The 199,856-nt window shown below is 60.2% G+C and carries 173 protein-coding genes and 5 pseudogenes (1 of these 178 only partly in view); 125 read left to right on the forward strand and 53 right to left on the reverse strand.

The features are described 5' to 3' along the window. The 3 genes and pseudogenes from IV109_RS12295 to IV109_RS12305 form a co-directional block, all read left to right on the forward strand. Positions 1–755, forward strand: partial view of an ATP-binding cassette domain-containing protein gene (locus tag IV109_RS12295; protein ID WP_296696805.1) — the 3' portion only. 76 nt of this gene lie to the left of the window's left edge; 755 of the gene's 831 nt are visible here — the last part of the coding sequence; the start codon falls outside the window, past its left edge; its stop codon occupies positions 753–755. 45 nt (positions 756–800) lie between these two features. Beyond that, entirely contained in the window at positions 801–1,016 is a 216-nt protein-coding gene (locus IV109_RS12300) for a TOBE domain-containing protein (protein ID WP_296696807.1), read from the forward strand. Then, positions 1,007–1,210, forward strand: a pseudogene (locus IV109_RS12305) (hypothetical protein); the annotation flags it as partial. The gene IV109_RS12300 and the pseudogene IV109_RS12305, both read left to right, overlap by 10 nt. 39 nt (positions 1,211–1,249) lie before the next feature. Here IV109_RS12305 and IV109_RS12310 read toward each other — a convergent pair. After that, positions 1,250–2,785, reverse strand: a complete 1,536-nt coding sequence (locus IV109_RS12310) for a GMC family oxidoreductase N-terminal domain-containing protein (RefSeq protein WP_296696809.1) — start codon at positions 2,783–2,785, stop codon at positions 1,250–1,252. A gap of 190 nt (positions 2,786–2,975) precedes the next feature. Further along, positions 2,976–3,191: pseudogene (locus IV109_RS12315) on the reverse strand (VOC family protein); the annotation flags it as partial. Positions 3,192–3,334: 143 nt separating this feature from the next. Here IV109_RS12315 and IV109_RS12320 point away from each other — a divergent pair. From IV109_RS12320 to IV109_RS12355, 8 genes and pseudogenes are all read left to right on the forward strand, one after another. Continuing rightward, positions 3,335–4,630, forward strand: a complete 1,296-nt coding sequence (locus IV109_RS12320) for an aminotransferase class I/II-fold pyridoxal phosphate-dependent enzyme (RefSeq protein WP_296696811.1) — start codon at positions 3,335–3,337, stop codon at positions 4,628–4,630. 217 nt (positions 4,631–4,847) lie between these two features. After that, complete coding sequence (locus IV109_RS12325; RefSeq protein WP_296696813.1) at positions 4,848–5,435, forward strand: alpha/beta hydrolase; 588 nt, start codon at positions 4,848–4,850, stop codon at positions 5,433–5,435. Then, positions 5,432–6,433, forward strand: coding sequence for a sulfate ABC transporter substrate-binding protein (locus tag IV109_RS12330; RefSeq protein WP_296696815.1), 1,002 nt, complete (start codon positions 5,432–5,434; stop codon positions 6,431–6,433). The genes IV109_RS12325 and IV109_RS12330 overlap by 4 nt, the downstream gene beginning before the upstream one ends. Continuing rightward, a complete protein-coding gene (gene cysT / locus IV109_RS12335) occupies positions 6,434–7,318 on the forward strand; it encodes a sulfate ABC transporter permease subunit CysT (RefSeq protein ID WP_296696817.1) in 885 nt (294 codons plus the stop codon). It begins immediately after the preceding gene. Continuing rightward, positions 7,315–8,223 carry a sulfate ABC transporter permease subunit CysW gene (gene cysW, locus IV109_RS12340; RefSeq protein WP_296696819.1) on the forward strand — a complete coding sequence of 303 codons (909 nt, stop codon included), beginning with the start codon at positions 7,315–7,317 and terminating at the stop codon, positions 8,221–8,223. Before cysT ends, cysW begins: the two co-directional genes overlap by 4 nt. Positions 8,224–8,251: 28 nt before the next feature. Further along, complete coding sequence (locus IV109_RS12345) at positions 8,252–9,361, forward strand: sulfate ABC transporter ATP-binding protein (RefSeq protein ID WP_296696821.1); 1,110 nt, start codon at positions 8,252–8,254, stop codon at positions 9,359–9,361. Between the two features lie 37 nt (positions 9,362–9,398). Further along, complete coding sequence (locus tag IV109_RS12350; protein ID WP_296696823.1) at positions 9,399–9,926, forward strand: hemerythrin domain-containing protein; 528 nt, start codon at positions 9,399–9,401, stop codon at positions 9,924–9,926. 64 nt (positions 9,927–9,990) lie between these two features. Further along, positions 9,991–10,065, forward strand: a pseudogene (locus tag IV109_RS12355) (CDP-diacylglycerol--serine O-phosphatidyltransferase); the annotation flags it as partial. Positions 10,066–10,085: 20 nt separating this feature from the next. Here IV109_RS12355 and IV109_RS12360 read toward each other — a convergent pair. Continuing rightward, positions 10,086–12,152 (reverse strand): acetoacetate--CoA ligase, encoded by a 2,067-nt coding sequence (locus tag IV109_RS12360; RefSeq protein WP_296696825.1) that lies wholly within the window; start codon positions 12,150–12,152, stop codon positions 10,086–10,088. Positions 12,153–12,260: 108 nt separating this feature from the next. Here IV109_RS12360 and IV109_RS12365 point away from each other — a divergent pair, with 108 nt between their 5' ends. Then, entirely contained in the window at positions 12,261–12,683 is a 423-nt protein-coding gene (locus tag IV109_RS12365; protein ID WP_296696827.1) for a hotdog fold thioesterase, read from the forward strand. 18 nt (positions 12,684–12,701) lie between these two features. Here the strand turns inward: IV109_RS12365 and IV109_RS12370 are convergent, their stop codons facing one another. Both IV109_RS12370 and IV109_RS12375 read right to left on the reverse strand, forming a co-directional pair. Beyond that, positions 12,702–13,280 (reverse strand): cob(I)yrinic acid a,c-diamide adenosyltransferase, encoded by a 579-nt coding sequence (locus IV109_RS12370; protein ID WP_296696828.1) that lies wholly within the window; start codon positions 13,278–13,280, stop codon positions 12,702–12,704. A 61-nt stretch (positions 13,281–13,341) separates the two neighbouring features. Continuing rightward, positions 13,342–14,022 carry a hypothetical protein gene (locus IV109_RS12375; protein WP_296696830.1) on the reverse strand — a complete coding sequence of 227 codons (681 nt, stop codon included), beginning with the start codon at positions 14,020–14,022 and terminating at the stop codon, positions 13,342–13,344. A gap of 282 nt (positions 14,023–14,304) precedes the next feature. Here IV109_RS12375 and IV109_RS12380 point away from each other — a divergent pair, with 282 nt between their 5' ends. The 10 genes from IV109_RS12380 to IV109_RS12425 all read left to right on the forward strand — a co-directional run bounded on the left by IV109_RS12380 (position 14,305) and on the right by IV109_RS12425 (position 24,743). Next, positions 14,305–15,105, forward strand: a complete 801-nt coding sequence (locus IV109_RS12380) for a LytTR family DNA-binding domain-containing protein (protein ID WP_296696833.1) — start codon at positions 14,305–14,307, stop codon at positions 15,103–15,105. A 175-nt stretch (positions 15,106–15,280) separates the two neighbouring features. After that, the gene (locus IV109_RS12385; protein WP_296696834.1) at positions 15,281–16,144 is read left to right on the forward strand and encodes a xanthine dehydrogenase family protein subunit M; all 864 of its coding nucleotides are present in this window, start codon (positions 15,281–15,283) and stop codon (positions 16,142–16,144) included. 30 nt (positions 16,145–16,174) lie between these two features. After that, a complete protein-coding gene (locus IV109_RS12390; RefSeq protein WP_296696836.1) occupies positions 16,175–16,675 on the forward strand; it encodes a (2Fe-2S)-binding protein in 501 nt (166 codons plus the stop codon). 25 nt (positions 16,676–16,700) lie between these two features. Further along, positions 16,701–19,103 carry an aerobic carbon-monoxide dehydrogenase large subunit gene (locus tag IV109_RS12395; RefSeq protein ID WP_296696839.1) on the forward strand — a complete coding sequence of 801 codons (2,403 nt, stop codon included), beginning with the start codon at positions 16,701–16,703 and terminating at the stop codon, positions 19,101–19,103. A 20-nt stretch (positions 19,104–19,123) separates the two neighbouring features. Then, positions 19,124–19,723: an SRPBCC family protein gene (locus IV109_RS12400; RefSeq protein ID WP_296696841.1), complete on the forward strand. Its 600-nt coding sequence runs from the start codon at positions 19,124–19,126 to the stop codon at positions 19,721–19,723. A 12-nt stretch (positions 19,724–19,735) separates the two neighbouring features. Continuing rightward, positions 19,736–20,668 carry a MoxR family ATPase gene (locus tag IV109_RS12405; RefSeq protein WP_296696843.1) on the forward strand — a complete coding sequence of 311 codons (933 nt, stop codon included), beginning with the start codon at positions 19,736–19,738 and terminating at the stop codon, positions 20,666–20,668. Between the two features lie 10 nt (positions 20,669–20,678). Further along, positions 20,679–21,851 (forward strand): VWA domain-containing protein, encoded by a 1,173-nt coding sequence (locus IV109_RS12410; protein WP_296696845.1) that lies wholly within the window; start codon positions 20,679–20,681, stop codon positions 21,849–21,851. Between the two features lie 40 nt (positions 21,852–21,891). Continuing rightward, positions 21,892–22,566, forward strand: a complete 675-nt coding sequence (locus tag IV109_RS12415; RefSeq protein ID WP_296696847.1) for a nucleotidyltransferase family protein — start codon at positions 21,892–21,894, stop codon at positions 22,564–22,566. Beyond that, positions 22,563–23,261, forward strand: coding sequence for a TIGR02466 family protein (locus IV109_RS12420; protein WP_296696849.1), 699 nt, complete (start codon positions 22,563–22,565; stop codon positions 23,259–23,261). The genes IV109_RS12415 and IV109_RS12420 overlap by 4 nt, the downstream gene beginning before the upstream one ends. Positions 23,262–23,318: 57 nt before the next feature. Beyond that, entirely contained in the window at positions 23,319–24,743 is a 1,425-nt protein-coding gene (locus tag IV109_RS12425; RefSeq protein WP_296696851.1) for an FAD-linked oxidase C-terminal domain-containing protein, read from the forward strand. A 4-nt stretch (positions 24,744–24,747) separates the two neighbouring features. Here the strand turns inward: IV109_RS12425 and IV109_RS12430 are convergent, their stop codons facing one another. After that, entirely contained in the window at positions 24,748–25,623 is an 876-nt protein-coding gene (locus IV109_RS12430) for a crotonase/enoyl-CoA hydratase family protein (RefSeq protein WP_296696853.1), read from the reverse strand. 22 nt (positions 25,624–25,645) lie between these two features. Further along, positions 25,646–26,464, reverse strand: a complete 819-nt coding sequence (locus tag IV109_RS12435; protein WP_296696855.1) for an enoyl-CoA hydratase-related protein — start codon at positions 26,462–26,464, stop codon at positions 25,646–25,648. A gap of 80 nt (positions 26,465–26,544) precedes the next feature. On the opposite strand from IV109_RS12435, the gene IV109_RS12440 reads away from it, so the two are divergent. Both IV109_RS12440 and IV109_RS12445 read left to right on the forward strand, forming a co-directional pair. After that, positions 26,545–27,324, forward strand: coding sequence for a VOC family protein (locus tag IV109_RS12440; protein ID WP_296696857.1), 780 nt, complete (start codon positions 26,545–26,547; stop codon positions 27,322–27,324). 72 nt (positions 27,325–27,396) lie between these two features. Then, positions 27,397–28,332, forward strand: a complete 936-nt coding sequence (locus IV109_RS12445) for a nitronate monooxygenase family protein (RefSeq protein ID WP_296696859.1) — start codon at positions 27,397–27,399, stop codon at positions 28,330–28,332. Here IV109_RS12445 and IV109_RS12450 read toward each other — a convergent pair. The 9 genes from IV109_RS12450 to mnmG form a co-directional block, all read right to left on the reverse strand. Next, a complete protein-coding gene (locus IV109_RS12450; RefSeq protein ID WP_366834239.1) occupies positions 28,321–29,088 on the reverse strand; it encodes an HD domain-containing phosphohydrolase in 768 nt (255 codons plus the stop codon). The two genes, IV109_RS12445 and IV109_RS12450, sit on opposite strands and share 12 nt — an antisense overlap. Before the next feature lie 84 nt (positions 29,089–29,172). Next, a complete protein-coding gene (locus IV109_RS12455) occupies positions 29,173–29,922 on the reverse strand; it encodes a class I SAM-dependent methyltransferase (RefSeq protein ID WP_296696861.1) in 750 nt (249 codons plus the stop codon). A 21-nt stretch (positions 29,923–29,943) separates the two neighbouring features. After that, positions 29,944–30,882, reverse strand: a complete 939-nt coding sequence (locus tag IV109_RS12460) for a ParB/RepB/Spo0J family partition protein (protein ID WP_296696863.1) — start codon at positions 30,880–30,882, stop codon at positions 29,944–29,946. A 36-nt stretch (positions 30,883–30,918) separates the two neighbouring features. Next, the gene (locus tag IV109_RS12465) at positions 30,919–32,124 is read right to left on the reverse strand and encodes a serine hydrolase (protein WP_296696864.1); all 1,206 of its coding nucleotides are present in this window, start codon (positions 32,122–32,124) and stop codon (positions 30,919–30,921) included. A gap of 80 nt (positions 32,125–32,204) precedes the next feature. Next, positions 32,205–32,795 (reverse strand): alpha/beta hydrolase, encoded by a 591-nt coding sequence (locus IV109_RS12470; RefSeq protein ID WP_296696867.1) that lies wholly within the window; start codon positions 32,793–32,795, stop codon positions 32,205–32,207. 3 nt (positions 32,796–32,798) lie between these two features. Next, positions 32,799–33,584, reverse strand: a complete 786-nt coding sequence (locus IV109_RS12475; protein WP_296696869.1) for a ParA family protein — start codon at positions 33,582–33,584, stop codon at positions 32,799–32,801. 41 nt (positions 33,585–33,625) lie between these two features. After that, positions 33,626–34,240 (reverse strand): LysE family transporter, encoded by a 615-nt coding sequence (locus tag IV109_RS12480; RefSeq protein ID WP_296696871.1) that lies wholly within the window; start codon positions 34,238–34,240, stop codon positions 33,626–33,628. Between the two features lie 78 nt (positions 34,241–34,318). Beyond that, the gene (rsmG, locus tag IV109_RS12485) at positions 34,319–35,011 is read right to left on the reverse strand and encodes a 16S rRNA (guanine(527)-N(7))-methyltransferase RsmG (RefSeq protein WP_296696873.1); all 693 of its coding nucleotides are present in this window, start codon (positions 35,009–35,011) and stop codon (positions 34,319–34,321) included. After that, positions 35,011–37,044 carry a tRNA uridine-5-carboxymethylaminomethyl(34) synthesis enzyme MnmG gene (gene mnmG / locus IV109_RS12490; protein WP_296696876.1) on the reverse strand — a complete coding sequence of 678 codons (2,034 nt, stop codon included), beginning with the start codon at positions 37,042–37,044 and terminating at the stop codon, positions 35,011–35,013. The genes rsmG and mnmG overlap by 1 nt, the downstream gene beginning before the upstream one ends. Positions 37,045–37,165: 121 nt before the next feature. On the opposite strand from mnmG, the gene IV109_RS12495 reads away from it, so the two are divergent. Both IV109_RS12495 and IV109_RS12500 read left to right on the forward strand, forming a co-directional pair. After that, complete coding sequence (locus tag IV109_RS12495) at positions 37,166–37,756, forward strand: NAD(P)H-dependent oxidoreductase (protein ID WP_296696879.1); 591 nt, start codon at positions 37,166–37,168, stop codon at positions 37,754–37,756. Between the two features lie 54 nt (positions 37,757–37,810). After that, the gene (locus IV109_RS12500; protein ID WP_296696881.1) at positions 37,811–38,068 is read left to right on the forward strand and encodes a YkgJ family cysteine cluster protein; all 258 of its coding nucleotides are present in this window, start codon (positions 37,811–37,813) and stop codon (positions 38,066–38,068) included. Here IV109_RS12500 and IV109_RS12505 read toward each other — a convergent pair. Next, positions 38,065–38,754 carry a Crp/Fnr family transcriptional regulator gene (locus tag IV109_RS12505; protein WP_296696885.1) on the reverse strand — a complete coding sequence of 230 codons (690 nt, stop codon included), beginning with the start codon at positions 38,752–38,754 and terminating at the stop codon, positions 38,065–38,067. The two genes, IV109_RS12500 and IV109_RS12505, sit on opposite strands and share 4 nt — an antisense overlap. A gap of 130 nt (positions 38,755–38,884) precedes the next feature. Here IV109_RS12505 and IV109_RS12510 point away from each other — a divergent pair, with 130 nt between their 5' ends. The 3 genes from IV109_RS12510 to IV109_RS12520 all read left to right on the forward strand — a co-directional run bounded on the left by IV109_RS12510 (position 38,885) and on the right by IV109_RS12520 (position 41,125). After that, a complete protein-coding gene (locus IV109_RS12510; RefSeq protein ID WP_296696888.1) occupies positions 38,885–39,484 on the forward strand; it encodes a phosphohydrolase in 600 nt (199 codons plus the stop codon). A 49-nt stretch (positions 39,485–39,533) separates the two neighbouring features. Continuing rightward, positions 39,534–40,289: a class II aldolase/adducin family protein gene (locus tag IV109_RS12515; RefSeq protein ID WP_296696890.1), complete on the forward strand. Its 756-nt coding sequence runs from the start codon at positions 39,534–39,536 to the stop codon at positions 40,287–40,289. A 119-nt stretch (positions 40,290–40,408) separates the two neighbouring features. Next, positions 40,409–41,125: a nitroreductase gene (locus IV109_RS12520; RefSeq protein ID WP_296696893.1), complete on the forward strand. Its 717-nt coding sequence runs from the start codon at positions 40,409–40,411 to the stop codon at positions 41,123–41,125. Between the two features lie 28 nt (positions 41,126–41,153). On the opposite strand, the gene IV109_RS12525 is transcribed toward IV109_RS12520, so the two are convergent. Further along, the gene (locus IV109_RS12525; protein WP_296696895.1) at positions 41,154–42,428 is read right to left on the reverse strand and encodes an AsmA family protein; all 1,275 of its coding nucleotides are present in this window, start codon (positions 42,426–42,428) and stop codon (positions 41,154–41,156) included. A 152-nt stretch (positions 42,429–42,580) separates the two neighbouring features. Here IV109_RS12525 and gstA point away from each other — a divergent pair, with 152 nt between their 5' ends. Further along, a complete protein-coding gene (gstA, locus tag IV109_RS12530; protein WP_296696897.1) occupies positions 42,581–43,189 on the forward strand; it encodes a glutathione transferase GstA in 609 nt (202 codons plus the stop codon). Positions 43,190–43,197: 8 nt separating this feature from the next. On the opposite strand, the gene IV109_RS12535 is transcribed toward gstA, so the two are convergent. After that, a complete protein-coding gene (locus tag IV109_RS12535) occupies positions 43,198–44,412 on the reverse strand; it encodes a YbfB/YjiJ family MFS transporter (protein WP_296696900.1) in 1,215 nt (404 codons plus the stop codon). Positions 44,413–44,501: 89 nt separating this feature from the next. Here IV109_RS12535 and IV109_RS12540 point away from each other — a divergent pair, with 89 nt between their 5' ends. Further along, positions 44,502–45,620: an alkene reductase gene (locus tag IV109_RS12540; RefSeq protein ID WP_296696901.1), complete on the forward strand. Its 1,119-nt coding sequence runs from the start codon at positions 44,502–44,504 to the stop codon at positions 45,618–45,620. A gap of 23 nt (positions 45,621–45,643) precedes the next feature. Here IV109_RS12540 and IV109_RS12545 read toward each other — a convergent pair whose 3' ends face one another. Next, the gene (locus tag IV109_RS12545) at positions 45,644–46,228 is read right to left on the reverse strand and encodes a hemerythrin domain-containing protein (protein WP_296696904.1); all 585 of its coding nucleotides are present in this window, start codon (positions 46,226–46,228) and stop codon (positions 45,644–45,646) included. Between the two features lie 498 nt (positions 46,229–46,726). On the opposite strand from IV109_RS12545, the gene minC reads away from it, so the two are divergent. From minC to minE, 3 genes are all read left to right on the forward strand, one after another. Beyond that, positions 46,727–47,503, forward strand: a complete 777-nt coding sequence (gene minC, locus IV109_RS12550; RefSeq protein WP_296696906.1) for a septum site-determining protein MinC — start codon at positions 46,727–46,729, stop codon at positions 47,501–47,503. A gap of 76 nt (positions 47,504–47,579) precedes the next feature. After that, positions 47,580–48,395 (forward strand): septum site-determining protein MinD, encoded by an 816-nt coding sequence (minD, locus tag IV109_RS12555; RefSeq protein WP_296696907.1) that lies wholly within the window; start codon positions 47,580–47,582, stop codon positions 48,393–48,395. Between the two features lie 4 nt (positions 48,396–48,399). Beyond that, entirely contained in the window at positions 48,400–48,660 is a 261-nt protein-coding gene (gene minE, locus IV109_RS12560; protein ID WP_296696909.1) for a cell division topological specificity factor MinE, read from the forward strand. A gap of 24 nt (positions 48,661–48,684) precedes the next feature. On the opposite strand, the gene IV109_RS12565 is transcribed toward minE, so the two are convergent. Further along, positions 48,685–49,449, reverse strand: coding sequence for a DeoR/GlpR family DNA-binding transcription regulator (locus IV109_RS12565; RefSeq protein ID WP_296696911.1), 765 nt, complete (start codon positions 49,447–49,449; stop codon positions 48,685–48,687). Positions 49,450–49,680: 231 nt separating this feature from the next. Here IV109_RS12565 and IV109_RS12570 point away from each other — a divergent pair, with 231 nt between their 5' ends. Then, a complete protein-coding gene (locus IV109_RS12570) occupies positions 49,681–54,897 on the forward strand; it encodes an AAA family ATPase (protein ID WP_296696913.1) in 5,217 nt (1,738 codons plus the stop codon). A gap of 31 nt (positions 54,898–54,928) precedes the next feature. On the opposite strand, the gene IV109_RS12575 is transcribed toward IV109_RS12570, so the two are convergent. Then, the gene (locus IV109_RS12575) at positions 54,929–57,169 is read right to left on the reverse strand and encodes a heavy metal translocating P-type ATPase (RefSeq protein WP_296696920.1); all 2,241 of its coding nucleotides are present in this window, start codon (positions 57,167–57,169) and stop codon (positions 54,929–54,931) included. A 91-nt stretch (positions 57,170–57,260) separates the two neighbouring features. Between IV109_RS12575 and IV109_RS12580 the strand changes: the two genes are divergently transcribed. The 5 genes and pseudogenes from IV109_RS12580 (at position 57,261) to IV109_RS12600 (ending at position 59,965) form a co-directional block, all read left to right on the forward strand. Next, positions 57,261–57,458, forward strand: a complete 198-nt coding sequence (locus IV109_RS12580; RefSeq protein WP_296696923.1) for a heavy-metal-associated domain-containing protein — start codon at positions 57,261–57,263, stop codon at positions 57,456–57,458. 59 nt (positions 57,459–57,517) lie between these two features. After that, the gene (locus IV109_RS12585; protein ID WP_296696925.1) at positions 57,518–58,195 is read left to right on the forward strand and encodes a Crp/Fnr family transcriptional regulator; all 678 of its coding nucleotides are present in this window, start codon (positions 57,518–57,520) and stop codon (positions 58,193–58,195) included. A 56-nt stretch (positions 58,196–58,251) separates the two neighbouring features. Continuing rightward, a pseudogene (locus IV109_RS12590) lies at positions 58,252–58,329 on the forward strand (ParA family protein); the annotation flags it as partial. A 20-nt stretch (positions 58,330–58,349) separates the two neighbouring features. Continuing rightward, a complete protein-coding gene (gene pip / locus IV109_RS12595; protein WP_296696927.1) occupies positions 58,350–59,357 on the forward strand; it encodes a prolyl aminopeptidase in 1,008 nt (335 codons plus the stop codon). Continuing rightward, positions 59,354–59,965, forward strand: coding sequence for a glutathione S-transferase (locus tag IV109_RS12600; RefSeq protein ID WP_296696929.1), 612 nt, complete (start codon positions 59,354–59,356; stop codon positions 59,963–59,965). The genes pip and IV109_RS12600 overlap by 4 nt, the downstream gene beginning before the upstream one ends. Positions 59,966–59,970: 5 nt before the next feature. Here the strand turns inward: IV109_RS12600 and IV109_RS12605 are convergent, their stop codons facing one another. The 4 genes from IV109_RS12605 to thpR form a co-directional block, all read right to left on the reverse strand. Continuing rightward, complete coding sequence (locus IV109_RS12605; protein ID WP_296696931.1) at positions 59,971–60,453, reverse strand: 2,4'-dihydroxyacetophenone dioxygenase family protein; 483 nt, start codon at positions 60,451–60,453, stop codon at positions 59,971–59,973. 85 nt (positions 60,454–60,538) lie between these two features. Next, positions 60,539–61,354: a LuxR family transcriptional regulator gene (locus IV109_RS12610; protein WP_296696933.1), complete on the reverse strand. Its 816-nt coding sequence runs from the start codon at positions 61,352–61,354 to the stop codon at positions 60,539–60,541. 70 nt (positions 61,355–61,424) lie between these two features. Further along, on the reverse strand, positions 61,425–61,601 hold the full coding sequence (locus tag IV109_RS12615) for a hypothetical protein (protein WP_296696936.1): 177 nt from the start codon (positions 61,599–61,601) through the stop codon (positions 61,425–61,427). Positions 61,602–61,635: 34 nt separating this feature from the next. Beyond that, entirely contained in the window at positions 61,636–62,166 is a 531-nt protein-coding gene (thpR, locus tag IV109_RS12620; RefSeq protein ID WP_296696938.1) for an RNA 2',3'-cyclic phosphodiesterase, read from the reverse strand. A 61-nt stretch (positions 62,167–62,227) separates the two neighbouring features. On the opposite strand from thpR, the gene IV109_RS12625 reads away from it, so the two are divergent. Continuing rightward, positions 62,228–63,406: a serine hydrolase domain-containing protein gene (locus tag IV109_RS12625; RefSeq protein WP_296696940.1), complete on the forward strand. Its 1,179-nt coding sequence runs from the start codon at positions 62,228–62,230 to the stop codon at positions 63,404–63,406. Here IV109_RS12625 and IV109_RS12630 read toward each other — a convergent pair. Next, positions 63,372–63,713 carry a hypothetical protein gene (locus tag IV109_RS12630; RefSeq protein WP_296696944.1) on the reverse strand — a complete coding sequence of 114 codons (342 nt, stop codon included), beginning with the start codon at positions 63,711–63,713 and terminating at the stop codon, positions 63,372–63,374. The two genes, IV109_RS12625 and IV109_RS12630, sit on opposite strands and share 35 nt — an antisense overlap. A 171-nt stretch (positions 63,714–63,884) precedes the next feature. On the opposite strand from IV109_RS12630, the gene IV109_RS12635 reads away from it, so the two are divergent. Further along, positions 63,885–64,736: a PA4780 family RIO1-like protein kinase gene (locus IV109_RS12635; RefSeq protein WP_296696946.1), complete on the forward strand. Its 852-nt coding sequence runs from the start codon at positions 63,885–63,887 to the stop codon at positions 64,734–64,736. Between the two features lie 31 nt (positions 64,737–64,767). On the opposite strand, the gene IV109_RS12640 is transcribed toward IV109_RS12635, so the two are convergent. The 3 genes from IV109_RS12640 to speD are packed head-to-tail and all read right to left on the reverse strand — an operon-like array spanning position 64,768 to position 67,324. Continuing rightward, positions 64,768–66,165, reverse strand: a complete 1,398-nt coding sequence (locus tag IV109_RS12640; protein WP_296696948.1) for an aminopeptidase P N-terminal domain-containing protein — start codon at positions 66,163–66,165, stop codon at positions 64,768–64,770. Then, a complete protein-coding gene (locus IV109_RS12645) occupies positions 66,162–66,929 on the reverse strand; it encodes a nucleotidyltransferase family protein (RefSeq protein ID WP_296697153.1) in 768 nt (255 codons plus the stop codon). Before IV109_RS12645 ends, IV109_RS12640 begins: the two co-directional genes overlap by 4 nt. Positions 66,930–66,943: 14 nt before the next feature. Then, positions 66,944–67,324, reverse strand: a complete 381-nt coding sequence (gene speD, locus IV109_RS12650; RefSeq protein ID WP_296696950.1) for an adenosylmethionine decarboxylase — start codon at positions 67,322–67,324, stop codon at positions 66,944–66,946. Between the two features lie 124 nt (positions 67,325–67,448). Here speD and tkt point away from each other — a divergent pair, with 124 nt between their 5' ends. The 5 genes from tkt to IV109_RS12675 all read left to right on the forward strand — a co-directional run bounded on the left by tkt (position 67,449) and on the right by IV109_RS12675 (position 72,864). Continuing rightward, the gene (tkt, locus tag IV109_RS12655) at positions 67,449–69,488 is read left to right on the forward strand and encodes a transketolase (RefSeq protein WP_296696953.1); all 2,040 of its coding nucleotides are present in this window, start codon (positions 67,449–67,451) and stop codon (positions 69,486–69,488) included. 57 nt (positions 69,489–69,545) lie between these two features. Then, positions 69,546–70,544 (forward strand): type I glyceraldehyde-3-phosphate dehydrogenase, encoded by a 999-nt coding sequence (gene gap / locus IV109_RS12660; RefSeq protein WP_296696956.1) that lies wholly within the window; start codon positions 69,546–69,548, stop codon positions 70,542–70,544. 345 nt (positions 70,545–70,889) lie between these two features. Further along, positions 70,890–71,474 (forward strand): 2-hydroxychromene-2-carboxylate isomerase, encoded by a 585-nt coding sequence (locus IV109_RS12665; RefSeq protein ID WP_296696958.1) that lies wholly within the window; start codon positions 70,890–70,892, stop codon positions 71,472–71,474. Next, positions 71,471–72,169, forward strand: coding sequence for an SDR family NAD(P)-dependent oxidoreductase (locus IV109_RS12670; RefSeq protein WP_296696960.1), 699 nt, complete (start codon positions 71,471–71,473; stop codon positions 72,167–72,169). Before IV109_RS12665 ends, IV109_RS12670 begins: the two co-directional genes overlap by 4 nt. A 122-nt stretch (positions 72,170–72,291) precedes the next feature. Further along, a complete protein-coding gene (locus tag IV109_RS12675) occupies positions 72,292–72,864 on the forward strand; it encodes a TetR/AcrR family transcriptional regulator (protein WP_296696961.1) in 573 nt (190 codons plus the stop codon). Here IV109_RS12675 and IV109_RS12680 read toward each other — a convergent pair. Next, a complete protein-coding gene (locus IV109_RS12680; RefSeq protein ID WP_296696964.1) occupies positions 72,861–73,709 on the reverse strand; it encodes an IclR family transcriptional regulator in 849 nt (282 codons plus the stop codon). The genes IV109_RS12675 and IV109_RS12680 overlap by 4 nt on opposite strands. A gap of 162 nt (positions 73,710–73,871) precedes the next feature. Here IV109_RS12680 and IV109_RS12685 point away from each other — a divergent pair, with 162 nt between their 5' ends. The 5 genes from IV109_RS12685 (at position 73,872) to IV109_RS12705 (ending at position 78,629) form a co-directional block, all read left to right on the forward strand. Then, on the forward strand, positions 73,872–75,452 hold the full coding sequence (locus IV109_RS12685; RefSeq protein WP_296696966.1) for an AMP-binding protein: 1,581 nt from the start codon (positions 73,872–73,874) through the stop codon (positions 75,450–75,452). Positions 75,453–75,454: 2 nt separating this feature from the next. Beyond that, on the forward strand, positions 75,455–76,183 hold the full coding sequence (locus tag IV109_RS12690) for an SDR family oxidoreductase (protein ID WP_296696968.1): 729 nt from the start codon (positions 75,455–75,457) through the stop codon (positions 76,181–76,183). A 51-nt stretch (positions 76,184–76,234) separates the two neighbouring features. Further along, positions 76,235–76,852 (forward strand): 2-hydroxychromene-2-carboxylate isomerase, encoded by a 618-nt coding sequence (locus tag IV109_RS12695; protein ID WP_296696970.1) that lies wholly within the window; start codon positions 76,235–76,237, stop codon positions 76,850–76,852. Further along, entirely contained in the window at positions 76,846–77,820 is a 975-nt protein-coding gene (locus IV109_RS12700) for a tripartite tricarboxylate transporter substrate binding protein (RefSeq protein ID WP_296696972.1), read from the forward strand. Before IV109_RS12695 ends, IV109_RS12700 begins: the two co-directional genes overlap by 7 nt. Positions 77,821–77,894: 74 nt before the next feature. Next, positions 77,895–78,629, forward strand: coding sequence for an SDR family NAD(P)-dependent oxidoreductase (locus tag IV109_RS12705; protein ID WP_296696975.1), 735 nt, complete (start codon positions 77,895–77,897; stop codon positions 78,627–78,629). A gap of 113 nt (positions 78,630–78,742) precedes the next feature. Here IV109_RS12705 and IV109_RS12710 read toward each other — a convergent pair whose 3' ends face one another. Continuing rightward, the gene (locus IV109_RS12710; RefSeq protein WP_296696976.1) at positions 78,743–79,351 is read right to left on the reverse strand and encodes a TetR/AcrR family transcriptional regulator; all 609 of its coding nucleotides are present in this window, start codon (positions 79,349–79,351) and stop codon (positions 78,743–78,745) included. 62 nt (positions 79,352–79,413) lie between these two features. On the opposite strand from IV109_RS12710, the gene IV109_RS12715 reads away from it, so the two are divergent. The 6 genes from IV109_RS12715 (at position 79,414) to IV109_RS12740 (ending at position 85,263) form a co-directional block, all read left to right on the forward strand. Continuing rightward, on the forward strand, positions 79,414–81,735 hold the full coding sequence (locus IV109_RS12715; protein WP_296696978.1) for a molybdopterin-dependent oxidoreductase: 2,322 nt from the start codon (positions 79,414–79,416) through the stop codon (positions 81,733–81,735). A gap of 89 nt (positions 81,736–81,824) precedes the next feature. Continuing rightward, on the forward strand, positions 81,825–82,613 hold the full coding sequence (locus IV109_RS12720) for a ferredoxin--NADP reductase (protein WP_296696981.1): 789 nt from the start codon (positions 81,825–81,827) through the stop codon (positions 82,611–82,613). A 19-nt stretch (positions 82,614–82,632) separates the two neighbouring features. After that, positions 82,633–82,971 carry a ferredoxin FdxA gene (gene fdxA, locus IV109_RS12725; RefSeq protein ID WP_296696982.1) on the forward strand — a complete coding sequence of 113 codons (339 nt, stop codon included), beginning with the start codon at positions 82,633–82,635 and terminating at the stop codon, positions 82,969–82,971. A gap of 22 nt (positions 82,972–82,993) precedes the next feature. Further along, positions 82,994–83,563, forward strand: a complete 570-nt coding sequence (locus IV109_RS12730; protein ID WP_296696984.1) for a nitroreductase family protein — start codon at positions 82,994–82,996, stop codon at positions 83,561–83,563. Positions 83,564–83,624: 61 nt separating this feature from the next. Beyond that, entirely contained in the window at positions 83,625–84,044 is a 420-nt protein-coding gene (locus IV109_RS12735; RefSeq protein ID WP_296697155.1) for a YchJ family protein, read from the forward strand. Positions 84,045–84,132: 88 nt separating this feature from the next. Beyond that, positions 84,133–85,263: an ABC transporter substrate-binding protein gene (locus IV109_RS12740; protein ID WP_296696986.1), complete on the forward strand. Its 1,131-nt coding sequence runs from the start codon at positions 84,133–84,135 to the stop codon at positions 85,261–85,263. Between the two features lie 55 nt (positions 85,264–85,318). On the opposite strand, the gene IV109_RS12745 is transcribed toward IV109_RS12740, so the two are convergent. Continuing rightward, entirely contained in the window at positions 85,319–88,222 is a 2,904-nt protein-coding gene (locus tag IV109_RS12745) for a DNA topoisomerase III (protein ID WP_296696989.1), read from the reverse strand. Between the two features lie 113 nt (positions 88,223–88,335). Here IV109_RS12745 and IV109_RS12750 point away from each other — a divergent pair, with 113 nt between their 5' ends. From IV109_RS12750 to IV109_RS12760, 3 genes are read left to right on the forward strand one after another with little or no spacing between them, the layout of a single operon-like run. Beyond that, complete coding sequence (locus tag IV109_RS12750) at positions 88,336–88,815, forward strand: SET domain-containing protein-lysine N-methyltransferase (RefSeq protein ID WP_296696991.1); 480 nt, start codon at positions 88,336–88,338, stop codon at positions 88,813–88,815. Positions 88,816–88,825: 10 nt separating this feature from the next. After that, entirely contained in the window at positions 88,826–89,710 is an 885-nt protein-coding gene (locus IV109_RS12755; RefSeq protein ID WP_296696993.1) for a biotin--[acetyl-CoA-carboxylase] ligase, read from the forward strand. 19 nt (positions 89,711–89,729) lie between these two features. Further along, complete coding sequence (locus IV109_RS12760; protein WP_296696994.1) at positions 89,730–90,389, forward strand: SPOR domain-containing protein; 660 nt, start codon at positions 89,730–89,732, stop codon at positions 90,387–90,389. Between the two features lie 3 nt (positions 90,390–90,392). On the opposite strand, the gene IV109_RS12765 is transcribed toward IV109_RS12760, so the two are convergent. The 3 genes from IV109_RS12765 to IV109_RS12775 form a co-directional block, all read right to left on the reverse strand. Continuing rightward, a complete protein-coding gene (locus IV109_RS12765) occupies positions 90,393–91,856 on the reverse strand; it encodes a sensor histidine kinase (RefSeq protein ID WP_296696997.1) in 1,464 nt (487 codons plus the stop codon). After that, positions 91,853–92,527, reverse strand: coding sequence for a response regulator transcription factor (locus IV109_RS12770; protein WP_296697000.1), 675 nt, complete (start codon positions 92,525–92,527; stop codon positions 91,853–91,855). The genes IV109_RS12765 and IV109_RS12770 overlap by 4 nt, the downstream gene beginning before the upstream one ends. A 108-nt stretch (positions 92,528–92,635) precedes the next feature. Further along, a complete protein-coding gene (locus tag IV109_RS12775) occupies positions 92,636–93,118 on the reverse strand; it encodes a MarR family transcriptional regulator (RefSeq protein WP_296697002.1) in 483 nt (160 codons plus the stop codon). Between the two features lie 154 nt (positions 93,119–93,272). Here IV109_RS12775 and recA point away from each other — a divergent pair, with 154 nt between their 5' ends. Beyond that, positions 93,273–94,364 carry a recombinase RecA gene (recA, locus tag IV109_RS12780; RefSeq protein WP_296697004.1) on the forward strand — a complete coding sequence of 364 codons (1,092 nt, stop codon included), beginning with the start codon at positions 93,273–93,275 and terminating at the stop codon, positions 94,362–94,364. 82 nt (positions 94,365–94,446) lie between these two features. Further along, the gene (gene recX, locus IV109_RS12785; protein ID WP_296697006.1) at positions 94,447–94,896 is read left to right on the forward strand and encodes a recombination regulator RecX; all 450 of its coding nucleotides are present in this window, start codon (positions 94,447–94,449) and stop codon (positions 94,894–94,896) included. 5 nt (positions 94,897–94,901) lie between these two features. Here the strand turns inward: recX and argC are convergent, their stop codons facing one another. Next, positions 94,902–95,837: an N-acetyl-gamma-glutamyl-phosphate reductase gene (gene argC / locus IV109_RS12790; RefSeq protein WP_296697008.1), complete on the reverse strand. Its 936-nt coding sequence runs from the start codon at positions 95,835–95,837 to the stop codon at positions 94,902–94,904. 158 nt (positions 95,838–95,995) lie between these two features. On the opposite strand from argC, the gene sucC reads away from it, so the two are divergent. From sucC to IV109_RS12850, 12 genes are all read left to right on the forward strand, one after another. Then, positions 95,996–97,165 (forward strand): ADP-forming succinate--CoA ligase subunit beta, encoded by a 1,170-nt coding sequence (gene sucC / locus IV109_RS12795; protein WP_296697010.1) that lies wholly within the window; start codon positions 95,996–95,998, stop codon positions 97,163–97,165. Between the two features lie 9 nt (positions 97,166–97,174). Then, positions 97,175–98,068, forward strand: coding sequence for a succinate--CoA ligase subunit alpha (gene sucD / locus IV109_RS12800; RefSeq protein ID WP_296697012.1), 894 nt, complete (start codon positions 97,175–97,177; stop codon positions 98,066–98,068). Between the two features lie 123 nt (positions 98,069–98,191). Next, positions 98,192–98,899, forward strand: coding sequence for a TerC family protein (locus IV109_RS12805; RefSeq protein ID WP_296697014.1), 708 nt, complete (start codon positions 98,192–98,194; stop codon positions 98,897–98,899). Between the two features lie 170 nt (positions 98,900–99,069). Then, entirely contained in the window at positions 99,070–101,769 is a 2,700-nt protein-coding gene (locus tag IV109_RS12810) for a serine/threonine-protein kinase (RefSeq protein ID WP_296697017.1), read from the forward strand. A 9-nt stretch (positions 101,770–101,778) separates the two neighbouring features. After that, positions 101,779–102,564, forward strand: a complete 786-nt coding sequence (locus IV109_RS12815) for a Stp1/IreP family PP2C-type Ser/Thr phosphatase (RefSeq protein WP_296697019.1) — start codon at positions 101,779–101,781, stop codon at positions 102,562–102,564. Positions 102,565–102,612: 48 nt separating this feature from the next. Beyond that, positions 102,613–103,287, forward strand: coding sequence for an FHA domain-containing protein (locus tag IV109_RS12820; RefSeq protein WP_296697021.1), 675 nt, complete (start codon positions 102,613–102,615; stop codon positions 103,285–103,287). Positions 103,288–103,356: 69 nt separating this feature from the next. Beyond that, the gene (locus IV109_RS12825) at positions 103,357–105,606 is read left to right on the forward strand and encodes an adenylate/guanylate cyclase domain-containing protein (RefSeq protein ID WP_296697023.1); all 2,250 of its coding nucleotides are present in this window, start codon (positions 103,357–103,359) and stop codon (positions 105,604–105,606) included. Positions 105,607–105,615: 9 nt separating this feature from the next. Continuing rightward, positions 105,616–106,407, forward strand: coding sequence for a 3',5'-cyclic-nucleotide phosphodiesterase (locus IV109_RS12830; protein ID WP_296697024.1), 792 nt, complete (start codon positions 105,616–105,618; stop codon positions 106,405–106,407). Continuing rightward, on the forward strand, positions 106,404–108,824 hold the full coding sequence (locus IV109_RS12835; RefSeq protein WP_296697025.1) for a GspE/PulE family protein: 2,421 nt from the start codon (positions 106,404–106,406) through the stop codon (positions 108,822–108,824). Before IV109_RS12830 ends, IV109_RS12835 begins: the two co-directional genes overlap by 4 nt. Positions 108,825–109,009: 185 nt before the next feature. Then, positions 109,010–109,537 carry a pilin gene (locus IV109_RS12840; RefSeq protein WP_296697027.1) on the forward strand — a complete coding sequence of 176 codons (528 nt, stop codon included), beginning with the start codon at positions 109,010–109,012 and terminating at the stop codon, positions 109,535–109,537. Between the two features lie 85 nt (positions 109,538–109,622). Beyond that, a complete protein-coding gene (locus IV109_RS12845; protein ID WP_296697028.1) occupies positions 109,623–111,260 on the forward strand; it encodes an O-antigen ligase family protein in 1,638 nt (545 codons plus the stop codon). 236 nt (positions 111,261–111,496) lie between these two features. After that, a complete protein-coding gene (locus IV109_RS12850; RefSeq protein WP_296697029.1) occupies positions 111,497–112,879 on the forward strand; it encodes a Wzy polymerase domain-containing protein in 1,383 nt (460 codons plus the stop codon). Between the two features lie 5 nt (positions 112,880–112,884). Here IV109_RS12850 and moaC read toward each other — a convergent pair whose 3' ends face one another. After that, positions 112,885–113,376, reverse strand: coding sequence for a cyclic pyranopterin monophosphate synthase MoaC (gene moaC, locus IV109_RS12855; RefSeq protein ID WP_296697030.1), 492 nt, complete (start codon positions 113,374–113,376; stop codon positions 112,885–112,887). An 80-nt stretch (positions 113,377–113,456) separates the two neighbouring features. Here moaC and tfpZ point away from each other — a divergent pair, with 80 nt between their 5' ends. Then, positions 113,457–114,230 (forward strand): TfpX/TfpZ family type IV pilin accessory protein, encoded by a 774-nt coding sequence (gene tfpZ, locus IV109_RS12860; RefSeq protein ID WP_296697031.1) that lies wholly within the window; start codon positions 113,457–113,459, stop codon positions 114,228–114,230. A gap of 98 nt (positions 114,231–114,328) precedes the next feature. Then, positions 114,329–115,852: a M48 family metalloprotease gene (locus IV109_RS12865; protein WP_296697157.1), complete on the forward strand. Its 1,524-nt coding sequence runs from the start codon at positions 114,329–114,331 to the stop codon at positions 115,850–115,852. Here IV109_RS12865 and IV109_RS12870 read toward each other — a convergent pair. Next, a complete protein-coding gene (locus IV109_RS12870; protein WP_296697033.1) occupies positions 115,820–116,173 on the reverse strand; it encodes a phage holin family protein in 354 nt (117 codons plus the stop codon). The two genes, IV109_RS12865 and IV109_RS12870, sit on opposite strands and share 33 nt — an antisense overlap. A gap of 72 nt (positions 116,174–116,245) precedes the next feature. Continuing rightward, positions 116,246–116,968, reverse strand: coding sequence for a TerC family protein (locus tag IV109_RS12875; RefSeq protein ID WP_296697036.1), 723 nt, complete (start codon positions 116,966–116,968; stop codon positions 116,246–116,248). Positions 116,969–117,257: 289 nt separating this feature from the next. Between IV109_RS12875 and IV109_RS12880 the strand changes: the two genes are divergently transcribed. Beyond that, positions 117,258–117,674, forward strand: a complete 417-nt coding sequence (locus tag IV109_RS12880) for a DUF3717 domain-containing protein (RefSeq protein ID WP_296697038.1) — start codon at positions 117,258–117,260, stop codon at positions 117,672–117,674. On the opposite strand, the gene IV109_RS12885 is transcribed toward IV109_RS12880, so the two are convergent. Both IV109_RS12885 and purB read right to left on the reverse strand, forming a co-directional pair. After that, positions 117,675–118,235, reverse strand: coding sequence for a YaeQ family protein (locus IV109_RS12885; protein WP_296697040.1), 561 nt, complete (start codon positions 118,233–118,235; stop codon positions 117,675–117,677). It lies immediately after the preceding gene. Positions 118,236–118,247: 12 nt separating this feature from the next. Then, entirely contained in the window at positions 118,248–119,627 is a 1,380-nt protein-coding gene (purB, locus tag IV109_RS12890) for an adenylosuccinate lyase (protein ID WP_296697041.1), read from the reverse strand. Between the two features lie 96 nt (positions 119,628–119,723). On the opposite strand from purB, the gene IV109_RS12895 reads away from it, so the two are divergent. Then, on the forward strand, positions 119,724–120,338 hold the full coding sequence (locus IV109_RS12895; protein WP_296697043.1) for a glutathione S-transferase C-terminal domain-containing protein: 615 nt from the start codon (positions 119,724–119,726) through the stop codon (positions 120,336–120,338). 21 nt (positions 120,339–120,359) lie between these two features. Here IV109_RS12895 and IV109_RS12900 read toward each other — a convergent pair whose 3' ends face one another. Further along, positions 120,360–121,595 (reverse strand): HD domain-containing phosphohydrolase, encoded by a 1,236-nt coding sequence (locus IV109_RS12900; protein ID WP_296697044.1) that lies wholly within the window; start codon positions 121,593–121,595, stop codon positions 120,360–120,362. An 83-nt stretch (positions 121,596–121,678) separates the two neighbouring features. Between IV109_RS12900 and rfaE2 the strand changes: the two genes are divergently transcribed. Beyond that, positions 121,679–122,173, forward strand: a complete 495-nt coding sequence (gene rfaE2 / locus IV109_RS12905; RefSeq protein ID WP_296697046.1) for a D-glycero-beta-D-manno-heptose 1-phosphate adenylyltransferase — start codon at positions 121,679–121,681, stop codon at positions 122,171–122,173. Between the two features lie 14 nt (positions 122,174–122,187). Here the strand turns inward: rfaE2 and IV109_RS12910 are convergent, their stop codons facing one another. Together IV109_RS12910 and glnE are read right to left on the reverse strand one after the other, a co-directional pair. Next, positions 122,188–123,867 (reverse strand): AMP-binding protein, encoded by a 1,680-nt coding sequence (locus IV109_RS12910; RefSeq protein ID WP_296697048.1) that lies wholly within the window; start codon positions 123,865–123,867, stop codon positions 122,188–122,190. A 67-nt stretch (positions 123,868–123,934) separates the two neighbouring features. Beyond that, on the reverse strand, positions 123,935–126,658 hold the full coding sequence (gene glnE / locus IV109_RS12915; RefSeq protein ID WP_296697050.1) for a bifunctional [glutamate--ammonia ligase]-adenylyl-L-tyrosine phosphorylase/[glutamate--ammonia-ligase] adenylyltransferase: 2,724 nt from the start codon (positions 126,656–126,658) through the stop codon (positions 123,935–123,937). 45 nt (positions 126,659–126,703) lie between these two features. On the opposite strand from glnE, the gene IV109_RS12920 reads away from it, so the two are divergent. From IV109_RS12920 to IV109_RS12935, 4 genes are read left to right on the forward strand one after another with little or no spacing between them, the layout of a single operon-like run. Then, positions 126,704–130,822 carry a YhdP family protein gene (locus tag IV109_RS12920; RefSeq protein ID WP_296697051.1) on the forward strand — a complete coding sequence of 1,373 codons (4,119 nt, stop codon included), beginning with the start codon at positions 126,704–126,706 and terminating at the stop codon, positions 130,820–130,822. Next, positions 130,819–131,658 carry a carbon-nitrogen hydrolase family protein gene (locus IV109_RS12925; RefSeq protein ID WP_296697053.1) on the forward strand — a complete coding sequence of 280 codons (840 nt, stop codon included), beginning with the start codon at positions 130,819–130,821 and terminating at the stop codon, positions 131,656–131,658. Before IV109_RS12920 ends, IV109_RS12925 begins: the two co-directional genes overlap by 4 nt. Continuing rightward, positions 131,655–133,685, forward strand: a complete 2,031-nt coding sequence (locus tag IV109_RS12930; protein WP_296697055.1) for an ATP-binding protein — start codon at positions 131,655–131,657, stop codon at positions 133,683–133,685. The genes IV109_RS12925 and IV109_RS12930 overlap by 4 nt, the downstream gene beginning before the upstream one ends. 9 nt (positions 133,686–133,694) lie before the next feature. Continuing rightward, positions 133,695–134,327: a response regulator gene (locus tag IV109_RS12935; RefSeq protein WP_296697057.1), complete on the forward strand. Its 633-nt coding sequence runs from the start codon at positions 133,695–133,697 to the stop codon at positions 134,325–134,327. 10 nt (positions 134,328–134,337) lie between these two features. On the opposite strand, the gene IV109_RS12940 is transcribed toward IV109_RS12935, so the two are convergent. Further along, complete coding sequence (locus IV109_RS12940; protein ID WP_296697059.1) at positions 134,338–134,502, reverse strand: hypothetical protein; 165 nt, start codon at positions 134,500–134,502, stop codon at positions 134,338–134,340. Here IV109_RS12940 and IV109_RS12945 point away from each other — a divergent pair. Together IV109_RS12945 and IV109_RS12950 are read left to right on the forward strand one after the other, a co-directional pair. Next, the gene (locus IV109_RS12945; RefSeq protein ID WP_296697060.1) at positions 134,435–135,652 is read left to right on the forward strand and encodes an MltA domain-containing protein; all 1,218 of its coding nucleotides are present in this window, start codon (positions 134,435–134,437) and stop codon (positions 135,650–135,652) included. The two genes, IV109_RS12940 and IV109_RS12945, sit on opposite strands and share 68 nt — an antisense overlap. 57 nt (positions 135,653–135,709) lie before the next feature. Then, a complete protein-coding gene (locus tag IV109_RS12950) occupies positions 135,710–136,663 on the forward strand; it encodes a chemotaxis protein (protein WP_296697061.1) in 954 nt (317 codons plus the stop codon). 7 nt (positions 136,664–136,670) lie between these two features. Here the strand turns inward: IV109_RS12950 and IV109_RS12955 are convergent, their stop codons facing one another. Next, complete coding sequence (locus tag IV109_RS12955) at positions 136,671–137,210, reverse strand: Lrp/AsnC family transcriptional regulator (protein WP_296697062.1); 540 nt, start codon at positions 137,208–137,210, stop codon at positions 136,671–136,673. Positions 137,211–137,393: 183 nt separating this feature from the next. Here IV109_RS12955 and IV109_RS12960 point away from each other — a divergent pair, with 183 nt between their 5' ends. From IV109_RS12960 to IV109_RS12985, 6 genes are all read left to right on the forward strand, one after another. After that, a complete protein-coding gene (locus IV109_RS12960; RefSeq protein ID WP_296697160.1) occupies positions 137,394–139,586 on the forward strand; it encodes a PhoX family phosphatase in 2,193 nt (730 codons plus the stop codon). A 238-nt stretch (positions 139,587–139,824) separates the two neighbouring features. Further along, a complete protein-coding gene (locus IV109_RS12965; RefSeq protein ID WP_296697063.1) occupies positions 139,825–143,427 on the forward strand; it encodes an indolepyruvate ferredoxin oxidoreductase family protein in 3,603 nt (1,200 codons plus the stop codon). Positions 143,428–143,559: 132 nt separating this feature from the next. Further along, positions 143,560–143,892, forward strand: coding sequence for a preprotein translocase subunit YajC (gene yajC, locus IV109_RS12970; protein ID WP_296697064.1), 333 nt, complete (start codon positions 143,560–143,562; stop codon positions 143,890–143,892). 30 nt (positions 143,893–143,922) lie between these two features. Continuing rightward, positions 143,923–145,803, forward strand: a complete 1,881-nt coding sequence (secD, locus tag IV109_RS12975) for a protein translocase subunit SecD (RefSeq protein WP_296697066.1) — start codon at positions 143,923–143,925, stop codon at positions 145,801–145,803. A 12-nt stretch (positions 145,804–145,815) separates the two neighbouring features. Then, entirely contained in the window at positions 145,816–146,832 is a 1,017-nt protein-coding gene (gene secF / locus IV109_RS12980; RefSeq protein WP_296697068.1) for a protein translocase subunit SecF, read from the forward strand. 14 nt (positions 146,833–146,846) lie between these two features. Further along, the gene (locus tag IV109_RS12985) at positions 146,847–149,339 is read left to right on the forward strand and encodes a DUF1631 family protein (RefSeq protein WP_296697070.1); all 2,493 of its coding nucleotides are present in this window, start codon (positions 146,847–146,849) and stop codon (positions 149,337–149,339) included. Between the two features lie 10 nt (positions 149,340–149,349). Here IV109_RS12985 and IV109_RS12990 read toward each other — a convergent pair whose 3' ends face one another. From IV109_RS12990 to IV109_RS13000, 3 genes are all read right to left on the reverse strand, one after another. After that, positions 149,350–149,859, reverse strand: a complete 510-nt coding sequence (locus IV109_RS12990; protein WP_296697072.1) for a DUF494 family protein — start codon at positions 149,857–149,859, stop codon at positions 149,350–149,352. Positions 149,860–149,927: 68 nt separating this feature from the next. Beyond that, a complete protein-coding gene (gene dprA / locus IV109_RS12995; RefSeq protein WP_296697073.1) occupies positions 149,928–151,145 on the reverse strand; it encodes a DNA-processing protein DprA in 1,218 nt (405 codons plus the stop codon). Between the two features lie 9 nt (positions 151,146–151,154). Next, positions 151,155–152,375 carry a LysM peptidoglycan-binding domain-containing protein gene (locus IV109_RS13000; RefSeq protein ID WP_296697074.1) on the reverse strand — a complete coding sequence of 407 codons (1,221 nt, stop codon included), beginning with the start codon at positions 152,373–152,375 and terminating at the stop codon, positions 151,155–151,157. Positions 152,376–152,534: 159 nt separating this feature from the next. On the opposite strand from IV109_RS13000, the gene def reads away from it, so the two are divergent. From def to IV109_RS13170, 33 genes are all read left to right on the forward strand, one after another. Further along, the gene (gene def / locus IV109_RS13005) at positions 152,535–153,044 is read left to right on the forward strand and encodes a peptide deformylase (RefSeq protein WP_296697076.1); all 510 of its coding nucleotides are present in this window, start codon (positions 152,535–152,537) and stop codon (positions 153,042–153,044) included. Continuing rightward, positions 153,041–154,012, forward strand: coding sequence for a methionyl-tRNA formyltransferase (gene fmt, locus IV109_RS13010; protein WP_296697078.1), 972 nt, complete (start codon positions 153,041–153,043; stop codon positions 154,010–154,012). Before def ends, fmt begins: the two co-directional genes overlap by 4 nt. A gap of 62 nt (positions 154,013–154,074) precedes the next feature. Then, positions 154,075–154,743, forward strand: coding sequence for an AzlC family ABC transporter permease (locus IV109_RS13015; RefSeq protein WP_296697163.1), 669 nt, complete (start codon positions 154,075–154,077; stop codon positions 154,741–154,743). Beyond that, on the forward strand, positions 154,740–155,090 hold the full coding sequence (locus IV109_RS13020) for an AzlD domain-containing protein (RefSeq protein WP_296697080.1): 351 nt from the start codon (positions 154,740–154,742) through the stop codon (positions 155,088–155,090). Before IV109_RS13015 ends, IV109_RS13020 begins: the two co-directional genes overlap by 4 nt. 61 nt (positions 155,091–155,151) lie before the next feature. Next, a complete protein-coding gene (locus IV109_RS13025) occupies positions 155,152–156,345 on the forward strand; it encodes a phosphoglycerate kinase (protein WP_296697084.1) in 1,194 nt (397 codons plus the stop codon). A 102-nt stretch (positions 156,346–156,447) separates the two neighbouring features. Then, positions 156,448–156,819, forward strand: coding sequence for a hypothetical protein (locus tag IV109_RS13030; protein ID WP_296697086.1), 372 nt, complete (start codon positions 156,448–156,450; stop codon positions 156,817–156,819). Between the two features lie 69 nt (positions 156,820–156,888). Beyond that, positions 156,889–157,275, forward strand: a complete 387-nt coding sequence (locus IV109_RS13035; RefSeq protein ID WP_296697088.1) for a response regulator — start codon at positions 156,889–156,891, stop codon at positions 157,273–157,275. Between the two features lie 175 nt (positions 157,276–157,450). After that, complete coding sequence (locus IV109_RS13040) at positions 157,451–158,911, forward strand: methyl-accepting chemotaxis protein (RefSeq protein ID WP_296697089.1); 1,461 nt, start codon at positions 157,451–157,453, stop codon at positions 158,909–158,911. Between the two features lie 201 nt (positions 158,912–159,112). Further along, positions 159,113–159,772 carry a hypothetical protein gene (locus IV109_RS13045; RefSeq protein ID WP_296697091.1) on the forward strand — a complete coding sequence of 220 codons (660 nt, stop codon included), beginning with the start codon at positions 159,113–159,115 and terminating at the stop codon, positions 159,770–159,772. Between the two features lie 11 nt (positions 159,773–159,783). Continuing rightward, on the forward strand, positions 159,784–160,152 hold the full coding sequence (locus tag IV109_RS13050) for a response regulator (RefSeq protein WP_296697093.1): 369 nt from the start codon (positions 159,784–159,786) through the stop codon (positions 160,150–160,152). 24 nt (positions 160,153–160,176) lie between these two features. Then, entirely contained in the window at positions 160,177–160,485 is a 309-nt protein-coding gene (locus tag IV109_RS13055) for an STAS domain-containing protein (protein WP_296697095.1), read from the forward strand. Then, positions 160,482–162,701 (forward strand): chemotaxis protein CheA, encoded by a 2,220-nt coding sequence (locus IV109_RS13060; protein WP_296697097.1) that lies wholly within the window; start codon positions 160,482–160,484, stop codon positions 162,699–162,701. Before IV109_RS13055 ends, IV109_RS13060 begins: the two co-directional genes overlap by 4 nt. Before the next feature lie 92 nt (positions 162,702–162,793). Further along, on the forward strand, positions 162,794–165,460 hold the full coding sequence (locus IV109_RS19105; RefSeq protein ID WP_366834240.1) for a methyl-accepting chemotaxis protein: 2,667 nt from the start codon (positions 162,794–162,796) through the stop codon (positions 165,458–165,460). A gap of 12 nt (positions 165,461–165,472) precedes the next feature. After that, a complete protein-coding gene (locus IV109_RS13075) occupies positions 165,473–165,994 on the forward strand; it encodes a chemotaxis protein CheW (RefSeq protein WP_296697099.1) in 522 nt (173 codons plus the stop codon). A gap of 68 nt (positions 165,995–166,062) precedes the next feature. After that, on the forward strand, positions 166,063–168,144 hold the full coding sequence (locus IV109_RS13080) for a methyl-accepting chemotaxis protein (RefSeq protein WP_296697100.1): 2,082 nt from the start codon (positions 166,063–166,065) through the stop codon (positions 168,142–168,144). 55 nt (positions 168,145–168,199) lie between these two features. Continuing rightward, the gene (locus tag IV109_RS13085; protein WP_296697102.1) at positions 168,200–168,718 is read left to right on the forward strand and encodes a PAS domain-containing protein; all 519 of its coding nucleotides are present in this window, start codon (positions 168,200–168,202) and stop codon (positions 168,716–168,718) included. Beyond that, positions 168,693–170,651, forward strand: coding sequence for a methyl-accepting chemotaxis protein (locus IV109_RS13090; RefSeq protein ID WP_296697106.1), 1,959 nt, complete (start codon positions 168,693–168,695; stop codon positions 170,649–170,651). Before IV109_RS13085 ends, IV109_RS13090 begins: the two co-directional genes overlap by 26 nt. After that, positions 170,648–171,607, forward strand: coding sequence for a chemotaxis protein (locus tag IV109_RS13095; protein WP_296697108.1), 960 nt, complete (start codon positions 170,648–170,650; stop codon positions 171,605–171,607). The genes IV109_RS13090 and IV109_RS13095 overlap by 4 nt, the downstream gene beginning before the upstream one ends. A 2-nt stretch (positions 171,608–171,609) precedes the next feature. After that, on the forward strand, positions 171,610–172,428 hold the full coding sequence (locus IV109_RS13100; RefSeq protein WP_296697110.1) for a CheR family methyltransferase: 819 nt from the start codon (positions 171,610–171,612) through the stop codon (positions 172,426–172,428). Between the two features lie 34 nt (positions 172,429–172,462). Further along, positions 172,463–173,524 (forward strand): chemotaxis response regulator protein-glutamate methylesterase, encoded by a 1,062-nt coding sequence (locus tag IV109_RS13105; protein ID WP_296697113.1) that lies wholly within the window; start codon positions 172,463–172,465, stop codon positions 173,522–173,524. A gap of 146 nt (positions 173,525–173,670) precedes the next feature. Further along, entirely contained in the window at positions 173,671–174,753 is a 1,083-nt protein-coding gene (locus IV109_RS13110; RefSeq protein ID WP_296697114.1) for a response regulator, read from the forward strand. Further along, positions 174,750–175,403, forward strand: a complete 654-nt coding sequence (locus IV109_RS13115) for a response regulator transcription factor (protein ID WP_296697116.1) — start codon at positions 174,750–174,752, stop codon at positions 175,401–175,403. The genes IV109_RS13110 and IV109_RS13115 overlap by 4 nt, the downstream gene beginning before the upstream one ends. Before the next feature lie 80 nt (positions 175,404–175,483). Next, a complete protein-coding gene (locus IV109_RS13120; RefSeq protein ID WP_296697118.1) occupies positions 175,484–175,894 on the forward strand; it encodes a response regulator transcription factor in 411 nt (136 codons plus the stop codon). 172 nt (positions 175,895–176,066) lie between these two features. Next, positions 176,067–179,147 carry a chemotaxis protein CheB gene (locus tag IV109_RS13125; RefSeq protein ID WP_296697119.1) on the forward strand — a complete coding sequence of 1,027 codons (3,081 nt, stop codon included), beginning with the start codon at positions 176,067–176,069 and terminating at the stop codon, positions 179,145–179,147. Next, positions 179,144–181,162: a PAS domain S-box protein gene (locus IV109_RS13130; RefSeq protein ID WP_296697121.1), complete on the forward strand. Its 2,019-nt coding sequence runs from the start codon at positions 179,144–179,146 to the stop codon at positions 181,160–181,162. The genes IV109_RS13125 and IV109_RS13130 overlap by 4 nt, the downstream gene beginning before the upstream one ends. Before the next feature lie 38 nt (positions 181,163–181,200). Further along, positions 181,201–183,327 carry a GGDEF domain-containing response regulator gene (locus IV109_RS13135; RefSeq protein WP_296697123.1) on the forward strand — a complete coding sequence of 709 codons (2,127 nt, stop codon included), beginning with the start codon at positions 181,201–181,203 and terminating at the stop codon, positions 183,325–183,327. A 47-nt stretch (positions 183,328–183,374) separates the two neighbouring features. Further along, positions 183,375–185,903, forward strand: a complete 2,529-nt coding sequence (locus IV109_RS13140; RefSeq protein ID WP_296697125.1) for a PAS domain S-box protein — start codon at positions 183,375–183,377, stop codon at positions 185,901–185,903. Between the two features lie 4 nt (positions 185,904–185,907). Continuing rightward, positions 185,908–188,556, forward strand: coding sequence for an MASE3 domain-containing protein (locus IV109_RS13145; protein WP_296697126.1), 2,649 nt, complete (start codon positions 185,908–185,910; stop codon positions 188,554–188,556). A 39-nt stretch (positions 188,557–188,595) separates the two neighbouring features. Further along, positions 188,596–191,424 carry a PAS domain S-box protein gene (locus IV109_RS13150; RefSeq protein ID WP_296697128.1) on the forward strand — a complete coding sequence of 943 codons (2,829 nt, stop codon included), beginning with the start codon at positions 188,596–188,598 and terminating at the stop codon, positions 191,422–191,424. A 28-nt stretch (positions 191,425–191,452) separates the two neighbouring features. Continuing rightward, positions 191,453–193,468 carry a PAS domain S-box protein gene (locus IV109_RS13155; protein WP_296697130.1) on the forward strand — a complete coding sequence of 672 codons (2,016 nt, stop codon included), beginning with the start codon at positions 191,453–191,455 and terminating at the stop codon, positions 193,466–193,468. A gap of 27 nt (positions 193,469–193,495) precedes the next feature. Continuing rightward, positions 193,496–195,874 (forward strand): response regulator, encoded by a 2,379-nt coding sequence (locus IV109_RS13160; RefSeq protein WP_296697131.1) that lies wholly within the window; start codon positions 193,496–193,498, stop codon positions 195,872–195,874. A 116-nt stretch (positions 195,875–195,990) separates the two neighbouring features. Continuing rightward, positions 195,991–197,124: a methyl-accepting chemotaxis protein gene (locus IV109_RS13165; RefSeq protein ID WP_296697132.1), complete on the forward strand. Its 1,134-nt coding sequence runs from the start codon at positions 195,991–195,993 to the stop codon at positions 197,122–197,124. A 20-nt stretch (positions 197,125–197,144) separates the two neighbouring features. After that, complete coding sequence (locus IV109_RS13170) at positions 197,145–197,579, forward strand: response regulator (protein WP_296697134.1); 435 nt, start codon at positions 197,145–197,147, stop codon at positions 197,577–197,579. A gap of 25 nt (positions 197,580–197,604) precedes the next feature. On the opposite strand, the gene IV109_RS13175 is transcribed toward IV109_RS13170, so the two are convergent. From IV109_RS13175 to IV109_RS13185, 3 genes and pseudogenes are all read right to left on the reverse strand, one after another. After that, positions 197,605–197,955 (reverse strand): Hpt domain-containing protein, encoded by a 351-nt coding sequence (locus IV109_RS13175; RefSeq protein ID WP_296697165.1) that lies wholly within the window; start codon positions 197,953–197,955, stop codon positions 197,605–197,607. A 9-nt stretch (positions 197,956–197,964) separates the two neighbouring features. After that, a pseudogene (gene serB, locus IV109_RS13180) lies at positions 197,965–198,672 on the reverse strand (phosphoserine phosphatase SerB); the annotation flags it as partial. A 123-nt stretch (positions 198,673–198,795) separates the two neighbouring features. Then, positions 198,796–199,752, reverse strand: a complete 957-nt coding sequence (locus tag IV109_RS13185; protein WP_296697136.1) for a diguanylate cyclase — start codon at positions 199,750–199,752, stop codon at positions 198,796–198,798. Positions 199,753–199,856: the final 104 nt, after the last annotated feature.

The raw sequence follows: 199,856 nt of genomic DNA on the forward strand, positions 1-199,856 counted from the left end.
CGCGCGCGGTGCTGCGCCAAGCCGAGCTGAACATCGCGCCGGGTCAGTTTGTCGCCATCGTGGGGCGCAGTGGCTGCGGCAAAAGTACGCTGTTGCGTCTGGTGGCCGGGCTGGAGAATGCGTCGGGCGGCAGCATCCAGGTGGACAACACCGCCCTGGGCGGCTTGTCCGGCGACACCCGGATCATGTTTCAGGACGCGCGCCTGCTGCCCTGGAAACGCGTCATCGATAACGTGGCATTGGGTTTGCCCAAGGACCAGCGCGGCGCGGCGCTGGACGTGCTGGCACAGGTGGGCCTGGCGGACCGCGCCAACGACTGGCCGGCACGCCTGTCAGGCGGCCAGCGCCAGCGCGTCTCGCTCGCCCGTGCCCTGGTGCACAACCCGCGCCTGCTGTTGCTGGACGAACCTCTGGGCGCGCTGGATGCACTGACCCGCATCGAGATGCACCGGCTGATCGAGGGCCTGTGGCGCAAAAGCGGCTTCACCGCCCTGCTGGTGACGCATGACGTGCAGGAAGCCGTGGCGCTGGCGGACCGCGTGATCCTGATCGAGGACGGGCGCATTGCGCTGGACGAGACGATTGCCCTGGCACGACCCCGTTCGCATGGGGATGCGGGATTTGCTGCCGTGGAAAAACGCATTCTCGATCGCGTGCTGCAAAAGCCGGCCCCTGAAGCCCACGCGCCTGCATCCGATGCGCCAGATCGCCCATGGCCGGGCCTGCCGGTGCAGGGTCTGCGCTGGGCGATCTAGTGACTTCAATCATCTTTTTTTCAACGGACTTTCAAGGAGAAATTCATGTCCATTCAAGCCATCAACGTACGCAACCAGTTCCGCGGCAAAGTGCGCGAAATCATCCGCGGCGATGTCGTGTCCGAGGTCGATGTCGAGACCCCATGGGGCATCGTGACCTCCGTCATCACCACCCGCTCGGTGGACCAGCTGGAACTGGTGGTGGGTTCCGAGGTCGTGGCACTGGTCAAATCGACCGAAGTGTCGATCGCCAAACTCTAGGCCAACTCGAAGACCTGAAGGAAGGCGCCAGGTTCGGCATCCCCAACGACCCGACCAATGGCGGGCGCGTGCTGCTGGTGCTGCAGGACAAGGACAAGCTCTGGGTCGCCAAGCTGGTCAAGGTCTACCAGTCCGATGCGGTCCGCCAGTTTGTGCAGGCCGAGTTCAAGAGCGCGGTGGTGCCCGGCTTCTGACGCGGCTGGCTCGCACGGACGCTTCGCTGGCGCGCACCGTCATCGAACGGCGGACCGGCCCAAAAGCAGGTCGGCGGCTTTCTCGGCCACCATGATGGTGGGTACGTTGGTGTTCGCTGAAGTAATCTGTGGCATCACCGAAGCGTCCACTACACGCAAGTTGCGCAGGCCGTGGACCCTGAGTGCGGAGTCGACAACTGCATCGGTGCCAGAACCCATCCGGCAGGTTCCCACAGGATGCCACACGCAGCCACTGGTCGCCCGAACGGCGGCAACCAGGGCAGCATCGGATGTTGCATGAAGTCCCGGGGAGAGCTCCGCGTGTAGCAAGGCTGCCAAAGGCTCGGCAGCTGCGATCTGTCGGGCCATGCGAATGCCTTCGATCTGCAGCGCGACATCATCCGGATGGGTCAGGTATCCGGGATCGATAACCGGCATGTCCAAAGGATCGGCCGATCGCAGCCGGACCTGCCCTCGGCTACGCGGGCGGCATGCCTGGGCACAGATGGCCATCGCCGGCGCGTTACCACGAGCCGCCACCGTGAGCGGCAGTTGCGGGAATGTGAAAAACTGCAAGTCTGCACCGAAGTTGTTGACGGCATCCGTCCGTTTCATGAACAGACCTGCCTCCGCCAGGATGCTGGTCGGCGCTGCGGCCATCGGCTGCTTGAGGGCGAACAAGGTGGGTGTTTGGGTGTGGTCGCACAAGTTCATGCCTACCGCCGGCAGGTCATGCCGAACCGCGATACCGTGGGACTGCAACGCCGCCGGGTCACCGACGCCAGACAGCATGAGCAACTTGGGTGTGTCGATCGCTCCGGCGCTCAAGACAACTTCCTGGTTCGCATGGATACGCCGTAGCTGGGAGCCGTCCCAGATGTCGACGGCTGCAGCTCGGTCCCCTTCGAAATGGATCCGCAAAGCCCTTGCTCGCTGAATGACGCGCAAGTTAGAACGTTGCATGGCCGGCCGAAGGTAGGCCACCGCCGTGCTGCAACGCTCGCCATTTCGGATGGAGACATGGTAAAGACCCACACCCTCCATGTGATCGCCGTTGAAGTCATTGTTGGGGCGGTGCCCCGTGGCCAAGGCTGCTTGAATAAACGCTTGAGAAATGGGGCTGGGCGAAGACTGCGCAGACACCGTCAATGGTCCGTCTACGCCATGCAAGGCCGAGGCGCCCAGAAAATGGTCCTCCAAACGCATGAAATAAGGCAACACGTCCGACCATCCCCAGCCAGGGTTGCCCAGGTCTCGCCAGTGGTCGAAGTCCTGGGGGTCGCCACGCATGACGATCATTGCGTTGATGGCGCTGGTGCCGCCTAGAGTCTTACCCCGGGGATAGGGAATGCTGCGCAGACCCAGGCCCGCCTGCAGCGTGGTGGCGTAACCCCAGTTCTCAGCATCATCCCAGAGCAAGGGCCATTGGTTAGGCTGGCGCACACGTATCGACGGCGCTTCAACACCGGCTTCGATGAGCACGACCTGTCGGCTCGGGTCTTCAGACAGGCGCGCGGCCAACACGCAACCCGCTGACCCGGCTCCTACGACAACGATGTCTGCTTCTTCATGCATGACGGCCCCTTCTGTCAAGGTGGTTAAGCTGATTTCCTGCCCGCTCAAGGCGAAAGCCCTTGCCTTTGGAAATGGTTACGGTCTTCACACCATCGACACCAGGGCATCAGTGAATGTCATATTGCAAAGTCATTCAAAAGGCGCGGGAGCTTGAAACTAACACAGTCCATCAGCCACGTCGAGCCGCTTCGATTGCAGCCGTCAGGGCGCGTGGCGTGATCTGCCACGACAGTCCCCATTGGTCCTTGCACCAGCCACAGGCGCTTTCCTGTCCGCCGTTGCCAACAATCGCACTCCACAACCGGTCTGTTTCAGCCTGGTCGTCGGTCGCTATCTGGAACGAGAAGGCCTCGTTGTGCTTGAATACCGGCCCCCCGTTCAGGCCGAGGCAAGGGATGCCCATCAGCATGAACGCAGCCGCCGGCTACATCGGGTTGTTTATATGTCTTGGTAATTAGAAGCCTACAAAACAGTAGTTCCGGTTTTGACGTCGCACTTCCAGAATTGTGTTCATCGCACTTTCGCGTTGCCTTCATTCTGGAGTTGCCCATGTCCACCACCTGGAAATTTGAAACCCTGTCCGTCCACGCCGGCTACTCGCCCGACCCCACCACCAAGGCGGTGGCGGTGCCGATCTACCAGACCGCTGCCTACGCCTTTGACAGCGCCCAGCACGGCGCCGACCTGTTCGACCTGAAGGTGCCGGGCAACATCTACACCCGCATCATGAACCCCACGCAAGACGTGCTCGAGCAGCGCGTGGCGGCGCTGGAAGGCGGCCTTGCCGCGCTGGCGCTGGCCTCCGGCCAGGCGGCGGTGACCTATGCCATCCAGACCATTGCCGAGGCCGGTGACAACATCATCGCCAGCACCGCGCTGTACGGCGGCACCTACAACCTGTTTGCCCACACGCTGCCGCAGTTCGGCATCACCACGCGCTTTGCCGACGCCCGCAATCTGGCGAGTTTTGAGGGCCTGTTTGACGATAGAACGAAGGCGGTGTTCATCGAGTCGCTGAGCAACCCGCAGGGCGCGGTGGCTGACATCGCGGCGATTGCGGCAATAGCCCACCGCCACGGCGTGCCATTGATCGTCGACAACACGGTGGCCACGCCCTACCTGTTGCGCCCGTTCGAACACGGGGCCGACATCGTGGTGCATTCACTCACCAAATACCTCGGCGGTCACGGCACCAGCATTGGCGGCGCGATTGTCGACAGCGGCAAGTTCCCGTGGGCCGAACACAAGGCCAAGTTCAAGCGTCTGAACGAGCCCGACCCCAGCTACCACGGTGTGATCTACACCGAAGCCTTAGGGCCAGCCGCCTACATTGGCCGCGCGCGCGTGGTGCCACTGCGCAATACCGGTGCTGCCATTTCCCCGTTCAATGCGTTTTTGATTTTGCAGGGCATTGAAACCCTGGCGCTGCGCGTGGAGCGCATCAACGACAACACGCTCAAGGTCGCGCAGTTTCTGCAACAGCACGACAAGGTGGCGTGGGTGAACTACGCGGCCCTGCCCAGCCACCCGGACCACGCGCTTGCTAAAAAGTACTTAGGCGGCAAGGCCTCGGGCCTGTTGACCTTTGGCGTGAAGGCGGCAAAGGGTGAGGGCCTGGCAGCAGGCGCGCGCTTCCTGGATGCGCTGAACCTGTTTACCCGGCTGGTCAACATTGGCGATGCCAAATCCCTGGCCACGCATCCGGCCTCCACCACGCACCGCCAGTTGGCCCCCGACGAACTGGCCAAAGCCGGTGTGAGCGAAGACGCCGTGCGACTGTCGGTGGGCATTGAGCACATTGACGACCTGCTGGCGGACCTGACGCAGGCACTGGCCGCCGTCTGAACTTTTTTCAAGAAATCTGCAATGAAACCAAACTTTCAATCGGCGCTGCTCGGGCTGGCAGCCCTGGCCGCAACGAGTATGCCGGCTCAGGCGCAGGTTTCTATATTGCAGATACTAAAGATCAAATTACATATATGCAAATCAATAATAAGTAGTTTGAGATCTAAGCAATGCCGCCCAGAATCCGCTCAAACACCAACCTGGAAAACACATCATCATGGCCCGCATCATCATCGTTCCTGGCTGGCGGGACTCCGGTCCCGGCCACTGGCAAAGCTTGTGGGCCGACCAGCTGCCGGGCACGCTGCGGGTGCAACAAGACGACTGGATCACACCCTCGCGCAGCGCCTGGCTGGCGTCCGTCACCCGGACCATCCTGGCGCAGCCGGGTCCGGTGGTCATGGTCGCCCACAGCCTGGGCTGCATCGCCGTCACGCATTTGGAGGCTGAAGCGACGCAGCGCATCCAGGGCGCGCTGCTGGTAGCCCCGGCTGACCCCGAACGCCGCGCCGTACTGGCCGACTTTGCCCCGGCACCCTACCAGGCACTGCCCTACCGCAGCATCATCGTGGCCAGCAGCAACGACCCCTACTGCCCGGTGCGCACCGCAGGCGCCTACGCACGCGCCTGGGGGTCCGAGTTTGTGCGGCTGCAAAAAGCCGGGCACATCAATGTCGAGGCCGGCTTCGGCCCCTGGCCACTGGGCCTGGCATTGCTGCAGTCCCTGACAGGCGAAAGCTACACACCGATCATCCCCGCCCCTTCCATCTCCTCCCCTTCCAACGATTTACTGGAATCCGCATGAAATTCAAGCAAATAGCAACCCTTGCCCTGGTCGGCATTGCACTGGCTGCTCCTAATTTTGTAGCAGCTCAAACTACCCTGCTGAATGCCTCCTACGACGTCGCGCGTGAGTTCTACAAGGACTACAACCTCGCCTTCGTGGCGCACTATAAAAAAGCCACCGGCAAGGACGTCAAGATCGACCAGGCCCATGGCGGCTCCAGCGCACAGGCGCGTGCGGTGAACGATGGTCTGGACGCCGACGTGGTCACCATGAACACCACCACCGACATCGAGTTTCTGGCCAGCAGCGGCATCGTTGCCAAAGACTGGGCCAAGCGCTTCCCCGGCAATGCATCGCCCACCACCTCCACCATGCTGTTCCTCACGCGCAATGGCAACCCGAAGAACATCAAGGACTGGGATGATCTGGTCAAACCCGGCGTGCAGGTGATTGTGGTCAACCCCAAGACGGGCGGCAACGGGCGCATGGCCTACCTGGCCGCCTGGGGTTCGGTGCGCAAAAAGGGGGGCACTGACGCGCAGGCGGCTGAGTTCGTGGGAAAGCTCTACAAAAATGTGCCGGTGCTGGCCAAGGGCGGGCGCGATGCCACCACCATCTTCCTGCAACGCAACATTGGTGATGTTCTGATCACCTTCGAGTCGGAAGTCGTATCGGTGGATCGCGAGTTTGGTGCCGGCAAGGTCGATGCGGTGCACCCTTCCAGCAGCATCGTGGCCGAGAACCCGGTGGCCGTGGTGGAGCGAACCGTGGCGAAAAAAGGGACGGGCGAGTTGGCCAAGGCCTACCTCGACTACCTGTACTCGGATGAAGCGCAGGAGATTGCCGCCAAACATGCCCTGCGCCCGCGCTCGGCCAGCATTCTGAAAAAACATGCAGCCACCTTCAAACCCATTCAGCTGTTCACCGTGAATGAATACTTTGGCTCGCTCGCCGAAGCGCAGAAAGCTCACTTCAATGACGGCGGTCAGTTCGACAAGCTCTACACGGTCAAGTAAATGACAGCCTCCCTTGTTTCAACGCCGCAGCTGGCGGCAGGCGCCTCTGTGCGCAAACGACCCACGCGCCGCGTGCTGCCCGGCTTCAATCTGACACTGGGCTACACGATGCTGTACCTGAGCCTGATTGTGTTGATCCCGCTCTCGGCACTGGTGTTCAAGACCTTCACCCTGACCTGGGAGCAATTCTGGGCGGCGGTGGCCAGTCCGCGCGTCGTGGCCTCCTACCAGCTGACCTTTGGCGCCTCGCTGATCGCCGCTTTGGTCAACGTGGTGTTTGGCCTGCTGGTGGCCTGGGTGCTGGTGCGCTACACCTTTCCCGGCAAGAAAATCATCGATGCACTGGTGGACCTGCCCTTTGCGCTGCCCACGGCGGTGGCAGGCATTGCACTTACCGCCCTGCTGGCCGACAACGGCTGGGTGGGCCAGGTGCTCGCACCGTATGGCATCCAGCTCGCGTTCAACCGCAATGGCGTGGTGATTGCCCTGATTTTCATTGGCCTGCCTTTTGTGGTGCGCACCGTGCAGCCGGTGCTCGAAGACACCGAGAAAGAACTCGAAGAAGCCGCGACCTGCCTGGGTGCCACACGCTGGCAGACCTTTCGCTTCGTGATTTTCCCCGCCATTGCGCCAGCGTTGCTAACCGGCTTTGCCATGGCCTTTGCACGCGCCATCGGTGAATATGGCTCGGTGATCTTCATCGCAGGCAACATGCCCATGGTGTCGGAGATCACGCCATTGATCATCATTGGCAAGCTGGAGCAGTACGACTATGCCGGGGCCACGGCCGTCGCCGTGGTGATGCTGGGCTTCTCTTTCGTTCTTTTGCTGATCATCAACGCGTTGCAGGCCTGGCAGCGCCGCCGCTCGGGAGCCGCGACATGAGTACCCCCCAGAACCCGGTGAAGCCGGTTCCACGGCGTTCCGTGCGAAACAACACGACAGGCGAGCCGGCCTGGGTGAAGTGGACACTGATCACGATCGCGCTGGGCTTTATCTTCCTGTTTCTGCTGCTGCCGCTGGCCGCCGTCTTCACCGAGGCCTTGCGCAAAGGCGCAGGCGCCTACCTGGAGGCGCTGAAAGAACCCGATGCCTGGAGCGCCATTCGCCTCACACTCATCACGGCCGCCATTGCCGTGCCGCTGAACCTGGTGTTTGGTGTCGCGGCCGCCTGGGCCATCGCCAAGTACGAGTTCCGCGGCAAGGCTTTCCTGACCACGCTGGTGGACTTGCCGTTCTCGGTGTCACCGGTGGTGGCGGGCCTGATCTATGTGCTGCTGTTTGGCGCCCACGGCTGGTTTGGCCCGTGGCTGCAGGCGCACGACATCAAGATCATCTTTGCCGTGCCAGGCATCGTGCTGGCCACCATCTTCGTGACCTTTCCGTTTATTGCGCGTGAACTGATCCCGCTGATGCAGGCCCAAGGCACCGAAGAAGAACAAGCCGCGATGGTGCTGGGTGCCACGGGCTGGCAAACCTTCTGGCATGTGACGCTGCCCAACATCAAATGGGGCCTGGTCTATGGCGTGATTCTCTGCAATGCGCGCGCCATGGGCGAGTTTGGCGCGGTCTCGGTGGTGTCGGGCCACATCCGGGGCCAGACCAACACCATGCCCTTGCATGTGGAGATTTTGTACAACGAATACCAGTCCGTGGCAGCCTTTGCCGTGGCCTCGCTGCTGGCACTGCTGGCAGTGGTGACGCTGCTGATCAAGTCGGTCGTCGAATGGCAGTTCGAGCGCGAGCAAAAAGCCGCTGCCCAGTTGCCACCCGAGCGCCCCCTGGCCTGAAGAAAACCCCGCGAACCGAAGAAATACCATGAGCATAGAAATCCGCAATGTCAGCAAAGACTTTGGCACCTTCCACGCGCTGCGTGACGTGTCACTGGACATCAACTCCGGCGAGCTGGTGGCGCTGCTGGGGCCCTCGGGCTGTGGCAAGACCACGCTGCTGCGCATCATCGCGGGGCTGGAAACCGCCGATCAAGGCAGCATCCTTTTCAGCGGCGAGGACACCACCGAGGTGCATGTGCGCGAACGCAACGTGGGTTTTGTATTCCAGCACTACGCACTGTTTCGCCACATGAGCGTGTTCGACAACGTGGCTTTCGGCCTGCGCATGAAACCGCGCACATCCCGGCCCTCCGAGTCCGTCATCAAGCAAAAAGTGCACGAACTGCTGGGCCTGGTGCAGCTGGACTGGCTGGCCGATCGTTACCCGGCACAGCTCTCGGGCGGCCAGCGCCAGCGCATTGCCCTGGCGCGCGCACTGGCGGTGGAGCCCAAGGTGCTGCTGCTGGACGAGCCCTTTGGCGCGCTCGATGCCAAGGTGCGCAAGGAGCTGCGCCGCTGGTTGCGCCGCCTGCATGACGATCTGCATGTCACCAGCATCTTTGTGACGCACGACCAGGAAGAAGCGCTGGAAGTGGCCGACCGCGTGGTGTTGATGAACGCCGGTCAGGTGGAGCAGATTGGCTCGCCGCAAGAGGTGTGGGACCACCCGGCAAGCCCCTTCGTGTACGGCTTTCTGGGCGATGTGAACCTGTTCCATGGCCGGGCCCACGAAGGCGAAATGCTGATCGGCCACGACCAGAACACCCTGCGCCTGGTTACACCCGAGCACCAAGATGCGCAAGATGCCAAAGCCTTTGCCTATGTACGCCCGCACGACCTGGAGGTGCAGCGCTACACCCCCGGCGCCAGCGCGCCCGGAGCCGAAAGACCCCGGGGCATTGTTGCCAGACTGGTACGCGCCATTGTGGTGGGGCCGATTGCGCGACTGGAATTGCTGCCCGTTGACGTTCTGGCACCCGGCGACCAGGACATCATCGAGGCGCACATTCCGGCGCAGCAGTTCCATGCACTGGGCTTGCGCCCTGAAGAAGTCGTTATATTGACGCCGGTCAAAGCGCGCGTGTTTGTGGCGTAGCACACTGGACTGACCGCACCACTCAGCAGGAGGCCTCATGGGTACGACAAGCGACGCGCCAATCACCAACTTCTCCCAATGCCATGTTGGCATCCTGTCGCATCTGAAAGCCTTTGGCGGCCTGCCGGCCTTGCTGGCGCCCGCCGAGCAGGCGCGTCAGGTGGCCCAGGAGACGCTGAAGTTCTTCCGCGATGCGGTCTATGAGCATCACGCGGAAGAAGAACGCGAGCTGTTTCCGGCCGTGCTGGCCAGTGCGACCGAAGGGATCGAAATGGACCAAGTCAAGTTCATGGTGGAACGTCTGACCCGCGAACACCGGCAGGTGGAGGCCACCTGGACCCGGCTGGAGCCGCATCTGAAAAAAATCGCCAAAGGGCAGTCTGCCGATCTGGATACTGCTGCCGTGGCATCACTTGTGCGCGATTACAGCGCACACGCCGCCTTTGAAGAGGCCGAGTTCCTGCCGCTGTGCCAGACCATTCTCAGCCGCAACAGCAACCACATGGCCGCGCTGGGCCTGTCGCTTCACATGCGCCACGTGCCGCCGGTGGTCGCGCACATCTGAGGCAGCGGGCACCATGCCAAAGCCCTTCTCGATGATTCGGGAGTTCCACCTGGCCGGCTTGGTGTTGCATCCACAGGTCTTGCTGTTTGCCCTGTCTGGCTCGTTGATGGTGAGCCGCATCCGCTTTCCCAAACTCTGAACCGATTCACTAGCAGTCGTTCAGTGCACAAGGCGCGCCTTGGCCAGCGCCACATACCAGTCCAGACAGTCTGGATTGGCCATCGCCTCGCGGTTGACCACTTTCTCTATCGGCTGACCCAGCAGGAGCTTCTTGATCGGGAGTTCCTGCTTTTTGCCCGACAAGGTACGCGGGATCTCGGCCACCTGAAAAATCTCATTCGGAACAAAGCGCGGCGACAGTGCCGTCCTGATGGCGTCCACCAGCTTGGCGCGCATGGCATCGTCCAGCGTCACGCCTTCGCGCAGCACCACGAACAAGGGCATGTAGCTTTCGCGCCCCAGGTATTCAAGGTCGACCACCATCGAGTCCAGCACCTCGGGCAGGGCCTCGACCGCGCTGTACAACTCGCTGGTGCCCATGCGCAGGCCATGGCGGTTGATGGTGGCATCGCTGCGCCCGTAGATGATGCAGCCACCATGCTGCCCCACCTTGAGCCAGTCGCCGTGACGCCAGACATTGGGGTAGGTATCGAAGTAGCTCGACAAATAGCGCTTGTTGCCCTCGTCACCCCAAAAATACAGGGGCATGCTGGGAATGGGCTGACTGCAGACCAACTCGCCCACTTCGTCCACCACCGGCTGGCCCTGCTCGTTCCAGGCTTCCACCGCGCAGCCCATCAAACGGCACTGCATTTCGCCAGCCACCTGGGGCAGTTCGCGATGACCGCCGATGAAGGCTCCAGCGAAATCAGTGCCGCCGGAAATATTGCACCACCAGATATCCCGCTGCGCCTCAGAGCCCGCCAGGCGCGCGAACTGCTGCGTACCCCAGGCCTGCGCCTCGGCACTCAAGGGTGAGCCCGTGGTGCCCAGCGCCCGTACGCTGGACAAATCGCCACAGGTGCGCAAATCAACATTGGCCTTCAGGCAGTTGGCAAAGAAGGCCGCGCCTGCGCCAAAGAATGTGACGCCCATATCGGCCGCAAAGCGCCACAGCGTGGTCCAGTCAGGGGCCACCTTGTTGCCGGCGGCATCCACCGTGCTGCCGCCCGGGTTACCGTCAAAAATGCAGCAGGTGGTGCCGCTGAGCAGGCCGCTGATCTGCGCGTTCCACATCACCCAGCCGGTAGAGCTGTACCAGTGGTAGCGCTCGCCGAACGAGTTGGGGTCGTAGCTGCAGCCGATGTCGTTGTGCAGTCCCTTGAGCGCCAGTGCCACGATGACGGTGCCGCCATGGCCATGCACGATGGGCTTGGGCAGACCGGTGGTGCCACTCGAATAGACAATCCACAAAGGGTGATCAAACGGCAGCCAGAGCGGCTCAAACGCTGCTGTTTCGGCATCATTTCGGGCTGTAGCCTTCGTATAATCCGCACAGTTAGCTATTTTTTGTATAGCACTTGTATCCAGGCCCAAATTGCTTTGCACAATCACGTGTCGCACCGAAGGCAAGGCCGCGCACAACTCGGCCACCACCGCAACGCGATCAAAATCGCGCCCGCCGTAGGTCACGCCATCGCAGGCAATCAGTACCTTGGGCTCGATTTGCCGGAAGCGGTCCAGCACGGAATTGGTACCCATGTCAGGCGCGCAGATGCTCCAGACACCGCCGATGCTGACCGTCGCCAGAAACGCCACTGCCGCCTCGGGAATATTGGGCAGGTAAGCGGCCACCCGGTCGCCGGGCTGCACGCCCTGGGCCTTGAGGTGCAGGGCCAGCGAGGCCACCTGGCGCCGCAGTTCAGGCCATGTCAGTTCACGGTGCGTACCACCGGCCAGGCTCTTTTCGTTGTGGCTGAGAATGGCGGAAAACCCTGCGCCATGGGCCGCATCGACATGCCGCAGCACCTGTTGCGCATAGTTGACCTGCGCGCCGGCAAACCAGTTGGCGCCAGGCATCTTGCGGGCGTCCAGCACCGCCGTGTGCGGGGTGGGCGACTGCAATTCAAAGTAATCCCAGATGCTTTGCCAAAAATCCTCCAGCTCGGTCACCGACCACCGCCACATGGCGTCATAGGACTCAAAGGTCAGACCACGTTGTGTTTGCAACCAGTTTTGATAGAGACGAATCTGCGGGACGTAGGGGGGCGTTTGTGGTTTGGTCATGCGCCAAGGGTAGCGCGGATTAACCCGGTTTATCAATCGCCTGTGTGTCAGGGTTTGCACTGATACCTGTTTATAGTCGTGGCAACTTATCAACCCGAGGCCCCTGCAATGCGTATCTGGCAAAAACCCATCTCCCTGGACATCCTGACAGCCGGGCAACTTGACACAGCCGTGACCCAACTGGGCATCGAGTTTCTGGAGGTAGGCGACGACTTTCTGCGCGCCCGCGTGCCGGTGGACAAGCGCACCATCCAGCCCTATGGCCTGCTGCATGGCGGGGTGAGCGTGGTGCTGGCAGAAACCCTGGGCTCCTGCGGTGCCGCCTTTTCCTGCCCCGAGGGCTACCGGGCCGTGGGGCTGGATATCAATGCCAACCACCTCAAGGGGACGACCAGCGGTTGGGTCACGGGCATCACCCGTCCGATCCACAGGGGCCGCACCACGCACGTCTGGCAGATCGACCTGCAAAACGATGCCGGTGAACTGACCTGCGTGTCGCGCATCACGATGGCGATACTGGCCCCGCGCTGAGACCGCTCTCTTCCCTTTTTATTCTGTAGCGGCCTGGGCCAGTCGCTCACTTTTCCAGTAAACGTCGTCGCCCGCTGTGCCATCGGTGCGGTGGCGATTGAGTACGCGGGCCAGCACGAACATCAGATCACTCAGGCGGTTCAGGTACTGGCGCGGCGTATCCTTCAGGGCCTCCTGGCCTTCCAGTGCCACCACCGCGCGCTCGGCGCGGCGCGCCACGGTGCGACACACATGGGCCAGCGAAGCGGCACGGGTGCCGGCTGGCAGGATGAATTCCTGCAACCGTGGCAAGTGTTCATTGTGCTGCGCCAGCGCGGCGTCCAGCGCCAGCACCGCTTCGGGTTTGAGCAGCTCAAAGCCCGGTATGGACAACTCACCGCCCAGGTTGAAAAGCTGGTGCTGGATTTCCACCAGCAACTGGCGCACACCCTGCGGCATGTCTTCGCACAGCAGCACGCCAATGTTCGAATTCAGCTCGTCCACATCGCCCATGGCGTGCACGCGCAAGCTGTTTTTGGAGACACGGGTGTTGTCCCCCAAGCCGGTGGTGCCGTTGTCGCCCGTGCGGGTGGCGATTTGTGTCAAACGTTGTCCCATGAAGAAGCTCCTTTGTCGCAACTATTGTCACGCCATTCAGGAACGCCGCGTCGGATACTTTTTAAATGTGCTTGCCATTGCGCAGGGCAAAGAAGCCCCGGTACAGGGCCACGCTCACGACCATGCCCCAGGTCATGCCGGCAAACATGCCGCCCAGCATGCCCGGCAAGGTACTGATGCCTGCGCCAACCTGCCAGCGCGACAGCCACAAGGCACCGGCCGTCATGCCGACCAGCATCCAGCTGGAGCACATCAGGTTCTGCGCGAAGAGCGAGCACAGGTAGCGCCCGCAATGGGGCCGCAGCAGCCGCAGGCTGGGTATGGCCAGCAGCCCGCCTGCCAGCATGCCTGCATGCATGCCGGGTAAAAAATCGAGATGAAGTTGCAGGCTGTCCATGAAACTCAGCGCCGCAGACTGCGCACACAGGCTGTCCAGCCGGGCGGGGCCTGCGTCATGGAGGTCGTACAACAAACCCAGCAGCATGCCGCCGAACCCCAGCGACAGCATGACATGCGGCGGCGACAGGCCAGCGCGCTGGGGGCGTACCCAAGCCAGGGCAGCACAGCCGGCAGCCACCGCAGTCAGTGTCAAAAAGATCACGGCCATGGGGTGACCCCGGGCGCCAACCCCTCCCGATGGCCCAACCGCCCACAGCGTCAAGCCCACCAGGAGCACCAGCACCGCAGGCACCAGGGCGGCTGAACCGATGCCGCGGGCCAGCCAGCGAGGAGGGGTATTCATGGAAATCGTTCTGTTCACAATATTCAAATGAAAAGCTGATCCGTTAGGGCAAACCCCATGTTCACCTGGACCTTGCGCCCGCAAAATTCGGCGGCCCATGCACAAAAGCCAGGTGGCTTGCTTTTTCTCATGAACCAAGCGGTTCAGGCATGCGACTCTAGCGGCGGGTTCTTCGGGTGGTGCGACGCATGAACGAAGCGCGCCTGCAATGCATGAGCGTCCGTTTGCCGGCACGAAGTCGACGACAAACCTGTGGCACTCAACCTCACGAGTATTTTTTTGATGAAAACTTGTCCTGTCAGTTCCCCGTCCGCCCCGCCTTCAAGTTCATGGCTTTATTTGCTGGAGCGATTTGATGTCGGCGTCGTTCATCTGGACATGGAACTGCGGGTGATGGGGATGAACGACTATGCGCGGCGCAGCCTGCCGCTGCAGGACAAGATGCCCTTTGGCAAGATCGTGACCTCGTTCCATCCGGAAGCGGCACAGACCAAAGTCAAGTTCCTGCTGGGACAGGCCGAGTGCCCGGTGAACAACGCACCACCCATGGCCATGATGATCAATATTCCGGATCGGATGTTGTTGATCAAAGTCTCGAAAATCGGCGATGCGCAGGGCGCAACCACCGGGTATACCCTCGTTTTTTATGACATCACCGAGGTGGTGAGCCATGAGGCGGAAGGTGGCACGACGGCGCGTGGCGCACGCGAGGGCGGCGACAAACGGCAACTGCGCAAGATCCCCACCATCAAGCAAAACCGGGTGCTGCTGGTGGATGTGCCCAGTGTCTCCTTCATCCGCTCGGAGGGGCATTACACCTGGGTTCATACCGGACAGGGCAGCCAGTTCTGCAACCTCAATATTGGGGACCTGGAGAGCCGGCTCGATCCGCAGCTGTTCCTGCGGGTGCACCGCAGCTACATCGTCAACCTGTCCCATGTCGATGAGATCGTGCGCAACGACGGCCGCATGACGCTGCGCATGATGGGATCGGCGCCGGTGGAGATTCCGGTGTCACGCGCCAGCGCTCCCGTCTTGATGGAACAACTCGGGCTGGGCGACAGCGCTTCGGTCAAATCCTGAGCCTCTTTCGCGGCGGGTCTGACGCTTATGAATGCGCTGCCCGCGCTGATCGTTCGTGCAATGCTATTGCCATTCGTGCAACGTGAACGACCGTTGATTGCTTAGCTTCCCCCGCCGGATTGGCTGACGTTAGAGTCGCGCTCCTAAAGGTCAATAAGGCCGTACAGGAGACAAAGTGATTCCACCCTCATTTGCGTACCATGCGCCCCGCTCCATTGGCGAGGCTCTTACATTGCTGACCGAGCTGGGCGACGACGCCAAGTTGCTGGCTGGCGGCCACAGCCTGCTGCCCATGATGAAGCTGCGCTTTGCACAGCCGGGCGCGTTGATCGACATCAACCGCATTCCCGAACTGCACGGCATCCGAGAGGAAGGCGGCCTGATCCGCATCGGCGCCATGACCAGCGAAAACGATTTGATCAAATCCAGCCTTTTGCAGACAAGCCTGCCTTTGCTGCCGCAAGCCGCCCTGCTCATCGCCGATCCACAGGTGCGCAACCGCGGCACCATCGGCGGTGACATTGCCCACGGCGATCCCGGCAACGACCATCCAGCCATCGCCATGGCGCTGGACGCCACTTTTGTGCTGCAGGGCCCCAGCGGGGAACGCAAGGTCAAGGCTGTAGATTTCTTCCACGGCACCTACATGACCGCGCTGGCCGAGAACGAGATCCTCACCGCCATTCTGGTGGCGCCCTTCCAGGCCGGAACCGGTTATGCCTACCAGAAGCTCAAGCGCAAAACCGGCGACTGGGCGACCGCCGGCGCCGCCGTGGTGCTGCGCATGGCCGGTGGCTCGGTAACGCAGGTCAGCATCGGACTGACCAATGTGGCCTCGACCGCACTGCGCGCCAGCGCGGCAGAGGCGGCACTGCTGGGCAAGCCCTTGAACGACACCACGCTGGAGGCAGCGGCGCAGGCGGTGCGTGCGGTGTGCGAACCCGCGGAAGACCTGCGTGGCGACATTGAATACAAGACCGCCATGGCCGGCGAGATGGTCAAGCGGGCGATTCGTGCCGCGGCCGCCCTTTGCCACTGAAACCAGACAAGAACGACAAGGAGACTTTCGATGAGCAAGACATTAGTTTCAATGACCCTGAACGGCCGCAAGGTGGAAGAGGCGGTCGAGCCGCGCACGCTGCTGGTGCACTTTCTGCGCGAAAAAATGAGCCTGACCGGTGCCCACATCGGCTGTGAGACCAGCCACTGCGGCGCCTGTACCGTGGACATCGACGGCCAGTCCGTGAAGTCCTGCACCCACCTGGCCGTGCAGTGCGAGGGCAGCGACGTCAAGACCGTCGAAGGCCTGGCGTCCTTGTCAGGTCAGGCCGGCGTGCTGCATGCGGTGCAGGAGGGTTTTTACAAGGAGCACGGCCTGCAGTGCGGCTTCTGCACGCCCGGCATGCTGATGCGCGCCTACCGCTTCCTGCAGGACAACCCGACGCCCACGGAAGAGGAAGTGCGGGTTGGCATGGCGGGCAACCTGTGCCGCTGCACCGGCTACCAGAACATCGTCAAGGCCGTGCTGCATGCAGCACGCACATTGCAACAAAACAAGGTCGCCGCGTAAACGCGCGCCCACAAAGGAGACATGCATGAACGCACCCGCAAGTGAACGTGAAAAAGCCCTGATGGGCATGGGCGAGTCCCGCCTGCGCAAGGAAGATGCGCGCTTTATCCAGGGCAAGGGCAATTACGTCGATGACATCAAGCTGCCCGGCATGTTGCACATGGCCATTGTGCGTTCACCCGTGGCACACGCCCGCATCAAGCGCATCAACAAGGCCGAAGCGCTGAAGGTGCCGGGCGTTGTTGCCGTGCTCACCGCCGAAGACCTCAAACCTCTCAAACTGCACTGGATGCCCACCCTTGCGGGTGACGTGGCCGCCGTGCTGGCTGACGAAAAAGTGCACTTCCAGATGCAGGAAGTCGCCGTGGTGATTGCGGAAGACCGCTATGCAGCGGCCGATGGCGTGGCGGCGGTGGAAGTCGAATACGACGAGTTGCCCGTGGTCGTGGACCCGTTCGAGGCCCTCAAGCCGGGCGCACCCGTACTGCGCGAAGACCTGGCTGGCAAGACCGAAGGGGCGCATGGCAAGCGCTACCACCACAACCACATCTTCACCTGGGATGCGGGCGACAAGGATGCCACCGACGCCGCCTTTGCCAGTGCACCGGTCACCGTGAAGCAGGATATGCATTACCCCCGCGTGCACCCCTGCCCGCTGGAGACCTGCGGCGCGGTAGCGTCATTCGACCCGATCCGCGGCGAACTCACCACCTGGATCACCAGCCAGGCACCGCACGTGGTGCGCACCGTGGTGTCGATGCTGTCGGGCATTCCGGAGTCCAAGGTGCGCATCATCTCGCCCGACATCGGCGGCGGCTTTGGCAACAAGGTCGGCATCTACCCCGGCTATGTGTGCGCCATCGTGGCGTCCATCGTGCTGGGCAAGCCGGTCAAGTGGATTGAGGACCGGATCGAGAACCTCTCCAGCACGGCATTTGCGCGCGACTACCACATGACTGGCGAACTCGCCGCCACGGCGGACGGCAAGATCCTGGCCCTGCGCACCAATGTGATCGCGGATCACGGTGCCTTTGACGCCTGCGCAGATCCAACCAAGTTTCCGGCCGGCATGTTTCACATCGTCTCAGGCAGCTATGACATTCCCGCTGCCTATTGCCGCGTCGATGGCGTCTACACCAACAAGGCGCCAGGCGGCGTGGCTTACCGCTGTTCGTTCCGCGTGACCGAAGCGGTGTATCTGGTCGAACGCATGGTTGATGTGCTGGCACAAAAGCTGGGCATGGACAAGGCCGAGATCCGCGCCAAGAACTTCATCAAGCGCGAACAGTTTCCCTACACCTCGGCCTTTGGCTTCGAGTACGACTCGGGCGACTACCAGACCGCACTGGACAAGGTGCTCACGGCTGTCGACTACAAGGGCTTGCGTGCCGAGCAGGCCGCCAAGCGCGCGGACCCGAACTGCCCGACACTGATGGGCATCGGCCTGGTGACCTTCACCGAAGTGGTGGGGGCCGGTCCAAGCAAGATGTGCGACATCCTGGGCGTGGGCATGTTCGATTCGTGCGAGATCCGGGTGCATCCCACCGGCTCGGCCATCGCCCGCATGGGCACCATCTCGCAGGGACAGGGTCACCAGACCACCTACGCGCAAATCATCGCCACCGAGTTGGGCATTCCCAGCGAGGTGATCCAGGTCGAAGAAGGGGACACCCACACGGCGCCGTACGGACTGGGCACCTACGGCTCCCGCTCCACGCCGGTGGCGGGCGCTGCCATTGCCATGGCCGCGCGCAAGATCCACGCCAAGGCCAAGAAGATCGCCGCCCACCTGCTGGAGGTGAGCGAGGCCGACCTCGAATGGGAAATCGACCGCTTCAAGCTGCGCGGCAACGACGCCAAGTTCAAGACCATGAAGGACATCGCCTGGGCCGCCTACAACCAGCCGCCAGCCGGTCTGGAACCCGGCCTGGAGGCCGTGCACTACTACGACCCGCCGAACTTCACCTTCCCCTTCGGCATTTACCTGTGCGTGGTGGATATCGACAAGGGCACGGGTGAGACCAAGATCCGCCGCTTCTATGCGCTGGACGACTGCGGCACGCGCATCAACCCGATGATCATCGAAGGCCAGATTCATGGCGGTCTGACCGAAGGTTTTGCGGTGGCCATGGGGCAACTGCTGTCGTTCGACAAGCAGGGCAACATCCAGGGCAACTCGCTGATGGATTATTTCCTGCCGACCGCCGTGGAAACGCCGAAGTGGGAAACCGACTACACGGTAACGCCCTCCCCGCACCACCCGCTGGGAGCCAAGGGTGTGGCCGAGTCGCCGCACGTGGGCAGCATCCCGACCTTCACCAGTGCGATGGTCGATGCTTTTGCGCACCTGGGAGTGACCCATTTCAACATGCCCCACTCGGCCTACCGCGTGTGGCAGCAGCTTAAGAAAGTTGGCATCGCCAGCTAAGGCGTTCGCAGAAAGTATCCATGGAAGTTGTTCTCGATAAAAAGTACCCGGTGGCAGCCGGTCTGGATGCCGGCTGGTCCGTCCTGTCGAACATGCATGAACTCGCCACCTGCATGCCCGGCGCTCAGATCACCGAGCAGATTGACCCGACCCACTACATGGGCAGTGTCCGGGTCAAGGTCGGTCCGGCGGTCGCGGCCTTTGCCGGCACCATTGAAGTGCTGACGCTGGACCCGGTGACGCGCACCCTGAAGATGATGGGCAAGGGTGCCGACAAAAGCGGCTCCTCCGCCTCGATGGAGCTGACCGCCACCCTGGTCACAGCCGACAATGGCCACAGCACCCTGGAGGGCCATGCCGAAGTGATTGTCAACGGCAAGTTTGCCCAGTTTGGTGGGCGCATGATGACGTCGGTGTCCGACATGATTCTGGCGCAGTTTGCCGAGGTCTTTTCGCAAAAGGCGCAAGCCTTGCAAGGCGCTGCGGCCCCCGCTCCCGGTGCGGAGCCGGTGGCGGCTGCCGCTGCGCCCGTCGTGGCCAAGGAATTCAATGCGTTGGCCTTCATGTGGCTCATGATCCGCAAGTTCTTCGCAGACCTGTTTGGCCGGGGCAAGTCCTGAACCGCATTCACCATGTCGCCAAATGATTCGTTGAGCACGCCGCACGGACTGCGCGAGCGCCTTTTCAAGGCCGGCTACATCGCCGACGAAGACCTGGCCAGCCTGGTCTGGATGGGCCTGACGCTGGAGCGCCCGCTCTTGCTGGAAGGCGAGGCCGGTGTGGGCAAGACTGCCATTGCGGGCGCCTGCGCGCGGGCGCTGGGCCGACCCTTGTTGCGCCTGCAGTGCTATGAAGGGCTGGACCTGAGCCAGGCCGTTTACGAGTGGAACTACAGCCGCCAGTTGCTGGAGATCCGCCTGGCCGAAGCCGGACAAGGCGACCGCGCGGCGCTGCGCGACAATCTTTTTTCAGAAGCCTTCTTGCTGGAGCGGCCGCTGTTGCAGGCCATCCGTTCGCCACAGCCCTGCGTCCTGCTGATCGACGAGATCGACCGCGCTGACGAAGCCTTCGAGGCCTTCCTGCTGGAGATGCTGTCGGAGTACCAGGTCACCGTGCCCGAGATCGGCACGCTCACGGCGCGCAGCAAGCCGCTGGTGATTCTGACCAGCAACGGCACGCGTGATCTGTCGGATGCGCTGCGCCGGCGCTGCCTGTTTCACTATGTTGATTTTCCGACGCTGGCGCGCGAGACGCAGATTGTGCGAACGCTGGTGCCCGAGGCCGCCACCCGGCTGGTCGAGGAGGCCGTGGCTTTTGTTCAGCGCCTGCGCCGGGAAGACCTGGAAAAAGTCCCGGGCGTGGCGGAAACGCTGGACTGGGTGCGGGTGCTGTTCCACATGGGCCATGGCGAATTGCCGGTGGATCCGCAGTCGCTGGTGCCGACGCTCGCCGCCTTGCTCAAGACCCGCAGCGACCGCTGGCAGGTCACTGCCGAACGGGTGGGCAAGCTGATTGACGGGCCACGCATTGCGCAGGATGTGGGCGTGGCCGGCGCCATGAAATGAATGACCGACCATGAACGCCACCGATCCGCGCGCCATGGACCCGAGACAGCGTCTTGGTGAGTTCACCCACTATCTGCGTGAGCACGGCTTTGCGCTGGGCTACGCCGAGTTGGAGTTGATGGTGCGTGCGGCCGCTGCATTGCCGCTGCCCCAATGGCCCCGGGTGGCAGCCTTGTGGCGCGGCATCGCATCCGGTAGCCACAAGCAGTGGCTCAAGTACCCGGAATTGCATCAGGCTTTCTGGTTCCCCCAGCAGATCAGGGCATCGACCCGCAGTTCGGGGCTGACGCGGCGCGGCCGAACCCTGCCTGAGCTGGTGCAGCAGCTGCACGATGAACTGGGCAACTCGCCGCCGGGGCAAACCACGCCAACGCAGGGCATGGCCGAGCAGCAGGCCGAGGGCGACCTTGAGGCCAGCGAAGCCCCGCCGCGCGCCCAGGGGGGCGCCAGCCGCACCGACCCGCTCGACCAGCGTGATTTTGCCGACTGGATGCCCGCCGACATGGACCGTTTTGAGCCGCTGGTGGAAGCGCTCAAGCGCCGGCTGCGCTCGCAGTTGCTGCGCCGGCTGCAAAGCCACCGTGACAGTGGCGCGATTCATCTGCGACGCTCCTTGCGAGCGGCGCTGGCCACGGGCGGCGAACTGGTCAAGCTGCACCACGTTCGGCGCAAACGCCGCCAACCCCGCGTGGTGGTGCTGGTGGACGTGAGCCGGTCCATGGAAGTGCATGCACAGTTCTTCTTGCGGCTGACCCGGGCGTTCGTCGAAGTCATGGCAGCGCGGGCCTTTGTGTTTCATACCCGGCTGGCCGATGTCACGCCGCTTTTGAAACAGCGCAGCGAGCGGGTGCAGGAAAAAGTCAATGCCGTCACCTTCGGCTTTGGCGGCGGCACGCGCATTGCCAGCTGCCTGCACGAGGCGCTGCACCAGCATCTGGGACGGGCCCTGGGTCGGGGCGACCTGTTCATGGTGTTCAGCGATGGCTTTGATACCGATGAACCCGAGGCATTGGCAGCGGTTCTTGCGCAGGTGCGCGCCCGCGGTGCGCGCGTGTGCTGGTTGCACCCCACCGTCGAAGTGCCGCAGTCGGCGGCGATGGCACTGGCCGCGCGCCATGTCACGCGCTTCATGCCAGCGCACAATCTGGCCAGCCTGTCACGACTGCCTGAGCTGCTGGCCTGAACACTTTTCAACAACGCTTACAACTTCAGGAAACGCCATCATGGGATGCTTGCTTAAACAGGGGGGCGGTCTGTTCCCCCGCCTGCGAATTGGTGCGGTCGTGCTGGCCGCCGGCGAGGGCGCGCGCATGGGCGGCGTGGCCAAGTCACTGATCCGCCTGCAGGGCGTACCGCTCATCAATCGTCAACTGATTGCGCTCAGCGGCGCCGGTGTCGATGAAGTGGTGGTGGTCACCGGCCATGCACGCGAAGCGGTGGAATCGCAGGTGCAGAGTTTTCCGATCACGCTGGCCTACAACCCCGCCTACCGCGAGGGCCAGCAAGGCTCGGTGCGGGTCGGCCTGGCGGCACTCAGTGGCAACTTCGATGCGGTGTTCATTGTGCTGGCCGACCAGCCGCTGATCGGGACCGGGGATTTGACCGAGTTGATCGCCGCCTTCAAGAAGCGTCCCGGCGGCAACGTGGTGGTGCCGGTGGTCAATGGCCAGCGCGGCAACCCGATCCTGCTGGACGAAGTGGCCCGGGCGCAAATTCTGGCGAGTGACACCAATCTGGGCTGTCGCCACCTGATCGAGCGCCAACCCGAGCTGGTGCATGTGCATGAAACTGCCAACCTTCGGTTTGTGACCGATCTCGATACCGTGGAGGACGTGCAGCAGCTGGCACTGCGTACCGGCTGGAAGCTTGAACTCCCCGCCAGCGAGGCCACCGCTTGAATCCGGTCGCAACGCCGGGTACGCTGCAGCAACACTGGCCGGTGCCAATGGCCGTGCACCGCTTTGCACAGGCGCAGGAAGTCAACCCCTTGTTGGCCCAAGTTTTCAAGGCGCTGCGCGCGACCGATGCCACGGCGACACCCGGCAGCTTCTACGCCAGTGCCGATGATTTGCTCCAACGGGTGGACCTGCCTGAGTTCACGGCCTTGCTGCAATTCATCGCCGCGGCCTTGCAGACCACGGCCAGGCAGGCCAATGCCGGCGTGTGGCCGGCGGGGCGCCATGGCCTGCAGCTGGAGCTGATGGGGGTCTGGTTCCAGATCCAGAATGGTGCCGCGTTTCATGACATCCACACCCATGGCAATTGCTCCTGGTCCGGGGTCTACTACGTGCAGATTGACCCCATCGAGCAGCGCCACAGCCACCCTGAGTTCGGCGTGCTCAACGGCGCCACGCGCTTCTACAGCCCGATGTTTCCCTTGCTGGGCGGCGCCCACATCGACATGGGCAATGCTTATCTGCAGCAGGCCACGCTGGATGTCACCCCGCAGGAGGGAGACCTGGTGCTGTTCCCGGCCTTCCTGCCGCACAAGGCCATGCCCTACGCCGGTGAGCGTGACCGCGTCATCGTGTCCTTCAACGCGCAGATCCGCGCGCCGGGTGGTGACCAGCTCTTTCGCTACGCGGGCGCATGAGGTGTGGCCACCGGCCGGGCAGTTCGGGATAATGGGCACATTTCCTGGAGAACCCCAATGAACGCTCCCACCGCTCTGGACCACTTGGTGCCTGAAATCCACCAGCGTGAGGTTCCCCCCGCGCTGATTGACGGGCTGAAACAGCGCTTCAATGAGCGCTGCTCCACCGCGCTGGTGGTGCGCGAGCAGCACGGGCGCGACGAGTCGTCGTTCGACGTGCCACCACCCGCGGCGGTGGTATTTGCGGAAAGCACGCAGGACGTCGCTGACGCCGTGAAGCTGGCCGGCGACTATGGCGTGCCCGTGATTCCCTTTGGCGTGGGATCCTCGCTGGAAGGCCACCTGCTGGCCGTGCAAGGCGGCATCAGCATTGACGTCAGCCGCATGAACCGGGTGTTGTCCATCAACGCCGAAGACCTGATCGTGACCGTTCAGCCCGGCGTGACACGCAAGCAGCTCAACGAAGAAATCAAGTCCACCGGCCTGTTCTTCCCGATCGACCCCGGTGCCGACGCCACGATTGGCGGCATGGCCGCCACCCGCGCCAGCGGTACCAACGCGGTGCGCTACGGCACCATGCGCGAAAACGTGCTGGCGCTGGAGGTGGTGACGGCCAGCGGCGAGATCATCCGCACCGGCACCCGTGCCAAGAAAAGCAGCGCCGGCTATGACCTGACCCGCCTGATGGTGGGCAGCGAAGGCACGCTGGGGGTGATCACCGAGATCACCGTCAAGCTCTACCCGCTGCCCGAAGCCGTGATGGCGGCCACCTGCTCGTTTGCCAGCTTGAGCGATGCGGTCAACACCACCATCCAGATCATCCAGCTGGGCGTGCCGATTGCACGCTGCGAACTGCTGGACGCCAACACCATCCGGATCGTCAACAAACACTCGCAGCTGTCGCTGCGCGAAGGGGCGATGCTGCTGATGGAGTTTCACGGCTCGCCGGCCGGTGTGAAAGAACAGGTAGAAACGGTTCAGGCCATTGCCGGCGAGTTCGGCGGACAAACCTTTGAATGGGCCGAAACCGCCGAAGCGCGCACCCGCTTGTGGACGGCGCGACACAACGCTTACTTTGCGGGTGTTCAATCACGCCCTGGCTGCAAGGCGATTACCACCGACACCTGTGTGCCGATTTCGCACCTGGCAGACGCGATACTGGACTCCGTGACCGAGGCCCAGGAAGCCGGCCTGCCCTACTTCCTGGTGGGCCACGTAGGCGACGGCAACTTCCACATCGGCTACCTGATTGACCCCGACAAACCCGAGGAACGCGTGCTGGCCGAGCGGCTCAACACACAGCTGGTTCACCGCGCCCTGAAGCTGGGTGGCACCTGCACCGGCGAGCATGGTGTGGGCCTGCACAAGATGGAATTTCTGGTGGCAGAAACCGGTGCCGGTGCGGTGGACATGATGCGCACCATCAAACGCGCGCTGGACCCGAAGAACATCATGAACCCGGGCAAAATTTTCAGCCTCTGAAAGTCTACAGCTTCTTGAACGGCCGATCTTTCCACCAGGGAAAGACCTTGGGCATGTGCTGTGTCACCCGGTCCTTGAAGTTGGCTTTGCGTTTTTCAAGGAAGGCACTGATGCCTTCGCGCGCGTCATCGGAGGACCCAAGGGCCGCAATCGCTGCTGTATCCACTTCGTGCGCGTCTATCGGGTGCGGGGCGCTGAGCATGCGCCACATCATGTGTCGGGTCATGGCGATCGACACCGACGAAGAGTTGTCGATAAACTCCTGCGCCAGCGCACGTGCCGCGGGCAACAAGGCCTCGGGCTCGTGCAGGCTGCGCAGCAAGCCGGCCTGCAAGCCTTCCTCGGACTTGAACACGCGTCCGGCATAGCACCACTCCAGCGCCTTGCTGATGCCGACAATGCGCGGCAAAAACCACGACGAGCAGGCCTCCGGAATGATGCCGCGCGCAGCAAATACGAATCCAAGCTTGGCGTTGGGCACGGCAATGCGGATATCCATCGCCAGTGTCATGGTGATGCCCACACCGACCGCTGCGCCGTTGATGGCGGCAATCACTGGTTTGTTGAAATCGTAAATCCGGCGTGTCACCTGTCCACCGCCATCACCGACGTAGCGCTGCGTGGCTTCTTGCTCAGCCAGGTATTCGGAATGCTTGCCCCATGTGTCCCCGCCAAGCTCCAGATCGGCACCTGCGCAAAACGCACGGCCCGCACCGGTGACGATCACCACCTTGACGTTGTCATCGGCATCGGCCTGGTCAAATGCTGCGATGAGCTCGTCGCACATCTGGCCGGTAAAGGCATTCATGCGATCGGGGCGGTTGAGCGTGATCGTAAGGATGCGGCCCTCTACCTCGTAGCGCAGTTGTTCAAATTTCATGGGAGTCTCCAAAATAGTTCGCTCATCGGCCGGTGAAGGCAGGGGCGCGCTTCTCAACGAAATGCGCGACACCCTCGCGGAAATCCTCGCTGGAAAACGACGCCACCATGTCTTGGTCGGCACGGCGCCAGGCCTCGTCCAGATTCTGGAACAGGCTGTCATAGACCTGGCGTTTGATCACACCAATGGAGCGTGGTGACGCCAGTTGCACCATGTCGCGCGCGATGTCCTGCACGGCTGTCAAAAAGCCATCCACCGGGAGCTCCTTCACCAGCCCGATGGCAGCGGCCTCGTTCGTCATCACGGTGCGCGCCGAGAACAAAAGGTCCATGGCATTCATCGGCCCGACCAGACGCGGCAGCATCCACGAGATACCGTGCTCGGCAATCAGGCCGCGCTTGGCAAAAGCGGTGGTGAGTTTCTGGCCTTGCGCCATGTAGCGGAAATCGCAGAACATGGTCATGCACAAACCAATGCCTGCTACCGGGCCGTTGATGGCCGCGATGATCGGCTTGGGCACACGCAGCAGGTAGCTGAAGCGGTGGGTGTAGTTGGCAGCAATGCCCGTGCCGCCCGTCCCTGCCTCTGGCGAGGCCTCGCCGGACACATCGACGCCGGCTGCGCCAGCTTCCAGAATCGACATGTCGGCACCGGAACAAAAGCCACGACCGGCGCCTGTCACCACGATCGCCCGCACGTTTGAATCCACGGCAGCCGCCTCAACAGCGTGGCGAAATTCGCTCTCCATGCGCTGTGTCCAGGCATTGAGTTTGTCGGCGCGGTTCAGGGTGACGGTGCAGACATGGCTTGTCGTGGCGACGGTGATCTGTTCGTATTTCATGGATGCCTTTGGACGGGGGTGGGGGATCTGACCTATCATATTTAGTCCGGGCATCACTGTCCATCCAAGAGGAGTCCCGCATGTTCCTGCGTCTTCGCCAGCTGTGTCTGGTGGCCGAAAATCTCGATCCTCTGGTCGAAGAGTTGTCCGCTGTGTTGGGTGTCGAGGTCTGCCATCGTGACCCGGGCGTAGCCATGTTTGGCCTGCACAATGCGCTCTTGCCATTCGGGTCCAACTTCATTGAGGTCGTATCGCCAACACAGCAGGGCACCGCAGCCGGTCGCTACCTGGAGCGGCGCAAGGGCGACGGCGGCTACATGGTGATCCTGGACACGGAGGAATTGCCGCGTTGGCGCCGTCACGTCGCAGAGATTGCGGTGCGCATCGCAGCCCCCCTGGCCCTGGACGACTACGAAGGCATGCAACTGCATCCACGCGACACCGGAGGCGCACTGCTGGAGATCAACACCACACGCGGTGGCGCCAACCCGCTGGGGGCCTACTGGCCCGCCGGCCCCCATTGGCAACAGGCGGTGCGCACGCAACGGGTTCAGGCCATCACCGGGGCGGTGCTGCAGAGCGACGACCCCGAAATGCTGGCGCGCCGCTGGGGACAAATTTTGCAGCGCCCCATAAAAACCCACGGTCACGAATACCACCTCTCCGTCGACAACGGGCAGTTGCGCTTTGTGAAGACCACCGACGACCGTGGCGAAGGCTTGTCGGGCATTGACCTGGCGGTGAACGATCTGCCCGCGATACTGGCCACCGCCAGGGCGCGCGGCCATGTTGCCGAGGCCAGCGCAGTGCAGCTGGGCGGTATTCGTTTCGAGTTGCGACAGGCTTCTTCGCGGGCGTAACCCAGGCGACACGGAGACCCGGGGTGGCTCGCAATAATCTCGCACCTTCGCCTCTTGCTGTATTGGAATCACATGAATCGCGTTCTCGCCCATACCGGTGCCAAGTACCCCATTTTGCAAGCCCCCATGGGCTGGATCGCCCGCACGCAACTGGCCTCGGCCGTGTCCCGTGCCGGGGGACTGGGCATCATCGAAACCTCGTCCGGCGAAACAGAAAATTGCCAGGCCGAAATCACCAAAATGCGGGCACTGGGGTTGCCCTTCGGCGTGAACCTGCCGATTCGTTTTTTGCGCGATGACGCGATGCTGAAGTTCGTCTGTGCCTCCGGCGTCAAGTTCGTCAGCACCTCCGCCGGCAGCCCGGCCAAATTCATCGCGCCGCTCAAGGACGCCGGCATCACCGTCTACCACGCTGTGCCGACGGTGGAGGCAGCCCTCAAATGTGTGGATGCCGGTATTGACGGCCTGGTGGTTGAAGGCGGTGAAGGCGGCGGCTTCAAGAATCCGGAAGAAGTTTCAACCATGGTGCTGCTGCAGGCGATTCGTGCACGTGTGGATGTACCCATGATTGCGGCAGGCGGCATTTGCGACGGCCGTGGCATGGCAGCGGCCTTTGCGCTGGGCGCCGAGGCGGTTCAGATGGGCACGCGCTTTGTGAGCTGTGTCGAAAGCCCTGTGCATGCCAACTACAAGAACGCCATCGTCAATGCCAAGGAAACCGGCACCTGGATGCTGAACACCAAGGGCACCCCTTGCATTCGCGCTCTGAAGTCGGAGCGCACCCAGGCGATTCACGATGTGGGGCTGATGTCCTTTGATGACATGAAGGGCATACGCGGCGTTTACTTTGATGGCGACATGGAAGCGGCGCCCGCACTGGCCGGACAAACCGCCGGCCTGATCGACTCCGTGAAAACCGCGCAGCAGATCATTGACGACACCGTAGCCGAGTTTTTCGCCATCAGCGCCCGCATGGGCGCGATGGCGCAAGCGCACTCATTCGGTTGAGCGGGTGGCCGGTAGCTCGGCCTCTTCGGCAATCGCATTGGCCATGTATTCGATCTTCTTCTGCATGTCCTCATCGGTGTCGGCAAAGCGCCGGGCAATGGCCTCAAACTCGTCCTGGATCTCGATGAAGGCATCGACCATGTCGGGATCAAAATGACTGGCCCGACCCTGAAAAATGATGCCTACCGCCTGGTCATGCGGCACACCGGCCTTGTACACACGATCCGAAATCAGCGCGTCGTACACGTCTGCAATCGCCATCAGGCGCGCCGACAGCGGAATCTGGTCGCCTGACAAGGCTTGCGGATAACCACTGCCATCCCATTTTTCCTGATGGGAATAGGCCAGATCTTTCACCGTCTGCAACAGGCCCGCTTTGTAGCCCAAGGCTTTTTCCGCGTGTTCGATCGCATCGCGTGCCAGTGTGGTGTGGGTTTTCATGATCTCGAACTCCGCCTTGGTCAGGCGACTGGGTTTGAGCAAAATCCGGTCGGGGATGCCCAGTGTGCCCAAGTCATACAGCGGCACTGATTGAAACAGCACGCGGACATAGTCGTCTGTCAAGGTCGCCGCAAAACGCGGATGATCCTTGAGCCGCAAGGCCAGTGTTTTGACGTAATTCTGGACACGCAGGATATGGTTGCCCGTGTCTGAGTCACGCGTTTCTGCGAGCGTCGCCATCGCAAAAATCACCACCGCCATGGCGTCACGCACAGGATCAAGTGCGGTCTTTGAAATGCTCTCAGGGGAGTTCAAGGTAAGGCTCCAATATTCAATTCGTCGTCAAGACACCATGTTAAAGCGCTGCGCGGGCCGGCGGTGTGATTTCTGCAACGACCGTCACATTCTGGCCTTGCGTGTCTGAAACGGGGCACGGTACAGCCACACTTTGCGCCCATCGGCACAATCCAGGATCACTTGCGGTTCAAGCGACTCGGCCTCAAACTCCAGGCTCACCAGCCAGGCGCCCGGCTTGAGTTGCGCCCGTGCCTTGTCCACCGCTCGCTCCATGCTCTCGGGCCGCTGAAACAGGTACACCAGCGCATAAGGGCTCCAGTCAGCACGCCAGATATCGCCATGGCGGACACGGGCCCAGGGACAACGCAAGGCACTGATCGCCCGCAGCGGCCAGCTCCATTCGAGGCCATGAAGCTGTGCCATCGGATAGGCCCGGTGCAGGGCTTTGAGTCCATCGCCCAAACCGGAACCGGCATCCAGCACCAGCGCCGCGCCCGGCAGAGGCGCCGCTGCGGCCACATCGCGCAGGGCTTCGGCTGGCGTTGGAAACAGGGGTGCATCGCGCCAGGCATTGAGCGGATAAATCAGCAACAACAAGGCCAGCGGCAGCAGCCAGGCCCAGGCAGGCACGGACAGTACCCCTGAAAGCGCCAGAGACAGCGGAAAACCAGCGCCAATCATGACGCGCCGCCACCAGGTACCGCCGCTCACGCTGGACACAACGCCAAAAACCGAGGCAATGGCCAGAGACGCCCAAACCGGCCAAGCCAGCATGTGACCTGTCCCGAACAAGGCCCAGGCACTGGCCCATGCCAGCAGCGCAGGAACCGGCCAGGGCAATCGGGACAGCATGGGGCCTGGACCGCTCCGACCCTAGCGGGTTGCGCCGCGGGTGAGTTTGTCGATCAGGCCATTGAGTTCATCCAGCGAGCCAAACTGGATACTCAATTCGCCCATCTCCTCCATCCGCCCTGCCCGCTTGACCCGCTTCTTCACGCGGACCTCAACCTCTGCGGTCAGCAGATCCGACAGCTCTTCCTCGACCCGTTTGATGTCGCGCGACTTTTCCGGGCGGGGTTTGGTCGAGCTCAGCGTGAACTCGGCGCTGAGCTTCTTCACCAGGCTCTCGGTTTCACGTACCGACATCTTGCGCGCCACGATCTGGCTGGCCGCGGTGATCTGGGTCGCCCGATCCAGCGCCAGCAAGGCACGGGCATGACCCATGTCCAGGTCCCCTGCCATCAGCATGGTTTGCACCGGATCGGCCAGATTGAGCAGGCGCAGCAGATTGCTGGCGGCACTGCGGGAACGTCCCACGGCCTGCGCCGTTTGTTCGTGAGTGAGTCCAAACTCCTTGATCAGGCGTTGCAGGCCTTGGGCCTCTTCCAACGGGTTGAGGTCTTCGCGCTGGATATTCTCGATCAACGCCATGGCTGCGGCAGCCTCGTTGGGCACATCCCGCACCAGCACCGGCACACTGTCCAGCCCGGCCAGCTTGGCCGCACGGAAGCGGCGCTCACCGGCAATGATCTCGTATTTACCCTGGTTCGGACCGTCGTGGAGCTGGCGCACCAGAATCGGTTGCAGGATGCCCTGCGCCTTGATCGACTCCGCCAGTTCGTACAACGCACCCTCGTCCATGCGGGTTCGCGGCTGGTACTGGCCAGCCACCATATCGGTGACCAGCAGGGTCGCCGGCAGGCCGGGGTTGGCTGCGTTGATCGGAGATCCGTCCACATTCCCCTCACTGACTTTGGGGCCAAGCAACGCCTCGAGTCCACGACCCAGGCCTTTAGGTTTCTTCGTAACCATGGTTTCTTTCTTTTCTAACAATCTTGAACAGGTGCGCTACTCGGCCGTGCTGCCACCCAGCGACTCAAGGACGCCGCGCCAAAGTGCCTCTCGCTCCTCGTAAGGCTGGGGATTTTGCCGACCACTGGCGCTTTCCCAAACAGAGGTCAACACCAGGACCAGGCCCGACGCAGGCTGCACGTAAATGGTCTGGCCATGAATCCCTTGCATGACAAAGGTGCGTTGGCGCAGGGGTTGCAACCAGAACTGGTAACCGTAGCCAAAAAAGGGAGTGGCCTTGCGCGGCTTGAAGGCGGTGGGCTGGCGTTCAGCATCGGTCGCATCCAGCAGATAGTCAAGCGGTATCAGTTGCTGCGTGCCGACCTTGCCATCGTTGGCCAGCAGCTGGCCCAGGCGTGCCCAGTCGCGCAAACTGGCATTGAAAGCACCATAAGATTGCTCCTGGCCATCCACTGAAACGCGCCAGAACGCATCATGCTCAGCCCCCATGGGTTGCCACAACCACTCGGTGGTGAGCTCGGCCATATTGCGGCCGGTAGCCGCCACCAGCACCCGCCCCAGCACGTCGGTCTCTGCACTGGCATACACAAATTTCTCACCTGGGTTCGCGTGCCGATCCGTGATGGAGCGCAGCACCTCGACCGGCGTGCCAGCACCCAGCGCTCCGGCGCTGGCCCGCGAGAGGCGCGCAATGTCATCGGTGCTGTCGTAGCGCTCGGTAAACGTCAGCCCCGAACTCATGCGTAACAACTGACGCACCGTGCTTGCTCCATAGGGGCTGCCCGCCAGCGTCTTCACGTACTTATCTGCCGTGTCGTCAAGTGAGGCTATTTGGCCACCTGCAAGTGCCCGGCCGATCAGCAGGGAGGTCACGCTCTTCGCCATCGAGAAAGACAAAAACCGTGCATCGTCCTTGCGGCCATAGCCGTAGTGCTCCGCCACAATCTCGCCATTTTTTAACACCAGCAGGCCGGTCGTTCGCTGGCGTTGCAGGTAGTCCGCCAGCGTATAGGCCCTGTTGCGGTAGCGGTAGCCAATGGCCGGCGGCTGGGTTGCCTGCGGCAAGGAGCTGGGTTGGCTGGCACGTGCCACCAAACGGGTTTTGATGCCACGCACCTGGTCCAGCGCCGACCAGGAACCCACCCGGTAGGGATTGCCATACCAGGTGCTGGCATTTCCCAGAGGGTAGTTTTGCGTCTTGCCAAGCAAGTCTTCATCCGGTTCTGCATGAACAGGCGTCATGAGCAGTCCCAGCGCAGCGAGCATCACGGGCAGCACCGCGCGCGACACCGTCGAACCCCAGACTACTCTGCCCCTGCAAATCACGCTGCAACCCCCACCGAAAAATTTGCGGCAGGCCGATTCAGGCCCTGTAGGCGCTGAAGTTGATCAAACGCAGCGGGCCAGTCGCCCAGACCACTTTCGGCATTGAGGTGCCCACCCTTCCCTGCCTCGATGAAATCGGCCCCCCAGGCAATGGCAAAAGTCTGCGCCCGTGCCTGACTGCAAAAAGGATCATCGCTGCTGGCAAGCACAAGCGTCTTGAAAGGCAGCGGGTTCAGCAACACGGGAGACCAAGCCGGCAGCATGCCCCGCAAATCTTCGCGCTCAACATCGGGCGGTGCCACCAGCAGCGCGGCTTTGACGCGGTGCGTGTTTTGGGAGTGTGCCGCCCACGCCGCCACGTGGATGCATCCCAGACTGTGCGCCACCAGCACCGCGGGCCCGTCACGCTCGAAGTCCAGCGACAGCAGCACGTCTTCAAGCCGGGCGATCCAGTCACCCCGCAGCGGGCGCATCCAGTCGTGCTGCTCCACCCGCTGGTAGCCGTGCGCCGCCTGCCACCGGCTTTGCCAGTGGTCGGGACCGGAGTTTTGCCAGCCCGGCAGGATGAGAACGTTGGCGGGATTCATCGATTACATGGTCGCGATGCGCTCAACCATCTCCTGGGCGAAAGTCAGGAAAGCCTGCGCCCCTTTGGAAGCCGGATCGAACACCACGCCGGGCACGCCGTAACTGGGAGCCTCGGCCAGACGCACATTGCGCGGAATCACCGTGTTGAAAACCTTGTCCTTGAAATGCAGCTTGAGCTGCTCGCTGACCTGCTGCTGCAAGGTGATGCGCGGGTCGAACATGACGCGCAGCAAACCAATAATGGCCAGGTCCTTGTTCAGGTTGGCGTGCACCTGCTTGATGGTGTTGACCAGATCAGTGAGCCCTTCCAGCGCAAAGTACTCGCACTGCATCGGCACGATCACGCCGTGTGCGCAGCACAAACCATTGAGCGTCAGCATCGACAGGCTGGGCGGGCAATCGATCAGGATGAAATCGTACTCACCGTCTACTTCGGCCAGCGCCTGCTTGAGGCGCTTCTCGCGGCGCTCGACATCCACCAACTCCACCTCGGCACCGGCAAGCTCCCGGTTGGCACCCAGGATGTCGTAGCCACATCCGCCCTCGATCAGCTTGTCGCTTTTCACCCGCGCCTCGGTTACGGAGGCGGATTCCAACAGGACATCGTAAATCGTGAGCTTCAGGCTGCGCTTGTCCACGCCCGAACCCATGGTGGCATTGCCCTGCGGGTCCAGGTCAATCATCAGGACGCGCTGGCCTACCTTGGCCAGACCGGCCGCCAGATTGACGGTGGTCGTGGTCTTGCCAACGCCACCTTTTTGATTGGCGACACAGAAAATTTTTGCCATGGAATGCTTACCTGAGACGAAGATGAAAACGAAATGTAAGTTCAGCGCGACAGCGCCAGCTTGACGCCAAAGCCAACCAGAAACAAGCCCGCCACCTTTTCCAGGAGACGGGAAACCACCGGGTTGGCGCGCATGCGCTCAGCCAGAAAGTAGGTGAGCAAAGTCGCTGTCAAGCCGTAAGCAAAGGTCAGCGCGGCAATGGTCACCGCCATGAAGGCGAAAGTCATCAGGCCTTGATGCTGAGCCGGATCGACAAACAGCGGAAAAAATGCCATGTAAAACACGATCGCCTTCGGATTCAGCAAGGTAATCATCAGGGCCTGGCGCAGATAGTGGCGCGGCTTGATGTGCAGAATCGGCCCGGCGCCCGGCTTGGCCAAAAGCATCTTGCCGCCCAGCCACGCCAGATAAGCCGCACCCAACCACTGGACCGCATGGAAAGCTGCGGGGTAGGTGCCGAGCAACGCGGCCACGCCAGCGACCGCCAGCCACATCAAAACCTGGTCACCCAGAATCACCCCGAAAGTTGCGGCCAACCCGCCCCGAATGCCACCCTTGCTGGTGGAGGTAATCAAGGCCAGGTTGCCGGGTCCCGGTATCAACAGAAAAACAATGATGGCGATGACAAATGCGCCATAGTCGGTAACGCCAAGCATGGGGATTTCCTTGTGGGTGAGGCAGTGAGTTTACGTTAGGTTGCCAGCGCCTCCTTTTCAGCCCCAACGACCTGAAAATCAGGTTCGCACACGCATCCAGATGATGCAGCGCTCGGCATCCAGACCGGGCACAGTCAGTTGTTCCACGTGAAACACTTCCACTTGGGCCGGCAAGACGGCCAACTCTTCGTCCGGACTTTTGCCCTTCATGGCCAGCCAAACGCCCTGCTCTGCCAGCGCGCCAGATGACCAGGTGGTGAAATCAAGCAGGGACGCGAACGCGCGGGAACAAATGACCGTGTACTTCTCCGTCAAGTTCTCGACCCGCGCATGCAGACCTTGAAGATTGGACAATCTCAAAGTAGCAGCCACCTGGCGGATGAATGCCGCTTTCTTGGCCACCGTGTCCACGCAATCCACCAACACATCCGGGCAGCAAATCGCAATAACAACCCCCGGCAAGCCCGCGCCCGAACCGACGTCCAGCAGTCGGATCACCGCCCGACCACCCTCAGCGGACGCCGCACCTGGCACCTTGGGCTGCGCATGCAGTTGAGCCAGTTGCGCCCGCAGCGGCGCAATCACTGCCAGGCTGTCCAGCAAATGGTGCGTCAGCATTTCGGCCGGGTCGCGCACCGCCGTGAGGTTGTAGACCTTGGTCCATTTCTGGATCAGTTCCAGGTAGTCCAGCAACAGACCAATCCGCGCGTCGTCCAGCGGCAGCGCCAGTTCAGTCAAGCCCTGGCGCAATTCTTTTTCAAGCATCCGCATCAGACTGCCGCCCCATCCACATCCACTACATCAGGGGCACCCTTGCCCGTCGTAGCGAAGCCCTTGAACTTGCCTTTTTTCAGGTGAATCAACAGCAAGGAAATGGTGGCCGGCGTGATACCCGACAAACGCGAGGCCTGGCCCAAGGTCTCCGGCCGGTGTTTGGTCAGCTTTTGCCGCGCCTCAATGCTCATGGCCGACACCTGCATATAGTCCAGCTCGGCTGGCAGCTTGAGGTTTTCATAGTGCGCGGCACGGCCCACCTCGTCCTTCTGGCGATCAATGTAGCCCGAGTACTTGGCGGCAATCTCCACCTGCTCGATCACCACGGCAGTAAATACGGCCTCGGGCGACTGCACGGGACCCGTGACCACCGGCACGCCCGAACCCAGCTCCGGGCCAGCGAACTTGCCCGCGTTGAGCGACATCAGGCCGGCGTAGTTAACATCCGGCCGGCGCAGCAATTCGGCCAGGCTGTACTCATGCTCAATCGCCTTGCCCAATACCCGCTCGGCTTCCGCCGCCGCCAGGTTCTTCGGACTGACCCAAAGCGAGCGCAGACGCTCTGTTTCACGTGAAACAGCATCGCGCTTGCGGCTGAAAGCCTCCCAGCGGGCATCATCCACCAAGCCCAACTGGCGCCCTACCTCGGTCAGTCGCATATCGGCATTGTCTTCGCGCAACTGCAGGCGGAACTCGGCCCGGCTGGTGAACATGCGGTAGGGCTCGGTCACGCCCTTGGTGATCAGGTCATCCACCAGCACACCCAGGTAAGCTTCGTCCCGGCCCGGCACCCAGATATCCTGCTGCCAGGCGGTCTGGGCGCCGGCTTGCAAAGCCGCGTTGATCCCGGCAAACAGGCCCTGGGCCGCAGCCTCTTCATAGCCCGTAGTGCCATTGATCTGCCCGGCAAAGAACAAGCCGCCGATAGCCCGGGTTTCGAAACTGCTTTTGAGTTGCTGCGGGTCAAAGTAGTCATACTCAATGGCATAGCCCGGGCGCAGGATGTGGGCATTCTCCAGCCCGGCCATCGAGCGCACCAGCGCGTACTGGATGTCAAAAGGCAAGCTGGTGGAAATGCCGTTGGGGTAGTACTCGTTGGTGGTCAAGCCTTCGGGCTCCAGGAAAATCTGGTGACTCTCCTTATCCGCGAAACGGTTGATCTTGTCTTCCACACTGGGGCAATAGCGCGGGCCCACCCCTTCGATCTTGCCGGTGAACATGGGGCTGCGGTCAAAGCCGCTGCGGATGATGTCGTGGGTGCGCTCGTTGGTGTGGGTCATCCAGCACGACATCTGCTGCGGGTGTTGCTCGGCCCGCCCCATGAAGCTGAACACCGGCATGGTTGGGCTCATGCCGCCGGGCATGCCGTCACCGGGCTGCTCCGCGCATTTGCTGAAATCAATCGACCGGCCATCAAGGCGCGGCGGTGTGCCGGTTTTCAGACGGCCCTGCGGCAACTTCAGCTCTTTCAGCCGGGCGCTCAGGGAAACCGCCGGCGGGTCCCCTGCCCGGCCCGCTGCGTAGTTGTTCAAGCCCACATGGATCTTGCCGTCCAGAAAAGTACCCGCCGTCAGCACTACGGTCTTGGCGCGGAACTTGATGCCGACCTGGGTCACGGCACCCACCACCCGGTCGCCCTCCACCATCAGGTCGTCCACCGCCTGCTGGAACAGCCACAGGTTGGGCTGGTTTTCCAGACGGTGGCGAATGGCCGCCTTGTACAAGACGCGATCCGCCTGCGCGCGGGTGGCGCGCACTGCGGGCCCTTTGCTGGAATTGAGAATGCGGAACTGGATACCGCTCTCGTCGGTGGCCGCCGCCATGGCGCCGCCCAGGGCATCCACCTCCTTGACCAGATGCCCCTTGCCGATACCGCCGATCGACGGGTTGCAACTCATCTGCCCCAGGGTTTCAATGTTGTGACTCAGCAGCAAAGTCTTGCAGCCCATGCGGGCCGCGGCCAAGGCCGCCTCGGTGCCGGCATGGCCGCCGCCAACAACAATGACGTCAAAATTCTGTGGGTAAAGCATGGCTTGAGCCTAAGTAATGGGTGTTCGCGAGGGCCACAGCACAGGATTGCCGGCCTTGCGCTTCGCGCGCGCAAAAAGGCGATTTTACCGGGAGGCTCGATTTTTGACGACAATCAGGGACATGAAGCTTCTGATCTTTGCGGGCAGCACCCGCCAAAACTCTTTCAACCGGAAACTGGCCGCCACTGCGGCCGCCATGGCCCGTGATGCGGGTGCCACCGTCACCCACCTCGAATTAAGCGGCCTGAACATCCCGCTGTACAACGCCGATCTGGAAGCCCAGGGCACACCGCCCGATGTGATCCAGCTCAAGCAACTGATGTTTGAGCACCCGGCCTGGATCATCTGTTCACCCGAGTACAACGGCAGTTACACCGCCTTGCTCAAAAACACCATCGACTGGGCATCCAGTCCGGTCAAGGGCCATCCCGACTGGGCCCAGGGTACCAAGCCATTCGAGGGCAAAGTGGTTGGCCTGCTGAGTGCCTCGCCCGGCGGCTTGGGCGGCTTGCGCTCCCTCAGCCATCTCACCCCCCTGTTGTCCAATCTGCAGTGCTGGGTGGCGCCCAGGCAATTTGCGCTGGGCGGTGCTGGTCAGGCCTTTGACGCCGATGGCATGCTGCACAACGAAGCGCACCGCCAAGGCGTGCAAAGCGTGCTTAAGCAGGTTCTCTGGGCTGGCGCACGATTGCATGGTCCAACTGGCCTCTAGCCTTCACCGATATTGAATCATGCGCTATATTTTATATAGCATACAAAGAACCTTATGAAGTGCCGAGCCGGTTGCGGTGCCTGTTGTATCGCCCCCTCCATCAGTTCCGCCATTCCCGGCATGCCGCAAGGCAAGCCGGCGGGGGTGCGGTGTGTCCAACTGAACGATGCCAACGCCTGCCGCATCTTCGGCCAGCCCGGGCGGCCCGCAGTGTGCAGCCAGTTGATGCCCAGCGCCGAGATGTGTGGCACCAGCGCCCCGGCCGCGCTGGCCTGGCTGACCCGGCTGGAACTGGCCACCCAGCCCGGTTAACCCCGCCCTCTGGCCTCCAGCGCAGCCAGCGACAAGATTTCCAAACGGCCATAGCCAATACGCACAACGCCGTCGCGCACCAGCGCCTTGAGCTCCTTGGACAGCGTCTGCCGGGTCACGCCCAGCATCATCGCCAACGCTTCCTGCGACACCGGCAGCACAGAGCGTGAATCCTTCAACACCGCCGAATCTCCGCGCGCCAAGGCCAGCAGACGGCGCGCCACGCGTGTGCTGATGGCGCGCAGCATGGTGTCCTCCACCAGGCTATACAGCAAACGCACGCGGGAGGTCAGCAGCACACACATGGCGCGGGCAAACGCGGGGCTCGCCATCAGGCTGTCAAAAGCCGGCGGGCCCACCACCAGAACCTCCGCCGGCCCCAACGCGGTCACATCATGGGGACGCTGCAAGCCGTCAAACAGGGAGGTCTCGCCCAGCCAGTTGCCGGCCTCGATCACCACCAGAATGCCTTCCTTGCCGTCTTCGCGCAGGGTCGACACCTTGAAAGAGCCGCTCACAATGCCAAAGAACCCACCCGGCGCATCCCCCTGGCGGTAAAGCATTTCCCCGGCCCGCAGGTGCAGCGGTTCACCCGCCGCCAGCAAAGCGTGGCGATGGCGTGCCGACAAACCGGCGAACCAGGGATTGGCCATCATGGCAGCAGGGGCTTTGGCTTTGAATGGCATGGGCCCGGAATTTTCCCAGTGATTACCCTTAATTGTCAATTTTTTGACAGTTGAACATCGAAGCAGCGCTTACGCTTCACTTTTGAAACGCCGGCACTGTGCCGGATACCCCCCCACTTTTTGGAGCCCTATGAACGCACGCGCCACTTTTACCCGCATGAGCGAAAGCACCCAGCAAGACTGGGCCGCCATCGTTCCCGAAGCCATGGCATTCGGCAAAGGCCTGCCCGACCGCGTGCTGGCCCATCTGAAACTGCTGGATGGCGACTACGGCGGCTTCCCGATCGACCGCTACAGCCATTGCCTGCAAACCGCCACCCGCGCCCTGCGCGATGGCCGCGACGAGGAATATGTGGTGTGCGCGCTGCTGCACGACATCGGCGACACGCTGGGCTGCTTCAACCACCCCGACGTGGCGGCTGCCATCCTCAAGCCTTTTGTCAGCGATGCCAACCTGTGGATGATCCAGAACCATGGCATCTTCCAGGGCTACAACTTCTTCCACCACATCGGCCTGGACCGCAATATGCGCGACATGTTCAAAGGCCATGAGCACTATGCACGCACCGAAGAATTCATCGAGCTGTACGACAGCCCCGCCTTCGATCCCAAGGCAGAAACCCTGCCCATCAGCGAGTTTGCGCCCATGGTGCGCCGCCTCATGGCGCAGCCGCGCAATTCGATTTACAAGGCGCCACTGAGCAACACCAGCGCTGCCGTCAACGCCTGATCCAACCCAACCCATCACCCCTCTTCACCACCCAATTCAGGAGTCTCCCATGCACATCCCCTCACTCAAAGAAGTCGTCAGCGCCGAAGAATGGCAACTGCGTTGCGATCTGGCCGCCTGCTACCGCCTGGTGGCCGCCTACGGCTGGAGCGACCTGATCTTCACCCACGTCAGCGCCCGCATCCCCGGCCCCGAGCACCAGTTTCTGATCAACCCCTACGGCCTGATGTTTGACGAGATCACCGCTTCCAGCCTGATCAAAATCGACCAGGACTGCAACAAGCTCAGCGACTCCCCCTACGCCGTCAACCCGGCCGGCTTCACCATCCACAGCTGCATTCACCAGGGCCGTGACGACGCCGGCTGTGTCCTGCACACCCACACCCGCGCCGGTGTGGCGGTCAGCGCCCAGAAATGCGGCGTGCTGCCTATCAGCCAGCAATCGACCTTTGTGCTGGGCTCCCTCGCCTACCACGACTACGAAGGCGTCGCCCTGCGCGATGACGAAAAGCCGCGCCTGCAAGCCGATCTGGGCAGCGCCAACTACCTGATGCTGCGCAACCACGGCCTGCTGACCATCGGCAAAACCATTCCCGAAGCCTTCCTGGCCATGTACACCTTTGAGAACACCTGCCGCATCCAGATCGATGCCCAGGCCGGTGGTGAACTGACCATGGTCAATCCGCAAATCCTGGACGGCATTGCCAACGTGATGAAGGTCGCCACCGGCGGCCAGGGCGCCGCGCTGGCATGGCCGTCGCTGCTGCGCAAACTCGATCGCATGGACCCTAGCTACAAGTCCTGATTTGTTCAAAAAAGCCGCCAGTGCCGGGAGGCGCTGGCGGCTTTTGCTTTGTCGCCTTGGCATCCCGGCCACCGATGGAAAGCGTTTATCCTCAACAACATTTTTTTGAGAGCACGCTTATGGAATTCCAAGAACTCATCAAGGGCCGCAACAGCGTTCGGGGCTATCTGACAAAGCCCGTTCCCCGCGAAATCATCGACCAGATCATCGAGGTGGCCAAATGGGCCCCATCGTCGATGAATACCCAGCCCTGGCATGTGCATGTGGTCACCGGTGCGCCGCTTGACCGCATCCGCAAAGGCAACATGGAAAACATGGTCAGTGGCGTGCCTCCCAAACGTGATTTCCCGATGAAGGAGGCGTATGAAGGCGTCCATCGCCGACGCCAGGTGGATGTCGCCATCCAGCTTTTTGAGGCCATGGGCATCGCACGTGACGACAAGGAGCGACGCACCGATTGGGTGATGCGCGGTTTTCGCCAGTTCGACGCCCCGGTATCACTGGTCCTGACCTACGACAAGTACCTGGAGCCCGCTGCGATCAGCCACTTCGATCTGGGCGCCCTCTCGCACGCCATCGTACTGGCGGCATGGGAGCACGGCCTGGGTTGCGTCATCAACGGCCAGGGCATCATGCAGTCGAGTGTGGTGCGAGAGCATGCCGGCATCCCGGATGACCAAAACATCATGATCTGTATTGCCATGGGTTACCCAGACAACAGCTTTGTGGCCAATACCGTGAAATCGGTCCGAGAGGACAACAAACAGTTTGTTCGGTACGTCGGCTTCGACGAACCAGCCTCCACCAACCTCAAGCCCACAGAAACCGCGTCATGAGCCTATTGGGTCGCACGGCTGAAAACCGCTAGCGCCCAAAAAGTTTGCTCAACCCGCTGCCCACCTTGTCACCCATCGAGGCACCCGCACCGGTGCCCACCCCCGGCATCACAACCGTGCCAATGGCGGCACCGATCAGGGCGCCACGGGTCAGAGTGACCTCAGGCGCATCCAGCGTGCCGCCAACCACCAGGGGCACGCCCACGGCCCCGCCCAACTCCACCGTGACGCGCCCAGTCAAGGCCCGGCTTGGTGCCAGAGCCACATTGCCGCTGGCGCTGAGCGCACCCGAACTCGCCACCAGGTTGGTGAGCTGTGCCGCACGACCTTGTGTATGAACCTGTCCCGCCAGCGTATCCAGCGCGGTTTCGCCGCCCCGGCTCAGGCCCACGGTCTTGATCGCGCGGGCCAGGTCAATGCCATGCAAGACCGCCTTGTGCACCGTGAACTTGCTTTGCGTCTGCAAGACATCTGCCAAGGCACCCACACTGGCCGTGCGTCCTGTGAACGTGGTGTCGGCATCCAGCCGCCCGCTTAGCACCGGCTGTGCTGAACTGGTGAGCGCCGCCACCTCCACGGCGCGCGTCTCCAGCGTGCCCTTGAGTGAAAACTCTGCGCCCGGCTGCGGCGCTGGCTGCAACTGGGCAGAGCCTTTCACCGTGCCACCACCCACTTCCATCGCGACCGTCCAGTCATTTCCCTGGCGCTGCAGCCGCGCTTTCGCCCCCTGCAACTGGCCCTTGAGAATCTGGACCGTCACGTCATCGGGCAAGCCCTGCGGACTCAAGCGTGCATCCGCATGGAGTGTGATGCTGTTTCCTTTGGCACTGACCCAGGTTACCTGGTCCAGCACGGTGCGTTGTGGGATGTACTGGTCGTTTGAATCATTCTCGACCTCTGTCCCTCGTGGATTCTTCTTTAACTGCTTCTTTTTTTGTAGCAATGTAATCAGCGAATCGATACTGGCTTGCGGCAGCGTTGCCTGCCGCACCAGCACCGTGGCCAGTTCAATGCGCCCCTGCAACAGCCCGCTCCAGGCCGGGCGCACAGCCAATTCCTCCAGCGTCAGCGCCGGACGCGTCTGGATCTCGATGCCGCCCAAACTCACACCAGGCAAGGGCCACACGGTCGCGTCAACGCGGGCCAGCTTCACGTTCACCCCAAGCGCCTGGCTGGCTTCCTTCGCCACACGAGCCCTGAAATCATCGGTGCCGACCCAGCGCTGCAATCCCCAGACGCCCGCCGCCAGCAGCAACAGCAGCACGACCACAACCCACGCGACCCACTTCAGTATTCGATTCATGGTCGCATTTTGCACCGGCCGGGTAGTCTGCCAGCGCACATGTCTGCGGGCTTGGCCGGCCCCCGCTTGAGCAGGATTTGCTCACAACAGCTAGCATCCTCCTCTCAACTGGTTTTCAACCGATTCAGCAGAATCATTTCCAAGGACTCTCCATGAAGCTTTATTACTCTCCCGGTGCCTGTTCCCTGTCGCCCCATATTGCACTCAAGGAGTCCGGCCTGGCCTTCGAAGCCATTGCAGCGCCCACCAAGACCCACCAGTTGCCCGATGGCACCGACTACTACACCATCAACCCCCTGGGCTATGTGCCCCTGCTGGTGCTGGACGACGGCCGCCAGCTGCGCGAAGGCCCGGCGATCGTGCAATACATCGCCGACCAGGTGCCCGCCAAACAACTGGCCCCCGCCAACGGCACCTTTGAGCGGTCCAAATTGCAAGAGTGGTTGAACTTTCTGGGCACCGAGTTGCACAAGGGCTTCTCGCCCCTGTTCACCGCCGGCATGCCCGACGAAGCCAAGGCGCTGGTCAAAACCCGCTTGATCTCGCGTCTGAAATGGCTGGACGGCGAACTCGCCAACAAGTCTTATCTGATGGGTGACACCTTCACCGTGGCCGATGGCTATCTCTTCACGGTGGCGAACTGGACCAAGCATGTCGGGATTGACATCTCCGGCCTGCCCAACCTGAGCGCCTTCATGGCCCGCGTGGGTGCCCGCCCCGCTGTGCAGGACGCCATGCGTGCAGAAGGCCTGATCAAGTAATCCGTCGATCAGTGGGTCAATGCCCGCTGGCGCGACGCCAGGGCGGCTCCGATCCACAATGCCAGGGCCGAAAACACCAGCCCCCGGGCCAAGCCACCCGGGCCGTCGGCAATCCAGCCGACGATGGTGGGCCCCACGATCTGCCCCACGGCAAACACAATCGTGAAGGCGCTGATGCCTGCGGCCCAAGCCGATTGCGGCAGGTTGTGCCGCACCAGCGCAGTGGTGGACGCCACCAGCGACAGAAACACGCCACCAAACAACAAGCCAGAAGCCAGAATGACGGGCCACGCCGAGGTAAGCGCTGGCAGTACCGTGGCCAGGCCCAGCAAGGCGCTCAACAAGGCCAGCGCCTGCCCTCCCTTGTAGCGATCCAGCAAACGTGCCCAGATGCGTGGCGAAGCCAGCACCGCCAAGCCCAGTAGGGCATAAAAGAAAGTCACTGCCGGACCACTGGCGCCCTGCTCACGCAGCAAGGCAATCACAAACGTCATGTAGCCGATATAGCCCACACCAAACATGGCGTAACCCGCCAGCGCAAAGCCGAACCGCCCCCATTTGAAATCCACGGGCCGGCCGGTGTCACCGGCGGGTGCCTGGTGTGTCAAATGCAGGAGCACCCTGGCCGGCCAGCGCAATACCACCGTCACCACGCAGCAAGCCAGCGCCAGTGCCCACCAGGCCCAGGCCCAGCCATGCGGAACTTGTTCTTCAGCCGCCAGCACCACCGGCACGAGCAGGGCCGACAGCACAATGCCAAAGCCCGTACCCCCGTAGTACAAGCCAATCAAAAAGCCACTGCGCGCCGGCTGCAAAGCGCCCAGACGCGCCGCCAGCAAGCCCCCGGCAATGAACACCAAAGCACTTGCCACACCAGCCAGCAATCGCTGCGCTAACAGCAAAGGGGTGTCAGTAAAAAAACCTGTCAAAGCCATGAACACACTGGCCAGCATCGCACCCGTCATCAACACCTGTGCTGCACCAAAGCGTTGCAACAAGCGCGGCGTCACCAACGCCCCGAGAAAATACCCCAGGGCATTGACCGTGTTCATGGCCCCTGCCAGGGTGTAGGACCAGCCCAGGTCCGAGCGCATAGGTGGCAGCAAAAGCCCATAGGAAAAGCGCGTGATGCCCAGGGACAATGCCGCCCCGGTAGACAAAGCCAGGGCCAGCCACACGATGTGTCTCGTGGGCGTCAGTAAAGGGGGGGTAGAGGTCGTCATGGAGCTTGCATTGTGAAGGAAAGCCTTCAGTTGGGCATATCACGCCTGTTTGCGCGTGTTCCAATTTTCTTTTTACTGTCAGGAACATCATGACTTCTCTGTTCGATCCCATCCAGGTTGGCCGCATGCAGCTTGCCAACCGTGTTGCCATGGCCCCCCTCACCCGCAACCGTGCACCCGGTGCCATGCCAACTGCATTGATGGCCACTTATTATGGGCAACGCGCCCACCCACAAAATGGTGCGGGCCTGATCGTGAGCGAAGCCACCGCCATCAGCCACCAGGCGCAGGGCTATTCCGACGTGCCCGGCATCTGGAACGACGAACAGGTGAAGGCCTGGAAACCCGTCACCGATGCAGTCCATGCGGCGGGAGGAAAAATTGTGATGCAGCTATGGCATGTAGGACGTGTCTCCCATGTGGATCTGCAGCCCGGTGGCCAGGCGCCTGTCGCCCCCTCCGCCATCATTGCCAAGACCAAAACCGTTCTCATCAAGGATGGCGTCCCCGCTTTCGTCGACACCTCCATGCCGCGCGCCCTGACGCTCGAAGAGCTGCCCGGCATCATCAACGACTACCGCCGTGCAGCGCGCAATGCCATTGCCGCTGGCTTTGACGGAATCGAGGTCCACGGTGCCAATGGTTATTTACTGGACCAGTTCCTGCGTTCAGGCTCCAACACCCGCACCGATGCCTATGGTGGCAGCATCGAGAATCGCGCACGTTTATTGCTGGAAGTCATGACCGCTGTAACCCAGGAAATTGGTTCAGATCGCGTGGGCCTGCGTCTGTCACCCGTCACCCCCGCCAACGACGCGCAAGACCCCAATCCTCAACCGCTTTTTGAGTATGTGGTGAAACAACTTGCACCCCTGCAACTGGCGTTTTTGCACATCATTGAAGGTTCTACCGGGGGTCCACGGGACCATGTGCAGGGCGACAAACCCTTCGACTATGTCGCGTTTCGCACCGCCTACCGCAACGCCGGTGGCCAGGGTGCGTGGATCGTGAACAATGGATACAACATCAATCTGGCTAACCAGTCCCTGCAGGAAGGTGCCGATATGGTGGCGTTTGGCCGTCCTTTTATCTCCAACCCGGATCTGACCCGTCGCCTGCGCGAAGGCGCAGACTTGAATGCACCTGACCGTGCCACCTTTTACGGTGGTGGTGCCAAGGGCTACACCGACTACCCTGTTCTCGCCTGACAACAGGCCAGTAATTCAATACCTCAGTCCCCACCCAGACCAATGGGTGCGGGCGCGCGCATGACGATGTGAGTGAACAAGCGGTCATAAACGGGATCGCGCGGGTATTTGCCGGTAAGAGGATCACAGTTGGTAGCGAATGCAGCATCAAGCTCTTTCCAGTCGGCGTCGCTCAACACTTTTTGTGCTGCCGGAAGAATCACCATTTCTTCCAGGCGCATGTGTTCCAGATAGAAATCAAGGTACTTCTTGGCTGACTGCTCGAACGCCGGGCGTCTTGATTCCCCCACCAGCTCCCAGGCCAACAACAAGTGCTGCAACTCTCGCACTGCTGACTCACCTTGGGCATGGTCTTTTTCGAGTCGGGCAATCACATCCAGCGTATCGGGTGCCAACCGCGCTACGCGAGGAAACAACAACTCCGATTCTTTGGGGTGATGCAAACGCTCCGGAAATTCATCGATGTAGAACAACATCGCGCGCAGCACATCAAAAAAGCTCTCAGGTTCATCACCAGGACCACGCTCAAACATCAAGCGCAGGGAACGCAACATTGCCGCCAGGGCAGCATGCTCGTCGCGAATAATTCGAATGCTCTCATGGGCCATGATGCGTCTCCTCGTATTTCCTGCAAGGATGGCATGCACAGTACATACGGGCCTTGATACAGATCAATAGACCCAACAGCCCCACAAATACTTACACTGCCAAGGCTGATGCTGTCAAACAATAAACCTGTGTATAACTTTCCAGGAAAAGACAAGTTATACACAGAAAATTCATTTACCTGAAAGTTGTTCAGTTTTTCGGTACAACGCAAAAGCACAGTCACCCACATGGGTTCAGAGCACATAAGCCCTTGATTTATAAAACAATATGATGCTTGTACACAGCCATGAACGATCCTTACCTACTACTACTATGTATTAATTTAAGAAATAAGAAGACAACCAGGGAAAAGTCCAAGTCAAAAAACATGAAATTGTTTCGTCATTTCATCTCCTTTGATCAAGTAAACTTGCCGCACTTCGAGCCATTCTTTTTCAGGTGTTTGCCTGTCCCTGGACCGATACCATGGATTGCCTCATACCGGTTTTTTGTTTCTCATGACCATTTCTTCCACAGATAAAACATCTGGCCAGAAACAAGCTTCTTTTGAAATAAAAAGCGCCCAATTGCCCTTGGTCGCACTGATGCTGAAAACCAGTGATTGGGCACTTTTGCAAACCGATTTGTTGCAACAATTTGGTCCCGAGGGTGAAAGCCCTGATTTTTTTGACCATGATGCCCTGGTCATCGATTTTTCACATCTGGATGCCGATCTGCCACAGCAGGACTTGGTTCCCCTGCTCAAGACGCTCCGCTTGTGCCATTTGGTTCCCGTTGCAGTGCGTGCAGCCAGCCCTCCATGGATGGCCTCTGCCCTGGCTGTTGGATTGGTGGAGGCACCGATTGAAGTGCAAAGGGTTCGTGCGGCGGCGGTTGAAGCAGTCGAGATCAAACAGGTCATTCACGAGACCGTGCGAGAAGTGCCGGGGCCAGGAACCATGGTGGTGGACAAGCCGCTTCGCTCCGGGCAAAAAATCTATGCGCGAGGAGCAGATTTGGTGGTGCTGGCCATGGTCAATCAGGGTGCGGAAGTGGTGGCGGATGGCAATATCCATGTTTATGCACCCTTGCGTGGCAAAGCCATGGCAGGAGCCAGTGGCAACACCCATGCGCGCATTTTTTCTTTGTGCCTGGAACCTGAGCTGATTTCGATCGCGGGTGTGTACCGCACCAGTGAAAATCCACTGGCTGATGAAGTACGTGGAAAACCTGCTCAGGTGCGTTTGAGCAACGACGGACAGGACAAACTGCTGATTGAAGCGCTGAAGGCGTAAGAAGATTGTTGGTGTGAGATGCTGGCGACTTTACCTATTTTTGGTTTGAATATTTAATTTGAAAGACAAGTCAACCATGGCAAAAATCATTGTGGTTACCTCCGGCAAGGGCGGCGTGGGTAAAACAACCACCAGTGCCAGTTTTGCGACCGGTCTGGCCTTGCGCGGGCACAAAACTGCTGTTATCGATTTCGATGTGGGTCTGCGTAATCTGGACCTGATCATGGGTTGCGAACGCCGTGTGGTGTATGACCTGATCAATGTGATTCAAGGCGAAGCCAATTTGAACCAGGCACTGATCAAGGACAAGCAGTGTGACAACCTGTATGTGCTGGCTGCATCACAAACCCGCGATAAAGACGCTTTGTCACAAGACGGCGTAGAGAAGGTACTGACCGATCTCGCGGCAATGGATTTTGAATACATTGTGTGCGATTCGCCTGCCGGCATTGAAACCGGCGCCCTGATGGCCATGCACTTCGCTGATGAAGCTTTGGTGGTGACCAACCCCGAGGTGTCCTCGGTACGTGACTCGGATCGCATCCTGGGCATGTTGTCGAGCAAAACCAAACGTGCCATGGAAGGTTTGCCACCGATCACGGAGCATTTGCTCATCACCCGCTACAACCCAGCGCGTGTGAACCAGGGGCAGATGCTATCGCTGGAAGACATTCAGGACATCCTGCGCATCAAACTGATTGGTGTGATACCGGAGAGTGAATCGGTGCTGCAGGCGTCCAACCAGGGCGTGCCTGCGGTGCACATGCAGGGTAGTGATGTATCGGAAGCATACAAGGATGTGATTGACCGTTTCCTGGGAGAAGACAAACCCATGCGCTTCACCGAAGCCCCTAAACAAGGGCTCTTGAAACGACTGTTCGGGGGTAAATAAAGCCATGTCATTTCTCTCTTTCTTCATCGGTGAAAAAAAGAAGACGGCCAATGTTGCCAAAGAACGGCTGCAAATTATCCTGGCGCATGAGCGCAGTGGACGCAATGCGGCCGAACCAGATTACCTGCCTGCACTACAGCGCGAACTGGTGGCTGTCATCAGCAAATACATCAAGATCAATCCTGCCGACATCAAGGTGAACCTGGAGCGTCAGGACAACCTGGAAGTACTGGAAGTTAAGATCGAATTGCCGGAATTGCGCTAGAGCCAAGCTGTCAATGCGAGTGCATCAGCTCGCATAGTCACAGCGCACATTGGCCTGTTGCAGCAGCTCGGGAAACGGTGGTGGTGGTTCGGCATCGGTGAAAAGGCAATCAATTTGCGACAGCGTTGCAAGTTCGATCATTGCGGGACGATTGAACTTGCTCACATCCGTCGCCAGCCATACCTCGCGTGCCTGCGCAATGATGGTTTGAGCAACCTTCACCTCACGCAAATCAAAATCGCGCAGGGTTCCATCGGATTCAATGCCGGATACGCCAATCAAGGCAATGTCCACTTTGAACTGGCGAATGAAATCCACCGTCGCCTCACCCACGATGGCACGATCCCTTGAGCGCACCGAACCGCCGGCCACAATGACCTCGCAGGCGGCGTTGTCGCTCAGGATGCTGGCCACATTCAGGTTGTTGGTGATGACCCTCAATCCCTTGTGATGCATCAGAGCCTTGGCAATCGCTTCGGTGGTGGTACCGATGTTGAGAATCAATGAGCAGTCATTGGGTACCCTGGCCGCCACTGCGCGCGCGATCCGTGCCTTGCTTTCGGCATGGAGTGTTTTGCGCTGCTGATAACCAATATTTTCTATGGTTGAAGTCGGTACACGCACGCCACCGTGAAAGCGCGCCAACAGGCCTTCGTCGGCCAGGCGTTGAACATCACGGCGCACGGTTTGCAGGGTCACACCCAGCAGTTCGGCCAGTTGCTCAATCGAAACCGAGTTGTGCGCACGAACGGTATTGAGAAGTTTGATCTGGCGTGGATTGACGTTCACTGAGCGGAATAAGTAATGAGTCGAAGGGTGCCAGTTTAGAGCACTGCAACAGCGACCCTTTTCCAAGTCATTTTGTGACTCCCGGCCCAAGCATTCCGGCTTGAAGCCAAGATACAAAAAAGGTCGTGATTCATCGCATGTGAAACGCTATAGTGCGGGGTCTGAGGTCCTCGGCATGACTTCCGGTTTTGCCGATCGGCTCCTGTATGAGACGTGGAAAGGCGGCGACAAGTGACATCGCACAATGACAATCGACTGAGCGACCAGGCCCTGGTCGATGGATTGTCTTTGCACGAGGTCCTGTACCGCAGTAAAAAGACGCTCATCACCCGTGGCATTCTGTCTGGCAGCGGGCTGCGCGTGGTGTTCAAGCAAGCCCTGGGTAGCCAGGCGAGCCAGCGTGTGCAGCATGAGGCCAGCATCCTGCAGCGTCTGGCGCATATTCAAGGCGTGGTCCGGATCGCTCCTGTGCCAACCTCGGCCAACACCCTGGCCCTGCATGACTTCGGTGGCGTGGCGTTGAGTCAATGGTTGCAAGAGCACACCCTTGCTATTGCCGACGTCGTGGCACTGGGGCAAACGCTGGCGCAGGTGCTGGCCGAGGTGCACCGCGCCGGCATTCTTCACAAGGACATCAACCCGAGCAACATCCTGCTCAGTGGCCCGGAGCGGCGGCCGACCCTGATTGACTTCAACATCGCCAGCCAGGTGGCCGAAGAACTACCCGGTTTCACCCACCAGAACCAGATTGCCGGTACCTTGCGTTACATGGCGCCGGAGCAGACTGGACGTACCGGGCGTCCGGTGGACCAGCGCGCCGATCTTTACTCACTTGGTGTGATGCTGTACGAACTCACGATGGGTCATCCACCATTTGAAAGCGAGGATCTGCTGGATTTGATCCACGACCATCTGGTGCGCGTACCTGCCGAGCCATCACAGTCGCACGTGCCACCCATGCTTTCCCGCTTGATCATGCGCTTGCTGGAAAAAGAACCGGACCGGCGCTACCAAAGTGCCCAAGGCCTGGAACAGGACCTGGGCCTTCTGCAACAAGCACTGCGCAATGGCGACACAACACCTTTTCCCTTGGCCCGGCACGACTTTGCACAGCGTCTGTCGCCGCCTTCGCGCCCTGTCGGGCGCGACCCCGAAATCGCTGCTTTGCAACACGCCATCACCGAAGCCATGGCCGATCGGACGCGTTGTGTTCTGGTTGAAGGCATGCCAGGTGTTGGTAAAACAGCCCTCATCAATGAACTTAGGCCCCTTGTGGCTGCCCAGCGTGGCTGGTTTGTCTCGGGCAAGTTTGACCAGTATCGCCAGGATGCCCCGACGGCCACGGTTGAAGCCCTGCGTGCTTTGGGACGCCTGTTGTTGGCTGAACCTGAAGATCAGCTGGTGCTGCACCGCGCTCGCCTCCTTGACGGCCTGGGCAGCAACTCTGGTTTTGGTCCTGTGTTGTTACCGGAATTTGTGATGCTCCTGGGGCCACAACCGGGGGTTGAGGTCGTTGACCCGCGCGAAGCCGAGGTGCGACTGATTCAAACGACGCTGGACCTGCTGCGCAGCATCGCCACCCCCGAGCGACCGGTGGTGATGGTGCTGGATGACTTGCAATGGGCGCCCCATATCACGCTGCGTTTTCTTGACGCTTTGGTGAATGCCGCCGAAGGCATTGCGGGTCTGTTGCTGGTGGGTTCTTTTCGCGCCAATGAAGTGGATGCTGCTCACCCTCTGCATGCCCTGATGACGCGCTGGGGCCAACTCGGGCGGGCACCGGCGCAGCTCGCCCTACGCAATCTGGACGCTTCGGATGTCAGCACCCTGCTTGGGGAAATGCTGCGCTTGCCGCAGCCGCAGGCAGCCCGGCTGGCCGCGGCACTGCAGGAGCGTACCGAAGGCAACCCCTATGACACCGTTGAAATGGTCAATGCCTTGCGCCAGGACGGCCTGCTGACGCCGCGGGATGGCCTGTGGGACTGGGACGCCTCGGCCATTCACCAGTATGTGGGCAACGCCAGCCTGATGGACATCCTGCAACGGCGTATCGCTAGGCTTCCACCGCCGAGCCGCGATCTGCTCGAACTCATGGCCTGCCTGGGCGGTGAGTTGAGTCCAGGAGTTCTGAGTCTGGCCAGCGGCTTGAACGCCGATGAACTCGCGCTGCATTGGGTCCCGCCATTGGAGGATGGCTTGCTGGTGATCGAACAGGGGGAGAGCACGCTGCTGCGCTTTCGTCACGACCGGGTGCAGCAAACCGTGTTCGAGGGTATGGCGCCTGGCCGGCGTCGCCAGCAGCATTTGCGGCTGGCGCGCCAATTGGCCCAGCATTCGGAGTTCAGCCATATCGCTGCCGAACAGTATTTGCCGGTGGCCCATGTGTTGGTTGAGGAGACGGAGTGTCGCCATGTGGTGAGCCTGTTCCAGCAGGCTGCCGTACGTTCCCAGGTGCTGAACTATGCCGTGGCTGAGCGCTTTCTGGCGGCAGCCTTCAAACTGCTGCAGGCGCTGGAGAATCCATCGGACGCGGGCGTGCTGGCCGCTCTGGAAATCGCCCACCACGCGGCCCTCTACGGTCTGGGCCGGCTGGAGGAGTGCGATGCGGTCTACGCGGCCATCGTTGCTCGCAACATCAGCCTCATCGAACTGGCCGAACCGGCCGGCATACAGATGTACAGTCTGGCGAACCGCGGCTTGTATTTGCAGGCGCTTGCCCTGGGTCTGAAGCTTCTGGATGAGTTGGGTCTGAAAATGCCATCGGATCCAGGGCCAGCCATTGAAGCGGGTCTATACCGGCTGGAGCAATGGCTGCACACGGACCAGTGCCTGCTTGATTTCCAGCGGGCGGAAGTCAGCGATCCACTGGTTTTGGCTTGGGCCAAGCTGAGCATACAAACCGCCAATGCCGGCTACTTCTGTGACCCTGTGGTTTTCGCGTGGATCACTCTGGAGGCCACCCGCTTGTGGATTGAACACGGTCCTTGTCGCCAGCTGTTGATGAGTATTGGTTTGGTGCCTTTCCTGCTGGGTGGGCAACCGCAGAACTTCCGTGGTGCCTATCGGGTGGCCCGTCACCTCCTCGCTGTTGGTGAGGCGCGAGGCTACGAGCATGCGACGGCCATCACGCGCACGGTTCACGGCATTGCGGCCGGCCACTGGGTGGAGCCGATCGAAAACGTTGTTGTTGATCTGCACCAGGCACGGGAGCGCCTCGTTCGGGCGGGCGACTTTACCTTTGCGGCCTATACCTTCATCAGCTCCTCGCTGTTGTTCGACTGCGCACCCACCCTGGATGCCGCCGGGGCCGAAGTGGAGACGGGCTTGTCCATTGCCAAGCACATGGGCGACGCGGTGTTCAGGCAGCGCTATTTGCCACGCCGGCAACTGGTGCGCGCCATGCGTGGTGAAACCCGCATGCCGGGGGGCTTCAGTGACGACAGCTTTGAAGAGGGTATTTTTGCCCGGGAAGCCGTCACACCCGGCCCCATGGCCGTCGTGTACCACACGATGCGCATGATATCGGCAGCCATTTTTGACGACTCAAAGACATTGAGCCACCACGCGGCCCTTGCCATGTCACTGGGCGTGCGCACACCGGGCGCCTACCTTGTCGCGGTGACGCAGGTGCTTCAGGGGGTGGCGCTGGCCAACCAGGCGCGCACCCTCCCGCTGGAAGAGCGCGGCCCCCTGCTGGAAGAAATCGATGCGGATTGCCTGCCATGGTTGACCCTGCGCGCCGCCGATGCGCCTGTGAACTTCCTGCATTTGCAATTCTGGCTCCATGCCGAGCGCGCCTGGGCGGGTGGTGATATTCCCGGCGCGATGGCCAGTTTTGATGCGGCCATGGCCGCAGCCGCCGAAGTCACGCGTCCCTGGCATCGTGCATTGATCACCGAGCGTGCGGGTCTGCTCCATGCGGTTTTGGGCGCAGACCAGCGCGCACTGTCCCTGCTGACCCAGGCGTGTGCTCACTATGAAGCCTGGGGTGCTGCAGGCAAGGTGCGAGCGATGCAACGCGAACACCTGTTTTTGCGGACGGGCTCGGAGCTGCAGCGTGCCGAAGAAGGTGTGCGCAGCACCACCGGCACCAGCCTGAGCACCGATACCGTGGACATGCTGGCGGTGCTGCGCGCCTCGCAGGCCCTGAGTTCGGAGACCAGCCTGAGCCGCCTTACCGGGCGTCTGGGCCAGGTGATGGGCGCGATGACCGGCGCCAGTGCCGTCCATCTGGTGATCCAGCCCGAAGACCGTTCAGGCTGGTTCATGGCCGACTCCCTGGGTGCGGATGCCAGTCCGGTGCCGGTAGAGCAGGCTGGCAAACGCGGTGACCTGGCGCTCTCGGTGTTCCGTTATGTCCAACGCACTGGCGAAACCCTGCTACTGGACGATGCTACCCAGGACGATCGTTTCAACCGCGATCCTTATATTGCGGCATTGGCCCAGTGTTCCATCCTCTGCGCCCCGATCCTGAGCCACGGTGAGTTGCGCGCCATGCTGTTGCTGGAGAGCCGCCAGCGCCGTGGTGCCTTCAGTGCCGAGCGCCTGGATGCAGTCATGTTGATTGCCGGCCAGATGGCCGTGTCGCTGGACAACGCCTTGTTGTACGCCTCACTGGAGCAGCGGGTGCAGCAACGCACGGAGAAACTCGAACAGGCGCTGGAGCGTCTGGAGCGCACCAAGGACGAGCTGGTGCGCTCGGAGAAGCTCGCCGCCCTGGGCTCGCTGGTGGCGGGCGTCGCGCATGAACTCAACACCCCGATTGGCAATGGCCTGACGGTGGCCAGCTCGCTGGAATTCAAAACCACACGATTTGTGGCGTCAATGGCCAGCGGCTTGACGCGGTCCAATCTGGACCAGTTTGTGGCAGACACACAGTTTGCCTGCGATATCCTGGTGCGCAATTTGAGCCGGGCGGGAGAATTGATCAGCAGCTTCAAACAGGTCGCCGTAGACCAGACCAGTTCGCAGCGACGTCAGTTTGACCTGCAGGAGGTGGCGTCCGAAATTGTGCTCACCCTCAGTCCCACGATTCGCCATTGCGGCTGCGCGGTGGTCACGGATATCAGTCCGAATCTGACGCTCGACAGCTACCCCGGCCCGCTGGGACAGGTGCTGAGCAACCTGATCAGCAACGCCATGATCCATGGTTATAGCGACGGGCAAGGCGGGCTGATCGAAGTGCAGGCACGGGCTCAGGGGCAACAGGAGGTGGAGTTGCAGGTGCGCGACCATGGCCGGGGCGTGGAGCGTGTCAACCTGAAGCGCATCTTTGAGCCGTTCTACACCACCCGGCTGGGTCAGGGGGGCTCCGGTTTGGGGCTGCATATCGTGCACAACATCGTGACGGGGGTGCTGGGAGGCCAGATCGAGGTGCAAAGCACTCCGGGAGAGGGAACGGTGTTCACGCTCAGATTGCCACTTCGAGCACCGCAGGCGACCCTGTAACACCCGGTCGTCTCTGCTCGTATGGAGTGCACTATTTCCCTTTGGGTTTCCAGCGTTTGAGGAGCAGTGCATTGCTCATGACGCTGACGGAGCTCATGGCCATGGCGGCACCCGCCAGCACCGGGTTCAGGAAGCCCAGCGCCGCCAGAGGAATGCCCGCCACGTTGTAGGCAAAAGCCCAAAACAGGTTCTGCCGGATCTTGGCGACCGTGCGGTCGGAAATTTCCAGTGCCGCTGCCACCAGCAACGGGTCACCGCGCATCAGGGTGACGCCGGCAGCATGCATGGCGACATCCGTGCCGTTGCCCATGGCCATACCGACATCTGCGGCAGCCAGTGCCGGGGCGTCGTTCACGCCGTCGCCCACCATGGCCACCACATGGCCGCCTTGCTTCAAGGCCATCACGCGCGCGGCCTTGTCGCCGGGCAGCACTTCGGCCATCACTTCGCCCTCTTGCGGGCGCAGGCCCAGGCGGCGGGCCATGGCCTCGGCGGCACCCCGGTTGTCGCCGGAGATCATCACGGTCTTGATGCCGCGCGCCCGCAAGGCGGCCAGGGCTTCTTGGGCTCCGGGCTTGGGTTCGTCGCCAAAAGCCATCAAGGCACGCAGGGTCAGGCCCTGGCTGGTTCGCTCGGCCATGGCTGATACGGTTGAGCCCTGGGCTTGCAGCGCAGCGGCCTCTTTGGCCATGGCGCCGGTGTCGACCTTGAGTTCATCCATCCAGCGCAGGCTGCCGATCAGGAAACTGCGTACGCCAACCTCGCCTTCCGTGCCGCGGCCAGCCACGGCGCGCACGTTGTCAGGCGCCTCAAAGCGCAAACCCATCTCCTGGGCGCGACTGACCACAGCCCGCGCCAGCGGGTGCTCGCTGCCACTTTGAAGACTGGCGGCGATCCTCAGCATTTCGTCTTCTGCCATGCCGGGTGCGAGATGCAAGGCGCTCAGTTTGGGACGACCCACTGTCAGTGTGCCGGTTTTGTCAAACGCGACGACGTCGACCCTGTGCGCCAGCTCCAAGGCCTGTGCGTCCTTGATCAAAATGCCATGCTGTGCCGCCACGCCGGTGCCCGCCATGATGGCCACGGGCGTGGCGAGCCCGAGGGCGCACGGGCAGGCAATCACCAGCACCGCCACGGCATAAATCAGGGCCTGCTCAAAAGCGTGACCGGTGAGCCACCAGCTCAGCAGGGTGATCAGTGCAATCACCAGCACCACGGGCACGAATACGGCGCTGACCTGGTCCACCATGCGCTGGATCGGCGCCTTGGCGGCCTGGGCGTCTTCCACCAGGCGGATGATGCGTGAGAGCACGGTCTCGCTACCGACGGCACTCACTTGCATCACAACCCGGCCTTCGCCATTGATGGAGCCGCCTGTGAGTGTGGGTGCGGGATCGGTGCCGCCCTGCTTTTCCACCGGCAAGGGTTCGCCGGTGAGCATGGACTCGTCCACTTGGGTGTGCCCTTCCAGCAGGACGCCGTCCACCGGAAAGCGTTCACCGGGCTTGACCACCAGCCGGTCGCTCACCAGCACCTCCCCCACGGGCACATCCACTTCGCCATCGGGTCCGATCAGATGTGCCACATCCGGGCGAAGGGCATGCAGTGCGCGGATAGCCGACGTGGTCTGGCGCTTGGCCCGCACTTCCAGCCATTTGCCCAGCATCACCAGCGTGATCACCAGCGCCGAGCCTTCAAAGTACAGGTGCACCATGGCCCCCGGCTCGGCCGTCAGCCACAGCCACATCGACAAGGCCCAGCCCGCGGTGGTGCCGATGGACACCAGCAGATCCATGTTGCCGGTAAAGGCTTTCAGGGCATGCCAGCCGGCCTTGTAAAAATGGGCGCCCAGTATGAACTGCACCGGCGTGGCCAGCAGGAATTGCCAAAACGCAGGCAGCATCCAGTGCTTGCCCAGCAGATCGCCAAGCATCGGAATCACCAGGGGCGCAGACAAGGCCAGTCCCATGGCAATGGGGCCAAACCCGGCCCAGGGCGAGGCGTCCTCGGCCATCACGGCGGCATCGGCGGCGCGGGGTTCATACCCGGCGTCACGCACAGCACGACGCAAGCGGGCTTCCATCTGCTCGCCAGGGGTGAACACAATGCGCGCAGACTCCGTGGCCAGGTTGACCGTGGCATCCTGCACCCCGGGTACTTTCTTCAGGGCTTTTTCCACCCGCGCCACACAGGAGGCGCAGGTCATGCCGCCAACGCCGATGTCCAGGGTTGGTGGTGTCGATGGCGCCATGGGGTTGGTCACAGTATTCATGGTGTAGATCCTAATCTTTCCCATCATGACCCGGTCAAGCTATGCTATCTCTCAAATGTCTAGCGCGTTTTTTATATCCCGGAGTCTTTCCATGAATCAAACCTTTACCGTTACCGGCATGACTTGTGGCCATTGCGAAAAAGCCGTCACCCGCGCCATCAAGCAGCTTGATCCCCAGGCCGAGGTCACGATCGACCGCCCTGCCAACCGAGTGGATGTGCGGTCCGAGACGCCGCGTGAACTGTTGGCCAAAGCCATTGCCGAAGAAGGCTATGCCGTCGCCGCATGAATGCCGCTGCCCTGGACGATCTGGCCGGGCCGTGAATGGGGGCCAAGGCTATTTCTGACATGAATTCCAGCACTGATCCACGAGCGAAGTTCATTGCCCTCTACCCCGCTCTGGCCCAGGTCCAACCCTCCCTGGCCGAGCTGGGCGCCGCCTTGGCGCCGATGCAGGTGCCGGCGGGCGCCGTGCTGTTTAGCGAGAACGCGCCCTGTCAGGGCTTTCCGCTTGTGCTTGAGGGCGAAGTGAAGGTGTCGCGCAGTTCGGGTGACGGTCGCGCGCTGGAGTTGTACCGGGTGGTGCCGGGTGAGTTGTGTCTGGTGTCATCGGCTTGCCTGTTTCGCACGCAACCCATGTCGGCCCACGGCATGACCACCAAGGCCAGCACGCTGCTGTTGATACCCGCAGAGGTTTTCAGGCGCTGGCTGGAGACACCGGCTTTTCGCAATGAGGTGCTGGGCTTGTTCGCCGAACGCATGGCCGATCTCACCAGCCTGGTGGATGCCGTGGCTTTTCACAAACTCGATCAACGTCTTGCCGCCGCCCTGTTGGGTCATGGTCAGTTGCTGGCGGTTTCCCACCAGACGCTGGCCGATGAGCTGGGCACCGTGCGCGAAATGGTGACCCGGCTGCTGCGCCGTTTTGAGCGGGAAGGCTGGGTGAGCCTGGGTCGCGAGCAGATCCAGATTGTCAATGGGCCTGCCCTAAGGGCCTTGGCTGCCACCCTGGGCGCGGCGGCCTGACGAAATTTCATTGGCGCCTTTAAACTTGCCGGATTCCATTCTCAAGGGGCGTATCCGTGCTGCATGTGGTGTTCAATCAAAACGGTGGTGTGGGCAAGTCCACCATCACCTGCAATCTGGTGGCCAGCAGCGCTTTGCACGACAGTTTGCTGCAATGAGCGACCTGGTTGCTGCCGTGGCGGTCTACCCGCCGCTTGAGCCCTACCGTAGCGGCCGGCTGGCGGTGGATGCCCTGCACACTGTGTATTGGGAAGAGTGCGGCAACCCCCGGGGTGTGCCGGTGCTGTTCCTGCACGGTGGGCCAGGCGCCGGCCTCTCGCCCAGGCATCGGCAGTTATTCGACCCGGCGCACTACCGCATTGTGCTGTTTGATCAGCGTGGTGCTGGCCAGTCGACGCCGCTGGGCGAGTTCCGCCAGAACACCACACAGTTGCTGCTGCAGGACATTGAGCAATTGCGCACGATGTTGGACATAGAGGCGTGGCTGGTGTTTGGCGGGTCCTGGGGCTCCACACTGGCCCTGGCCTATGGTGAAGCACATCCCCAGCGGTGCACCGGTTTCATTTTGCGGGGCATTTTCTTGTGCACGCCGACCGAAATAGACTGGTTCATGAATGGCATTGGCTGGTTCTTTCCGCAGGAGCATGCCCGATTTGCAGCACCCATTCCCGAGCCGGAGCGCGGCGACCTGCTGCGGGCCTATGCCAGACGCCTGTTCAGCGACGATGCGTCGGAAAATCTGTTGGCGGCACGCGCATGGAGCCGTTACGAGGGCAGCTGTCTGCACCTGTTGCCGCAGCCGGAGATGGCGGATGAACTGGAGTCAGACCGGGTCGCTCTGGGCGTTGGTCGGCTGGAGGCCCACTACTTTCTGAACAAGGGCTTTCTGGACGAGGACCAGTTGATTCGCAACGTCGACCGCATTCGTCACTTGCCTGCTGTCATCATCCAGGGTCGTTACGACGTGGTATGCCCGCCGGCCTCCGCCTGGCGCTTGCACCAGGCCTGGCCACAAGCCACATTCCAGATGGTCGAAGGCGCTGGCCACGCCGCCTTCGAGCCCGGTATTGTTCGCGCTCTGGTGGCGGCCACCGAGCAATTCAAGCGCAGCGCCAGCCTGCAAGACCACATCCCGTTTATTCAACCCGAGGAAAACCCATGATCGAAATCCACCACCTGAATGAATCCCGCTCGCGTCGCATCACCTGGATGCTCGAGGAACTGGGCGAACCCTATGAGGTGATCAGTTACCAGCGTGATGCCAGGACGCGCCTGGCACCGCCAGAGCTCATGGCCATTCATCCCCTGGGCAAAGCACCTGTGTTGCGCGACAAGGATGAGCTGGTCATTGAGTCGGGCGCCATCATCGAATACCTGGTGCGCCAATATGGCAAAGGGCGCTTCGCCCCTGCGATGGGCACAGCGGACTACAACCGGTACATGCAATTTCTGCACTACGCCGAAGGGTCTGCCATGCTGCCTTTGATGCTCAAGCTCTACGTGGGTCGGCTGGGTGACGCGGGCGCACCGCTGCACCCCCGCATTGAAAGCGAGCTGCAGAATCACCTGGGCTACCTGGATCGGGAATTGAACCAGCGTGACTACTTCGTGGGCAACTCATTGACCGGCGCGGATGTGCAACTGTCCTTTGTGGCCCAGGTCGCACTTCGGGGCGCTGGCCGTGATGCCTACCCCAACCTGGGCCGCTTCGTTGACCTCATCGAAGCGCGCCCCGCCTATCAACGCGCCATCGCGCAAAGCGGGGCTTAAGCGGCTTAGATACCGATGACCTGGGGCCGTGGATGCCCGGCCTGCTCGCACAGGGCGAGGTAGGTGTCCAGAATGAACTGCGCATCCCACACGCTTTCGACATCGCCCTTGTCGTTGAGGTTCAGGTTGGCCCCGCGGATGGCGAACCAGGCCTCCGTGGTTTCGGTGTTGGTGGCGGGTACGTGGAAGGTGTGGATAGAACCGGCAGGCTCGAACAGATAAGAGCCGGCAACGTTCACTTCCGGATATTCCAGGTACTTCCAGGATCCGGAAAATGTGATTGCGAACACCTCGCCAGTGTGTTTGTGGCGCTGCAATGTGACGCCGGGTGCAAAGCGTGCGCGAACGACCCAAAGGCCGGCTTCCACATCGATTTGCAATACCTGGATATCCAGACCTTCCATGAAGGTCACAAAGGGCAAATCGGCTACGTTGCGCAGGTCAACCGTGGGAATACCGGGGATGGCGGTGGGGGGCATGGTGGTCATGTTCTGTCTCCGTGAAGTTAAAGTTGCTGGATCGGAAAGCACCTCTTTCCGACCGCGCAACCATAGACAGTGCGCCCTGGCGCGTCTATCGCGAAGATTCGCGATGCGCCACGATCAACTGCGCATGGGAGTGCACCCCCAACTTTTGCCGGATGCTGCGCAATTGGTGGTCCACCGTGGAAAATGAGCGGTTCAGGCTTCGGGCGATCTCCTTGTAGCTCAGTCCGGAGGCAGCCAAACTCGCCACCTTGACTTCGGCGGGCGTAAGCCGCGGCACGCCGGACGAGGCCCCGTCCTCCTCCTGCAGGGTCAGTCGTGAAGACGCCCGCAGGATCGGCCCCAGCACCTCGCGCGCCAGGCTGTCGAAACGCGCGTACTGCTCTGCATGCCAGTCGCAAGTCCGACCGATGTGGTCGATGCACAGCAGACCAAAGCGGTGCCCCTGGTGCTGCAAGGCCACTGCGATCTTGGACCGCGTGCCCACCGATAACAAGCTCTGGCGCAAATCATTGCGAAAAAGCTTCTCCTGCGAAATATCGGGAAAGACCACAGGGTGAGGAGACTGCCATAGCCGGATCACGGCCGGATCGCTGTTGCTGATACGCACACCTTGCAGAGAGGTCACGGCCATTTTTTTGCTGCGGGATTCGGCGTGAGCCGGCAGGTAGGTCAGGGCATTCGGGCTGCCCGTGCCACCATCCACGCGCTCTACATCGAAGGCATCGCGGATCCAGTCAGCCGACAATTGCCAGCAGGCTGGCGCATCATCAAGCTGAAGCAGCAGCCGTGCCGCCAACTCACGGCCAGTGGGCCAGCTGATGGCGTTTTTCCGGTCCAGCAACTGAACGCGCAGCTGCCTTTGCGTGGCGAGCAATTCGCAGGGGTCCAAAAATCCAGCCATGGGTCATCTCCCGACAAGGTCGTTCCATCACAGCCGCGCAGTGTACGAAATTCATCGACCGCAAGGCAACTCAGGCGCTCAGAGTGACCACATGACCCTGTTGGGGGTCCACACGACCGGCGCAGAGTTGTCCGATCAATGGCTGCGCAGCTTCGAACCCCTTGTGCTCCGTCACGCGCAGCCAGTCAGCTTCACGGGTGTGACGGATAAAGCGCAACTGCGCATGGCCGAAGCGCTGGTTAACCACGGCCGGTTCCGGCAAGCCGAATCGCCGCACATTTTCAGTGGTACCGGCGGATCACTTGATAGCGATGGCCTTTTTCCTGCACGGACACCACCAGCGCAAAATTGCTGACCGGCCAAACCACTGGCGCCGGTGCCATTGGCAGGATTGCACCGGCAGCACGCCGGGCCAATGTGATGTGGGGTTGATAGGGTCGTGTATCGACGGACAGATCCAGCCCGTGCAGTGTGTCGCCCAGTTGGTCGTACAGGGCGCGCAGGGCCGGTGGCACCTCGGACGCACAAAGTACCGCCAATCCGTGTTGCCAAAGTCCGGGCTGGTCCAGGATCAACTGGAACGGCTGGATGGGCACCGCGGCACGGGCCGCGATGCCGACCACACGATCGGCATCCACATGGCCGATGAAATGCAAGGTCACATGCCAGTCGGCCGGCGCGTAGCGCGCACAAGCCAAGGGCCAGATCCATTGACCTGCGTGCGTGATCAGTTGCTTGCGCACGCCCTCGTCGGGCCAAAGTGCCAGAAAAAGGCGTTGGTTTCGTGAGGCGGGGGCTGCACCGGGGTCCATGGTGCCATTTTAGAAGCCGCACCATAATGCTTTCCTGCCCCAATAACTAAGAGGAGACCCGATGTCCAGTGCCAACTTCGAACATCTGCATGCCGCCATGCGGTCCCAGGTTGACCAGCAATACCTTCCGGGTGTTTCATATGCGCTGTTGCGGGGCCGTGACGTCGTCGATCGATTCTGCTATGGCCATGCGGACCGGGAGGCTTCGATCCCCCTGCGCGAAGATCATATTTTTCGCATCTTCTCCAACACCAAGCTGATCACCAGCTGTGCTGCGTTGCTACTTTACGACGAGGGCAAGTTTGGACTCGATGATCCGATTGAGACCTACATCCCCGAGCTGCGCGACAGGCAGGTGTTGCGTTCCGGTGCCACGCGCATTGACGATACAGAACCTGCAAAAGGTCCGATCACGATCCGGCACTTGATGACCCACACGTCGGGGCTCTCCTACGGCATTTTTGATCCTGGAAGCGTCATGTTTCAGGCGTACAACCAGGCCGGCGTGCTCAACCCGACCCGCACACTGGCTGAGCAGATGACGGTGATCGGGACGCTTCCGCTCTCCTTTCATCCTGGAACTCAATGGCAGTATTCGGTAGCCACTGACGTTGTGGCACGGCTGGTGGAAGTTGTGTCGGGCGAGCGCTTTGGCGCCTTTCTTGCCCGGCGTATTTTCGGGCCGCTGGGCATGCACGACACCGACTTCTGGGTACCCCCCGAGAAGCGTGAGCGTTTCTGTGCCCTCTATGTCGGGGCGGATCTGCTGGATCCCATGAAGCCGGGACTGAGCCGGCTGGATTCGCGCCCGTACCCTGGTGCCTATCTGGCTAGGGTTCCTAACGAGGCTGGTGGTGGTGGTTTGGTGTCCACGCTGGACGATACGGTGAAATTTTTGCAGAGTCTGTTGCCAGGAGGCCCGAATCTGCTGAAGCCGCAGACCATGGCGCTGATGGGTCAGAACCAGTTGCCTGCGCACCTGAGCGTGCAATTTGCCAACATGCCGCCCATGACCTGGCGTGGTTTTGGTCTGGGGTCGGCGATTGCGATCGCCCCGGATCGTTCCGAACCTGCGAATGTGGTCAGCGAAGTGGGCTGGGGCGGACTGGCGGGCACTATCTGGTGGTACAACCCGCGCATGGGCATTGCCGCAGTGTTGATGACCCAGCGGCATATGGGATTTGGCAATCCCTATACATTTGTTTTCAAGAAAGAGGCCTACAAGGCATTGGGCTGTTGAACTGCTCGCGTTGCTCCATGTAGGGACGCGTACAGGCATACAGACTTGCGGTTTCCGTGAGCGGGTCGCCCATCTGCGCTTGCAGCAGTGTGGCGGACTCGCGCAAGGCGAAAGACTGTGATGCAGTGGCAAACCGCACCAACTCGCTGGCATAGAGCGGGTCGTTGTCGAAGCGGGCCGTATCTACCCACCAGCCCTGGATATTCATCAATCGTTTGAAATTGCCTTCTTCCAGCAATGAATTGCGGGGGGCATCGCTGGATGCAATTTCAATCTCCTGTGGTCTTTGTTCTGCAAGGCTAGTCATATGGATGGTTGTATTCAAATTGTGTTCGCATGAATCCGTAAGCCGTGGCACCGAATATACGCAGGCCAGAGAGGCGAAGACCTCACAGATAGGGGGGCAAAGCCGGCGATATTTGAAGAATGGACCTCAAATCATGGATTTGCGATCTCGCACCAGTGCAAAATGGTGTCCATGAAGACCCCCCAGAGACTGCAATCCTTGATCGAAGAGGGCCTGATCGACACGGTCGTGCGCCAGTTGATGAGCGGCAAGGAAGCCTTGGTGTATGTGGTGCGCTGCGGCGAGGAGACACGCTGTGCCAAGGTCTACAAGGAGGCCACGCACCGCAGCTTTCGTCAGGCGGTGGACTACACCGAGAACCGCAAAGTCAAGAACTCGCGCCAGGCTCGCGCCATGGCCAAGGGCACCCGCTTTGGTCGCGAGGCTCAGGAGGCGGCCTGGCAAAGCGCCGAGGTTGATGCTTTGTACCGCCTGGCAGATGCCGGCGTGCGCGTGCCCAAACCGTACAATTTTTGTGACGGTGTGCTGCTGATGGAACTGGTGACGGACGAGCACGGCGACGCCGCGCCAAGACTCAATGATGTGGTGTTCACGCCGGAGCAGGCCCGTGCGCACCACGCGACGCTTGTGACGCAAGTTGTGCGCATGCTGAGTGCTGCCGGGGTGGTTCATGGGGACCTGTCCGAATTCAACATTCTGCTGGGTGCAGATGGCCCGGTGATCATCGACTTGCCCCAGGCCGTGGATGCCGCTGGCAACAACCACGCCAAGCGCATGCTGCTGCGCGACGTAGATAACCTGCGCGGTTTTTTCGGCCGTTTTGCCCCCGAGTTGCTGAACACCGACTACGGCCATGAAATCTGGGACCTGTACCAGCGCGGCCTGTTGCACACCGAGGTGGTGCTGACGGGGCGCTTTGAGCGCCAACAAGGTGCGGTGGATGTCGGCGGCGTGATGCGCGAGATTCGCGACGCCAGTGCCGAGGACGCGGCGCGGCGCCTGCGCATGCAAACCGCCCGCTAAGGGTTGAGAGGGTCGGCTTGGTCGCGGCTTCTCAAGCCCGCATCAGGGCCTCGATCTCATCGGCTTTCACCGGTACCCCACGGCTCACCAGTTCGCACCCGGTCGCGGTCACGATGGCGTCGTCTTCAATGCGGATGCCGATGTTGTGGAACTGCTCGGGCACGCCAGCGGCCGGTCGCACATAGATGCCGGGCTCAATGGTCAGCACCATGCCAGGGTGCAATACGCGTGCCGGTCGGTTGATGATGACCTCGCCCGTGAGTGCGTCCTTGCGTTCGCTGGTCTGGCCCAGTTCGGACGGCTCCAGATAGCCGCCGCAGTCATGCACGTCCATGCCCAGCCAATGGCCGGTGCGGTGCATATAGAACTGGAAGTAGGCACGCTTCTCGATCACGTCGTCCACGCTGCCCACCTTGTTTCCATCCAGCAGACCCACGTCCAGCATGCCTTGCGCCAGCACTTTCACGCTGGCATCGTGCGGGTCGGTGAAGCGGGCACCGGCTCGGGTGGCGGTCACCGCGGCTTCCTGCGAAGCCAGCACCAGGTCGTAAAGCGTGCGCTGCGGCCCGGTGAATTTGCCATTGGCGGGGAAGGTGCGGGTGATGTCGGAGGCATAACCGTCCAGTTCGCAGGCGGCATCGATCAATACCAGCTCGCCATCGCGAATGGGCGCGTCGTCGGCCCGGTAGTGCAGCACACAGGCGTTGGCACCGGCCGCAACAATGGAGCCATAGGCCGGGTGTTGCGAGCCAAGACGGCGGAACTCGTGCAGCAGTTCGGCGTCCAGATGGTACTCACGCACGTCCTGACCTTCGCGCAGCATGCGCGCGCACAATTGCATGGCCCGGATATGGGCGCCCGCACTGATTTGTCCGGCGCGGCGCATGATGGCCTGCTCGCCCAGGTCTTTGATCAGGCGCATTTCGTCCAGAATGCTGCACAGGTCGCGCTGTTGGTCGGGACACAAGGCGCCAAAGCGCACGCGGGCCCGCAGGCTGCCCAGCCAGCCGTCCACACGCGTTTCCAGGCCTTTGTGCGTGGCAAAGGGGTACCACACCACTTTGTGGCAGTCCAGCAGCCTGGGCGCTTGCGTGTCCAGCTCGGTGATGGAAAACGCAGTGTCCACGCCCAGCGCCGCCGGTGCGGCCTCAGGCCCCAGTCGGTAGCCGTCCCAGATTTCGCGCTCCGCGTCTTTGGGCGCACAGAACAGGGTGCTCTTGCCGTCGCCCGTGATGACCAGCGTGGCGTTGGGTTCCTTGAAACCGGTCAGGTAGTAGAAGTAGCTGTCGTGCCGGTACAAAAAATCGGCGTCGCGGTTGCGCACCTGTTCGGGCGCGGTGGGGATGATGGCAACGCCATCGTTGCCCAGTTGGGTGGCAAGCAGGGCGCGGCGTTGGGCGTAGGGGGATGTCATGGGGGTGGTGCTCATGGATGGGGTTGTGCCTGGCGCAAGGCACGGTTTTGATTCAGGAACTGGAGTCGCTCGGGGGTTCCGACATCGGTCCAGTCGCCGGTATACATTTCGGCGCTGACCAGACCCTGCGCCATGGCTGCGCGCAGCAGCGGGGCCAGCGGCGCTTTGATGCCATCAGGGTTGCCTTTGGGGATGCCGCAAAACGGGGGCGCAAACAGAGCGCTTCGGTACAGGCCGATGGTGGAGTAGGTGTATTTCACCTCGGCCTGATTCAAGGCCAGACCATCAGGTGCCATGCCGAAATCGCCTTTGAGGTTGTGTGCCGGGTTGGGCACGAGCCAGATGTGGGCCAGTTTGCCGCTGGCGGCAAAGCGCCGCACCGCATCGGGTGAAAACATGAAATCGGGGGCAAACACGTCGCCGGCCAGCACCCAGAACACCTCGCCCAAGCGTGGCAAGGCGCGCACGATGCCCCCGGCGGTTTCCAGCGCCCCACCAAAGTCCAAGCCTTCGTGGGAGTAGTTGATCGTCATTCGCTCTTGTTTTGATAGCGTATGGGGCCTATTTGACGCTGGCTGGAGAATGAAATCATGCCCAAACGTCTGGGAGATCTGGTCACCCAGCCAAGCCGTGTTCACCACCACCTGGTTAAAGCCCCCGCGTCCCAACGCTTCCAATGGCCACTGCATCAGTGGTTTGCCCCCCACCTGCAACAGCGGTTTGGGCGTGTGGTCTGTCAGCGGACGCATGCGTTCGCCGCGCCCGGCGGCCAGGATCATGGCGATGATGGGACTCATGCGGCAAGCGCTCCCCGTGTCAGGCGGTGGTGTTCCGTGTGGCCGGGTTCGAACAGGGCGACCAGCGTGTCCAGCAGCGCGTGGGCCTTGGCGGAGTGATCGCCACCAAAGTTGCACACATACACGTCGAGCGTCACGGCGCGCTGCTCGGGCCAAGTGTGCACGCACAGGTGCGACTCGGCCAGCAGCACCGTGGCTGTCACGCCACCGGGACCCTGCGCGGTGGCGGGAAAGGTGTGAAACACCTGCGCCACCGCTTGCAGCCCCGCCGCTGTGACGGCCCGCACGCAGCGCTCGCCTAAAAGAGCCGCGTCGGTGAGCCACAGCGGGGCACAGCGGCACTGGTGAAGATCGGCGGTCAGATGAAGTCCTTGCATGGGTGAGACTATACGCATTGCAGGCCGCGCTTGCCCCGGCCATGGCCGTAAACCGGGTCTTCGGCGGCGCCCGGTAAAATACCGGGTTTCCCCCTACCCCCCAGAACTTCCGGAGTTGGCACAGATGGCTGATACAGAACAAACTAGCAGCGCAAACCGCGCCGACATGGCCAATGCGATTCGCGCTTTGACGATGGATGCCGTCCAGGCTGCCAACTCGGGTCATCCCGGTGCACCCATGGGCATGGCCGATATGGCTGTCGCTCTGTGGGGCCAGCACCTCAAGCACAACCCCGCCAATCCCAACTGGTTTGACCGCGACCGTTTTGTTCTGAGCAATGGCCATGGCTCCATGCTGCTGTACGCGGTGTTGCACCTCACCGGCTACAAGCTGCCCATGGCCGAGTTGAAGAAATTCCGCCAACTGCACAGCAAAACCGCAGGCCACCCTGAAGTGGGCGTTACCCCCGGCGTGGAAACCACCACCGGCCCGCTCGGCCAGGGCATCACCAACGCCGTGGGCATGGCACTGGCAGAGAAGCTGCTGGCCAAGGAATTCAACCGCGAAGGCCACACCGTTGTGGACCACAACACCTTCGCCTTCCTGGGCGATGGTTGCCTGATGGAAGGCATCAGCCACGAAGCCGTCGCTCTGGCCGGTGCCTGGAAACTGAACAAGCTGGTGGCCCTGTACGACGATAACGGCATCTCCATTGATGGCCAGGTGGCCCCCTGGTTCATCGACCAGACCTCCTTGCGTTTTGTCGCCTGCGGCTGGAACGTGCTCGGCCCGATCAATGGTCACGATGCGGAACTGGTGGCCAGCACCCTGGCCGAAGCCAAGAAGTCAACCGACCGGCCGACCCTGATCATCTGCAAAACACACATTGGCAAAGGCAGCCCGAACCGCGCCAACACCGCCAAGGCCCACGGCGAGCCCTTGGGCGCCGAAGAAATCCAGTTGACCCGCGAGTCGCTGGGCTGGCCGCACAAGCCCTTTGTCATTCCGCAAGAAGTCTATGCCGCGTGGGACGCGAAAGCCGCCGGTGCTGCCGCCGAGCAAAGCTGGAACGACCGGTTTGAAGCCTACAAGGCCGCACACCCTGACTTGGCCAAAGAACTGGTGCGCCGCATGAAGGGCGAGTTGCCCAAGAATTTTGTGCAGGTGGCGGTGGACACGGTGGTGGCGGCCCACACCAAGGCCGAAACCGTGGCCTCGCGCAAGGCCTCGCAGCTGGCGCTGGAATCGTTTACCGCGGCCCTGCCGGAAATGCTGGGTGGCTCGGCCGACCTGACCGGCTCCAACCTGACCAACACCAAGAGCACGCCCAATCTGCGCTTCGACTCCATCACGGGCGAAGGCAATGGTGGGCGCCATATCAATTACGGTGTGCGCGAGTTCGGCATGGCCGCCATCATGAATGGCATTGCGCTGCACGGCGGCTACATCCCTTACGGTGGTACTTTTCTGACCTTCAGCGACTACAGCCGCAACGCGGTGCGCATGGCCGCACTGATGAAGCTGCGCGTGGTGCATGTGTTCACGCATGATTCGATCGGTCTGGGCGAAGACGGCCCGACGCACCAGTCCATCGAGCACGCTGCGTCCTTGCGCCTGATTCCGAACCTGGACGTGTGGCGTCCGGGCGATACCGCCGAAACCGCCGTGGCCTGGACCGTGGCTTTGCAGAACAAGAGCAAGCCTACGGCTCTGCTGCTTTCGCGCCAGAACATCAATTACGCCCCCAAGTCCGGCCTGGAAGACATCAGCAAGGGTGCTTATGTGCTGGCTGAGCCCAGCGAAGTCGGCATGAAGAAAAAAGCCCAGGCCGTGATCATCGCCACAGGCTCTGAAGTGCAGTTGGCCCTCAAGGCGCAAGAACTTCTGGCTACCAGAAAGATAGCGGTTCGCGTGGTCTCCATGCCCAGCAACACCACCTTCGACAAGCAGAACGCGGCGTACAAGAGCGCCGTGCTCCCCGCAGGCGTGCCCCGCATTGCAGTCGAAATGGGTGTCACCGAGGGCTGGTGGAAATACGGCTGTGCTGCTGTGGTCGGTATCGACACTTATGGCGAATCGGCTCCGGCGCCGGTGCTGTTCAAGCATTTTGGCTTCACGCCCGAGAATGTGGCCGACACCGTGGAAAAGGTTCTGCGCAAGTAAGAATTGCGCTTGCCCGAGCGCTCAGGTTTCAAGTTTCAACCATTGGAGAAAAAGCAAATGACGATCAAGATTGGTATCAACGGCTTTGGCCGTATTGGACGCAACGTGTTGCGCTCTGCACTGCAGAACTTCAGCGACATCGAAGTCGTTGGCATCAATGATTTGCTGGAGCCGGACTACCTGGCTTACATGCTGCAATACGACAGCGTGCATGGCCGCTTCGATGGCCAAGTGTCCGTGGAAGGCAATACCCTGGTCGTCAATGGCAAGAAAATTCGCCTGACGCAAGAGCGTGACCCGGCCAACCTGAAGTGGAACGAAGTCGGTGCCCAGGTTGTGATCGAGTCCACTGGCCTGTTCCTGGACAAGGTCACTGCGCAAAAGCACATTGATGCGGGTGCCAAGAAGGTTATCCTGTCTGCGCCTTCCAAGGACGACACCCCGATGTTCGTGTTCGGCGTGAACCACGGCACCTACAAGGGCGAGGCCATTATCTCCAACGCCTCCTGCACCACCAACTGCCTGGCCCCTCTGGCCAAGGTGGTGAACGACAAATGGGGCATCAAGCGCGGCCTGATGACCACCGTGCACGCGGCGACCGCCACGCAAAAAACCGTCGATGGTCCTTCCAACAAAGACTGGCGCGGCGGCCGCGGCATTCTGGAAAACATCATTCCTTCCAGCACGGGCGCAGCCAAGGCCGTGGGTGTGGTGATTCCCGAGTTGAACAAAAAGCTCACCGGCATGTCGTTCCGCGTGCCCACGTCCGACGTGTCGGTGGTGGACCTGACGGTGGAGCTGAACAAGGAAGCCACGCTCAAGGAAATCTGTGCCGAGATCAAGGCCCAGTCCGAAGGCGCGCTCAAAGGCGTGCTGGGTTACACCGAAGACAAGGTGGTGGCCACCGACTTCCGTGGTGACACCCGCACCTCCATCTTCGATGCCGACGCCAGCATTGCACTGGACGGTACCTTCATCAAGCTGGTGAGCTGGTACGACAACGAATGGGGCTATTCGAACAAGTGCCTGGAGATGGTGCGCGTCGTCGCCAAGTAAGCGTCAAGGCCCCGATGATTTCGGGGCCTTCGCGGGCGGTGCTCAACCACGTCGCCCGCCATGTCGTTCCTGTGCAGTCTTCAAACGGACTCGACATCGACGTCTGTTTCTCCCCTCTCTCCCGTCTTCATCACCGCACGAATGCAGGGACACCTGCGCGTAAATCATGCGCGACAGGTGAAGCAGCATTTCCGCGCATTCATCCATAAGACCGTGTAATAACTTGGGCGATACCCGCCACGATAGTCACTCACGCGTCACATCTGGATGATGGTCATCATGTAGATTACGAGCTTCGCCGTTGCGGACTACGTCGCGACCTACAAAGACCACCGTGGAGAAACTATGAATTCGCTGGAGTTCTACTTTGATTACCGAAGCCCATACAGCTACCTTGCTTTCACACAGTTCGCCAATCTGAATGCGAATTTGATCATGGTTCCGTTTGACATCCTGGATGTCATGAAACGCGTGGAAAACGTACCGACCTCGGTGATCTGCGGCGCAAAAAACCGTTATGTGCAAAAGGACCTCAAGCGTTGGGCAGAGCTGTATGGCGTTCAGCTGAATCGACATCCCAAAGCCAATGAGATCGACGCTCGCCGGCTGCTGCGTGCCACATTGGCGGCCGGGCAACTGGGGGACATGACGAGCGCTGCTGCGGCGATTTTTCATGCCCGATGGCGTGACCACGCACCGCTCGAAACCAGTGAACAAATTGCAGCGCTTCTTGGGCAGGCTGGCTTCGATAAAGCAGCACTTGAATCGATGATCGATGACGCCGCGCTGGACAAAGCCCTTGACGAATTGTCGGCCGCTGCTGCGGCGCGAGGTGTGTTCGGTGCGCCCACGTTCTTCGTGGGCGAAGATATGTATTTCGGCAACGACCGGTTGGACTTTGTCCGCAACAGGCTGGAGGTTCAACAATGAAGCCGCTGGTTCTGATCACTGGTGTGGGTCCCGGCACGGGTTCTGCGCTTGCACGACGCTTTCACGAGGGTGGCTACCAGGTCGCCATGATGGCACGCAACGCGGAAAGACTGGCAACCCTGGAGTACGAATTGCCAGGATCGATCGCTGTCCCTTGCGATGTGTCCGATCCGCAGGCCTTGGAAAATGCGTTGGATTCCATGGAAGCCAAAGTTGGCGCACCCACGGTGGTGATTCACAACGCTGTGGGTGGCGCATTTGGGAGCTTCCTGGACATTGCGCCTGAGATACTTGAACGCAATTTCAAGATCAACGTCATGGGGCTTCTTCATCTGGCACGATGGGCCGCACCGCGGATGGAGCGCGCAGGAGGAGGCACTCTGCTTGTGACGGGCAACACCTCTGCGGTACGGGGCAAGGCGAACTTCGCCGGTTTTGCACCTACCAAAGCAGCGCAACGCATACTGGCCGAATCAATGGCCCGCGAGATGGGACCCAAGGGTGTCCACGTGGCCTATCTGATGATCGACGCAGTCATCGATCTGGCTTGGACACGCGAACGCTACAAAGATGCCTCAGATGATTTTTTCATCAAGCCGGAAGATATTGCACAGGAGGCCTGGCACATCGCGCACCAGCCACGCTCCGCATGGTCGTTCCTCACGGAGATTCGCCCATTCGGTGAGCGGTGGTAGTGGCACGCCACCGCACTTGGTTCGGCAGCGCTTCTTTTGCGTAGCGCGCTGTTCAGTTCGGGCTTGACCGGGGCGCCCTATAAAATTACCCCGATCAAGCATCGAAGATCAGGGGTAATCTCATGGGGCACTCACAGGCGGACAAGGCGAACAGCCGCGAACGAATCTTGAAGGAGGCTGCGACGCAGATTCGAGCTGGCGGACTTGCGTCCATCAGCGTTGGAAAACTCATGCGCAGTGTCAATCTGACGCATGGGGGCTTCTACGGCCACTTTGCGTCGTCCTCAGAGCTTCTTTCCGAGGCGATAGAGCTGGCCTTGAGTGAAGGCGAACTCAAGGGCGCTGCGGCGGATGCCGGTAAAACACGCGGGTATTCGACGATGGTTCGCGGCTATTTGAGCAGGACCCATCGAGATTCCCGCGAGACGGGATGCGCCATTGCCGCATTGGCCTCGGAGGTGAGCCGATCCGACGAGGGCACGCGCTCGGTCATGGAGTCCCATGTCGAAAGCTTCATTGCGAATATTGCCCGCACGCTCAACACTGAAAATGACGAAGACGCCATGGTTGCCGTGAGTGCCATGATCGGCGCACTCACACTCTCACGAGTGTTCACGGACACCAAACGGTCCGATGCGTTGCTGCGCGTTGTGCGCGATCATGTTCTTGCGCTGAATTTGAAGGATCAGGATTAGTCGCTGAGTCGTTGCTTGATCTCTTGCACCGCCGCGATGAGCAGGGGCCGTACTTCCGCCATGTAGGACTCGCGACTGCGCGTCATCGCGGGGCCTGCGGCCGTGATCACCATGTCGGGCAAGGCATTGCCCAGGCACAGGGGAATTCCGATACCGTGGACTTCCGCGCGCCAATCGCCGAATGATCCACAGCAGCCCTGTTCGGCAAGATCCGCGACCGCCTGTTGAATCCCGGCATTGATCTTTGGCCAATTGACAGGATCCAGTGCACGAATGCGTGCCAGGATATTGCGCCGGGAAATCTCATCCATGCCTGCCAGGCAGGCTTTTCCCATGGCTGTGGTGCCGATGGGAATGCGCGAACCCACATTCAATTGAAGGGTGACGATGGAATTTCCATGGAAAGTGTCCACGTAGAGCATCGCGAGATCGTCCCGCACACCGAGCGAGAGCTGCAAACCCGTGGATTGGGCAACGGCCTGCAATACCGTCCGACTCTTCTCCTTGACCTCCAGACGCGCCAGGGTCGAGCCGCCAATGCCCAGCGCCGCCATGCCCAGCCGGTAACGACCCGATGTCAGGTCATGGTGCAAATAGCCCATCTTGGTCAATGTATAGGTCAGGCGCGTCACCGTGGATTTGGGCAGCCCGCAGCGCTCAGCCAGTTGCTGATTACCAAGGCGTTCTTCCCCTGACCGGAAGCAGCGAAGAACCTCCAGGCCCCGCGCCAGTGCGGTCACGAATTGGCGGTCACTGCCCTCCGTTTGCGCCCGCGCGTCCCGTTCTGCAGGTGCGGGACCCGGTGCCTCGGTGTGTTGCCTGGTGTCGTTGGGCTGGGAAGTCATGTTGGGCCGATCATTTCATGGGGTTAACAAGAAAGCACGGAATCTCTATAAGTTCCGCCAAGCGGTTTCAAAGTTTGAATTATCCGGTATTAGTCGAAATAAAAACCGCTAGTCGGAATATGATTGCCTTTGATTCACGCAAACTCACGACGAAAGACTCACATGACGGGAACTGTGCAGGACCCTGGTGCCATAACGCGGATTCACCAGCTGCTCGACAGATGGATCCAATCTCAGCCCGACGCACCGGCCTTGCGGGATTCAAACCTTGCGTTGACTTATGGGCAACTGGATCAGGTGGCCACGGCGGTCATGCTGGAGCTAAAAAGCGTGGGCGTCCGGGCGGGTGACCGGGTCCTGGTGGTGGGCGAAAACTGTGTCGCGCAGGGCGTCCTGGTCATTGCGCTGAGTCGCATGGACGCGTGGTGCATCCTGTCCAATGCACGCTTGTCTGACCGTGAAATCGATGTCTTCATCGAACACTCCCGCCCGCGCCGGGTCCTCTATACCCACACGGTTTCGAGCGATGCAGCCCGGCATGCTGAGCGTCACGGCGCGCAGCCCGTGACATGGCCAGGGATCGGAGAAATGCAGCTGGGCCCACTTGACAGTGAAACCTGGGCAGAGCCCGTCGCGAGCAGCGCAACCGAGCAGGTCGCGGCAATCATCTACACCTCCGGCACCTCAGGCGCACCCAAAGGCGTGATGCTCACCCATGCCAACCTGATGTTCACTGCCAAATCCGCAGCGCGCATGCGCAGTCTGTCCCCGAGGGATCGTAGCTACTGCGTTTTGCCCATGGCACATGTCGTGGGCATTGCAACGCAGTTCCTTGGCTCGATGTGTGGCGGTGCGTCGGTATTGTTCGAACCACGCTTCACACCGGCCGAGACAGCGCGCGTGCTGGATGAAGAGGGAATTACCTCCTTTGTCGGTGTGCCAGCCATGTACGCGCGCCTGCTCGAATGGGCGCGCAGCACGGGGCATGTACTCAAGACCGACAGTGTGCGTTTCCTCGCAGCAGCCGGTTCACCCATGACCGCGCCATTGAAGGCGGAAGTCGAGGCTACTTTCGGCCAGGCCTTGCACAACGGGTATGGATTGACGGAGTGCGGCCCCACGATTTCACAAACGCGCATAGAAGCTCCGCGCAGTGACTGTGCAGTGGGCCACCCGATTGACGGCGTGAATGTGCGCATCGTGGATTCACGGGGACACGATGTTCCCCTGGGAGACGTGGGCGAGCTCTGGGCAAGAAGTCCCGGCTTGATGAAAGGCTACTACCTGAATCCGGCAGCCACGGCAGAAGCCATCAATACTGACGGCTGGTTCAACACCGGCGATATGGCCCGATTCGATTTGGATGGTGCGCTGAATATCGTCGGACGAACCAAGGAACTGATCATCCGTTCCGGTTTGAACGTGTATCCGGTCGAGGTCGAGCAAGCGATCAATGCCCACAGCGACATTGTGCAATCGGCCGTTGTGGGCCGCACTGTCGGGCATAACGAAGAGGTCGTCGCATTCGTCGAGAAACGTGAGGGAAGTTCGCTCGATGCGGCGACGCTGCAACAGTACCTGCGAGAGAAATTAGCCCCTTACAAAGTGCCCACCGAGGTGTGTTTTCTGGACGCGCTGCCAGCAGCACCCACAGGCAAGGTTTTGAAAAACGTTTTGAAAAAGACCGCACAGGATTCGGTGAAGACTTCGCCTGAATACCCGCAACAGTTACAAAGGAGTTGAGCATGAGTGAAAAGAAAGCCATTCTCGTCATCGGAGCCGGTGACGCCACGGGCGGTGCGATTGCGCGACGCTTTGCGCGGGAGGGTTATGTGGCCTGTGTCACCCGGCGTAGCGAGGAGAAGTTGCAACCATTGGTGAATCAGATCCGTAGCAGTGGCGGCGAGGCGCACGGCTTTGGCAGCGATGCGCGCAAGGAAGAGGAGATGATCGGACTCATCGAGAAGATCGAGCGGGAGATCGCGCCGATTGAAGTTGCCGTGTTCAATATCGGCGCCAATGTGCGCTTCCCGATCACGGAAACGACGTCGCGCGTCTACCAGAAAGTGTGGGAGATGGCTTGCTTTTCAGGTTTCCTCATGGGACGGGAGGCCGCCAAGGTGATGCTGCCCCGTGGCCGTGGAACCATCATCTTTACCGGTGCCACCGCCAGCCTGCGTGGACGTGAAGGCTTTGCAGCCTTCGCCGGCGCCAAACACGCTTTGCGTGCGCTGGCCCAGAGCATGGCCCGTGAACTTTGGCCGAAAGGAATTCACGTGGCCCACCCGGTGATCGATGGTGCGATTGACACCGAGTTCATCCGCTCCAATTTTCCGGAACGCTACGAGCTGAAAGAACAGCAAGGCATTCTGAACCCGGACAGCATCGCGGAGGCCTACTGGCAGATACACATGCAGCCGCGCGATGCGTGGACGCACGAAACAGAATTGCGGCCCTGGATGGAAACCTGGTGACGCACCTGCGACGATTTGTAAAAATTTTCTGAAAATGATTGGAGCCCACCCATGACCAAGCCCGCAGTTCAATTCATGTTCGACTTCGGAAGTCCGAACGCCTACCTCTGCCACAAGGTGATCCCGGAAATCGAGGACCGGACCGGTGTCAAGTTTGAGTACGTTCCTATCCTGCTGGGCGGCCTCTTCAAGCTCACCCACAACCGCTCTCCAGCAGAGGCATTTGCAGGCATTCCCAACAAGCAGGCTTACGATGCACTCGAAGTCAAACGATTTGTAGCCAAACACCACTTGACCCGGTTTCAGCGCAACCCGTTTTTCCCCGTCAATACGCTCAAAATCATGCGTGGGGCTGTTGCAGCGCAAAAGCTCGGCAGCTTTGCGCCCTACGTGGAGGCGATGTATTCAGCCATGTGGGAGCAGGGGCGCAACATGGATGACCCGGCGGAGATCGTCGCGGTGTTGAAGGCGGCGGGAATTGATGCCGACAGTTTGCTTGAAGCGTCACAACTGCCCGACGTCAAGAACGGGCTTCTTGCCAATACACAAGCTGCGTCTGAACGCGGCGCCTTTGGTTCCCCCACCTTTTTTGTTGGAAACGAGATCTACTTTGGCAAAGATCGCCTTCGGGATGTTGAGGAAGAAATTCTGAGGGTGGCAGCATGCTGAAAATGAAACCGTCACTTTTCTACACGGTGTTGGCCGCGATAGTCTCAATTCAAGGGGTGCAGGCACAAGAGAAGTCAAGCGCCTATCCCTCTCGCCCGATCAAAATCATCATTGGTTTTGCACCGGGAGGATCGACAGACGCACCGATGAGGGTGTTGGCCGAAAGTGCATCCAAAATTCTGAAGCAAGCGGTTGTCATCGAAAACAAGCCGGGCGCTGGCGGCACCATGCCCGCCACCATTCTCCAAGCATCGCCCAATGATGGTTACACCCTGGGCATCGCCTCTTTGGGAATTTATCGACTCCCTTACACCACCGACCTCAAGTGGGATCCATCCAAAGACCTCACTTACATCATCGGTCTTACGGGTTATGCATTCGGCATTGTGGTGCCATCGTCTTCGCCCATCAAAAATTGGAACGACTATGTGGCTGCAGCCAAGGCCAAACCCAATCAACTGACTTATGGAACCCCTGGTGTCGCCACGACCAATCACCTGACCATGGAGCGGATATCCAGAGCCGCTGCCATCCAACTGAATCACATTCCCTACAAGGGATCAGCAGAGTCGTTGCAAGCATTGCTTGCCGGGCAAATCGACTCGGGCGCGGAGACGTCTGCATGGGCCCCCCATGTGAAGGACGGCAAAATGCGTTTGCTTGTCACGTGGGGACACAAGCGGATGCCAAGTTTTCCGAACGTGCCAACTTTGCAGGAGGTTGGTATCAACATGAGCCAGACCTCTCATTGGGGCCTGGTTGCTCCCAAGGGGACTGACCCAACAATCATTGAAAAGCTGCATGTTGCATTCAGGCAAGCCATGGAATTGCCTGATTTCAAGCAAGCCTTGGCGCGCTATGACATGGAGCCCGAGTACCGCAGCTCAAAAGACTTTCGCCAGTTTGCCATCGACACCATGCGGCAGGAAAAAGAAACGCTTGATGCACTGGGCTTGAGTCGTAAATAAGCCATTACCCAGGCCGCGTTTGAAGCCGCGATCGTTATGCAAAGTTAACCATGGGTTGTGAAGAGGAGATCCTGATGAGTCAAGAAAACGGAACGGCACTGATCGTCGGCGTCGGCGCGAGCCGGGGCCTGGGCGGCGCCGCCGCCAGACGTTTTGCCAGAGAGGGCTTGCATGTGGTGGTGGCGGGACGTACGCCGGAGAAGCTCGACAAGGTCGTCGCGGAAATCCGCGGTGCGGGTGGATCGGCACAAGCCGTGGTGGGGGACGGCTCCAATGAAGCCGATGCAGCGAGATTCGTCGCCACTGCCGAAGCGCATGGGCCGCTTGAGTTGGTTTTGCACAATGCGGGTACCAATCGGCGCGATGCATTTCTGGAACTTGAAGTGGGTGCGTTCGAAGCTTTATGGCGCGAGCATTGCCTCGGTGGCTTCCTGACGGGCAGGGAGAGTGCGCGACGCATGGTGACACGCGGCAGGGGCACGATTCTTTTTACCGGAGCCTCGGGTTCCCTGCGCGGACGCGCGTTGTTCGCCGCATTTGCCGCGGCAAAAGCCGGTCTGCGTGCCACCGCGCAAAGCATGGCGCGTGAGTTGGGCCCCAAAGGCATTCATGTGGCTCACATCGTCATCGACGGTGGCATCGAGGGGGATCGTTTGCTCTCGGCGTTTCCTGATCGCCAGAATGAGAAGGGACCGGATGGATTGCTCTCGATCGACGCCATCGCGGAAACCTACTGGCAAGTTCATCTGCAGCAGCGCAGCGCCTGGACGCATGAACTGGAACTGCGGCCCTGGTCGGAACCGTTTTGATCATTGCCTGGGCGCCGAGGACCTTCACCCTGTCGTCCGCGATAGCGGAGCGAAAGTTCTCATCGTGTGACAACGAACTGTCCGACGCGCGCCTCACATCATCCGCCGGTGAATTACTCTTTATCAGGCGTATTGACCAGAAGATTCGCACCCGCAGCCCGAACGGCATTCACTATTTCGCGCTTGACGGAATCATGGGACATGGCACGCGCAATCATCACGGCACCGACGTTTTGGGCGATCAGTGTCCATGCGGTGGTGTCCGATCCGGTCAATTCCTTCAATACGTTTTTGAATTGAAGAACTCCGGTTTCGAATACTGCACGTACGTCGTCAGTGGACTGTGCTATTTCTGCAGTCAAGGAGGGGAGTGGACACCCGCTCTCTGGCGATCGGACGTGCTGCATGCTGAGATAGCTTGCCAGCGCTTTGAGCATTGCGTCGGTGTCGCCAGGTTTCACGTTTGCAAAACGATGCAGGGTTCGATCCAGTTCTGCTTCGATAAGCGCAGAGAAAAGAGCGGTCTTGTTGTCAAAGTGCTTGTACAACGAACCAGTGGTCAGGCCCGCCGCACCCGCAAGTGCATCCACACCAGTCGCAGCAAAGCCATGCTTCTTCGCATAGCTCCCGCTCTTTGACAGCAGCTGCTGCCGTATCTGATCTTTGTGCTCTTTCGAGTAACGCATAGGAGTTTGAAGTTCAGGTGAAACGTCTATTGACATCAACGGTGTTATTTTATAGGATAACGATCATGATCCAAAAACAAAATTTATCGAGGTGACATATGAGCAGTCCTGAGTCGACAGAGTGGAAAAAAACGGCATGCATCATCTGCGCGCTCAATTGTGGTCTTGAAGTCCAGACCAAGGGTCCGCGGATCATCCGCATTCGTGCAGATAAGGAGCACCCTATTTCCCACGGATACCTGTGCGAGAAGGCGCAGCGCATGGACTATTACCAGAACGGCGCTGACCGACTGTCTTCCCCCATGCGCAGGCGAGCTGATGGAAGCTATGAGGCGATTGACTGGGATACGGCGATCGGCGAAATCGCGGAGAAATTTGCTGCCATCAAATCCAAGTACGGCGGTGAAAGCATTCTCTACTATGGCGGCGGCAGTCAGGGCAACCACTTGGGCGGCACGTACGCAGACAGCACGATCAAGGCATTGGGAATCCAGTACCGCTCCAATGCGCTGGCGCAGGAGAAAACGGGTGAGGCTTGGGTGCAGGGCAAGATGATGGGCTCAGGCGTGCATTGTGATTTTGAGCATGCCGAGGTTGCGGTCTTCCTCGGCAAGAACCCTTGGCAGTCTCACGGCTTCGCAAGATCCCGCGTGATTCTGCGCGACATGCAAAAGGATCCGAACCGTTTCATCATCGTCATTGACCCCTGCAAGACAGAGACTGCCGAGATGGCCGACTACCACCTGGCGGTGAAGCCGGGAACTGATGCCTGGTGTCTTGCCGCCATGACGGCGATCATCGTCCAGGAGGGCCTTGTGCCAATGGCGTGGCACGAAGAGCACACGACCGGGCTCAATGACATCGTCGCTGTGTTACGACGTATACCTGTTTCACGGTATGCCCAAATTTGCGGCGTTGACGAGGCCTTACTACGCAGTGCGACGCGTTGTATCGCGCAGGCTAAGAGCGTCTCCATGCTGGAGGATCTGGGTGTGCAGATGAACATCCACTCCACACTCAACAGCTATCTGAACCGTCTGGTTTGGCTGTTGACCGGGCACTATGGCCGCCCGGGCACCAACAATGCCTTCGTACCCTTCCTCAATTTGTCTCATTCGGGCCGCGACCAAGCCAAGAAAGCGCCGAAATCTGCCACGGGTGTGCCGAAGGCCGGTCGAACCAGCCCGGTGACGGGCTCCAAGATCATCATGGGCTTGATTCCTTGTAACGTGATTCCGGAGGAAATTCTCACGGATCATCCCAAGCGCTTGCGTGCCATGTTCATCGAAAGCTCCAATCCAGTGCATTCACTGGCCGATAGCCAGAAGATGCGCGAAGCCCTGCGTGCCCTGGAGCTGAGCGTGGTGATTGATGTGGCGATGACGGAAACTGCCCAACAGGCCGACTATGTGCTTCCGGCCTCCAGTGCCTTTGAAAAAGCAGAAGCCACTTTTTTCAATATTGAAGTTCCCAAAAACGGATTTCATCTGCGGCAACCGCTATTCGAACAGCGCAAAGGCACTTTGACCGAAGCAGAAATCCACGCACGCTTGGTAGAGGCACTTGGAGCCGTGGGGCCTGCGCAATATGGATTGCTGCGCAAGGCCGCTCGCTGGGGACTGCTTCCTTACGCCTTGGCTTTTGGGTGGAAATCCATGCGCGACAAGCGTGTGGCCCGCAATGCCCCGGTGGTGCTATATCGAACCCTGGGGCCATATATGCCAAAGGGTATGGAGGCTGGAGCATCGCTGTGGGGAATTTGCCAGATGTACGTTCGCCAGCAACCGCAGGCGGCCGCTCGTGCCGGTTTTGGCGGCCACTCCCTATTGGCGGCCAACCGTTTGTTCAAAGCCATTGTGGGTAGTCCCTCGGGAGTGGTCTATGCCGATACCGAATACAGCCACAGCTGGAAGGCGGTGCGCCTTCCAGGTCAAAGAATCAATCTTTGGATTCCGGAGTTGCTGCCGGAAATTGAGAAACTGGCGCAAGGTGGTCCTGCAGTGGATGCGCAGTACCCATTCGTACTCTCTGCCGGCGAACGCCGTACCGAAACCTCCAATACGACGTTCCGGGACAGCACTTGGCACAAGAAGGGTCCCTTTGGAACCCTGCGTATTTCTCCCCAGGATGCGGCCGAGTTGGGGTGCCAGGCGGGGGATTGGGTCCGGGTCACCACACGCCGTGGAAGCGCCGATGCTGAAGTGGAGCTGTCCGAAGCACTTCAATCCGGGCATGTTTCATTACCCAACGGCCTGGGCTTGGACTATCGCCGCGCCGATGGTGTGGTCGAGCGCAAAGGTGTGTCTCTCAACGAGCTGACGGGCGTCATGGAACGGGACCCTATTGCCGGAACACCTTGGCACAAACGGGTGCCGGCGCGCATTGAGCGAATTCCCACGTCGGCGCCCGTCACTGCCTGAGCTTTCGCATCCTGCATTTGTCACCGCCCCTCGCGCTGTATTGAAGCGGCGCGGGGATCAATTTAGCCCTTTGAGACCCCAAGCACCTCATGAGTTCAAGCAGCAGTCCCGCACTCCTTAAGGAGACAGTGCTCAGCGTCCACCATTGGAATGACACGCTTTTCAGCTTCACAACCACACGCAATTCCGGGCTGCGCTTCCAGTCTGGCCAGTTCGTGATGATTGGTCTGGAGATCCAGGGGCGCCCTTTGCTGCGCGCCTACAGCATCGTCAGTCCGCATTACGAGGAGCATCTGGAGTTCTACAGTATCAAGGTGCAGAACGGTCCCCTGACCTCGCATTTGCAGCACCTGCAGGTGGGTGACACGCTATTGGTGGGGCGTAAGCCGACGGGGACGCTGATCAAAGACAACTTGCGCCCTGGTCGCAACCTTTACCTCCTGAGCACAGGAACTGGCCTGGCGCCTTTCATGAGCATCGTGCGCGACCCGGACTATTACGACGCCTATGAGCACATCGTTCTGGTCCATGGGGTGCGGTATGTCAGCGAGTTGGGCTACCACGATGACATCAAGGAGACCTTGCCCATGCACGAATACCTCGGCGAGGCAGTTCAGCAAAAGCTGCGTTACTTCCCCACCGCGACGCGGGAGCCGTTTGTGCAGCAGGGTCGTATCACCGACTTGCTGGAATCAGGAAATATCGAACGCGAACTCGGGCTACCTGCCATCGATCCATTGCACGACCGCGTGATGGTATGCGGCAACCCCGGGGTGTTAGCCGATCTGGTGGAGATTCTGCACCGACGAGGATTCGATGAAGGCTCCATGCAAAAGCAGGGTAGCTACGTCATTGAGCGCGCCTTTGTCGAGAAGTAAACAGAAAGGAAACAAGATCATGACCTTTGTCGTTACCGAATCCTGCATCCAATGCAAATACACCGACTGCGTGTCAGTCTGCCCTGTCGATTGCTTCATGGAGGGGCCGAACTTTCTGGTGATTGACCCCAGCGGCTGCATAGACTGCGGTGTGTGCGTGCCAGAGTGTCCAGTGGAGGCCATCTTTGCCGATGATGATCTGCCAATAGATCAGCTTCAGTTCCTGGAAGTCAATGCCGAGATTGCCGCAAGCGGAAAGTGGCCCATCCTTGCCACGCAAAAGCCGCCACTGCCAGACCACGAAAAATACAAGCCGATCAAGAGCAAGGTGGGTCTGCTCGATCGCAATGGCGCATAAATCACATGATCAAGCAGAGGCTGTGGCGCAATTGATTGCGTGGCGTCAAACGGTATCGCCAAAGAGACTGATGGAGCCTGGGCCGCAAGAGCAGCAAGTCAGCCAACTCTTTCAGGCGGCGGCTTGTGCGCCAGACCATGGTCAGATAAATCCATGGCGACTCCTGATCATTCCCAAGAGTAGGCGCTCCGAGTTGGGCGATCTGTTTGCGCAAGCCCTCCTGGAGCGGGACGCGAGTGCAACTCTTGAGCAAGTTTGTCGAGCCCGAGAAAAGGCCTTTCATGCGCCATTTCTGATGCTTCTCATTGTTGACGAAGGAGAGCCAGCGCACGAAATTGATGCTTGCGAGCGTGTTCTGGCTGCCGGATGCGCTGTTCAAAGCATTCTGCTGCTTGCAACAGCAATGGGCTACGGCACGGCGCTGACAAGCGGGAAAGCGCTGAAATCCAACTGCCTGCGAGACAGCCTGGGTTTGCGCCTTACGGAACGCGCCATCTGCTTCTTGAATGTCGGTACGGTTGAATCGAAAAGACCGTTCAAGCCAAGACCGAATGAAAATCAGTTTGTCAATGTATGGGGGAACCCTGCATGAGCCGGCAGGCAGAATTGAAACTCAAGATCTGCGCTTGCAGCCCCCGCGATACCATTGCGCCATGAAGAAAAACCTGCATCCTGCTCACGCCCCCTGCCCGTGCGAAAGCGGCGAGCCTTACGCAGCGTGTTGCGGTCAGTGGCACGCGGGGCTGAACGAAGGCGTGCACGCCCCCACGCCCGAGGCGCTGATGCGCTCGCGTTACAGCGCCTATGTCTTGGGCCTGATTGATTACCTGCTGGCCACCTGGCATCCCTCCACGGCGCCGGGCGAACTGGAGCTCGCGCCGGTCAAGTGGCTGGGGCTCGAAGTGCGCCATGCACAGTCGGCGGGTGACGCCGGGGTGGTGGAGTTTGTGGCGCGTTGTCGCGACGGCGGACGGGCGCAGCGCATGCACGAAACCAGCCGTTTTGTGCGGGAAGCGGGGCGGTGGTACTACATCGACGGGCAGGTGGAAGAGCCCGCGGAGCCGGGTCGGTAACAGGCCGGTTGCAAATCCCCGTCGATAAATAACGGGAATTCAGTTAGTCTTGCGTTTTTCAAGACGTATTGAGACCAAGGGGAATTCCATGAACCGCATCAAAAAGCTGGCCGCACTGGCCATGGTCTGTATCGCCTCGCTGGCGTCGGCCGAGAACGGCGTGACCGACAAAGAGATCGTCATTGGCCAGTTCGCCGTCATCAGCGGTCCGGCGGCTCAATTGGGACTGCGCATGCAGCTTGGTATGCAAACCTATTTCAAGGCCATCAACGCACAGGGGGGTGTCAATGGCCGCACGATCAGGTTGGTGACGCGGGACGACGGCTATGAGCCGGAGAAAGCGGTGGCGGCGGTCAAGGCGCTGATCAATGAGGACAAGGTGTTTGCCCTGGCAGGCTCCGTGGGTACGCCGACCGGTTTGGCCGCATTGCCGATCCTGACCGAAGAACAGGTACCTCTGGTGGGCATGTTCACGGGTGCACAGGCGCTGCGCGAGCCTTTCAACCGGCAGGTATTTCATGTGCGGGCCAGCTACTTTGACGAGACGGAAAGCATCATTCAGCATCTGACCACTCTGGGCGTCAAAAAGATCGCAGTTTTTTACCAGAACGATGCCTACGGCAAGGCCGGTCTGGAAGGCGTGACACGTGCCCTGGACAAACGCAAACTCAAGCCGGTGGCGATCAGCACGGTGGAGCGCAACACGGTGGATGTGGCCAAGGCGCTGGTGGAGATTCTGAAAGCAGAGCCTGAGGCGGTGGTGCAAGTCGGGGCTTACAAGGCCTGTGCCGCTTTCATCAAGCAGGCCCGGGCCAAGGGCTATGGCGGTCAGTTTTTCAACGTCAGCTTTGTTGGCTCTACCGCGCTGGCTGAGGAACTGGGCGATGCGGGCCAGGGCGTGGTGATTTCGCAGGTGGTGCCGTTTCCTTTTGCAGGCAAGTCCGCAGTGGTACGTGAGTACCAGCAACGCATGATCGAAGCGGGGCAAAAAGACTTTGACTTTTCAAGTCTGGAAGGCTACATCACCGCGCGCGTGCTCACCGAAGGCCTGCGCCGCACCGGGAAAAACCTGACGCGCGATGGACTGATCAGCGCGCTGGAGTCGATGCGGGATGTGAACCTGGGCGGTTTCACCGTCAACTACAGCGCCAAGGACCATCAGGGCTCCAACTTCACCGATCTGACCATCATTGGGCGTGGTGGCAGGTTCATGCACTGAACTTGTCCAGACGGGCCGTCACGCCATCGCTGGCGGCCCGCCTCGTGAGTGTCTCTCAGCTCAGGTGCTTGCCAACGATGCCTGCCAACTCGAACATCGTCACCTGCGGCTTGCCGAACACGGCCAACAACCTGGCGTCCGCATTGATGGCGCGCTTGTTGGTGGCGTCCTGCAGTTTGTTGGCCTTGATGTAATCCCACAGCTTCTTGATGACTTCGGTGCGGGCGACCGGTTCTGCACCAATCACGGCCGCCAGCTCCGCGCTGGGTAGCTTGCCACTGGCGGCTGTCGTTTTGCGCGGCGCCTTGGGCTTGGCTGTTTTGGTAGCGGGCTTGGCCGTCGCTTTGGCGCTTGGCGCTTTCTTTGCAGGCGCTTTTACGGTTTTGGCAGCCGTCTTGCGCGGCGGAAACTTGGACGGTGCAAACTCAAAGTTCACCTTGCCGGCTTCGGCGTCCCAGGCCAGCATGGCCTTGAAGCCCCGGCGCGTGCGCATGGAGACAAACTTGTCCAGCAGATCGGTCTTGCCAGTCTCCAGCAACTTGCTCATCTGCTCACGCACAATGGGCTGTTGCAGGATGATCTGGCCGCTCTTGAAGTCACAACTGGGCGTGGCTTGCGCGTGTGTGGGGACTGACTTCTCGCAAACATAGCTCTTGCCGTGTTCGAACACGGCGCTACCGCATTTGGGGCAGGCGCCGAGCGATTCCTGACCGGTGAAGTCAATCAGCTCGCCACTTTCTTCCCCCTTCCTGTCGTCGCCAAAATCGAATTCCAGCTTGTAGTTCTTGGTCTCCTCGTCGAACTTGATGATCATTTCGGCGGTGAAGGGCCAGCCCGCCTTGGAGCGGAAGCCGTCCAGTGGGCCAATCTTCTTGTCGCGCAGGAACTGCTCCACTTCCGCCACCTCGAAGGTACGGCCAGCCGGGGTCTTGCCGAAGGAGAAGCCGCAACCCTCCTCGGTCCCGGATTTGCCGGTGCAGGTGTAGCGGCGGTAGTTTTCCTTGACGATGCCACCGCAGTTGGGGCACGGGGCGCTCAAGGTGGCGTAGTCACCGGGGATGGTGTCGCGGTCGTATTCCTTGGCTTTTTTCACCATGCGCTCGGTCATGGCGGCAATCTCCGCCATGAAGGATTCGCGGCTGAGCTTGCCGTGCTCCATTTGCGCCAGCTTGTATTCCCATTCACCGGTCAATTCCGCCTTGGTCAGTTCCTGCACGTCCAGGCCGCGAAGCAGCGTCATCAGCTGGAAGGCTTTGGCCGTAGGAATCAACTCCCGGCCTTCGCGCAGCATGTATTTCTCGGCAATCAAGCCTTCGATGATGCTGGAGCGGGTGGCAGGTGTGCCCAGGCCCTTTTCCTGCATGGCTTCGCGCAGTTCGTCGTCTTCCACGGTCTTGCCCGCGCCTTCCATGGCACCCAGCAAGGTGGCTTCCGAATAGCGCGCTGGAGGGCGGGTTTTGAGGGCCTTGGGCTCTACGGTTTCAGTCTTCACTTTCTCGCCGGGGGCTACGGGCACCAGGCTTTGCCCCTTGTCGCCGTCCTTGGCGTCGGCCACTTCTTCGGCAGCCTCTTTGCCGTAAATGGCGAGCCATCCCGGCTTGACCAGCACCTTGCCTTCGGTTTTGAAGGCGTGGTTGGCCGCGGTCGTGATTCGCGTGGTGACCTGGTATTCCGCACTGGGGAAAAACACCGCCATGAAGCGGCGCACCACCAGGTCATAAATCTTTTGCTCGGCCTCCGACAGGCCGCTGGGCGCCTGCAGTGTCGGGATGATGGCAAAGTGATCCGAGACCTTGGCATTGTCAAAAATGCGTTTGCTGGGTTTGACGTAATTGCCCTTGATCGCGGTGGCCGCGAAAGGCGCCAGGTGCTTCATGCCGCTGTCAGCCAGCATGGTGAAGGTGTCCTTGACCACGGGTACGTAATCTTCCGGCAGGGCGCGCGAGTCGGTCCGTGGATAGGTCAAGGCCTTGTGGCGTTCGTACAGGCTTTGCGCAATGGAGAGCGTGGTCTTGGCGCTGAAGCCGAACTTGCCATTGGCCTCGCGCTGCAAACTGGTCAGGTCAAACAGCAACGGGGAGGCCTGGGTGGTGGGCTTGCTTTCTTCCGTCACCGTGGCCTGTTGGCCGCGTACCGCGTCGGCAATGGCCTGTGCCTCGCGCTGGGTCCAGACGCGGTCAGCCTTTTTCTCGGCGTCGTCGGCATCCTTCTTGTGCGCGGGGTTGAACCACTTGGCGGGGTATTCACCGGCCTGGGCGCCAAAGGACGCGTGAATTTCCCAGTAGTCGCGGCTGATGAATTTGCGGATCTGTTCTTCACGCTCCACCACCACGGAGAGCGTGGGCGTCTGTACCCGGCCTACGGTGGTCAGGAAGAAACCACCGTCGCGTGAGTTGAATGCCGTCATGGCCCGGGTACCGTTGATGCCCACCAGCCAATCGGCCTCGGAGCGGCAGCGCGCGGCATCGGCCAGTGGTTGCATTTGTGCATTGGTGCGCAGGGCGCCAAAGCCATCGCGAATGGCTTGCGGTGTCATGCTTTGGAGCCACAGGCGACTGACTGGCTTGCCCAGCGGTTTGGCACCACCAGCATATTGCTCGATCAGGCGGAAGATCAACTCCCCCTCGCGCCCCGCGTCGCAGGCGTTCACCAGCTTGTCCACGTCCTTGCGCTTGGCCAGCTTGACCACGGCATTCAGGCGGGTCTTGGTCTTGTCCACCGGTTTGAGGTCGAAGTGCGGCGGGATAACCGGCAGGTTGGCAAAGCTCCATTTGCCGCGCTTGACGTCAAATTCCTCGGGCGCCTGGATCTCCACCAGGTGGCCCACGGCGCTGGAGACGACATAGGTGTCGCTCTCGAAATACTCGTCGTGCTTTTCGAATTTGCCCACGCTGGGCGTAAGCGCCCGCACGATGTCTTGGGCGACGGAAGGCTTCTCGGCGATAACTAAAGTTTTCATCTGACTACAATCCAGTTTCTCGCGTGCGCGCAGGCGCACACACACACACGTGAGCGCGCACACACGCGCCCATACGAGTTCACCATACCAAATTTTTTTAGCCCGGTCCAAAAGTGAGCAAAAAATCTGCCTCTGGCGCCAGTCGCCGCATTCAAACCCGTCGCTCCGGCGTTCACGGAAAAGGCGTTTTTGCGGTGCAGGATATCGCCGAGGGCGAAACCATCATCGAATACGTGGGCGAGGTCATCAGTTGGCCCGAGGCGCAGGAGCGCCATCCGCACGACCCCAAGGACCCCAACCACACCTTCTATTTCCACATTGATGAAAACCGTGTCATCGATGCCCTGTACGGTGGCAATTCCTCCCGCTGGATCAACCATTCCTGCGCCCCGAACTGCGAGGCGGACGAGGAAGGCGGGCGTGTCTTCATCAAGGCCCTGCGCAATATCCCTGCGGGCGAGGAACTCAATTACGACTACGGTCTGATCATTGACGAACGCTACACGCCCAAACTCAAGGCCGAGTACCCCTGCTGGTGCGGCGCCAAAAACTGCCGCGGCACCCTGCTGGCACCCAAGCGCGGCCGCCGCTGAAGACAACACCATGAGCAGCGCCGATTCTGCAGGCATCAGGAAGGGAAACCCGCCAATCCGTTGGCCGGCAGAAGCCATCTGGGAGGCCGTGGAGCCGGATTTGCCGGGATTTACGGTTGAGGTCGTGCCGCAGATTGATTCGACCAACACCGAGCTGATGCGTCGCGCCCGTGCCGGACAGCTGGACCCCGTGCTGCTGGTGGCTGAGCAGCAGACGGCCGGGCGTGGCCGGTTGGGACGACAGTGGTTCAGCGGCACGGAGGGCGCGCAGGCCGTCGCGTCGGGCCGCGCAGCACACGAAGTGGCAAGCGTGGGGGCAACATCGTCCCTGACGTTTTCGCTGGGATTGCCCCTGGCACCCCAGGACTGGTCCGGTCTGTCGCTGGCGGTGGGGATCAGCGTCGCGCAGAGCCTGCATCCGGATTTGCGTTTGAAGTGGCCCAACGACCTCTGGTTGCATGACCGCAAGCTGGCCGGCATCCTCATTGAGACTGTCAGCCTGGGCGATAACCCCGGTGTTCGCTACGCGGTGGTGGGAATCGGTATCAACATCCGGGAGCGTGAGGCCACAGGTTTGTCGACCCCGCCTGCCTGGCTGGCTGAGGTGTTGCCGGGCATTGATGCGCCGCAGGCTTTGTTGCGCGTGGCCGCGCCCTTGGTGCGCACCCTCAAGGCATTCGAGCAACATGGGTTTTTGCCCTTCATGGCCCGCTTCAATGAGCGTGATGCGCTGGGCGGCCTGACCGTGACCCTGAGCGATGGCCTGAGCGGTGTTGCGCAGGGGGTGGACGGCTCCGGCGCCCTGCTGGTGCATACCGGACAGGGCTTGAAGAAAGTCACCAGTTCGGAGGTCAGCGTTCGCCCCGTGAATCCGCCGTCCTACGAACACCTTTAAGCGGGACGTAGATAGAACCATGGTGCGTTTCATTGTCCTGGCGCTGGTGTTGATGAATGGCCTGTATTTCGCCTGGTCGCAAGGCTTTTTGCTGGCCTACGATTTTGGTCCGGTGCCGCAGGCGGAGCCGCAGCGTCTTCGCCAGCAAATCAAGCCCGAGGCCCTGCACGTGCTGACAGCCCAGGAACTGCGGCAGGCGGAAGCCGCATCACGGGTTGTTGCCAAACCGCCTGAATGCTTGCAGGCGGGTCTGCTGGATGCCACCCAGAGCGCCGCCGTGCGGACGGTGCTGGAGGCGGCCTTGCCGGTTGGCTCCTGGCTGCTGGATGCCGTGGTGGAGCCCGCGCGCTGGATTGTTTACATGGGCAAATACCCGAATGCGGATGCCCTGGCCAAGAAGCGTGCTGAACTGGCCAACCTGAATCTGAGATTTGAGCCCTTGATCAACCCGACCCTGGAGTGGGGTCTGTCACTGGGTGGATTCGACACCCAGGCGGCGGCCAACGCGGCCCTTGAGGCTTTGAATCGACGCGGTGTGCGCACCGCCCGTGTGGTCCAGGAGCGCGCCGAGTTGCGTGGCATGTTGCTGCGGGTGCCTGCGGCCGATGAAGCCTTGAAGGCCCAGCTTGAGGAGTTGAAACCTTTGTTGTCCGGCAAGGCGTTTGCACCTTGCCGTTGAGTCTCAGGTGCCTGCGTCGGTGGTAATGGATTCCGCCAAAAACCGCACGCTGAAGCGGGCTCCCGGTGGGGTGTGCCCGGGTCGGGTGTCTTCCAGGATGACGGTGGCGTTGTGTTGTTGGGCAATTTCCATCACGATCGGCAGGCCCAGCCCGGAGCCGTCTGCTTCGGTCCCCAGGGCGCGGTAGAAGGGTTGGAAAATCAATTCCCGCTCGGCAGGCGAAACGCCCGGCCCGGAGTCCTCTACCTGCAGCACCAATGTTTTTCCAAAGGGGTCGGTCAGTACCCGCGCCGTGATCACGCCGGGCTTGTCGACGCTGGAGGGCGTGTAATTGATGGCGTTGTCCACCAGGTTGCGAATCAGTTCCTTGAGCAGGGTGGGGTTGCCGGCCAGTTGTCCCCCGGGTGCACCGGGTTGCGTACCTTCGTAGCCCAGATCAATGCGCTTTTCGATCGCTCGCGGCACGCTGTCGCGCACCACCGCCATGGTCAGATCGGCCAGATCGCAGGAGTAGCGCGGCATCACCGAGCCGCTGCTCTCTGCCCGGGCCAGCGCCAGTAATTGGTTGACGGTGTGAGTTGCCCTGATGCTGGAGCGGCCAATCTGGCGCAGTGATTGTTTCAGCTCCTCCGCGCTGGCACCCTGGCGCTGTGCCAGATCGGCCTGCATGCGCAGCCCTGCCAAGGGCGTCTTGAGTTGGTGGGCCGCGTCGGCCAGGAAGCGCTTTTGGGTGGCGATCGAGTCCTTGAGCCGCAGCAACAAGTCGTTGACCGAGTACACCAGCGGGGCCACTTCCAGAGGAACGGCCTGTGCGTCGATGGGACTCAGATCGTCGGGCTTGCGGGCACGGATGCGTTCCTCGAGTTCATTCAGCGGCTTGATGGCCTGCACCAGCGCCAGCCACACCAGCAGCACTGCCATGGGCAGGATGACAAACTGCGGCAACATCACGCCTTTGACGATTTCTGTAGCCAGCACCGAGCGTTTTTCCATGGTTTCGGCCACCTGCACCAGTGCCGGTCTGGAGCCTGGCAGCGCCAGCTTGACCCAGGTGTAGGCCACTTTGACATCCACGCCCCGGACTTCGGCGTCGCGGATGCGAACTTCGCCAAAAACGGCCTTTTCCTTCTCTTCCTCCGAAGGCAATGGCAGCTCACGTTCCCCGCTCAGGAATTCGCCCTGCCCCCCGAGGACCTGGTAGTAGACGGTGTCCGAGTCATCGGCGCGCAGCAGTTCGCGGGCCGGCAGGGGCAGGCTGAACTGGACCCGGTTGTGGTTAACGGTAATCAGCTGTGCCAGCGCTGTGACGTTGTACTCCAGCGCACGGTCAAAGGGCTTGGCGGCAATGCCTTGTGCGATCAGCCACGTCAGTACCAGGCTGACTGGCCACAGCAGCAGCAGTGGCGTGAGCATCCAGTCCAGAATTTCGCCAAACAGCGAGCGCTGTTCGCGGTGAAAGATGTTCACCCCGGTATCTTCTCCAGGCAGTAGCCCAGGCCCCGCACCGTGGCGATGCGGATCGGGCCTTTTTCAATCTTCTTGCGCAGGCGGTGGATGTACACCTCGATAGCGTTGTTGCTCACCTCCTCGCCCCACTCGCACAGGCGCTCCACCAGCTGGTCTTTGCTCACCAGCCGGCCGGCGCGCTGCAGAAGCACTTCCAGCAAACCCAGCTCGCGGGCGGACAGCTCGACCATGACGCCGTCGATGGTGGCGACGCGGCCCGACTGGTCGTAAATCAGGGGGCCATGCTTGATCGTGCTGCTGGCCGAGCCCATGCCACGGCGGCTCAAGGCGCGCACGCGGGCTTCGAGCTCCTGCAGGCTGAAGGGCTTGGCCATGTAGTCATCGGCGCCGTAGTCCAGGCCCTTCACGCGTTCGTCCACGCTGTCGGCGGCGGTCAGGATCAGCACTGGCAGCGAGGAGCCACGTGCGCGGAGCTTTTTCAGCACCTCCAGCCCGTGCATCTTGGGCAGGCCCAGGTCCAGAATCAGCAGATCGAACTCGGTATTGGTCATCAGCGCGGCATCCGCCTCGGTCCCGCTGGCCACGTGGTCGACCGCAGCGCCTGAGCTGCGCAGGGTGCGCAGCAAGCCGTCGGCCAGAACTTGATCATCTTCAGCAATCAGGATTCGCATGTCTGTCTCCATGGTGGGCAATGGCCGCATGGCAGCGGCATTCCCCTTGTGAGGCGATTCTAGGCGCCCGCGCCCAGTTCGTTGCTTTTGTTTCAGAGCTGGCAACGATCATGCGGCATAGGCTTCCAGGCCGATCGCAATGACGGTGGCCACCTCGGCCCCGACCGCCGCGCGCAGCTCGGCTTCCGCTTGTGCCACGGCCTGCTCAAAGGCTTTCAGCCAGCTACGGCCGATCGGTGTGAACACAATCTGCCGGGCGCGGGCATCGCGCGGGTCGTCGATGCGGCAAACCAGACCCCAGGCTTCGCATTGGTCAACCAGTTTGCCCATGGCTTGCTTGCTCATGCTGGCGCGCCGGGCGAGTTCGGTCAGGCGCGAGCCCTCCAAGGCCAAGTGGCGCGTGATGTGGATGTGGGAGGCGCTCAGGCTTCCTCGGGCGGCCAGGTTGGACAGGGCCAGCGGCACATTTTCGTTGCGGGACATCAGGGACAGGACCCGTGCGTCAAAGCGTTGCAGCGCCTGGTCCATCCAGTGTCCCAGATGAGCCTGCCGCCAGCTGTCATGCGGGTAAGAAAGCTCAGTGCTGGACATGGCTTAAATAGTAAGCCAAATTGACTAAAAAATTTGTTTACAGATTTGAATAAGGCCGTTTAAACTACTGTTCAAGCATCCAGCCTGTTGTTAAAAGCAGGGCATGGGTCAAGTTCGATTTTTAGCCAAGTATTTGATATTCAAGGAGATTTTCATGGACGCACCCGTTAAAGCCCCAAGCCCCGTCAACAGCGAAAAAGCCAAGGCCCTGCAAGTCGCCCTGGCCCAGATCGAGAAGCAATTCGGCAAGGGCACCATCATGCGCCTGGGCGAAGGCGAGGTGATTGAAGACATTCAGGTCGTCTCCACCGGCTCGCTGGGGCTGGACATCGCCTTGGGCGTGGGCGGTTTGCCCCGTGGTCGTGTGGTTGAAATCTACGGTCCGGAGTCAAGCGGTAAAACCACCTTGACCCTGCAAGTGATTGCCGAAATGCAAAAACAGGGCGGCCAGTGCGCTTTTGTCGATGCCGAGCACGCGCTGGACATCCAGTACGCGCAAAAGCTGGGTGTGAACCTGCAGGATCTGTTGATCAGCCAGCCCGACACCGGCGAGCAGGCCCTGGAAATTGTGGACAGCCTGGTGCGCTCTGGCGCAGTGGACCTGATCGTGGTCGACTCGGTTGCGGCCCTGACGCCCAAGGCCGAGTTGGAAGGTGAAATGGGCGATTCCTTGCCCGGTCTGCAGGCCCGCTTGATGAGTCAGGCGCTGCGCAAGCTGACCGCCCACATCAAAAAGACCAACTGCATGGTCATCTTCATCAACCAGATCCGCATGAAAATCGGCGTGATGTTCGGTTCACCCGAAACCACCACGGGTGGCAATGCGCTGAAGTTCTACGCCTCGGTGCGCCTGGACATCCGCCGTACCGGCACCATCAAGAAAGGCGACGACGCCATCGGCAATGAAACCAAGGTCAAAGTCGTCAAGAACAAGGTGGCCTCCCCGTTCAAGACGGCCGAGTTCGATATCCTGTTTGGCGAAGGCATCAGCCGCCACGGCGAGATCATTGACATGGGCGTGAACGCCAACATCCTGGACAAGTCGGGTGCCTGGTATGCCTACAACGGCGAGAAAATCGGCCAGGGCCGCGACAACGCCCGCGAGTTCCTGCGCGAGAACCCCGAGTTGTCACGCGAGATCGAGAACAAGGTACGCGCCTCGCTGGGCATCCCATTGCTGGCGGGCACGGAAGAAGCTGAGGTCAAAGCCAAGGGTGCAAGTAAAAAAGGTGCCCAGCCCCTGTGAAATAAGCACAGTCAGCTACTGAAATAATAGCGAATTTGGTTTCCTCAATGGATTTCTGAATCCTATGTCAACAGGTTGTTCTATGTCGTTTGCCAAGCCCTCTCTGAAAGGCCGCGCCTTGCGCTTGCTCACGGTGCGCGAACACTCGCGTGCCGAGTTGGAGCGCAAGCTCAAGAGTTTCGAAGAAGAACCCGGCACCCTGGCCCGCGCGCTGGATGAATTGCAGGCCAAGGGCTTCATTGATGAGCAGCGGGTGATTGAATCGGTGCTGCACCGCCGGGCGGCCAAGCTCGGCACGGTGCGCATCAAGCAGGAGTTGCAAGACAAAGGCTTGGACCCGCAGGCGGTCAGTGCGGCCCTGGCCAGTCTGCAGGTCACCGAGCGGGAGCGCGCCGCAGAAGTCTGGCGCAAAAAGTTTGGCAACGCCCCTGCCGATGCGGCCGAGCGCGTCAAGCAAATGCGCTTTCTGGCCTCACGGGGTTTCGGTGCGGAGGTTATCCGACGCGTTGTCGCGGGCGCGCTCGATGACTGACTGGGCTACAAGTCCAGCATCAACTTCAAGTTTTGCACCGCAGCACCACTGGCGCCTTTGCCCAGATTGTCCAGACGAGCCACCAGCACAGCGTGGTGAAACCCGTCGTCGCTGCCTTGGTTGGCGAACACCCGCAGTTCCATCTTGTTGGTATCGACCAAGGCCAGTGCATCCAGTTTGTTGTCCGCTGTGGCGGGTTCCACGCTGACCCATTCACTGCCCTGATAGTGCTTCGCCAGCACCCTGTGCAGGTCTTGTGCGCTGGGCTGACCTGGTAGCAGGCTCAAATCTAGGGGCAGTTGCACCAGCATGCCTTGCTTGAAATTACCCACTGAGGGGATGAACACCGGGCGCCGCTGCAGGCCCGTGTATTTCATGATTTCAGGCAAATGCTTGTGTTTCAAGCCCAGGGCATAGAGCTCGAAAGCCGGTGCTTCCCCTTTTTCATAGGCTTCGATCATGGTGCGCCCGCCGCCCGAATAGCCGCTGACCGATGGCAGCGTCAATGGGAAATCCTTGGGGATCAGGCCCGCGTCCACCAAAGGACGAATCAACGCAATCGCACCCGTGGCATAGCAACCAGGGTTGGCAACGCGACGTGATTGCGCCACCAGCTTGTCGTGGCCGGGCACGAGTTCGGGAAAACCAAAGACCCAGTCCGGATTTGTTCGGTGGGCGGTAGAGGCGTCGATAATTTTGGGGCCCATCTGGCCCGTTGCTTTCGCCATATCGTCAATCATCGCTACGGATTCAATAGCAGCTTCGTCATGCAGGCAAAGAACGACCAGATCCACCTGTGCCATCAGCGCGCGTTTGGCCGCGGCGTCCTTGCGCAATTCCGGGGCGATGCTGACCACCTCGATGTCCGCCATGGTGTGCAGCCGCTCCCGAATCTGGAGGCCTGTGGTGCCGGCTTCGCCGTCAATGAAAATCTTGTGCATAGTAGGTGTGCGTCAGAGGGCTCGTCACTGCGGTGTAAGCCCCGCTAAAGATTGGTGCGTTGCAACATGATACATTCCAAGGCTGCATTGTCCAGTGCCGGACGTCAAGTTGTAACAATTTGTGGCCGGATAAAAACTATCTTTTCCTGAGAGCCCTCATGAAGATTCACGAATACCAAGGCAAGGAAATCTTGCGTCAAGCTGGTGTGCCGGTGCCACGCGGCATTCCGGCATTCACCGTCCAAGAAGCGGTGGAAGCCGCACAAAAGCTCGGTGGCCCGGTCTGGGTTGTCAAAGCGCAAATTCATGCGGGCGGGCGGGGCAAGGGCGGCGGCGTCAAGCTGGCGCGCTCCATCGACGAAGTCAAAAAGCTCGCCGGCGAAATCCTGGGCATGCAGCTGGTTACGCACCAGACGGGCCCTGAGGGTCAAAAAGTCCGCCGTCTCCTGATTGAAGACGGCGCCGACATCAAAAAAGAATACTACGTGTCGGCCGTAACCGACCGTGCCACGCAACGCGTGGCCATGATCGTTTCCTCCGAGGGCGGCATGGATATCGAGGAAGTGGCCCATTCCACCCCTGAAAAGATCATCACCGAAATCGTCGATCCGGCCACCGGCTTGACCGACGCGCAGGCGAAGAAGCTCGCGGACGCCATTGGCGTGCCCGCTGGCTCCACCGCACAGGCCGCGGAGGTGCTGCAAAAAGTCTACAAGGTGTACATGGACACCGACGCCTCACTCGTTGAAATCAACCCGATGATTCTCGAGGGCAATGGCAACATCAAGGCCATTGACGCGAAGTTCAACTTTGACGCCAACGCCCTGTTCCGTCACCCCGAAATCGTGGCTTTCCGCGATCTGGATGAAGAAGATCCGGCTGAAGTCGAAGCCAGCAAGTTCGACCTGGCCTACATCAGCCTGGACGGCGACATCGGTTGCCTGGTCAATGGTGCCGGTCTGGCCATGGCCACCATGGACACCATCAAGCTGTTTGGCGCAGAGCCAGCCAACTTCCTGGACGTGGGCGGCGGTGCCACCCCCGAGAAGGTGACCGAAGCCTTCAAGATCATGCTCAAGAACCCCAAGGTCAAGGCCATTCTGGTCAACATCTTTGGTGGCATCATGAAGTGCGACACCATCGCCACCGGCGTGATCACGGCCTGCAAAGCCACCAATCTGAATGTGCCGCTGGTTGTGCGTATGAAGGGCACCAACGAGGATCTGGGCAAGAAGATGCTTGCCGAGTCTGGTTTACCCATCATCAGTGCTGACACCATGGCCGATGCGGCTCAAAAAGTGGTTGCCGCCGTCAAAGCCGCCGCATAAGGAACCGTCATGTCAATTCTTATCAACAAAGACACCAAAGTCATCACCCAAGGCATCACTGGCAAGACCGGTCAATTCCACACTGAAAAGTGCCAGGAATATGCCAACGGCAAAAACTGCTTCGTCGCAGGCGTGAACCCCAAGAAGGCCGGCGAGTCGATCTTCAACATCCCAATCTACGCGTCGGTCAAGGAAGCCGCGAAAGACACCGGCGCGACCGTGTCGGTGATCTACGTGCCACCGGCAGGCGCTGCCGCAGCCATCTGGGAAGCGGTTGAGGCCGATCTGGATCTGGCGATTTGCATCACCGAAGGCATCCCGGTCAAGGACATGCTCGAAGTGCGTAACAAAATGCGCGCCAAGGAAGCCGCTGGCGGCAAGAAAACCCTGCTGCTGGGCCCGAATTGTCCCGGCTTGATCACGCCCGACGAAATCAAGATCGGCATCATGCCCGGTCACATTCACCGCAAAGGTCGTATTGGCGTAGTCAGCCGTTCCGGCACCCTGACCTACGAAGCCGTGGCGCAGTTGACCGAAATCGGTCTGGGCCAGTCCAGCGCGGTTGGTATTGGTGGCGACCCCATCAATGGCCTCAAGCACATCGACATCATGCAAGCCTTCAATGACGATCCGGATACCGACGCCGTCATCATGATTGGCGAGATCGGGGGCCCGGACGAAGCCGAAGCGGCGCGCTGGTGCAAGCTGAACATGAAAAAGCCCATCGTCGGCTTCATTGCCGGTGTGACTGCACCTGCCGGCAAGCGCATGGGCCACGCGGGCGCCCTGATTTCAGGCGGAGCCGACACCGCTGACGCCAAATTGGCAGTGATGGAAGAGTGCGGGTTCAAGATCACACGCAATCCATCTGAAATGGCCAAGTTGCTCAAAGCCCTGTTGTGATCGACCGCCGGCGACCCCTCGGGGTCGCCGATTGCGGGTTTCCACAATGACAAAGCCGGATTTCCTGAGGGACAATTCGGCTTTACTGTTTGTACGCCCTGTGCTTCATAGAGAAAGAATCCCGTGGAAGAATTCCTAACCGCTCATTTTTGGCTCGCCGTCGGTCAGATCATCATGATCGACATCTTGCTCGGTGGCGACAATGCGGTCGTGATCGCACTGGCATGCCGGCAATTGCCGCCCAAGCTGCGTACCAAGGGGATATTGTGGGGAACCGCGGGGGCTATTGTCCTGCGCGTCATCCTGATCGCTTTCGCCCTGACCCTCCTCCAGGTCCCGTTCCTGAAGCTTGTGGGCGCGGCCTTGCTGCTCTGGATTGGCGTTAAGTTGCTGGTGCCCGAAGACGAAGGGCACTCTGATATTCAGGGCAGTGACAAGCTGTGGGCTGCCGTCAAGACCGTGATCGTGGCTGATCTGGTCATGAGTATCGACAACGTCATTGCCATCGCTGGCGCGGCCACTGGCGCGGGCTCCCAGCACCAGCTGCCCCTGGTTATCTTCGGGCTTCTGGTCAGCATCCCCATCATCATTTGGGGCAGTCAGTTGGTGTTGAAGCTGATGGACCGGTTCCCGCTCATCATCACGGTTGGCGGTATGTTGCTGGGTTGGATCGCGGGCACCATGGCGCATAGCGATCCTGCCATCAAGGACTGGCTCCCCCAGACAAGCATGTGGAACTATGGCCTGGGCATAACGGGTGCCCTGGCGGTATTTCTCGTGGGAACGGTGCTGAAAAAGCGCGCCGAGCAAACACTGCAAGCGGACAATTGAATCCGGTCGTCTTTCGCAAAAAAACGACAACATTGTGTGATTTCCTCCCTTGTCGGCGGGAACTGTGTCTGATAAGGTCCGAGCTCTACGTCAGCATCCGGGTGTAGTTCTTGCATGCTGGCTGTTGCCCGTGGATTTTCCCGGGCTGGCGATTTGAGCAGAGGCGGCAAGTGGCAATTTCATCACCTTCCAAACAAAGCCAGTTTTGGCGCGCCGACTGGTTTGCGGGTGTCCTGGTTGTGCTCGCTGTGATGGCGCTTCATATCACGACAGACTTCATCGGCGCATTCGAGCGCCGTTTCTATGACTTTGCCAGCACCAGCACTTCGCGTCAGCCTACGGACAAGATAGCCGTCATCGCCATCGATGACCAGAGCATTGCGAACATTGGCCGTTGGCCGTGGCCACGGGATGTCCATGCCAAGTTGATTGATCAGCTGGCAGCCGCCAAAACCAAGACAGTGGTTCACACGGTGTTTTTCTTTGAACCTCAAGTGGACCGTGGTTTGGGGTTTATTCGAAAAATGAAAGCCATTCTTGGCGCCCCGCCTGCTGATCCTGCCATACCGCCCTCTCCCTCCATCATCCATGAGCAATTGAGTCAGGTCGTTGCCGAAGCCGAGACGGCACTGGACACCGACGGCAAGCTGATCGATAGCCTGAAAAATGCCGGCAATGTCATCGTCCCCTCATTTTTCACCTTGGGTGAGCCTCAAGGAAAGCCAGACAGCCCATTGCCTGCCTTCGCGTTGAAAAGCGCGCTTGATGAAAACACGGGTTTTTCCGTGGCCGCCATCAAAGGACAACAACCCATTGATGGGCTGGGTATCGCTGCTGCCGGGGTGGGTCACTTGAACCAGTTTCAGGATGTTGACGGCGCTGTCCGGCTGGAGCCACTGCTAGTCAACTACTACGGCAAGGCGGTGCCTTCCATGGCGCTTTTGGCTGCCGTCAAGAGTCTCAACCTTAGCTCGACGGATATCAAGCTGAATCAGGGTGAATCCGTTCAAATTGGGAAGTTGCGCATCAAGACCGATGGAGCCGCACTCATGCTGCCCCAGTTTTACAAAGGGCGCGACGGAAAGCCCGCGTTTGCGGTGGACTCTTTTTATGATGTGCTGAGCGGAAAAATTCCTGCCTCCAAATACGCGGACAAGATTGTGATCATTGGCGCTACTGCGGCGGGTGTGGGGACCCAATTTCCGGTGCCCGGGCATCCGGCGCTGTCGCCCGCCGAGACCATTGCCCATATCACCTCCAGCATTTTGAATGAGCACTTCATTGTCCAGCCGAGCTGGGGCGTGTGGGCCTCGCTGGGTGTGTTCCTGCTGGTATGCGCCTACATCATTGCGGCCTTGCCGCGACTTTCGGCGGGTGCGGCGGCCGTGGGTACGGCGCTGTTTTTTGTCGCCTTGCTGGGCATTGAGTTTGGCCTTCTGTCCGGTGCCGCCCTGTGGCTGAAGCTGGTTTTCCCGGCGACTCTTTTGCTGATCGGCCATCTGGCATTGACCACCAAACGCTTCCTCATGACCGAGGCTGGAAAAATCAAGTCAGACGAAGAGTCGGCTGAAACCAGCCGCATGATGGGTCTGGCTCTGCAGGGGCAAGGCCAACTGGACATGGCCTTTGACCGTTTTCGCCGCGTTCCCATGAACGATGCCGTGATGGGCAACCTTTACAGCCTGGCGCTTGATTTCGAACGCAAACGGCAGTTCAACAAGGCCGAGGCTGTGTATCAGCACATGGCCGCGTACAACAAGGACTACAAGGATCTCCAGTCCAAGTTGAACCGGGCCAAGAACCTGTCGGAAACGGTGCTGTTGGGTGGCAGCGGTGCACACCCGGGCGGCACCATGCTGCTTGACGGGGGCGCCGTCGAGAAGCCGATGCTGGGCCGCTATCAAGTGGAGAAGGAGTTGGGCAAGGGCGCCATGGGTATTGTCTACCTTGGCAAAGATCCGAAAATTGGACGTGTAGTGGCCATCAAGACCATGGCTTTGAGCCAGGAGTTTGAAGGTGATGAACTGGTGGATGCGCGCGAACGTTTCTTCCGCGAGGCCGAGACGGCTGGCCGCCTGCAGCATCAGAACATCGTGACGATTTTTGACGCGGGCGAGGAACACGATCTGGCCTTCATCGCCATGGAATTCCTCAAAGGCAAAGATCTGGTGGACTCCTGCAAGGACGGGCATTTACTCCCCGTCCCCACGGTGCTCTCCATCGTGGCGCGGGTTGCCGAGGCACTGAGCTACGCACACCGCCAGAACGTTGTGCACCGCGACATCAAGCCAGCCAACATCATGTATGACCTGGCCAGCGACACCGTCAAGGTAACTGACTTTGGCATTGCGCGCATCACCGACTCAAGCAAAACCAAAACCGGGCTGGTGCTGGGAACGCCCAGCTTCATGTCGCCGGAGCAGTTGGCCGGTAAAAAGGTTGATGGTCGTTCGGATCTCTATTCGCTGGGCGTCATGCTGTTTCAGATGCTGGCCGGTGTTTTGCCTTTCCGTGGCGAGTCCATGGCCGAGCTGATGTTCAAGATCTCCAATGAAGATGCGCCTGACATTCGCATCATTCGCAAGGAGTTGCCTGATAAGCTGGCCAAACTATTGGCTGTGTCACTGAGCAAGCGCCCCGAAGCCCGTTATCAGGATGGAGAGCTGTTTGCCAGGGACTTGCGGGCGGTATTATCCGAACTGTCAGGCAGTTTGCAGTCGACCCCTGCGGTAGTGCCAAAAACCGGGCCGGTTTCTTCAGTGGCGGCGGCTCCTGTGGCCACGCCGGAGTTTGAGAAAACGGTGGCGCGTCCGGTGGTTGCTCCTGAATCAAAACCACTCGGCGGCAAGGCAACCGATCTGGAAATCTAGTCCGAAAAAATGAATTACAAATTTTGTGCGCGAACTGATCCGGGTCGAACCCGGGAAAACAATGAAGATTCTGTGGCCTTCGATGATGCTACGAATCTGGGTGTTCTGGCGGATGGCATGGGAGGCTACAACGCAGGAGAAATCGCCAGTGGCATGGCCACTGCGTTCATCAAGTCGGAGCTGTCGCGCTGGCTGGCACAGGCGGGCATACAGGCCCGGGCGGGCGAGGTCCGGCGTGCCATGGAGATTTGTGTGGACAATGCGAATCGGTCCATTTACAACGCATCTAACTTCAATCCCCAGTATGCCGGCATGGGGACGACATTGGTTGTGGGCGTCTTTCAGGGTGACACCTTGACCCTGGGTCATATTGGTGATTCCAGATGCTACCGGCTGCGCAGCAATGAGCTTGCACGGATCACCAGGGACCATTCTCTGTTGCAGGAGCAAATGGACGCCGGATTGCTGACGCCAGAGCAGGCGGCGACCTCCTCGAACAAAAACCTGGTGACGCGGGCACTCGGGGTTGAAGACGCAGTGCTGCTGGAACTCCATGAGCACCATGTAGAAGCCGGCGATATTTATCTGATGTGCTCGGATGGACTTTCTGACATGATGGATGACGCTGCGATTGCGCAAATCATGCAAAGTGGTTCATTGCTGGAGCAGATGGCCGATGAACTGGTTGCCGCGGCCAATGGCAATGGTGGACGCGATAACATTTCAGTACTGTTGACGCAGGTGGAGGCGCCTGCCGGGAAACGCGGTTTAATATCCAGATTGCTCGGAAAATAGTAAGCTTATGAGATTCTCACTAACAAGTTTCAGGAACAGGAGTCGGTCATGCCGAAAATGATCGTATCGATCGACGGTGTTGTCATCAAGGAAGTTCAGCTGACCAAGGATCGCACGACCCTGGGGCGCAGACCCTATAACGACATTGTGATCGACAACCTCGCTGTGAGTGGTGAACACGCCGTGTTGCAGATGAACGGCAATGAGGTCTACCTGGAAGACCTCAACAGTACCAACGGAACCTACATCAATGGCAAAGCCGCCAAAAAGCAGTTGCTCCAGAATGGGGACAACGTGGAGGTCGGCAAATACAAGATCAAGTTCGTCAGTGATGTAGCGGGCGATGGTTTTGAGAAGACCATGATGTACAAGGCAGGCGCCGCGCCCATGGCGCCTGCGCCTTCTTCGCCACCGTCGGCTTATCCATCGGGTTACGGTGCCGAGTCCGGGGGGGCAGAATCCCTTCCCGCTGCGATCAAGGTCTTGTCCGGTGCGGCGGCGGGCCGGGAAGTGCCCTTGACCAAAGTGGTCACCACGATCGGGAAACCTGGCGTGGCGGTTGCCGCGATTACCCGGCGTCAGCGCGGCTTCGTGGTCCATCACGTTGAGGGGGCAGGAAACCCGACCCTCAACGGGAATCCTATCGGCGCCGATCCGGTGGCATTGAAAAACGGGGACCTGATCGAGTTGGCAGGTACGCGAATGCAGTTTGTTCAGACCTGAGCAGACACGGTTCAAGGCCCGCCTCGGTAACGGGTTGACAGGCTTAAGAAGGTTTAGCAGTGGGGCCTTATGGGATCTTTTTTAAAGCACTGGCCTCGCATTACGGTAACGCTTCTGCCGTTGGTTTTTGCCTTGTTACACGCTATGGGCGTGGTGAGGATCGAGGTACTGCAGCGTCTGGACGACATCATCTACGACGCTCGTCTGCGGGCCACGATGCCCAGAACGCTGGACGAGCGCATCGTCATTGTCGATCTTGATGAAAAGAGTCTGGCGGAAGTGGGGCGGTGGCCTTGGGGTCGCAACAAACTGGCCGATCTGACGCACGAGCTTTTTGACCGCCAGAAAATTGCCTTGCTGGGTTTTGACGTGGTGTTTGCCGAACCCGACGAGAGCTCGGGACTCAAACGACTGACTGAACTGGCCCGAAATGAATTGCGCGATCAGTCCGGCTTTTCCAGCAGGCTAGAACAACTTCGGGAATCCCTGGATTACGACGCCTCCTTTGCCAAAGCCCTGGCAAATCGTCCTGTGGCGCTGGGCTATTACCTGACCAGCGACCGCGATGGCCGCATTTCCGGCTCCTTGCCCGCGCCAGTGATGAGTCCGCAGGCACTTCAGGGGCGCCGGGTTTCATTTACCTCCTGGAATGGATACGGCGGCAATATTGACCAACTCGCCACGGCCGCACCGATGGGCGGGTTTTTTAATTCAATGACCGATGTGGATGGTGTGGTTCGCTCGCTGCCTTTGGTGGCCGAACTCAAGGGGCAGTATTACGAATCCTTGTCCCTGTCCATGTTCCGCATGCTGGCGGGTCTGCCTGCGGTTGCCCCTGGGTTTCCCAAAGACCGGGCTTTCTCGCGCGACTATCCGGGCCTTGAGAGCATTGTTTTGAGGCAAGGGGACAAGGTTTTGGCGATTCCGGTTGATGAGCGCGTTTCGGCGCTGGTGCCGTTTCGTGGTCATGGCGGCCCCCGCGGCGGGTCTTTCAAATACATCTCCGCCAGCGACATTCTGGCCAAACGCATTCCCGAGGGAAGCCTCAAAGACAAAATTGTGCTGGTAGGGACCACGGCACCTGGCTTGGTAGATTTGCGGGTGACGCCAGTGGGCGAGACCTATCCAGGGGTTGAGGCGCATGCCAACGTCATCTCCGGCCTGTTGGATGGCAAAGTGCTCGTGAAGCCGGATTACGCAGTGGGTTATGAAGTGGTATTGCTGGTGCTGGTCGGCCTGCTTCTCGCACTGGCCCTGCCCGTGCTGACGGCACCGATGGCCGTGGTGCTCAGTGCCGTCGCCGTACTGAGTCTGATTGGGTTGAACTTCTGGCTCTACCTGTCTTATGGTTTGGTGTTGCCGCTCGCCACTGCCGTGGCCATGGCGGGCGCAGCATTTGCCTTGAACATGAGCTATGGTTATTTTGTGGAAAGTCGGTCCAAGCGCGAACTGGCCAATTTGTTTGGCACCTATGTTCCGCCGGAGCTGGTCGAAGAAATGGTCAAGGACCCTGACAGCTACAGCATGAAGGCGAGCAACAAGGAGTTGACGGTGTTGTTCTGCGACATGCGCGGTTTCACCAATATGTCCGAGCGCATGGAGCCGATACAACTGCAACAGTTGCTCAACAGTGTATTCAGTCAGTTGACGAGTGTGATCCGCGACAACCGCGGAACGATCGATAAATACATGGGCGACTGCGTGATGGCTTTCTGGGGCGCACCGGTGGAAACGCCCCAGCACGCGCAACTGGCCGTGAAGGCCGCCATTGAAATGAGCGATGCGCTTCGCAGCATCAACCAGGCCCACCTGGCCACGGGTCTGCCGGAAATCGGCCTGGGAATCGGGCTCAACAGTGGCAGCATGTGTGTCGGGGACATGGGCTCGGACATTCGACGTAGTTACACTGTGATCGGCGATGCGGTGAACCTTGGTTCGCGTCTGGAAGGCCTGTCCAAGGTCTATGGTGTTGACACCGTCGCCAGCGAATCGACCCGCGCGCTGGCACCTGGATTTGCCTGGCAGGAACTTGACAAGGTGCGTGTGAAGGGCAAGGCGCAGGCTGTCGCCATCTTCAGGCCGCTGGCCTCCGCAGGGGCTTTGACCCCCGAGCAGGATCGGGAGTTGAAAACCTGGGGTACATTTCTCAAGGCTTACCGGGCCCAGGATTGGGATCAGTGCGATCTGCTGATGCTTAATTTGCTGCGCATGGACCCCCAAAAATACCTGTACCAGCTCTATGGCGAGCGTATTGCCTCTATGCGTCTGCTTCCCTTTGATCCAGAATGGGATGGGGCAACCAATTTTGAGACCAAGTAAAGAGTCAAAATGAAAATTCGTGTGCTGGGCTGCTCGGGTGCCATATCAAAGGATTGTCGGACCACGTCTTTCTTGGTCGACGGCGATGTCTTGATAGACGCCGGGACCGGGGTGGGCGATCTGACGCTGGATGAAATGCGCGCGATCGACCATGTCCTGCTCACGCATTCGCACCTTGACCATGTAGCGGCCCTGCCCTTGATGGTGGATGCGATCGCGTCCCGGCGCAGCACACCGATACGGATTCACGCCTTGGCTGGAACTATTGCCGCTTTGCAGGCTCATATTTTCAACGATGTCATTTGGCCCGACTTCAGTCGCATTCCGACTCCCGAGGCCCCATTGATCAGTTTTCATGAAATCCAGATTGGCCAGACGCTACAGTTCGGACGCAAGCTGGTGGAAGTGCTGCCAGCCGTTCACACCGTCCCGGCCTGCGGCTACGCGGTGACCGCGGGCGCGGGTTGCTGGGTGTTCTCGGGAGATACCGAGCGCAACCCGGTATTCTGGGAAAGAATCAATCAATTGAATGTGGCCATGCTGGTGATCGAAACCGCCTTCAGCAACCGTGAAAAAGACCTTGCCCGGCGAAGCCTGCATCTCTCCCCCACCGTGCTGGCGGATGAGCTTGATTGCATTGACAAGGGTAAAAATTACCCTATTTACATTACGCACACCAAGCCTGCAGAGACTGAGCTGATCATGGAAGAAATACAGCGCTTCGATCAAACCTCGGTCACCGGGCCCAATGTGACACACGATATCCGCTGGTTGCGCGCGGGTCAGGAGTTTGAGTTATGAGTGCCGTGATGAAGCCGACTGGAGTTGAGAAGAATTCCGAGCAGGCCTTTTTTGAATCCCAGAAGCTGCCTTCCGAGAAGCGGGGGGTGACGTTTGAGGTCCTGTTTTACAAGCAATTGCAGCACGTCACAGCCCGTATCCATGAGACCGACAACCTTGAGCAAATCATGCTGGAGGCCAGCCAGGACATTTGCAAGCTGTTCAATGCCGACCGCCTGACTTTGTATGCGGTCACAGAAGACCAGAGCGCCATTGTCTCCAAGGTCAAGACCGGTCTGAACAGCAGTCGCGATCTCAAGCTGCCGATCACGCCCCAAAGCATTGCCGGATACGCAGCCTACAGCAGGCAGCTGCTCAACCTGCCGGACGTCTATGACGATGAGGCCCTCAAGCAGATCCATCCCGCCCTGACCTTTCTCAAGGAAGTCGACAAACGTTCCGGCTACCGCACACGCCAGATGCTGGTGGCGCCCATCCTTGAGGGCAATACCCTGCATGGGGTGCTGCAAGTCATTAACAATAAAAGCGACCAACCCTTCAGCGACCTCGAAGTCGAAGGTGTATCCCAGTTGTGCAAGACCCTGGCGATTGCCATTCGCCAGCGCGTACAAAAAGCAGACGAAGGCGTGCGCCGCAAAGCCACCAAATACGATGGCCTGGTGGCCGACGGCGTGATGACGGATCAAGAGCTTGTGCAGTGCTTGCAGGAGGCGCGCAATGAGGGCAAACCGGTTGAGCATGTGCTGATGGCGCATTACAAGGTGCGGCCCGCCCAGATAGGGCCGTCGCTGTCCAAGTTCTTTGGCGTGCCCTACGAGCCTTTTGTTTCCAGTCGCATTCGTTCGGAAATGCTGCATGGGGCGCTCAAGCGGGAATTTATTGAGGAACAGGGCTGGATTCCGCTGGAAGAGTCGCCCGAGGGTCTGGTCATCATGTGCGTTGATCCGGAAGCCGTGCGCGGCTCGCGGGTGGTGCCTCAGGTGTTTCCCCGCATCACCCGATTTGCCTACCGGGTGACGACGCAGACCGAATTTCAGGAGACGCTGGGGCAGATTTTTGGGGCTGGCGTGGAAGGGGGATCGATTGACGAACTGCTGGCCGACATGGACGGCGCTCCTCTGGACGAAGGAAGCAACGATGACTCGCTGGAGTCGGCGGCCGCCGACAACGAGCTGGTGAAGTTCGTCAACAAGGTGATTATTGATGCCTACACCCAGAAGGTGTCAGACATTCACATTGAACCCATGCCGGGTAAGCTCAAAACCGGCATCCGTTTTCGCATTGACGGCACCTTGATGCCTTATATTGAAGTGCCCGCCCACTTCCGTCAGGCCATGGTGACGCGGCTCAAGATCATGTGCGACCTGGATATCTCAGAGCGTCGCAAGCCGCAGGACGGCAAGATCAAGTTCAAGAAATACGGTCCAATTGACATCGAATTGCGGGTTGCCACCATTCCGTCTGCGGGAGGGGTGGAGGATGTGGTGATGCGGATTCTGGCTGCCGGCGAGCCGATTCCCCTGGACAAGCTGGGCTTGACGCCGCACAACAAGCAGCGCGTCGTCAGCACCATTGAGAAACCCTATGGTTTGTTCTACGTCTGCGGTCCGACGGGTTCCGGAAAAACCACCACGCTGCACTCCATCCTCAAACACCTGAATACACCGGACACCAAGATCTGGACCGCAGAAGATCCGGTGGAAATTACCCAAAAAGGCTTGCGCCAGGTTCAGATCAACCGCAAGGCGGGTATTGATTTTGCGTTGATCATGCGGGCCTTCTTGCGCGCTGATCCCGACATCATCATGGTCGGTGAGTCGCGTGACAAGGAAACGGTGGCCATGGGTGTGGAAGCCTCACTCACCGGCCACCTGGTTTTCTCCACTCTGCACACCAACTCGGCGCCCGAGTCCATCACCCGTTTGCTGGACATGGGCATGGACCCCTTCAACTTCGCTGATGCCTTGCTGGGCATTCTGGCGCAGCGGCTGGCCAAAAAACTGTGCGACTGCAAAGAATCCTATGTGCCCGATGGTTCGGAGCTGAAGCTGTTTTTGGCGGAGTACGCCGAAGAGTTACGTCATTCGAAAGCCTGGAAGGCTGACTATGAAGGCGAAACCCAGAAGTTGCTGGACAGCTGGGTCGAAGCCTACGGGCAGGACGGTCAGCTCAAGTTTTACCGCCACGTGGGTTGTGACAAGTGCAACAAGACCGGTTACAAGGGCCGAATTGGTTTGCACGAGCTGCTGATTGCAGATGACGACATCAAAAAGCTCATTCAGGAACGCGCCCGCGTGGCCGAGATCTTTGCCGCTTCCGTGGAAGGCGGCATGCGCACCCTGAAGATGGACGGCATGGAAAAGATCATGATGGGTTTGACCGACATCAAGATGGTCAGGTCGGTCTGTATCAAGTAAGTGACATAAATGGAGTGACAAAATTGTCACTCGTGGGGGCTGAAAGACGGAAATTGCCATGATTTTTGTCAATTCAGTGAAATTTGCCGCAAAAATAGCCAATTCGAAGCTTGGGTAATCTGGCATGGAATCTGCTGTACATGATGGTCCCCCGTTGGATTGTGTTTTAACTTAAGGAGCTATTCATGAAGCGTTCTATGCAAAAGGGTTTCACCCTGATCGAATTGATGATCGTGGTTGCGATCATTGGTATTTTGGCTGCTGTGGCGTTGCCTGCATATTCGGATTACACAATGCGCGCGAAGATGTCTGAAGCTATTTTGGCGGCTTCAACATGCCGTACCGGAATTACCGAAAGCATTCAGACTGCGCCGGCGTCAACTACGTTCTCTGCCAATGGTTGGGGTTGCGAGCAGTCTGTCGCTGCTTCAGGTACTAAATATGTTGCGACGGTGATGACGTCAGGCCTTTCTGCGACGCCGGCTACTGGTGATGCGACGATCACGGTGACTACCCAAGGTTTGGCGAACGCCGCTGCTGGCGCACAAGGTGGTACGGTGCGGTTGGCGGCATGCGCAAGTGCAACCGCAACTACTTTTGCAGCCTGCATTCCTCCTGCAATTGGCGGATCCATCACTCAGTGGATTTGCGGTCCTGGTTCTAGCACTCCTGTACTGGCTAAATTTTTGCCCGGCTCCTGCCGTGCAACTTGACATTGAACTAGTTTGAAAAGCGGCTTCGGCCGCTTTTTTTATGTACTCTTCACGTAGCTACGCCCTAGGGTTGCTTTCCCTCACGATGTCATGGCTAGCCTATGACCATTACCGGCCATGGCTCAATTTTCATTCTGAGCTATTGGCGTTCGTTGGTCTTTGCGGGATGCTTGCTGGCGTATTGCGCCGCTCGGGGGGCATTGCAGTTGTGCCGTGGACCAGTGCCTGGATCGCGGTGGTTGCCCTCCTGCCATGGATTCAATATGCCACAGGCATTAGCCTGTTTGCTGGCGATGCGTTGCTGTCGTCGCTGTATCTTTCTGGGTTGTTGGCGGCAGTATTCACTGGCTATGCATTGAGTCAGCCCAAACTCGGCCAGCCCTCAGATGGCTTAATGGGATTGATGTACAGTTTGTGGATAAGTGCCCTGATTTCCGCTGCCATTGGTTTGGCACAATGGTTTGATGTTCAAGGGCCCTTGGGTATGTATGTGGTCCAAACAGACATCGGTGATCGCGCTAGGAGCAATCTCGGACAACCTAACCAGTTGGCTACGTTACTTCTCATGGGTGTGACGGCTTCTGTATACCTTTTTGAGTGTCGGGTGCTTGGGCGCCTCGCTTTCTATATCGGTATTGCCTTCATGACTGGTGTACTGATCTTGACAGAATCGCGGTCTGGCATGCTGAGTGTGCTCGTCATGGCCGTCTTCTTGGTGTGGAAGAAGCGCATCCTTATATCCCGTTTATCAGCTTGTTCTGTGGGGGTGTGGGTTGCTTGTTTTGTCACCGGTACATTGGCGCTACCTTTCTTGAGCGATGCTTTGTTGCGGGGCGACCTGCGAGGCATTAGCTCTGCAGAGCCCATAAGTCAGCGTTGGCTAATGTGGCAACAGATTGCGTATGCGGTGGGCCAGTCCCCGTGGGTGGGTTTTGGTTGGAATCAGACGCCGACCGCCCATGCCGCCGGAGCGGTCGCGTTTCCTGGATCCGTAACCTATACCAACGCACACAATTTTGTTATGGATCTTCTGGCATGGAATGGGCTACCTTTGGGGCTCCTACTGACCGCTGCCATTGGATATTGGTTTGTGTCTCGGATGTGGAGCACCTCGCGCTGTGACGGCATCCATGCCATGACGTGTCTGTTGCCTTTGGGTGTCCATAGCATGCTGGAATTCCCGTTTGTCTATGCATATTTCTTGATCGCTGCCGGGTTCATGGTTGGGATGGCGGAGGCCACAATGATGCCCGCAAAGACGATCCGACTGAAAAAGCGCTGGGCTTGGTATTTCATGGCTCTTTGGATGTCGGTGGGGAGTTACTTGACTTATGAGTACTTCCTCATCGAGGAGGATTTCCGTGTAGTGCGTTTCGAAAATCTACGTATCGGGAAAACGCCTGATGGCTACGAAATCCCGAACGTGTGGATGATCTCTCATCTGGCTGCCATGCTCAAGGCAGCGCGTCAAATCACAGAGCCTAATATGTCAAAGGCCGATTTAGAGAATTTGCGTAAGGTATCGGAACGTTTTTCTTATGGGGCGCTTAGGTATCGCTATGCCATCGCGTTGGGACTCAATGCGGACCCGGTCGGTGCAAGCCAACAGTTAGCCATTGTTCGAGGGATGTACGGAGAAAACTTCTACCAATCGTGTAAACAAAATATGCGCCAGCTGGAAAAAGACCACTACCCACAGCTAGCGGCCGTTGCAACACCTTGATTGTCCTAGTTCATTGATGAGTGAGCACAGGCCAAATGATGCTCGATTTTGTATTTATCGTCGTCCCTTGGATAAGTCCCTTTAGCGTAGGACCATCTCCATCGTATCTGCAAAGTCTGATTTCACAGGGTTGTTGTGCTTTCCTATTTCTGACTTTAGTGTCGTCAAGGGATGTGACCAATTACGGAAAATTGTGTGCGACGGCATGGCTCTTCGCTGCGTTGGTGACCTGCCTGATGGGGTTGTTTCAATATTTTGGGGTGCCGGCCGCGCTCGCGCCCTTGTTCAACACTACTGGTTTGGGCGAAGCCTATGGCAACCTGCGCCAGCGCAATCAGTTTGCGACGTTGACCAACATGGGCATGGCGGCCTTGCTGTGGTGGATTGTCCGCGCTCCGATGAGGCCTGCTATTCAACGGGACTCGATTTTGCGACGTTGGCTGCTAGCAACGTCAGTTGTCTGCGCTGCAACGCTGCTGGCGGTCGGCAATGCAGCCTCTTCCTCCCGTACCGGTCTGCTCCAGTTGGCCATGCTGGTGCTTCTTCGCTGGATCTGGACCCGCTTTGGGACTGGTTGGCGTCAGTCCGGTGTGGGGCGAATATTGCTGATAGTTTTAGTGGCTTACGGTGTCGCAGCAGTCGCGCTGCCCCTACTTGTCGGCCTTGATCTTAAATCCACCGGCATCCTGGCCCGTTTGCATGACGGCGACCCGGCCTGCGCCAGCCGGTTGACTTTATGGGGCAACGTGCTGCATCTGATCGCGCAAAGACCCTGGCTGGGTTGGGGCTGGGGGGAGTTGGACTATGCGCATTTCATCACGCTCTATCCGGGCGCGCGGTTCTGCGACATTCTGGACAACGCCCATAACCTGCCTTTGCATCTTGCGGTGGAGCTGGGTATTCCGGCTGCCTTCGCCGTTTGTGCGCTTGGCTTGTGGCTGGCGTGGCGAGCCAGGCCGTGGCGCGAGGCCGATGCTGGCCGTCAGATGGCCTGGACGGTATTGGCGCTGATTTTGTTGCACAGCATGCTGGAATACCCCTTGTGGTACGGGCCATTTCAGATGGCTGCGGGACTCTGCATTTTCTTGCTGTGGACGAGCCGTGCGGCGCGCTCTGCGTCCGCAGCGCCGGCGGCAGTGGCAAGTAGGCAGAGAAATAGGCCTCTAGCCAGCGTATTCATTAGGAATTTCGCTATAGTTTTGATAGCTTTTGTTGGCTATGCCGCTTGGGACTACCACCGCATCAGTCAAATCTACCTCGCGCCTGAACAGCGCGCCGCCGCCTATCGTGACAACACGCTGGAGAAGATGGGGGACTCGTGGTTGTTCCGGGATCAGGTGCGTTTTGCGCAACTCACCATCACCTCATTGAGCGCTGAGAACGCGCTGCAGGTCAATGCCCTGGCCAAGCATCTGCTGCATTTTTCACCCGAGCCGCGCGTGATTGAAAAGCTGATTGAAAGCGCCGTGCTGCTGGGGCGCGATGACGAAGCCCTGTTTTACCTGCAGCGTTATCGGGCTGCATTTCCCGAGCGGCATGCGCGCTGGGCCGCCATGCAGCGCCACAGTCGCTGTCTTGGCGGACCCGCACCCCTGGACTGCATTCTGGACGGTCGGTGATCGCTTCAGGTCGGCGCCACAAAACTGCCTGACTTGCCGCCATGCTTTTCCAGCAGCTTGCAGTCGGTGATGGTCATGCCGCGGTCCACCGCCTTGCACATGTCATAGATGGTGAGCAGGGCCACCTGTACCGCTGTCAGGGCTTCCATCTCAACCCCGGTAGGCCCCACGGTTTCCACGGTGGCAGTGCAAAATACGCTGCTAGCCTGCGTGGAATCTGCCTTGACCACTTCAAATTCAAGAGCAACCCGGGTGAGCGCCAGAGGGTGGCACAGGGGGATCAGGTCGCTGGTTTTTTTGGCGGCCATGATGCCGGCGATGCGGGCAATGCCCAGCACATCGCCTTTTTTGGCTGTGCCGGCTTCGATGATGGCCAGCGTGGCGGGCAGCATCTCGATGCGGCCACGGGCGACGCCGATGCGGTGCGTGCTGGCCTTGGCGGCTACGTCGACCATGTGGGCCTGCCCTTGGGTGTCGAAATGGGTGAGAGAGCTCATGGAAAAATTCAGTACAGTTGAAAATTGCTGGCAAACGCCAAATTTACAGAACGTTCATATCCAACGAGCATCATACGACCATGCAAATTTTTACAATCCTGTTTTGGAAAGATCGGCTCAAGGCGAGTGGTATTCATTTGGGGGTCAGCCTTGCAATTGCGCTGCTGGCTGGCGCGTTGGTTTTTGGACTTTGGTATCCCTACCCTTACCGGGAAATTTCGAGTGGGCGAGAGTTGTTTCTAATTTTGATGGCGGTTGACGTCATTCTGGGGCCCTTGATAACCTTGGCAGTTTTCAATCGTGCTAAGCCGTGGCGCGAGCTGCAGCGTGATTTGATAATGGTGGCTGCGATCCAACTTAGCGCCTTGGGGTATGGTCTTTGGACGGTATTCGTCGCACGACCAGTGCACATGGTGTTCGAATATGATCGTTTTCGAGTGGTACATGCGATTGACATACCGCCTGACTTGCTGACGAAAGCACCGCTCGGGCTCGATCTAATGCCTATCTTGGGTCCGACGGTTTTGTCGTTGCGCCCTTTTAGGGATGGTAAGGAGAATATGGACGCTACCCTTGCTGCGTTGGAGGGCTTGTCGCTTTCCGCCCGTCCTGATTTGTGGCAACCGTATGCCTCCGCAAAAGTCGAGATACTCATAGCTGCCAAACCCGTGGCGGCACTCAAGACCCGGTTTGCGTCACAAGCCGCAGCCATCGATGCCGTCATCGCTGGCACAGGCCGCTCGCCCGATGCGCTTGTTTACGTTCCCATGGTGGGGCGCAAGTCGTTTTGGACCGTTTTTCTGGACCCTGTGACGGCCGAGGTGCTGGCCTTCATGCCGCTGGACTCATTTTGATCGAAATTTTGAAACGAAATCGTGCTCTGGCCCTTGTGCAGAAAGCACAAATAGCTACTATTTTGATAGCTATCGGGTGGGCCAACCCCACCACATTGATGGCGCAACCCAGCGGTCGCGTGCCAGCTTCGTCAACCAGCCAACTGCCCACCCTGGGCGATGGCAGCGAGATGGCCAGCGGCGTTGAGCGGCGCCTGGGCGACCGCATCGCGCGCGAACTGTACCGCGACCCGGACTATATCGACGACCCGGTGCTGGTGGATTACGTGCAGGGCATCTGGCAGCCTTTGCTGGCGGCGGCACGTCTTCGGGGTGATCTGACGCCCGAACTGGATGAGCGTTTTGCCTGGGAATTCATGCTGGGGCGGGACCGAACTGTGAATGCCTTTGCCTTGCCCGGGGGCTATCTGGGCGTCCATTTGGGCTTGATCGCTGTGGTGAGCAGTCGCGATGAATTGGCCTCCGTGCTGGGGCACGAACTCAGCCACGTCACGCAACGCCACATCTCCCGCCTGATTGCCAAGCAGAACCAGCAAACACCCTGGATGATTGGCGCCATGATCCTGGGCGCGCTGGCCGGCAGCAAGAATCCGGATGCCGGCAATGCCCTGATCGTCGGTGGGCAGGCAGTGGCAGCCCAGAACCAGCTCAACTTCTCCCGCGACATGGAGCGTGAGGCCGACCGGGTGGGCTTTGGCGTGATGACCCAGGCTGGGTTCGACGCTCAGGGCTTTGTCTCGATGTTTGACAAGTTGCAGCAGGCCTCACGGCTGAACGACAACGGTGCCTACCCTTACTTGCGCAGCCACCCGCTTACCACAGAGCGGATCGCGGACATGCAGTCGCGCCAGGCCCTGGATCCGCCACGCGCTGGTCATGCAGGTGTCACGCTGGAACATGCGCTGATTGCTGCGAGGGCGCGCGTGATGTCCAACCCCGGTGTGGATGCCCTGCGCGGCTTTGTTCAGGAGGCGGGGCAGTCCAATGTGGCAAGCTTGACCGCATCCCGACAGGCCGAGGTGTGGTACGGAGCGGCCCTTGCGGCCAGCCGCTTGCGTGATTTTGTTGCAGCCAGGGCACATCTGGATCGCCTGACGGCTGTGGTTCGATCCGACGCGTCGGCGGCGCGCTTGTCGCGTCTGCTGGCGGCTGAAATTGCGTTGACTGGCGGTGATATGGCGCAAGCGGCGACGGTCTTGCAGCCTGATGCGCAGCGTCCTGGTGGCGCCGGCCCAGCTACGATGCGCCGTCCTGAACTGTTTCTGGGCGCGCAGACCGTTTTGAAATCGGGCCAGGGCGGATCATTGGGCGCCATCGGTGATGCGGCGCAGCGCCTGCAGGCTTGGGTGGCTCTGCATCCGCGGGATGCGCAGGCCTGGCAGCTGCTGTCGGGCCTCTATGAGGCGCAAGGCCTGCCATTGCGTGCCATACGGGCGCAGGCCGAAGCGCAGGTGGCGGTGCTGGATTACGCGGCCGCGCTGGATCGGTTCAAGGCGGCGCAGGAGTATTTGCGCCAGGCACGAGCGGGCAATGCGGCCGCGGACCACATTGATGCGTCCATCATCGACACCCGCAAACGGCAGGTGGAGCTATTGCTTAAAGAACAGGCGCTCGATCGCTGAGTCGATCACCAGGCCAAACACCGAATAGATCAGCGACCCCAGCAGTGCGGCACCAAAGCCGCTGACATGAAAGCCGTCCAGCACGCCTGCAGCGGCCCAGAACATCAGGGCATTGATCACGAACAGGAACAGCCCCAGCGTGATCACCGTGACCGGCAAGGTCAGCACCACCAGCACCGGTCGCAAAATCATGTTGAACAGGCCGATGACAAATGCGGCAATCAGGGCGGCAGAGAAGGTCTTTACTTCCACGCCACTGTAGAGGTAGGCCACGGCCAGCAATGCGGCCGCGCTGAGCAGCCATTTGACAATAAGCTTCATAGCGGCACAGCATAGCACCATGGCCGACCGCGCACTACTGCGGCCAATGACCCAAAGGGCCGGCGAGGTATATCAGTGCTTGCCGTCGGCGGTGGCGTTGCCTGGCCGGGCTGGGGGGCGGCTCAGCCGGCCCGCCAGCAGTACGCCGACCACCACGACACCATAAATGCCCCAGCGCGCCGCGGTTTGCACCATCTCGGTCGGCTGTGTGGCAGAACCAAACACACCTTGCAACAGGGGTTCGCTCACGATCATCTTGGCGGCGGTCAAAGCGAGCACGGCGGCACCGATCTGGATGATTGCAGGAAAGCGCTCCACCAGCTTCAGCACCACTGAACTGCCAAATACCACGATCGGCACGCTGACCAGCAGGCCGATGACGACCAGGTCAAACGCGCCGTGCGCGGCACCGGCCACCCCCAGCACGTTGTCCACACCCATCAGCGCATCGGCCACTACGATGGTTTTCATGGCGCCCCAGAAGGTGGCGCTCACCGGCCCGCCGTGTTCGTCATTGCTGTCGTCCGCCAGCAGCTTGTAGGCCACCCATACCAGCCCCAGGCCGCCGACCAGCATCAGTCCGGGAATCTTGAGCAGCCAGACGACGCCAATGGTCATCACCGAACGTACGGCGATCGCGCCCACTGTGCCCCACAGGATCGCCTTCTTCTTGAGATGGTCAGGCAGTTGCCGGGCAGCCAGTGCAATAACAATCGCGTTGTCGCCGGCCAGCACCAGGTCGATCAAGACGATGGCCAAGAGTGCGGACCACCACGCTGTAGAAAACAGTTCCATTACCAAACCTCAAAGTGTTGCGTTCGTGAACACCTGATATGCATTGCGGGTTGGCGGGAGTCGGCCTTCGCGCGTTACACAACAAGTGCATGGCGAAGGTCTTGCTCGATGGTGCAAAAGGCGGTTCAAGCCGATGTCGCACCATCTGGTGAACCGGAAGGCATATTTGTCTTCGTATTGACGATTCACCAACAGGGAGCTACTCCCCTTCAGATGTCAATTTGACCACTGCAGCGCTATTCCCCAAATTGATGGGGTTAATCCGGGGCCGGGCTATGATGCGTCCCCCATGGCAGGTATTCACATCACCGACGTTGAGTCGGCTATCAACTATTGGCGCGAAAGACTACCCTCTGCGGATGGCTTTTCCCTGGCACCGCAGACCCGTGCCCTGGCGGAGGTGTATGCCTTGATGGTTTATTACCATGAAGTGCAGGCCGATGAGGGCTCGATGCCCGCCCAGGCGCTTGAAGCCTGGCTGGCCTGGTACGACACCACGCCAGACACGCCCTGTATTGCCATTTGCTCCACCAGCCAGGGCGATGAAGAGTGCAAAGGCTGCGGACGCAGCTTTGCCGAGGTGCAGCACTGGACCGACATGCGCCCGGCCGAGAAACGTCAGACCTGGCGCCGCATCACCATGGAAGGTACAGCCTGGCGCTTCAACAAGTATGCCGAGCGGGCGGTGGAAAAACCAGCAGAATAGCTATTTCCAGCGAACGGGTTCAATGTCCACATTGTGTTTGCCGTCCCCCAGCATCAGCACACCTTCCTGGATCGTGGCCTGTAGCTGCATGCTGCGCTGTGCCATGGGAATGAGGGCTTGTGAAGCGGCGGTGGGGATGCGAAACACGCTCAGGTTTTTGGGCCGGGCCAGCTTGGCTTCCATGGTGCGCCACCACACTTCCGCCGCATGGTTGAAGCAGTACAGAACCACCTCATCGGCTTTGCCGCAGGCTTTGAGCAGCGGCTTGTCTTCGGGCTGGCCGACTTCGATCCACAGCCGGGTCAGGCCGGTGTAATCACGCAGCCAGACATCGGGTTCATCCGGGTCGCTCAGGCCTGCGCCAAAAGCCAACGTGGCGTCGCCGCCGCACACGGTTTGCAGCTTGTGCGCCTGCAACGCCAGTGCGCACAGGCGCACCATCATGCGTTCATCCGTCTCGCTGGGATGGCGCGCCAGGGTCAGCGCGTGGTCGGCGTAGTAAGCGTGGTCAATGTCGGCGATTTGCAGACTGGCTTTGAAGATCGTGGATTTGATGGCCATGCAGGTATCGAATCAAACTCGCCGGGCGAGTTCCGCGGCCTTGCCCACGTAGCTGCCTGGCGTCATGGCCAGCAGGCGTTGCTTTTCCGCTTCGGGGATGTCGAGTTTGGCAATGAAGCCCTGCATCAGTTCGCGCGTCATCGGCTCACCGCGGGTGAACGTCTTGAGCTGCTCATAGGGTTGGGGCAGGCCAAAGCGGCGCATCACGGTTTGAATCGGTTCGGCCAGCACTTCCCACGAGGCGTCCAAGTCGGCGGCTATCGCGGCCCCGTTGAGCTCGAGTTTGCCCAGGCCGGTGGCCAATGACTGGTAGGCCAGTACCGCATAGCCCAGGGCCACGCCCATGTTGCGCAGCACGGTGGAATCGGTCAGGTCGCGCTGCCAGCGGCTGATGGGCAGCTTCTCGCTCAGGTGCTTGAGCAGGGCGTTGGCCAGGCCCAGGTTGCCTTCTGCGTTCTCGAAATCAATCGGGTTGACCTTGTGCGGCATGGTGCTGGAGCCAACTTCGCCATCGCGCAGTTTCTGTTTGAAATAGCCCAGTGAGACATAACCCCAGACGTCGCGCGACCAGTCGATCAGGATGGTGTTGGTGCGCGCCACGGCGTCAAACAGCTCGGCCATGTAGTCGTGCGGCTCAATCTGGATGCTATAGGGTTGGAAAGTGAGTCCTAACCCCAGAGGCTCCGGTGTTTCAATGACTTTGCGGCTGAAGGCCTCCCAATCGAAGTCGGGCCAAGCCGACAGGTGGGCGTTGTAGTTACCCACGGCACCGTTCATTTTGGCCATCAGCTTGATGCCGGCAATTTTCTCGCGCGCTGCCGCCAGGCGGACCACAACGTTGGCGATTTCCTTGCCCACTGTCGTGGGGCTGGCGGTTTGGCCGTGGGTGCGGCTGAGCATGGACACATCGGCAAAAGCGTGGGCCATCTCGCGCAATTTGCTGATCACCGCGTCCAATGTGGGCAGCAGCACCTGGTCACGCCCGGCCTTGAGTTGCAGAGCGTGGCTGGTGTTGTTGATGTCCTCACTGGTGCAGGCAAAGTGCACAAATTCACCGGCAGCCAGCAATTCAGGCCGCGCTTCAAACTTGGATTTCATCCAGTATTCGACCGCCTTCACGTCATGGTTGGTGGTCTTCTCAATCGCTTTGATGGCTTCGCCATCGGCCTCGGAAAAGTGTTTGACCAAGCCCAGTAAGTAAGTGCGCGCTCCTGGAGAGAGTGGCTTAAATTCAGCAAATCCACAGTCGCTCAAGGCAATAAACCAGGCTACCTCCACTTGAACGCGGCGGTGCATGTAGCCCTGTTCGCTCATCACAGGACGGAGTTTGGCAAGCTTGGCGGCATAACGGCCGTCCAGCGGGGAAAGGGCGGAAATGGTGGAGAAAGTCATGACCAGATTGTAGGTTGTGCGCCATGAGTTGAACTTGTCCGCACTCTGGTAAACCCCAATGGATAGAATGATCGTTCCTGCAACAGTAGACAACACATGAAATTACTTGGATCCGGCACCAGTCCCTATGTGCGCAAAGTACGCGTTGTCATGGCCGAGAAGAAACTCGACTATGACTTCGTGGTGGAGGATGTATGGGCGGCGCAGACCACGATTTCCGAGTCCAACCCCCTTGGCAAGGTACCGTGCCTGATCATGGAAGGCGGTGAAGCCCTGTTTGATTCCCGCGTGATTGTTGAATACTTGGACACGCTTTCGCCTGTCGGCAAGTTGATTCCCACGGTGGGGCGTGAGCGGGCCGAAATCAAAACCTGGGAGGCCCTGGCCGACGGCCTGCTGGATGCTGCTCTTCTGGCGCGGATGGAGGCCACCTGGACCGGACGCACCAAGGCCCAACGCAGTCAGGCCTGGATTGATCGCCAGTTGGGCAAGATCGATGCGTCACTGAAGGCCATGAGCAAGGGTCTGGGTGACAAGCCTTTTTGCGCCGGTATTTATCTGAGTCTGGCCGATATTGCGGTGGGTTGCGCACTGGGCTATCTGGACTTCCGTTTCCCGCAGATTGACTGGCGAAACGAGTACCCCAATCTGGTCAAGCTGCACGACAAGTTGATGCAGCGATCCAGCTTCGCCGATACCGTACCGGTCTGATAGAGAAGGCCTGCGGCCGACTTACCAAATACGGTCTGCCGCCGGTGACTTGGTCAATAGCAGCAAGCGTTCCAGGTTGATCTTGACCTTCACATCCCGGTGCGCCACGCTGGCCACGATACGGAATTCCGGCTGGCTGGTGTCGCGCACGATGGGCTCCCCGGTGGGCATGCCGCTGCGATTGATCAACAGTGCCACGCGCGGCGTCGTGGTATTCGCCCCGCGTTTGATGACCACGGCAATCTCATTGTTGAACAGGCGCACAAAAGAGCCGGGCGAGTAAATTCCCACGGCCTTGATCAGGGCGGCACCGGCCTCGTCAATTTGCCGGTTTTCGTCGAAATAGCAGGCTTGCATGGCGGTGGCCGGTGCGGCGGGTACGCGCGAGGCGCGAGGTGCCAGACACGCTGCGAACATGTCGGCACGCTGGATCAGCCGGGCCAGACGCAGGCCGACCGATGCCCGTGCGCCGAGAGGCCCCGGTTTATTGGTATGGTGGTCCAGCACGGCTTCCAGCCACACCGGGTCGCTTACCCCCAGTTGCTCCAGCATATCGCGGGACTTTTCTGCATGCCGGTCGATTTGACGTCGTTGCTCGGGACTCAGAGCTTCTTTCTGTTGCGCCAGCCGATCCTGTAAATCGGTCATGCCGATGTTCATGGTCAGTGCTGCGTTGCACAGGGTGTCCTCCAGCTCGGTGGGCCACTTCAATACCTCACGTGCAGCCAGGCTGCACATCACGCTCACCAGCATCGCGTGGGTGGCACTGTACAGACGCACTTCGCTGGCTGACAGGTGGAACAGGGCAAACAAAGTGCCGTCCGGGTTGAGATGCGAATGGCGACGCAGCTGTGTCTGAATCTTGGCCAATCGATGGCTGAAGCTTGCCGGGTTGCTGTCGCGCAGCATGGCATGGGTCTGTTCCTGCAGGTCCAGCCAGTCCGGCTCGCCAGCATTGCCCGTGTCGCGGTTGCTGTCCAGATCCGAGGCGGAAATTTGGGCGCCGGCAATTTTCCCGAGAGTTCGGTCTTCGCGCACCAGATCGTAGAGTTTGCCCATGTAGGCACGGTGATGGCTCTCGGACTCGGCGACATCGATGTACAGCTCGCCGCGCAATGCGACGATCTGATCCAGGTCAGCCCGGCTTCTGACGACGTAGCCCTTGTTGGCCAACATGACACCGCCTTCATCCCGCAGGGTAAAGGGCAGTGGCTGACCAATACGTATAGAGTCGGCTTTGACGATGACGAGGTTCATGGGATGGTGCAATTATGCCCACACAGGCGGGCAGTGCAGTACGCTAGCTTAAGGGATTTGTCCAGCCTGCTAGCATCGAAGCCATGAGTAACACACCCTCCATTTCTGCCCTTACAGACAAAATTTCTGACCGTGCCGGTGTTTTGGCCCGCGTCGCGCAACTGCCCCGGCCTCTGGTCTTCACCAATGGCGTGTTTGATGTGCTGCACCGCGGCCATGTGATGTACCTGGCCCAGGCGCGGGCCTTGGGCGCCAGTTTGGTGGTGGCTGTGAATACCGATGCGTCTGCCCGCAAACTGGGCAAGGGCCCCGATCGACCCCTCAACAACGAAACCGACCGGGCCGTTGTCATGGCCGCGCTCGCCAGTACCGACCTTGTGACCTGGTTCGATGAAGAAACGCCCCTGCAACTGATTGCGCAAATTCGCCCTGACATCCTGGTCAAGGGCGGGGATTACGACATGCAGACGCTGCCCGAAACGCGCGTGGTCGAGTCTTACGGCGGGCGGGCGCTGGCACTTCCTTTTGTGGACGGCTATTCCACTACCGCACTGGTGCGGAAAATTCGTCAGAATTAAAGGCCAAATTCAGATCAGACCCAGTGGACAGTGCCTTTTTTGGCATACCAGTTTTCCAGCTGGGGGTCGACTGCCGCTTCGATGCGGGTGCGTCGGATCTTCATGGTGGGTGTCAGGTAACCGTTCTCAACCGTCCAGGGTTCGGGCGCGACCACAATCATCTTGAGTTGTTCATAGTCGGCCAGCTGCTGGTTGACTTGCGCAAGCAGCTGGCTGAGCTCTTCCTGAACCCGTGTCCGAACGGCAGGGTCGCCAACTTTGGGTCGCAAGTCTTCGGCAAGCACGACGATGGCATAGGCGGAGACCTGGCCCACACCTGATACCAGTGTCAGCTCCACCATCGGATGGGCGTTCAACAGGTTTTCGATCGGTGCGGGCGCGACGTACTTGCCCTTGGAGGTCTTGAACAGCTCCTTGACACGGCCCGTGATTTTCAGCAGTCCATCGGCGCGTAGTTCACCCCGGTCGCCGGTGCGGAAGTAGCCGTCCGGCGTGAAGCACTCGGCATCCAGGTCGGGACGTTTGTAGTAGCCGACCATCTGACCCGGCGACTTGATCAGAATTTCACCTTCCTCGCTGATGCGTACCTGCACGCCGGGCAGGGGCACGCCCACATAGCCCGGCGCATTGCCGGTGGGGGTGGAGTTGTGCGAGTAGGCGAAGTCCTCTGTCATGGCATAACCCTCAAACAGATTCAGCCCCAGGCGGCGGTACCAGCTGATCAACTCTGCAGGGATCGGCGCGGAACCGCTGCCGGCCAACAGGGCCTGGTCCAGTCCCAGGCCTTTGAGAACTTTGCGCCCGACGATCTTGCCCAAAATGGGAATGCCCAGCAGCCGATCCAGTTTTTTCGGCGGCATCTTGGTGAACACGCCTTGCTGGAACTTGAGCCACAGGCGCGGTACCGAGATGAAAGAGGTCGGTCGGGCCCGGTTCAAGTCTTGCAGGAATGTATCGAGTGATTCTGCAAAGTACACGTGTGTATTGCCCTCCACCATGGAGGCGCATTCCACCCATGAACGCTCGAAGACGTGTGCCAGTGGCAGGTAAGACAGCACGCGGCCTTCATCTTTGAGGCTGACGCGCGATTTCAGGTCGTTGACCATGCCCTCGGTGGCGCGTGTGATGCGTTCGAAACTGTGCATGACCCCTTTGGGTTGCCCGGTGGAGCCGGAGGTGTAGATCAGCATCGCCAGATCGTCAGGCGCCCGTTGTGGGCGGCCGCCTAGAGGCTGGGTGCGTGCCATGATCGAATCCCAGGTGTCAAAGTCGGTCCGGGGCGCCAGCGGGAAGGCAATGCAGGGCAATCCGGTCGGTACGCCGGGGATTTGCTGGTCCCATGTGTCGAGCTTGCCAACGAACAGCAGGCTCGCTTCACTGTGTTCCAGCACGAAGCGCACCGTGTCAGCGGTCTCGGTGGGGAAAATCGCCACCGTGGTGTAGCCCGCCATCCAGATGGCCAGTTCGGCCATGAAGAAATGCGCGCAGTTCTTGGACAGAATGGCAACCCGTGCACCGGGCTCAAAGCCGCGGCTTTGGAGGTGTGCCGCCATGCGCCGTGCCTGGTCAAGGGCTTGGCCCCAGGTGTAGTCCACCACTTGATTGCCACCCACCGGCTGGGTCAGGTAGACCTTGTCCGGGTGGGCTGCCTCGTGCTCATAAACATAGTCCAGGATCAGCTTTGGTTTTGACATGGAGATTCCTCTTCTTGTAACCGGCACATGTTACGCGTTCCATGTCATTCACCGATACGGGTTTACCTCAGTGTCCAGCGGTGCCAAACACCGCCTGCCACAAGGCGAGCACCGCGTTGCTTTGCTCCTGCAATTCGGATGCAGGCACCTGGGTCGGTTCTTCGTTGAGCCGGGCTCGATGCTGTACCCGGCGCAATTCCCGATAAGCGCCCGCGGCGGCGTGCCCCACCCCTGCGGGGAGCAGTCCGGCGGTCTCGGCGCGTTCAAGAAGGGCAATGTTTCCCACGTTGTCGATCAGTTCTGGATGTTGCGCGGCCTGGGAAAGCACCAGGTACTGGATGGCAAATTCCGCATCGATCATGCCCCCGGGGCTGTGTTTGACGTCAAACTGCCCGGCCTTGGTCGGGTGGGCGGCGCGAACCCGGTTGCGCATGGCGTCGATCTCCAGCTTCAGGTCCGGCGCCTGGCGGGGTGCCACGATCACGGCTTTGCGGATCGCATCAAAGCGTTGACGCAAGGCGTCGTCGCCCAGCACGAAGCGCGCGCGCGTCATGGCCTGATGTTCCCAGGTCCAGGCCGTGTTGCTGCCCCGTTGTTGCTGGTAGTTGGCGTAGGCGTCAAACGACGTGATGAGCAGGCCGGCGTTGCCGTTGGGACGCAGGGCCGTGTCGATCTCGTACACATCGCCTTCGCCGGTTTTGACGGTCAGCCAGTTGATCAGCTTGCGAACCAGGTTGGCGTAGACCTCGGGGGCACGTTCGTCATCGTCGCAATACACAAACACGATGTCCAGATCGCTGCCATAGCCGAGTTCCTTGCCACCCAGTTTGCCGTAGGCAATGATGGCAAACTGGGGCGATTCGCGATGCCGGGTTTTCAGACGGTCCCAGCACCAGCGGGTGGTCACGCGCAGGACCGCCTCGGCCAGTGAGCTGAGATCATCGGCGACCTCCTCGACCGTGAGCCTGCCCTCCAGGTCCCTCGCCAGGGTGCGAAAAACCTCGGCATGGTGGGCGCGACGCAGCAGGTTGAGGAGCGTCTCATCGTCGTCTTCGCCGGTGCTTGCCAGCGAGGCACGGCGATGATTCAGTTCTTTCTCGAATTCGGCGGCTGAAAAACGCTCCTCCAGCATGTCGCTGCTGGCCAGTTCGTCAATCACGCCGGGATGCAACAGCAGGTAGCGCGCTGGCCAGCGTGCCGCACCCAGCAAGCGCAGTAATCGTTCATGCACATTGGGCCGCTCCAGCAACAAGGCCAGGTAGCTTTCGCGTCGCAGCAGTGGTTCAATCCAGTCGGCGATGCGCACGGCGGCTTCCTCGGACACTGTGCCCTCCCTGACCCACTGGGCGGTGCGTGCCACCAGACGGATCAGCCGGGTGCGCGACTCGTCACGCAAGGCCAGCACGCGCGGATGGTCGCGCCAGGCGGCCACGCGGGCACGGAAATTCTCCGGCAACTGCTCAAGCAGTTCGTCAAATCCGGGTGCTGATGAGCTCGGCTTGGCACCGTTGCAGCCTTTGCAATCTTTGTCAGCACCTCCGCCCAGCAAGATGTCGAACTCCTGCGCCACGAGCTCGCGATAAGTGTCGAGCTGGTGCAGGAACGAACAGGACGAGGGATAGCCGAGGGCACTGGCGATCCAGTTCAAGTCATCGTCCTGGGTTGGCAGTACATGTGTCTGCTGATCATCCAGGTACTGGATTCTGTGCTCCACGCGGCGCAAAAACACATAAGCTTCGGCCAGGGCTTGCGCGGTGGCCTGCGGCATCAAGCCTGCGTTGGCAAGCCGTGGCAAGGCGCCCAGCGTCGGGCGTGTACGGAGTTCCGGAAACTGGCCACCCCGTACCACCTGAAGCAGCTGAACGATGAATTCGATTTCCCGGATGCCGCCGCGCGAAAGCTTGACATCATTGGCGCGTTCGGGGCGACCTGTGCTGCGCTTGCTGGCATGGTCACGGATCTGACGATGCAGGATACGCAGCGAGTCAAACACGTTGTAATCGAGGTAGCGCCGGAACACAAACGGCAACACCACACTGCGAAGGGCTTGTGCCGACCCGTCCTTCACGACGTTCAGCGGGGCGACAACCCGACTCTTGAGCCAGGCAAAACGCTCCCATTCGCGGCCTTGCACGTGAAAGTATTCCTCAAGCGCGCCGAGCGACACCGCGGGCGGACCGGAGTTGCCGTTGGGGCGCAGCGCGAGATCGACGCGGAAGACAAAACCGTGTTCGGTGGTATCGCCAATCAGGCCGTAAATTGCCCGCACGGCCTTGGCAAAATATTCCTGATTTGAAATCCGCCCACGCCCCTGTGCATCTCCCGTGGTTTCTCCGTCCTGATCGTAGACGTAGATCAAATCGATGTCGCTGGAGACATTGAGTTCCCGGGCGCCGAGCTTGCCCATGCCAACAATCCACAGCTCCGCCCGTTCACCGGACGGCGTTCTGGGTACGCCGTGACTCTGGTCAAGTACCTGATGTGCCACAGCAAAGGCCTTGTCCAGCGCGAACTCAGCCAGATCGGTCATGGCTTCGGTGACTTGCCGCAGCGATGCCTGTTCATCACAATCCAGAACCAGCAGGCGTTCCAGAACCAGTTGCCGCGTTGTTCGCAGTGCGGCACTTGCGTCCAAGCCCTGTGACTGCAGGGCGTCATAGGCCAGGGCCATGGCGGCATGGTCAGGAATTCCTCGGGGCAACAAATTCAGCTGGCTCTCATAGCGCCTTCGAATCCGTTGACCGAAGCGTGAGTGCGATGACAATGGGGGGCTGGTCATAATTCCTGACATATCTCCAAGATCACAATGATTGACTTGACGTCTGCCCCATCATCCATGCTGAAAAGCCTGACCACTGTTGCCCGCTGGGCGCTGCGGCTGGTCTTGGTTGCCTGGTTGGTGTTTTTGCTGGTCTGGGGCGTCTTGCACTGGTTGATTGTGCCGCGAATTGGCGAGTTCCGCTCACAGCTGGAAGCGCGAGCTACTCAAGTCCTGGGTGTTCCGGTGCGCATCGGTGCGATCGCGGCCCACTCCAATGGCATGATTCCCTCTTTCGAGGTGACCGATATTCGGTTGTTTGATGCGCAGGGTCGTGAAGCCTTGCGCCTGCCGCGAGTCCTGGCTGCCTTGTCACCCCGCTCCATCTGGCATCTGGGATTTGAGCAGCTGTATGTGGACCGGCCGGAGCTCAGTATCCGGCGCGGTCTGGATGGCAAAGTGGTCGTGGCGGGACTCGATTTTTCCAGGAGTGGCGACTCGGGCGGTGCCGCTGCAGACTGGTTCTTCTCGCAGATCGAGTTCGCCATCCATGATGGCACGATCGAGTGGACCGATGAACTGCGGGCGACACCGACACTGGCACTCAAGCAGGTGGAACTGGTCGTGCGAAACACCGGACGTCGGCATGACATGCGCCTGGACGCAACACCTCCGGCGGTGTGGGGGGATCGATTCAGCGTGCGTGGCATGTTCCAGCAGCCCCTGTTGTCGCGCGACAGGGGCCAGTGGCAGGACTGGAATGGTCAGATGTTCGCAGAATTTGCCTGGATCGATCTGGCTGAATTGCGCCGCTATGCCGATGTCGGCGTTGACTTGCGCCAGGGCAATGGTGCGTTGCGTGCCTGGGCCGATGTCCGCAAAGGGCAGATGGCGGGCGTGGTGGCCGATGTGGCGTTGGCGCAGGTGAATGTCATTTTGGGTGCCGACGTGCAGCCGCTGGAGTTGCAGTCCGTGCAGGGGCGTGTGGGGGGTCGGATACTACCGGGTGGATTTGAATTTTCAACCCAGGGACTCCAATTCGATACCCGGGATGGCTTGCATTGGCCCGGTGGCAACATCAGCGTCAGCTACATGGGTGCGCAGGACAAAGTGCCAGCGCGTGGGGAACTCAAGGCGGACAAGCTTGATCTGGCGGCGCTGTCGCAAATTGCCGACCGTGTGCCGTTTGACGCGAAAGCCCGAGCGACCTTGCAGGCCTATGCACCCAAGGGCCTGGTCCAGCGTATCCAGGCCAGCTGGCTTGGCCCTCTGGATGCGCTCAGCAAATATGAGGTCAAAGGTCAGGTGACGCAACTGGAGTTGTTGGCCAGGCCAGCCGCGCTGGCAGCGACGGTGGGTTCGCCGGGCATCCGGGGTGCCAGCATCGAATTTGATTTGAACCAGTCTGCTGGCAAGGCCAGCGTGCTTGTAGAGCAGGGTGCTGTGGAATTGCCAGGCATCTTTGACGAACCCGTGTTGTTGTTGAGCCAGTTTTCTGCAGATGCCAAGTGGCAGGTCAATGGCGAGCGCATCGCTGTGCAACTGCCCAATATCAAATTCAGCAATACTGATGCACAGGGCGAGGCGCAACTGAAATGGGAAACCAGTGACCCTGCCAAGTCGGGTGCACAGGCGCGTTTTCCTGGTGTCCTCGATTTGCAGGCCACGCTGAGCCGGGCGAACGGGACACGGGTCCACCGCTACCTGCCTTCGGGCATTCAGCAGCCCGTGCGTGACTATGTCCGCGATGCCGTGGTGGGCGGAACCGCCACTGGAGCCAAGTTCAGGGTCAAGGGAGATTTGCATGATTTCCCCTTCGTCGATCCGAAACAAGGGGAGTTCAGGATTTCTGCTGACATCCAGAACGCCAGCTTCGCGTATGTGCCGCGCAGCATCCAGCCACCGGCTGCTCTGCCCTGGTCTGCCATGACGCAACTCAATGGCGAGTTGGTGATTGACCGTACCAAGCTGCAGATCAAGGTCGCGCGCGCGAAAATGGGCGCAGCATCCGGACTGCAGATTACCAAGGCGGAGGGCTTGATTCCTGATTTTGCAAATGCGGCGACGGTGATTGTCAACGCCGAAGCGCGTGGCGCGCTGGGTGACATGCTGGGCATTGTCAATGGTTCCCCTCTGGGCGCGATCACGGGGAACGCCCTGAGCAAGGCCGTGGCAACCGGAAGCGCGGATTTGAAGTTGAAGCTGACCCTGCCAATTGCCAGCATTGAAAAATCGACAGTGCAGGGCAGCGTTGCATTGAGCAACAACGATTTGCAGATATCGCCCGACACGCCCAAGCTGGTCCGTGGCCGCGGGTTGGTCAATTTTTCCGAGACCGGGTTTTCGCTTGCTGGCGTTCAGGCGCGAATGCTCGGTGGCGACGTGCGTCTGGACGGCGGCTGGACAGCAAGTGCCATGGCCCCTCCGATGGTGATTCGCGCCAGTGGAACCGCCTCCGCCGAGGGCTTGCGACAGGCCCGGGAGCTTGGCTTCGTGGCCCGGATGGCGCAGCATGCCAGTGGCAGCGCTGCGTATTCGGCAGTGTTGGGGTTTCGCCGGGGCGAGCCTGAGCTGACGGTGGCCAGCAACTTGCAAGGGATCAGCCTGAGTTTGCCCGCACCCTTGAACAAGAGCGCCGAGGCGGTCTTGCCATTGCGGCTGGAAACTGCACTGGTTCGCGATTCGCTGCTGCCCGGGCCGGGTGGGCAGGTGAGGCTGCGCGACAGGCTGACACTGGATGTCGGGCGCATTGCGTCCATCGTCTATGTCCGCGATTTGTCGGGCGGCGAGCCTCGTGTGGTGCGTGGCGGTATTGCCGTTGGCCTGTCGCCAGAAGAGTCGGCGCCCTTGCCGGAGGACGGGGTGGTTGCCAACATCAATCTGAGCGGTGTCGATCTTGATGCCTGGGGTTCGGTGTTATCGCAGGCCGCAGGCACGCCCTTGACGACATCGGTGCCAGCCACGACGGCGGCGCGTCGAACATCCACAGAGAAAGCCAACAGCGCGGCTTTGAGCTATCTGCCCACGAGCATGGCTGTACGTGCTCGTGAGTTGACTTTCGGTGGGCGAAAATTCAACAACGTGGTGGTGGGGGGTTCCCGTGAAGGGCTGCTGTGGCGGGCCAACATGGATGCGAGTGAGCTCAATGGTTATCTGGAATACCGACAACCCTCCGATACGGGGGCTGGTCGCGTCTATGCCCGCCTGGCCAGATTGAGCATAGCCCCGGGTTCCGCCACCGACGTGGAGGCCCTGCTCAATGAGCAGCCCACCAGCATTCCGGCACTGGACATCGTGGTCGAGGATTTTGAGCTGCGGGGAAAGCGCTTTGGCCGAGTCGAGGTCGAGGCCATCAACCGCGGTGCGGGTGCGGTGGCGCGTGAGGGTGGTGTGCGTGAGTGGCGACTCAACAAGTTCAACATGATCACACCTGAGGCCGTGCTCACGGCAACTGGCAATTGGGCCAGTATCAATGCGCAGGCGGCGCTGTCGCGCAGTGTGTCCGACCGCCGGCGAACGGTCATGAATTTCAAGCTGGACATTGTCGATGCGGGTGAGTTGTTGTCACGTTTTGGCGTGAAGGATGTGGTCCGAAAAGGACGGGGCAAGATGGAAGGGCAAGTCGCCTGGCTTGGATCTCCGCTCACCCTGGACTATGCCTCCATGGGGGGAGCATTCACCGTCAACGTGGAGTCGGGCCAGTTTTTGAAGGCCGATCCGGGCATGGCCAAGCTGCTGGGTGTGTTGAGCCTGCAATCGTTGCCGCGCCGCCTGGCGCTCGATTTCAGGGACGTGTTCAGCGATGGCTTTGCTTTCGACTTTTTCCGGGGTGATATCGCCATTGAGCAAGGCATTGCCAAAACCAACAACCTCCAGATGAAGGGTGTGAACGCGGCCGTGCTCATGGACGGCCGGGCCGATATTGCCAGGGAAACCCAAGACATCAAGGTGGTGGTGGTTCCTGAAATCAACGCCGGAACTGCGTCCATCATCGCCTCGGTCATTAATCCTGCGGTGGGGCTTGGCAGCTTTTTGGCTCAATTGTTTTTGCGGCGACCCCTGATTGAGGCCGCGACTCAGGAATTTCATATTGATGGAAGTTGGGCCGATCCCAGGATCACCAAAATTGAGCGGAAAAATGGCGCCTCTGACAACAGGCAGGACAAGGCCGGTAGTGTGGGTGAGGGGGCGCGTTGAAAGTCGCTGCCATTCAAATGGTGTCAGGCACCGAGTTGCAGGCCAATCTCGCCAGTGCGCATCGGCTGCTGCGCGTGGCTGCTCGCGAAGGCGTCGAGTTGGCAGTCTTGCCTGAGTATTTTTGTCTCCTGGGTCGTCAGGATACGGACAAGCTGGATATTCAGGAGCACTTTGGCGCCGGGGAGATTCAGCGGTTTCTCAGCGATGCGGCACGTGAGTTCAAGCTGTGGATTGTGGGCGGCACCCTGCCCCTGTCACTGGCGGACGAAAAGGCGGGGTCGGGGATGCACGTCAACCAGGTTCACAACAGCACGCTGGTTTATTCGCCCGAAGGAGCATGCGTGGCCCGCTACGACAAAATCCATTTATTCCGGTTTGACAATGGTCAGGAGCGCTATGACGAGTCGCGTGTTCTGCGGGCGGGACAGGAGCCGGTGCTGTTCGAGTTGCCGTCCCGCGATGGACACCGGTGGCGGGTCGGCTTGAGCGTTTGCTATGACCTGCGGTTTCCGGAGTTGTACCGGACCTACGCGAAGGCCGGGGTGGATCTGCTGCTGGTGCCGAGTGCCTTCACCTACACCACGGGTCAGGATCACTGGGAGGTGCTATTGCGGGCGCGGGCCATTGAGAACCTGGCGTTTGTGGTGGCTGCGGCCCAGGGCGGTGTACATGGCAATGGGCGGCGTACCTGGGGACACTCCATGCTGGTCGATCCCTGGGGTCAGGTCCTCGCGGAGCAGGCCGAAGGCTGCGGTGCGATCAGTGCCGAGCTGGCTGTTGCCAGGGTGGAGTCCTGTCGCCTGCAGTTGCCAGCGCTTGCGCATCGGGTGCTATGAATCTGGAGCAGGGGCTTGTGGGCCTTGCCCGGGAGCGTCCACCGTCGTTGATGCGTCGTCGCATACTGTGGGGTGTGCTGGTGCTGCTGGTGCTGGCTCTGCTGGCGATGCTGGTCTGGCTTGCCAGTTTGTATGAGACCGCCCAGGTGCAAGGCCGGGTTGAGCGCGATGCCGCCGAAGCAACGGGTGACCTTCGTGCTGCATTCATGCGCAATGTGCAGAGCTTGCAGGCTTTGCAGGCCAATGATCCTACTCCCAGCCAATGGCATGGTGACGCCGCTTCTCTGCTGCGTGAGCACCGTGAACTCATGCGGGTGGAGTGGCGCGACGCCGATCTGCGCGTGCATTCCTTTGTCGATACGCCGTTTCGTGCCCCCGTCGTTGACCGTGTGCGGCGAAGCAATCAACAGTCGGAAGTACTGCTGGCCTGTTCCACGGCGCGCCGGTTCAGCGGCCCGGCATATGGCAACAGCTACTTTGTACCGTTGTCAGATGGGCTGGGTGTGGAAGTCATGGAATTGTGCCTGCCGCTGGAAAGCGGCGGCAAGCCGGCGGGCTACCTGGTCGCCACCTATTCCTTGCAGGAGGTTCTGGAAGGACTTCTGGGGCGCCAGGTGACACGCAATTACGAAATATCTTTCACCGAGGGGGATGGCACCCGTCTGGCGATGCGCGGCTCCACACGAAGGGGCAGCAGGGTCTTCACGGCCCAGCATTTGATGGACTTGCCCGGTACCGCGCTGGTGTTGCGCATCGACAGCTGGCGTGGCACGCCCGATCTGTTTCCCAACGTGCTGACGGCGCTGGTTGCCGCCATGGCCATCGCCCTGGTCTCGGTGCTGATCTTGCTGGACAGGGATATGCGCCGGCGCCTGAAGGCGGAAAACGCGCTGGCGGAGGCGCTGGCATTTCGCAAAGCCATGGAGGACTCGCTGGTGACAGGGCTTCGTGCACGCGATGTGCTGGGCCACATTACGTACGTCAATCCGGCCTTTTGTCAGATGGTTGGTTTTTCTGTGGATGAACTTTTGGGGCATGGCATGCCCGCGCCGTACTGGCCGCCCGAATTCATCGATGAGTACCAGCAACGGCAGGCGATTCGCCTGGCGGGCAATGTGCCGCCGCGTGAAGGCTACGAATCGGTGTTCATGCGAAAGGATGGCTCGCGCTTTCCGGTACTCATCATTGAAGCGCCCTTGATCAACGCGCAAGGCGTGCAATCGGGCTGGATGAGCGCCTTTCTTGACATCAGCGAGCAACGCCGGGTGGCGGAATTGTCACGGGCCAGCCAGGAGCGCCTGCAGGCCACGGCCCGCCTGGCGACGGTGGGCGAGATGGCTTCGCTGCTGAGCCACGAGTTGAATCAGCCACTGGCCGCGATTTCGGGCTATGCGACCGGATCGCTCAATCTGCTGGGCGAAGGGTCCGACCTTACCCGGGAACTCGGGGCCGATCTGACCGTGGCAATGCGTTGCATTGCAGAGCAGGCGGAGCGGGCTGGCAAGGTGATCAGGAGTGTTAATGACTTTGTGCGGCGGCGAGACCAGGTGCGAGAGGCGCTTGCACCGCAGCTTCTGCTGGATGCGGTTTTGCCCTTGATCCATCTTCAGGCGCGCAAGCTGTCGGTCCGGGTCCAGACCCAGGTGGAACCGAATGTCCCATTCGCGATGTGCGACCGCACCATGGTTGAGCAGGTTCTGCTCAACCTAGCCCGCAATGCTATGCAGGCCATGGACCAGCCTCATATCCAGGATCGGGTTTTGCTGTTGCGGGTTCGTCGGTTGAAAGGTCGTGAGCGCGCCAAATGGCTGGAGTTCTCGGTGGCGGATGTGGGTGCTGGCATCACACCGGAGGTACAGCAGCAACTGTTCAAGCCCTTCTTCACCACCAAGGCGGAGGGCATGGGTCTGGGTCTGAGCCTTTGCCGCACCGTGGTGGAGCAGCACGGTGGCGCCTTGGTGTTTGAGCCCAACGTGCCGCAGGGCACGGTTTTCATTTTTACGCTGCCAGCCAGCGTTGTGGCATAACATTGCACCATGCGACCTGTTATTGATGGCCTTGTCTTTGTGGTGGACGATGATGCCGACGTGCGCCAGGCGATGGCCTGGCTTTTGCGTTCACGGGGCTTGCTGAGTGAGGTGTTCGACAGCGCCGAAACCTTTCAACAGAAGATGGCTGACGCTGAAGTATTGTCTCGCCCCACTTGCCTTGTGCTGGATGTGCGCATGCCCGGTCTGAGCGGTCTGGCGTTGTTTGACTGGTTGATCGAACGGAATTTGCAGCTTGCAATGCCTGTGATCTTTATGACCGGACACGCCGATGTGGCCACCGCAGTGGATGCCGTCAAGCGCGGCGCCTTTGATTTTTGTGAAAAACCTTTTTCCGACAATGCCTTGGTGGATCGCGTGGTGCTGGCGCTGAGCCAGTCGCAGTCGATCATGCAGGAGCGACTGAAAATAGACATGCTGCGGGAACGTCAGGGAGAGTTGACCGATCGCGAACGCGATGTCATGCGGCTGGTGGTGGAAGGGCTTCCCAACAAGTTGATCGCCGATCGGCTCGACATCAGTGTCAGAACCGTGGAAGTGCATCGGGCGCGCGTATTCGACAAGATGGAAGTCAAGTCTGCTGTCGAACTTGCCAATTTGCTACGCAATGCGCCTGGATGAGGCGCCTGAATCAGTCTTTCTTCACCTCGGAAGAGGGGTCGGGCGAGTTATTGTCTGCCTCGGCGGTGGGAGCCTCGGGCAACTCGCCATGCTTGCGCCCTGAAAACATGGTCCACCAGACAATCAGCACCAGTAACACCAGGGCACCCAGTGCTTCAAGTAAAAGCAAACTCATGAATCGATTCCTTTGTACCCTTGCATATGCCTTGATTGTAGGGATGCTCGCCGCCTGCAGCAGTGGGCCCTTGTATGGACCAACGAGCATCCCGCCAGGCTCACCTGTGGTGAGCTCGACCGCGAACTGGCCGGACGATACCGCAGCGTTGCCAGCGCCCCTGTTGCAGGCCAGAAGTCGCTGGACGGCGGTGCGCTGGGCGGAACTGCCGGGCTTGCGTGATGATCCGCTGCACGAGGCCTGGAATGCCTGGCTCAAAAGCTGCGAGCGGCCGGGCCCCGTATTTGCCGCACTGTGCAGTGAGGTGCGGCGTTTGAGCATCGGTGGCGTGGACGAGCAACGTGCATGGCTGATGGCGCGCCTGCAACCGTATCGGGTGGAGTCCCTGTCAGGGGGGGCGGAAGGCCTGCTGACGGGATACTTCGAGCCGGTGCTGGACGGTGCACGTGTCCCCAGCGCAGAATTTCGGGTGCCGCTGTACCAGCCGCCGCTGGGCTTGGCCCAGCGCAAGCCCTGGTACACGCGCCAGGAGATAGACACGCTGGCGTCGGCACAGGCGGCCCTCAAAGGCCGGGAAATCGCTTACCTGGCGGACCCGATCGATGCACTTGTGCTGCAAATCCAGGGTTCGGGTCGCGTGCGCATCACCCAGCCCGACGGTACCCAGCGTCTGGTGCGACTGGCCTATGCTGGCTCCAACGAGCAACCCTATAAAAGTGTGGGCCGGTGGCTGATCGACCAGGGGGCATTGCGCGATGCATCGTGGCCGGCGATCAAGGGCTGGATCGCGCAAAACCCGGGTCGCGTCAATGAGCTGTTGTGGAGCAATCCACGCACCGTGTTTTTCCGGGAAGAGCCCTTGTCAGAGTTGGACGCCACATCGGGCCCCAAAGGCGCCCAGGGTGTTGCCCTGACACCGGGGCGCTCGATTGCGGTTGATCCGGGCAGCATCCCCTACGGAACGCCCGTGTGGCTGGCCTCCGCGGGTCCCGCTGTTAATCTGCAAAGACTTGTGTTGGCCCAGGATACGGGAAGCGCCATTGTCGGCGCGGTGCGGGCTGACTATTTTGCGGGCTGGGGAGGCCCCGCAGGTGAGTTGGCGGGCCGACTCAAGCAGCCTTTGCGCTTGTGGGTGCTGTGGCCAAAATAGAATCAATGACTTACCATGAGCGTCAGGGCGCATGTGCCTTAATCAACGGATGAATCCATGAATACATCAATGCGGGAAATCGACGAACGGACCAACCTCACTGGCAAGAGCATGTTTGAGTTGCTGCTGTTTCGACTGGGCGAAGCGCCGGGTACGGATCGGCGTGAGTTGTTCGGCATCAATGTGTTCAAGGTGCGCGAAATACTGGTGATGCCCGAGATCACCGCCATGGTCAATTCGCCGCCCACCGTCATGGGTGTGGCCAATGTGCGGGGCGAAATGATCACGGTGATCAACCTGCCGGCGGTTGTGGGATGCAAGCCTACCAAGGGGCTGGGCATTTTGCTGGTGACCGAGTTTGCCCGCACCACCCAGGCTTTTGCGGTGGAAGAAGTCAATGAGATCGTCCGCCTGGAGTGGAAGCAGGTACTCTCTGCCGAAGGCCGGGGTGGTGGCCTGGTTACCAGCATTGCCCGACTGGACGGCAACGATGAAAACACGCGCCTGGCGCAGGTCTTGGATGTGGAGCAGATCTTGCGCGATGTGCTGCCCCAGGAGAGTTCGGCTGGCAAGAGCGATGTGGCAACCCCCCAGCTGCGTCTGCCGCCCGGGACGGTGGTGTTGGCGGCAGACGACTCCGCCGTGGCGCGCATGATGATCGAGGAGGGCCTCAAAGCCATGGGCGTGCCCTACATCATGACCAAAACCGGCCAGGAGGCCTGGGATCGTCTGCAGGTCATCTCGACGCAGGCCGTGGCCGAAGGCAAAACCGTGCGCGACAAAGTGGCACTGGTGCTGACTGATCTGGAAATGCCCGAGATGGACGGTTTCACCTTGACGCGCCACATCAAGCAGGACAGCCGGTTCAACAGCATTCCAGTCGTTATCCACTCGTCCCTGACAGGCTCCACCAACGAAGGCCACGTGAAAAGCGTAGGCGCCGATGCCTACATTGCCAAGTTTGTGGCCGATGAACTGGCCGCAACCATTCGGTCAGTGCTGACCCGATAGCAGGCCGCTACCGACTCGGAATCCGACGTGACGCCGGATTCCGAGCCGCGCCAGTGTCCGCAGCGGCGGTGGCTGCGCCGAGATGGTTCAAGGGCAAGGCGCTGCTCGCCTTGACTTCGCCCAGGGAGAAGCTGGTGTGCAGGTCCTTGACGTTAGGCAGGTTGATGAGCACATCGCGGGCGAACTGGCTGAAACTGTTCAGGTCGCGGCTGACCACTTGCAACTCGAAAGTCCCGGTGCCGCTGATGTAGTGGCAGCTGACCACCTCCGGGATGGTGCGTATCGCATCCTCCAGGGCGGGCAACACGTCGCCAGTATTGCGGTCGGCGTCCAGCCGTACAAATGCCAGTACGCCCAGGCCAATTTTCTGACGGTTGATTTCTGCGCGGTAGCCGGTGATAAAGCCGGACTGCTCCAGTGCCCTGACGCGACGCCAGCACGGCGCTGCGCTCAGGCCCACGCGGGAAGCCAGTTCTGCATTGCTGAGACGACCATCGGCCTGAAGTTCATTCAGGATGGCGATATCAAATTTGTCTAACGTTTCCATTTCATGAAATTTTAAGCAAGATTATTTCGAATATTGGCGAAATCAAGGAAAGAAAGAGGGGCGGCAGCCTGCATCAGTCCGATGTCATAAAACGATCACATTTTCTTCACGCCGGTGTCACGGTGCGTGCCTATCGTGCGGGAGTCAGCCATTTGCTCACTCCGAACCTTCAAAGAAAACACCATGACAAACCGAATCGACTTCAACGAAGAAAACTCCAACACCAGCGACAATCCGAGCTTCGACTCGGTACTGCAGGCCCGTCTGAGTCGCCGTACCGTGCTGCGTGGCAGCGTGGGCACAATGGGCACGGTCGCATTTGGTGGCTTGGGTAGCCTGGGTGCCACGGCCTGCGGTGGCGGGGATGCCCTGCTGGGCTTTGACGCGGTGGCCAAGAGCCTGGCCGATGCCGTGTCAGTGCCTGCCGGTTACACCGCCACCGTGTTGTATGCCCTGGGCGACCCGCTCTCGGCAACCACCTCGGCCTACAAGAACGACGGCACCGACACCGACTTTGAAAACCGCGCGGGCGACCACCACGACGGTATGGAGTGGTTTGGCCTCGGTGCCCACGGCAAGCCGTCCGCCGACGCCACCGCGCGCGGCCTGATTGCGATGAACCACGAGGCCACCACCGACGAAAAACTCAGCTCGTTCTTCCTGCACGCCAACGGCGGCACATCGACGCTGCCGCGTCCGGCCGTCGAAGTGGACAAGGAAACGGCAATTCACGGCGTCTCGGTCGTCGAGGTGAAGGCGCGCCACGGCAAATGGTCCACCGTGCCGGATTCGGCGTTCAATTTCCGCCTCACCGCGCTGAGCGAGAACATCCTGATCAACGGCCCGGCCCGCGGCAACGCCCTGCTCAAGACCAAGTACTCACCCGACGGCACCAAGACCCGCGGCACGCTGAACAACTGCGGTACCGGCAAGACGCCTTGGGGCACCTTCCTGACCGGCGAGGAGAACTGGGCCGGGTACTTCACCCGTAGCGCAACCGATGACGCGGCCCGTGGTGACAAGAGCGTCGCGGCGCTCAGGCGCTATGGCCGCAACCAGGGCGCCGCCTCGCGCCACGGCTGGGAGTCGGCCGGCAGCGACGATAAGTACGCGCGCTGGAACAACAGCAAGCTCGGCACCTCGGTGGACGGCAGCGACGACTATCGCAACGAGATGAATAGCATGGGCTACATCGTCGAGTTGGACGCCTATGACAAGAACAAGGTAGCCCGCAAGCGCAGCGCGCTCGGCCGCTTCGCCCACGAGAGCGCAGCCTTCGGCACGCCGGTGGCTGGCCAGCCGCTGGCCGTCTACATGGGCGACGACTCGCGTGGCGAATACATCTACAAGTTCGTCTCTGCTGCCAATTGGGCAGTGGCGGATGCCCACCCCGTGGACCGCATCACCACGGGCGACAAATACCTGGACAGCGGCAAGCTGTACGTGGCGAAGTTCAACAGCGACGGCAAGGGTGCCTGGGTTGAGTTGTCCATCGGCAACAGCGCCATTGCGGGCTACGCCGGCTACACTTTTGCCGACCAGGCCGACGTGCTGGTGAATGCCCGCCTGGCCGCCGATGCCGTCGGCGCCACCAAGATGGATCGCCCGGAATGGTGCTCCACCAACATCGCCAACGGCGAGGTGTATTTCACGCTGACCAACAACAGCAACCGCCGCGTTGAGCCGAGCAGTTCGTCGCAGACGGCCCCCGACAGCGCCAACCCGCGCGTCTACACCGATCTGAAGGGCACGACCGAGCAAAAGGGCAATCCGAACGGCCACATCCTGCGCCTCAAGGAAGACTCGGTCGGCAATGCGGCTTCCAGCTTCACCTGGGATGTGTACGTGTTCGGCGCCGAGTCCAGCGCGGCTCCCGGCACGGTGAACCTGTCCAGCCTGACAGACGAGCAAGATTTTTCCAGCCCGGACGGCCTGGTGTTCAGCCCCTCGACCGGCATCATGTGGATCCAGACCGACGACGGCGCCTATACCGACGTGACCAACTGCATGATGCTGGCGGCGCTGCCCGGCCAGGTCGGCGACGGCACCAAGAAGACGCTGAACTACACCAAGGCTGACGGCAGCGCGCTCAACGTGGATACCTATGTGGGCAAGGCCCCAGGCGCCGACAAGCTCAAGCGTTTCCTGGTGGGCCCCAAGGCGAGTGAAATCACCGGCCTGTGCGAGACGCCCGACGGCAAGGCGGTCTTCATTAACATTCAGCACCCTGGCGAGACCACGGCAATGGCCGACATCGCCGATCCGACCAAGTACTCTAGCCAGTGGCCTGGCAACGCCGGCTATGGCGCTGGCAAGCGCCCGCGCTCGGCCACCATCGTTATCACGAAGGATGATGGCGGCCGGATCGGTACCTGATGGCTTGACTCGCTTCGCTCGGGATCAAACCTTCGGGGCGAACAAGATTTTCTGTTTTTTTCCATATTCGAGCAAGATTCTTTCCAGGACTTGCGCAATCAAGGCAAAGATAGCAAAGACATATCCGCGATCACGACATACACTTTCCGCTTCAGTAGGGGCTGCTACCTATCGGTCGGCAGTTCTAGATACCCTTGCTCACAAGGCGATCCAATCCTGTACTCCGGAGACCTGTCCCATGAACGCCCCTCTGCCCGAACACATCCGCAAAGCGCTTGAATCCGCAACGCTGGATGACAAGTATTCGCTCGACTATGGCCGGGCTTTCATGAGCGGTGTGCAGGCGCTGGTGAAGCTACCCATGCTGCAGCGCCTTCGCGATCAGCAGGCGGGCAAAAACACGGCGGGTTTCATCAGCGGCTACCGCGGCTCTCCCCTGGGTAACTATGACCAGGCGCTGGTCAAGGCCGAGAAGTTCCTCAAGGCGCAGAACATTGTCTTTCAGCCCGGCGTGAATGAAGAGTTGGCCGCCACGGCGCTATGGGGTACGCAGCAACTGGGCTTTGCGCCACCCGGCAGCAACAAGTTTGATGGAGTGTTCGGTATCTGGTACGGCAAGGGTCCGGGCGTGGACCGCTGCAGCGATGTGTTCAAACATGCCAACATGGCGGGCACTACGCCATGGGGCGGTGTGATTGCGGTGGCAGGGGATGACCACATTGCCAAGAGTTCGACGGCGGCACACCAGAGCGATCACATCTTCAAGGCTTGCGGCACGCCTGTATTTTTCCCCTCGACAGTGCAGGAGATTTTGGATCTGGGCGTTCATGCCTTCGCATTGAGTCGATTCTCTGGAGTGTGGTCGGGCATGAAGACGATCCAGGAAATTGTGGAATCCAGCGCCACGGCCATGATCGATCCCGACCGTGTGCAGATCAAAATCCCCACGGACTTTCAGATGCCCCCGGGCGGTTTGCACATCCGCTGGCCAGATGCGGCATTGGAGCAGGAAGCACGCCTGTTTCACTACAAATGGTATGCCGCACTGGCCTACATCCGAGCCAACCGTCTGAACTACAACGCTATCGAAGGCAAGAACGACCGTCTTGGCCTGATCGCCTCCGGCAAGGCCTTCAGCGACACCCGTCAGGCATTGATCGATCTGGGGCTTGATGATGTGACCTGCCAGCAGATCGGGGTGCGTCTGCACAAGGTGGCGGTGGTGTGGCCGCTGGAGGCCCAGTTAACGCGTGAATTTGCGACAGGTCTGCAGGAAATCCTGGTTATCGAGGAAAAACGCCAAGTCATTGAATACCAGTTGAAGGAAGAGTTGTATAACTGGCGCTCCGATGTCAGGCCTCATGTGCTGGGCAAGTTCAATGAAGTCGAGGGCGATTTTTCGGGCGGCGAATGGTCCAACTCAAACCCCACCAGCAACACCCTGCTGCGGGCCAACGCGGATTTATCACCTGCCCTTATCGCCCGCGCCATTGCGCAACGCCTGAAAAAACTCGGTGTGAGCCAGGATGTGAGCGCCCGCATGGACGCGCAGTTGGCCATTCTGGATGCCAAAGAGCGCAGCATGCAGATTGTCGAGGTCAAGGCGGACCGCCAGCCCTGGTTCTGCTCCGGTTGCCCGCACAACACCTCCACCAAGGTGCCCGAAGGTTCGCGGGCAATGGCTGGCATTGGCTGCCACTTCATGAGCATCTGGATGGATCGCGCGACAGTGGGCTTTACCCAGATGGGCGGTGAAGGCGTTCCCTGGGTGGGCCAGCAGCCCTTCAGTCATGACCAGCACATGTTTGCCAACCTGGGCGATGGCACCTACTTCCACAGTGGGTCGCTGGCAGTGCGTCAGAGCATCGCGGCGGGGGTGAACATCACCTACAAGATTCTGTACAACGATGCTGTCGCCATGACAGGTGGCCAGCAAGTCGGTGAGCGCCCCGAGGGCCATTCGGTTGTCCAGATTGCCCTGTCCATGCGCGCAGAGGGGGCGATGAAGATTGCCGTGGTGACGGATGAGCCTGAAAAATACGAGGGCGTGTCGTTGGCCGAAGGCGTTGCGGTGCACCATCGCGACGCCCTGGACGCTGTTCAGCGCGAGTTCCGCGAGATCAAGGGTACGACCGTCATCATTTACGACCAGACCTGTGCCACCGAGAAGCGCCGCCGCCGCAAGCGGGGCAGCCTGGTGGATCCCGCCAAGCGCGTTGTGATCAACGAATTGGTGTGCGAAGGTTGCGGCGACTGCAGTGTGCAGTCAAATTGTCTGAGCGTGGAGCCGCTGGAGACTGAATTCGGCCGCAAGCGTCAAATCAACCAGAGCAGCTGCAACAAGGACTACTCCTGTACCAAGGGTTTTTGTCCGAGTTTTGTAACGGTGGAGGGTGGGCAGCTCAAGAAAAAAGCCAAAGGCCAGGGCGTGTCACCGCTGACGCTGGGTGAGTTGCCCGAGCCCGCGATCCCGACGACCGAAGGGCGCAATGGCAGCGTATGGGGCATTGTGGTCGCGGGCGTGGGGGGCACCGGCGTCATCACCATCGGACAGCTGCTGGGGGTGGCTGCGCATCTGGAGGGTCGCGGCATCGTGACACAGGATGCGGGTGGTCTCGCCCAGAAAGGCGGGGCGACCTGGAGCCATGTGTTGATCGGCAGCAGTCAGCACGATATTCGCACCACGCGCGTCAGCATGGCGGCTGCCGATCTCATCATCGGCTGCGACCCCATCGTGGCTGCGGGCAAGGAGACGGCGCTGCGCATGCGGGAGGGACGTACCCGCGTGGCAATCAATTCTCACGCTACGCCAACTGCGGCCTTTGTGTCCAATGGCAGTTGGGTGAATCCGTCAGATGCATGCGTCGGTGAAGTCGTCAAGCTGGTGGGGCTGGATGCTGTCGGTGCCTTCAATGCGGATGCCGCAGCCACCCAGTTGATGGGCGACAGCATTTACACCAATCCGCTGATCCTGGGTTTTGCCTGGCAAAAGGGCTGGATTCCGCTGACCAAGGCATCGCTGCTGCGTGCCATGGAGCTCAATGCCGTGGCCGTTGAGCAAAACAAAACCGCGTTTGAATGGGGCCGCCGGGCAGCGCATGAGGGTGGCGCCTTTGAAAACCGCCTCAAACCGGCGCAAGTGGTGAGCTTTGCCAAGCGCAGCTCGCTGGACGAGTTGATCGAGAGGCGAGTTGAGTTCCTGACCGGTTACCAGAATGCGGGCTATGCAGCGCAGTACCAGAGCTTCGTTCAGAAGGTCCGCACCGTGGAGGGGGCTGCTGGCCAAAAGGGCCAGGCGCTCAGCGAGGCGGTCGCCAGAAATCTCTTCAAGTTGATGGCCTACAAGGACGAGTACGAAGTGGCCCGTTTGCATACCGACCGCGTTTTTCATGACAGGATCAAGTCGATGTTTGAAGGCGACTTCAAGCTCAACTACCACTTAGCGCCCCCCTTGCTGGCCAAAAAGAACGACAAGGGCGAGTTGCAGAAACAGCAATTCGGCCCCGCCATGTTGACGGCTTTCAAGGTGCTGGCCCGGCTCAAGGGGCTGCGTGGTACGGTTTGGGACGTTTTTGGCCGGTCTGACGAGCGCCGTGAGGAGCGCGCCTTGATTGGCGAATACCGTGCTTGCCTCGAAGAAGTGCTGCGCGTGCTGAGCAGCGCCATGTCTGAGGAAGAAGCCGCTGTCCGTTACAGGCAGGCGCTGGGCCTTGCCCGTATCCCTGAGCAAATCAAGGGATTTGGCCATGTGAAGGCGCGTCATCTCAAGCTGGCGCGCCAAAATTGGGAGGCCCAACTGACCCAGTTCAATAGCTTGCAGGCGACATCCAAAGTCGTCTGAGATTCGATTGCTGGTCCGCGGGTTGGGGCCATACGGCCCCGCATACAATGATGGGTTGCCTGTTTTTTGCACAACCATGTGCAGTGAGGCGTGGCGCGCCTTGTTCTTTTGATTAATTATTGTGGAGTTGCCGTGTTCATTTCTTCTGCCTTTGCCCAAACTGCTCCCGCTGCCGCCGCTGGCGGCGAGATGTCGTCACTTCTGACGCAACTGCCGATTTTCGCGGTCATGTTTGCGGTCATGTACTTCGTCATGATCCGGCCCCAGATGAAAAAGCAGAAAGAGCATCGCGCCATGATTGAGGCCCTGGCCAAGGGTGACGAGATTGCCACCGTGGGCGGTGTGCTGGGCAAAGTGACCAAGCTGGGTGATAGCTACGTCAGCATCGAAGTCGCCAATGGTGTGGAGATTCAAATTCAGCGTAGCGCCGTGGTGCAGGTCTTGCCCAAGGGAAGCATTAAGTAAGCCGACTCCTCAAACAGCGAAACCGCGATCATGAATCGTTACCCGATATGGAAGTACGCGATCATCGTGATCGCGCTGATGGTGGGGATTTTGTATACCCTTCCCAATTTTTTTGGTGAAGCGCCTGCGGTGCAGGTGTCTGCGGCCAAAGTTGCCTTCAAGGTCGACAGCAGCACGCAGACGCGTGTTGAAGAGGCTCTTAAGGCGGCGGGCATCGCGGCCGATCTGGTGACCCTGGACGGTACATCCGTCAAGGCACGGTTTGGCAACACAGAGACGCAACTCAAAGCCAAGGACGCAATTCAGAAGGCGCTGGTGCCTGATACCTCCAATCCGGGTTACGTGGTCGCGCTCAACTTGCTTTCGCGGTCCCCGGCATGGCTGACAGCCCTGCACGCTTTCCCCATGTACCTGGGGCTGGACTTGCGCGGCGGCGTGCACTTCATGCTGCAGGTGGACATGCAGGCTGCGCTCACCAAGCGGGCCGAGTCTTTGTCTGGCGACATCCGCACCAGTCTGCGCGAGAAAAATGTGCGCCATAGCGGAATCAGTCGCAATGGACAGACGATCGAGATCCGTTTCCGTGATGCTGCGACGCTGGCAGCGGCCAAGGCCGTGCTCCAGGATCAATTCGTTGATCTCCAATCGGTCGAGCGGCCGGATGGCGCCGAATTCAAGCTGACCGCCTCCATCAAGCCCGAGGCGGCACGCCGGGTTCAGGATCAGTCACTCAAGCAAAACATCACCACCCTGCACAACCGTATCAATGAGCTGGGCGTGGCCGAGCCCGTGATCCAGCAGCAAGGCCTGGATCGCATCGTGGTTCAGTTGCCTGGTGTGCAGGACACTGCCAAGGCCAAGGACATCCTAGGGCGCACCGCGACCCTGGAAGTGCGCATGGTGGACGAAACCGGTGAAGCTCGTGCGGCCGAAAGCGGTGCAGCCGCAGTGCCCTTTGGTTCGGAGCGCTTTCTGGAGCGCAATGGACAGCCGGTTATCGTGAAAAAGCAGGTCATTCTGACCGGTGAAAACCTGACCGACGCCCAGCCCGGATTCGATGGTCAGACCCAGGAGGCCGTGGTTAACCTGACCCTGGATGCCAAGGGTTCACGCATCTTCAGGGATGTGACGCGTGAAAGTATCGGCAAACGCATGGCCATCGTGCTGTTTGAAAAAGGCAAGGGTGAGGTCGTCACGGCGCCCGTGATTCGTTCCGAAATTGGTGGCGGGCGGGTGCAGATCTCCGGACGCATGACCACCGTGGAGGCCAACGATACGGCCCTGTTGCTGCGCGCTGGCTCGCTGGCCGCACCCATGGAAATCATCGAAGAAACCACCATTGGCCCGAGCCTGGGTGCTGAAAACATTGCCAAGGGCTTCAACAGCGTGACCTGGGGCTTTGCCGCCGTGGCGGTGTTCATGTGCCTGTATTACATGCTGTTTGGCATGTTTTCCAGCGTGGCGCTGGCCGTCAACTTGCTGCTGCTGGTGGCCGTGTTATCCATGCTTCAGGCGACCTTGACGCTGCCGGGTATGGCGGCCATGGCCCTGGTGCTGGGCATGGCGATTGACGCCAACGTGCTGATCAATGAGCGGGTGCGTGAAGAACTGCGCAACGGTGCCTCCGCGCAGGCGGCCATCCATGCCGGCTATGACCGGGCCTGGGCCACCATTCTGGACTCCAATGTGACGACGCTGATCGCCGGTCTGGCTTTGCTAGCCTTCGGATCGGGCCCGGTGCGCGGCTTTGCTGTGGTGCACTGTCTGGGCATTTTGACCAGCATGTTCTCCGGCGTGTTCTTCTCGCGCGGACTGGTCAATTTGTGGTACGGTCGTCAAAACAAGCTCAAAAGCGTGTCAATTGGTACGGTTTGGCGTCCTGACTCCGGCACTCAGGTCAAGTCGAACTAAGGGAAGGCATTCATGGAATTTTTTAAAATCCGACGCGACATCCCGTTCATGCGGCATGCGCTCGTGTTCAACCTCGTGTCCTTGGTCACCTTTCTGGCGGCTGTGTTCTTTCTTTTTTCCCGGGGCTTGCATCTGTCGGTCGAGTTCACCGGCGGCACCTTGATGGAAGTCAGCTACTCGCAACCGGCAGACTTGAATTCGGTCCGTGACAGCGTGGCAAAACTTGGCTTCAGTGATGTGCTGGTGCAGAATTTTGGTACCGCGCGTGATGTGATGATCCGTCTACCTGCGCAAAAAGGCGTGAGTTCGGCGCAGCAAAGTGAGAAAGTGCTGGTCGGTCTGTGCTCTGTTGCGAACGGGACGATGCAGGCCGACAGCAAACAGGCCGGCAAGGTAGTTTGCAAGGCCGGGGACCTTGAGCCCATGACCTTGCGTCGGACCGAGTTTGTTGGCCCCCAGGTGGGCGATGAGTTGGCCACCGACGGCCTGAAAGCCCTGGCCTTCGTAGTGGTGGGCATCATGCTTTACTTGGCCATCCGGTTTGAGTGGAAATTCGCCGTGGCAGCCATCATTGCCAATTTGCATGACGTGATCATTATTTTGGGGTTTTTTGCATTTTTCCAGTGGGAGTTCTCGCTCCCGGTGCTGGCGGCTGTGCTGGCCGTGCTGGGTTATTCGGTTAATGAATCGGTGGTGATTTTTGACCGGATTCGCGAGAATTTCCGGCGCTATCGCAAGATGAACAGCCATGAAGTTATCGACAATGCCATCACCTCCACCATCAGTCGCACCATCATTACGCACGGCTGCACACAGCTGATGGTGCTGTCCATGCTCCTGTTTGGCGGTGCCACGCTGCACTACTTTGCTTTGGCACTGACCATTGGTATTCTCTTTGGTATCTATTCCTCGGTGTTCGTGGCGGCCGCCATTGCCATGTGGCTTGGTATCCAGCGTGAAGACCTGATCAAGAGCGCCGCCAAGAAGGAAGAGGATCCAAATGACCCGAACGCTGGTGCCACAGTCTGACTAGAATCTGAGCCATGGCTACCCCTCCCTCTTTTGCGCAGCGCGCACAACTCGCCCAAGAGACGCGCCGTCGTTTCGTGATCGAGGCCGGGCGTGCCATGGTCGAGTTGGGTACGGCGGTGCAGGAGCGCCTGACGGCGCTGATGAATGAAGCCGCCCCTTCGCGTGAAATGCAGACACGCCGCGATGCCTGGACTTTTTACCAGCGCAACCGGGCTGCCTGGCTGGATGGCACCATGCGGGACTGGCAATCAGCATTGAAGCCGCCGGTGGCTGCACCCAAGAAATCATTGGACGCTGGCTTGGAGTTGGTTGGCACCGAGGTGGTCGAGAACAAGATTGTTGCCTCGCGGCTGGTCCTGGGTGTGATGGAAAAGGTCAGCAATGAACTGAATGACCTGCGTTTGCGTATCAGGCATCTGGAAGGTGCGGAAGACCTTGAAGGGTACGACATTCTTCGACCCGAAGTGCTGCTTCTGCTCATGATCGAGCAGTGGGCTACCGTTGGCATGCCTCGCGACGCTTGGCCGCTGGTGAACGATGTGGCGCAAAAGCTCCTGATTGAGCGGCTCACACAGGCGTATGCCAATTGCAACGAATTTTTGATCAAGCAGGGCGTTTTGCCAACCATCGAGTTGAAAGACCGTGTCAAACGGGCGCCGTCTGCGCCAGCCCGAAGTGCTTCACCCCCCGGTTCTCCACCGGGTCAGACGGCTGCTGAAAAGCAGTCCGGCCGCGATTCCGGGCCAGGCGGCTATTACGGAGATGCCGGACCGCAAGGTGGACAAGCTTCGCAGCGATCTGCAGGGGCTTTTGGTGGGCGTCTGGGTTGGGGTAACGAATCAGGAGGTCCATCGCCTTCTGGATCTGCTGAACCGGCAGGCAGTCGGGCTCGCGATTCCGGGCCGGGCGCGCCGATACAAAGCCAGTATCCATCAGAGCGGCACAGCTCGGGTCACAGTTCTGGCTATGGCGGCGCTGCAGACGAAACCCGCATGATGACCTCGGCCACGCCGCTTGCCAGGGCGCGCAGCCGTGCCCTGGGTGTCATGGGTCAGCTCAAGCGCTTGTTGGTGGGCACGGGAGGGGCCAACTTCGAGGCCACGTCCTTTCAGCCGCCGTCGCCAGCACTGGCGGCCGCCATGGCTGTCCGGTCCAGGCCTGACAATCTTGATTCAGGTGCCGGCAGTGTGGTGGATTACAGCCCTGCCGGCATTGCCAGGGTGGCGGGTCAACTGCGCGAGCGGACCACCGAGCTCAAAAACAAGGCCGAGACCAAAAGCGAAAAAGCCACGATCGAGATTGTGGCTTTGATGTTCCAGGCAATTTTGCAGGAAGACCGCATTCCCCCAGGCATTCGGGTGTGGTTTGCGCGTCTTCAGATGCCGGTGCTGCGCGTGGCGCTGGCCGAGCCGGACTTTTTTGGTACCTTGAATCACCCTGCGCGTCAGCTGATTGACCGCATGGGCTCCTGCGTGATGGGTTTTGATGCCAGTGGCATCAATGGCGGGGCGCTGGAGACAGAAATCAAGCGGATTGTTCAGGTGATCGAGCAATATCCGGAAACTGGCAAACGGGTTTACCAGCTGGTCTACGATGAATTCCAGAAGTTTCTGGCGCAGTTTTTGACCGGCAAGGACTCGACCCAAAAGGTCGTGAGTGTGGCCCAGCAGGTAGAGCAAAAAGAAACGTTGACGATCCAGTACACGATCGAAATGCGCAACATGCTCAAGGACATGCCGGTGCGCGAGGAGATCCGTGAGTTTCTTTTCAAGGTCTGGGCCGAGGTGCTGGCTGTTGCGGCGGTGCGAAAAGGTCCGCAGCACGTTGAAACCCTTGGACTCAAGAAATCTGCGACGGACCTGGTCTGGGCCGCCAGCGCCAAACCCAACCGGGTGGACCGTGCCCGCGTGATTCAGGATTTGCCGCAACTGTTGCAAAAGCTGCGTGCCGGCATGACCCTGCTGGGGGTGGCGCCTTCCGAGCAGGAAGCCCATATCAAGACCGTCAGCGACACACTGGCAGATGCCTTCCTGTCCAAGACGCAGGCCATTCCGCCCGAGCAGATTCAGCTCATGGCCAAACGCCTTGCCAACTTGGAAGACTTTGTGAGTGAAGACGGTATGGGCGATTTGCCCCTGGATGCCGAGAGCATTGAAATGATGTTGGGCATTGATGCCTCCACGATCGATGTGGTGGCAGACGGTGGCTCCAAGCCAACAGCGGCGATGCTGGCCTGGGCCCAGGAGTTGCAGTTGGGCTCATGGTTTACGCTGGACCACAATGGACGGGTGGCACAGGTGCAGTTTGTATGGCGCAGCGATCGCAAGCATTTGAACTTGTTTGCCTCGACCGATGGACACAGCTACCTGGTTCAGGCCGGGCGCCTGGCCGCCTACTTGCAGGCGGGCCTGCTGTTGCCGCAGGAAGAAGAGACGCTGACGGTGCGCGCCACGCGCGATGCCTTGTCCAAACTGGCCGCCAATCCAGAGCGATTGCTGGGCTGATGTCCCGATCTCAGTGGGCGAGGCGTTTGATGCTGTCGTCGCACAGTTCGTCGAGCACCAAGGCATCGGGCTCTTCGCCCAGACTCCAGTAAACCATCAGCACGATGATCTTGAGATCGTCCAGGGGCACGGCATCTGCGGGTATGGCCATGGCGCGGTCAATCACGAGCTCGCGCATATGGGCTGGCAGTACGCCAGCGGTTTCAAGAAAGCTGATAAAACCCAAACACTGTGAACCCAGGTGGTCCTGTTCGCTCACCGAGTAGACGCGCATGCTCAGCGGGGACTGATTGATGGTCTTGAGGCCGGGCATTGCGACCGGGCATTCCAGCGCATCAGCTGGCACGGGCTGGCGCAGGCCGCGCGCCGCCAGATTCAGGTCGTTGAGCCAGGTGAGTGCATCTTGAATTTCGTCGGCATCAAAGCCAACCAGGCTCAATTTGCGCTCCAGGTGAGCCGATTCAGGACAGGCATCACCGTGCCAATAATTTTCGTAAACGAAGACAAGCACTTCAAACATGGAGTGCAATATAGCGCAGAAATATGCCACTCAAGGCATCGAGTCGGACTTATCGCTCTATTCGGGCTTTAAGCTTGAGCCACGCGTTGAAACAGGCCCCCGGGCAGTCGTGCGACCAGGCCGTCGAGTTCCAGCCCCATCAACTGCGCCTGCAGGTTGGCCGTATCCACGCCACAGCGTGCTTGCAGGGCGTCCAGACCGACTGGATCGAAGCCCAGCGCATGCAACAGTTCGTCTTCGGCACCCAGCAAGCCCTCTGCCTTCGCATCTCTTGCGTTGTCAGTTACGGATTCAATAGCGCTGCCGACGCTGCTGTCCAGTTTCAATTCTTCCAGGACGTCTTGTGCCGACTCCACCAGTTTGGCCCCTTGTTTGATCAGGGCGTGGCAACCGCGTGCCTGCGTGGAGTGAATGGAGCCCGGAATGGCGAAAACGTCTTTACCCTGGTCTGCCGTCAATCGTGCGGTGATGAGTGAGCCTGACTTCAACGCCGCTTCAATGACCAGGGTGCCCTGTGCCAAGCCTGCAATGATGCGGTTGCGTTTGGGGAAATTTGCGGCCAGGGGTGGCGTACCGAGCGGATACTCGCTCACGATCAGACCGTTTTGGGCAATGCGATGAGCCAGTTCGCGGTGGTCTTTGGGGTACACACGATCAAGCCCGGTGCCAACCACTGCGACGGTTGCAAGTTGGTGGGAGCCAGGCGTCAGGCTGTCCAGCGCACCTTCATGTGCCGCGCCATCCACACCCAGCGCCAGGCCGGACACCACGGTCAAGCCGGCCTGCGCCAGCGCTTTTGAAAAATGCCGCGCGTTGGCAGCGCCTTGCGGTGTCGGATTGCGACTGCCCACCACCGCAATGCTGTGCAGCAGGCTGTTTGCTATTAAATTAGAAGCTGGAGACCCTTGATTTGAAACGGCTTGGTCGTGATTTGATCTGAATTTTCCGGCGCCCAGCAGGTACAGCAACAAGGGCGGGTCCTCCATGGACAGAAGGGATGCGGGGTAATCGGGATCGCCCAGAACCACGATGTGGCGCATGGCGCCTGCTTCTCCTGCTTCCTGTAACCAGGCCCAGGTCAATTCAAGCAAGGCCGCCAGTTCAGGCGGCTCTGCGCGCAGGGCTGCAGCCTGCCCAGCGTGCACCACCTGAAGCAGCGCGGTCGTGGATTGGCTGAACACCGCGTCCGGCAAGCCGAATACCGCCAGCAACTTGCGGGCGCTGGCGTTGCCAACACCTGGCGTGAGTGAAAGACGCAGCCAGGCCGCGAGTTCGTCGCGTTCCACCAGCAGTACTTAGCGTGGATTGACCAGACGGTCGCCTACTTTGGCGCCATCGGTGATTTCCAGCACCAAGGCATAGGAAAGCTTCTCGAAGGTCCGAAACACCATGAGCAGGCCATTGCGCTCATCCGGCAATTTCATTGCGACGCGATTTTCGTCAGTTTTGTCGATGATCCGCGCGCCATCTTTCATGATCGCCAACACGTGGCCGTTCTCAACGCCGTCCCGAGTTCCGCGGTTGATGACCACCACCTGGTTTTGCGCGGCATTCACCACGCCACTGCCGTAAACCGACACAATGCGTGCTTCCACCTTGGCTTGCGGTGCGTGCGGTACATAGCTCAGCAGTTGACGCTCCGGCTCGGGCAACAGGCGGTCACCGACGCGCATCTCTTCCTTGGCCGACACGATATCAATGGTGGCTGGAACGATGTCATTGCGGGCCTTGCCATCCTTGTCGGTAGATGCCTGGACGGACTCGCCACGCACCATCACGGCCTTGCCGACATACTGCGCCTCGTAACCCAGAACCTCACCGGTTCCCGGGTCCTTCAAGGGCGTTGCATTGCGGAAAATCCGGTATTCCTTTTGTTTTTTGCTGGCGTCATCGATGAGCATCGCATCGCCCTGGCCGCGCGCATAAGCACGGTCACCGCGGGCCAGAATCACCCGGCCTTCCTGAGCCGCCGCCACAATCCGGGGTGCCGACTTGAGTCCGTTTTCGTCGACGATCACCGGTTCCGCCAGGAAGGGCTCGATCAGGTGGTTTTTCAGGGTGGGCAGGGCATCGCTGGCCAGGCTTTCATAGCGTGTGCGTGGTGACACCTTGACTGTCTCGGTGGGCGGTGCGTCAGCGGCGGACTGCTTGGTTCGCAAGGTGGCGCGACCCTCTTTTCGTTCCAGGTGCAGCATCTGTCCAGGATAGATGAGGTGGGGGTTCTGAATGTCCTGCAGGTTCATGCCCCACAACTCAGGCCAGCGCCAGGGGTGTTTGAGAAAAACGCCCGAAATAGCCCACAAGGTGTCGCCACGTTTCACCGTATAGGTGTCGGGCGCGTTCGCAGCCAGTTCACTCAAGGCGACGCCGGCCTGCGCGACCTGCGCTGCGGTGGCCTTCTGGCCAGATGTGACCGGATAATTCTGGGCTGCCACAGGGTTTGCAACCAGGGTGCCGGTGAATACCGCCAGGGTGGCTATTGCGACCCTGGACTTTGCCATTATGTGTTTAGTCATATCTTGCTGCGTTACGAGTGCCTGCTGGGCTGATCGAAAATCTTGATAAATCACGCGCGATTTTGCGCTCAAGCCCTTGATTCGGCAACGTTTTCTGGCCCTGACCTGTACCGGACTCGCGAAAAGTAGCGAAAATAACGACATCTTTGAAGAGAATCCATGGCTTTATTACCCATTCTTTGTTTTCCCGATCCCAAATTGCACAAGGTGGCCCAGCCGGTGCAGACGGTGGATGCCCGCGTCAAGACGCTGATTGTGGACATGCTTGCCACCATGTATGACGCCAAAGGCATTGGCCTGGCGGCGACGCAGGTTGATGTGCATGAACGCTTGATCGTGATTGATGTGTCTGAAGAGCGCGACCAGCCCCTGGTGCTCATCAACCCCGAGATCGTCTGGACCAGTGCCGAGACGCACCTGAACGAAGAGGGATGTCTGTCGGTGCCCGGTATTTACGATGGCGTGCAACGCTTCAACGCGATCACGGTCAGGGCGCTGGACGGGGAAGGCAATTCCCGCACCGTTGAGGCGGAGGATCTTTTGGCCGTGTGCATCCAGCATGAGATGGACCATCTGCTGGGCAAGGTGTTTGTCGAGTACCTTTCACCTCTCAAGCGCGACCGGATCAGGAAAAAAATGCTCAAGGCGCAGCGAGAGGACTCGCGTTGAGGGTGATTTTTGCGGGCACGCCTGAATTTGCGCGCGTGGCTCTGGAGCGTCTGCATGCAGCCGGGTTGGAGATTGCACTGGTCCTGACCCAGCCCGACCGCCCCGCCGGTCGGGGCATGAAATTGCAGGCCTCGGCGGTCAAGCAGTTTGCCCTGGACCACGCCATCCCCGTTGCGCAGCCGCGCAGTCTGCGCCTGGATGGCAAATACCCCGAGGACGCCGTCGCGGCGCGCGCGGCCATGGAGGCTGCCAGAGCCGATGCCATGGTCGTGGCCGCCTACGGCCTGATCCTGCCCCAGTGGGTGCTGGACATGCCGATGCAGGGGTGTTTCAACATTCACGCTTCCCTGCTGCCGCGCTGGCGCGGTGCGGCGCCCATTCACCGCGCCATTGAGGCGGGCGATGCCGAGACGGGCGTGACCATCATGCAGATGGACGCGGGGCTGGATACCGGGGACATGCTGCTGGTTGAAAAACTGCCGATTGACGCCAACGACACTACCGCCACCCTGCACGACAAACTGGCGGCCCTGGGTGGCCATCTGATGGTCGAGGCGCTGGAGCTGGCGGCTTGTGGCAGCTTGAAGCCAGTGCCTCAGCCCTCGGAGGGCGTGACTTATGCGTACAAAATCGAGAAACACGAGGCGGCGATTGACTGGACGCAGGATGCCGGGCAGATTGTGCGGCGGGTGCGCGCTTTCAATCCGGCTCCGGGCGCCAGTTCAGAAGTGAGCGGCGAAACCTTGAAAATCTGGGCCGCCAGGATCGGCTCCGGTGCACCGGCTCCCGATGCGGAATTCGGGTCAATTCTGAGTGTGACCCCCGACGGTATTGCGGTGAGTGCTATGAATTCGATAGTTATTATCACCGAGCTGCAGCGCTCTGGCGGCAAACGCCTGGGCGTGGCGGACTTCCTGCGGGGCTTTGATTTGCGTCCCGGCATGGGCTTTAAAAAGCGTGCCAGCTAGTGTTTTTCCTGCCTGGCAACTTCCGGCATCCCGAATTTCGCCAGGGCGCACTGGATTCCTTGATGGTGGCCCCTGGCATCGCCGCCTGGGGCTTGATGACCGGCGTGGCGATGATGAATTCCGGTATGAGCACTTTCGAGGCGCTGCTGATGAGTTTGATCGTCTATGCCGGCAGCTCCCAGTTGGCCGCCATTCCGCTGCTTTCTGCGGGCGCACCGATGTGGGTGGTTTTGGCGACCGGGTTCTGTGTCAACCTGCGCTTCGTGGTCTTCAGCGCTCACATGCGCCCCTACGTAATGCATCTGCCACTCTGGCAGCGGTGCGCCACCGGCTACTTCACGGCGGACCTGAGTTACGTCTTGTTTACCAAGCGGTATCCCCACCACGGCAGCAATGCGGAGCAACTGGGTGCCCAGCAAGCCTATCTGGCGGGAAATTGTGCGGTCAATTGGCTGGCCTGGGTCGGCTTCAGCGTGGTGGGCGTGGTGCTGGCCAATTTGGTGCCAAGCCAATGGGGTCTGGGCTTTGCCGGCATCCTGGCCTTGCTGGGCATTTTGTGTTCCCTGGCATCAAGCCGGCTGCGCCTGATGTCGGCCGGTATTGCGGGGGCTGCTGCGGTGGCGGCCTTTGCCCTTCCCTTCAAGCTCAATATTCTGGTGGCCATTGCCGCGGCCGTCGCCTGCTGCCTGGTGCTTGAAAAAACATCCCTGGGCCATCGGGAGCCTTCATGAGTGAACTGGCCGATTGGCGCACCATCGTCATCATCATCGGGCTGGCATGCATCACGGTGTTGACACGTTCGCTGTTCTTCATCTCCAGCAAACAGTGGAAGCTGCCCCACTGGGCGCAGCGTGGGCTGCAGTATGCGCCGATTGCGGCATTGTCCGCAGTGATCGCGCCAGAGCTGGTGATGACGCAGGGTCACCTGATCAGTGGCTGGCAGGATGCCCGGATTTTTGCCGCGATTGCCGGTGCCGCCTGGTTTTTTCAGCGCAGAGGGGCCGGCCAGGCCGTGCTGGGCACGATTGTGGCGGGCATGGCGGTGTACTTGCCATTGCATTTGCTGCTGGGCTGGTAGCCGGGACGGGTAGCCCGCTTCTACAATCCGGGCAGTCCTATTTCTACCGTCAGGGTTTTTCATGAACGTCATCCGCTTCTCCGACCTGTGCGCCCAAGGCCAAGCCAAGGGCAAACGCGTTTTCATCCGTGCCGATCTCAATGTGCCGCAAGACGACGCGGGCGTCATCACCGAAGACACCCGGATCCGCGCTTCCATTCCCTGCATCCAGATGGCGCTGGATGCTGGCGCCGCCGTGATGGTGACCTCTCATCTGGGGCGTCCGACCGAAGGTGAGTTCAAACCCTCCGACTCCCTGGCGCCGGTTGCCAAGCGGATGGCCGAACTGATGGGTCGCGAGGTGCCGCTGCTGGCCAACTGGGTGGACGGCGTCCAGGTGCAGCCCGGCCAGTTGGTGCTGCTGGAGAACTGCCGCGTCAACAAAGGCGAGAAGAAAAACAGCGAAGACTTGGCTAAAAAAATGGCCGCCCTTTGCGACATTTTTGTGCACGATGCCTTTGGTACTGCGCACCGCGCCGAAGCCTCCACCTACGGCATCGCCCAGTTTGCCAGGGTTGCCTGTGCAGGTCCCCTGCTGGCGGCTGAAATGGATGCGATCACCCTGGCCCTGGCCAATCCGAAGCGTCCGCTGGTCGCGATCGTGGCGGGCTCCAAAGTTTCCACCAAATTGACCATCCTCAAGAGTCTGTCCAGCAAGGTGGACCAGTTGATCGTTGGCGGCGGCATCGCCAATACCTTCATGCTGGCGGCCGGCCTGAAGATTGGCAAAAGCCTGGCTGAGCCCGATTTGCTGGCCGATGCCCGGGCGGTGATCGAGTCCATGAAGGCCCGTGGTGCCGACGTGCCGATTCCGGTCGACGTGGTGACTGCCAAGACTTTTTCCGCTGACGCTGTAGCCACGGTCAAGGCCGCTACGGACGTGGCGGACGACGATCTGATTCTGGACATCGGGCCCAAGACGGCCGCCGCTCTGGCCGAGAAGCTCAAGTCGGCCGGCACGATTGTCTGGAACGGTCCGGTCGGCGTGTTTGAATTCGCGGCGTTCGAGAACGGTACCCAAGTCATTGCCCACGCCATCGCCGAATCCAGCGCATTTTCTATCGCAGGCGGTGGCGACACCCTGGCCGCCATTGCCAAATATGGCATCGAGAAGCAGGTGAGCTACATTTCGACGGGGGGTGGCGCATTTCTGGAAGTGCTTGAAGGCAAGACTCTGCCGGCCTTTGATATATTGACGCGTCGTGCCGCAGCATGATCGCCGAGGCATCCGAATGTCTTTGCGGGATGCCGGTTTATCGCTTAAAGTAATTGCGCTCTGTGCGAAAGTGCTCGGCCCATGAATTTACAGGTTGCAAATATGACTTCAAGTGAAGCGAGCTCTTCGAACCAATATCTGGCTCTTGACATTGGCATGGCCATGATGGGCTCGGAATCATCCTTGCGGAAAATTCTGAAAACCGTCGAAACCAGCCTCTCCGCCAATATTCCGGAAATCTGGAAGGCCCTGGAAGAGGACAACATTGCCGTGGCCAATCGCCTGTTGCATGGCATCAAGGGGTATGTGCCCATTTTCTGCACAGAGCCGCTGGTTGATCAGGTGACCCAAACCGAGGTCCTGAGCAAAACCGAGCCCGCTGCCGCCGTCAAGCCGCTGTTTGCCTTGCTGGCGCCCAAGCTCGAAAGCTTGCTTGTGGAAATTCGTGCCTATGTGGCGCAAGGGCCGGCTTAGAACCCCCGGTCGTCAATTTGGGTGGCAGATCGATAATTATTGGACCGTTCAGGTATACAGGTTGTTCATATGAAAGTTGCAGGCGCCAGGGTGTTGATTGTTGAGGATGACGCAGTCATGCGCACCTTCATGGAGAACTCGCTGCGGCGCATGGGTATTCATTCGATTGAAACCTGCGTCGATGGCTTGAGTGCGTTGACGTTGCTGGCCAAGTTCAAGCCGGACCTCATCCTGACCGATGTCCACATGCAGCCCATGGGAGGGCTGGAGTTTGTCAAGAAATTGCGCTCTGCCTCCAATGCGGCCGTCAAGAACATCAAGGTCATCTTCATGAGTGCCGACGCCAGTGCTGAAACCATTGGCGAGGCCTTGCCTTTGGGCATCCTGGGGTACATCGTCAAGCCACCGAGGCTCGAAGCCCTGAGGGCCAAGATGGAGCAGGCCCTGGGTTCATGAGTCTCTGAGTGTCCTGGACTTTTCCGCCTGCTTCTTGAAGAGAAGTTCAGGGCGCCTGATGACTGACAACAACGTTTGGAAAAACACAGTGGCTAAAGATTCATCCAGCAAAGGCGATAGCGGATTTTTCAGACCAGGGGTTAATCTGATGTCGCACATCAGGACTGGCGCAAAAATGCTGTTTCTTCTGTTGGGCTTGCTGATCCCGCTCATTTTTTTTGCCGCCCAGTTTGTGATGACCCTGGCCGATGAGTCCCGCCTCGTGGCTGTGCTCGGGATGGTGGCAGGTCTCCTGCTTTACGCGTACCTGGGGTACAGCATTTACCTGGGCGCCCAGCGGATATCCGACCAGCTGGTGCGCGGTGTTCAAGCGGCGGGCAAGGGAGATCTTTCCATGCATTTGACGCACAAGCAAAAGGGCACCTGGGGCGAGATTGGCTACGAATTTGAGCGCACGCTGGGTAGGCTGTCCGATATCGTGGGCAACGTCCGCAGTGCATCCGTCATGCTTGGGGAAACCGGTCGCGGGCTGGTGCAGGACACGCGTTCCCTGTCAGAGCGGGCGCAAGAGCAGGGCGCCAGCCTGCAGCAGACCGCCACGCACGTTCGTCGCGTGAGCGAAACGGTGGCCAAAAATGCCGATGCCTCGCAGGAAATCAGTCTGATGACCAGCAGCATTCACAAGGAAGCTGAATCTGCCGGACAGTTGATGCAAAAAGCGGTGCAGAGCATGGGCCCCCTGCAGGCAGCCTCCGGGCGCATGAACGAAATCATTGGCACCATCGACAGCATTGCGTTCCAAACCAATATCCTGGCGCTCAATGCCGCAGTCGAGGCTGCCCGGGCGGGTGAGCAGGGGCGTGGATTTGCCGTTGTGGCGGCCGAAGTCCGCAACCTGGCCAAACGCAGCCAGGAGGCCGCGGGCGAGGTCCGGGGCTTGATTGCGGAATCCTCCACCCATGTGGCCACTTCGGTCAGCGAAATTGATCAGGTCAGCGAGTTGATGGCAAGCCTGGTGACCGGCATTCGGGAAATTGCCATGAATATTACCGTCATGGCCGAAGGCAGCGCATCGCAAAGCTCTGCGCTGGAAGAGGTGGTGAATGCGGTCGGCGACCTCGACACCCTCACCCAGGAAAACACCACGCTGGTGGCGCAGGCATCCGAAAAATCCGACAAGTTGATCAATCAGGCCTTTGACCTGGAAAATGCGGTCAGCTTCATTCGCCTACGCCAGGGCTCGGCCGAGGAGGCCCGACAGATGGCGGTCGATGCCGTGTTGCATGCCCACGATGTGGGGTTTGAAAAGGCCATCGCTGATTTTCACGACCCGCAAGGCAAGTTCATTGACCGCGACCTCTACATTTTTGCTTTCAACCGCAATGGCGTCTACAAGGCTTTCGGCGGTGCACCAGAACGCGTTGGCCGGCGTCTGGAGGAGACACCGGGTCTTGATGGGCGTCGGTTGCTGGCCGATGCGTGGGCTGCGTGTGATGCCGGCGCGGGTTGGGTAACCTATGACTTTGTCAACAAGTTCTCCGGCGAGATTCAGTCCAAATCGTCCTATGTGGTTCCTGTCGACAAGGATCACTTGCTTGGCTGTGGAACCTATCTCAATGACGACATCCAGGCCTGAGGCGCGGGGCAGCTGAAGCTCCTCCCTTGCCTAGTTCGGTGTCAATCCTGCCGAACATCCGTACTCTCAGGTGTTTTTCTGGCTGCGCTCAGGTATATACCTGATAGCGCGTGTGGTTTCTATCTCCTAAAGTTCAACTCATGTCGCAGCATGATCCTGACATGTTGACTCGCAACAATGAGATCTTCCTGAGGGGGGTTAATGTCCATCGCTTCACCGTCGGCTGATTCGCCCGATATTTCGTCGTCCTTGCTCGCCTTATGCGCCGGCGTTTTACCCGTTTGGGAGCGCCATCTTGCAACCTCGCGCGTCCAGTCTGAAGGGGCGGTCACTGAAATGCTGCAGGCCTTTGCCGAGATTGGGCCGCATCTGGACCGGGCGGCGAGACAGTCCCAGCAAATTACCGATGCACTCGCCCAGGCCGATGGCGGCATGACCGGTCTGGTCGCAGCGTGCGAGCGGGAACTGCGGCCCCTCACACAAGACGCCCATCTGCCTCCCGCCTCAGCCGCTGCCATTTGGCGCGTCATCGGGCTCATCCGGAAATCGGTGGATGCGCTGGAGCAGGTTGCCAAGCCGTTTTCCCATGAAACCAAGATGGTGGAAGTCCAGGTTGAACGCATGTATGTGGGTTTTCAGTACCAGGACCGGGTAAGCCAGATGATGGCCTTGCTGCAAGGTGACATCACGCGGCTCCAGCAAGCGTTGACAAATCCTGAGGGCAGCAAGGATGATGTGGCTCTGGATGCCTGGCTGGCCCGGCTCGAATCGCAGTACGCTATGGAAGAACAACGCAAGGACCACAACCAGGGTGGACCTGCGGGTGACAGTGGCGACAGCAAGGAAATGACTTTTTTTTGACAAGGTGAAACATGGGACAGACCATATTGGTGATTGACGACTCGGCAAGCCTGCGCACAGTGGTGGCGATGGCCTTGCAGGGAGCCGGGTATGAAGTGATTCAGGCCGGGGACGGGAAAGCCGCGCTGGCTCTGCTGGACGGTCGAAAGATTGGCATGGCCATATGCGATGTCAATATGCCGGTGATGAATGGGATCGAATTTGTCAAAGCGGCCAAAAATCTGCCGGCTTACCGGTTTTTGCCGATCCTGATGCTCACGACCGAGAGCCAGGAGTCCAAGAAAGAAGAAGGCAAGGCGGCGGGCGCCAAAGCCTGGATGGTCAAACCTTTCTCGCCGTCCTCTTTGCTGAATGCAGTTTCCAAGCTCTGTCTTCCCTGATACCCCTACCACCGGGACCCTGAAATGACCACACCATTTGAGTTGCCTGCCGAGTTGACTATTTACAGTGCCCTCGAAACCCGAGATACCTTGCTGGCATGGGCAACCGAGCAAAGTGCCCAATCGAAGGGTCATCTGGAGCTGTCTGCGCGACAGGTCAGCGAGGTGGATGGTGCGGGTCTGCAATTGCTCGCGGCCCTTTCCAATATGGATCTGGCCTGGCATCTGGTCGATACCAGCACGGCCTTCACCGAAGCCTGTCGCACCATGGGTCTGGGCCATTGGCTGGACAAGCGCTACTTGAAGTCTGACGCTGCAGGGGCAACAACATGAGCTATTCAAGCAACGATGCTGACCAGGACTTTATCGCCGCCGCGCTGCCGGCGTTCATCAGTGAGGCTGTCGAACAGACTGAGGCCATTGAGATGCTGCTGCTGGAGCTTGAAGAGCATCCCGATGACCGCGAGATGCTTGACTCCCTCTTTCGCTGTGCCCACACCGTCAAGGGTTCGGCCGGCATCTTCGGGCTTACCAAGGTGGTGGAATTCACGCACCATGTCGAGACCCTGCTGGATCAAATGCGCGAAGGACTTGTCGTCCTGGGGCCCGCTTTAAGCACCCTCTTGCTCAAATGCAATGACAAGATCAAGTTCCTGGTGGCCACAGCCACGGATGACGAGGCGGATACGCCGCAGGAAAAAGAGGAGCGTGCCGATCTGGTGATCCAGCTGCGCGCGCTGACCGAGGGACAGGCGGAGCCAGCCGAGCCTGAGATGGAATCAGAGCCAACCAGCTCAACCCCTGCCAGCGATGCCACCCGGTGGACCATATCGGCCCGCTTTGGTCCGGAAACCTTTCGCAATGGCATGGACCCGCTCTCGATTGCCCGCTACCTGGGCGGTATGGGCACGGTGCTGGCGATGCGCTGCAGCATCGAGGCCGTCCCCTCGCTGGTGAATCTCAACCCCGAGACCTGCTACCTGAGTTTTGGCATGGAACTGGAATCGACCGCCAGCCGCGAAGACGTGGTGGGAGCCTTCAGCTTTGTGGCTGACGATTGCGAGCTTGATGTCATTGCGCCTGAGACGCCCGGTCAAAAACTGGCGCGCCAGATCGAAGAAATGCCGGAGACACCGCGACTGGGTGACCTGCTGGTGTCTGTGGGTGCTGTCACGCAGGACCGTCTGGCGGAGGTCCTGAGCACCCAGCAACAAAGCCGCGGTATGCCCGCAGTCGCCAAGCCCAAGCTGGGCGACCTGCTGGAAACGCAGGCCGGTGTGGCACCTGAAGTGGTGGAAGCCGCGCTGGGCAAGCAGCAGAAATTGCGCGAGACCGGCACGGGCGAAGAGGGGCGTTACATCCGTGTGCAGGCGGACCGGCTCGATGCCGTCATCAACCTGCTGGGCGAGTTGGTGATCGCCGGTGCTGGCGCCACCCTGTTGGCACGTGAAACGCGTGAAGTGAGCCTGATCGAAGCCAACCTGTACATGAACAGCCTGATCGAAGAAATTCGCAACGGCACGCTGGGCTTGCGCATGGTGCCTGTGGGTGAAACCTTCAGCCGCTTCCGTCGTGTCGTGCGCGACACGGCCTCCAGTCTGGGCAAGGAAGTGAATTTCGAAATCATCGGTGGCGAGGCAGAACTCGACAAATCCATGGTCGAGAAAATTGCCGATCCCCTGATGCATCTGGTGCGCAATTCGCTGGACCACGGTCTGGAGCCGCCACAAGAGCGCATTGCGGCAGGCAAGTCCGCAGCCGGGACACTGATTTTGAGTGCCAAGCATGAGACCGGTGCGATATTGATTCGCATTGAAGACGATGGTCGGGGTATCAACCGTGATCGGGTTCTGCAGCGCGCCTGGAACCGCGGCCTGGTGCCGCAGGGCGTGGTGCCCAGTGACGATGCGATCAATATGCTGATTTTCGAGCCCGGATTCTCGACTGCCGAGCAGGTCACCAACCTGTCAGGCCGGGGTGTGGGCATGGACGTGGTGCGTCGCAATATTGAAGCCTTGCGCGGTACGCTCAAACTCAACAGCGTTCCCGGCCAAGGCCTGCAGGTTGACATTCGCCTGCCGCTGACCCTGGCCATCATTGATGGATTTCTGGTCGGGGTGGGCAACTCCAAGTTCGTGCTTCCACTGGAGTCAGTGGTGGAAGTCATTGAATCGGGTGGGCAGCACATCAAGGTGGACGCTACCGGGCGGCATTGTCTGGAGTTGCGCGGCGCCGTGTTGCCGGTGGTGCGTTTGCGCACCTTGTACAGCGTCGAGTCCAGCCACACCGAGCGCGTCAGTGTGGTGGTGGTCAACTCCCAGCGTGGCCAGTACGGCATAGAAGTCGAGGTTCTGCTGGGGCAACAGCAGACCGTCATCAAACCCCTGGGGCGCCTGTTTAAAACCTTGCGTGGCATTTCAGGCTCCAGCATCCTGGGTAGCGGCGAGGTGGCACTGATTCTGGACGTAGCCTCATTGGGGGATCTGGTGACGGGTGAGGCCGCTATCACACGTTCGCCCGGGACGGTTTCAGCGCTCGCGCCACCGTGAGTCCGTACCTTGGCTGATCGTCTAGGTCTGTTTTCCTTGGCAATCGTTTCCAGCGCATCAATCAAAAGGGGTCACGTGTGAATCTTACGAATATGAAAATCGGTACCAGGCTGTCCATGCTGATTGGTCTGCTGGCACTTCTATTGGTGCTCATTGGCGGCGTCGGCCTGTACGGCATCAGCAGATCGAATGAAACCGGATATCACCTCTACGAAGCCAACGAACACACGGGCAAGGTGGCCGAAATTCAACGCCTGCTGTTGCGCAATCGCCTGGCGCTTGCCGTGGCGCTCATCACCCCGACGCCAGAGGTGATCAAGTCCACAACCAGTGAGGTGGAAACCAATATTGCAGCTATCACCAGGATTTGGGAGGCCTTCATGGGGGGCTCGCTGGAGCCCGATGAGGCCTTGATTGCCAAAGACTTTGCGGCGAACCGGAAATTGTTTGTACAGGAGGGCTTGCTTAAAGTCGTTGCCGCGCTGCGTGCCAACGACATCAAGGAGGCCAATCGCCTGGTTGTTGACAAGGTGCGCCCGCTCTACACGCCGGTTGGGAAAAATATTGACGCATTGTTAAAACATCAGCTCGACTCGGGCAAGCTTGAATACGAGGCCTCGGTGGCCCGCTATGAATTCATCCGCATGCTGTCCATCGCGGCCATTGGCGGTGGTCTGCTGTTTGCCGCATTGTTCGGCATGTTTCTGGTGCGCGGCATCACACGCCCCCTGGCACGCGCGGTCTCGGTGGCCCAGTCGCTGGGCGCAGGCCGCTATGACGACGAAATTGGTCAACCCACGAAGGACGAAACCGGCCAGTTGCTGGCCGCCATGGCCCAAACCCAGGTGGCCCTGCGCGCTGCCGCGAGCACTGCGGAGTTCAACGAACGCATGCGCATTGCACTGGAAGGGGTGGACAGCAATGTCATGATTGCCGATGCAGGCAACAACGTCATCTTCATGAACCGTGCGGTGCATGCCATGATGTCCAACGCCGAAAGCGATATCCGCAAGGATCTGCCCAACTTCCAGACCAGCAAGGTGATGGGCAGCAACATCGACATCTTCCACAAGAACCCGGCGCACCAGCGCGACATGCTGTCCAAGCTGCGCGACACCTACCGCACCCAGATCAAGGTGGGTGTACGAATCTTTGGCCTGATCGCAACCCCCGTCATTGATGCCAAGGGCCAACGCTTGGGAACGATTGTGGAGTGGCAAGACAAGACCGCCAGCATCGCCGCCCGCGATGCCGAGCTCAAGCTCATGAGCGAAAACACCCGTATCCGCAATGCGCTGGACAAGTGCACCACCAATGTGATGATTGCGGATGTCGATCTCAACATCATTTACATGAACGAAACGGTGACAGCGATGATGCAGCGCAACGAAGCCGAGTTGCGCAAGGTCTTGCCGCAGTTCGATGCGCGCAACCTCATTGGCCGGAACATTGATGTATTCCACAAAAATCCGTCACATCAACGCGGTCTGCTGTCAGCACTCAAGACCAGCTACCGCACCCAGATTCAGGTTGGAAACCTGTACTTTGGCCTGATTGCCAATCCGGTGCTCGATGCACAAGGCAACCGCCTGGGAAGCGTGGTGGAGTGGGCCGATCGCACCGCCGAAGTGGGTGTTGAAAGAGAAGTTGCCGGCATTGTCGAAGCGGCCGCCCAGGGCGATTTTGGCCAGCGCCTGGGACTTGACGGCAAAACCGGCTTCTTCGCCAACCTGTCCACCGGCATGAACCAGCTGCTGGACACCAGCGAGCAAGGCTTGAGTGACGTGGCCGATGTGTTGGCAGCCTTTGCCGAAGGCGACCTCACCAAGCGCATCGAGCGCGATTACGCCGGCCTGTTTGGCAAAGTCAAGGACAGTGCCAACTCCACCGCTGACAACCTGGCCCGTGTCATGGGCGAAGTGCGCGCCGCAGCCGATGCCCTGACCGGTGCTGCCAACCAGGTGTCAGCCACGGCGCAATCCTTGTCGCAAGCCGCCAGCGAACAAGCGGCCAGCGTCGAACAAACCACGGCCTCGATCGATGTGATGTCGGCCTCCATCAGCCAGAACAGCGACAACGCCCGGGTGACCGACGGCATGGCCACCAAAGCCAGCAAGGAAGCCACCGATGGCGGCAGCGCCGTCAGCCAGACCGTCACCGCCATGAAGCAGATCGCCGCCAAGATCGGCATCGTGGACGACATCGCCTACCAGACCAACCTGCTGGCCTTGAATGCGGCGATTGAAGCGGCCCGCGCGGGCGAACACGGCAAAGGCTTTGCGGTGGTAGCCGCTGAAGTGCGCAAGCTGGCTGAGCGCAGCCAGGAAGCGGCCAAAGAGATCGGTGACCTGGCAGGCAACAGCGTATCCACCGCCGAGCGTGCGGGCAAACTGCTCGATGAGATCGTGCCCAGCATCCAGAAGACCTCGGAGCTGGTGCAGGAGATCGCTGCGGCCAGCGCCGAGCAAAGCGAATCGGTGGTGCAAATTGGCGGGGCCATGGGGCAACTCAGCAAGGCCACGCAACAAAACGCCTCGGCCTCGGAAGAGCTTGCGGCCACCAGCGAAGAGCTGTCGGGGCAGGCCGAGCAGCTGCAGCAAAGCATCGCGTTTTTCAACATTGGCGATGACGCACCCCGGGTGCGCAGCCGCCACGCTGAACTGGGAGCGCCCGAGCGGCGCGGTGCCTCACCGCGACTGAGTGCGCCGCTCAAGGCTGCCGCGGTACGCGGGGGTGGGTCCAACTTCAAACCCTATTGAGTTAAGGCAAATATGGCAACTGAACATACAACTGGAGTGGCGGGCCAAGCCTCAGACCAGGGGGCGTCCTCGCAGTACCTCACTTTCACGCTCGGAGATGAAGTTTTTGCCATGGACATTCGCACCGTGCGCGAGATCATCCAGCATGCATCCATGACTGTGGTGCCGCTGATGCCCAATTTTGTGCGGGGCGTGATCAATCTGCGTGGTGCGGTGGTGCCTGTGATTGACCTTCAATCCCGCTTTGGACGCGCCACAACCCAGGTGGGCAAAAAAACCTGCATCATCATTTTCGATGCCAGCCGTGACGGCGAGAAAATGGAACTGGGTCTGATGGTGGATGCGGTCAGCGAAGTGATTGAAATTGCACAAGCGCAAATTGAGCCGCCTCCCCAGTTTGGCACCTCGATTCAACGCGACTTCATCCGAGGTTTGGGGAAGGTTGATGGGGAGTTCATCGTCATTCTGGAGCCTGAGCATGCGCTGAATATCGATGACATGGCCTCTATCGTCGAACACAACCAAATCGCCTGATTTGACCCCTCTAGATATACCAACCAACGCTGTTTTACCTTTAACGCTTCATAGAAAGAACGACCATCATGAAACAGAAAACTCCTTCGTGGATTGCGCGACTCGTCAATGGTGGGGATCTGTATCGGCGCATCGCCGAGTTGGAGACCGAGTTGAAGGTGCGCAGCGATATCATGAATTTGACCAGCATTGTGTCGGAGGCGGACAAGAAGGGCGACATTCTGAACGTGAACCAGAAGTTTCTGGAGGTCTCCAAATACCCGGAGAAAGAACTGATCGGTTTCGGCCACAACACCACGCGTCACCCAGATATGCCCAAGGAGGTGTTCAAAGAGATGTGGTCGACCATCGGGCGTGGAGACATCTTTCGTGGCATCGTGAAGAACCGAGCCAAGGATGGAACCCCCTATTATGTGGATGCGGTCATCGCGCCCATCCTGGGCGACAACGGGAAGCCGATGAAGTACCTCGGTGTCCGCTATGACATCACAGCGGCCGAGATTGAGCGCCAGAACGCGCGCGGCATCATCAACGCCATTGATGCGTCTTACGCTTTCATCGAGTTTGATCTCGGTGGTCATGTGCTCAAGGCGAACAAAAATTTTCTGCATGTCATGGGCTACCAAAGCGATGAAATCATCGGCAAACATCACCGGCTTTTTGTTGACCCCGTGTTGTCAGCCTCTGCCGAGTACCAGCAATTTTGGCGTGATTTGAATGACGGCAAACCACAGAGCAGGGTGTTCAAACGCGTCAACAAGGCAGGGCAAGAGATTCACCTGCAAGCGGTCTATGCCCCCGTTACCGACGAGATGGGCCGCGTCGTCAAAATCATAAAAATTGCAACCGATGTGACGGCGGAAGTACAGGCCAACAATATGTTGCGCAATGCCGTGGAGCAAGCTCAGGCCGTTACGGCCGCAGCGCGTAGCGGTGATTTGACGCAGCGCATTCCGCTTGAGGGCAAGAGCGGCCCGATTGAAGCTCTGTGCGCCGGCGTGAACTCCCTGATGGAGACCACCTCGGTCATCATCGCCGACATCGGCCGCGTCTTCGGCGCCTTGTCGGCGGGTGATCTTTCACAACGCATCACCCGTGACTATGCGGGCACCTTTGACCGGTTGAAGAATGACGCCAACGCTACCAGTGAGAACCTGGCTGGCACGATCGACGACGTGGGGCGGGTATTTTCCGGCATGGCATCGGGCGATCTCACGCAGCGGATCACCCGTGATTCGCAAGGCATCTTTGATCAGGTCAAGAACGACGCCAACTCCAGCGCCGAGAAGCTCACCAGCATCATCGAAGAAGTGCGCGCCGCAGCCGATGCCCTGACCGGTGCTGCCAACCAGGTGTCAGCCACGGCGCAATCCTTGTCGCAAGCCGCCAGCGAACAAGCGGCCAGCGTCGAACAAACCACGGCCTCGATCGATGTGATGTCGGCCTCCATCAGCCAGAACAGCGACAACGCCCGGGTGACCGACGGCATGGCCACCAAAGCCAGCAAGGAAGCCACCGATGGCGGCAGCGCCGTCAGCCAGACCGTCACCGCCATGAAGCAGATCGCCGCCAAGATCGGCATCGTGGACGACATCGCCTACCAGACCAACCTGCTGGCCTTGAATGCGGCGATTGAAGCGGCCCGCGCGGGCGAACACGGCAAAGGCTTTGCGGTGGTAGCCGCTGAAGTGCGCAAGCTGGCTGAGCGCAGCCAGGAAGCGGCCAAAGAGATCGGTGACCTGGCAGGCAACAGCGTATCCACCGCCGAGCGTGCGGGCAAACTGCTCGATGAGATCGTGCCCAGCATCCAGAAGACCTCGGAGCTGGTGCAGGAGATCGCTGCGGCCAGCGCCGAGCAAAGCGAATCGGTGGTGCAAATTGGCGGGGCCATGGGGCAACTCAGCAAGGCCACGCAACAAAACGCCTCGGCCTCGGAAGAGCTTGCGGCCACCAGCGAAGAGCTGTCGGGGCAGGCCGAGCAGCTGCAGCAAAGCATCGCGTTTTTCAACATTGGCGATGACGCACCCCGGGTGCGCAGCCGCCACGCTGAACTGGGAGCGCCCGAGCGGCGCGGTGCCTCACCGCGACTGAGTGCGCCGCTCAAGGCTGCCGCGGTACGCGGGGGTGGGTCCAACTTCAAACCCTATTGAGACTTGGAATGGATGCCGGTGGAGCATGACTTGCGGTTGCGACCAAGGTGCATGAATGAAAAGCAAACAGACACCCACTCAGCATGAGAGGTTGATGCGGGAAGATGACTTCATCATTTCCAAAACCGACCTCAAAGGGCGGATTACCTATTGCAACCGTATCTTCATCGAGTTCTCCGGCTACTGCGAACAGGAACTGCTGGGTGCCCAGCACAACATCATCCGCCATCCCGACATGCCACGTGGTGTGTTCAAGTTCCTGTGGGATACCCTGCAGGCGAAGAAAGAATGCTTTGCCTACGTGAAGAACATGTCAAAGGACGGCGGCTTTTACTGGGTCATTGCCAACGTCACGCCCAACCTGGATGAGCGGGGCCAGGTTGATGGCTATTTTTCGGTGCGGCGCAAGCCTGGCCGGACGGCGGTTTCCGCCATGTCGGACGTGTACCGCATGATGCTTGATGAAGAGCGTCGTGCAGGACCCAAAGATGCCTGCGATGCCTCGCTTGCCTTGCTGACCCATGTCTTGAACCAGAAAGGAGTCAGCTATGAAAAATTCATCCTCTCCTTCTGACTCGCTGCGGTTTGCATGGACGCTGGCTTTGCTGCTGGTGGGTGGCGCCACTTTGCACTGGGTCGTGCAGGGCTGGAGTTGGCTGCCTGTGGTGTGGCTTGCACCTGCGCTGGTTTGCCTGGTGCTGTGGGTGCGCAACGACTTGGACAAGCAGCGATTCCTGAACGATATCCAGGACATGGCACAAGATGTGGCGCATGGCAAGTTTGCACGCCGGATCAAGAACATCCCCACCACGGGTCAGTTTCACGCGCTGTGCTGGGACATGAATGACATGCTGGACCAGCTGGAAGCCTGCTTTCGGGAGCAGGCTACCGCGCTGCGGTATGCCAGCGTGGGACAGTACTACCGTCTGGCCCAGCCCGTGGGTTTGCGCGGCGGCTTTCATGAGTCGCTTCAAGGGGCCAACGAATCCTTGAAGACCATCGAACAGAAAACGCGGCAGGAAGAAAAGGCTGCAGCCGACAAGCTGGTGGCCCAGGCGCAGGAGCAGCGCATCGCCAGTGAAAATTTGCGCATTCGCAATGCACTGGACAAATGCAGCACCAATGTGATGATTGCCAATGCCGCCAACGAAATCATTTACATGAATGAAACGGTGACAGCCATGATGCAGCGCAACGAAGCCGAGTTGCGCAAGGTCTTGCCGCAGTTTGATGCCAAGGCGCTGATGGGACAGAACATTGACGTGTTTCACAAAAACCCTACGCACCAGCAGGATCTTCTTGCCGGGTTGCGCAGCACCTACCGTACCCAGATTCCGGTGGGCGCGCTTTCTTTCACCTTGAGTGCCAGCCCGATAGTGGATGCCCATGGAACCCGCATGGGCACGGTCGTCGAGTGGGCTGACCGCACCGCCGAAGTGGCCACCGAGATGGAGGTGGCCGATCTGGTGCAGGCGGCAGCCTTGGGTGATTTCAGCAGTCGCTTGAGCCTTGACGGCAAGACCGGCTTCTTCGCCAACCTGTCCACCGGCATGAACCAGCTGCTGGACACCAGCGAGCAAGGCTTGAGTGACGTGGCCGATGTGTTGGCAGCCTTTGCCGAAGGCGACCTCACCAAGCGCATCGAGCGCGATTACGCCGGCCTGTTTGGCAAAGTCAAGGACAGTGCCAACTCCACCGCTGACAACCTGGCCCGTGTCATGGGCGAAGTGCGCGCCGCAGCCGATGCCCTGACCGGTGCTGCCAACCAGGTGTCAGCCACGGCGCAATCCTTGTCGCAAGCCGCCAGCGAACAAGCGGCCAGCGTCGAACAAACCACGGCCTCGATCGATGTGATGTCGGCCTCCATCAGCCAGAACAGCGACAACGCCCGGGTGACCGACGGCATGGCCACCAAAGCCAGCAAGGAAGCCACCGATGGCGGCAGCGCCGTCAGCCAGACCGTCACCGCCATGAAGCAGATCGCCGCCAAGATCGGCATCGTGGACGACATCGCCTACCAGACCAACCTGCTGGCCTTGAATGCGGCGATTGAAGCGGCCCGCGCGGGCGAACACGGCAAAGGCTTTGCGGTGGTAGCCGCTGAAGTGCGCAAGCTGGCTGAGCGCAGCCAGGAAGCGGCCAAAGAGATCGGTGACCTGGCAGGCAACAGCGTATCCACCGCCGAGCGTGCGGGCAAACTGCTCGATGAGATCGTGCCCAGCATCCAGAAGACCTCGGAGCTGGTGCAGGAGATCGCTGCGGCCAGCGCCGAGCAAAGCGAATCGGTGGTGCAAATTGGCGGGGCCATGGGGCAACTCAGCAAGGCCACGCAACAAAACGCCTCGGCCTCGGAAGAGCTTGCGGCCACCAGCGAAGAGCTGTCGGGGCAGGCCGAGCAGCTGCAGCAAAGCATCGCGTTTTTCAACATTGGCGATGACGCACCCACGGTACGTGATCGGCATGCACCCCGCATCCATTCCTCCCATAGCCAGAGATTCAACGCATGAGAACTGCACAAAAAGAGATTGAAGAACGCACCAGACTGGCGGGCAGCAACAAGTTTGAGTTGCTGCTGTTCCGGCTGGGCGAGTCACCCGGCAGCGGACAGCGTGAACTCTTTGGCATCAACGTTTTCAAGGTGCGCGAGGTGCTGGTGATGCCGCCGGTCACCGAACTGGCCAACGCGCATGAGCATTTGATGGGCGTGGCCAATATCCGCGGTCAAATCATTCCGGTCATCAACCTGCCTGCCGTCCTGGGCTGTGTGCCCAAGAAGGGCTTGAGCATTTTGATGGTCACCGAGTTCGGACGCACCGTGCAGGCTTTCGCGGTGGAAGACGTTCGCGAAATTGTGCAGCTGGATTGGGATCAGGTCTTGCCCGCCGAAAGCAGCCATGCGGGCGCTCTCATCACCGGCATCGCCCGACTTGATGGTGCCACGGCAGATACCCGGCTGGCACAGGTTCTGGATGTGGAGCAAATCCTGAAGACCGTGATGCCGGTCACCACCGAGGAAATCAACCGCGAAGTCGTGGGTCCTGAACTGGTGCTGCCCGCTGGTTCCACAATTCTGGTGGCCGACGACTCGGCGGTTGCCCGCTCGGTGATTGAGTTGGGTCTGAAGGCGATGGGGGTCACCTACATCATGACCAAGACCGGAAAGGAAGCCTGGGAGCGGCTGCAAGCCATTGCCGAGGAGGCCACCGCCAATGGCAAGACCGCGCGCGAAAAAGTAGCCGTGGTGCTGACCGATCTGGAAATGCCCGAGATGGATGGCTTCACCCTGACACGCCTGATCAAGCAGGACCCCCGCTTCAAGTCAATCCCGGTTGTTATCCACTCATCTCTCACCGGCACCACCAACGAGAACCACGTGAAGAGCGTAGGCGCTGACGCCTATGTGGCCAAATTCGCACCACGCGAGTTGGCGGCAACCATTCGCAACGTCCTGCCGCCCCATTGATCATGGCCATCATCGACTTCAGCGACAGTGAATTCAAGAGGATCGGCGAGATCATGTACGAGGCCGTTGGCCTGTCCTACAACGATTCGAAGAAGTCCCTGGTCCAGTCGCGGCTTGCGTCGCGTATCCAGAAACTTGGTCTGGACGGATTCGCCGACTACATCGCCCTGCTGGAGGATGAGCAGGAGGCTGCCGAGTTTCAGATGGCGGTTGATTTGCTCACCACCAACGAGACCTATTTCTTTCGGGAACCCAAACACTACGACCTTCTGGAGGCCGAGCTCAGCGCCCGCAAAAACAAGGCGCCGCTGGCGATATGGAGTGCGGCATCCTCGTTTGGCGACGAGGCCTACAGCACCGCCATGTTGCTGTCAGACATGCAGATCTCGGGCAAGGTCGGACCGGACTGGTCGATTCTGGCCACCGACATCAGCCACCGGGTGTTGCTCAGCGCCAAGGAAGCGGTGTACCCGCAAGACCGGCTGCGCGCGGTTTCGCCCGAACGCCTCAGGCGCTACTGCCTCAAAGGCGATGGCCCCGCAGAGGGGCAATCCATGATGGTCGACAAGCTGCGCGACAGAGTCCAGTTTGGCCAGCTCAATCTGTGCAAACCGTTTGAGGGGCTGGGTCCGTTTGATGTTGTATTCTTGCGCAACGTGCTGATCTATTTCGATGCCGCCACGAAACGCGAAGTTGTCGACCGCGTGCTCGAAACCCTCAAGCCTGGCGGCTTGTTCTTTCTCGGCACGGCCGAAGGGCGCGTACCCTGTGACACACCGCTCGTGACCGTACAACCTGGCGCATTCCGCAAGCCCGCATGAGCCATGGCGAATTTCCTAGAACAAGGCGTTGGTAATGGCAGTTAAAGTTTTTGTGGTGGATGACTCTGCGGTGGTTCGCCAGGCGCTGGCGCACATGCTGTCGGGTAATGCCGAGGTGGAGCTGATTGGCAGCGCGCCCAATCCCTTGCTTGCCATGGACATGATCCGCAAGAATCCGCCCGATGTGCTGCTGCTGGACATTGAAATGCCCGGCATGGATGGCCTCACATTTTTGCGGCAGATCATGAGCGGTACGCCTATTCCCACCGTGATCTGTTCGACCCTGTCCACCGAAGGCAGCAAAGTAGCCCTGGAGGCGCTTTCAGCGGGCGCGGTGGCGGTGTTGGCCAAGCCCAAGCTGGGCCTCAAGCAGTTTCTCGATGAATCTCGCCGCGAGATGATTCAGACCCTCAAGACCGCCGCCAAGTCACGCCCGCGCGCCCGCACGGGTGGCTCCGAGTCCGCCGCTGGCCGGTCACAGGTCAACCGCGCGCCGGTGCTCAGCTCGGTGCATGCCTTTGCCATGAACAAGCCGGTTGTCATCGGTAGCTCCACGGGGGGTACCCAGGCGCTGGAGGTGGTGCTGACGGCCTTGCCCGCCGATGCGCCAGGCATCGCCATTACCCAGCACATGCCAGAGAAATTTACGGCCATGTACGCCAGCCGCCTCAATGGCATTTGTGCCATGAACGTGCGCGAAGCCAAGGACGGCGACCGGCTGGAGCGCGGCGTGGCCCTGATTGCACCAGGCGGCCTGCACATGCAACTGCGCAAGGTTTCTGGCCAGTACTACGTCGTGGTGGCCGACGGCCCGCCGGTCAATCGTCACAAGCCCTCGGTGGATGTGCTCTTCAAATCGGCGGCGGATTGCGGCGGGCGCGATGTGCTGGGCATCATCATGACCGGCATGGGCGATGATGGCGCTCGTGGCATGAAGGTGCTGCATGACGGCGGCGCACGCACCATCGCCCAGAATGAAGAGACCTGTGTGGTTTTTGGCATGCCCAAGGAGGCCATCAAACTGCAGGCCGTAGACGACATCCTGCCGTTGGAAAACATTGCCCGGGCGATACTGCAGTTTGATTCGCGAGCTTGATTTGCTCTGTATTTGAGAGCTGGCTGTGCATATTCGGAAGGGGCTGGCGTCAGTTTTCGTGACTAATTTGGGGCCATACGGCCCATCAGGCTGGTGTAATCTGCGCCAAAGGTGGCTAGACTAATCTATTGCGCTATCAACTACCCATGCCTTCACCCGTGAAAAAGCCCAGGATTCTGGTTGTGGAAGACGAGATCATCGTGGCCCGCGACATCCAAGCACAGCTGCAGACGCTGGGCTATGAGCCCGTGGGTCATGCCGCCCGGGGCCTGGAGGCAATTGACCTGGCCGGAGAGCTGCGTCCCGACCTGGTATTGATGGACATCCAGCTGGCCGGAACCATGGACGGCATCGCCGCTGCCCAGGCCATTCGCACCCAGTTCGCCTTGCCGGTGGTGTTCCTGACCGCTTTTGCCGCCGATGACACCCTGGCCCGCGTCAAGCTCACCGAGCCCTTTGGTTACGTACTCAAACCCTTCACCGAGCGTGAGTTGCGAACTGTGCTGGAGATGGCGCTCTACAAGCACAAGGCCGAGGCCGCACTGCGCGTCAGCACGCGCCAGTTGCAGGCACTGTCCCAGCGTGTGCTGGAAGTGCAGGAAACCGAACGGCGGCGCGTGGCGATTGAATTGCATGACGAGCTGGGCCAATCGCTGACGGCCATCAAGATCAACCTGCAGGCGCAGGAGCGCTTCAAGAAGCAGCAATCACCCACCGAACTCAACGCCGAGAACATCCGCATCGTCGACGATGCCCTGCAGCAGGTGCGCCGCCTGGCCCTGGCGCTGCGGCCCTCGATGCTCGACGACCTGGGCCTGAGCCCCGCCCTGCAATGGATTGCCGAGCAAACCGCCAGTCGCAGCGGTCTGTCGGTGCAGCTGCACACCCCTCCGGCGCGCGCGCGCCTGGCGCCGGATATCGAGACCGCCTGTTTTCGCATCGTCCAGGAAGCCCTGACCAACATCACGCGCCACGCCCGCGCCAGGCAGGTCGCCATTGAGTTGCAGCAGGACGGTGACATGCTTGACCTTTGTGTGAAGGACGATGGCTGCGGCTTCGATCTGGCGGCCATGCGCGAGCGCGCCATGAGCGGGGGCAGCATCGGGGTGCTGGGCATGCAAGAGCGTGCCATGCTGATTGGCGGCCAGCTTGAGATTGAATCGACCCCCGGTCAGGGCAGTGCGGTGCGTTTGCGCTGTCCCTGGCGCGTAGCGCAAGGCCAACTGTGAGCCCGGTGCGCGTTCTGCTGGCCGACGACCACACCCTGGTGCGTGCGGGACTGCGCAAGCTGCTTGAATCCGTACCCAATATCGAAGTGGTGGGGGAAGCGGCCGATGGGCTGGCTGTGCTGGCGCTGGCGAGCGAGTTGCGGCCCCAGCTGGTCCTCATGGACATTGCCATGCCCGGACTCAACGGGCTTGACGCGATGGCCCGCCTGCTCGCTGCTGCACCGGGTACACGTGTGCTCATTCTTTCGATGTACCAGAACGAGGAATATGTTCGCCAGGCTTTGCGCCAGGGCGCAGCGGGCTACCTGCTCAAGGATGCGGCGCCGACCGAGCTCGATCTGGCGCTCAAGACGGTGTTGCGCGGTGAAATCTACCTCAGCGCTGCTGTCTCCAAGGGAGTGGTCACCGACTATGTGCAACGCCTGCGCAGCGAAGAACAGCCCGGTGAACTGCTGACGCCGCGTCAGCGCGAGGTATTGAAGCTGGTGGCCGAGGGCCAAAGCACCAAGGAAATTGCGCGCCGTCTGGACCTGTCAGTCAAAACCGTGGACAGTCACCGCAGCCAGCTGATGAAGCTGCTGGACATCCATGAAGTCACCGGTTTGGTTCGTTATGCCATGCGGGCCGGCCTGATTTCGGCCGATCACTGAGCGGCCTCAGGTATTTTTCCTCTCGAATTCAGGTATTGACCCGATTTCTTCAGGCAACCGGAGTGCCTAAAGTTGGGCGCATGACGGTCAAAATTCTGCTGGTGGATGACAACCCAACCTTCCTGGGTGCGGTCTGGCAATTGCTGGACATGTTGCCGGGCGTGGAAGTCATCGGCGAGGCCCATGACGGACGCGAAGCGCTGGTCAAGGCGGCCGAGCTCAAGCCCGATCTGATCCTGCTCGATGTGGCCATGCCCGAGATGAGCGGCGTGGCTGTGGCGCTGCGCATGAAGACATGGGCACAGGCGCCGCGCATTGTCTTTTTGTCCATGCATGACAACGCCGCTTACCGGGAGGCAGCGCACAACCTGGGCGCTCTGGGCTTTGTCGGCAAGGCCGATCTGGTTGACGGTTTGCTGCCGATTCTGGAGCAGCTGGTCGCCGATGACGTGGCATCAGCCAGGCCCGTCTCTCCAGACCCGGCCCCATGAACGCGCTGCACCGGGCTGGGATGGCTGTTTCAGGTGAAAAAATGCTTCAAGCCAACGTCTATAAAGCACATGACGCTATGTTTTTAGGAGTTAAATCGATTCGAAAGGGTCGGCGGATAAACTTGTCGTTGTGAGTTTTCACAATACTGGTTTACCCAAAGGGATGTCCATCATGGCGACGAAAAAAACAACTCCAGCCAATGCCGCAAGCGCAGCGCCCCAACCCGCAGCAAGCGCCGCACCCAGCGCGCCAGTCACTGATGAGGCGGGCGTGATGAATTTCCCCATTGTGGGTATTGGCGCATCGGCCGGTGGGCTTGCTGCCTTCGAGGCTTTTTTCTCAGGTATGCCCGAAGATGCGGACCCCGGCATGGCCTTTGTGCTGGTGCAGCACCTGGCACCGGATCACAAGAGCATCCTGGCCGAGCTGATCCGGCGCTATACCCGCATGCAGGTGTTTGAGGTGGAAGACGGCATGCCGGTCAAGATCAACTGCGCCTACATCATTCCGCCCAACCGCGACATGGCGTTTCTCAACGGCACCTTGCACCTGCTGGCGCCGACCGAGCCACGCGGCCAGCGTTTGCCGATAGATTTCTTTTTCCGTTCGCTGGCCGATGACCAGCATGAGCGGGCCATTGGTATCGTGCTCTCGGGTACGGGCAGCGATGGCATGTTTGGCGTGCGTGCCATCAAGGATGCGGGCGGTATGGTCATGGCCCAAACCCCGGAGTCCACCGAATTTGACGGCATGCCGCGCAGTGCCATCGCCGCCGGCGTCGTGGACTATGAGTTGCCCCCGGCCGACATGCCGGCCCAGCTCATCACCTATGCGGCGCATGCCCATGGTTACCTTGCCAGCAAAGCGGCCGTGGTGAATGACAACACCATGAAGAAAATCTTCATCCTGCTGCGCGCCCAGACCGGACACGACTTCTCCCTGTACAAGCCCAGCACCGTCCACCGCCGCATTGAGCGACGCATGGCCGTGCACCAGATTGCCACGGTCGAGGAGTACGTCAAGTACATGCAGAAAACGCCGGCCGAGGTGGATGCCCTGTTTCATGACCTGCTGATTGGTGTGACCAATTTTTTCCGTGACCCCGAGGCCTTCCTGGTGCTCGAAGAGCAGGTCCTGCCCAAGCTCTTTGCCGGCAAGCCTGCGGGCGCGGTGGTGCGGGTCTGGGTGGCCGGTTGTTCGACCGGGGAAGAGGCGTACTCGATTGCCATCTTGCTGCAGGAGCGCATTGAAGCGCTCAAGATCAGCTACACGGTTCAGGTCTTCGCCACGGACATCGACAGCCGCGCCATCGCCGCTGCCCGTGTGGGTTTGTACTCGGCCAGCATCGCCGCCGACATCTCGCCGGAACGCCTGGCGCGCTTTTTCATGCTGGAGCCCGGCGGCCAGTCCTACCGCATTCACAAGGGCATCCGCGACATGCTGGTGTTTTCCGAGCAGGACCTGATCAAGGACCCCCCCTTCTCACGGCTCGATCTGATCAGTTGCCGCAACCTGCTGATTTACCTGAGCACCGAGCTGCAAAAGAAACTCATGCCCCTGTTTCACTATGCATTGAACCCGCGCGGCCTGCTGTTTCTGGGCACCTCGGAAGGCGTGGGCGACTTCACGGACATGTTCAACGTCCTGGACCGCAAAGCCAAGGTTTACCAGCGCAAAGAGCATTTTGCGGGCCTGCCGCGAGCCAGCCTGGGTCGGTTCTTGCCACCCATGACCGCGATCGAGGCAGCCATGCCCCGCCACACCGGCAAGACCGTATTTCCGGCCAAGCTGCCGTTGCGCGAGCTCACCGAGCGGGCCCTGCTGGAGCAAATTGCCCCGGCTGGTGCGCTGGTCAACGTCCAGGGCGACATTCTTTACCTGCACGGGCGTACCGGCATGTACCTGGAGTTGAGTCCCGGCGAGACCGGCGTGAACAACATCCTGAAAATGGCCCGCGAAGGCCTGCGCCAGGACCTGAGCATGGCCTTGCACAAATGTGCCGTGACTCAAAAAGCGGTGCGCTACCCCGGCCTGCGCGTCAAGACCAACGGCCACTTCACCCTGGTCAACCTCAGCATCCGGCCGGTCCCTACCAACGCCACGCCGATGCAGGAGATCGCAGACCCGGTGGCATCGCCCCTGTCCAACGAGGCCCTGCTCTACCTGGTGATACTGGAGGAGGCGCCGGAGCAAATCCCGCAGCCCGCGCAGACCGGCAGCCCGCCTGCACTGAATGAAGACGAGGCCCAGGCATTGGCGCAGGCCTCGGCCAGCATTGCCGCGCTCAGGGAAGAGCTGCGCGCCAAGGACGAGTACCTGCAAAGCACCCATGAGGAACTGGAGAGTTCCAATGAAGAGCTTAAGTCTTCCAACGAAGAAATGCAGTCGGTCAACGAGGAGCTTCAGTCCACCAACGAAGAGCTGGAAACCTCCAAGGAAGAACTCCAGTCGGTCAATGAAGAACTGGCGACGGTCAATGCCGAGCTCAACACCAAGGTGGTGGACCTGTCCCGGGCCAACAACGACATGAACAACCTGCTGGCGGGCACCGGCATTGCCACCGTGTTTGTGGACCACCAGCTGCGCATCCTGCGTTTTACCCCCACGGCGGCTGAAATCATCAACCTGATTCAAAGCGACGTAGGACGCCCCGTGGGCCATATCGTCTCCAACCTGGTGGGCTACACCAGTCTGGTGGCCGACGTGGCAAGCGTGCTGGACACCCTGGCACCCCAGGACAAGCAGGTGCAAACCACGCAGGGCGCCTGGTTTGCCATGCGCATCCGCCCCTACCGCACACTGGACAACGTGATCGAGGGGGCGGTGATCACCTTCCTTGACATCACCGAGATGAAGCGCATCGAAACGGCCCTGGGCAAAGCCAACCAGCTGGCCCGCCTGGCCGTGGTGGTGCGTGACGCACATGACGCCATCACGGTGCAGGACCTGGAAGGCAGCATCACCGCCTGGAACCCCGGCGCTGTGCGCATGTACGGCTGGACCGAATCACAGGCGCTGCAGATGAATGTGCTGGACCGCGTTCCTGCGGCACTGCGCGACCAGACGCTGGCACAGGCGCTGCAGTTGGGGCGCCATGAGCTTGTAGAACCCTTCCATACCCAGCGCCTGGCCCAGGATGGCACGGTTTTGCATGTGATTGTGACCGCCACCGCACTGATCAATGACGCCGAACAGGTCTATGCCATTGCCACCACCGAGCGGCTCGACCCATCCCCGGGAGCAAGCCCGTGACAGACTCATCTTCAAGAGGCATGCCGTCGCTGCGCCAGCGGGCCGAGGCGCTGAGCGCCGACCGGCCCCTGCCGAGCCAGGAGGCCCTGACGCTGGAAGAGGCGCAGCGCATGCTGCACGATCTGCGGGTGCACAAAATCGAACTGGAGATGCAAAACGAGGAACTGCGCCAGACGCAGGCAAAGCTCGACACGGCGCGTGCGCGCTACCATGATTTGTATGAACAGGCACCCATGGGCTACTGCTCGGTCAGCATGAAGGGGCTGATCCTGGAAGCCAACCCCGCAGCGGCTACCCTGCTGGGCATGGCCCGGGAGCATCTGGTGAATGTGCCCCTCACCCACTTCATCTACAGAGAAGACCAGGATAGTTTTTTTCTGCTGCGTAAACAGTCGGTAACACCGGGTGCAGCCCGCGCCTGCGAATTGCGCATGGTCAAGCCCGAGGGCACGCCCTTCTGGGTCAAGCTGGCGCTGTTGGATGGATTCGATGAACAAGGCGCGCCGGTGCTGCGTATCGTGCTGAGCGACATCAGCGAACGGCGTCAGGCCCGGGCTGCGCTGCAAAGCAGCGAGCAGTTTCTGCGTGCCATTGCGGACAACGTGCCGGGCATGCTGGGCTACTGGAGCCGTGACCTGCACTGCCTGTTTGCCAACAAGGAATACTTTGGCTGGTTTGGTCGCACCGCGGAGCAGATGCAGGGGGTCCGGCTGCCTGATTTGCAAGGCCCCGAGCTGTTCAAGAAGAATGAGCCCTATGTGCGCGCGGTTCTGGGTGGTGAAGATCAGCAGTTTGAGCGCCTGCTCGCCAAGCCCAATGGCGAAATCGCTCACACATGGGTACAGTACATCGCCCACCGGGTCGACGGCCAGGTGCAGGGCTTCTTCTCATTGGTGACCGATGTCACCGCATTCAAGCAGGGCCAGGAGCAATTGCGGGTCAGCGACGCTGCCCTCAAGGCGGTGTCGCAGGGTGTGGTCATCACCGGACCGGACCAATGCATTCTGTCAATCAATGATGCTTTTGCCGCGATCACCGGCTATGGCGAGGCCGAGATGCTGGGGCAGACCTGCCGGATTCTGCGGGGGCCGCTGACCGACCCGCGCACGGTCGATTCCATTCGCCTGACCCTGCACAGTGAAGCGGAATTCTTCGGCGAAATCCTCAACTACCGCAAGGACGGGTCCCTGTTCTGGAACGAGCTGGCCATTTCCCCAGTGCGCAATGCCCAGGGCCGCTTGACGCATTACATTGGCGTGACGCGCGACATCACCGAACGCAAGCATGCGCAAGCGGTCTTGCAGGCTGCCTTGCAGGAAAAAGTGGCCTTGCTCAATGAAGTGCATCACCGGGTCAAGAACAACCTGCAGGTGGTTACCAGCCTGCTGCGGCTGGAGGCTGGGCGCAGCAGCCAGCCCGATACCCGGGCGGTGCTGGGCGATATGCAGGGCCGCATCCGCTCCATGGCCCTGCTGCATGAGGCGCTCTATCGCAGTGGTGTTTTTGCCTCGGTGGAGCTGGGTGCCTACCTCAGGCAGCTTGCCACCCAGGCATTTCGCACGCTGGCTCCTCAAAACGGCGCGGTGACGCTTCAACTGGACCTGGCCACGGTCAGTGTCGGCATGGACCAGGCCACCCCTTGCGGCTTGCTGGTCAATGAATTGATCGCCAACTGCCTCAAGCATGGCTTTCCTGAAAACCGCGGTGGCGCAGTCCGTCTTGAATTGAAGCCTGTCCAACCTGACGCAGACGCAGACGCAGACGCAGACGCAGATGCAGACGCAGAGCGTGGCGCCGCGCAGTGGCGTTTGTGCGTCAGTGACACGGGCGTGGGTCTGCCGCCCGATATGCTGACCCGCCAGGGCCAGTCACTGGGTCTGCAGCTGGTGGCGGACCTGGCCAAGCAGCTCGGGGGCCGTCTGGAGATCGGGCCAGGGGCTGCGTTCAGCGTCACTTTTCCCATTGAAAGCCCCGAACTTCCAGCCATTGCCGCCATCCCGGCCATGGTCACGTAACCGAAGCATCGTCTTCATTTATGGCAGGAGAGCAAGCAATGTCTGCAGCCGTCAACAAGCCCAGAATTCTGGTCGTGGAAGACGAGACGATTGTCGCCCGCGACATCCAGGCGCAGCTGGTCGAGCTGGGCTACGAGCCGGTCGCGCACGCCACCCGGGGAGAGCAGGCCATCGCGCTGGCCGGACAACTGCGTCCGGATCTGGTGTTGATGGACATTCAACTCGCCGGTGCCATGGACGGCATTGCGGCCGCCCAGGCCATCCGTGCCCGGTATTGCTTGCCGGTCGTTTTCCTGACCGCATTTGCTGCCGACGATATTCTGGAGCGCGCCAAGCTGGCCGAGCCGTTTGGCTACATTCTCAAGCCCTTCTCCGAGCGTGAGTTGCGCACCGTACTCGAAATGGCGCTGTACAAATACCGGGCCGATGCCCGTTTGCAGGAGTCGGTTGCACACACCCAGTCCATCCTGGACAACATGGCGGACGGTGTTATCACCATCAGCACCGATGGTTTGATCGAATCCTTCAACCAGGCCGCCTGCACGGTGTTTGGTTATGCCGCTGAGGAGGTGATTGGGCGCAATGTTGCCATGCTGATGCCTGAGCCGCACCACAGCCACCACGATGGGTATCTGAAGCACTACAAGGACAGCGGCGAGGCGCGCATGGTCGGCATACCGCGTGAAGTCGAGGGCATGCGCAATGACGGCAGCATATTCCCCATGAATCTGTCGGTGTCCAAGATCACGCGCGCGGGGCATACCACCTTCATCGGCCTGGTGCGCGACACCACCCAGCACCATCTGGATGTGGAAGAAATCCGCCGTCTGGCTTTTTACGATCCCCTGACTGGCTTGCCCAACCGGCGTTTGCTGCTGGACCGGCTCAGCCAGGCCATGTTGACCTCGGCTCGCAGCGGTTTGCACGGCGCCCTGATGTTTCTGGACCTGGACCATTTCAAGCTGCTCAATGACAGCCTGGGTCATGACGTGGGCGATGTGCTGCTGCAGCAGGTGGCCAGCCGGCTCAGCACCTGTGTGCGCGAGGGCGACAGCGTGGCACGCCTGGGCGGCGACGAATTTGTGGTGCTGCTGGAGGCCCTGAGCATGCACGACCATGAGGCGGGCGCGCAGGCCAAAGCCGTTGCCAGCAAGATTCTGGATGCCCTGGGCCAGCCCTACAGCCTGCGCGAGCACACCTACAGCAGCACGCCCAGCATTGGCATTGTGGTGTTCATGGAAGACCGAGAAACCATGGATGACCTGATCAAAAAGGCCGATGTGGCCATGTACCAGGCCAAGGCCGCCGGTCGCAACACCGTGCGTTTTTTCGACCCCACCATGCAGGCGGCCGCAAGCGCCTATGCCGCGCTGGAAAAAGACTTGCGCCGGGGGCTGGACAAGGACGAGTTTGTTTTGCATTACCAGGTGCAGGTCAGGGCCGGGCGCCATGCCGGCGACCCGCCCGTGGTCACCGGTGTCGAAGCGCTGGTGCGCTGGAACAACGCGACGCGTGGCCTGGTGCCGCCGGCCGAGTTCATCCCGCTGGCCGAAGAGACCGGCTTGATCCTGCCTTTGGGCCAGTGGGTTCTGGAGACTGCCTGCGCCCAGTTGGTGGCCTGGGCGGGTCACCCGCAGACCTCGCACTGGAGCATGGCCGTCAACGTCAGCGCCTCGCAGTTTGCGCAGCCTGATTTCGTCGCCCATGTGGATGAGGCGCTGAAGAAAACCGGCTGCCGGCCCGAGTTGCTCAAGCTGGAGCTGACCGAGAGCATGCTGGTGGCCAATGTCGATGAGATCATTTTCAAGATGAACGCCATCAAGGCGCGCGGCGTCAGCTTCTCGCTCGATGATTTTGGCACCGGCTACTCCTCACTCACTTATCTCAAACGCCTGCCCCTGGCGCAGCTCAAGATTGACCAGTCGTTTGTGCGCGATGTGCTGACCGACCCCAGCGATGCGGTCATTGCCCGCACGATCGTGGCGCTGGGTCACAGCCTGGGGATGATCGTGATTGCCGAAGGGGTGGAGACCGAAGGCCAGCGCGAGTTTCTGGCCGATATCGGTTGCGACGCCTTCCAGGGCTACCACTTCGGGCGTCCCGTGCCGCCTCAGGTGTTGCTTGAAAATGTGATGAAAAATCATGCAATTCATCGTCCATATTAAATAGTCAGCTATTTATTCAATAGCATTTATTGGCCCAGTCAAGCACCATGACCCAGAGCATCTCCTCGCTGCGCTCGCTCAATACCCGGGTCACCCTGCTGACGCTGCTCATTTTTGTGGCCAGCATCTGGTCGCTCGCCTTCTACGCGGGCCGTACGCTGCAGGAGGATGTGAAAGGCCTGCTGGGTGCGCAGCAGTTTTCTGCGGTTTCCCTGGTTGCGGCGCAGATTGAGCAGGAGGTCGGCGATCGTTTGAAAGCGTTGGAAACGGTGGCCCAAAGAATCACACCATCCCTGCTGACAGATCACGCGGCCTTGCAGAAATTCCTGGCAGATCGCGAGATATTTCAGAAAGAATTCAATGTGGGCGCCTTCGTCACGGACCGGGATGGCACGGCGGTTGCCTCGATTCCCACGGGGGCTGGACGTGTTGGCAGCAATTTCATCGACAGTGATGCCATCGCCGCCGTCCTCAAGGAAAACAAGGCAAGCATCGGGCGGCCGGTTGATGCCAGGCAGTTCCAGGCTCCGAACATCACCATGGGTGTGCCCATCCGGGATGCGCAGGGCCGTGTCATCGGTGCACTGGCGGGGGTGTCGGACCTGGGCCGGCCCAACTTTCTGGACGCCATTGCTGGCCATCGCTATGGCAAGACGGGTGGCTACGTTCTGATCTCGTCCAGGCACAAACTGGTTGTCACCGCCACCGACAAACGCCTGAGCATGATGCCCACACGCAGCACCGAGCCGCTGGCGGTCCGCTTCAGGGAGGGCTACGAAGGCAGCGGCGTATTCACCAATCCGTTTGGTATTGAAATGCTGTCCTCTGCCAAAGGTGTCCCGTCGGCCGGCTGGTACCTCACGGTGGGCTTGCCCATCGACGAGGCTTTTGCACCGATCCGCGTCGTGCAGCAGCGCATTTTCATCGCGACGCTTTTTCTTACCCTGTTCGCAGGTGTGCTGACCTGGTGGTCTGTCAGGCGGCAACTGGCCCCCATGCGCGCCGCCTCCAAGACCTTGGCCAATTTGTCCGACCAAACCGCGTTTCCGCAGGCTTTGCCCGTGGCCCGGGCTGACGAAGTGGGGGCGCTGATGGGCAGCTTCAACCGCTTGCTGGCCACCCTGAGGCAGCGTGATGCCAACTTGCGCGAAAGTGAAGAGAGCCTGGCCACTACATTGCAGTCGATTGGCGACGCCGTGATTGCTACAGACACTGAGGGTCGCATCACCCGCATGAACCCCACCGCCGAGCGACTGACTGGGTGGCCCTTGGCCGAAGCCGCAGGCCAGCCGCTGTCCAATGTATTTCACATCATCAGTGCCCAGACCCGTCTTACCGTTGCGAACCCGGTACAACGGGTGATGGAACACGGCCAGGTGGTGGATCTGGCCAACCACACGGTATTGCTGGCCCGCGATGGCCGCGAGTACCAGATCGCCGACAGTGCCGCACCCATTCGCGCGGCCGATGGACAGATGGTGGGCGTGGTGCTGGTGTTCAGCGATGTCACCGAGAAGTACCGGGTGCAGCAGGGCCTTCGGGCCAGTGAGCAGCGTTTTCGTGACCTGGTGGATTCGACCGACGGTATTGTCTGGGAGGCCGACGCCACCACCTTCGCGTTCAATTCGGTGAGCCACAATGCCCAGCGCATACTGGGCTATCCCGTGGATGACTGGCTGCTGCCAGGGTTCTGGGTCAGCCACATTCATGAGGATGACCGCGAACAGGCGGTGTCCTACTGTGCCGCCTGCACGGGGCGACTGGAGAGCCACGACTTCGAATACCGGTTCATTGCGCAAGACGGTCGCGTGGTGTGGTTGCGTGACATTGTGAAGGTGGTCGTGAAAGATGGTCAGCCCCAGTGGTTGCGCGGACTGATGATCGATATCACCGAGCAAAAGCGGGCGCAGGAATTCCTTCAATCTTTGCTGAAGGAAAAAGTCGTCCTGCTCAATGAAGTGCATCACCGGGTCAAGAACAACCTGCAGGTCATCACGAGCTTGTTGCGTCTGGAGAGTGGGCGCAGCAGTGAGCCAGGCACCCAGCGTGTATTGCAGGACATGCAGGGCCGCATCCGCTCCATGGCCCTGCTGCACGAAACGCTTTACCGTACCAGCATCTTTGCCTCGGTGGACCTCGGTGTCTACCTCAGGCAGCTTTCGACCCAGGCTTTTCGAACATTGGCGCCTCAGGGCGGGTCGGTGCGTCTGCAGCTCGATCTGGCGGCGGTTCACGTCAGCATGGACCAGGCCACGCCATTCGGGTTGCTGGTCAATGAATTGCTGGCCAACTGCCTCAAGCATGGTTTCCCCGAGGGTCATGCCGGTGCGGTTTGCATCGAACTGAAGCCCTTGCCCCGTGAGGCTGGCGTGCCGGGTGAGCCAGCGCGGTGGCGCCTGTGCGTGAGCGACACCGGCGTGGGTTTCCCCCCGGATTTCGACGCCCGGCGCATGCAGTCGCTGGGCCTGCAACTGGTGGCCGATCTGGTCCTGCAGCTTGGCGCTACGCTGGAGATCGGGGTGGGGCCACAGGCTGTCTTTGCGGTGGACTTTACCGTAGACAAGGAACTGGAGTGAGGGGATGACAATAAAGCACTATCTGGACCCAAGCCATCTGCCGGATTTGCGCCGGGTTGGCTTCAAGCTGGCCGTATTGGCGGTCTTGATGGTGGGCATATGGTGGGCGCCCGCGCTGCCTGGTCTACGTGGTGTCGCGGGTTATGAGCCCTTGCACACTTTGTTTGAAACAGCATCGATCGTGGTGTCCGGGCTCATTTTTGCAGTCATCTGGAATGCCCCTCGGGGCCGGCTGCAAGGCAATATGGTGTTGTTGGCGTGTGCCTTTGCCGGGGTGGCCCTGCTTGATCTGTCACACATGCTTTCCATTCAGGGCATGCCTGACTATGTGACCGCCAGCGGCCCTGAAAAATCCATCAATTTCTGGCTGGCGGCCCGACTGTTGGCGGCGCTGGCGCTGCTGAGTGTTGCGCTGACGCGCTGGCAAATATTCGAACGCCGATACACCCGGTTTGTGCTGCTGGGGGGCGTCATGGCGATGGTGATGCTGGTGCATTGGATCATCCTCATTCATCCCGAGACCCTACCCCCAACTTTTGTTCAAGGGCAAGGCTTGACCGATTTCAAGCGGGGCGCCGAGTATGTGTTGATGGCCCTCAATCTGATAGCGGCACTGGCATTGCTATGGCGCATGCGCAGACCTCTTCCGTTCAACGCCGTGTCCTTGTTGGGTGCCATTCTGACCATGGCCATGAGCGAGTCGTTTCTGACGCTGTATGGCCAGGTGAACGACATCTACCTGGTGGCCGGACACATCTACAAAATTGTGTCCTATCTGTTTCTGTACCGTGCGGTGTTCGTGGAAGCCATCGAGCGCCCCTACAGCGAGATCAGCGCACTGCAAAGCCAGTTGAAAGCCACACTGGAGGCGGTGCCGGACCTGATCTTCGAGATGGACCTGCAAGGGGTATGCCATGGCTACCATTCCCCACCTAGTGCCTTGCTGCCCGAACCGGCCGGACAGTACTTGGGCCGATCGGTGTTTGACATCCTTCCGCAGGATGCGGCCCAGGCGGTGATGACCGCCCTGCGCGAGGCGCAGGAGAAAGGGGTGAGCACCGGTCACCAGCTTGATCTGCACTTGCCGGGGGGGCAGCGCTGGTTTGAACTGTCGGTGGCGCGCAAGGCTCTGGTGCAGGGGGAGTCTCCCAGGCTGATCCTGCTGTCGCGCGATATCACCGAACGCCAGTTTGCCGCACTGAAGCTGCGTCAAAGCGAACAAAACCTGGCCATTACCCTGCAGTCCATTGGTGATGCCGTGATCGCCACCGATGCGCAAGGCCTGATCACGCGCATGAACGACACGGCACAACGCCTGACGGGCTGGTCGCTTGAGGACGCCCTGGGGCGGCCCCTGCCCGAGGTGTTTCATATCGTCAATGAAAAGACACGTGTCGTCACCACCAACCCGGTACAACTCGTCATGGATCGGGGTGAAATAGTAGGGCTGGCCAACCACACCGCCTTGATTGCCCGAGATGGCCGTGAGTACCAGATTTCGGACAGCGCGGCGCCGATTCGCAATTCGGACGGCCAGATCGTGGGCGTGGTGCTGGTCTTCAGCGATGTCACTGAAAAATACCAGGCGGAAGAGGCGCTGCGTATCAGTGAGGAACGTTTTCGCAGTCTGTCCCAGTTGTCCTCGGACTGGTTCTGGGAGCAGGATGAAAACCTGCGTTTTGTGAATCTGGCGGGTGATGAGACGCTCACGAATCAACTGGATACCGCCAGCTATGTGGGGCAAACCCGATGGGATATGCCCGCGCTGAACCTCACGGACAGCGACTGGGCCGCACACAAGGCATTGCTGCAGGCGCGCTTGCCCTTTCGAAATCTGCAAATGCAAAAGCAGGATCAGTCTGGGCGATTGCGCTGGGTGTCGGTCAGTGGGGAGCCGATTTTCGACGCCCAGGGGCACTTCACCGGCTACCGTGGCGTGGGCTCGGACATCACCGAGCGCATCGCGGCACAGAATGCCCTGCAAGCCTCGTTGCAGGAGAAAGTGGGGCTGCTCAATGAAGTTCACCACCGGGTGAAGAACAATCTTCAGGTCATCAGCAGCCTGTTGCGACTGGAGGCCGCGCGCAGCAGCCAGGGGGCAACCAAGACCGTGCTGGGCGACATGCAGGGCCGGATCAGGTCGATGGCGATCCTGCACGAGTCGCTCTATCGTTCGGGTATTTTTGCGTCGGTGGAGCTGGCCGCATACCTGACCCGACTGGTGACTCAGGCGTTTCGCTCCCTGGCCCCGCGCAGTGGTCTGGTGCACCTGCAGCTGGATCTGGCCCGCGTCGAGGTCGGTATGGATTTGGCAACGCCCTGTGGTCTGCTGGTCAATGAGCTGATTTCCAACAGCGTGAAGCATGGCTTTCCAGACGGTCGCAGTGGCGAGATTCGCGTTGAATTACAGCCCGTGTCGCCAGCGCAAGCTCAGACGGAGGCGCCGGTGTTGTGGCGCTTGTGCGTCAGCGACACCGGCGTGGGTCTGTCCGCTGATTTTGAGGCGCGTCAGAGCCAATCCCTGGGGCTTCAGCTGGTGTCCGATCTGGCGGTGCAGATCGATGGTCGGCTGGAGGTGGGCGCGGGCCCGCAGGCCGTGTTTACTCTGATCTTCCCGGTCCCGCAGCGGCTTGCCCCGGTTACGGCAGCGTGAATGAAACATGAAAACTCTTTTGTCTCCAGGGGGCCGGCCATGGCTTCAAAAATGAACCGTGCGTTTTTCGGCGCCCGGCTGTTGCGGCTGGCTGTGGGGGCTGTCGTGGTGTCGGGCTGTTTGCTGGCTGTAGCCCTGCACTACCTGCGCACGCAGTCACTTCAGTCGGGTCGGCACTTGACGCAATCGTTTGCCGTTGCCATCGGCGAGCAGACCGAACGCGCGCTGCAGACCGTTGACCAAAGACTGCAGCTCGCTTCGAACAGCATGATGCAGCTTGCCAGCAAAGGGGCGCTGAACGAGGAGTCCGGCCGCACTTTGCTGCGCGAGCAGATCAAGGCGCTGCCCTTCGTGCGTGCCATGTGGGTCATGGATGCGCAAGGCCGCATTGTGTATGACTCGGATGTCGGCAACATCGGACTGAATCTGGCGGACCGGGCCTACTTTCAAATTTACCGCAACAACCCGCAGACTGTTTTTCATGTGGAGGCGCCGCTGCGCAGCCGCACGACGGGCGACTGGCTGATCAGCGCGACCCGGCCTATGCACACCAGTGAGGGTGCCTTCGCGGGCATCATCGTGGCCGCGCTGGACAGCAGCTATTTCGAGAAGCTGTGGCGCAAGCTGGATTTGGGTGACGGCAGCTCCATTGCCCTGTTTCGCCGCGATGGTGTGTTGATGATGCGCAGCCCCCTGGAGGATGCGTTCATGGGCAAGGCCTTTCCCGGTCTTCCGGTGTTCGGTGGAGTGGCCACCCGTGGTGAGACCGGAACTTTTGACCGGGCCAGCGAATTCGATGGCACTTTGCGCAGTTTTGCCTACCGGGTATTGCCGGATCATCCGGAGTTTCTGGTGGTCGTGGGCCAGTCCTTCGATGCCATGCTGGCGCCCTGGCGAAAGCTGGTCGCCCTGGCCGTGGCCCTGTGGCTTCTCGCGGCGGCGGCGGTTGCTGCGCTGTATGTGTACATGACGCGCAATGCACACAGACGCACGCGTGCAGAACAGTCGCTCAAGGACAGTGCGCAGCAATTGCGTCTGAGCGAGGAGAGTCTGGCGATCACCCTGCAGTCCATCGGTGATGGGGTCATTGCCACCGATACGGCGGGCCTGATCACCCGCATGAATACCGCTGCCGAAGTCCTGACCGGGTGGCCCGAGACCCAGGCCAGGGGGCGGCCTTTGAACGAGGTCTTGCATGTGCTTGATGCCAGGACGCGCGTGCCTGCTGTCGATCTGGTGCAACTCGTCATGGAGCGGGGCAACTCCGTCGGGCTGGGCCAGCATTTGGTGCTGCTGCCACGTGACGGCGGCGAGCATCTGATTGAAGACCGTGCCGCGCCCATCCGAAATGCCGAGGGCGAGATCATGGGGATCGTGCTGGTAGTGAGTGATGTCACCGAGAAAACCCGGACTCAGTTGGCCCTGCGTGAGAGCGAGGACCGCTACCGAACTTTGATTGAATGGTCTCCCGACGCGGTGATGGTGCATCGGGCCGGGAAAATACTTTACGTCAACCCGGCTGCCGTCAGTCTGTTTGGCGCCCGCTCCGCGAACGAACTGGTGGGCACGCGTATTCTGGATCGGATTCACCCGGACTTCTATCAGTCCGTGCTGGCCCGGGTGAGAACCATCACCAGCCAGGGGCAATCGGTACCCCGGGTGGAGCAGCGATATCTCAGGATGGATGGCACGGCGTTCGACGTGGAAGTACAGGCCACCTCAATTGACTACGATGGCGAGCCGGCTATTTTTGGCTCCGTGCGCGACATCACCGAGCGGCTGAGGGCGCAAAAAGTGCTGCAAATGACGGTGCGGCGCTATCACTTGATTCTCTCCAGTCTCTATGGCGGCCTTTTGTTGGTCAGTAGCCAGAGCCTGGTTGAATACGTCAACCAGGCGTTTTGCGATTTGTTCCAAATCGATGATGCGCCCGAAGCGCTGGTGGGCTTGTCCGGCGTGGAGCTGGTGCAAAAAATAAGTAGTGTCTATGCGGATCCGGCTGGGAATGTACAGCGCATCGCACGTTTGTTGGAAGCCGAACAGGTGGTACAGGGTGAGGAGATTGCCATGAGCGGCAATCGCACCTTCCTGCGCGACTACATTCCGCTGGAAATTGATGGAGCCGTGTACGGTCGGCTGTGGCTTCATACGGATATCACCGAACGCAAGCAGGCGCAGCAGGCAATGCAGGCAACCCTGCAGGAAAAAGTCGGCCTGCTCAATGAGGTGCACCACCGGGTCAAGAACAATCTGCAGGTGGTCACCAGCCTGCTGCGGCTGGAGGCCGGGCGCAGCAGTCAGCCCGATACCCGGGCGGTGCTGGGCGACATGCAAAACCGCATCCGCGCCATGGCCTTGTTGCACGAGTCGCTTTACCGCAGCGGCATATTTGCCTCGGTGGAGTTGGGGGCATACCTCGGGCAGCTTGCTACGCAGGCCTTTCGTTCGCAGACTTTCCAGAATGGGTTGGTACGCCTGCAGTTGGACTTGGCCGAGCTCAATGTTGGCATGGACCTGGCCACCCCCTGCGGCCTGCTGGTCAATGAATTGCTCTCCAACAGTCTGAAGCATGGCTTTGCGGATGGCCGCAGTGGCGAGTTGAGGATTGAATTGCAGCCTGTGGCTGATGCGCAGGCGAGCCCGCAAGAGCCTTCCCTGTGGCGTCTGTGTGTGAGCGATACCGGTGTGGGCTTACCCGCCGATTTTGAGACCCGACGCAGCCAGTCCCTGGGGCTGCAACTGGTGTCCGATCTCACCCGTCAGATCAGGGGAACGCTGGCGATCGGGCCGGGTGCGGCGTTTGCTGTGACCTTCGCGGTAGAGCGGCCAAGTACGGCGGCAGTAGTCGAAATGCCGCAAGTTAAGTAAAGTACCAGGAAAAAAGGGGGGTTCAGGGATGGAACATAACAAATCCACAAACCGGGCAGACGCGAATCCAGTGCAAGGGGTCCAGGCAGGCCAGCCGGTGCATCTGCCGGCGCTGGAGCATTTCAAGGCGGCCCTTGATGCACATGCGATCGTGGCCGTGACCGATGCGAGTGGCCGCATCAGCTACGTCAATGACAAGTTTTGTGCCATCTCGAAATGGTCGCGCGCCGAACTGCTGGGCCAGGATCACCGCATCATCAATTCGGGCCATCACCCCAAAGCATTCATGCAGGATTTGTGGAACACGATTCGCAACGGAAACATCTGGAAAGGCGAGTTGAAAAACCGTGCCAAGGACGGAAGCTGTTACTGGGTGGACACCACGATTGTTCCTTTTCTGGATGCACAGGGCCAGCCTTTTCAATACATCGCCATACGCGCTGACATCACGCAACGCAAAGCTCAGTGTGATGACAACGCTGAACTGCTGGGTGAGATGCAAGCGACCAACCGCAAGCTGAACAATTTTGCCTATCTCGTTTCCCACGACGCAAAGAGCCCGCCCAGCGGCATCACTTCGCTGTCGAGCTGGCTGATGTCCGAAAGCATGGATCAGCTCGGGGACGAACGGGGTCCCAGGGAGTTGACCCGGGTCCTGCTGGTTGAAGGTGATCGCGAGCACGAGGCTGCGCTGACCTGCTTTGTGGCCGAGGCCGGCCTGGCCTACGAAATCACGGTGGCCCGATCTGTGGCCGAAGTGCGCAGCGCGCTGGTTGGGCAGGGCTTTGACATCATTTTGAGTGCCCTGCAGTTGACCGATGCCGGCTTGTCCGACCTGATGGACGCCTTTGTGGGGCAGCTGGTGGTGGTGCTCGCTGATGCGGGCGAAGAGGCGCTTGCGGTGCAGGGTCTGCAGCGCGGTGCGCATGATTTTTTGATCAGGGATCCGCAGCGCAGCTACCTGCGCTTGTTGAACTGGCGGGTGGAGACGGCGCTGCGCCAGTTCGGCATGGCGCGGCGCCTGCGCGCCAGTGCGACGCGTTATCGCACGTTGATCGAGTGGTCGCCCGAGCCTACCTTTGTTCACCGGGAAGGCCGGCTGGTGTATGTCAATCCGGCCGCCGTCAAGCTGTTTGGTGCCAAGTCCGTGCATGCCTTGATTGGCATGCCTTTCCTGGAGCTGGTCCATCCGGCCCAGCGCGACATTGCGCGGGCGCGGGCTGCGATGATCGAAGAGCAGCATGGCAGTACGCCGCGCGCAGAAGGAAAGATGCTCAAGCTCGATGGCAGCGTACTCTGCGTTGAAGTGCAGGGCACGGTGATTGATTTTGACGGCAAGCCTGCGGTTCATGTCGTTCTGCAGGACATCACCCAGCGCAGGCTGGCCGAGGAATCCCTGAAAGCGTCGCTGGAGGAGAAGGTGGCTTTGCTCAACGAGGTGCATCACCGGGTCAAGAACAATCTGCAGGTGGTCACTAGCCTGCTGCGGCTGGAGGCCGGGCGCAGTACCCGGGACGATACCCGGGCGGTGCTGAGCGACATGCAAGGCCGCATTCGCACCATGGCCTTGTTGCATGAGTCACTGTACCGCTCGGGCACGTTTGCCTCGGTGGATATGGGCGCCTACCTGGGGCAGCTTGCCACCCAGGCTTTTCGCTCCCTGGTTCCGCAAGGGGTTGCCGTTCAACTTCAGCTGGACCTGAAACCCTTGCATGTCGGCATGGACCAGGCAACGCCTTGTGGCTTGTTGGTCAACGAGTTGATCTCCAACAGCCTGAAGCACGGATTTCCCGAGGGGCGTCCGGGTGCGGTGCGTATCACGTTAAGGCCCGCGACAACGCAGGGGCAATGGCATCTGGAGGTGAGCGACACCGGCGTTGGCCTGCCGCCGGATTTCGAAGCCCGGCGCGGTCAGTCGCTGGGACTGCAACTGGTGTCGGATCTGGCGCACCAGTTGGGTGGGGATCTGGAGGTGGGGCCCGGCGCCGTCTTTTCGGTCAACTTTTCTGTGGATGAGCCCAAGCGGGCCGTGGCTGCTGTGTGAATGAGGAATAGACTCGAACTACGCCCCATGGATCCATCTGTTCCTCCACCCCTTGCGGCCAAGCCGCGGATACTGGTCGTCGAAGACGAGATCATCGTCGCGCGCGACATTGCCGCGCAGCTTCAGGAGTTGGGCTATCAGGCGGTTGGACATGCCTCCTACGGTGAGGAGGCGATTGCGCTGGCCGGGCAACTGCGCCCAGACCTGGTGCTCATGGACATTCAGCTGGCTGGCGCCATGGATGGCATTGCCGCAGCGCAGGCCATTCGTGAGCAATACGCCTTGCCGATTGTGTTCCTGACGGCGTTTGCCGCAGACGACACCCTGGCGCGGGCCAAGCTGACCGAGCCCTATGGCTATGTCCTCAAACCGTTTTCGCAGCGGGAGCTGCGCACGGTGCTGGAGATGGCGCTTTACAAGCACAAGACAGAAGAGAGGCTGAGGGTCAGCGAAGAGCGCTACCGCAGCATGGTGGAGTGGTCGTCCGAAGCGATTGCCGTGCATCGCAACGGGCGGCTGATTTACGTCAACCCGGCCGCCGTGCAGATGTTCGGCGCGACCTCGGCCCCGGATCTGATGGGCCGACGGATTCTGGATTTGATTCATCCCGACTACCACGAGCTTGTGAAGGCAAGACTGAAAACCCTTGATGAGACGGGTGTGGGTGCGCCCATGGTCGAGCTGAAATACCTCAAACTTGATGGTTCGGTCATTGATGTGGAAGTCCGGGGTACCTCCATTGCCTACGACGGCGAACCGGCCACACACGTCATCGTGCGCGACATCACCGAGCGCAAGGCGTCGGAGAACCAGTTGCGCAAGCTGTCCCTGGCTGTGGAGCAAAGCCCGGAGATGATCGTCATCACCGACCTGCAAGCCCGCATTGAATATGTCAACCAGGCCTTTGTCCAGAAAACCGGTTACAGCCGGGAAGAGGTGTTGGGCCGCAACCCGAGCTTTCTGCATTCTGGTGACACGCCCCCCGCAAATTACACCGCCCTGTGGAGTGCCCTGGTCGCTGGCAAGTCCTGGCAAGGCGAGTTTTACAACCTGAGCAAGTCGGGATTGCCTTACATCGAGTTCGCCATCATTGCGCCCCTGCGCCAGCCCAATGGAGCCATCACGCACTACGTGGCGGTGAAGGAGGACATTACCAAGCGCAAGCGCATGGGCGCAGAGCTTGATCGCCATCGCTACCAGCTGGAAGAAATGGTGACGCAGCGCACGGCCGAGCTGGTGACTGCGCGCGAGCAGGCGGAGGCCGCCAACCAGGCCAAGAGCGCCTTTCTGGCCAACATGAGCCACGAGATCCGCACGCCCATGAATGCCATCCTGGGCTTTGCCCATTTGCTGCGGCGCGATCAGCCTTTGCCCGGGCAGGTGGAACGTCTGGACAAGATCAGAAGCTCTGGTCAGCACCTGTTGTCCATCATCAATGACATCCTGGATATTTCCAAGATCGAAGCAGGCCGGGTGGAACTGGAGGAAACAGATTTTCACCTGGGAACCGTACTGGACAACGTGGGCGCCATCATTGCCTCGGCAGCCCGAGAAAAAGGGCTTGCCATTCATCTCGACCGGGAAACTGTTCCCTTTTGGCTGCGCGGCGATCCCACGCGATTGCGCCAGGCCTTGCTCAATTACGCCGGCAACGCGGTCAAGTTCACCGAAAAGGGGTCCATCAGCCTGCGCGCCATATTGCTGGATGCCCAGGGTGACCAACTGCGGGTGCGCTTTGAGGTGGTGGACACCGGCGTTGGCATCGAGCCCGACAAGCTCGATCGCCTGTTTCAGGCCTTTGGACAGGCCGATGCATCGACCACGCGCAAATACGGCGGCACCGGCCTGGGCTTGGCCATCACCCAGCGCCTGGCTGGATTGATGGGCGGTGAAGCCGGGGTCGAGAGCAAGCCCGGCGAAGGCAGTGCCTTCTGGTTCACGGCATGCCTGCAGCGGGGTCGCGGTTCGATCCCGGCCGGCTCCCGGGAAGAGGAGGCGGATTCGGAAGCCTTGCTCCGACACCATCACGCCAAAGCCCGATTTCTGGTGGTGGACGATGATCCTTTCAACCGTGAAATTGCGGTCGATCTGTTCCACAGCGCAGGCCTGTCGGCCGACACGGCAGCCGATGGCCGGGAGGCGGTGGCCAAGGCTTCAACCCAGGCTTATGACCTGATCCTGATGGATGTGCAGATGCCGGTGATGGATGGACTGGAGGCGACGCGCACCATCCGGACCCTGCCGGGGTGGGAGACCAAGCCGATTCTGGCCCTGACGGCCAATGCCTTCAGCGAAGACCGTCGGGCTTGTATGACGGCGGGCATGAACGACTTCGTGCCCAAACCGGTCGATCCGGAAGAGCTTTTCGCGATGATCTTGAAGTGGTTGCCGCCGAGGGTGGGTTAATATAAATGAGAGAGTCTGCGGGCAGTGCGCCACAAAGACCGAATGGGCGTCATAATTTAAGCAGATGATTTGTGCGTCAGCGCATTGCTGTGCCTTTGCCAAGGGGAAAGTCAAATATGTCGGTCAATTCGAAGGCTGAAGCCCAAACGCCCACCCAGGTAAAACCTTCGGTGTGGCTGTGGATGTTGGCACCTTTGTTGACCGTGTTGGTGGCCTCGCTTCCCTTGTTGAGCAGCGAAGCCTGGCTGCAATGGCTCTCCCTGGCTGGCGTGGCAGTGCTCTCGGGTGGAACGGTCTGGATGTTGTTGGCGCAAAGGCCGGCGAGCAGCGCAGACGCCAATGCTCGCGCACGCGATGGCACGGCTGAAATTCCACCTTCGATTCAAGAGTTGTCGGATTTGCTGCAGGATGTGCTGCCGGCCTGGCAGCACCATGTCAACGCTGTCAAAACGCAGACTGAAGCTGCCGTGGTGCAGCTCACCACCAGTTTCGCGGCGGTGTTGCAGCAGCTGGATTTGGCCGGCATTGGCGGTGCGGCCAAATCAGGTGCAGATTCCAGCAATACCATTGGTTTGTTGACCTTGTGCGAGCGGCAACTGCAGCCGGTGGTGGGGTCGCTCACGGTGGTGATTGAAGGCAAGGACTCCATGTTGACCAATATCCGCGATCTTGCCTCTGAGACTCACGCACTGCGTGCGATGGCCGCCGAGGTGGGCAGCATTGCCGCGCAAACCAATTTGCTGGCCATCAATGCCGCCATTGAGGCGGCCCGTGCCGGCGATTCCGGGCGTGGCTTTGCGGTGGTGGCTGCCGAGGTGCGCAAGCTCTCGCAACGCTCAGCCGACACTGGCAAGCGCATTGGTGCAAGGGTCGAGCAGGTGGGCGCCATCATGGACATGACCATGGCTGCGGCTGAAGAATCCAGCAGCCAGGACAAGCTGGTGGTCTCGATGTCGGGCAACATCGTCGAAGATGTGCTCAACCATGTGCGAAAGCTCGGTGCATCGGCGGACTCCATGCACAAGCACGGTATGGTGGTGCGCCGCGAGGTGGAGAACCTTCTGATGGCCATGCAGTTTCAGGACCGGGTTTCCCAGATACTCTGCGGTGTGGATGACGACATGGGCCGCATGCATCAGACTTTGGCTGTCGATGAGCTGGCATCTTTGCCCACATCTGATGAGTGGATGGGGTCCTTGAGCCAGACCTACACGATGGAAGATCAGAAGCACCAACGCCCCGCGCGCTGAACCCGATTCACGGAAACGACATGAACCACCCTACTGCCAAACCCGCTGCAACCCTGTCCAAGAGCCGCAATGCCCTCAAGGTGCTGGTGGTGGACGATGATCCTTTTCAACTGGAAGTCATCTCGGAAACCCTGCGCAGTCTGGGCATCAGCGATATCACGGCAGAGTCCAGCGGAGAGAAGGCCTTGCACTCGCTGGCGCAAGCGTCGGCTCATTCACCATTTGACCTGATGCTGAGCGATCTGCACATGCCCAGAATGGATGGATTCCAGTTCATGGAGGCCGTGGCCAAAGGGGGATTCAAGGGCGCGCTGATCATTGTGTCAGGCCAAAGTGGCGAGGTGGTGCACTCCGCTTCCCTGGTGGCTCAGCTGCGACGATTCACTTTGCTGGGTTCGCTGCAAAAGCCAGTCGATAAGGCCGCCTTGTTGCAGTTGATTGCCAAGCTGGCCTGAATCGCAAGCGCAGCGGCTGCGATTCTCAGGTCGCCAGCCGTTGTTCGATAGCCGCCCGGATGCCCAGGAACATGGGGCGAAGACTGCTGCCGATGGCTATGGCCGCTGCGGTGTCCCGGGCTTTTGCAGTTTGCTCCAGTTGCAGGCATTGGTGGGAAAACTCCGCCGCACCGATGTTCATGGCCGTCGACTTGGCACGGTGCCCCATCGCCGCCAGCGTCGCCATATCGCCCTGGTCGCAAGCCTCATCAACCTGTTTGAGCACGTCTTCCAGAGAACTGAGAAACAGCAAGGCAAACTTGCGGAACTTGGTGGCATCGTTGCCCACCAGTTCATCCAGGACTGAGAGGTCCAGTGCGGCGGCCTTGTCGGGCACGTAGGCCGTTACGACTTCGAGCAGGCGGTCCAGCCCGCCGGTGTTGATGGCGACCATGGCTTGCTCGCGTACCTTGGGCTTGGCGTGGTAAGCCACGGACAGGCCGGCCATGCCCATCATGGGCAAGTCGTTGGCGCCATCACCCACCGCAATGGTTTGACTCGGCTCAATACCCAGTTCGCCGCAGGTCAGCAGCAGCATTTTGCGTTTTTCGGCGCCATCACAAATGTCGCCCCAGGCCTGATCGATCATCTTCCCGGTCAGCAAGTCATCTTGCACTTCGAGGATGTTGGCGCGCGTGAAGTCGATGCCCAGGCGGTCACGCACACGGTCGCTGAAAAAAGTAAAACCGCCACTGACCAGCAGCACTTTCATGCCAGCAGCCTTGCAGGCGCTTACCAGTTCGGCGGCACCGGGATTGAGCTGCAGGCGCTTTTCAAGAATTTCCTGCATGGCAGAGACTGGCACGCCCTTGAGCAGGGCCACACGTTGGCGCAGGCTCTCCTTGAAGTCGGCAATCTCTCCCCGCATGGTGGCTTCCGTGATGGCAGCCACCTGAGACTTGCGACCCACGGCATCGGCAATTTCATCCACACACTCGATGTTGATGAGGGTGGAGTCCATGTCAAACGCGATCAGCTTGAAATCACGCAAACTTAGCGGGGGGGTGAAGCGCTGGACAACCAGGCCGGGAGAAATTTCTTGTGAGGAGGTCATGGGAGCGAAGGAATTTGGAAGATTCGTGCTATCGATTTAATAGTTATTGACGCTTATTTTAAGAGGGCCTGGCGGCGCTTTGTGTGCTGGGTAGGCGAGCAGGCGAACACCCTGTCGGCCGGCTCAGGCCAGCTTCGTCAACTGACCGCACGCCCGTCCGCGCCCGGCATGCTTGGCCTTGTACAGTTGCACGTCTGCTTCGGCCAGCAACACGTCGGCATCTCCCGCGCCCGCGGCATCACGGCCGGACACGCCCAGGCTGACAGTGACAACCTGGGCAATATCCGAACGTTCGTGAGGAATGTTCTTTGCGCGCACCCGCTGCTCCAGATCGCGGGCCAGTGCCAGCGCGTCATCGAAACTGGTTTCAGGCAGGATGCAGGCAAATTCCTCGCCACCGTAGCGTGCCACCAGGTCTGCCGGACGGCGCAGGCTCTCTTTCAAGGTCAGTGCGATTTGGCGCAGGCAGTCATCGCCTGCCTGGTGGCCATAGTGGTCGTTGTAGCGCTTGAAGAAATCGACATCCAGCATGATCAGTGACAGGGGCGTGCTGTTTCGAACGGAGCGTGCCATTTCCATGCCCAGTTGCTGGTCAAAGTAGCGGCGATTGAAAACCCCGGTCAGGCCATCCAGGAACACCAGCTTGCGCATGACATCAGACTGGAACTTCAGGGTGAGATGGGTCTTGACGCGAGCCCGCACCACAGCAGGATTGACCGGTTTGGAAATAAAGTCCACCGCGCCCACATCCAGGCCATGGGTTTCCTGTGCGGCGTCGTTGTGGGCAGTGACAAATATCACGGGGATATTGCGTGTTGCATCATCGGCCTTGAGCTGTGTACAGACCTCAAAACCATCGATGCCTGGCATCACGATGTCCAGCAGCACCAGGTCTGGCGGATTGTCTTTGCAGATGGCCAGGGCCTGCGGGCCGCTGGTGGCCATGAACATCTGAAAATCGGCCCCGAAAATCTGGTGCATCACCTGGATGTTGATGGGTTGGTCATCCACCACCAACAGTTTGGGTTTGCCATGGCTGGCTTCCAGTATTTGGGCGATGGGCGTATCGTCGTCGAACATGGTCAGAAGTTGAGGCTGAGTTTCTGGATCAGTGCGTCACATTGAACCACACCCTGCACGAAATCAAAAGCCGCCAGTGCCGCATCCAGCGCCTCAAGCTCGCC

Source organism: Rhodoferax sp. (genome assembly GCF_018780565.1).
In the GTDB taxonomy this organism is placed as follows: domain Bacteria; phylum Pseudomonadota; class Gammaproteobacteria; order Burkholderiales; family Burkholderiaceae_C; genus Rhodoferax.

Bases quoted from the DNA above. Each gene is read 5' to 3' on its own strand.
- IV109_RS12300 (WP_296696807.1), top strand. From the start codon at position 801: ATGTCCATTCAAGCCATCAACGTACGCAACCAGTTCCGCGGCAAAGTG.
- IV109_RS12310 (WP_296696809.1), bottom strand. From the start codon at position 2,785: ATGCATGAAGAAGCAGACATCGTTGTCGTAGGAGCCGGGTCAGCGGGT.
- IV109_RS12320 (WP_296696811.1), top strand. From the start codon at position 3,335: ATGTCCACCACCTGGAAATTTGAAACCCTGTCCGTCCACGCCGGCTAC.
- IV109_RS12325 (WP_296696813.1), top strand. From the start codon at position 4,848: ATGGCCCGCATCATCATCGTTCCTGGCTGGCGGGACTCCGGTCCCGGC.
- IV109_RS12330 (WP_296696815.1), top strand. From the start codon at position 5,432: ATGAAATTCAAGCAAATAGCAACCCTTGCCCTGGTCGGCATTGCACTG.
- cysT (WP_296696817.1), top strand. From the start codon at position 6,434: ATGACAGCCTCCCTTGTTTCAACGCCGCAGCTGGCGGCAGGCGCCTCT.
- cysW (WP_296696819.1), top strand. From the start codon at position 7,315: ATGAGTACCCCCCAGAACCCGGTGAAGCCGGTTCCACGGCGTTCCGTG.
- IV109_RS12345 (WP_296696821.1), top strand. From the start codon at position 8,252: ATGAGCATAGAAATCCGCAATGTCAGCAAAGACTTTGGCACCTTCCAC.
- IV109_RS12350 (WP_296696823.1), top strand. From the start codon at position 9,399: ATGGGTACGACAAGCGACGCGCCAATCACCAACTTCTCCCAATGCCAT.
- IV109_RS12360 (WP_296696825.1), bottom strand. From the start codon at position 12,152: ATGACCAAACCACAAACGCCCCCCTACGTCCCGCAGATTCGTCTCTAT.
- IV109_RS12365 (WP_296696827.1), top strand. From the start codon at position 12,261: ATGCGTATCTGGCAAAAACCCATCTCCCTGGACATCCTGACAGCCGGG.
- IV109_RS12370 (WP_296696828.1), bottom strand. From the start codon at position 13,280: ATGGGACAACGTTTGACACAAATCGCCACCCGCACGGGCGACAACGGC.
- IV109_RS12375 (WP_296696830.1), bottom strand. From the start codon at position 14,022: ATGAATACCCCTCCTCGCTGGCTGGCCCGCGGCATCGGTTCAGCCGCC.
- IV109_RS12380 (WP_296696833.1), top strand. From the start codon at position 14,305: ATGAAAACTTGTCCTGTCAGTTCCCCGTCCGCCCCGCCTTCAAGTTCA.
- IV109_RS12390 (WP_296696836.1), top strand. From the start codon at position 16,175: ATGAGCAAGACATTAGTTTCAATGACCCTGAACGGCCGCAAGGTGGAA.
- IV109_RS12395 (WP_296696839.1), top strand. From the start codon at position 16,701: ATGAACGCACCCGCAAGTGAACGTGAAAAAGCCCTGATGGGCATGGGC.
- IV109_RS12400 (WP_296696841.1), top strand. From the start codon at position 19,124: ATGGAAGTTGTTCTCGATAAAAAGTACCCGGTGGCAGCCGGTCTGGAT.
- IV109_RS12405 (WP_296696843.1), top strand. From the start codon at position 19,736: ATGTCGCCAAATGATTCGTTGAGCACGCCGCACGGACTGCGCGAGCGC.
- IV109_RS12410 (WP_296696845.1), top strand. From the start codon at position 20,679: ATGAACGCCACCGATCCGCGCGCCATGGACCCGAGACAGCGTCTTGGT.
- IV109_RS12415 (WP_296696847.1), top strand. From the start codon at position 21,892: ATGGGATGCTTGCTTAAACAGGGGGGCGGTCTGTTCCCCCGCCTGCGA.
- IV109_RS12425 (WP_296696851.1), top strand. From the start codon at position 23,319: ATGAACGCTCCCACCGCTCTGGACCACTTGGTGCCTGAAATCCACCAG.
- IV109_RS12430 (WP_296696853.1), bottom strand. From the start codon at position 25,623: ATGAAATTTGAACAACTGCGCTACGAGGTAGAGGGCCGCATCCTTACG.
- IV109_RS12435 (WP_296696855.1), bottom strand. From the start codon at position 26,464: ATGAAATACGAACAGATCACCGTCGCCACGACAAGCCATGTCTGCACC.
- IV109_RS12440 (WP_296696857.1), top strand. From the start codon at position 26,545: ATGTTCCTGCGTCTTCGCCAGCTGTGTCTGGTGGCCGAAAATCTCGAT.
- IV109_RS12445 (WP_296696859.1), top strand. From the start codon at position 27,397: ATGAATCGCGTTCTCGCCCATACCGGTGCCAAGTACCCCATTTTGCAA.
- IV109_RS12455 (WP_296696861.1), bottom strand. From the start codon at position 29,922: ATGCTGTCCCGATTGCCCTGGCCGGTTCCTGCGCTGCTGGCATGGGCC.
- IV109_RS12460 (WP_296696863.1), bottom strand. From the start codon at position 30,882: ATGGTTACGAAGAAACCTAAAGGCCTGGGTCGTGGACTCGAGGCGTTG.
- IV109_RS12465 (WP_296696864.1), bottom strand. From the start codon at position 32,124: ATGACGCCTGTTCATGCAGAACCGGATGAAGACTTGCTTGGCAAGACG.
- IV109_RS12470 (WP_296696867.1), bottom strand. From the start codon at position 32,795: ATGAATCCCGCCAACGTTCTCATCCTGCCGGGCTGGCAAAACTCCGGT.
- IV109_RS12475 (WP_296696869.1), bottom strand. From the start codon at position 33,584: ATGGCAAAAATTTTCTGTGTCGCCAATCAAAAAGGTGGCGTTGGCAAG.
- IV109_RS12480 (WP_296696871.1), bottom strand. From the start codon at position 34,240: ATGCTTGGCGTTACCGACTATGGCGCATTTGTCATCGCCATCATTGTT.
- rsmG (WP_296696873.1), bottom strand. From the start codon at position 35,011: ATGCGGATGCTTGAAAAAGAATTGCGCCAGGGCTTGACTGAACTGGCG.
- mnmG (WP_296696876.1), bottom strand. From the start codon at position 37,044: ATGCTTTACCCACAGAATTTTGACGTCATTGTTGTTGGCGGCGGCCAT.
- IV109_RS12495 (WP_296696879.1), top strand. From the start codon at position 37,166: ATGAAGCTTCTGATCTTTGCGGGCAGCACCCGCCAAAACTCTTTCAAC.
- IV109_RS12500 (WP_296696881.1), top strand. From the start codon at position 37,811: ATGAAGTGCCGAGCCGGTTGCGGTGCCTGTTGTATCGCCCCCTCCATC.
- IV109_RS12505 (WP_296696885.1), bottom strand. From the start codon at position 38,754: ATGCCATTCAAAGCCAAAGCCCCTGCTGCCATGATGGCCAATCCCTGG.
- IV109_RS12510 (WP_296696888.1), top strand. From the start codon at position 38,885: ATGAACGCACGCGCCACTTTTACCCGCATGAGCGAAAGCACCCAGCAA.
- IV109_RS12515 (WP_296696890.1), top strand. From the start codon at position 39,534: ATGCACATCCCCTCACTCAAAGAAGTCGTCAGCGCCGAAGAATGGCAA.
- IV109_RS12520 (WP_296696893.1), top strand. From the start codon at position 40,409: ATGGAATTCCAAGAACTCATCAAGGGCCGCAACAGCGTTCGGGGCTAT.
- IV109_RS12525 (WP_296696895.1), bottom strand. From the start codon at position 42,428: ATGAATCGAATACTGAAGTGGGTCGCGTGGGTTGTGGTCGTGCTGCTG.
- gstA (WP_296696897.1), top strand. From the start codon at position 42,581: ATGAAGCTTTATTACTCTCCCGGTGCCTGTTCCCTGTCGCCCCATATT.
- IV109_RS12535 (WP_296696900.1), bottom strand. From the start codon at position 44,412: ATGACGACCTCTACCCCCCCTTTACTGACGCCCACGAGACACATCGTG.
- IV109_RS12540 (WP_296696901.1), top strand. From the start codon at position 44,502: ATGACTTCTCTGTTCGATCCCATCCAGGTTGGCCGCATGCAGCTTGCC.
- IV109_RS12545 (WP_296696904.1), bottom strand. From the start codon at position 46,228: ATGGCCCATGAGAGCATTCGAATTATTCGCGACGAGCATGCTGCCCTG.
- minC (WP_296696906.1), top strand. From the start codon at position 46,727: ATGACCATTTCTTCCACAGATAAAACATCTGGCCAGAAACAAGCTTCT.
- minD (WP_296696907.1), top strand. From the start codon at position 47,580: ATGGCAAAAATCATTGTGGTTACCTCCGGCAAGGGCGGCGTGGGTAAA.
- minE (WP_296696909.1), top strand. From the start codon at position 48,400: ATGTCATTTCTCTCTTTCTTCATCGGTGAAAAAAAGAAGACGGCCAAT.
- IV109_RS12575 (WP_296696920.1), bottom strand. From the start codon at position 57,169: ATGAATACTGTGACCAACCCCATGGCGCCATCGACACCACCAACCCTG.
- IV109_RS12580 (WP_296696923.1), top strand. From the start codon at position 57,261: ATGAATCAAACCTTTACCGTTACCGGCATGACTTGTGGCCATTGCGAA.
- IV109_RS12585 (WP_296696925.1), top strand. From the start codon at position 57,518: ATGAATTCCAGCACTGATCCACGAGCGAAGTTCATTGCCCTCTACCCC.
- pip (WP_296696927.1), top strand. From the start codon at position 58,350: ATGAGCGACCTGGTTGCTGCCGTGGCGGTCTACCCGCCGCTTGAGCCC.
- IV109_RS12600 (WP_296696929.1), top strand. From the start codon at position 59,354: ATGATCGAAATCCACCACCTGAATGAATCCCGCTCGCGTCGCATCACC.
- IV109_RS12605 (WP_296696931.1), bottom strand. From the start codon at position 60,453: ATGACCACCATGCCCCCCACCGCCATCCCCGGTATTCCCACGGTTGAC.
- IV109_RS12610 (WP_296696933.1), bottom strand. From the start codon at position 61,354: ATGGCTGGATTTTTGGACCCCTGCGAATTGCTCGCCACGCAAAGGCAG.
- thpR (WP_296696938.1), bottom strand. From the start codon at position 62,166: ATGGACCCCGGTGCAGCCCCCGCCTCACGAAACCAACGCCTTTTTCTG.
- IV109_RS12625 (WP_296696940.1), top strand. From the start codon at position 62,228: ATGTCCAGTGCCAACTTCGAACATCTGCATGCCGCCATGCGGTCCCAG.
- IV109_RS12630 (WP_296696944.1), bottom strand. From the start codon at position 63,713: ATGACTAGCCTTGCAGAACAAAGACCACAGGAGATTGAAATTGCATCC.
- IV109_RS12635 (WP_296696946.1), top strand. From the start codon at position 63,885: ATGAAGACCCCCCAGAGACTGCAATCCTTGATCGAAGAGGGCCTGATC.
- IV109_RS12640 (WP_296696948.1), bottom strand. From the start codon at position 66,165: ATGAGCACCACCCCCATGACATCCCCCTACGCCCAACGCCGCGCCCTG.
- IV109_RS12645 (WP_296697153.1), bottom strand. From the start codon at position 66,929: ATGATCCTGGCCGCCGGGCGCGGCGAACGCATGCGTCCGCTGACAGAC.
- speD (WP_296696950.1), bottom strand. From the start codon at position 67,324: ATGCAAGGACTTCATCTGACCGCCGATCTTCACCAGTGCCGCTGTGCC.
- tkt (WP_296696953.1), top strand. From the start codon at position 67,449: ATGGCTGATACAGAACAAACTAGCAGCGCAAACCGCGCCGACATGGCC.
- gap (WP_296696956.1), top strand. From the start codon at position 69,546: ATGACGATCAAGATTGGTATCAACGGCTTTGGCCGTATTGGACGCAAC.
- IV109_RS12665 (WP_296696958.1), top strand. From the start codon at position 70,890: ATGAATTCGCTGGAGTTCTACTTTGATTACCGAAGCCCATACAGCTAC.
- IV109_RS12670 (WP_296696960.1), top strand. From the start codon at position 71,471: ATGAAGCCGCTGGTTCTGATCACTGGTGTGGGTCCCGGCACGGGTTCT.
- IV109_RS12675 (WP_296696961.1), top strand. From the start codon at position 72,292: ATGGGGCACTCACAGGCGGACAAGGCGAACAGCCGCGAACGAATCTTG.
- IV109_RS12680 (WP_296696964.1), bottom strand. From the start codon at position 73,709: ATGACTTCCCAGCCCAACGACACCAGGCAACACACCGAGGCACCGGGT.
- IV109_RS12685 (WP_296696966.1), top strand. From the start codon at position 73,872: ATGACGGGAACTGTGCAGGACCCTGGTGCCATAACGCGGATTCACCAG.
- IV109_RS12690 (WP_296696968.1), top strand. From the start codon at position 75,455: ATGAGTGAAAAGAAAGCCATTCTCGTCATCGGAGCCGGTGACGCCACG.
- IV109_RS12695 (WP_296696970.1), top strand. From the start codon at position 76,235: ATGACCAAGCCCGCAGTTCAATTCATGTTCGACTTCGGAAGTCCGAAC.
- IV109_RS12700 (WP_296696972.1), top strand. From the start codon at position 76,846: ATGCTGAAAATGAAACCGTCACTTTTCTACACGGTGTTGGCCGCGATA.
- IV109_RS12705 (WP_296696975.1), top strand. From the start codon at position 77,895: ATGAGTCAAGAAAACGGAACGGCACTGATCGTCGGCGTCGGCGCGAGC.
- IV109_RS12710 (WP_296696976.1), bottom strand. From the start codon at position 79,351: ATGTCAATAGACGTTTCACCTGAACTTCAAACTCCTATGCGTTACTCG.
- IV109_RS12715 (WP_296696978.1), top strand. From the start codon at position 79,414: ATGAGCAGTCCTGAGTCGACAGAGTGGAAAAAAACGGCATGCATCATC.
- IV109_RS12720 (WP_296696981.1), top strand. From the start codon at position 81,825: ATGAGTTCAAGCAGCAGTCCCGCACTCCTTAAGGAGACAGTGCTCAGC.
- fdxA (WP_296696982.1), top strand. From the start codon at position 82,633: ATGACCTTTGTCGTTACCGAATCCTGCATCCAATGCAAATACACCGAC.
- IV109_RS12735 (WP_296697155.1), top strand. From the start codon at position 83,625: ATGAAGAAAAACCTGCATCCTGCTCACGCCCCCTGCCCGTGCGAAAGC.
- IV109_RS12740 (WP_296696986.1), top strand. From the start codon at position 84,133: ATGAACCGCATCAAAAAGCTGGCCGCACTGGCCATGGTCTGTATCGCC.
- IV109_RS12745 (WP_296696989.1), bottom strand. From the start codon at position 88,222: ATGAAAACTTTAGTTATCGCCGAGAAGCCTTCCGTCGCCCAAGACATC.
- IV109_RS12755 (WP_296696993.1), top strand. From the start codon at position 88,826: ATGAGCAGCGCCGATTCTGCAGGCATCAGGAAGGGAAACCCGCCAATC.
- IV109_RS12760 (WP_296696994.1), top strand. From the start codon at position 89,730: ATGGTGCGTTTCATTGTCCTGGCGCTGGTGTTGATGAATGGCCTGTAT.
- IV109_RS12770 (WP_296697000.1), bottom strand. From the start codon at position 92,527: ATGCGAATCCTGATTGCTGAAGATGATCAAGTTCTGGCCGACGGCTTG.
- IV109_RS12775 (WP_296697002.1), bottom strand. From the start codon at position 93,118: ATGTCCAGCACTGAGCTTTCTTACCCGCATGACAGCTGGCGGCAGGCT.
- recA (WP_296697004.1), top strand. From the start codon at position 93,273: ATGGACGCACCCGTTAAAGCCCCAAGCCCCGTCAACAGCGAAAAAGCC.
- recX (WP_296697006.1), top strand. From the start codon at position 94,447: ATGTCGTTTGCCAAGCCCTCTCTGAAAGGCCGCGCCTTGCGCTTGCTC.
- argC (WP_296697008.1), bottom strand. From the start codon at position 95,837: ATGCACAAGATTTTCATTGACGGCGAAGCCGGCACCACAGGCCTCCAG.
- sucC (WP_296697010.1), top strand. From the start codon at position 95,996: ATGAAGATTCACGAATACCAAGGCAAGGAAATCTTGCGTCAAGCTGGT.
- sucD (WP_296697012.1), top strand. From the start codon at position 97,175: ATGTCAATTCTTATCAACAAAGACACCAAAGTCATCACCCAAGGCATC.
- IV109_RS12815 (WP_296697019.1), top strand. From the start codon at position 101,779: ATGAATTACAAATTTTGTGCGCGAACTGATCCGGGTCGAACCCGGGAA.
- IV109_RS12820 (WP_296697021.1), top strand. From the start codon at position 102,613: ATGCCGAAAATGATCGTATCGATCGACGGTGTTGTCATCAAGGAAGTT.
- IV109_RS12825 (WP_296697023.1), top strand. From the start codon at position 103,357: ATGGGATCTTTTTTAAAGCACTGGCCTCGCATTACGGTAACGCTTCTG.
- IV109_RS12830 (WP_296697024.1), top strand. From the start codon at position 105,616: ATGAAAATTCGTGTGCTGGGCTGCTCGGGTGCCATATCAAAGGATTGT.
- IV109_RS12835 (WP_296697025.1), top strand. From the start codon at position 106,404: ATGAGTGCCGTGATGAAGCCGACTGGAGTTGAGAAGAATTCCGAGCAG.
- IV109_RS12840 (WP_296697027.1), top strand. From the start codon at position 109,010: ATGAAGCGTTCTATGCAAAAGGGTTTCACCCTGATCGAATTGATGATC.
- IV109_RS12845 (WP_296697028.1), top strand. From the start codon at position 109,623: ATGTCATGGCTAGCCTATGACCATTACCGGCCATGGCTCAATTTTCAT.
- IV109_RS12850 (WP_296697029.1), top strand. From the start codon at position 111,497: ATGGGGTTGTTTCAATATTTTGGGGTGCCGGCCGCGCTCGCGCCCTTG.
- moaC (WP_296697030.1), bottom strand. From the start codon at position 113,376: ATGAGCTCTCTCACCCATTTCGACACCCAAGGGCAGGCCCACATGGTC.
- tfpZ (WP_296697031.1), top strand. From the start codon at position 113,457: ATGCAAATTTTTACAATCCTGTTTTGGAAAGATCGGCTCAAGGCGAGT.
- IV109_RS12865 (WP_296697157.1), top strand. From the start codon at position 114,329: ATGGCGCAACCCAGCGGTCGCGTGCCAGCTTCGTCAACCAGCCAACTG.
- IV109_RS12870 (WP_296697033.1), bottom strand. From the start codon at position 116,173: ATGAAGCTTATTGTCAAATGGCTGCTCAGCGCGGCCGCATTGCTGGCC.
- IV109_RS12875 (WP_296697036.1), bottom strand. From the start codon at position 116,968: ATGGAACTGTTTTCTACAGCGTGGTGGTCCGCACTCTTGGCCATCGTC.
- IV109_RS12880 (WP_296697038.1), top strand. From the start codon at position 117,258: ATGGCAGGTATTCACATCACCGACGTTGAGTCGGCTATCAACTATTGG.
- IV109_RS12885 (WP_296697040.1), bottom strand. From the start codon at position 118,235: ATGGCCATCAAATCCACGATCTTCAAAGCCAGTCTGCAAATCGCCGAC.
- purB (WP_296697041.1), bottom strand. From the start codon at position 119,627: ATGACTTTCTCCACCATTTCCGCCCTTTCCCCGCTGGACGGCCGTTAT.
- IV109_RS12895 (WP_296697043.1), top strand. From the start codon at position 119,724: ATGAAATTACTTGGATCCGGCACCAGTCCCTATGTGCGCAAAGTACGC.
- IV109_RS12900 (WP_296697044.1), bottom strand. From the start codon at position 121,595: ATGAACCTCGTCATCGTCAAAGCCGACTCTATACGTATTGGTCAGCCA.
- rfaE2 (WP_296697046.1), top strand. From the start codon at position 121,679: ATGAGTAACACACCCTCCATTTCTGCCCTTACAGACAAAATTTCTGAC.
- IV109_RS12910 (WP_296697048.1), bottom strand. From the start codon at position 123,867: ATGTCAAAACCAAAGCTGATCCTGGACTATGTTTATGAGCACGAGGCA.
- glnE (WP_296697050.1), bottom strand. From the start codon at position 126,658: ATGTCAGGAATTATGACCAGCCCCCCATTGTCATCGCACTCACGCTTC.
- IV109_RS12920 (WP_296697051.1), top strand. From the start codon at position 126,704: ATGCTGAAAAGCCTGACCACTGTTGCCCGCTGGGCGCTGCGGCTGGTC.
- IV109_RS12930 (WP_296697055.1), top strand. From the start codon at position 131,655: ATGAATCTGGAGCAGGGGCTTGTGGGCCTTGCCCGGGAGCGTCCACCG.
- IV109_RS12935 (WP_296697057.1), top strand. From the start codon at position 133,695: ATGCGACCTGTTATTGATGGCCTTGTCTTTGTGGTGGACGATGATGCC.
- IV109_RS12945 (WP_296697060.1), top strand. From the start codon at position 134,435: ATGGTCCACCAGACAATCAGCACCAGTAACACCAGGGCACCCAGTGCT.
- IV109_RS12940 (WP_296697059.1), bottom strand. From the start codon at position 134,502: ATGAGTTTGCTTTTACTTGAAGCACTGGGTGCCCTGGTGTTACTGGTG.
- IV109_RS12950 (WP_296697061.1), top strand. From the start codon at position 135,710: ATGAATACATCAATGCGGGAAATCGACGAACGGACCAACCTCACTGGC.
- IV109_RS12955 (WP_296697062.1), bottom strand. From the start codon at position 137,210: ATGGAAACGTTAGACAAATTTGATATCGCCATCCTGAATGAACTTCAG.
- IV109_RS12960 (WP_296697160.1), top strand. From the start codon at position 137,394: ATGACAAACCGAATCGACTTCAACGAAGAAAACTCCAACACCAGCGAC.
- IV109_RS12965 (WP_296697063.1), top strand. From the start codon at position 139,825: ATGAACGCCCCTCTGCCCGAACACATCCGCAAAGCGCTTGAATCCGCA.
- secD (WP_296697066.1), top strand. From the start codon at position 143,923: ATGAATCGTTACCCGATATGGAAGTACGCGATCATCGTGATCGCGCTG.
- secF (WP_296697068.1), top strand. From the start codon at position 145,816: ATGGAATTTTTTAAAATCCGACGCGACATCCCGTTCATGCGGCATGCG.
- IV109_RS12985 (WP_296697070.1), top strand. From the start codon at position 146,847: ATGGCTACCCCTCCCTCTTTTGCGCAGCGCGCACAACTCGCCCAAGAG.
- IV109_RS12990 (WP_296697072.1), bottom strand. From the start codon at position 149,859: ATGTTTGAAGTGCTTGTCTTCGTTTACGAAAATTATTGGCACGGTGAT.
- IV109_RS13000 (WP_296697074.1), bottom strand. From the start codon at position 152,375: ATGACTAAACACATAATGGCAAAGTCCAGGGTCGCAATAGCCACCCTG.
- def (WP_296697076.1), top strand. From the start codon at position 152,535: ATGGCTTTATTACCCATTCTTTGTTTTCCCGATCCCAAATTGCACAAG.
- IV109_RS13015 (WP_296697163.1), top strand. From the start codon at position 154,075: ATGGTGGCCCCTGGCATCGCCGCCTGGGGCTTGATGACCGGCGTGGCG.
- IV109_RS13020 (WP_296697080.1), top strand. From the start codon at position 154,740: ATGAGTGAACTGGCCGATTGGCGCACCATCGTCATCATCATCGGGCTG.
- IV109_RS13025 (WP_296697084.1), top strand. From the start codon at position 155,152: ATGAACGTCATCCGCTTCTCCGACCTGTGCGCCCAAGGCCAAGCCAAG.
- IV109_RS13030 (WP_296697086.1), top strand. From the start codon at position 156,448: ATGACTTCAAGTGAAGCGAGCTCTTCGAACCAATATCTGGCTCTTGAC.
- IV109_RS13035 (WP_296697088.1), top strand. From the start codon at position 156,889: ATGAAAGTTGCAGGCGCCAGGGTGTTGATTGTTGAGGATGACGCAGTC.
- IV109_RS13040 (WP_296697089.1), top strand. From the start codon at position 157,451: ATGCTGTTTCTTCTGTTGGGCTTGCTGATCCCGCTCATTTTTTTTGCC.
- IV109_RS13045 (WP_296697091.1), top strand. From the start codon at position 159,113: ATGTCCATCGCTTCACCGTCGGCTGATTCGCCCGATATTTCGTCGTCC.
- IV109_RS13050 (WP_296697093.1), top strand. From the start codon at position 159,784: ATGGGACAGACCATATTGGTGATTGACGACTCGGCAAGCCTGCGCACA.
- IV109_RS13055 (WP_296697095.1), top strand. From the start codon at position 160,177: ATGACCACACCATTTGAGTTGCCTGCCGAGTTGACTATTTACAGTGCC.
- IV109_RS13060 (WP_296697097.1), top strand. From the start codon at position 160,482: ATGAGCTATTCAAGCAACGATGCTGACCAGGACTTTATCGCCGCCGCG.
- IV109_RS19105 (WP_366834240.1), top strand. From the start codon at position 162,794: ATGAAAATCGGTACCAGGCTGTCCATGCTGATTGGTCTGCTGGCACTT.
- IV109_RS13075 (WP_296697099.1), top strand. From the start codon at position 165,473: ATGGCAACTGAACATACAACTGGAGTGGCGGGCCAAGCCTCAGACCAG.
- IV109_RS13080 (WP_296697100.1), top strand. From the start codon at position 166,063: ATGAAACAGAAAACTCCTTCGTGGATTGCGCGACTCGTCAATGGTGGG.
- IV109_RS13085 (WP_296697102.1), top strand. From the start codon at position 168,200: ATGAAAAGCAAACAGACACCCACTCAGCATGAGAGGTTGATGCGGGAA.
- IV109_RS13090 (WP_296697106.1), top strand. From the start codon at position 168,693: ATGAAAAATTCATCCTCTCCTTCTGACTCGCTGCGGTTTGCATGGACG.
- IV109_RS13095 (WP_296697108.1), top strand. From the start codon at position 170,648: ATGAGAACTGCACAAAAAGAGATTGAAGAACGCACCAGACTGGCGGGC.
- IV109_RS13100 (WP_296697110.1), top strand. From the start codon at position 171,610: ATGGCCATCATCGACTTCAGCGACAGTGAATTCAAGAGGATCGGCGAG.
- IV109_RS13105 (WP_296697113.1), top strand. From the start codon at position 172,463: ATGGCAGTTAAAGTTTTTGTGGTGGATGACTCTGCGGTGGTTCGCCAG.
- IV109_RS13110 (WP_296697114.1), top strand. From the start codon at position 173,671: ATGCCTTCACCCGTGAAAAAGCCCAGGATTCTGGTTGTGGAAGACGAG.
- IV109_RS13120 (WP_296697118.1), top strand. From the start codon at position 175,484: ATGACGGTCAAAATTCTGCTGGTGGATGACAACCCAACCTTCCTGGGT.
- IV109_RS13125 (WP_296697119.1), top strand. From the start codon at position 176,067: ATGGCGACGAAAAAAACAACTCCAGCCAATGCCGCAAGCGCAGCGCCC.
- IV109_RS13135 (WP_296697123.1), top strand. From the start codon at position 181,201: ATGTCTGCAGCCGTCAACAAGCCCAGAATTCTGGTCGTGGAAGACGAG.
- IV109_RS13140 (WP_296697125.1), top strand. From the start codon at position 183,375: ATGACCCAGAGCATCTCCTCGCTGCGCTCGCTCAATACCCGGGTCACC.
- IV109_RS13145 (WP_296697126.1), top strand. From the start codon at position 185,908: ATGACAATAAAGCACTATCTGGACCCAAGCCATCTGCCGGATTTGCGC.
- IV109_RS13150 (WP_296697128.1), top strand. From the start codon at position 188,596: ATGGCTTCAAAAATGAACCGTGCGTTTTTCGGCGCCCGGCTGTTGCGG.
- IV109_RS13155 (WP_296697130.1), top strand. From the start codon at position 191,453: ATGGAACATAACAAATCCACAAACCGGGCAGACGCGAATCCAGTGCAA.
- IV109_RS13160 (WP_296697131.1), top strand. From the start codon at position 193,496: ATGGATCCATCTGTTCCTCCACCCCTTGCGGCCAAGCCGCGGATACTG.
- IV109_RS13165 (WP_296697132.1), top strand. From the start codon at position 195,991: ATGTCGGTCAATTCGAAGGCTGAAGCCCAAACGCCCACCCAGGTAAAA.
- IV109_RS13170 (WP_296697134.1), top strand. From the start codon at position 197,145: ATGAACCACCCTACTGCCAAACCCGCTGCAACCCTGTCCAAGAGCCGC.
- IV109_RS13185 (WP_296697136.1), bottom strand. From the start codon at position 199,752: ATGTTCGACGACGATACGCCCATCGCCCAAATACTGGAAGCCAGCCAT.